Origin of the sequence: Winogradskyella helgolandensis, from assembly GCF_013404085.1 — a bacterium.
GTDB classification, from domain to species: Bacteria; Bacteroidota; Bacteroidia; order Flavobacteriales; family Flavobacteriaceae; genus Winogradskyella; species Winogradskyella helgolandensis.
This window is the reverse complement of sequence record NZ_JABFHO010000001.1, coordinates 1,095,759-1,326,444: the sequence shown is the minus strand read 5'-3', so window position 1 is coordinate 1,326,444 and position 230,686 is coordinate 1,095,759. Positions and strand designations below refer to the sequence as shown.

Annotated in this window: 181 protein-coding genes, 2 tRNA genes and 1 riboswitch (1 of these 184 running past the window's edge); of the genes, 93 read left to right on the top strand and 90 right to left on the bottom strand. The window is 33.7% G+C overall.

Going from position 1 to position 230,686, the window contains the following annotated elements; translation table 11 throughout:
• Window positions 1–151, bottom strand: the 5' portion of a protein-coding gene (locus HM992_RS19920; RefSeq protein ID WP_317167542.1) for a hypothetical protein. The gene continues 80 nt to the left of window position 1, outside the view; the window shows 151 of its 231 coding nt (coding positions 1–151); its start codon is at window positions 149–151; the stop codon falls past the left edge of the window.
• 318 nt (window positions 152–469) lie between these two features.
• Complete coding sequence (locus HM992_RS05455; protein WP_179318984.1) at window positions 470–2,101, bottom strand: ABC-F family ATP-binding cassette domain-containing protein; 1,632 nt, start codon at window positions 2,099–2,101, stop codon at window positions 470–472.
• 172 nt (window positions 2,102–2,273) lie between these two features.
• Between HM992_RS05455 and HM992_RS05450 the strand changes: the two genes are divergently transcribed.
• The 13 genes from HM992_RS05450 (at window position 2,274) to HM992_RS05390 (ending at window position 15,614) form a co-directional block, all read left to right on the top strand.
• On the top strand, window positions 2,274–2,423 hold the full coding sequence (locus HM992_RS05450; protein WP_020894707.1) for a hypothetical protein: 150 nt from the start codon (window positions 2,274–2,276) through the stop codon (window positions 2,421–2,423).
• A 44-nt stretch (window positions 2,424–2,467) separates the two neighbouring features.
• On the top strand, window positions 2,468–3,439 hold the full coding sequence (locus HM992_RS05445) for an L-threonylcarbamoyladenylate synthase (RefSeq protein WP_179318983.1): 972 nt from the start codon (window positions 2,468–2,470) through the stop codon (window positions 3,437–3,439).
• Between the two features lie 159 nt (window positions 3,440–3,598).
• Window positions 3,599–4,054, top strand: coding sequence for a 50S ribosomal protein L13 (gene rplM / locus HM992_RS05440; protein ID WP_178986021.1), 456 nt, complete (start codon window positions 3,599–3,601; stop codon window positions 4,052–4,054).
• Window positions 4,055–4,441: a 30S ribosomal protein S9 gene (gene rpsI / locus HM992_RS05435; RefSeq protein WP_020894710.1), complete on the top strand. Its 387-nt coding sequence runs from the start codon at window positions 4,055–4,057 to the stop codon at window positions 4,439–4,441.
• Window positions 4,442–4,658: 217 nt separating this feature from the next.
• On the top strand, window positions 4,659–5,447 hold the full coding sequence (gene rpsB / locus HM992_RS05430; protein ID WP_178986022.1) for a 30S ribosomal protein S2: 789 nt from the start codon (window positions 4,659–4,661) through the stop codon (window positions 5,445–5,447).
• Window positions 5,448–5,531: 84 nt separating this feature from the next.
• The gene (gene tsf, locus HM992_RS05425; protein WP_179318982.1) at window positions 5,532–6,506 is read left to right on the top strand and encodes a translation elongation factor Ts; all 975 of its coding nucleotides are present in this window, start codon (window positions 5,532–5,534) and stop codon (window positions 6,504–6,506) included.
• Between the two features lie 232 nt (window positions 6,507–6,738).
• Window positions 6,739–7,446 carry a UMP kinase gene (pyrH, locus tag HM992_RS05420; protein WP_178986024.1) on the top strand — a complete coding sequence of 236 codons (708 nt, stop codon included), beginning with the start codon at window positions 6,739–6,741 and terminating at the stop codon, window positions 7,444–7,446.
• A 45-nt stretch (window positions 7,447–7,491) separates the two neighbouring features.
• The gene (gene frr, locus HM992_RS05415) at window positions 7,492–8,046 is read left to right on the top strand and encodes a ribosome recycling factor (protein ID WP_178986025.1); all 555 of its coding nucleotides are present in this window, start codon (window positions 7,492–7,494) and stop codon (window positions 8,044–8,046) included.
• A gap of 76 nt (window positions 8,047–8,122) precedes the next feature.
• The gene (locus HM992_RS05410; RefSeq protein ID WP_179318981.1) at window positions 8,123–9,403 is read left to right on the top strand and encodes a DUF5686 family protein; all 1,281 of its coding nucleotides are present in this window, start codon (window positions 8,123–8,125) and stop codon (window positions 9,401–9,403) included.
• Window positions 9,404–9,571: 168 nt separating this feature from the next.
• Window positions 9,572–11,980 (top strand): efflux RND transporter permease subunit, encoded by a 2,409-nt coding sequence (locus HM992_RS05405; RefSeq protein WP_179318980.1) that lies wholly within the window; start codon window positions 9,572–9,574, stop codon window positions 11,978–11,980.
• Window positions 11,981–12,014: 34 nt separating this feature from the next.
• Window positions 12,015–13,448: an asparagine--tRNA ligase gene (gene asnS / locus HM992_RS05400; protein WP_178986028.1), complete on the top strand. Its 1,434-nt coding sequence runs from the start codon at window positions 12,015–12,017 to the stop codon at window positions 13,446–13,448.
• Between the two features lie 80 nt (window positions 13,449–13,528).
• Window positions 13,529–14,995: an RNA polymerase factor sigma-54 gene (rpoN, locus tag HM992_RS05395; RefSeq protein ID WP_179318979.1), complete on the top strand. Its 1,467-nt coding sequence runs from the start codon at window positions 13,529–13,531 to the stop codon at window positions 14,993–14,995.
• 10 nt (window positions 14,996–15,005) lie between these two features.
• Window positions 15,006–15,614 (top strand): hypothetical protein, encoded by a 609-nt coding sequence (locus tag HM992_RS05390; RefSeq protein WP_178986030.1) that lies wholly within the window; start codon window positions 15,006–15,008, stop codon window positions 15,612–15,614.
• Here HM992_RS05390 and HM992_RS05385 read toward each other — a convergent pair.
• The 10 genes from HM992_RS05385 to HM992_RS05340 form a co-directional block, all read right to left on the bottom strand.
• On the bottom strand, window positions 15,609–16,307 hold the full coding sequence (locus HM992_RS05385) for a porin family protein (RefSeq protein ID WP_179318978.1): 699 nt from the start codon (window positions 16,305–16,307) through the stop codon (window positions 15,609–15,611). The genes HM992_RS05390 and HM992_RS05385 overlap by 6 nt on opposite strands.
• Window positions 16,308–16,511: 204 nt before the next feature.
• A complete protein-coding gene (locus tag HM992_RS05380; RefSeq protein WP_178986032.1) occupies window positions 16,512–16,976 on the bottom strand; it encodes an ExbD/TolR family protein in 465 nt (154 codons plus the stop codon).
• 12 nt (window positions 16,977–16,988) lie between these two features.
• The gene (locus HM992_RS05375) at window positions 16,989–17,624 is read right to left on the bottom strand and encodes an ExbD/TolR family protein (protein WP_178986033.1); all 636 of its coding nucleotides are present in this window, start codon (window positions 17,622–17,624) and stop codon (window positions 16,989–16,991) included.
• 6 nt (window positions 17,625–17,630) lie between these two features.
• Window positions 17,631–18,077, bottom strand: coding sequence for a hypothetical protein (locus HM992_RS05370; protein WP_178986034.1), 447 nt, complete (start codon window positions 18,075–18,077; stop codon window positions 17,631–17,633).
• 9 nt (window positions 18,078–18,086) lie between these two features.
• Window positions 18,087–18,857: a MotA/TolQ/ExbB proton channel family protein gene (locus tag HM992_RS05365; protein WP_178986035.1), complete on the bottom strand. Its 771-nt coding sequence runs from the start codon at window positions 18,855–18,857 to the stop codon at window positions 18,087–18,089.
• Between the two features lie 76 nt (window positions 18,858–18,933).
• Window positions 18,934–19,021, bottom strand: a tRNA-Ser gene (locus HM992_RS05360).
• An 84-nt stretch (window positions 19,022–19,105) separates the two neighbouring features.
• A complete protein-coding gene (locus HM992_RS05355; RefSeq protein ID WP_179318977.1) occupies window positions 19,106–20,134 on the bottom strand; it encodes an asparaginase in 1,029 nt (342 codons plus the stop codon).
• The gene (locus HM992_RS05350; protein ID WP_179318976.1) at window positions 20,135–20,902 is read right to left on the bottom strand and encodes a TatD family hydrolase; all 768 of its coding nucleotides are present in this window, start codon (window positions 20,900–20,902) and stop codon (window positions 20,135–20,137) included.
• A gap of 97 nt (window positions 20,903–20,999) precedes the next feature.
• Entirely contained in the window at window positions 21,000–21,746 is a 747-nt protein-coding gene (locus tag HM992_RS05345) for a tetratricopeptide repeat protein (RefSeq protein ID WP_178986038.1), read from the bottom strand.
• Window positions 21,747–21,750: 4 nt separating this feature from the next.
• On the bottom strand, window positions 21,751–22,332 hold the full coding sequence (locus tag HM992_RS05340) for an RNA polymerase sigma factor (RefSeq protein ID WP_178986039.1): 582 nt from the start codon (window positions 22,330–22,332) through the stop codon (window positions 21,751–21,753).
• Window positions 22,333–22,472: 140 nt separating this feature from the next.
• On the opposite strand from HM992_RS05340, the gene HM992_RS05335 reads away from it, so the two are divergent.
• From HM992_RS05335 to HM992_RS05310, 6 genes are all read left to right on the top strand, one after another.
• Window positions 22,473–22,910: a hypothetical protein gene (locus HM992_RS05335; RefSeq protein ID WP_179318975.1), complete on the top strand. Its 438-nt coding sequence runs from the start codon at window positions 22,473–22,475 to the stop codon at window positions 22,908–22,910.
• 75 nt (window positions 22,911–22,985) lie between these two features.
• Complete coding sequence (locus HM992_RS05330) at window positions 22,986–24,020, top strand: hypothetical protein (protein ID WP_179318974.1); 1,035 nt, start codon at window positions 22,986–22,988, stop codon at window positions 24,018–24,020.
• A gap of 151 nt (window positions 24,021–24,171) precedes the next feature.
• Window positions 24,172–26,124 (top strand): PKD domain-containing protein, encoded by a 1,953-nt coding sequence (locus tag HM992_RS05325; RefSeq protein ID WP_179318973.1) that lies wholly within the window; start codon window positions 24,172–24,174, stop codon window positions 26,122–26,124.
• Between the two features lie 22 nt (window positions 26,125–26,146).
• On the top strand, window positions 26,147–28,738 hold the full coding sequence (locus tag HM992_RS05320) for a CHAT domain-containing protein (protein ID WP_179318972.1): 2,592 nt from the start codon (window positions 26,147–26,149) through the stop codon (window positions 28,736–28,738).
• Window positions 28,726–29,166, top strand: coding sequence for a retropepsin-like aspartic protease (locus tag HM992_RS05315; protein ID WP_178986044.1), 441 nt, complete (start codon window positions 28,726–28,728; stop codon window positions 29,164–29,166). Before HM992_RS05320 ends, HM992_RS05315 begins: the two co-directional genes overlap by 13 nt.
• Window positions 29,167–29,247: 81 nt before the next feature.
• Entirely contained in the window at window positions 29,248–29,877 is a 630-nt protein-coding gene (locus tag HM992_RS05310) for a response regulator (protein WP_179318971.1), read from the top strand.
• Between the two features lie 555 nt (window positions 29,878–30,432).
• Here the strand turns inward: HM992_RS05310 and odhB are convergent.
• On the bottom strand, window positions 30,433–31,647 hold the full coding sequence (gene odhB / locus HM992_RS05305; protein ID WP_179318970.1) for a 2-oxoglutarate dehydrogenase complex dihydrolipoyllysine-residue succinyltransferase: 1,215 nt from the start codon (window positions 31,645–31,647) through the stop codon (window positions 30,433–30,435).
• A gap of 47 nt (window positions 31,648–31,694) precedes the next feature.
• Window positions 31,695–34,451, bottom strand: a complete 2,757-nt coding sequence (locus HM992_RS05300) for a 2-oxoglutarate dehydrogenase E1 component (protein ID WP_179318969.1) — start codon at window positions 34,449–34,451, stop codon at window positions 31,695–31,697.
• A gap of 117 nt (window positions 34,452–34,568) precedes the next feature.
• On the opposite strand from HM992_RS05300, the gene HM992_RS05295 reads away from it, so the two are divergent.
• From HM992_RS05295 to HM992_RS05215, 17 genes are all read left to right on the top strand, one after another.
• Window positions 34,569–35,111 (top strand): alpha-ketoglutarate decarboxylase, encoded by a 543-nt coding sequence (locus HM992_RS05295; protein ID WP_178986048.1) that lies wholly within the window; start codon window positions 34,569–34,571, stop codon window positions 35,109–35,111.
• 325 nt (window positions 35,112–35,436) lie between these two features.
• A complete protein-coding gene (locus HM992_RS05290) occupies window positions 35,437–35,916 on the top strand; it encodes a c-type cytochrome (RefSeq protein WP_178986049.1) in 480 nt (159 codons plus the stop codon).
• Between the two features lie 5 nt (window positions 35,917–35,921).
• Complete coding sequence (locus HM992_RS05285; RefSeq protein WP_179318968.1) at window positions 35,922–36,494, top strand: fasciclin domain-containing protein; 573 nt, start codon at window positions 35,922–35,924, stop codon at window positions 36,492–36,494.
• 28 nt (window positions 36,495–36,522) lie between these two features.
• The gene (nosZ, locus tag HM992_RS05280; protein WP_178986051.1) at window positions 36,523–38,493 is read left to right on the top strand and encodes a Sec-dependent nitrous-oxide reductase; all 1,971 of its coding nucleotides are present in this window, start codon (window positions 36,523–36,525) and stop codon (window positions 38,491–38,493) included.
• Window positions 38,494–38,644: 151 nt separating this feature from the next.
• Window positions 38,645–39,262, top strand: a complete 618-nt coding sequence (locus tag HM992_RS05275) for a hypothetical protein (protein WP_179318967.1) — start codon at window positions 38,645–38,647, stop codon at window positions 39,260–39,262.
• Between the two features lie 30 nt (window positions 39,263–39,292).
• A complete protein-coding gene (locus HM992_RS05270) occupies window positions 39,293–39,730 on the top strand; it encodes a nitrous oxide reductase accessory protein NosL (RefSeq protein ID WP_179318966.1) in 438 nt (145 codons plus the stop codon).
• A gap of 4 nt (window positions 39,731–39,734) precedes the next feature.
• A complete protein-coding gene (locus HM992_RS05265) occupies window positions 39,735–40,970 on the top strand; it encodes a nitrous oxide reductase family maturation protein NosD (RefSeq protein WP_179318965.1) in 1,236 nt (411 codons plus the stop codon).
• Complete coding sequence (locus tag HM992_RS05260) at window positions 40,964–41,671, top strand: ABC transporter ATP-binding protein (protein WP_179318964.1); 708 nt, start codon at window positions 40,964–40,966, stop codon at window positions 41,669–41,671. The genes HM992_RS05265 and HM992_RS05260 overlap by 7 nt, the downstream gene beginning before the upstream one ends.
• Complete coding sequence (locus HM992_RS05255; RefSeq protein WP_115817051.1) at window positions 41,664–42,446, top strand: ABC transporter permease; 783 nt, start codon at window positions 41,664–41,666, stop codon at window positions 42,444–42,446. The genes HM992_RS05260 and HM992_RS05255 overlap by 8 nt, the downstream gene beginning before the upstream one ends.
• 2 nt (window positions 42,447–42,448) lie before the next feature.
• A complete protein-coding gene (locus HM992_RS05250) occupies window positions 42,449–42,874 on the top strand; it encodes a hypothetical protein (protein ID WP_229720451.1) in 426 nt (141 codons plus the stop codon).
• Between the two features lie 44 nt (window positions 42,875–42,918).
• Window positions 42,919–43,317: a hypothetical protein gene (locus HM992_RS05245; protein ID WP_179318963.1), complete on the top strand. Its 399-nt coding sequence runs from the start codon at window positions 42,919–42,921 to the stop codon at window positions 43,315–43,317.
• 98 nt (window positions 43,318–43,415) lie between these two features.
• A complete protein-coding gene (locus HM992_RS05240) occupies window positions 43,416–44,258 on the top strand; it encodes a hypothetical protein (protein ID WP_179318962.1) in 843 nt (280 codons plus the stop codon).
• A 138-nt stretch (window positions 44,259–44,396) separates the two neighbouring features.
• Complete coding sequence (locus tag HM992_RS05235) at window positions 44,397–46,397, top strand: TonB-dependent receptor plug domain-containing protein (RefSeq protein ID WP_179318961.1); 2,001 nt, start codon at window positions 44,397–44,399, stop codon at window positions 46,395–46,397.
• 185 nt (window positions 46,398–46,582) lie between these two features.
• A complete protein-coding gene (nirK, locus tag HM992_RS05230) occupies window positions 46,583–48,022 on the top strand; it encodes a copper-containing nitrite reductase (protein ID WP_178986058.1) in 1,440 nt (479 codons plus the stop codon).
• A gap of 4 nt (window positions 48,023–48,026) precedes the next feature.
• Entirely contained in the window at window positions 48,027–48,806 is a 780-nt protein-coding gene (locus tag HM992_RS05225) for a formylglycine-generating enzyme family protein (protein WP_178986059.1), read from the top strand.
• Entirely contained in the window at window positions 48,803–49,519 is a 717-nt protein-coding gene (locus tag HM992_RS05220) for an SCO family protein (protein ID WP_179318960.1), read from the top strand. Before HM992_RS05225 ends, HM992_RS05220 begins: the two co-directional genes overlap by 4 nt.
• An 11-nt stretch (window positions 49,520–49,530) precedes the next feature.
• The gene (locus HM992_RS05215; RefSeq protein ID WP_179318959.1) at window positions 49,531–50,790 is read left to right on the top strand and encodes an alginate export family protein; all 1,260 of its coding nucleotides are present in this window, start codon (window positions 49,531–49,533) and stop codon (window positions 50,788–50,790) included.
• 39 nt (window positions 50,791–50,829) lie between these two features.
• Here HM992_RS05215 and HM992_RS05210 read toward each other — a convergent pair whose 3' ends face one another.
• From HM992_RS05210 to HM992_RS05175, 8 genes are all read right to left on the bottom strand, one after another.
• Window positions 50,830–51,279, bottom strand: a complete 450-nt coding sequence (locus HM992_RS05210) for a pyridoxamine 5'-phosphate oxidase family protein (protein ID WP_179318958.1) — start codon at window positions 51,277–51,279, stop codon at window positions 50,830–50,832.
• Between the two features lie 36 nt (window positions 51,280–51,315).
• Entirely contained in the window at window positions 51,316–52,140 is an 825-nt protein-coding gene (locus tag HM992_RS05205; protein WP_179318957.1) for a universal stress protein, read from the bottom strand.
• Window positions 52,141–52,213: 73 nt separating this feature from the next.
• Window positions 52,214–52,675 carry a hemerythrin domain-containing protein gene (locus tag HM992_RS05200; protein WP_179318956.1) on the bottom strand — a complete coding sequence of 154 codons (462 nt, stop codon included), beginning with the start codon at window positions 52,673–52,675 and terminating at the stop codon, window positions 52,214–52,216.
• A complete protein-coding gene (locus tag HM992_RS05195; RefSeq protein WP_179318955.1) occupies window positions 52,665–53,858 on the bottom strand; it encodes a hypothetical protein in 1,194 nt (397 codons plus the stop codon). Before HM992_RS05195 ends, HM992_RS05200 begins: the two co-directional genes overlap by 11 nt.
• Before the next feature lie 111 nt (window positions 53,859–53,969).
• Complete coding sequence (ric, locus tag HM992_RS05190; RefSeq protein WP_179318954.1) at window positions 53,970–54,701, bottom strand: iron-sulfur cluster repair di-iron protein; 732 nt, start codon at window positions 54,699–54,701, stop codon at window positions 53,970–53,972.
• 49 nt (window positions 54,702–54,750) lie between these two features.
• The gene (locus HM992_RS05185; RefSeq protein ID WP_179318953.1) at window positions 54,751–55,185 is read right to left on the bottom strand and encodes an RrF2 family transcriptional regulator; all 435 of its coding nucleotides are present in this window, start codon (window positions 55,183–55,185) and stop codon (window positions 54,751–54,753) included.
• 75 nt (window positions 55,186–55,260) lie between these two features.
• A complete protein-coding gene (locus tag HM992_RS05180; RefSeq protein WP_178986068.1) occupies window positions 55,261–55,611 on the bottom strand; it encodes a hypothetical protein in 351 nt (116 codons plus the stop codon).
• A 6-nt stretch (window positions 55,612–55,617) separates the two neighbouring features.
• Window positions 55,618–56,592 (bottom strand): polyprenyl synthetase family protein, encoded by a 975-nt coding sequence (locus tag HM992_RS05175; RefSeq protein WP_179318952.1) that lies wholly within the window; start codon window positions 56,590–56,592, stop codon window positions 55,618–55,620.
• Window positions 56,593–56,743: 151 nt separating this feature from the next.
• On the opposite strand from HM992_RS05175, the gene HM992_RS05170 reads away from it, so the two are divergent.
• From HM992_RS05170 to HM992_RS05130, 9 genes are all read left to right on the top strand, one after another.
• Window positions 56,744–57,343 (top strand): TetR/AcrR family transcriptional regulator, encoded by a 600-nt coding sequence (locus tag HM992_RS05170; RefSeq protein WP_178986070.1) that lies wholly within the window; start codon window positions 56,744–56,746, stop codon window positions 57,341–57,343.
• A 6-nt stretch (window positions 57,344–57,349) separates the two neighbouring features.
• Entirely contained in the window at window positions 57,350–58,675 is a 1,326-nt protein-coding gene (locus HM992_RS05165; protein ID WP_179318951.1) for a TolC family protein, read from the top strand.
• Between the two features lie 16 nt (window positions 58,676–58,691).
• The gene (locus HM992_RS05160) at window positions 58,692–59,873 is read left to right on the top strand and encodes an efflux RND transporter periplasmic adaptor subunit (protein ID WP_179318950.1); all 1,182 of its coding nucleotides are present in this window, start codon (window positions 58,692–58,694) and stop codon (window positions 59,871–59,873) included.
• A gap of 61 nt (window positions 59,874–59,934) precedes the next feature.
• Window positions 59,935–63,477: an efflux RND transporter permease subunit gene (locus tag HM992_RS05155; RefSeq protein ID WP_179318949.1), complete on the top strand. Its 3,543-nt coding sequence runs from the start codon at window positions 59,935–59,937 to the stop codon at window positions 63,475–63,477.
• Between the two features lie 78 nt (window positions 63,478–63,555).
• The gene (aspS, locus tag HM992_RS05150) at window positions 63,556–65,310 is read left to right on the top strand and encodes an aspartate--tRNA ligase (RefSeq protein WP_179318948.1); all 1,755 of its coding nucleotides are present in this window, start codon (window positions 63,556–63,558) and stop codon (window positions 65,308–65,310) included.
• Between the two features lie 43 nt (window positions 65,311–65,353).
• Window positions 65,354–67,144, top strand: a complete 1,791-nt coding sequence (locus HM992_RS05145) for a chloride channel protein (protein WP_178986075.1) — start codon at window positions 65,354–65,356, stop codon at window positions 67,142–67,144.
• A 62-nt stretch (window positions 67,145–67,206) separates the two neighbouring features.
• Window positions 67,207–69,009 carry a chloride channel protein gene (locus HM992_RS05140; RefSeq protein ID WP_179318947.1) on the top strand — a complete coding sequence of 601 codons (1,803 nt, stop codon included), beginning with the start codon at window positions 67,207–67,209 and terminating at the stop codon, window positions 69,007–69,009.
• A gap of 33 nt (window positions 69,010–69,042) precedes the next feature.
• The gene (locus HM992_RS05135) at window positions 69,043–69,291 is read left to right on the top strand and encodes a hypothetical protein (protein WP_178986077.1); all 249 of its coding nucleotides are present in this window, start codon (window positions 69,043–69,045) and stop codon (window positions 69,289–69,291) included.
• Window positions 69,292–69,391: 100 nt separating this feature from the next.
• Complete coding sequence (locus tag HM992_RS05130) at window positions 69,392–69,583, top strand: cold-shock protein (protein WP_020898101.1); 192 nt, start codon at window positions 69,392–69,394, stop codon at window positions 69,581–69,583.
• 110 nt (window positions 69,584–69,693) lie between these two features.
• Here HM992_RS05130 and HM992_RS05125 read toward each other — a convergent pair whose 3' ends face one another.
• Entirely contained in the window at window positions 69,694–70,149 is a 456-nt protein-coding gene (locus HM992_RS05125; protein WP_178986078.1) for a protease complex subunit PrcB family protein, read from the bottom strand.
• Window positions 70,150–70,179: 30 nt separating this feature from the next.
• Window positions 70,180–70,629, bottom strand: coding sequence for a nucleoside deaminase (locus tag HM992_RS05120; protein WP_178986079.1), 450 nt, complete (start codon window positions 70,627–70,629; stop codon window positions 70,180–70,182).
• Window positions 70,630–70,708: 79 nt separating this feature from the next.
• Here HM992_RS05120 and HM992_RS05115 point away from each other — a divergent pair, with 79 nt between their 5' ends.
• Both HM992_RS05115 and HM992_RS05110 read left to right on the top strand, forming a co-directional pair.
• Window positions 70,709–71,635: an energy transducer TonB gene (locus HM992_RS05115; protein ID WP_179318946.1), complete on the top strand. Its 927-nt coding sequence runs from the start codon at window positions 70,709–70,711 to the stop codon at window positions 71,633–71,635.
• 22 nt (window positions 71,636–71,657) lie between these two features.
• On the top strand, window positions 71,658–73,442 hold the full coding sequence (locus HM992_RS05110; RefSeq protein WP_179318945.1) for a 1-deoxy-D-xylulose-5-phosphate synthase: 1,785 nt from the start codon (window positions 71,658–71,660) through the stop codon (window positions 73,440–73,442).
• Between the two features lie 228 nt (window positions 73,443–73,670).
• Here the strand turns inward: HM992_RS05110 and HM992_RS05105 are convergent, their stop codons facing one another.
• The gene (locus HM992_RS05105; protein WP_179318944.1) at window positions 73,671–75,011 is read right to left on the bottom strand and encodes a deoxyguanosinetriphosphate triphosphohydrolase; all 1,341 of its coding nucleotides are present in this window, start codon (window positions 75,009–75,011) and stop codon (window positions 73,671–73,673) included.
• Between the two features lie 233 nt (window positions 75,012–75,244).
• Between HM992_RS05105 and HM992_RS05100 the strand changes: the two genes are divergently transcribed.
• Both HM992_RS05100 and HM992_RS05095 read left to right on the top strand, forming a co-directional pair.
• A complete protein-coding gene (locus HM992_RS05100) occupies window positions 75,245–76,471 on the top strand; it encodes a hypothetical protein (RefSeq protein WP_179318943.1) in 1,227 nt (408 codons plus the stop codon).
• Window positions 76,472–76,544: 73 nt separating this feature from the next.
• Window positions 76,545–79,370 carry a TonB-dependent receptor gene (locus HM992_RS05095; protein ID WP_179318942.1) on the top strand — a complete coding sequence of 942 codons (2,826 nt, stop codon included), beginning with the start codon at window positions 76,545–76,547 and terminating at the stop codon, window positions 79,368–79,370.
• Window positions 79,371–79,457: 87 nt separating this feature from the next.
• On the opposite strand, the gene HM992_RS05090 is transcribed toward HM992_RS05095, so the two are convergent.
• A complete protein-coding gene (locus HM992_RS05090) occupies window positions 79,458–79,814 on the bottom strand; it encodes a toxin-antitoxin system YwqK family antitoxin (protein WP_178986085.1) in 357 nt (118 codons plus the stop codon).
• Between the two features lie 353 nt (window positions 79,815–80,167).
• Here HM992_RS05090 and HM992_RS05085 point away from each other — a divergent pair, with 353 nt between their 5' ends.
• The 3 genes from HM992_RS05085 to HM992_RS05075 all read left to right on the top strand — a co-directional run bounded on the left by HM992_RS05085 (window position 80,168) and on the right by HM992_RS05075 (window position 84,435).
• Window positions 80,168–82,486, top strand: a complete 2,319-nt coding sequence (locus HM992_RS05085) for an inorganic phosphate transporter (protein WP_178986086.1) — start codon at window positions 80,168–80,170, stop codon at window positions 82,484–82,486.
• A gap of 269 nt (window positions 82,487–82,755) precedes the next feature.
• Window positions 82,756–83,607, top strand: coding sequence for an OmpA/MotB family protein (locus HM992_RS05080; RefSeq protein ID WP_178986087.1), 852 nt, complete (start codon window positions 82,756–82,758; stop codon window positions 83,605–83,607).
• Window positions 83,608–83,715: 108 nt separating this feature from the next.
• Window positions 83,716–84,435, top strand: a complete 720-nt coding sequence (locus HM992_RS05075) for a DUF6503 family protein (protein WP_179318941.1) — start codon at window positions 83,716–83,718, stop codon at window positions 84,433–84,435.
• Here HM992_RS05075 and HM992_RS05070 read toward each other — a convergent pair.
• The 3 genes from HM992_RS05070 to HM992_RS05060 all read right to left on the bottom strand — a co-directional run bounded on the left by HM992_RS05070 (window position 84,432) and on the right by HM992_RS05060 (window position 88,124).
• Window positions 84,432–84,941, bottom strand: coding sequence for an RDD family protein (locus HM992_RS05070; protein ID WP_179318940.1), 510 nt, complete (start codon window positions 84,939–84,941; stop codon window positions 84,432–84,434). The genes HM992_RS05075 and HM992_RS05070 overlap by 4 nt on opposite strands.
• 108 nt (window positions 84,942–85,049) lie before the next feature.
• Window positions 85,050–86,834 (bottom strand): ribonucleoside-diphosphate reductase subunit alpha, encoded by a 1,785-nt coding sequence (locus HM992_RS05065; RefSeq protein ID WP_179318939.1) that lies wholly within the window; start codon window positions 86,832–86,834, stop codon window positions 85,050–85,052.
• Window positions 86,835–86,849: 15 nt separating this feature from the next.
• A complete protein-coding gene (locus HM992_RS05060) occupies window positions 86,850–88,124 on the bottom strand; it encodes a ribonucleotide-diphosphate reductase subunit beta (RefSeq protein ID WP_178986091.1) in 1,275 nt (424 codons plus the stop codon).
• Between the two features lie 817 nt (window positions 88,125–88,941).
• On the opposite strand from HM992_RS05060, the gene HM992_RS05055 reads away from it, so the two are divergent.
• Window positions 88,942–89,676, top strand: a complete 735-nt coding sequence (locus HM992_RS05055) for a LytR/AlgR family response regulator transcription factor (protein ID WP_179318938.1) — start codon at window positions 88,942–88,944, stop codon at window positions 89,674–89,676.
• A gap of 3 nt (window positions 89,677–89,679) precedes the next feature.
• A complete protein-coding gene (locus tag HM992_RS05050) occupies window positions 89,680–91,632 on the top strand; it encodes a tetratricopeptide repeat-containing sensor histidine kinase (RefSeq protein ID WP_179318937.1) in 1,953 nt (650 codons plus the stop codon).
• On the opposite strand, the gene HM992_RS05045 is transcribed toward HM992_RS05050, so the two are convergent.
• The 5 genes from HM992_RS05045 to HM992_RS05025 form a co-directional block, all read right to left on the bottom strand.
• Entirely contained in the window at window positions 91,629–92,345 is a 717-nt protein-coding gene (locus HM992_RS05045; RefSeq protein WP_179318936.1) for a DUF4412 domain-containing protein, read from the bottom strand. The genes HM992_RS05050 and HM992_RS05045 overlap by 4 nt on opposite strands.
• A 95-nt stretch (window positions 92,346–92,440) precedes the next feature.
• Complete coding sequence (locus tag HM992_RS05040) at window positions 92,441–96,256, bottom strand: DUF7619 domain-containing protein (protein ID WP_179318935.1); 3,816 nt, start codon at window positions 96,254–96,256, stop codon at window positions 92,441–92,443.
• A gap of 22 nt (window positions 96,257–96,278) precedes the next feature.
• Entirely contained in the window at window positions 96,279–97,112 is an 834-nt protein-coding gene (locus HM992_RS05035; protein ID WP_179318934.1) for a DUF4412 domain-containing protein, read from the bottom strand.
• A 212-nt stretch (window positions 97,113–97,324) separates the two neighbouring features.
• Window positions 97,325–97,840, bottom strand: a complete 516-nt coding sequence (locus HM992_RS05030) for an outer membrane protein (RefSeq protein ID WP_179318933.1) — start codon at window positions 97,838–97,840, stop codon at window positions 97,325–97,327.
• A 56-nt stretch (window positions 97,841–97,896) separates the two neighbouring features.
• A complete protein-coding gene (locus HM992_RS05025) occupies window positions 97,897–98,412 on the bottom strand; it encodes a DUF6252 family protein (protein WP_178986098.1) in 516 nt (171 codons plus the stop codon).
• Window positions 98,413–98,610: 198 nt separating this feature from the next.
• Here HM992_RS05025 and HM992_RS05020 point away from each other — a divergent pair, with 198 nt between their 5' ends.
• Window positions 98,611–99,162, top strand: coding sequence for an RNA polymerase sigma factor (locus tag HM992_RS05020; RefSeq protein WP_179318932.1), 552 nt, complete (start codon window positions 98,611–98,613; stop codon window positions 99,160–99,162).
• A gap of 2 nt (window positions 99,163–99,164) precedes the next feature.
• Window positions 99,165–99,881, top strand: a complete 717-nt coding sequence (locus HM992_RS05015; protein ID WP_179318931.1) for a tetratricopeptide repeat protein — start codon at window positions 99,165–99,167, stop codon at window positions 99,879–99,881.
• A gap of 3 nt (window positions 99,882–99,884) precedes the next feature.
• On the opposite strand, the gene HM992_RS05010 is transcribed toward HM992_RS05015, so the two are convergent.
• Window positions 99,885–102,917, bottom strand: coding sequence for a CHAT domain-containing protein (locus tag HM992_RS05010; RefSeq protein WP_179318930.1), 3,033 nt, complete (start codon window positions 102,915–102,917; stop codon window positions 99,885–99,887).
• Window positions 102,918–103,204: 287 nt separating this feature from the next.
• A complete protein-coding gene (locus HM992_RS05005; RefSeq protein WP_178986102.1) occupies window positions 103,205–103,774 on the bottom strand; it encodes a DUF3109 family protein in 570 nt (189 codons plus the stop codon).
• A gap of 171 nt (window positions 103,775–103,945) precedes the next feature.
• Here HM992_RS05005 and HM992_RS05000 point away from each other — a divergent pair, with 171 nt between their 5' ends.
• From HM992_RS05000 to HM992_RS04990, 3 genes are read left to right on the top strand one after another with little or no spacing between them, the layout of a single operon-like run.
• On the top strand, window positions 103,946–104,527 hold the full coding sequence (locus HM992_RS05000) for a MarC family protein (protein WP_178986103.1): 582 nt from the start codon (window positions 103,946–103,948) through the stop codon (window positions 104,525–104,527).
• Between the two features lie 10 nt (window positions 104,528–104,537).
• Window positions 104,538–104,738, top strand: coding sequence for a hypothetical protein (locus HM992_RS04995; RefSeq protein WP_179318929.1), 201 nt, complete (start codon window positions 104,538–104,540; stop codon window positions 104,736–104,738).
• Window positions 104,738–105,343: an FAD-dependent oxidoreductase gene (locus HM992_RS04990; protein WP_179318928.1), complete on the top strand. Its 606-nt coding sequence runs from the start codon at window positions 104,738–104,740 to the stop codon at window positions 105,341–105,343. Before HM992_RS04995 ends, HM992_RS04990 begins: the two co-directional genes overlap by 1 nt.
• A gap of 4 nt (window positions 105,344–105,347) precedes the next feature.
• Here the strand turns inward: HM992_RS04990 and HM992_RS04985 are convergent, their stop codons facing one another.
• From HM992_RS04985 to HM992_RS04975, 3 genes are all read right to left on the bottom strand, one after another.
• Complete coding sequence (locus HM992_RS04985; protein WP_179318927.1) at window positions 105,348–106,958, bottom strand: S41 family peptidase; 1,611 nt, start codon at window positions 106,956–106,958, stop codon at window positions 105,348–105,350.
• A 2-nt stretch (window positions 106,959–106,960) separates the two neighbouring features.
• A complete protein-coding gene (locus tag HM992_RS04980; protein WP_178986107.1) occupies window positions 106,961–107,413 on the bottom strand; it encodes a deoxycytidylate deaminase in 453 nt (150 codons plus the stop codon).
• Window positions 107,414–107,518: 105 nt separating this feature from the next.
• Complete coding sequence (locus tag HM992_RS04975) at window positions 107,519–108,109, bottom strand: HupE/UreJ family protein (protein WP_178986108.1); 591 nt, start codon at window positions 108,107–108,109, stop codon at window positions 107,519–107,521.
• 135 nt (window positions 108,110–108,244) lie between these two features.
• Window positions 108,245–108,368: riboswitch (SAM riboswitch) on the top strand.
• A gap of 98 nt (window positions 108,369–108,466) precedes the next feature.
• Between HM992_RS04975 and HM992_RS04970 the strand changes: the two genes are divergently transcribed.
• From HM992_RS04970 to metF, 4 genes are all read left to right on the top strand, one after another.
• Window positions 108,467–109,636, top strand: a complete 1,170-nt coding sequence (locus tag HM992_RS04970) for a trans-sulfuration enzyme family protein (RefSeq protein ID WP_179318926.1) — start codon at window positions 108,467–108,469, stop codon at window positions 109,634–109,636.
• Between the two features lie 60 nt (window positions 109,637–109,696).
• A complete protein-coding gene (locus tag HM992_RS04965) occupies window positions 109,697–110,698 on the top strand; it encodes a homocysteine S-methyltransferase family protein (RefSeq protein WP_179318925.1) in 1,002 nt (333 codons plus the stop codon).
• A 27-nt stretch (window positions 110,699–110,725) separates the two neighbouring features.
• A complete protein-coding gene (gene metH, locus HM992_RS04960) occupies window positions 110,726–113,401 on the top strand; it encodes a methionine synthase (protein ID WP_179318924.1) in 2,676 nt (891 codons plus the stop codon).
• A gap of 81 nt (window positions 113,402–113,482) precedes the next feature.
• The gene (gene metF, locus HM992_RS04955; protein WP_179318923.1) at window positions 113,483–114,436 is read left to right on the top strand and encodes a methylenetetrahydrofolate reductase [NAD(P)H]; all 954 of its coding nucleotides are present in this window, start codon (window positions 113,483–113,485) and stop codon (window positions 114,434–114,436) included.
• Window positions 114,437–114,440: 4 nt separating this feature from the next.
• Here the strand turns inward: metF and HM992_RS04950 are convergent, their stop codons facing one another.
• Window positions 114,441–115,259: a DMT family transporter gene (locus HM992_RS04950; protein WP_449658202.1), complete on the bottom strand. Its 819-nt coding sequence runs from the start codon at window positions 115,257–115,259 to the stop codon at window positions 114,441–114,443.
• Window positions 115,260–115,481: 222 nt separating this feature from the next.
• A complete protein-coding gene (locus tag HM992_RS04945; protein ID WP_179318922.1) occupies window positions 115,482–116,438 on the bottom strand; it encodes a T9SS type A sorting domain-containing protein in 957 nt (318 codons plus the stop codon).
• 270 nt (window positions 116,439–116,708) lie between these two features.
• Here HM992_RS04945 and HM992_RS04940 point away from each other — a divergent pair, with 270 nt between their 5' ends.
• The gene (locus tag HM992_RS04940; protein ID WP_179318921.1) at window positions 116,709–117,776 is read left to right on the top strand and encodes a T9SS type A sorting domain-containing protein; all 1,068 of its coding nucleotides are present in this window, start codon (window positions 116,709–116,711) and stop codon (window positions 117,774–117,776) included.
• A gap of 16 nt (window positions 117,777–117,792) precedes the next feature.
• Here the strand turns inward: HM992_RS04940 and HM992_RS04935 are convergent, their stop codons facing one another.
• The 4 genes from HM992_RS04935 to HM992_RS04920 form a co-directional block, all read right to left on the bottom strand.
• Window positions 117,793–118,308 (bottom strand): LacI family DNA-binding transcriptional regulator, encoded by a 516-nt coding sequence (locus tag HM992_RS04935; RefSeq protein WP_178986116.1) that lies wholly within the window; start codon window positions 118,306–118,308, stop codon window positions 117,793–117,795.
• Between the two features lie 3 nt (window positions 118,309–118,311).
• Window positions 118,312–118,980: a bifunctional 4-hydroxy-2-oxoglutarate aldolase/2-dehydro-3-deoxy-phosphogluconate aldolase gene (locus tag HM992_RS04930; protein WP_178986117.1), complete on the bottom strand. Its 669-nt coding sequence runs from the start codon at window positions 118,978–118,980 to the stop codon at window positions 118,312–118,314.
• An 82-nt stretch (window positions 118,981–119,062) separates the two neighbouring features.
• Window positions 119,063–120,280 carry a 6-phosphofructokinase gene (locus tag HM992_RS04925; protein WP_178986118.1) on the bottom strand — a complete coding sequence of 406 codons (1,218 nt, stop codon included), beginning with the start codon at window positions 120,278–120,280 and terminating at the stop codon, window positions 119,063–119,065.
• 20 nt (window positions 120,281–120,300) lie between these two features.
• Window positions 120,301–121,347: a sugar kinase gene (locus HM992_RS04920; protein WP_178986119.1), complete on the bottom strand. Its 1,047-nt coding sequence runs from the start codon at window positions 121,345–121,347 to the stop codon at window positions 120,301–120,303.
• Window positions 121,348–121,495: 148 nt separating this feature from the next.
• On the opposite strand from HM992_RS04920, the gene HM992_RS04915 reads away from it, so the two are divergent.
• The 3 genes from HM992_RS04915 to HM992_RS04905 all read left to right on the top strand — a co-directional run bounded on the left by HM992_RS04915 (window position 121,496) and on the right by HM992_RS04905 (window position 126,226).
• Window positions 121,496–122,515 carry a LacI family DNA-binding transcriptional regulator gene (locus HM992_RS04915; protein WP_179318920.1) on the top strand — a complete coding sequence of 340 codons (1,020 nt, stop codon included), beginning with the start codon at window positions 121,496–121,498 and terminating at the stop codon, window positions 122,513–122,515.
• A gap of 163 nt (window positions 122,516–122,678) precedes the next feature.
• Window positions 122,679–125,066 carry a polysaccharide lyase 6 family protein gene (locus HM992_RS04910; RefSeq protein ID WP_179318919.1) on the top strand — a complete coding sequence of 796 codons (2,388 nt, stop codon included), beginning with the start codon at window positions 122,679–122,681 and terminating at the stop codon, window positions 125,064–125,066.
• A 95-nt stretch (window positions 125,067–125,161) separates the two neighbouring features.
• Window positions 125,162–126,226 carry a fibronectin type III gene (locus HM992_RS04905; protein ID WP_179318918.1) on the top strand — a complete coding sequence of 355 codons (1,065 nt, stop codon included), beginning with the start codon at window positions 125,162–125,164 and terminating at the stop codon, window positions 126,224–126,226.
• Window positions 126,227–126,371: 145 nt separating this feature from the next.
• Here the strand turns inward: HM992_RS04905 and HM992_RS04900 are convergent, their stop codons facing one another.
• The 16 genes from HM992_RS04900 to HM992_RS04825 all read right to left on the bottom strand — a co-directional run bounded on the left by HM992_RS04900 (window position 126,372) and on the right by HM992_RS04825 (window position 149,714).
• Window positions 126,372–127,889: a RagB/SusD family nutrient uptake outer membrane protein gene (locus HM992_RS04900; protein WP_179318917.1), complete on the bottom strand. Its 1,518-nt coding sequence runs from the start codon at window positions 127,887–127,889 to the stop codon at window positions 126,372–126,374.
• Between the two features lie 46 nt (window positions 127,890–127,935).
• Complete coding sequence (locus HM992_RS04895) at window positions 127,936–131,001, bottom strand: SusC/RagA family TonB-linked outer membrane protein (RefSeq protein WP_179318916.1); 3,066 nt, start codon at window positions 130,999–131,001, stop codon at window positions 127,936–127,938.
• A gap of 467 nt (window positions 131,002–131,468) precedes the next feature.
• Window positions 131,469–132,233, bottom strand: coding sequence for an SDR family NAD(P)-dependent oxidoreductase (locus HM992_RS04890; protein ID WP_178986125.1), 765 nt, complete (start codon window positions 132,231–132,233; stop codon window positions 131,469–131,471).
• Window positions 132,234–132,268: 35 nt separating this feature from the next.
• Entirely contained in the window at window positions 132,269–133,660 is a 1,392-nt protein-coding gene (locus HM992_RS04885) for an MFS transporter (protein WP_179318915.1), read from the bottom strand.
• Window positions 133,661–133,673: 13 nt separating this feature from the next.
• Window positions 133,674–134,375, bottom strand: coding sequence for a FadR/GntR family transcriptional regulator (locus HM992_RS04880; protein ID WP_178986127.1), 702 nt, complete (start codon window positions 134,373–134,375; stop codon window positions 133,674–133,676).
• A gap of 105 nt (window positions 134,376–134,480) precedes the next feature.
• Complete coding sequence (locus tag HM992_RS04875) at window positions 134,481–135,359, bottom strand: PKD domain-containing protein (protein WP_179318914.1); 879 nt, start codon at window positions 135,357–135,359, stop codon at window positions 134,481–134,483.
• Between the two features lie 25 nt (window positions 135,360–135,384).
• Window positions 135,385–136,827 carry a RagB/SusD family nutrient uptake outer membrane protein gene (locus HM992_RS04870; RefSeq protein WP_178986128.1) on the bottom strand — a complete coding sequence of 481 codons (1,443 nt, stop codon included), beginning with the start codon at window positions 136,825–136,827 and terminating at the stop codon, window positions 135,385–135,387.
• A gap of 27 nt (window positions 136,828–136,854) precedes the next feature.
• Window positions 136,855–139,974, bottom strand: a complete 3,120-nt coding sequence (locus HM992_RS04865; protein WP_178986129.1) for a SusC/RagA family TonB-linked outer membrane protein — start codon at window positions 139,972–139,974, stop codon at window positions 136,855–136,857.
• Between the two features lie 292 nt (window positions 139,975–140,266).
• Complete coding sequence (locus tag HM992_RS04860) at window positions 140,267–140,644, bottom strand: cupin domain-containing protein (RefSeq protein ID WP_179318913.1); 378 nt, start codon at window positions 140,642–140,644, stop codon at window positions 140,267–140,269.
• Window positions 140,645–140,663: 19 nt separating this feature from the next.
• Window positions 140,664–142,943, bottom strand: coding sequence for an alginate lyase family protein (locus HM992_RS04855; protein ID WP_179318912.1), 2,280 nt, complete (start codon window positions 142,941–142,943; stop codon window positions 140,664–140,666).
• A 2-nt stretch (window positions 142,944–142,945) separates the two neighbouring features.
• Window positions 142,946–143,191: a hypothetical protein gene (locus HM992_RS04850; protein WP_179318911.1), complete on the bottom strand. Its 246-nt coding sequence runs from the start codon at window positions 143,189–143,191 to the stop codon at window positions 142,946–142,948.
• Window positions 143,192–143,371: 180 nt separating this feature from the next.
• A complete protein-coding gene (locus tag HM992_RS04845; RefSeq protein WP_179318910.1) occupies window positions 143,372–144,466 on the bottom strand; it encodes a type I phosphomannose isomerase catalytic subunit in 1,095 nt (364 codons plus the stop codon).
• 69 nt (window positions 144,467–144,535) lie between these two features.
• Window positions 144,536–145,786, bottom strand: coding sequence for an NRAMP family divalent metal transporter (locus tag HM992_RS04840; RefSeq protein WP_179318909.1), 1,251 nt, complete (start codon window positions 145,784–145,786; stop codon window positions 144,536–144,538).
• An 18-nt stretch (window positions 145,787–145,804) separates the two neighbouring features.
• On the bottom strand, window positions 145,805–146,860 hold the full coding sequence (locus HM992_RS04835) for a polysaccharide lyase family 7 protein (RefSeq protein ID WP_179318908.1): 1,056 nt from the start codon (window positions 146,858–146,860) through the stop codon (window positions 145,805–145,807).
• Window positions 146,861–146,941: 81 nt separating this feature from the next.
• Window positions 146,942–149,257 (bottom strand): chondroitinase-B domain-containing protein, encoded by a 2,316-nt coding sequence (locus HM992_RS04830; RefSeq protein WP_179318907.1) that lies wholly within the window; start codon window positions 149,255–149,257, stop codon window positions 146,942–146,944.
• Window positions 149,258–149,632: 375 nt separating this feature from the next.
• Window positions 149,633–149,714: transfer RNA gene (locus HM992_RS04825), tRNA-Leu, on the bottom strand.
• A 142-nt stretch (window positions 149,715–149,856) separates the two neighbouring features.
• On the opposite strand from HM992_RS04825, the gene HM992_RS04820 reads away from it, so the two are divergent.
• Window positions 149,857–150,798 (top strand): ribose-phosphate pyrophosphokinase, encoded by a 942-nt coding sequence (locus HM992_RS04820; protein ID WP_178986137.1) that lies wholly within the window; start codon window positions 149,857–149,859, stop codon window positions 150,796–150,798.
• A gap of 169 nt (window positions 150,799–150,967) precedes the next feature.
• Entirely contained in the window at window positions 150,968–151,603 is a 636-nt protein-coding gene (locus HM992_RS04815; RefSeq protein WP_178986138.1) for a 50S ribosomal protein L25/general stress protein Ctc, read from the top strand.
• 73 nt (window positions 151,604–151,676) lie between these two features.
• Here HM992_RS04815 and HM992_RS04810 read toward each other — a convergent pair whose 3' ends face one another.
• Both HM992_RS04810 and uvrC read right to left on the bottom strand, forming a co-directional pair.
• The gene (locus HM992_RS04810) at window positions 151,677–153,914 is read right to left on the bottom strand and encodes a patatin-like phospholipase family protein (protein ID WP_179318906.1); all 2,238 of its coding nucleotides are present in this window, start codon (window positions 153,912–153,914) and stop codon (window positions 151,677–151,679) included.
• A gap of 23 nt (window positions 153,915–153,937) precedes the next feature.
• On the bottom strand, window positions 153,938–155,731 hold the full coding sequence (gene uvrC, locus HM992_RS04805) for an excinuclease ABC subunit UvrC (RefSeq protein ID WP_179318905.1): 1,794 nt from the start codon (window positions 155,729–155,731) through the stop codon (window positions 153,938–153,940).
• Between the two features lie 89 nt (window positions 155,732–155,820).
• Here uvrC and HM992_RS04800 point away from each other — a divergent pair, with 89 nt between their 5' ends.
• The 4 genes from HM992_RS04800 to HM992_RS04785 are packed head-to-tail and all read left to right on the top strand — an operon-like array spanning window position 155,821 to window position 158,656.
• Window positions 155,821–156,249 carry an ATP-dependent zinc protease family protein gene (locus HM992_RS04800; protein WP_178986141.1) on the top strand — a complete coding sequence of 143 codons (429 nt, stop codon included), beginning with the start codon at window positions 155,821–155,823 and terminating at the stop codon, window positions 156,247–156,249.
• Window positions 156,246–157,121, top strand: coding sequence for a 30S ribosomal protein S6--L-glutamate ligase (rimK, locus tag HM992_RS04795; protein WP_178986142.1), 876 nt, complete (start codon window positions 156,246–156,248; stop codon window positions 157,119–157,121). The genes HM992_RS04800 and rimK overlap by 4 nt, the downstream gene beginning before the upstream one ends.
• Before the next feature lie 3 nt (window positions 157,122–157,124).
• Window positions 157,125–158,093: a succinylglutamate desuccinylase/aspartoacylase family protein gene (locus tag HM992_RS04790; protein WP_178986143.1), complete on the top strand. Its 969-nt coding sequence runs from the start codon at window positions 157,125–157,127 to the stop codon at window positions 158,091–158,093.
• Window positions 158,090–158,656 carry a 5-formyltetrahydrofolate cyclo-ligase gene (locus tag HM992_RS04785; RefSeq protein WP_179318904.1) on the top strand — a complete coding sequence of 189 codons (567 nt, stop codon included), beginning with the start codon at window positions 158,090–158,092 and terminating at the stop codon, window positions 158,654–158,656. Before HM992_RS04790 ends, HM992_RS04785 begins: the two co-directional genes overlap by 4 nt.
• Window positions 158,657–158,673: 17 nt before the next feature.
• On the opposite strand, the gene HM992_RS04780 is transcribed toward HM992_RS04785, so the two are convergent.
• From HM992_RS04780 to panC, 13 genes are all read right to left on the bottom strand, one after another.
• Window positions 158,674–159,471, bottom strand: a complete 798-nt coding sequence (locus HM992_RS04780) for a hypothetical protein (RefSeq protein WP_179318903.1) — start codon at window positions 159,469–159,471, stop codon at window positions 158,674–158,676.
• Window positions 159,472–159,502: 31 nt separating this feature from the next.
• Complete coding sequence (locus HM992_RS04775; RefSeq protein ID WP_179318902.1) at window positions 159,503–160,120, bottom strand: lipoprotein signal peptidase; 618 nt, start codon at window positions 160,118–160,120, stop codon at window positions 159,503–159,505.
• A 66-nt stretch (window positions 160,121–160,186) separates the two neighbouring features.
• Window positions 160,187–160,849: a hypothetical protein gene (locus HM992_RS04770; RefSeq protein ID WP_179318901.1), complete on the bottom strand. Its 663-nt coding sequence runs from the start codon at window positions 160,847–160,849 to the stop codon at window positions 160,187–160,189.
• A 68-nt stretch (window positions 160,850–160,917) separates the two neighbouring features.
• Window positions 160,918–161,301, bottom strand: coding sequence for a TraR/DksA family transcriptional regulator (locus HM992_RS04765; RefSeq protein WP_178986148.1), 384 nt, complete (start codon window positions 161,299–161,301; stop codon window positions 160,918–160,920).
• A 4-nt stretch (window positions 161,302–161,305) separates the two neighbouring features.
• Window positions 161,306–164,707, bottom strand: coding sequence for an isoleucine--tRNA ligase (gene ileS, locus HM992_RS04760; protein WP_179318900.1), 3,402 nt, complete (start codon window positions 164,705–164,707; stop codon window positions 161,306–161,308).
• Between the two features lie 185 nt (window positions 164,708–164,892).
• Window positions 164,893–170,898, bottom strand: a complete 6,006-nt coding sequence (locus tag HM992_RS04755; protein WP_179318899.1) for a PA14 domain-containing protein — start codon at window positions 170,896–170,898, stop codon at window positions 164,893–164,895.
• Between the two features lie 188 nt (window positions 170,899–171,086).
• Entirely contained in the window at window positions 171,087–172,445 is a 1,359-nt protein-coding gene (radA, locus tag HM992_RS04750) for a DNA repair protein RadA (protein ID WP_179318898.1), read from the bottom strand.
• A 61-nt stretch (window positions 172,446–172,506) separates the two neighbouring features.
• Window positions 172,507–172,659: a hypothetical protein gene (locus tag HM992_RS04745; RefSeq protein WP_179318897.1), complete on the bottom strand. Its 153-nt coding sequence runs from the start codon at window positions 172,657–172,659 to the stop codon at window positions 172,507–172,509.
• Window positions 172,646–173,830, bottom strand: coding sequence for an alpha/beta hydrolase (locus HM992_RS04740; RefSeq protein ID WP_178986153.1), 1,185 nt, complete (start codon window positions 173,828–173,830; stop codon window positions 172,646–172,648). Before HM992_RS04740 ends, HM992_RS04745 begins: the two co-directional genes overlap by 14 nt.
• 75 nt (window positions 173,831–173,905) lie before the next feature.
• Complete coding sequence (locus HM992_RS04735) at window positions 173,906–175,054, bottom strand: alpha/beta hydrolase (protein ID WP_178986154.1); 1,149 nt, start codon at window positions 175,052–175,054, stop codon at window positions 173,906–173,908.
• Window positions 175,055–175,097: 43 nt separating this feature from the next.
• A complete protein-coding gene (locus tag HM992_RS04730) occupies window positions 175,098–176,057 on the bottom strand; it encodes a lysylphosphatidylglycerol synthase transmembrane domain-containing protein (RefSeq protein WP_179318896.1) in 960 nt (319 codons plus the stop codon).
• 4 nt (window positions 176,058–176,061) lie between these two features.
• Complete coding sequence (gene panD / locus HM992_RS04725) at window positions 176,062–176,412, bottom strand: aspartate 1-decarboxylase (protein WP_178986156.1); 351 nt, start codon at window positions 176,410–176,412, stop codon at window positions 176,062–176,064.
• A gap of 13 nt (window positions 176,413–176,425) precedes the next feature.
• On the bottom strand, window positions 176,426–177,277 hold the full coding sequence (gene panC / locus HM992_RS04720; protein WP_179318895.1) for a pantoate--beta-alanine ligase: 852 nt from the start codon (window positions 177,275–177,277) through the stop codon (window positions 176,426–176,428).
• A gap of 109 nt (window positions 177,278–177,386) precedes the next feature.
• On the opposite strand from panC, the gene HM992_RS04715 reads away from it, so the two are divergent.
• The 7 genes from HM992_RS04715 (at window position 177,387) to HM992_RS04685 (ending at window position 188,653) form a co-directional block, all read left to right on the top strand.
• Window positions 177,387–178,199, top strand: a complete 813-nt coding sequence (locus HM992_RS04715; RefSeq protein ID WP_178986158.1) for a glycogen/starch synthase — start codon at window positions 177,387–177,389, stop codon at window positions 178,197–178,199.
• A 99-nt stretch (window positions 178,200–178,298) separates the two neighbouring features.
• A complete protein-coding gene (locus HM992_RS04710; protein WP_179318894.1) occupies window positions 178,299–180,029 on the top strand; it encodes a DUF4270 domain-containing protein in 1,731 nt (576 codons plus the stop codon).
• Between the two features lie 13 nt (window positions 180,030–180,042).
• A complete protein-coding gene (glmS, locus tag HM992_RS04705) occupies window positions 180,043–181,890 on the top strand; it encodes a glutamine--fructose-6-phosphate transaminase (isomerizing) (RefSeq protein WP_179318893.1) in 1,848 nt (615 codons plus the stop codon).
• A gap of 345 nt (window positions 181,891–182,235) precedes the next feature.
• A complete protein-coding gene (locus tag HM992_RS04700; RefSeq protein WP_178986161.1) occupies window positions 182,236–184,968 on the top strand; it encodes a TonB-dependent receptor in 2,733 nt (910 codons plus the stop codon).
• A gap of 11 nt (window positions 184,969–184,979) precedes the next feature.
• Entirely contained in the window at window positions 184,980–186,599 is a 1,620-nt protein-coding gene (locus HM992_RS04695; protein WP_179318892.1) for an SGNH/GDSL hydrolase family protein, read from the top strand.
• A 193-nt stretch (window positions 186,600–186,792) separates the two neighbouring features.
• Window positions 186,793–188,301 carry a F0F1 ATP synthase subunit beta gene (gene atpD, locus HM992_RS04690; RefSeq protein WP_178986163.1) on the top strand — a complete coding sequence of 503 codons (1,509 nt, stop codon included), beginning with the start codon at window positions 186,793–186,795 and terminating at the stop codon, window positions 188,299–188,301.
• 76 nt (window positions 188,302–188,377) lie between these two features.
• Window positions 188,378–188,653, top strand: a complete 276-nt coding sequence (locus HM992_RS04685) for a F0F1 ATP synthase subunit epsilon (protein WP_178986164.1) — start codon at window positions 188,378–188,380, stop codon at window positions 188,651–188,653.
• Between the two features lie 59 nt (window positions 188,654–188,712).
• Here HM992_RS04685 and HM992_RS04680 read toward each other — a convergent pair whose 3' ends face one another.
• Window positions 188,713–189,687, bottom strand: coding sequence for a Gfo/Idh/MocA family protein (locus tag HM992_RS04680; RefSeq protein ID WP_179318891.1), 975 nt, complete (start codon window positions 189,685–189,687; stop codon window positions 188,713–188,715).
• A gap of 6 nt (window positions 189,688–189,693) precedes the next feature.
• A complete protein-coding gene (locus HM992_RS04675) occupies window positions 189,694–190,461 on the bottom strand; it encodes an XRE family transcriptional regulator (protein WP_178986166.1) in 768 nt (255 codons plus the stop codon).
• A 180-nt stretch (window positions 190,462–190,641) separates the two neighbouring features.
• Here HM992_RS04675 and HM992_RS04670 point away from each other — a divergent pair, with 180 nt between their 5' ends.
• Both HM992_RS04670 and dinB read left to right on the top strand, forming a co-directional pair.
• Window positions 190,642–193,665, top strand: coding sequence for a DNA polymerase III subunit alpha (locus HM992_RS04670; protein WP_179318890.1), 3,024 nt, complete (start codon window positions 190,642–190,644; stop codon window positions 193,663–193,665).
• A 46-nt stretch (window positions 193,666–193,711) separates the two neighbouring features.
• Entirely contained in the window at window positions 193,712–194,929 is a 1,218-nt protein-coding gene (dinB, locus tag HM992_RS04665) for a DNA polymerase IV (protein ID WP_178986168.1), read from the top strand.
• Window positions 194,930–194,931: 2 nt separating this feature from the next.
• Here the strand turns inward: dinB and HM992_RS04660 are convergent, their stop codons facing one another.
• Genes HM992_RS04660 through HM992_RS04630 form a run of 7 tightly spaced genes read right to left on the bottom strand, consistent with a single transcriptional unit; the run spans window position 194,932 to window position 200,371 of the window.
• Window positions 194,932–196,728, bottom strand: coding sequence for a M61 family metallopeptidase (locus HM992_RS04660; RefSeq protein ID WP_179318889.1), 1,797 nt, complete (start codon window positions 196,726–196,728; stop codon window positions 194,932–194,934).
• A 27-nt stretch (window positions 196,729–196,755) separates the two neighbouring features.
• The gene (locus tag HM992_RS04655; protein WP_178986170.1) at window positions 196,756–197,193 is read right to left on the bottom strand and encodes an ankyrin repeat domain-containing protein; all 438 of its coding nucleotides are present in this window, start codon (window positions 197,191–197,193) and stop codon (window positions 196,756–196,758) included.
• 24 nt (window positions 197,194–197,217) lie between these two features.
• Complete coding sequence (locus tag HM992_RS04650) at window positions 197,218–197,424, bottom strand: helix-turn-helix domain-containing protein (protein ID WP_178986171.1); 207 nt, start codon at window positions 197,422–197,424, stop codon at window positions 197,218–197,220.
• 2 nt (window positions 197,425–197,426) lie between these two features.
• Window positions 197,427–198,014 (bottom strand): DUF2975 domain-containing protein, encoded by a 588-nt coding sequence (locus tag HM992_RS04645; protein ID WP_179318888.1) that lies wholly within the window; start codon window positions 198,012–198,014, stop codon window positions 197,427–197,429.
• Between the two features lie 2 nt (window positions 198,015–198,016).
• Complete coding sequence (locus tag HM992_RS04640) at window positions 198,017–198,559, bottom strand: DUF2975 domain-containing protein (protein WP_179318887.1); 543 nt, start codon at window positions 198,557–198,559, stop codon at window positions 198,017–198,019.
• A gap of 34 nt (window positions 198,560–198,593) precedes the next feature.
• On the bottom strand, window positions 198,594–199,865 hold the full coding sequence (locus tag HM992_RS04635; RefSeq protein ID WP_179318886.1) for a metallophosphoesterase: 1,272 nt from the start codon (window positions 199,863–199,865) through the stop codon (window positions 198,594–198,596).
• Window positions 199,862–200,371 carry a hypothetical protein gene (locus tag HM992_RS04630; RefSeq protein ID WP_179318885.1) on the bottom strand — a complete coding sequence of 170 codons (510 nt, stop codon included), beginning with the start codon at window positions 200,369–200,371 and terminating at the stop codon, window positions 199,862–199,864. The genes HM992_RS04635 and HM992_RS04630 overlap by 4 nt, the downstream gene beginning before the upstream one ends.
• 225 nt (window positions 200,372–200,596) lie before the next feature.
• Here HM992_RS04630 and HM992_RS04625 point away from each other — a divergent pair, with 225 nt between their 5' ends.
• On the top strand, window positions 200,597–201,145 hold the full coding sequence (locus HM992_RS04625; RefSeq protein ID WP_179318884.1) for a hypothetical protein: 549 nt from the start codon (window positions 200,597–200,599) through the stop codon (window positions 201,143–201,145).
• Between the two features lie 68 nt (window positions 201,146–201,213).
• A complete protein-coding gene (locus tag HM992_RS04620; RefSeq protein WP_179318883.1) occupies window positions 201,214–201,630 on the top strand; it encodes a putative signal transducing protein in 417 nt (138 codons plus the stop codon).
• Here HM992_RS04620 and HM992_RS04615 read toward each other — a convergent pair.
• A complete protein-coding gene (locus HM992_RS04615; RefSeq protein WP_179318882.1) occupies window positions 201,620–203,116 on the bottom strand; it encodes an aminotransferase-like domain-containing protein in 1,497 nt (498 codons plus the stop codon). The two genes, HM992_RS04620 and HM992_RS04615, sit on opposite strands and share 11 nt — an antisense overlap.
• 98 nt (window positions 203,117–203,214) lie before the next feature.
• Between HM992_RS04615 and HM992_RS04610 the strand changes: the two genes are divergently transcribed.
• From HM992_RS04610 to HM992_RS04580, 7 genes are all read left to right on the top strand, one after another.
• Window positions 203,215–205,047: a TonB-dependent receptor plug domain-containing protein gene (locus HM992_RS04610; RefSeq protein WP_179318881.1), complete on the top strand. Its 1,833-nt coding sequence runs from the start codon at window positions 203,215–203,217 to the stop codon at window positions 205,045–205,047.
• Window positions 205,048–205,918: 871 nt separating this feature from the next.
• Window positions 205,919–206,227 carry a GIY-YIG nuclease family protein gene (locus HM992_RS04605; protein WP_179318880.1) on the top strand — a complete coding sequence of 103 codons (309 nt, stop codon included), beginning with the start codon at window positions 205,919–205,921 and terminating at the stop codon, window positions 206,225–206,227.
• A gap of 700 nt (window positions 206,228–206,927) precedes the next feature.
• The gene (locus tag HM992_RS04600; RefSeq protein WP_178986181.1) at window positions 206,928–207,566 is read left to right on the top strand and encodes a hypothetical protein; all 639 of its coding nucleotides are present in this window, start codon (window positions 206,928–206,930) and stop codon (window positions 207,564–207,566) included.
• Window positions 207,567–207,614: 48 nt separating this feature from the next.
• Window positions 207,615–209,039 carry a flotillin family protein gene (locus HM992_RS04595; protein WP_178986182.1) on the top strand — a complete coding sequence of 475 codons (1,425 nt, stop codon included), beginning with the start codon at window positions 207,615–207,617 and terminating at the stop codon, window positions 209,037–209,039.
• A gap of 18 nt (window positions 209,040–209,057) precedes the next feature.
• Entirely contained in the window at window positions 209,058–209,528 is a 471-nt protein-coding gene (locus tag HM992_RS04590) for a hypothetical protein (RefSeq protein WP_179318879.1), read from the top strand.
• A gap of 663 nt (window positions 209,529–210,191) precedes the next feature.
• Window positions 210,192–211,052 carry a cupin-like domain-containing protein gene (locus HM992_RS04585; protein ID WP_179318878.1) on the top strand — a complete coding sequence of 287 codons (861 nt, stop codon included), beginning with the start codon at window positions 210,192–210,194 and terminating at the stop codon, window positions 211,050–211,052.
• A 60-nt stretch (window positions 211,053–211,112) separates the two neighbouring features.
• The gene (locus HM992_RS04580) at window positions 211,113–211,595 is read left to right on the top strand and encodes a DUF6646 family protein (RefSeq protein WP_179318877.1); all 483 of its coding nucleotides are present in this window, start codon (window positions 211,113–211,115) and stop codon (window positions 211,593–211,595) included.
• 181 nt (window positions 211,596–211,776) lie between these two features.
• Here the strand turns inward: HM992_RS04580 and HM992_RS04575 are convergent, their stop codons facing one another.
• Complete coding sequence (locus HM992_RS04575) at window positions 211,777–212,280, bottom strand: regulatory protein RecX (RefSeq protein ID WP_229720450.1); 504 nt, start codon at window positions 212,278–212,280, stop codon at window positions 211,777–211,779.
• 209 nt (window positions 212,281–212,489) lie between these two features.
• Between HM992_RS04575 and HM992_RS04570 the strand changes: the two genes are divergently transcribed.
• Together HM992_RS04570 and HM992_RS04565 are read left to right on the top strand one after the other, a co-directional pair.
• Window positions 212,490–217,988 (top strand): GEVED domain-containing protein, encoded by a 5,499-nt coding sequence (locus tag HM992_RS04570; protein ID WP_179318876.1) that lies wholly within the window; start codon window positions 212,490–212,492, stop codon window positions 217,986–217,988.
• A 291-nt stretch (window positions 217,989–218,279) separates the two neighbouring features.
• The gene (locus tag HM992_RS04565; protein WP_179318875.1) at window positions 218,280–224,741 is read left to right on the top strand and encodes a GEVED domain-containing protein; all 6,462 of its coding nucleotides are present in this window, start codon (window positions 218,280–218,282) and stop codon (window positions 224,739–224,741) included.
• A gap of 360 nt (window positions 224,742–225,101) precedes the next feature.
• Here the strand turns inward: HM992_RS04565 and HM992_RS04560 are convergent, their stop codons facing one another.
• Genes HM992_RS04560 through porZ form a run of 3 tightly spaced genes read right to left on the bottom strand, consistent with a single transcriptional unit; the run spans window position 225,102 to window position 230,667 of the window.
• Window positions 225,102–227,537: a TonB-dependent receptor plug domain-containing protein gene (locus HM992_RS04560; protein ID WP_179318874.1), complete on the bottom strand. Its 2,436-nt coding sequence runs from the start codon at window positions 227,535–227,537 to the stop codon at window positions 225,102–225,104.
• Window positions 227,538–227,560: 23 nt separating this feature from the next.
• Window positions 227,561–228,280 (bottom strand): DNA repair protein RecO, encoded by a 720-nt coding sequence (gene recO / locus HM992_RS04555; RefSeq protein WP_179318873.1) that lies wholly within the window; start codon window positions 228,278–228,280, stop codon window positions 227,561–227,563.
• A 2-nt stretch (window positions 228,281–228,282) separates the two neighbouring features.
• On the bottom strand, window positions 228,283–230,667 hold the full coding sequence (porZ, locus tag HM992_RS04550; protein ID WP_179318872.1) for a type IX secretion system anionic LPS delivery protein PorZ: 2,385 nt from the start codon (window positions 230,665–230,667) through the stop codon (window positions 228,283–228,285).
• Window positions 230,668–230,686 lie beyond the last annotated feature (19 nt).

The window sequence follows — 230,686 nt, the reverse complement described above, 5'->3', positions numbered from 1 at the left end:
CCAGTGCTTTTAATTCTGGGTTGTATGGAATGATGTTGTTTTTCATTTTACAGACTTTATGACGCGTCTTTTTAAACCCATAAAAATCCACGCTCGGTAGTTTCGTTAAAACAATGCTTTCAACGCAATAATCCTCAAAGTGATAATCCATACTAAGGAACTTTAAGTAAAAAAGAAAGATCAGACTATCAACGGGATGGTGTCACTAAACTACTGAATTTAATACAAACCAAGGGTTCACCCATAGCTCCTCCGTATGTACTCCGTATGTACTCTGTATGTACTCCGTATCAACCGCGAATAGGTCACAACCTAAAATAAACACTAAGGATTTAACCTAAAGTTATCACTTCGCAAGGTTCCTCAATTAGCTTTAACTCTAATGGCTCATTAACCACTTCATCATGATGAACTACTTGAGTAACTTAAAAGCTCTAATACGTCTTCAAATAGACGATAAGGCCCATTATTAAAGATCCAATCCTTTCAAACTCTCAACACGATTCCTAATTAAGAAATCATCAATCGTTTCAAAATGTTCAACAACGCGTTTTTCTTTAAACTCAAACACCTTATTTGAGAGTCCTTGTAAGAAATCCCTATCGTGAGACACAAGAATTAAAGTCCCATCAAAATTCTGTAAAGCTTCTTTTAAAACATCCTTCGATTTCAAATCTAAGTGATTGGTAGGCTCATCGAGAATTAATAAGTTCACAGGTTCTAATAAGAGTTTCACCATCGCCAATCTGGTTTTTTCACCACCTGATAAGACGCTCACTTTCTTTTCAACATCATCTCCTCTAAACATAAAACCACCCAAAATACTTTTAATCTGCGTTCGTACATCACCTTGTGCCACATCATCAACGGTTTGAAAAATGGTTAAGCTCTCATCTAACAAAGCCGCTTGGTTTTGGGCAAAATACCCAACCTTTACATTATGACCTAAAGAGCAAGTCCCTTCCACATCTAATTCTCCCAAAATAGCTTTAATCATCGTGGACTTCCCTTCTCCATTTCGACCTACAAAACAGACCTTCTCACCTCTTGCAATAGACATGTTAGCATCTTTAAATACCACGTGGTCGTCATAAGATTTAGAAACATCCTTTACCGTCACCGGATAATCACCAGAACGCTGTGTTGCCGGAAAACGTAATTTTAAAGCTGACGTATCAATCTCATCAATTTCAATAATGTCTAACTTTTCGAGCATGCGCTCACGAGAGGTTACTTGGTTGGTTTTAGAATACGTCCCTTTAAAACGCTCAATAAATTGCATATTGTCTGCAATAAATTTCTGTTGTTCTTGGTAGGCCTTTACTTGATGAATACGTCGGTCTTCACGCAGTTGTAAATAATGGGTATAATTAGCTTTATAATCGTAAATACGACCCATAGTCACTTCAATCGTTCTATTGGTAATATTATCTACAAATGCACGATCGTGAGAAATAACAACAACAGCATTGGCTTTATTCAGTAAAAAATCTTCTAACCAAATGACCGATTCGATATCAATATGATTCGTTGGCTCATCTAACAAAATTAAATCAGGCTTTTGCAATAAAATCTTAGCCAATTCTATTCGCATACGGTAACCTCCAGAAAACTCATTGGTTTGTCTTGTAAAATCGTCTTGTTTAAATCCTAAACCTTTTAGTGCTTTTTCAACTTCAGCATCATAGTTCACATCTTCCAAAGCGTAATATTTCTCACCTAAATCTGAGACACGCTCAATGATTTTCATGTACTCATCAGATTCGTAATCGGTTCGCGTTTCCAATTGCTTGTTGAGACCTTCCATTTCGTCACGCATTTCATAAACATGTTTAAAAGCTTTAGAAGCTTCATCAAACACAGTCGTATTATCTTCCGTTAACAAATGTTGAGGCAAATAAGCGATAACAGCATCTTTTGGACATCTCACATTACCACGAGTCGCACTTTGTACACCTGCGATAATTTTCATCATGGTCGATTTTCCCGCACCATTTTTACCCATTAAGGCAATTTTGTCATTCGGATTAATCGTGAACGACACATCACTAAAAAGGGTGTGACCACTAAATTCTACCGCCAAATTATCTACTGAAATCATAATCAAAATTTTGAAGCTGCAAAACTACTAAATGGAAAGTCAATATTTTTAATTGTGCATAAAATAATATGAATAGGCTTTTCAGTTAATTCTAATAGTGATTACGTTAAGTACACAACTCACAATCATTTAATTTTATAAAAGATTTTACATTAACAATAAATAAACCCACATGATTATCACCAAAGTATTAGGATTAACAAGTGCACTCACTAGAAGTAAAAAAGCCAAAATAGCTATTTTAGGCTTGGAAATGGCCGTATTAGGCTATGCACTTTATCAACAAAATCAGGAAAAGAAAAATAAGCGCCTTAAATCATAGTCGTATGAGTTTTTGAAGTAATTTTGTAGTCGGATTTTAAGATTATGAGTATTATTTCAAAAGACATATCAAAAGCGATTCAACTCTTAACAGCTGAAGATATTGTTGCTATTCCAACTGAAACAGTCTATGGTTTAGCAGGAAATATCTATAGCGAAAAGGCTATAAAAGCTATTTTTGAAACCAAGAAGCGACCATTTTTTAATCCGCTTATTGTTCACATCCCTTCAATAAACGAGCTTTCTAATATTGTTGAACACATCCCTGCAAAAGCGCAATTATTAGCAGAAGCCTTTTGGCCAGGACCAATAACTTTAGTCTTAAAGAAGAAAAGCATAATTCCTGATCTAATTACAGGAGGAAAAGATACCGTTGCCGTGCGTGTGCCAAATCACCCTACAACTCTAGAATTATTAAGACAACTACCATTTCCTTTAGCGGCACCAAGTGCAAACCCATTTAGCAGCATTAGCCCAACCACAGCACAACACGTAGAAACCTATTTTAAAGATGCTATTAAAATGGTTTTAGATGGTGGAGCGTGCACAAGCGGTATTGAATCTACTATTATTGGTTTCGAAAATGACGAACCTATTATATATAGACTCGGTTCAAAATCACTAGAAGATATTGAGGCCATAGTTGGAACGATTGAAATTAAAAATTCGGTTAAAAGTCAAACGGAAGCTATTCCGGATGCACCAGGCATGTTAGAACGTCACTACGCCCCAAAAACAAAAACCGTCTTAACAGATAATATTTTAGAAGCAATAAATCTTCATAAAAACAAACGTATTGGACTATTAACGTTTCAGTCTGAACTTGATCATCCTAATATTGAGGTTCAAATAGCACTATCAACATCTGGTGATTTAGTTGAATCGGCTTCAAATTTATATGATGTGCTTCATCAGTTAGATAAGATGCATCTTGATATTATTATTGCTGAAGAATTCCCAGATTACGGCTTAGGAAAATCTATAAACGATCGGCTCACTAGAGCCACAAAACACTAAACAAAAAAGACATTTTTTAAACACGCTGATTTTCAGTAGAAAAATATTTCCATCAAGGTTTGGTAAATCAATAGTTTATCGTAAATTTGCAAACTCTTTTTTGAAGAGAAATGTTTAATCTATTGTGTCATTTAAGGCACAATTATAAATCAAATTAGTGTGGATACATTAAGCTACAAAACAGTTTCAGCAAACAAAGCTACCGTTAATAAGGAGTGGGTTTTAGTTGACGCTGAAGGACAAACTTTAGGTCGCTTAGCTTCGAGAGTAGCAATACTTTTAAGAGGTAAGCACAAACCTAATTTCACGCCACACGTTGATTGCGGTGACAACGTAGTTGTTGTTAATGCAGAAAAAATCAACTTAACTGGAAACAAATGGACGGAAAAAAGTTACATCCGTCACACAGGTTATCCAGGTGGACAAAAAAGTCTGACGGCTACTGAATTGTTTGAGAAAGACCCAAGCAGATTAGTAGAAAAGTCAGTGAAAGGAATGTTGCCTAAAAACAAATTAGGAGCAACCCTTTTTAGAAATCTAACTGTTGTTTCAGGTACAGAGCATGCTCATGCAGCGCAAAAACCTAAGACAATGACATTAAATGAAATTAACTAAATGGAAGTAATTCACAAAATTGGCCGTAGAAAGACGGCTGTTGCTCGTGTGTACGTTGCCGAAGGTAGTGGCAAAATCACAGTGAACAAAAAAGACATGGCGGATTATTTTACTACTGCAACATTGCAGTATAAAGTAAACCAACCTTTAGCCTTGACTAACAATGATGGCAACTTTGATATTACTGTTAACGTATATGGAGGTGGTATCACCGGCCAGGCAGAAGCAATACGTTTAGGCCTTTCTCGAGTTATGTGCGAGTTAGACCCTGAAAACAGATTAGTATTAAAGCCAGAAGGTCTATTAACGAGAGATCCAAGAATGGTAGAAAGAAAGAAATTCGGACAGAAAAAAGCCCGAAAGAAATTCCAATTCTCGAAACGTTAATATCCAATCAACACTTAATTCAGAACTTGTTTTTACGAGTTCTGAATTATTTTATTTTATTGAAAAGATTCTGAAATACTTTGGAATCAATTTAAACAGATCCTGAAATAAATTCAGGACTAAAAGTTTAGCATCTAAATGAAGCCAACAGCCAATAGCTAATAGCTAAAAGCCCAACGGAACATTGCTAATTTAACAGAACGTAAACTATTACAAAATGGAAAAAGTAGAAGTAAAAGAATTACTTGAAGCAGGTGTACACTTCGGTCACCTTACACGTAAGTGGAACCCAAACATGGCTCCTTACATTTATATGGAACGTAACGGTATCCATATTATCAACCTTTACAAAACAGCAGCAAAAATCGAAGAAACTTCTGAAGCTTTAGCTAAAATAGCAGCATCAGGAAAGAAAATCTTATTCGTTGCTACTAAAAAACAAGCTAAAGACATCGTAGCTGAAAAAGCAGGTGCTGTAAACCAGCCTTATATTACAGAGCGTTGGCCAGGTGGAATGTTAACTAACTTTGTAACAATCAGAAAAGCCGTTAAAAAAATGGCTTCTATTGATAGAATGAAGAAAGATGGTACATTCAACTCTTTATCTAAAAAAGAGCGTTTACAAGTAGATCGTCTACGTGCAAAATTAGAAAAGAATTTAGGTTCTATTTCTGATATGACACGTTTACCAGGTGCTATCTTTGTTGTAGATATTATGCGTGAGCATATCGCCATCAAAGAAGCTCAAAAATTGAATATTCCAATTTTTGCAATGGTAGATACAAACTCTGATCCACGTGAAGTTGATTATTTAATCCCTTCAAACGATGATGCTTCTAAATCTATTGACAAAATCTTATCTATCGTAACATCTGCTATTGCTGATGGTTTAAACGAAAGAAAAGCTGAACGTTCAGATAAAGAAGGTAAAGCTCAAAAAGGAGAAGCAAAAGCAAAGCCTGCTCAAAAAGCAGAAAAAGCGGTTGCATCTGAAGAAGAAGAATAAATAACATTTAGAAAATATTCAAAAGTCGTTTAATTCTTTTCTTGTAAGAAAAATAATTAATCGACTTTTTTAAATTAAAAAAATATGGAAAATACTGTAAAAATTACTGCAGCAGAAGTAAACAAGCTTAGACAAGCAACTGGTGCTGGTATGATGGATTGTAAAAAAGCTTTAGTTGAAGCTAGTGGTGATTTTGATAAAGCCATTGAAGTTTTACGTAAAAAAGGACAAAAAGTTGCAGAAAAAAGAGCTGACAGAGATTCTTCTGAAGGTGCTGCTATCGCAAAAATTAATGCAGACAACACATCTGGTGTTGCCATTGTATTAGGTTGTGAAACTGATTTTGTTGGTAAAAACGAAAACTTCGTAGCATTAGCTAATGAATTAGCTGATATCGCTTTAAACCACGACTCAAAAGAAGCGTTTTTAGCTGCTGATTTTGGTGGTATGACAGTTGCAGAGAAATTAGTTGAGCAGACTGGAGTAATTGGTGAAAAATTAGACATCACGTCTTTTGAAAAACTAGATGCACCTTACGTTGGACAATATGTACACATTAATAAAATTGCTGCTTTAGTAGGTTTATCTGCTAAAGTTGATAACGTTGAAACTTTAGTTAAAGACGTAGCAATGCAAGTAGCTTCTATGGGAGCAACGTCATTATCTTACAAAGATTTTGACCAAGCATTTGTTGCATCTGAAACTGAAGCTCGTATCGCTGTAATTGAAAAAGATAATATTGAATTAGGACGTTTAGGTAAAACTTTAAAGAATGTACCTAGCTATATCTCAATGGCACAATTAACTCCTGAAGTTATTGCTGAAGCTGAAGAAGCTGCAAAAGCAGAATTAAAAGCAGAAGGTAAGCCAGAACAAATTTGGGATAGAATTTTACCAGGAAAAATGGAGCGTTTTATTTCTGATAACACAACTTTAGATCAAGAACAATGTTTATTAGATCAAAAGTTTATCAAAGATGATAAGCAAACTGTTGCTGCTTACGTTGCTACTTATGGTGATGTTGCTGTAACTGGTTTCAAACGTGCTACAGTAGGATAATTAAGTTTCTGCAAAAACAGAAATCTACATAGCTTTAAAAGTCATTGTCCATATTTTGGATAATGACTTTTTTTTTTAGCAATTTTTTCACTTTTACAGAAGCTAATAATTACGTAGCTTTGCTCAACTTTTAATACCTCTAATGAATTGAATCCATATAAAGTATAAAAATCAAATTTTATATTTAATATCGAAGCACTTTAAACCATAATATTACAATAGAAATTATCTAATGAAATACAAAAGAATACTACTCAAATTATCTGGAGAAGCCTTAATGGGAGATCGTCAATATGGTATAGATCCAGAACGACTTTCAGAATACGCTAAGGATATTAAAGAAATAACGGAATTAGGTGTAGAAGTTGCTATAGTTATTGGTGGTGGAAACATTTTTAGAGGCGTTGCTGGAGCCATGCATGGTATGGATCGTGTACAAGGAGACCATATGGGAATGCTAGCAACGGTAATAAACGGTTTAGCCTTACAAAATGCACTAGAAGATGCTGGTATTAAAACACGTTTACAGACTGCTATCAAAATTAATGAAGTTGCAGAACCGTTTATAAGACGAAAAGCAATGAGTCATTTAAACAAAGGTCGTGTTGTAATTTTTGGTGGTGGTACAGGAAATCCCTATTTCACAACTGATTCTGCAGCCGTATTACGTGCGATAGAAATAGAAGCAGATGTGATCTTAAAAGGGACACGCGTAGATGGAATTTATTCTGCAGATCCTGAAAAAGATAGTACAGCTGTTAAGTTTGATCAGATTTCTTTTAAAGATGTATTGCTTAAAGGGTTGAAGGTAATGGATACAACTGCATTCACTTTAAGTCAAGAAAATGAATTGCCAATTATTGTTTTTGATATGAATAAAAAAGGAAACTTATTAAAAGTAGTTTCTGGAGAAAATATAGGAACCGAAGTCAATGTTTAAACTTTGGCTTAAACTTTGATAACTCTCAATTAAAACGTTAACACAATGGACGAAGACATTAAATTTATAATCGATACTACAAAAGAAGCTATGGATGCTGCATTAAAGCATTTAGCTAAGCAATTTACAAATATTAGAGCTGGTAAAGCTAGTCCTGCAATGTTAGGCAGCGTAATGGTAGATTATTACGGCTCTCAAACACCTTTGAGTCAAGTAGCAAATGTAAATACACCAGACGGAAGAACAATAACAGTTCAACCATGGGAAAAAAATATGCTTCAGGAAATTGAACGTGGAATTATGATTGCTAATCTTGGTTTTAATCCTATGAACAATGGTGATCTTATTATTATAAATGTTCCACCATTAACTGAAGAGCGTCGACGCGATTTAGCAAAACAGGCGAAATCAGAAGCTGAAGATGCCAAAATTGGGATTAGAAACGCACGTAAAGATGCTAATCACGAGATTAAAGATTCGGATGTATCTGAAGATTTACAAAAAAATGCTGAGGCAGATATTCAAAAACTTACCGATACCTACGTTAAGAAAATTGACGAAACTTTAGACATTAAAGAAAAAGAAATAATGACAGTGTAATCCAAACACTTTCAAAAATATAACATCCCAACACGTTTGGGATGTTTTTTTTAATATCACAATTTAAATATTCTAAATGCGAAAGCACCTGTTTGTCGTTTTACTTCTAACGCTTGCATCTTACAGCTATGCACAGCAAGCCCGTTTAAGTAAAAAAGATTCTACAAAAACAGCGCAAGATTCCATTAAAAAAACAGAATTCTTAAAAAACTTTGGAAACGGATTTCTGGCTTTTAATTACTTTAATATCGATCTAAAGTATCTTATTAAATTCAATCAGTACGAAGGTATACGAAGTGGATTAGGAGGTATAACAAATGATCGATTTTCAGAACGTTACCGTATCGATGGATATTTGGTTTATGGTTTTAAGGATAAAGCACTTAAATATAAAATTGGTGGTGGCTTTAGGGTTAATGAAGCCTCAGATACATGGATTAATCTTGCCTATATTGATGATTTACAAGAAACAGGAAGTTCAAAATTTTTAACTGATAAGCGTTTTTTTACCTTTTTTGAACCGCGATTACTAAATATTGATTTGTTTCACAGACACATTACAAAATCAGTATCACTACAGCATAAATTCTCTAACCACTTACTTTCAGAAACGCAATTCGCAATTTCAAAAATAGATCCAACCTACTATTACAACTTTTTAATCCATAACGACATCTACTCTAGTTATGATTTAAGCACCTCTAAAGTGAGTTTACAGTGGAGTCCTTTTAGTGAGTTCTCAAACATAAATGGTAAGTTAGAAGAGGCTAAAGACGGGTTTCCAAAATTTACGCTTCAATATACGCAAGCTTTCAAATCTATTTTAGGTAGTGATTTCAGTTTTTCAAAACTAGATTTTAGAACTATTCAACAATTCCAACATAAAAATGACGCTATTACAAGGCTTACACTCGTGGCAGGAATTGCAGGCGGAAACACTCCAATTACCCACTTATATCACGCCTATCCCAATAATATTACAAAAGAAACCATTTTACAGCGTTTTTCAGTGGCTGGCTTAAATAGTTTTGAAACCATGTATTTTAATGAGTTTTTTAGCGACCGATTTTCAACATTACAATTAAAACACACCTTAAAACCTTTTAAGATTACGAATCGTTTTAAACCACAATTGGTATTAATATCGCGTTATGCAATTGGAGATATGAGCAACATAAGCAGACACCAAGGCATTCAATTTAATACACTCAATAAACTCTATTCAGAATCTGGATTTGAAATCAATAAATTACTCTTTGGTTTTGGACTTAGTTTTGCCTATCGTTATGGTGGTTATCACTTACCTAAATTAGAGGATAACATGGCCTTTAAGTTTACCTTTAATATTTCACTATAACATAAATTATATTACTGTTAATTAACCTACAAATCCTTAGGTTTTTTCTACCTTTACCGCTTATTTTTGTCAGTCATCGAGATTAATAATCTTGAGAGGATTGTTTCAGGAATTATTAACAATTTCAATTAATACCTTATGAGCTTACTCTGAGGAAGTTACTAAAGCATGTTTAAACTTTTTACCACAGGATTTTGGGATTCTATTGCAAGGCTTATTCTTCGTAATAAAATCGTTATGCTCATCGCCATTATTTTGGCGACTATATTTTTTAGCTCTCAATGGAAACACATGCGTTTTTCATCTACCGAAGCTAATTTATTACCAGATGACCACGAAGTAAATCTTATTTACAACGAATTTTTAGAGATTTTCGGCGAAGAGGGTAATCTTGTCGTTTTAGGAGTTAAAGATTCTACGTTGTTCTCAGTAAAACAATTAAATGCATGGAATGCACTTGCCGATTCTTTTAAAGGTTATGATGAAGTTGAAGCCGTTTTATCCATTAAAGACCTTAAAAAACTAGTTAAAAATACTGAAAAAATAAAGTTTGATTTAGAACCTTTTATAAAGGATTCTATATCGAGTATTGAAGAAGTAAATGAACTTCAAAAACAACTTTTTGAGCAATATCCATTTTACGATAATTTCTTATTTAACAAGGAGACTAAAACGATTAGAACGGCACTTTACTTAAAGAAAGATATTATAAATACGCCTGCACGGAAAGCCTTTATATTAAATAATCTTCAAGTAAAAATTGATGCGTTTGAATCCCAAACAGGTTTAGACGTTAGGGTTTCTGGAATGCCTTATATCCGAACCTTAAGCTCACAGAGTATTATAGATGAAATCCCCATTTTTATTGTTGGAGCGCTATTCGTTACTTCATTAATTTTCTTCTTATTCTTTAGATCGTTTACAGCGACTTTTATTTCACTTCTCGTCGTATGTATTGGAGTGATGTGGACGTTTGGGATTTTAGGTTTACTCGGTTACGAAATTACGGTTCTTACCGCATTAATTCCTCCTCTAATAATTGTCATTGGAATTCCGAATTGTATTTTCTTAATCAATAAATTTCAACAAGAAGTAAAATCTCATGGTAATAAAGTAAAATCGTTACAGCGTGTAATTACCAAGGTTGGTAATGCCACTTTAATGACTAATGTGACAACGGCTTCTGGCTTTGCTACTTTCATCTTTACAGAAAGCACATTACTTAAAGAGTTTGGTATTGTCGCATCCTTAAGTATTTTAGCCATTTTCATATTGTGTTTACTCATTATTCCAATAATGTATACGTTCTTACCTTACCCAAAAGAACGCCATTTAGAACATTTAAATAAACGCTGGATTGGTGCTTTTGTAGATTGGATGGTGAACATGGTAAAAAACAAAAAAATTACCATTTACATTACAACGCTGATTTTAATAGTTGCTAGTATTATAGGAATTTATCAGATTAAAATCTCTGGTAGTCTTATAGAAGATATGCCTCAAGACACTGAATTTTTTAGTGATATTCGGTTTTTTGAATCTGAGTTTAATGGTATTATGCCATTAGAAATTATGATAGATACGAAACGTAAAAAAGGAGTTATGAGATTAGCGACTTTAAAACGTATGGATGAGCTTGAAGAATTCATTGAAGATATCCCAGAATTATCACGCCCAATTTCGGTAGTAAGCTTAGTAAAATACAGCAAACAAGCCTATTACAACGGCAATCCTAAATATTATCAATTACCCACAAGTCAAGAAAATAGTTTCATCTTATCGTATGCTAAAAATTCTTCAACCGATGGGGACATGCTTAGTGATTTCGTAGATAGTACTGGGCAATATGCCCGTATTACAACCTTTATGAAGGATATTGGTACGGATAAAATGGAGCGTATCCAAGAAGATCTTCAAAATGAAGTAGACAAGTTATTCCCTAAAGAACGTTACAACGTTATCATTACAGGTAAAGCTTTAGTTTTTCAAAAAGGAACAAAATACCTAGTTAAAAACTTAGCAATTTCATTAACACTTGCCATAATCCTCATTGCCTTATTCATGGCGTATTTGTTCCGTTCGTTTAGAATGATCGTTGTTTCGCTTATACCAAACCTATTGCCGCTTTTAGTGACTGCAGGTATCATGGGTTATGTTGGAGTACCCATAAAACCTTCAACTATTTTGGTGTTTAGTATCGCTTTTGGTATTTCTGTGGATGACACCATTCACTTTTTGGCAAAATATAGACAAGAATTACAAGCCAACAATTGGAAAATTAGAAAATCTGTTTACGCAGCACTTAGAGAAACAGGAGTTAGTATGATTTACACCTCCATTGTATTATTCTTTGGATTCTCTGTATTTACCATTTCTAGTTTTGGTGGCACGGTAGCTTTAGGAGCTTTAGTATCTATAACTTTATTATTTGCTATGCTTTCTAACTTACTGTTATTACCTTCGCTATTATTATCTTTAGAGCGAAATATTGCCAATAAGGAAGTGTTAAGAAAGCCTTCTATTAATATTATTGATTCTGAGGATACTGAAGAAGAGCATAAAGAACAAAAAGATTAACAACATATTTTAGCATTCAAAAATTATTTATAAAATGACTTCAAAAACTGTCGCACAATTATTATCTCAAGATGTCACCTTACAAGATGTTTCAATTAAAGGTTGGGTAAGAACTTTTAGGGCTAACCGATTTATTGCCTTAAATGATGGTTCTACCATTAATAATATTCAATGTGTTGTTGATTTTGAAAATTTTGACGAAGCCCTTTTAAAGCGTGTCACTACAGGAGCAGCAATACATGTTACTGGAGAATTGGTAGAAAGCCAAGGAAAAGGACAATCCGTTGAAATTGTTGTAAAATCTTTAGAGGTTTTAGGTGATTCTGATCCAGAAACCTACCCTATTCAACCTAAAAAACACTCTTTTGAATTCTTAAGAGAAAATGCACATTTACGTACTAGAACAAATACATTTAGTGCTGTGATGCGTTTGCGTTCATCATTATCATTTGCCGTTCACAAATATTTTAACGAGAATGGTTTCAACTATATGCATACTCCAATTATAACCGGAAGTGATGCAGAAGGTGCTGGTGAAACATTTAGAGTTTCAAATTTAGATTCAAAAAACCCACCATTAAATGAGGATGGTTCGGTTAACTATAAAGAAGATTTCTTCGGAAAAGAAACAAATTTAACCGTTTCTGGTCAGCTTGAAGCTGAAACTTACGCCATGTCTTTAGGTAAGGTTTATACGTTTGGACCAACATTTAGAGCAGAAAACTCAAATACGTCTCGTCATTTATCTGAATTTTGGATGATAGAGCCAGAAGTTGCTTTTATGGATTTGGCTGGTAATATGGATTTAGCAGAAGATTTTATGAAATCTGTTTTAAGCTATATTCTAGACAAAAACAAAGAAGACTTAGAATTTTTAGAAAAGCGTCTTTTAGACGAAGAAAAAACGAAACCACAAGCAGAACGTAGCGATATGAGCTTAATTGAAAAAATTAAGTTTGTAGTAGATAACAATTTTAAACGTGTTAGCTATACGGAAGCTATTGATATTCTAAAAAATTCTAAGCCAAACAAAAAGAAGAAATTCAACTATATTATAGAAGAATGGGGAGCAGACCTACAATCTGAACACGAACGTTTCTTAGTTGAAAAACATTTTAAATGTCCTGTCATATTGTTTGACTATCCAGCAAACATTAAAGCATTCTATATGCGCTTAAATGAAGATGGAAAAACTGTAAGAGCCATGGATATTCTTTTCCCAGGAATTGGTGAAATGGTTGGAGGATCGCAACGTGAAGAACGTTTAGATGTTTTAAAAGAAAAGATGAAAGCCTTAGATATTTCTGAAGAAGAATTATGGTGGTATTTAGATTTACGTAAATACGGAACCGCTGTTCACTCTGGTTTTGGTTTAGGTTTTGAGCGTTTAGTTATGTTTGCTACAGGTATGGGAAATATTAGAGATGTCATTCCTTATCCTAGAACACCACAAAATGCAGAGTTTTAATTGACATATAATAATATACCTGATAGATTTTTAAAACCTATCAGGTATTTTTTATTACATTTATAATCAACTAAAAATTTATGTCTTTAAAGCAGTTTTTATCATTTAAGCTCTCACAAAAGCTTTCACCACAGCAGATTCAGCTTATGAAGTTGATTCAGCTGCCTACTCAGGCCTTTGAACAACGTTTAAAGCAAGAATTAGAAGAAAACCCTGCCTTAGATACCGGAAAAGAATCAGATGAGTCTGACGACAATTTTGATGAATTCGATAATTCTGAAGAGAATTACGACGACAATGAAACCATTGAAGCTGATGATATTAATATTGATGAATATCTAAGCGACGACGAAATACCAGAATACCGAACACAAGCCAATAATTATAGCGCTGATGACGAAGATAAATCTGTACCATATGCCGCCGGAACGTCTTTTACGCAGCATTTGATTAATCAACTAAACACCTTTCGTTTATCAGACCAAGAAGAAGAAATCGCGTATTTCTTAGTTGGTAGCGTTGATGAAAGTGGTTATATACGTCGTTCACTTTCTGACATAACAGACGATTTAGCGTTTACACAAAATGTGTATACAACCGAAGAGGAAGTTGAAAAGGTGTTACAAATTGTACATCAATTAGATCCCGCAGGTGTTGGAGCGCGTAATCTACAAGAATGCTTAAGTATTCAATTACATAGAAAAGAACAGCATCCAGATGTTGAAATGGCAACTACTATTATAGATAATGCCTTTGAACAATTTACAAAGAAGCATTATAAAAAATTAATGCAAAAATTCAACATTGACGAGGAACAATTAAAAGATGCTATAGAGGAAATTGAGAGACTGAACCCTAAACCTGGTGGTTCTTATGCTGGTAACAACAGGATTGTAGAACATATTGTACCCGATTTTGCGATAAAGATTGTAGATGGTGAATTAGAGTTAACACTCAACGGTAGAAATGCACCAGAATTACACGTCTCTCGTGAATACAACAACATGCTGAAAGGCTATAAAGAGACTAAGGAAAAGTCTAAATCTCAAAAGGATGCAGTAATGTTTATAAAGCAAAAGTTAGATGCTGCAAAATGGTTTATAGAAGCTGTTAGACAACGTCAGCAGACTTTATTTGTAACTATGAGTTCTATTATGCATTACCAAAAAGAATACTTCTTAAGTGGTGATGAGCGTAATTTAAGACCAATGATTTTAAAGGATATTGCAGACGAAATTGAAATGGATGTTTCTACCATTTCTCGTGTGGCAAATAGTAAATATGTAGATACCCCTTACGGTACAAAATTGATTAAAGAATTCTTCTCTGAATCTATGACTAACGATCAAGGTGAAGAGGTTTCAACAAGAGAAATCAAAAAAATATTAGAAACCGTTATTGAAGAAGAAAGCAAAAAGAAACCTTTAACCGATGAAGCGCTTTCTAAAATATTAAAAGAAAAAGGCTATCCAATTGCGAGACGTACCGTAGCTAAATACAGAGAGCAATTAGATATTCCTGTGGCACGTTTAAGGAAAGAACTTTAAGTAGGCCTTGATGAAAGAATTTATTTTAAAAGGTATATCGTTTGTTTTTCACCCCTTAATAATGCCATTATTGGGTATACTTTTTTATTTTTCTAAAACTCCACGTTATATTCCTGAACCTGTAAGAAATGCAAAAATATTTTCGATTGTTATTCTAACTATCATCTTGCCCATTCTTCTTTTCTTTCTGCTCAAAACAATTAATAAGGTTAATTCAATTTACCTAAAGAGTACTCAAGAACGCTTGATACCACTTTTTATTAATTGTATTATAATTGTATTGATTCTATTACGCGTGCTAACACCTGATGAAATTATAGAATTATATTTCTTCTTCTTAGGTATACTATTTTCTACCTTAACATGTTTTATTCTGGCTGTATTTAAAGTAAAAGCAAGTATTCATATGATAGCAGCTTCTGGTTTTTTTATGTTTGCTGTTGCAATAAGTATGCACTATCATATAAATATCAACGGTACAATTGCACTAATGATGGTTATTCTTGGAGCAATTGCAACTTCACGATTGCATCTAAAAGCACATACTTCTCAAGAATTAGTTTTAGGAGTATTTACAGGATTAGTACCGCAGTTTATTCTTCTTAATTATTGGTTATAGAATGTAGAACATCAATCCTATTTTTAAGGATTTCATGTCTATACTTTCATCTTCAAACGTTACTGACTCGTCAAAGATTGAATTTAAACCATAATACACATGAAAATTCCAAGTACCATAACCAGCACTCAAGGTTAAACCATATTGAAGCTTATTAAAACTATCAATATTAGAAAGTTTCACATCAGTAACTTCACTCCTAAATTTTGAGGAATTATAAAGCAAATAGCCCATTTTAAATCCGGTATAAATGCGCCAAAAATTATAATCACTTGCATTAGACGTTCTCCATCTAATTTCTAAAGGAACCTCAATAAGATAAGTCGTAAATTTATTTTTTGATACATTATAATCACCCTCATCGATTTTAGTAAAGTAAATCGAATTATCAATATCTTCAATCAATACGTTTTTTTGATTGTAGGAATTTGTAGAAATACCCATACCTAAACCAATTGCTACATTACGCTTTTTATTAATAGGCATATCTCTAATAAAGCCAAAGTGGAAACCCGAAGAAAAACCTGTTTGAGAAATACCACTCGGTTTGTTATTAAGTAAGTTATAGGTAACAGAAGCATAGAACTGATCTTCTCTATAGTTCTCATAGAGTTCGGTGTCATTGTTATTATTGCCTTGGGAAAACCCAAAAAACCCAATCAATACTAGTAAAAATAAAAGACAACTTTTCATCTGTTTATTGTATTATTTTTAAATGGTGACACTTATACTTCACTCATTAAAGGTACGTTGTTAGATATGAATTATTTATTGTGGTGATAAAATTTTGAACAAGCTCATTTTATATGATAAAGCTACAAAATCTTTAATATCTATTAAACAAAAAAACGTCCTGATTGCTCAGGACGCTTTATTTATAAAATTAAGAATTTTATATTATTCTACTTTCTTTGTATTAGCAATATACATCACTTTTAATGCATTAGCCTTACGTAGTTCTTGCTTAATATCTGATACTAAACCAGCATTGGTATTTTTATCTACTTTAAGACCTACAACTACTTTACTCTGAAGTTCTTCAGTCATTTCTCCTATACCTTGGTATACTGAAGCCTGAACATCCTCAACAGTAATAAAAGCATCATTGAATTGAATTCTTGGTTCAACACCAAACTGCTTATATTGACTACTAGGTTTACCTGCATAGATAAAAATAGTTCTATCTTTCTTAAGTTTTTCTACTTGATCTGCACTTGGTAATTGGTTTTCAATCATTAAAGAACTATCTCTCATTACAGTTGCAACCATAAAAAAGAAAAGCAACATAAATACAATATCTGGTAGTGATGCCGTTGAAATTGCGGGCAATTCACCTTTATCTTTTTTTCTAAACTTAGACATAATTGTTACGTTTTATTTTTTATCTGGTTCTGCTTCAGACAATTTCATTGGGAATAATTTCTTAATGGTCTCAATACGCTCATTAAGGACCTCATCCTTACTAAATTGATTCTTCTCTTTCTCTTCAAGCATTGCTGTAAAGACTTTATCTGCATCTGGATAATACTTTTTATAAAGTCTTGATGCTTCACGCTCTCTTAAGAAATTATAAGCTGCAACCAACTCATTTTGTACATCCATGTACTTCTCATAAGTGGTTTCTCTATCGTGCTTCATTGAGATAATTGCTTTATCAGGATGATCAGAGGAATCCTCTAAACGTTTCCCTTTACAATAATCACAAGACTCACCAGCTTGATTTGTTCCTCCTCCATTATCTAAAAAATCTATGGTAGCTTGTCTTAATTGAGTAATTGGAATTTCTTCCTCCTCAACTAAGAGTTGATTATTACGGTTAATATTAACCGTAAATAGATTTTTTTGTCTAATAATTGGCGGTTCAACTTCGGTATCATCAATAGGTGGCAAACTTCTTAATAATCCTTTATCCTTCTCAATAGTTGTTGTTACTAAGAAAAATATAAGTAGTAAGAAAGCAATGTCAGCCATTGATCCTGCATTTACTTCGGGTGCTGCTCTTTTTGCCATGTTATATTATTTACTGATTACTTTTTTAACTCCTGAAAAAAGCATAGTTATTGCAGCAACAGCTAATAATATATAAAAAGCTACTAAACCAGCTCCTACCATAGTTGATTGTCCATCTGTAGCAACTCCATCTTGTAATTTGTACTGCATAGTGTCACCACCAGATAGTACATAAGAAATTATCAATACTGCTGCAAAAGCACCTACACCTATCAGTGTATTTTTTAGTCCTGCTGTATTTGTGAATAGATTCTTTAAAACAAAAATCACCACAAATACTAAAACGAGTCCTAATATAATATAAGCTGTAATAGCTATCGGATCTACAATAGCAGTATCTCCTGCTAAAGCTGCTGCTTTAATTTCATCATCGCCTTCAGCAAGTATTCTTCCTAAAAAGATAATGCCTAGTACGCTTATGATAGCAGCTACTATTTTTAATATTTTGTGCATAATTGTTTCTTATTTTTTGTGTCTTACTAATAAATCCATCAATGTGATTGATGCATCTTCCATATCATTTACAATGCTATCAATTTTAGCAATGATATAATTATAAAAGATTTGAAGTATAATCGCTACGATAAGTCCAAATACCGTTGTTAAAAGTGCTACTTTAATACCACCTGCTACTAAAGAAGGTTGCATATCACCAGCTGCTTCAATTTTATCAAAGGCCTGAATCATACCAATTACCGTACCCATGAAACCAAGCATTGGTGCCAAAGCGATAAATAATGAAATCCAAGATACATTCTTTTCTAATTGTCCCATTTGAACACCACCATAAGCTACAACAGCTTTTTCAGCAGCATCGATATCTTCATCGGCTCTGTCTAAACCTTGATAGAATATAGAGGCAACAGGTCCTTTTGTATTTCTACAAACTTCCTTTGCAGCTTCGATACCACCAGAATTTAGTGCATCTTCTACATTTTGTGTTAATTTTTTAGTGTTTGTAGTCGAAAGGTTTAAAAAGATAATTCTCTCAATAGCGATCGCTAATCCAAGAATTAAACATAGTAGTACAATACCCATAAAGCCTGGACCACCTTCGATAAAACGCTTTTTTAATTCTTGATGGAAACTCAAATCTTCAGAAGCTGTTACTTCATCTTGAGTTACACTTGTTACAGTTGCTGTTGCGCTTGCAAATGCTGTTGTTGCATTAGCATTAACAGTTCCGATAGCCATTAAACATGTTATGGCAAGGATAGAAAATAATCTTTTCATTGTTCTGAATCTTAATTTTATTAGTTAAAGTGTTAAAGGTAAAAAAAAATATGCAATAATCACGTAAAAATATCAGCAGAGAGGAAGGGATTCGAACCCTCGATACCCTTTTGAGGTATACACACTTTCCAGGCGTGCGCCTTCGACCACTCGGCCACCTCTCTCTAAATTTTATTTCAAATTACACAGTGCCAAATAACGAAAAAAACTTCAAACACTAAAATTAAAACTGTTATTTTCTGTTATTTTTAGGACATTTCTCCTCTTAGGGAGGTTTCAAAAATGGTTTTGAATTTATTTCGAGCAACATTTTCACCTAAAAGGTACATTAATTTAGCAATCGCCGCTTCTATTGTAATATCTTTCCCGGAAATTACACCAATTAATTTTAACTGTGAACTCGTTTCATATTGCCCCATATTTACACTACCTCCGGCACATTGGGTAACATTTATTATATGAAGTCCATTACTAATTGCGCCTTTTAATAATTTGATAAACCAAGCTTCGCTGGTAGCATTACCCGAACCGTAGGTTTCTATAATTAATCCTTTAATTAATTTACTTGTAAGAATCGCTTCACAAATTGGTCTCGAAATGCCTGGGAATAATTTTAGTACTCCAATATTCGTATCCATTGCTGTTCGTAAAATCAATTTCTTATTTGGTATTGGTTTCCATAACTGTTCAAAATTTACTTTTAAATGAACACCAGATTCTGCTAAATTTGGATAATTTAACGACTCAAAAGCTTCAAAGTGTTCAGCATTTAGCTTTGTCGTTCTATTACCTCTATATAATTTGTATTCAAAATATAAACCTACCTCTCTAATTACTGGTACACCTTCAATATTTAAAGATGCCATTTGTATCGATGTAATTAAATTTTCCTTTGCATCTGTACGTAAATCTCCGATAGGTAATTGCGAGCCAGTAAAGATTACTGGTTTTGCTAAGTTTTCTAACATAAAACTAAGTGCAGAAGCCGAATAACTCATAGTATCACTACCATGTAAGACCACAAAGCCATCATACTCTAAATAATTCTTACCTATAATTGTTGCTATATCTCCCCAATATTTAGGATTCATATTTGATGAATCTATGGGTTCTTCAAAAGAAATGGTATCAATTGTACAGTCTAGTAAGCGTAATTCTGGAATTTTTACAAGCAAACTATTAAAGTCGAATGCTTTTAGTGCACCACTTTCGACATCTTTAACCATGCCAATTGTGCCACCTGTATATATTAATAAAATGTGTGGTTGTTTTGTCATTTAAATTCCGAATATGGCTTTTGAATTTTCAGTTGTAATACGAGCGACTTCTTCTTCGCTTATGTTGTAAAGTTCCGACAATTTTTCTAATACCTTATATATATAGGAGCTTTCATTTCGCTTTCCTCGAAATGGTTTTGGTGCCAAATAAGGCGAGTCTGTTTCTAAAACAATGTGCTTCAGCTCTATTTGATGAATGAATTGATCTATTTTACCATTTTTAAAGGTAACAACTCCTCCGATGCCTAATTTCATATTATAAGAAATTGCTTTTTGAGCTTGTTCAAAAGTACCAGTGAAGCAATGAAAAATCCCGAATAAATCATCAGACTTCTCTTCTTCTAAAACTTTAAAAACTTCATCAAAAGCATCTCTACAATGAATAACGATAGGCAATTGATACTTTTTGGCTAGATTTATTTGATGTCGGAAAGCTTCTATTTGAATCTCTAAAGTGGATTTGTCCCAATATAAATCAATTCCTATTTCCCCAATGGCGCAAAATTTACGTTTAGCTAAGAAGTCTTCAACCAGACGCAACTCCTCCTTATAGCTATCTTTTACCGAAGTGGGATGCAAACCCATCATTAAAAAAACATACTCTGGGAAATCTTTTTCAAGTTGAAGCATAGATTCTGTATACGTAGAATCTATTGCAGGGATGAAAAACCGTGTTACATTAGTTTCAATAGCACGTTGTATCATTTCTGCTCTGTCCTCAGCAAAAGCATCACTATATAAATGGGTATGTGTATCTGTAATAATCATTTTGTAAAAGTAAAAAAGTCATCTTGGAATTGATGACTTTCGGTTTAGTATTTATTTTCTCTTGAATGTGAATTTCATACACTTCCTAATAATAAAATTAATTCAACTCATTTAATAATTTTTGAGCAGATGTATAATCCTCTGCATCGTTAGGTATAGTTTTGAGTATTTTAATACTTGCTGAAGTATTATCTTGTTTTAAATAACTTAAAGCTAAAATCCACTTGGCTTTATTTCTATACGCTGTATTTCCATTCGTTATTTTGTTAAGCACTATATCAGCTTCTTTAAACTGATTAGTTTCAACCAAAGCTATACCCTTATATAGTTGTATTTCTAAGTTAGTGAAATCGTCTTCTAAAATAACATTGAAGGCACGGATCGCTTCTTCATAGTTTTTACTATTAAAACTTTGTTCTGCCTTACTAAAATTAGTATTATCAGCACTTCTAACAGTTAAACTAATTGGGTCAAAATTATTATAATCCTCATACTTAGGACCTCCAAATTGATTAAAGATAAAGAATCCTAAAAGAATGACCACAGAAGCTGCAACAGCATACTTATAGAAACTAGTTTTTGGAGCCGGCTTAATTCCGAGTTCCTCATCGTGAATGGCGTTAAAATGCTGACTAGATATAACATCTAAATTAGCTTTAAAATCAAAAATTTCGCGTTCGTTTCCAATTTGATGTTCTAGACTTGAAGATAGATCTTTATAAATCTCAAAAGCTTCTTTGAATTGTGCGTCCGAGTTTAATCGCTCATTAAATGCCACTACATCGTCCTCAGATAAATCACCTGCGAGATATGCTTCAAACTGTATATAATCTTGTTCTTCCATAATTTTAATAATTCAGTCGGTTAAATTTTGGTGAGGCTTGTACTAATTTGGTCAATTGCCCGATGCACAACGATTTTTTCTTTCGTGCATAAGCATAGGTGATATCAAGACTTTTAGCAACCTCTTCCATCGATTTAATTTTAAAAGTTGCTTTTAGCAAATCTTTACAGGCATCTCCTAATTGTTGAAACATCTCATTAAACAGGGCTTCCTTATTTTCAAAAATTGACGTTTCAAAAGATAATACTTGTGCATCATCATCTTTAGATAACACCTCTTCATTAATTGTTACCTCTTTTCCTTTTCTTTTCTTTAATTGATTTAACCACTTTCGTTTACAGAGCAAGAAAAAATAAGCATCAAACGGACATGTTAATTGCAGTTGTTTCTGTTTGGCCTGGTTATATATCGTTATAATAGTTTCTTGAATAACATCTTGAGCATCGTAAGCATCTCCACTATTCTGCTTTATGTAATTAATCACTTTGGGTGCAAACTTATCATAGATAGCCTGAATAATAAAGGTATTGTTTGCCGCTAATCCATCTATATACTTTTGGTCTTCGTGTAATTTTTTTTCGCTCATGAACCCTTTATTTTCAACGAATTTAAATAATCTTTTACAAATTAAGGGTAACAATTTAAAAGGTCTTTTGATATAAGGGTGTAACAGTGAAACAAAGCTGAACAAACAACATTAAAATAATAATTTAAAAACCCTCAATTATGAAACATTCAATTTTAATTTTCGCAACAGTAGTATTAGGTTTCTCAACTTTAAACGCTACAACAGAAAACAAAATCGCAACTAATGAAACGTCATTAGAAATTACAATAGACCATATCATAGAAGTTTATGATTGGAAAGTAATTACTAAAAGCGGTACAAGTGAAGGCACCTCATTAAACCTAGAAGAGGCAAAACGCATGATTGCCTTATTCAGCGCTGGCGAAATCATATTAGAAAAACAGATTAAAAGCTTTAAAGTGTTAAGCTCTGAAGCAACAGATACATCAAAAAGACTTTACTTCTGGAAAGTTGAAAGTAATTATGGTAAATCTGAAGGTTTTGCTTCATCTAAATCTGCTGCTGAAAGATTGATTGCCTTAGTTTCCAAAGGAGACATTATAACCTATAAAGTAATCGCAAGTAAAGACTACTAGAAAAAAATTAAAAAACAGGGTAACAATTTTATTACCCTGTTTATATAAGGACAGATAACGATAAACCCAACAATTATGAAAACAATTAAAAACATTCACATCAGAACAAGTACGAAGCGTATTTTAACAAAAAAATTATTCAGCCTTTTTGCCCTATTATTAATGACCTCAATACTTACTACCAGCTGCAACCCTACCGATGATGCAGATGACAACCAACAAAATGAAGTGCCACCTACAGCCCAAGCATTTGACAACTTAAGAGCGATTGCAATGGATAACCATACCCAAACATTTATTTTTAATGCAGATGATGGTTACATTTCTTTAACTTCAGAAAACGGTGTTCAGATTAACATTAATGCTAACTGTCTTACCGACAATGGCAACCCTGTAAGTGGAAACGTAACTTTAGAATATGTTGAAATTTTTGAAAAAGGTAGCATGTTAACGACCAACAAACCGACTATGGGAAAATTACCAAATGGTGATAAAGCGCTGTTAGTTTCAGGTGGAGAGTTCTTTATAGAAGCCACACAAAACGGAACTGTTTTAGACACTACTTGTGGATTACACTTAGCTATTCCCACTAATTTAACAGGAGGTCCTGACCCAGACATGAGCCTTTGGACTGGAGAAATAGATGCAGATGGCAACTTAGTTTGGGATGAAATTGAAGATCCTAATGGAGCTGGAGGAGAGCCCTTTGTAGAAGGAGACAACTATTATCCAGTATTTGAAGGTTTTGGTTGGACTAACGTTGATAGATTCTATAACGATCCAAGACCTAAAACCACAATTCAAGTACAAGCACCAGAAGGTTACGACAATCAAAATAGTTCTATTTACTTGTCTTATGATGGTGAAGCTCCAGCCTTAGCACAATTAGATACTTATGATGAGACTTTGAATATTTTCAGCGAACATTACGGACAAATACCAATTGGTTTAGAATGTCATGTGATTTTTGTAACCGAATCTGATGGTGAATGGAGATATGCTATAAAACCAGTAACCATAGTAGCAAACGATATTATAACTTTTTATTTAGGGGAGACTACAGTAGGAACGGAAGCTTCATTAATAACATTGATGAATGATTTACCATAAATCACGCTTACCTACTTAGTTTATAAAAGTCAGAAATTAATTTTTCTGACTTTTTGGGCTATCTACAAATAACCATATATCTTTTTTTACTTGATAATTAAAACGGTATTAGTTATTAATTGTTAAATTTAATCACAATAAATTCACCTTCATGAAACCTACAACCCTTTTTTATTTAGTTTTTAGCTTTTCAGTTTTTAGTTTTGCTCAACAAGAAATTGAAACGGACACAACTCGTAGAACAGCTACTATAGAATATAAAAGTCTTGGTAACAAAACGGAATTTAAGGCAAATGCACCAGAACTCAATCAAATTGCAGGTGCACCAAAAGCATTTTATACTAATTTTTGGGAGTTTGGAGATGGTACGTTTAGCAAAGAACTAGAACCGACAAAAACCTACAAAAAAAACGGAGACTACACCGTTAGATTATGGGCAACGAATAATTACGACACCGGAAAACCACCATCAACACGACCTAAAAAAATAAACGTTGATAATGCCGCTGATGATTATGAAGATGAAGCGTCCATGGATGGTGCCTTAAATCTACAACGTAACAGGGAACCCATGCCAGATGAAGATATCGTTATTGTGTTTAGCTACAAAAACACAAAATCATATACAACGAATGGAAAGTTCTTTTTGTTTTACAACGAAGCGAAATACAAAGCAGACAACTTCAACCTCATTGAAACCAGACCGTATCACAATGAGAAAGAAATAAATGATGCTATTGTATATGCTTCAAAATTTGATTCTGATGTATATTACGCCTCTGCAGAAGATAATTTACTATCTCTAAAAGCAAAACCCCAAGACACTACGGTTCGCAGAAATCTACCTCAGACTTTAAACGATGCTAAATTTACATATAGAAATTCAAGTCAACTAAGTTTTGACAACATGGAACCTAACGAAGAACGCCATGTATTTTACAGTTTAAAAACCACCAAAGAAATGCTAAAAGACACCTCAGCTATTATTTCGGTTAGAGGAGTTTATGTGCCAGATAATAGTTACGACAATCACCATGTAAAAGATATGGAGATGGAAATTGTAACCTCTCACGACCCTAATAAAATGTCATCTAATGCCTCCTTTTTAAATTATAGATTGGTACGATTTAAAAAGCCTAAATTCAAAATTAGATTCCAAAATAATGGAGAAGGACCAGCGACAACGATTCGTTTAGAAACTGATATTCCAGAAATGTTTGACAAATCGAGTATTGAAGTTTTAGACATGTATCCTAAGGTGAAAATTTGTCCAAAGTATGATGTTGCTTACAGCTGTCTCGACACCACATACACCGCTAAACAAGCGATTTTTACTTTCAAAAACATCTATCTCCCAGGAAGTGAGCAGAAAAATGTAAAAGAATACGATTCTACCAAAGGTTTTGTAAAATACCGATTAAAGTTCTCTAATGACTTTCATAAAAAGAAAACCAAATCCCGAACCGCTATTATTTTCGATAAAAACGAACCCATAATCACCAATTATTCTACTACACGTTTTTTACCTGGCATTTCTATTGGAGTCAAAGCAGGTTACAACTCCTTTGCAGATTTAAAAAACTCAGAAAGTTACTTTTTAGGAGCGACTATTTCTCCCTACAAATCCTATCGTTGGTATTGGCAAGTTGAGTTATTAAACAGTTTTCATAAGTTTGACAGCAACACCGAAATTACAGAAGAAATTGTCGATGATGGCGCCATCGGTTTCCCATACACCGAACGTACTACAACAAACAGAAGTTACAATAATATAGATTGGGAAATCCCAGTATTAGTTCGGTACAACGTAAATAATTACATCGGTTTAGGAGCCGGAATTATTGGTACCGTTTCGGTAAACGAGAAACAAGAACAGTCTGTTTTAACTGAACAATTTGAAGGTCAAGGAGCCGATTTATTTCTTTTTGACAGTAGCACCACCAATGAAGATGTCACAGAATCCTTTACCAATTTCAGAAAAGGTTTCTTAGTAGAAGCTACGGCTGGTTTTGCGCGCATTGGCCCAAGTCTAGGTGCACGTTATGTGTTTAACTTAGAAGACGATTATAATTACTTACAGTTTTATGCAATTTGGAAATTCTAGTTTAAAAACAGTTCCATAATAAATGAAAAAAGGACTTATTTTAATTTTTATGTTGGTCTTCGGAACTTGTTTTGCTCAAGATTTAGAAGAAGCAATTTATGTGGCTACTGAAAATTTTAGTCAAAATCAAACAGTTGAAGGCCTAAATGAGCTAAATAAAACTAGTCTTCAAATTGAAGCACAACTTAACACCAAAGACGAGTACTTTGCATTTATAAACCTATTAGTTCATAAAGCGTATTATCTCGATAAATTAAATCGAAAAAAGGAAGCTATTAGTACCTACGAAAAAGCACATCAACTTTATAACGACCATAAAATTTCATCTTATGATATTATAGAATATTGTTTGATTCCTTTAGGTATTCTCTACCATAAAACCAATTCCTATATAAAAGCAGAACAAATTACCACCTATTACCTTCAACTTGCCGAAAAACAAAATAATAAACAACAACAAATTTCTGGTTACATTAATTTGGCGAAGCTCTACCAATCTTTAAATAAACATCAGCAAGTTATAACCATTGCGAATAAAGGCATTAAAATTGAAGGCATAAAAAAACAACAAAAAAACAACCTTAATTATATAAAAAGAAAAAGTAACCTACTTTTAAAAAGTAATCAGAAGCGATTGTTTTTGGAAAATGACCTCATTGTTCTAAGGTTTAATGCTGGTACAATTGAAGAACTTCAACTCAACTACGATACCGCTTTAAATAATGAAGATTACGAGTTAGCCCTTTCCTATTTAAACCGTTTAAGACCTAAAAAAATTAATGATCTTACCTCAGCACGAAGTAAAGCACAATTTAGTTTTCAAGAAGCGCAATTACATTTTAAACGCAACAAAAATGACAAAGCTATTGCGAAATTAAAAAATTGCTTAGCGATTTTATTACCAAATTTTGACGGTACTCAAATACCCAAAACAACGGATTTATATCCTGAAAATACCTTTATAGATATTTTCGATCTATGGGCGGAATTAGAAACAGAATCAGAAAACGCATTGCAGTATTACGATTTAAGTTTTTATGTTTCGGACTTGCTCGCTCAAGAAAATACAAGTCAAGAAAGTTATATTCTTAATGCAAGTGTCAATAAAAATCGAAGCGAAAAATGCATTGCCCTATTATATGACTTATATCAAATAAAAGGAGAAAGCGATTATGCCAAACGCGCTTTTAACTATGCCGAATATACCAAAGCCTTAGCTTTAAAATGGTACACTAATAAAAGAACTCTTTTACAAAAGCATCCAACAGATAGTCTTCTTATAAAAGAACATTATTTACTAAAACAGCAACAACAACTAACCAATAGGTTACTAAATAGACCAATAAACAGAGCACAATTACAATTATTAGAACGCGATAGTTTGCAATTACAACTCATTACCATAAGTACAGCACTAAAACAGTTGCAAGACTCTATCAATAAAACGTATCCTTCAAGCTATTCGAGAAGTATCGATTTGGCAAGCCTTAAATCAAAATTAGAACTAGACAAAGCTTGTTTAATAGAATACTTTTATGGCAAAAGCAACTTGTATCAATTTGTGTTTACCCCAAATCACTTGGGTTTTCAACAAATAGAATTGTCAGACTCCAACAAACATAAAATTTCAACATTTATAGATTATTTTGAAAATGCGTCGGTCATTAATAACACTATTTCACAATTTACAGATGATGCCTTCAATCTTTATGAATTATTAAAATGGAAAGAGATTAGCGACTACCAAAACGTTATCGTTGTTGCAGATGGTCTTTTAAATTTTATTCCTTTTGAAAGCTTATTAACTCAAAAAACAACGACCTCCAATTATTCTAAAATGCCATTTTTGGTTAAAAAACATCGCTTAGCTTATCACACAAGTGCTTCCTTTTATAATGAAAGTAAACCCTATGAGTTTAAAAATTCTGCTCTTGGTATTTTTCCTGTTTTTGACAATAGTAATTTAAAACTCACGTATTCTTTAGACGAAGCAGAACAAATAGACAATGAAATTAAAACTGAGTTTTTAATGTACAATGCGGCCACCAAGCAAGATGTGCTAGAACAGATAAATAAATATAGTATTTTACATCTTTCGACACATGCTAATAGTGGCGATTTCACTACGCCAGCTAATATCGATTTTATAGATTCAAAATTGTATTTGCAAGACTTATACAATCTTGACTTAACCAACGATTTAGTCGTTTTAAGTGCTTGTGAAACAGGAGTTGGAATGCTTCAAAAAGGAGAAGGCAGCATGAATTTAGCACGTGGTTTTAAATATGCAGGTGTATCTAATTTATTAGTTTCACTATGGAAAATCAATGATTTATCCACCTCACAACTCATGTCTAGTTTTTATAAAGATCTTAGAACTACGGAATCACCTTTTGCTGCCAATCAAAGCTCTAAATTAGCTTACTTAAATAATCCTGACATCTCCAATATTAAGAAGTCACCCTATTACTGGAGTGCTTTTGTCTATTTTGGTGACTTAACCACATCAAAACCTTCAAATGATTACGATTTATATCTCTATTTAATCTTAGGCTTGATAATTGCATTCTTCAGTTGGTTACTAATTTTCAAACAAAAAATATGGAAACGTTAAAAGACTTCCTCTTAAATAAAGGCTATTCTAAAGTTAAATTAAAATTCACTAAAACCAATCATTTTGAAATAAAAGCTACTATTAACGGTGTTAAAGGACGCTTTATATTAGATACAGGAGCATCGAGCAGTTGTGTTGGTTTTGAAGCTATAGAGCGTTTTAACCTTAACGTAAAAGATTCTGAAATTAAAGCCGTTGGTGCTGGAGCTTCTGACATGTTGACGCAAATCTCTACGTCCAATGCAATAAAAGTTGGAAAATGGAAGAAAAACCGTGTCGCTTTAATTCTATTTAATCTCTCTCATGTTAATAATGGTTTAATGAATCATAATGCAGATCCCGTGGATGGTATTATAGGTGCAGATATCTTAAAAAAAGGCAAAGGCATTATAGACTATGAGAAAAAATACTTGTATTTAAAGTTGTAATACCCATGACTATTAAAAATGGTTTCAGAAATTTCATATACTGAAGTTTCTTATTACCTTTAAAGACATTAATAGCAATAAATGAACCCTACAATTATTATAGCAGATGACCATCCCTTGGTCCTGAAAGGCCTGCACGATTTTTTAATAGAAAAAAAGTTTAACGTATTAGCAAGCGCTAAAAACGGAAAAGAAGCTTTAGCACTTATAAAAGCACACACTCCAGACATTGCTATCTTAGACATAAAAATGCCTTTTCTTACTGGTTTACAGATTGCTGAAAAGTGCAAAAAGGATAAGCTAGCCACTAAAATTATTCTTATCACGTTCGAGAAAGATGAAAAAACATATTATGATGCCAAAGCATTAGGTGTTTATGGTTATGTTTTAAAAGAATTTGCATTAGTAGAAATTGAAAACTGCATCTCATCTGTAATAAAAAACAACTCTTATTTTAGTCCTGAATTATTAGAATTTTTAGAATTAAATGAGTTACCAGAAAATTTTGACTTATTAACGAATCACGAAAAAGGAATTGTTAAATTAATATCTCAAAATAAAACGGGAGTAGAAATAGCAGATATGCTTGCAATATCGCCTAGAACTGTGGAAAAACATAAAAGCAATATCATAAAAAAACTAAAACTAGAAAGTAAACAAAATAGCTTACTGATATGGGCTAAGGAAAACTCTAAGTTTTTTGACACTTAAAACTAAAAGTTTTTGAAAAATACGTAAAGTTACGTATAGTATTACACTCTTTTTTATCTGACCTTTACATCATGTTACAAATGTAGGGGTTGTAACATAAAATTTGCTATTAGTTAATTCTAAAAAACATAGGATTGATTAATTCTTAGGGATTATTTTGGCCTTGAACTTTTGTTCAAGGCCTTTTTTTATGAAAAAAAATAAAAAAATACGTAAAGTCACGTATAGTATTGTATTATAATAAGTTGCAATTTTACATCAGCTATTAATTCACACCTCAAATTTAAACCTTATAAGCTCTGAATTAATTTATAATTCAGAGCTTATAAAAAAAACATAATAAGTCTATGGAAGCGATGAAAAAAGAATCCAACAGAAAAAGTGACAAAGTATTTATAATCTTATTAATTGTTAGTTCAGTAATTGTAATATCAGCGAATATTGCTGTTAATTTCTTTGGTTAAAATAAGTTAGTTAAGTTAGGTGCTCTTGGTAAGGAGCAAAAAAGCGCAATCTCAATGAAATTGCGCTTTTTTTATTAATTTTTTTTAAGACTTATAATTCTAAAGCCTTCTTTACATTATTATCCATCAATAATTCTTCAGGACTTTCCAATGCTTCTTTTACAGCTACTAAGAATCCTACAGATTCCTTACCATCAATAATTCTGTGGTCGTAAGATAAAGCAACATACATCATAGGATGAATTTCTACATTACCATTTACGGCTATTGGTCGCTCAATAATATTATGCATTCCTAAAATTCCACTTTGAGGTGGATTGATAATTGGTGTAGATAGCATACTACCAAAAACTCCACCATTAGTAATAGTAAATGTACCACCTGTCATTTCATCAACAGTGATTTGACCATCTCTAGCTCTCAATGCTAATCGCTTAACTTCAGATTCTACACCTCTAAATGATAGATTCTCCGCATTTCTAATTACTGGTACCATTAATCCTTTTGGTCCAGAAACAGCAATACTAATATCTACAAAATCGTAAGTCAACATTTGCTTACCATCAATCATAGAATTAACAGCAGGATACATTTCTAATGCTCTTACAACGGCTAAAGAAAAGAAACTCATAAACCCAAGGCTTACTCCGTGCTTTGCTTTAAAGTCTTCTTTGTACAGCTTACGCAACTCAAAGATAGGTGTCATATTAACCTCATTAAATGTGGTTAACATGGCTGTTGTATTCTTTACTTCAACTAGACGTTCGGCTACTTTACGACGTAACATTGACATTTTACTGTGTGTTGTCCCTCTATTGCCACCTGTTGGAGTTCCCATAGATGGTACTGCTTTTACAGCATCATCTTGAGTAATTCTTCCATCTTTGCCTGTACCAGAAACGGTACTTGCATCAATGCCTTTTTCAGCTAATACTTTCTTAGCAGCAGGACTTGCAGTACCTGTTGCATATGTTTTAGATTCTGCCGCAACGGGTTGAGACACTTCTTTAACCGGAGCTTCCTCTTTCTTTTCAACTTTTTCTGGAGCTTCACCACCTTCTGGTTTTGCTGCACTAGTATCTATTAAGCAAACAACAGCACCAACTGCAACAGCATCGCCTTCTTCAGCTTTTAGTGTAATAGTTCCACTAGCTTCCGCTGGCAACTCTAATGTTGCTTTGTCACTATCTACCTCAGCAATCGCCTGGTCTTTTTCTACATAGTCACCATCTTGCACTAACCATTCTGCAATTTCTACCTCAGTAATTGATTCGCCTGGTGAAGGCACTTTCATTTCTAAAATCATGCTTTGTTTTTTTATTTAAGCTCTAATTCGCGTTGTGTTAATTCTTTTTATCTCTGGTTGTTTTTGGCTTTATCAAAAACGTAATCTATAACTTCTTTATGTCTCTTTTTAGAACGCACAGAACTTCCTGCAGCAGGTGCTCCATAAGGTCTTCTACTTGCAACTCTGAATTGTTTAGTTTCGTCAAAATTCATTAACATATGACCATAAGCTCCCATGTTTCTTGGTTCTTCTTGTGCCCAAACTATGTCTTCTGCATTTTTATATTTCCCAAGTATTGCTCTCATATCTTTAGCTGGTAAAGGGAATAATTGTTCTATTCTAACTAAAGCAACATCATCTCTTCCAAGGTTTTCTTGTTCCTCTAATAAATCATAATAAAATTTACCTGTAACAAAAACCAATGTATTTACCTTTTCTGCTTTTGCATTAGCATCATCGATTAACATTTGGAAGCTTCCATTTACAAATTCATCTACAGTAGAAACCACTTTAGGATGACGTAATAAACTTTTTGGTGTAAAAACAATTAAAGGTTTTCTGTAATCTGCTTTTACTTGTCTACGCAGTAAGTGAAAGATATTAGCTGGTGTTGTACAATCTGCCACAAACATATTATCCTTAGCGCATAATTGTAAATAACGCTCCATACGTGCTGATGAATGTTCTGCTCCTTGACCTTCGTAACCATGAGGCAATAACATTACTAATCCATTCTGTAGTTTCCACTTATCTTCTGCTGCAGAAATATATTGGTCTAACATTATTTGCGCTCCATTACTGAAATCACCAAACTGCGCTTCCCAAATAGTTAATGTTTCTGGACTTGCCATAGCATAGCCATAATCAAAACCTACCACCCCATACTCAGACAAAAGTGAATTATAGATATAAAACTTCCCTTGTTTATCGCTTAATTTATTGTGTAGAATAATTTCTTCTTCGCTATCCTCAACTTTAACAACTGCATGACGATGCGAAAACGTACCACGTTCTACATCTTGTCCTGACATTCTAACATCATTTCCTTCTAGTAAAATAGAACCATAAGCCAAATGCTCTGCCATTGCCCAATCTAATCGATCTTCATCAAACATGGTTTGCCTCGACTCAATTAAACGTTGTATTTTTCTTATGAATTTTTTATCCTCTGGTAAATTAGATATAATTTTTGTAATCTTCTCAAGTCCTTCTTTTGGATATGTAGTGTCTACAGTCTCCATCATCTTACCTTCTTGCGCTGACGTAAAATTAATCCACTCATTTTGCATGAATGGTGTAATCTCCGTTTTCTTTACCTTACGAGAATCTTCAAGCTTTTCTTCAAGCCTATCTTTATATTCCTTTTCAATTTCAGCAACGAAATCATTAGTAATAACCCCTTCTGCTAATAAGCGTTCGGCATAAATATCTCTAGGATTTTTATGCTTAGCAATCGCTTTATATAATAATGGCTGCGTAAATTTAGGTTCATCACCCTCATTATGTCCATATTTTCTATAGCCTAACATATCAATAAATACATCACGCTTAAATTTCATTCTAAAATGTAAAGCAAATAATGTCGCATGCACGACTGCTTCAACATCATCAGCATTAACGTGCAGAACTGGAGAAAGCGTTACTTTACCAACATCTGTACAATACGTACTAGAACGTGCATCTAAATAATTAGTGGTAAACCCAATTTGGTTATTTACTACAATATGTATAGTTCCGTTTGTTTTATAGCCATCTAATTGTGCCATTTGCACTAATTCATATACTAAACCTTGCCCTGCAATTGCAGCATCACCATGTACAATAATTGGTAGCACTTGTGATGGGTTATCAGGATATTTATCGTCTTGTTTAGCTCTAACAATTCCTTCTACAACAGCTCCAACGGTTTCTAAGTGCGAAGGATTTGGTGCAATATTTAAGTTTATTCTTTTACCTGTATCAGTAACACGGTCACTGGTCCAACCTAAGTGGTATTTTACATCACCATCAAAAACTTCTTGCTCGTAATCTTTGCCATCAAACTCGCTAAAGATATCTTTTGCAGATTTACCAAAAATATTTGTTAAGGTACTTAAACGGCCACGATGTGCCATTCCCATTACAAATTCTTTTACATCATAACCAGAAGCATGCTCAATTAAGGCATCTAAAGCCGGAATTAAAGCTTCACCTCCTTCTAAAGAAAATCGTTTCTGCCCTACATATTTGGTATGTAAAAAGTTTTCGAATGAAACCGCTTCATTCAATTTTCTTAAAATTGTTTTCTTTTGATCTGGCGAAAACTGTGGGTGATTATCATTGACATTGAGCTTCTGCTGAATCCACTGAATCTCTTCAGGTTTTCTGATGTACATATATTCTACACCAATAGATTCACAATACACTTTTTCTAAGTGATCAATAATTGCTTGCAAAGTTGCAGACCCTAAACCGAGTACTTCACCTGCTGAGAATATAGTTTGTAGATCGTTTTTTGATAATCCGAAGTTTTCAACTTCGAGTGTAGGCGCATATTTACGTCTTGCTCGTACAGGATTTGTTTTAGTAAACAAATGCCCTCTACTTCTATAACCATCAATAAGTTTTAAAACCTGAAATTCTTTTTGAAGTTGCTCTGGTATTTGAGTAGAAACACCTTCTATAATTTCACCATCTAAACCATAATTTTCGGATCCAAAGTCGTAACCTTGAAAAAAGGCGCGCCAACTTGGCTCTACAGAATCTGGGTTTTTTAGGTATTGGTCGTATAAATCAGCAAAATATGCCGTATGTGCCGCGTTGAGAAAGGAATATTTATCCATTTTACTTTTTGAGACGTTGTCGTTTCAACATAATTTAGTCAAAAATACAACTTTTACTAAATATAGATAAGGATTTATTATATTTATAACATATTGAAAATATCTAGCTAAATTATTATGAATAACAACAACATTTGTACATCAAAATCATTAGTTCTCACTATCTTAATTTGCTTTTGCACAATTAGCACATTCTCACAAGATCGTATTTCTAAAACTACCAACTTTTGGAGTCATGTAGAATATGGTGGAGGTCTTGGACTTAGTTTTGGCGATGGTTTTTTTAGTGGTGCAATTTCTCCAAATGCCGTTTACAGATTTAATCCTTATATAGCGACTGGAGTTGGTCTTAATTTTTCTTACAGCTCTCAAAAGGATGTTTTTAAATCTACTGTTTTAGGCGGAAGTATTCTTGGCCTTTTTAATCCTTACGAAGCTGTACAAATTTCTACAGAGTTTGAACAATTACACGTCAGCAGAAACTTTGATCAAAATTTCGTTTCAAACCTTGATGATGAGTATTGGTATCCTGCCTTATTTTTAGGAGCAGGCTATACAAGTAGAAATGTTACTATAGGTATTAGATACGATGTCCTCTATGACAAAGACAAAAGTATTTACTCGGAAGCATGGATGCCCTTTGTAAGGTTTCAGTTTTAATAAACAAGTAACACCTTAGCACTCGATTAATTTTCAATTAGCAGATTAAAAATGTAAAACGTTAACAGTTTTTCTAAAGACAGTGAATCTCACTAGTTATCTATAATTTATATTTTTTCAACTTTAGACAGCAAAGCTAAACACCTTTTTAACAACATTACAAAAAACTACTAATCAACTCCTTAAGCATTAATTAACACTGTAATGTTACGAGTAATCACTATTCAAAAATTAAATAGGACAATATTGTCTTGAATATGATAATTATCATGTTTTTTTTATATTCTCATCTTTAAATTTGCTTTAAATTAAAACTAAAATCATAATGAAATCACTAAAACTATTGTCAATTATCACATTTGCAACTTTAATGAGTTGTGGTGGTGGAGAAAAAAAAGAAGCATCAAGTTACGGAAAAAAAGCACCTGTAAAAACCGAAGCTAAGATTCCTGCTTCTAAACGTATAGAACTTTCTAACAAAGGAGTTGGACCAATCACTTCTGTAACCTTGGCAGAAGAAGTTGACCAAGAAATGGTAAAACACGGAATGGATGTTTATAGTAAAATGTGTACAGCTTGCCACAAAACAGATAAAAAATTCATTGGACCTGCACCAACTGGTATTTTATCTCGAAGAAGTCCTGAATGGGTAATGAACATGATTTTGAATCCTGAAGAAATGATTAAACAAGATCCATTAGCTAAGGACTTATTAATGGAATTCAATGGAGCACCTATGGCAAACCAACACCTAACGGAAGAAGAAGCTAGAGCCGTATTAGAATATTTTAGAACCTTAAAATAAAATATATGAAACTAACCAAACACTTGTTTATTGTCCTTGCAGTTGCTACCCTTTTTAGCTCATGCAAGGACGCGAACAAAGATGATTCAACCACATCATCAGAATTAAAAACAGAAACAGAATCTACAGAACGAACTGGCCAAGCCTTTATTGAAGATGATGGCAGTACAACTGTTTTAAGTATTGCTATTGGCTCTAAAAACCACACTACTTTAGTTGCCGCAGTACAGGCAGCTCAATTAGAAAATGCTTTGGTAAACGCAGGACCTTTAATGGTTTTTGCACCAACAAATGAAGCCTTTGCAGCCTTACCTGAAGGAACAGTAGAAAATTTACTAAAACCAGAAAACAAAGATGCTTTAGCTAATATCCTAAAGTATCATGTGACTCCTGGTAACTATTCTAAAGACTTTTTAAAGAAATTTAAAAAACTAGGTCAAGCTAATAATGGCTATGTAAAAGTAGAAGTAGTAGATGGAGAACCAATGATTGGAGGAGCTAAAATATTGGCTAGCATAAAAGCTGGTAACGGAATTGTCCATGTTATAGACAAAGTTTTATTGCCACCAACTGAATAATTAATAACTAACTAAATATTTAAACAAAATGAAAAATATATTAACATCAAGTATTGCAATGCTCGTTATCCTTTTAGGATTTACAGGTTGTAATAATGGCAACCAATCTGGCGGTAAGTCTGGAGCGTTGTCTAACAATATTGCAGAAAAAGTATATGTAGCACCAGGAGAATACGATTCTCATTACGCATTCATTTCTGGCGGATATAGTGGTAACATTACCGTTTACGGGTTACCATCTGGTAGAATGTTTAAAGAAATCCCTGTTTTCTCTCAATTTGCAACGTCTGGTTATGGTTATTCTGAAGAAACAAAACCAATGTTAAACACGTCTCACGGATTTGTACCCTGGGGAGATTCTCACCATCCAGATATTTCTCAATCAAAAGGAGAGTTAGATGGTCGTTGGGTTTTTATAAATGAAAACAACACACCTCGTATTGCAAGAATTAGTCTTACCACATTTGAAACTGAAGAAATTATTGAAGTTCCAAATAGTGCTGGTAACCACAGTTCTTCATTTGTAACAGAAAATACAGAATATGTAGTTGCAGGAACACGATTTTCAGTGCCAATTCCGCAACGTGATATGCCAATTAAAGATTACAAAGGAAACTTTCAAGGTGCCTTATCTTTTATTAGTGTAGCACCAGAAACTGGTAACATGGATATAAAATTCCAGGTATTAATGCCAGGTTTCAACTACGATTTATCACATCCAGGACGTGGAAAATCTCACGGTTGGTTCTTCTTTACAACATATAATACTGAAGAAGCTAGCACATTATTAGAAGTTAACGCTTCACAAAATGATAAAGATTTTATCGCAGCTGTAAACTGGAAAAAAATTGAAGAGTACGTTAATAATGGTGGTGGAAAAATGATGCCAGCTAATTACGCGCACAATCTTTATGATGAGCATACTCATACAGCAACTTCTACTATAAAAAAAGAAGTACGTGTTGTTAACCCTATTGATGTTCCTGGAGCTGTTTATTTTATTCCAACACCAAAATCACCACATGGTTGTGATGTAGATCCTTCTGGAGAATACATTGTAGGTAATGGAAAACTTTCTGCAAACTTAACAGTGCATTCATTTACAAAAATGTTAGATGCTATTGAAAAAGAGAAATTTGCAGGTGAAGCTTACGGCATTCCAATTTTAAACTTCGAAGATGTTTTAGCAGGTGTTGTAGAGCAACCAGGATTAGGACCTTTACATACTGAATTTGATGGAAAAGGAAATGCATATACGACCTTCTTTATTTCTTCTGAAGTTGTAAAATGGAAAATAGGAACATGGGAAGTTATTGATAGAAAACCTACATATTACTCTGTTGGTCACTTAACAATTCCTGGAGGAAATTCTGGAAAACCACAAGGTAAATACATGTTTGCAATGAATAAAATAACAAAAGACCGTTATTTACCAACAGGTCCAGAAATGGAACATAGTGCACAATTGTATGATATCTCTGGAGATAAAATGGAATTACTTTTAGATTTCCCTACACATGGAGAACCACATTATGCTGCTGCAATGGAAGCAAGTATCATTAAAGAGCAATCTCAAAAAATCTATAAGTTAGCAGATAACAAGCATCCATATGCTGCAAAATCTGATGCTGATACTAAAGTGGTAAGAGACGGAAATGAAGTACATATTTATATGACAACTATTAGAAGTCACTTCTCACCAGATAATATTGAAGGAGTTAAAGTAGGAGACAAAGTGTATTTCCACGTTACTAATTTAGAGCAAGATTTTGATGTACCTCATGGATTTGCTGTACTTGGTCAAAACAATTCAGAATTATTGATAATGCCAGGACAAACAAAATCATCTGTTTGGGAACCTAAACAAGTTGGTGTTTGGCCATTCTATTGTACAGATTTCTGTTCTGCATTACACCAAGAAATGCAAGGTTATATTAGAGTATCTGCTGCAGATTCAGATGTGCCAATTAAGTGGTCTCTAGGAGAAGATATTGAGTAAATTAATTTTAAGAATTAGAGAAATTTTGTTTTAGTGTTTATTTCTCTAACTAAGGCGAGAGTTGAGTTTTCGCTCTCGCCTTTCTTTTTTAAAACACTTTATTCTGTTGACGCAGAAACCTCACTGAAAAGAATATTAAATATTACACATCATGAAAAAGGCTAGCATTATAATGATAATTGGTTCATTACTGTTATTAGGACTTTTTAAATTCCCTTTATGGAACATTATGCTTGGAGCACCTCAATATCCTGACCCTTTAGGAATGAACATTCATATTGATGGTATAAAAGGTGTATCTGAATTTGATTTACAAAACATTGACGGTTTAAATCACTATATCGGAATGAAAACCATTCCAAAAGCCGAAGAAATGTGGGAATTCTCAGTATTTCCTAAAGTAATATTAGGTATGGCTTTATTAGGTGTAATTATTGGCTTATTAGGATATCTTAACAAAGTAAGTTATAAATATTTCTTGGGTTGGTTTGTTTTAATGTCTGTTTTAGGCATTTTAGGCATGTACGATTTTAATAATTGGTTGGCAGATTACGGTGGCAATTTAGACCCACACGCTATCATAAAAGTAACAAATCCAGATGGTTCACCAATGTCTTACAAACCACCTTTAATTGGTTTTAAAAAACTACTAAACTTCGATGTTACTTCTTTACCACATACAGGAGGTTACTTAATGTTTATAGGCATGTCTTTTACTCTTATTGCCTTTTGGTTAGGCCGAAAAACAAGTGTCAAAAAAATCACATAGTAATTTTACATTTTCAAAACACTAAAAAAAATGAAAACACTAAAACACTATTCAACACTACTATTACTTCTTATTTTTTCAAGTTGTAACGTATCACCAAAACCCATAGAATATGGAAGCGATGGTTGTCACTTTTGTAAAATGACCATTGTAGATAAAGTACATGCAGCAGAGTTTGTAACAAAAAAAGGAAAAGTTTATAAATTTGATGCCACAGAATGTATGGTTAATTATTTCGATGAATTTGATACATCCGAAATAGAATTATACCTCACAAATTATTTTTCTAATCCTGAAGCTTTCACTGATGCAACAAAAGCAACGTTTTTAATCAGTAAAAACATGCCAAGCCCAATGGGAGCATTTTTAACCGCTTTCGAGAATAAATCTGAAGCAGAAAAAGTACAAACAGAAAAAGGCGGAAAACTATACTCTTGGCCAGAATTACTAGCACACTTAAAAGCCTAGTAACATGAAAAGTATAACGTTTTTTTTTATAGCTATTTTTATAGCTAACATAAGTATTGCCCAAACTATTGAGGTTTGTAACACTTGTCCTGTTTCAACTTTAAAAGAGGCTATAATACAATCAAAAGATTTTGATACCATAATAGTTAAAAAAGGCACTTACAAAGAACATGCTATTTTAGTGGACAAACCTCTAACAATTATTGGAAAAAATTACCCAGTAATTGATGGTGAAAAAAAAGGTGAAATTATTACTATAACAGCAGATAATGTTACCGTAGATGGCTTATTTATCATAAATGTTGGCACAAGTTACACTGAAGATTATGCTGCGATTAGAGTTAAAAACAGCAAAAATTTTGTCATTCAGAATTTAGTATTAGAAAAACTTTTCTTTGGTATTTATATCGAAAAATCTAGAAATGGAAAAGTGTATCATAACAAAATAATTGGAGATGCTGTAGAAGAATATAATTCTGGTAATGGCATACAATTATGGTACAGTAAAAATGTAGAAATTGAACATAATTACGTAGAACATGTAAGAGATGGTATTTACTTAGAGTTCTCTGATGACTGCCTAATTAAAAACAATATTAGTACGTTAAATGTGCGTTACGGCTTACATTTTATGTTTTCTAATGATGACATCTATCAAGATAATACGTTTGAAAACAATGGTGCTGGAGTAGCAGTTATGTTTTCTAAACGCATAAAAATGTATAACAATCTTTTTAAAGAAAATTGGGGAACAGCTTCCTACGGAATGCTATTAAAAGAGATTAATGATGCAGAAATTATAGGCAATATTTTTGAAGACAACACCATTGGCATTAACATAGAAGGCTCTAACCGAATTACCTATAAACATAATAATTTTTCTAATAATGGTTGGGCAATTAAAGTAAAAGGTGCTTGTTATACAAATGAATTTATTGAGAATAATTTTCTATACAACTCTTTTGATATTGCTTACAATAGCAATGTTAACGACAATATTTTTGATAGAAATTACTGGAGTAATTATACAGGTTACGATTTAGACAAAAATGGCATTGGAGATGTTCCTTACAGACCTGTAAAGCTCTTTTCTTATATCGTAAACCGCACACCAGAAACCATCATTTTACTGCGTAGTATGTTTATTGATATCATTGATTTTTCCGAAAAAGTATCACCTGTTTTTACACCAGATGATTTACTAGACAACAATCCACAAATAAAAAAACTAACATGGTAACCATAGAGAATCTACATAAAAAATTTGGCAAAAACCAAGTATTAAGTGGTGTTGACCTCAACATAAGTGAAGGTGGAATTTTCGCTGTACTTGGCCCAAATGGCTCAGGTAAAACCACGTTGATAAAATCAGTTTTGGGTATGGTAATTCCAGATAAAGGAAACATCACTGTACTTGGCGAAAACATTAAAAAGAATTCAGAATACAGACATAAAATTGATTATTTACCGCAAATAGCAAACTTCCCGAGTAACCTTCGTGTAAAGGAATTAATTAAAATGATTAAGGATTTACGCAAACCGACCAATGAAGATGAGCGTCTAATTGAACTTTTTAGACTCGAACCCTTTTTAGACAAAAAATTAGGTAACCTCTCAGGTGGAACCAAACAAAAAGTGAATCTCGTTTTAACTTTTATGTTTGATAGTCCGTTAATTATTTTAGACGAACCAACCACAGGTTTAGACCCAATTTCACTCATTAGATTAAAAGATTTAATTAAAGCTGAAAAAGCCAAAGGGAAAACAGTGCTCATTACCTCACACATTATGAGTTTTGTTGAAGAAATTTCAGATGAAATTGTATTTATCCTAGAAGGTAAAATTTACTTTAAAGGTACCATCCAAAAATTAAAAACCAAGACCAATCAACCCGATTTCGAACATGCGATTGCGTCTATATTAACCGATAACCATGCTTAAGATATTAAAATATAGTTTTTACGACCTTATGCGTAGTCGCTGGAGTTACGTGTATTTTGCTTTTTATTTATTATTAGGTGTTGTGTTATTATTTTTAAACAACGACCTTTCAAAAGCAGTCATTACTTTAATGAACGTCATCATTGTTTTAGTACCATTAATTGGGACAATTTTTGGCGTCATGTATTATTACAATTCTCAAGAATTTACTGAGCTACTTTTAGCACAACCTATTAAACGTTCGTCCATTTTTTTAGGACAATATCTTGGTGTTGCCTTATCATTATCTATGAGTTTAATTTTGGGTTTAGGCATCCCATTTGTGTTTTATGGCTTATTTGAAAGCAGTGCCATTTGGGATTTTTCACTACTACTAATTACCGGTACATTTTTAACCTTAATTTTTACCGCTTTAGCCTTTAACATTGCATTGTCTAACGAGAACAAAATTAAAGGATTTGGTTATGCCATCTTACTTTGGTTGTTCTTGGCCGTTATTTATGATGGACTATTTTTAATGACACTAATTTTATTTGAAGATTATCCGCTAGATAAAGTTTCACTCATTGGCACTATGCTAAATCCAATAGATTTATCGAGAACGCTTATCCTTTTAAAACTAGATATTTCTGCGTTATTAGGATACACAGGTGCCGTTTTCAAACAATTTTTCGGAACAAGTTTTGGTTTAATTGTGTCTTTTGTGATGCTCACCATTTGGGTTGTTATGCCTGTTTTACGCATCGTATTCAAATCAAAGAAAAAAGATTTTTAATTATGAAACGAATATTATCAAATTCAGTCATTATCATAATGATGTTGTTAAGTTGTTATTCATGCAAAAACAACACAACAGAACCTCAAGCCATTCAACTTGAAGGTTTAACACTCAACAATAACGGAAAGTGGGTTGCAAATGAAGAAACCCATATTGGCATGAAGCGTATTGATTCTATTTTAAAAAATAATACTTCAACACGTGGAAAAGTATTAGGCGATATACTTTCAAAACAAACAAGCTATATTATAAAAAGCTGTGATATGGAAGGCGAAGCACACGACCAGCTTCATGTGGTACTCGTCCCTATTCTAGAAGAAATCACAGATATAAAAGACGTAGAAAACGCTTCAGAATTAGAGCAAAAAGTAAATCACTTAAAAAACTTAACAGCCACCTATTTCGAATATTTTAAGATTAACTGACAAAAATCATCTAATTAAAGACAAAATTATCCGAATTTAGCAATATGATATTAAAGGTTACATATAGAGTCACTGCCTTGTTTTTAACGTTCGTTTTATTAGCGAATAATATTAACAATGTGGTTATTGTAACCGATTTTATGATGAACCAAGATTTTATTGCTAAAACGCTTTGTGTTCAAAAAAACAATCAAAAAGGCTGTAATGGTAAATGTCATTTAGCCAAACAATTAGTACAACATAACACAGATTCAAGTTCAGATGCACCAATACCATCAAGCGACAGAACGCGCTTAGACGTTTTTGTTATTTATGAAACTACAAACCATACCAACTCAAATTTAATTCAATTAGAAAGGTTTCAAAACAACACACATTACAGAATAAAACAACCAGTTTCTGGGTATTATGATATCCATACACCACCACCAGATTTAAGTTAATTTTTTTGAAGCTCTACTTAGAGCAAACTTCTGTTTTTTGAAACCACATCGGCTTCGAACAGGATACTTACATTAAAAAATAACTTAAACACTTTAAAATGAAACTTAAATATTTATTACCAATCGCATTTATTGCGCTATTCTTTTCATGTTCAACAGACAACGATGATGATGCCATAGTTAATGAAACTGAAGGCCTAGAACTTATTCAAACTATTTTTAACAACAACCAAACCATAGAACTTTACAACGAGAAAGGTATGTTTGAAACTGGCTATAATTTAGTTAGTCTTAGAATTAAAGACAACACAACAGATAGCTATATAGAAGATGCTATCCTTTCTTGGATGCCAATGATGCAAATGCCAACTATGGAACATTCATCGCCTAAATCTACAATTTCAAAAGCTTTAGGAAAAGATACCGTTTATGAAGGTTTTATAATCTACCAAATGACAAATACAGATGCTTCTGGTTGGTCACTAACATTAAATTACACTATTGATGGCACTGATTATTCGGTTACAGAAACGATATCTGTATTTCAATATGAAAACCAAAACACATCAACTTTTATGGGTAGCGATGGCACCAATTATATCCTTGCGCTCATTGAACCAAAAGACCCAAGTATTGCTGTAAACGAAATGAAAGTTGGTCTATTTAAAATGGAAAACATGATGACGTTTCCAGTTGTAGAAGACTATACCATAGCTTTAGACCCACGTATGCCAGGCATGGGAAATCATACGTCACCTAACAATACTGATTTAACTTATAATAATGCAGATAATTTCTATTATGCAGATTTATCATTAACAATGACTGGTTATTGGAAACTAAACCTAAAATTAATGAACGCTAATGATGATGTATTAAAAGGCGAAGACGTTACCGATGAAAACGAAGCAAGTAGTTTGTATTTAGAACTGGAATTTTAATTTATTCCTTACTGTCATTAAGAACGAGGCACAAAGTGAAGAATCTCAACTTTAATAGTGGTTGTGATTCTTCAGTTTCGCCTCTAACGTCTAAGACACATTTTTGCCAATTCATTTAAAACACTAAAATTTTTAGCTATGAAAACGCTAATAACAGTCATTCTATGTCTGCTATTGTCTTCTTTGGGATTTGCCCAAGACAACAATAAAGAGACTAAAAAAGACACTACAAAATTAGAAGAAGTCCTCGTACTTTCAAGACGTAAATTAAGCAATCACAGACAAGAAAAAACACTGTCTAGCATTGATGACTATCTTGAAAAATCTAATAAAGTAACCATGATAAAACGTGGTAATTACGCTTGGGAACCAACCATTAACAACATGACAAGCGAGCGATTGGTGGTTACTATTGATGGTATGCAAATTTTTGGTGCTTGTACTGATAAAATGGACCCAATAACGTCTTATGTTGATGTTTCTAATCTCGAAAAAGTAACTATTGGTTCTGGTCAAGAAGGCACAGAAAACGGACATTCAATTGGTGGTGGAATAGATTTAAAATTACCATCCTCTAAATTTAATGGTTCTGGTTTTAAATCTGGATTAGACTTAGGTTATGAAACCAACGGCAACTATAAAGCAACTGGATTAGATTTAGAATACACAGGCAATAAATTCTTTATTAGCGCAGATGGTATTTATAGAAAATCTGATAATTATGATGCTGGTAACAACGAAGAAATCCTATATTCTCAATTCGAAAAGTATAATATCTCATTAAAAACGGGCTACAAATTTTCAGAAACTCAAAGCATAGATGCCAACGTTATTTATGATAAAGCTACAGATGTAGGTTATCCTGCTTTACCAATGGATGTTTCTTTAGCTGAAGCTTTAATTGCATCCCTAACCCATAATTACAAACCAGAAGATAAAGCCTTAAAATCTTTAGAAACCAAATTGTATTTTAATACCATAACTCATATTATGGACGATACAAAGCGACCTGTTGTAGCTATAAGAATGGACATGCCAGGTTGGAGTGATACTTATGGTTTTTATAGCAAGGCTGATGTTGTACAAAATAAACATCATTTTACATTCAACTTTAACGGATTTTATAATAAGTCTTTAGCAGAAATGACCATGTTTTCTAATAATCCAAGTGAACCAGATATGTTTATGTACACTTGGCCAGACATTAGAACGTTATATTCTGGTATTTTCATTAAAGATGATTTTCATTTTAGTGCCCATGAAACACTCGCATCTTCTATACGATTAGGCTATCACAAAAACAAAATAGCAAAAGAAGTTGGTGTACAAAGTCTAGAGATATTTCATGATAATGTACAAGACCAAAACAATCGATTTTTAGTGAGTTTGTCATCAGCATATCAACTAAAAAAAGAGAATTATAATCTATCCTTTGGTTTAGGTTATGGCGAACGCGCACCATCGGTTAGTGAAGGTTATGGCTTTTTCTTATTCGACAGTTTTGATAATTACGATTACATCGGCAATCCAAATTTAAAAGATGAAAAAGCCTTAGAAGCGAACTTTAGTTTTAAACAAAAATTCAACGATTTTGAAATTGGTTTAGAATCATCCTACTTCCATATTATGGATTATATTATCGGTGAGATTGCGCCAGACGTAAGCTCAATGACTATTGGTGCAAATGGTGTGCGTGTTTATACCGCATTAGACCATGCCTCTATTTTTAATACGTATGTAAATAGTAGTTATAAAATATCAGAACGTTTTGCAATAAACGGAACGGTTGGCTACAATTATGGCAAAGGGAATGATGGTGAAAATTTACCACTCATAAAACCATTTTCTTACTTTGCTGAATTCAATTACAATACACCTAAATTTAATGCTGCATTGCAATTAGATGGTAATGGAAACCAAAGCAATTATAGTAGTAAGTATGGTGAAAATGAAACTGCTGATTATGCGATACTCAATCTTAACTTAGGAAACGTTTTCCATAATAAACTTGGAAAAACAGTATTAAAATATGGTGTTGAAAACATATTAGACACTAAATACTCTACCTATGCAGATTGGAATAACTTCCCTAGACAAGGACGCAATTTTTACTTAAACCTTTCATTTGTCCTACAATAGCTAAACTTGTAAAAACCTCTAAAAGTGACTTTTATACATAAGTTATTACTATCTTAGATTTTACATCTTTAGAATTCAATATCAATTTATTTTAATTAGGACAATTTTATCTTATTTATGATATTTGTCATATTAAATAATTATTTATCCATCTATTTTTGAAAAAAATTAAACCACGTAAACCAATGAAAACACTAAAACCAATCATCCTTAGCTTAGCTTTAATCATGTTAAGTTGTGGAGACAGCGAAAAAACAGAACAACACTCTGATACTGCAGAAATTCCGGTAAGTAGAGAAATGATTGCAGAATTAACGTCACCTCCAAATGTACCAACACCGGTAGGACGACGAAAAGCAAAAAAGCTTATTGTTAATATGGAAATTCTTGAAGAAGAAGGCGAACTAACAGATGGAGTAAAGTATGTGTATTGGACCTTTGGTGGTTCTGTACCAGGTAGTTTTATTAGAACACGTGTTGGTGATGAAGTTGAATTTACATTATCCAATCATCCAGATAATAAACTACCACACAATATAGATTTACATGCTGTTTCAGGTCCGGGAGGTGGAGCAGAATCTTCTTTTGTAGCTCCAGGCCATGAAAAAACATTTTCGTTTAAAACATTAAACCCAGGACTCTATGTTTACCACTGTGCAACAGCACCTGTAGGAATGCATATTGCCAACGGCATGTATGGCCTTATTCTCGTTGAACCAGAAGGAGGGTTACCACAAGTAGATAAAGAATACTACATTATGCAAGGTGATTTTTATACCAAAGGTAAAAATGGTGAACGTGGCTTACAGCCTTTCGACATGCAAAAAGCAGTGGACGAAAACGCAGATTACGTTGTATTTAACGGAAGCGTTGGCGCCTTAACTGGTGATAATGCCATAACAGCAAAAGTAGGCGAAACCGTTAGACTTTATGTCGGAAATGGTGGGCCAAATCTTGTCTCTTCTTTCCACGTTATCGGTGAAATATTTGATAAAGTTCATGTTGAGGGTGGTGACTTAATTAATGAAAATGTACAAACCACGCTTATTCCTGCTGGTGGTGCTGCTATTGTAGAATTTAAAGTCGACGTACCTGGAACGTTTATTCTAGTTGATCACTCTATATTTAGAGCGTTTAACAAAGGTGCTTTAGGTATGCTTAAAGTTGAAGGTGAAGAACAAAAGAAAATATATTCTGGCGAGATTAGAGAAGGTATTTATTTACCTGAGGGACCAGGAATACAAAATATGCCAACAACTAATGAGATTGTAGAATCTGAAATTCCGGCCAAATCTTTCGAAGAACAAATGGAGTTTGGAAAACAAATCTATATGCAAACCTGTTTTGCTTGTCACCAAGCAGAAGGCCAAGGTATTCCTAATGCTTTCCCTCCATTGGCAAATTCAGATTATTTAAATGCCGATGTGGATAGAGCAATTGGAGTTGTAGTCAATGGGTTGAGTGGCGAAATCACTGTAAATGGTGAGAAGTATAATAGCGTTATGACCAAGCAAATGATTTCTTCAGACGATGTTGCCAATGTATTAACTTATGTTTACAATAGTTGGGGAAATTCTAAAAAAGTAGTGACCAAAAAGATGGTTGACGACGTTAAAAAGAAATAATATTATGAAAACCAAAGTCTTTAGTTTGTTATTACTGTGCTTAATGGTTCAATCTTTAATGATTGGGCAGACTAAAGACATGGTTCTCATTGAAGGGAGTCGCTATATTCCTTTATATGGAAGAGATTCTACAGTCGTTGAAGTCAATGATTTTAAAATGGATATTTACCCTGTAACTACAGCCGAATACATAGAATTTGTTGAAAAATATCCCAAATGGAGCAAATCTAAAGTGATTTCATTGTTTGCAGACGAAAGCTATTTAGTTAATTGGAAAACAGACCTAAAAGTCAAAGACTCTATGTCTACAAAAAGACCAATAACTTATGTATCATGGTTTGCTGCTAAAGCGTATTGCGAATGCCAAAACAAGCGCTTACCAACAGTAGATGAGTGGGAATATGTTGCCATGGCAGATGAAACTACAAAAGATGCAAGAGTGAAACCTGAGTACAACCAACAAATTTTAGCTTGGTATGAAGCTCCAAGAACAGAAGAAAACAGTATTGGTAAAACTAAAAAAAATGCTTGGGGAGTTTACGACCTACACGGTTTGGTTTGGGAATGGACTTTAGATTTCAATTCCGTATTAATAACTGGGGAATCCAGAAAAGATGTTGATAAAGACAGTAATCTATTTTGTGGAAGTGCAGCAGTCAATGCGACAGATTTAATGAATTATGCGGCATTTATGCGTTACGCCATTAGAGGAAGTCTTAAAGCGAGATACTCTATGAAAAATTTAGGCTTCAGATGTGTACAAGATATAAAAGAACAACAATGAAAAATTTAAAAATTATACTATCCACTTTTGTCTTAATCCTCTCTATTACGGCTTGTAATTCAGATAAAACAAAAAATACAGCTGCAGATTTAGCGGTTTTTCAGTGTCCTATGCAATGTGAAGGAGACAAAACCTATGATAAAGAAGGTAGTTGCCCTGTTTGCAAAATGGATTTAAAACTATTAGAAGCATCTTCAAAAGACATGGATACCGATGAAATTTCAGAAGCATCTATTTTCAATCTAACAAGCAAATGGCATAATGAAGAAGATGAAGAAATTCAACTTACAGATTTAAAAGGAAAGACCATGGTTATGGTTATGATTTACACCTCGTGCAAAGCTGCATGCCCAAGATTAGTAGCAGATATGCGAAATATTGAAGCTCAAATTCCGGATGAAAATATTAAAAATCTCGAATTTGTTTTAATAAGTATTGATCCTGAAACGGATAATCCGGAACGTTTAAAAGCTTTTGCTTTAGAAAATGGTATGGACGATGAACAATGGACTTTTTTACAAGGTACAGAAAGTGGAGTTCGTGAATTTGCTAATGTTTTATCCGTAAAATATAAAGAAATATCACCTATAGATTTTTCACACTCTAACATAATAAGTGTCTTTAATTCTGGTGGAGAGTTAATACACCAGCAAGAGGGTTTAGGCGTTGACAACAAAGAAACTATTGAGGCAATCCTTCAGCTCACCCAATAAAAACTACAACAATGAAAACGATACTAACAATCCTATGTTTAGGAGTTGTAATGACGTCCTATGCGCAAGAGTTTGAAATTTCAACGGAATTAAGACCTCGTTTTGAATACAGACATGGTTACAAAACACTATCACCAGATGATGTTGATGCCGCAACATTTATATCGCAACGCACACGGTTAAATTTAAACTATAAAAGCGAAAAGCTTAAGGCTTATATTGCTTTTCAAAATGTTAGAGTTTGGGGAGATGTTGCGACCCTATCAACTTCTGATAAAAACGGCATTACTATACACGAAGCCTGGGCTCAACTATTATTAAATTCTCATCTTTCTTTAAAATTAGGGAGACAAGAACTTAACTATGACGATCACAGAATATTTGGAAATGTAGGCTGGGCCCAACAAGCAAGAAGCCATGATGCTTTTGTAATGACCTACAAACCGAATTCCACTAACAGGTTCGACTTAGGTTTAGCAATGAATGAAAATGCAGAAACACTATTTGAAACCGAGTACCTCGTTAATGATTATAAAGCATTCCAATATTTATGGTACCACACCAAATTAGAGGCCGTAAGCTTAAGTTTTTTAATCTTAAATAATGGCTTAACTTATGAAGATGATAATGATAAACAGAATGTAGATTATAACCAAACTATAGGTACTAGAGCTACTTTTGAAAACAATAAATTTAATGCTGATGCATCCTTCTATTTTCAAACCGGAAAAATTGCAGAAACCCATTTAAGCGCTATTAATATTGCCGCCAATGCGTATTATAAAATCAATGATCAATTTAAAGCAGGATTGGGTGTTGAATATCTTTCTGGCACAGACATGAATACCACAGAGAATACTTTAAAATCTTTTAATCCTTGGTTTGGAACCAATCATAAGTTCAACGGACTAATGGACTATTTTTATGTTGGCAATCATGCTAATTCGGTTGGATTAATAGATATTAACGCCACATTAGGGTATGAAAAAGATAAGTTTTCAGCAAAATTAGTACCTCACTTATTTTCTTCTGCAGCCACTGTAATTGACAATACTAATAATGAAATGAGCAATGCATTAGGAACCGAATTAGATTTGGTTTTAGGTTATAAATGGACAAAGGATGTTAGTTTTAACGCAGGCTACTCACAATTATTTGCTACAGAAACTATGGAAGTTTTAAAAGCTGGTAATAAAGATAACTCTAACCATTGGGCTTGGTTAATGATAACTATTAATCCTAGCTTATTCAAAACATCATTTAATAATTAAAAGGAAGTATTTTTAGTTTTTCAACTAAGGAAAATTATTTTAATCGTGCCTTAATTTACCCGTCAACTCGGTTATATCAATAACAAAAACTACAGCTGTTTCTTCAGAATCAATTTTAGCAGAAAATTCACTTATAAAATCGAGATCACGTAATTCTTTTCGCAAAATAACATCTTTAACACCTAAAGAAAACTCGTGTAACAAAGCTTTGGCACTACTTCGTTCTAGTTCTATAAAGTCTCCATGTGCTACAACAGATTTCCAATTGGTAATTGTGTTTATTTCAGAAACTTCTAGTGCTACCGACTTATGCTGACGTAAAGCATTTATTTTATGTCCATCTCCAGAATAACAAATAATTCTATCGGTCGAATAAAAATAAGTAATGGGTACAACAAAAGGTTTACCTTGATAAACATAAGCCAAATGACCGATATAGTTCCGGCTTAATATTAGTTCACACTCTTCTATATTTAAGATTTTTATCATGGCTTCTACACTTTTAAACATTTTAAAATTCAGTAACTAATGATTATGCAAGACTAACAATGGCAATTTCATTCTAGACTTTAGCACTTTACTTGGTGAGGCACTAAACAGACGTTTTAACAACGATTTATCTTGTGCAATAAAAGCGGTTATATCTATAGTATTCGTTTGAAGGTAACTAGAAACAGCATAATCTACTGGCACATCTTGGACGAGATAATATTTAGACTCTAACAACGATAATCGTTCCTTATCGTCTAAAGCAATAGTATAGGTTTCCTTTTCTGATGTCACTCTTAAGACATGCAATTTAAGATTGAAATCTTCTATAAAGTCGATAATAGTGTCACGTAAATAACTATTTAATACGCAATCCTTATTTAAGGATACAAGAAATTCTTTAGTAGGTATAAACTCATAATTACTTGGTACCACTAAGGTTTTACATTTCACCTTTTCAATGACATTAATCGTGTTACTTCCGAAAATCACCTCTTTAACATTGGAAGCACCATTGCTTCCCATTACTACAAAATCTATAGACAATTTGTTTACAGCTTGATTGATCGCATCAATAAACACGTCGTAATCTATAATAAACTCAAATTCGTAATCTTGTTCCTTATAATCTTGTTTTAATTTTTCGATTAAAGCATTTAGCTTCTTCTTGGGTTTTTCAGTTATAGAATCGTGAATAGAATTTTTAGGAGACATTAATAAATCATCGGATACATAGCCACCTACTTTGTGCACATACATAACATAGAATGTACACTTTTTAGATTCAAAAAATTGCATGGCATAAGCAATAGCATTTGTAGCATTCTTAGAAAAATCCGTAAGTAAAAGTATCTTTTTCATCTTAATAGAACTTATTCTTAAATCTAAATAAATTCATAAATACCCACAATGATATTAATCATGTATAGGATTTCTATTTCCAAAACACATCACTTTCGTTGTCTATAAACTTTTCGGGCTGATGTATGAGCTCGATGTGACGTAACTGTGCTTCTGTTGCTACCTTTTGAATTTCTGGGAAAAGAATCCGTTCTTCAAATCGAATATGCTGCTCTAATTCTTCTTCAATTTTACTCAGTATTTTTACATCATCATCGTAATCTGTAAACAATCGCTTTAAACGTCTGTGTTCTGCTAAACCACGTTTTACCAACTCATTTTCTGGCTCTAAAATCGAAAAAATATGTATTTCTTCTAATTCAAAATGTGGAATTAAATGATTTTCAAAAAACCAATGAGCATAAGCTCTAATGCGTTTAGGATCGATTTCCTTACTAAATCCTGCTCTGATTTTCCAAGATAATAGTAAGCCATGATGATGTTCTCTGCTTAAAGGTTGAAGTGCTTTATGTCTTTTTTGAGGTTTAGATTGCATACGTTTTGTGTTTTATAATATGTAATAAGATAATGCTGATTCCTAAGGGCAATAAGATGCTGAAAAGAAATAACAACAGGTAATAATTCGGAAGCATACCACTACCGACGTAAAACATTACACCTTGAATTAATAGGAGTAATTCCGTTAATACAAAGCCTAAAAGAAAACTAAAAATACCTAAATCTAAACTTTTAGAAAAAGTTACTAAATCGCTTTTCAAAATAAAAGCAAATAAAAATCCTGAAATCACACCCAACATGAGTAAGTGAATGAATCCAATGACAAAATTGCGATGATTATAAACAACTTCTGAAAATTGAGGTAAAACAGATAATGATTGAAACAGTACTTTTAAAATAAAACAAACAAGCGCAAAACTATACATATAGATCACATGCTTATTTTCTTTATTAAACACTAAATTTTGATTCGGTTTTACAAGTTGAAAGAATTTATAAAGCGCTCCAATCTGAAGTGCCACTCCTACTCCATTAATCCAAGGCAAACTACTATGAGGTGCAAACCATTGTATTGGCAAGGCGAACGTTAATAGTGTTGATGTTATTAATAGTATGTAGAATTGCTTGAACGTTTTAGAATCTTCAATCTTTAAAATATGAAAGAATACAGTGATAACTCCGATTAAAAACCAGCCATTAAACTGAAAATGTAAAAAGAACTGAATTGCAATTTGATAAAACGCAGAAGCAGGTCCAAACATTGAAACCGCTGGTCCTAAACACCAAACACCAATTGTGGAAACAACCATGAATACAAGTGATGATTTTAATAACTTTTCTGTAACTGAAGAATTGGTTTTAATGTGTTTCCAAATGAGATGTACAAAATAATAGCTACAAAAAATATGTAGTGTTGAAAAAGATATAGAAATAACAGCATACCCTTGTAACGGAAAGCTAATCATCATACCAACCACAGCAAATTCTGTGAGCCAAAATAAACGCGTAAAACTTTTGGGTTTATCTGGAATCAGGTAATGAACAAAAAGTGTAAATAACATTAAATACACCCAACCCAACATCGCAACATGAGAATGCGCATGTGTTAAAAACCGATAATTTAAACCAATAGATTCTAAAAACGAGAAGCGTAATGCCAAACCCATTACGGCAGCAATTAGAAAATTAATTAAACATATGATGACTAATTTTTTGGACATCGCTTTAAATTACGATTTAGTAAGATACAGATTAATATGAAGAAAATCCCAAAATGCAAGGGAATAACATCTTAGGATTTCTCTAGTTTAAAAATGTATTAGGGATTTTTATTAACCAAACTGTTGTTCCAATTTTATAGCCTCTGGGAAAAGGATATTATTCTCTAAATGAATGTGTAGATGTAAATCTTTTTCAAATTCCTCTAACATGGCAAAAGTAACTTTATACGTATTACATGCATCTGCTGGCGGAGTATAATTATTTGTAAGGGCATCTATTTCTCTAAAGCGTGCACCTTCGTTATCGTGTTCTTCCATCATCATGGCTATAGGATTTTCAACCGTACCAAATTGAGGAGATTGTACAGCGCTATTTTCTAATTTAGCTTTTACCATTTTTTTTATGAAAGGAAAAAGGATGAGTTCTTCTTTTTTCATGTGCGACGCTAATTCTCCAGACGAAGCCACAAATAATTCATTAATTTTAAATAACTCTGGGTGACGCTCACCATGAACTTTACAAAGTTTATCTAAAAACTGGCGTAATACTGGTGTTTTTTCTTCAACATACCTGTGGTGTTTCTTTTCAATATATTCAGCCAATAAATCTAATGGCCAAGATTTATAATCAATGGTTTCTCCACCTTTAGAATCTAAAACCTGATTAAGCTCATCTATTAGCGTGTTACTATCAATACCTTTTTTATCACAAGCCTCCTCTACGGTTCTGTTACCTTGACAACAAAAGTCAATTTTATATTTTGAAAAAATAGCTGCAGTTCTAAAATCCTCGGCAACAAATTGCCCTATTTCTTTTTGTGTGTTTTTTTGAAGTGTTTCCATATTATTTTTTATTTCGGATAATTTTATCTTATTTATATTCAAATTTTTTTTAGACCTTTAAAAATGTGACACCAGATTTTATATCTAATGCGAGTTGCTCTAAACTAGTTGTTTCTAACATATCCTTAAGTTCGTCTCTAACGATCTTAAACTTATCGTGTACAGGACAAGGATGATTTTCATCGCAAGTATGTAAGCCTAATCCACAACCTTTATAGATATTATCACCATCTATGGCAAAAACTATTTGAGAGAGTTTGGTGGTTGCAATTTTATCTTTATCAATTTCAAAACCACCATGGGCACCTCTAACGGATTTCACAATGTTGTTTCTCACCAAAGCTTGTAGAATTTTAGCTGTAAAAGCCTGAGGAGAATCTATCTCTTCTGAAATCTCTTTAGGACTTACACGTCTACTTTCTGAAGAATTAATAGCAATAAAAATTGCTGCTTTTATGCCGTACTCACAAGCTTTAGAAAACATCTTTTATTGCTGTTTTAGATTACAAAAATACAATTAATCTTTTAAATAGGACAATATTATCCGGAATAAATAATTTTAAGAATATTTGGATTTATACCATACTTTTTGCCATTCACGTTGCAAAATAATAAAAGTTACGTCTTCAGACAACTTTAAAACATCACTGCCATCAAGAGCTTTTATTTTAGCTTCTGAAACATCTACAATATAAAGGAGATTAAGATAGTCTGAAAATTTAGAATTTATGAGATTAAAAACGGTGTCTTGAAACACTAATTTTAAACTCGTAGGCAAGGTTTCTTCATCAAACTCTAAATCTATATTAGCATACAATAAATCCTTGTTAAGTTGAATAATAAGTTTCCTATAGAGTTGTAGCGTTTCTGCTTCTAGAATTAACTCCTCAAAATTTGACGGTAAATTCATTGGGTATTAAACGCGTCTGTTCATTAATTGTTCACCAAACAAACGAAGTGATTGCTTTCTATCATCAGCAATATTTAAACTTTTTAGAACCTCAAACGCCTTATTCGTGTAATTTTTTACAGCAATTTGAGTAGCTTCTGAAGCACCAGATCTATTGAATAACGCTTTTACCTTTTCAACTTTATTAGTATTAGGAAGTTCTGAATTAGACATAAACGTTTTTAAATTTAAACTATCATCATCAGAACCTAATTCCATTGTTTTTAAATACAAATAGGTCTTTTTATTTTCAATAATATCACCTCCTACTTGTTTTCCAAAGGTTTCAGGATTTCCAAACGCATCTAAATAATCGTCTTGTAATTGAAAAGCGATGCCTAAATAGCGTCCAAATTCATAGATAGCATTTTGATCTTCAATTGACGCTTTTGCTACAATAGCTCCCATTTTCATGGCAGCACCAACTAAAACTGCTGTTTTAAATTCAATCATTTTTAAATACTCAGCAATGGTAACATCGTCTCGTGTTTCAAAATCAATATCATATTGCTGACCTTCACAAACCTCTAAAGCTGTTTTACTAAATAGTTTCGCTAAATCCTGAAATGTTTGCGCATCATAATTTTCAAATAATTGATACGCCATAATTAACATAGCATCACCTGAGAGAATTCCGGTATTTAAATTCCACTTTTCATGAACCGTTTGTTCGCCTCTTCGCAAAGGAGCATCATCCATAATATCATCGTGCACTAAAGAAAAATTATGAAAAACCTCTATAGACAAAGCCGCATCCATGGCTTTTTGAGCGGTTCCACCAAAAACCTCAGCCGTCATTAATGTTAAAATTGGTCGTAGTCGTTTACCACCTAATTCCAATATATATTTAATAGGACTATATAAATTTTGGGGTTCTCGATCTACTGTAAAATCTTCTAAATATTTTAGAAAGGGCTTTTGATAATTCTCAATATGTTGCATAAGACAAAAATAATGTATTAAACATATTTTAAACAAATGTTAATCATGTTAAAAAATCATTAAAACTTTGGAAACTTTTTTGGTTTTTAAAGTTTCCTATTGTAGTTTTGCGTCCAAATAAAAAGATATTCCGCTTTCTCGGAACACAGAGATGAAAGATAAAATAATATTAAAATCTACTGATTTGTTCTTAAACTTAGGGTTTAAGAGCGTTACCATGGATGATATTGCTAATGAAATGGGTATTTCAAAAAAAACTATTTATCAGCATTTTCAAAACAAAACAAAACTTGTAGAAGCTACTGCAATGCATGTTTTTAACTGTATTTCACATGGGATTGATTGTATTTGTGAGCTAGACAAAAACCCAATAGAAGAAATATATGAGATTAAACGGTTTGTAATGCTTAATTTAAAAGACGAAAAATCGTCTCCTCAATATCAGCTTCAAAAATACTATCCTAAAATTTATGCTTCATTAAAGAAAAAGCAATTCGAAAAAATGTTGGGTTGTGTAACCCGTAATTTAGAACGTGGTGTAACCCAAGAATTCTATAGAGACAGTATAGACATTGATTTTATAGCACGATTCTATTTTAACGGTATGATTTCTTTAAAGGATCAAGATATTTTTCCTCGCGAAAATTTTTCAATGATGATGTTAATGAACAATTATATAGATTACCATTTACGAGGTATCTGCTCCGCTAAAGGATTAGAAAAATTAACACAACTAAACACCAATCTTTAATAACCTATGAAAAAAACACTAACGCTATTAATAGGTTTTATTATTTTTCAAGTCGGCTTTTCGCAAGACCAGCCTATAAGCCTTTCGCTTCAAGAAGCTATTGACTATGCTTTGGAAAACAATAGAACGGCCATTAATGCTTCTCGAGATATTGAAGCAGCCAAACAACAAAAATGGGAAACAACAGCTACTGGCTTACCTCAAATTGATGCCAGTATAAGTTATACCAACAACATTAAACAACAGTTCGATGCCATTGATTTTGATCAGGATGGTGTGGTAGATTTTGGTGCCAAACAATCTATGAATCCGTCCGTAACCTTAAACCAACTACTTTTTGATGGCTCCTATATTGTAGGTTTACAATCCGCAAAAGTATTTTTGGAAATCTCTGAAAATGCCAAAACGAAAACAGACCTAGAAGTTAGAAAAGCTGTAATTAATGCTTATGGCAATGTCCTATTAGCAAATGAAAGTGTTGAGATTCTAAGACGAAACGTATCTGTATTAGAAAAAAATCTTTTTGAGACTGAAAAAATCTTTGAAAACGGCTTAGAGGAAGAAGAAAGTGTAGAGCAATTACAAATCACACTTTCAGGCTTAAAAAGTAATTTAAACAAAACCGAACGTCTCCAGAATATTGCACTTCAAATGCTTAATATTAATTTAGGTATTGATGTTTACAACACAACAATTTTAACGGACACTTTAGAATCCTTAACCGACAATAATATAAATCTAGAAATTTTAGCACTTGAAAATAATGTTGAAAATAACATCGATTATAAAATTGCAAATAATGATAAAGTCTCTAAAGAATTACTTGTAAAACTTGAGCAAAGTAAGGCACTCCCAACTTTAAGCGCCTATTTAAATGGTGCCTATGTAGGAAACAGTGATGAGTTTACCTATTTTGACAAAGAACAACGATGGATTGGCACTTCTGCATTTGGTGTAACCCTTAGTATTCCAATTTTTAGTTCTGGAATGCGCAACGCTTCTACCCAACGCGCTAAAATTAATTTAGAAAAAGCCGAAACGGATCTAACAGAAACAGAACAACGCATCAAACTTGAAATTGCATCAGCTAAAAGTGATTATCAATTTGCCATTGAAGATTACGACAACAAAAGACAAAATTTATCACTTGCAGAACGTATAGAAACTAAAAACCAAACTAAGTTTTTTGAAGGTATTGGTTCTAGCTTCGAACTTAGACAAGCACAAACACAATTATATTCAGCACAACAAGAATTACTTCAAGCAATGCTAGACGTCATCAACTCTAAAGCAACCTTAGAAACTGTTCTTAATACACCAATCAATAATTAATAAATCACTATCACAAATGAAATATATATTTCCATTATTAATCCTAGCAATACTTACGGTTTCGTGTTCTGGAGAAAAGAAAAACTCTGTAGAAAACGTCATTGAACAAGGTAATCTTGAAACCATAAGAGCAAAACGAGGTGAACTCGTTGGCGAACAGCAAGCCATTAATGACCAAATAAAACTTTTAGATGAAAAAATAAAAACGTTAGATACGGTAAAACATGTACCGTTAATTACAACGTTTAAGGCAGAAACTGAAGTTTTTAATCATGTTTTAGAATTACAAGGAAACGTTACAACGAAGGACCTTTTAACCATTACACCAGAATACAACGGAATTTTAACCAACGTTTACGTAAAAGAAGGTCAGAAGGTAACTAAAGGGCAAATCTTAGCAAAGATTGATGATGGTGGTTTAAGTCAACAATTGGCTCAATTAAAAATCCAAGCCGAATTAGCTAAAACCACTTACGAGCGTCAGCAACGTCTTTGGGAGCAGAATATAGGTAGTGAAATTCAGTATCTGCAATCAAAATCTACGTACCAATCACAAGAAGAAGCCGTAAATCAATTATACCAACAAATTGCTAAAACAAATGTTACAGCACCTTTTTCAGGTACAATAGATGATATCATTACTGAACAAGGAAGTGTTGTAGCAGCAGGGCAATCACCATTAATGCGTATTGTGAATTTAGACAATATGTATATTGAAACTGAAGTGCCAGAACGTTATGTTTCAGACGTTACAAAAGGAAAAAATGTAAGTGTAAATATTCCTGTTTTGGGTAAAACAATAGAAACAAAAATTCGTCAAGCTGGTGATTTTATAAACCCTGCCAACCGAACTTTTAAAGTTGAAGTTGAAATTCCTAACAAGGATAAATCTATTAAACCTAATCTATCTGCACGATTGAAAATTAACGATTACACGAGTGAAAATGCCTTGTTAATTCCGCAAAGTGTCGTTTCTGAAAATTCAGAAGGAGAACAATATGTATATGTTGTTACTGATAAAAACGACAAAGGTATTGGTACCGCAAAACGCGTTATTATTGAAACAGGAAAAACCCAAGAGGATATCATTGAAGTTTTAAAAGGCCTTGAAGATGGTGCAGAAATTATTAAAGAAGGAGCTCGTAGCGTAAGAGATGGTCAATCCGTAGAAGTCCTTAAAATAGACGAGAAGAACTAGAAGACTACTTTTAATCTTCAAAACCTAACCAACAATTCAAACGTCTAAAACATAAAGACAAATGACTAAAAACAATAAAAAGAATACCGAAAAGGAATTTGGATGGTCATCGTGGGCAATTAACAATAAAACCACCATGTATGTGCTTATTGCTGTCTTTTTCTATTTGGGAATTTCGGCTTTTTTCGATATGCCAAGAGAAGCTTTTCCTGAGGTTAATGAAACCAAAATTTACATCAGTACGATCTATCCTGGTAATACAGCTGAAGATATTGAAAAATTAATAACAGACCCTGTAGAAGACCGTCTTAAAACGGTAAGTAACCTCGTCGAAATTACCTCAACATCGCAAGAAGATTATTCTATGGTCGTCATAGAATTTGACGAAAACATTACGGTAGAACAAGCTAAACAAAAGGTTAAAGACGAAATAGATTCGGAAACAGCTGGTGAGGATTGGCCAACCTTTAATGGCGCAAAAGTAGAACCAGATGTTTTTGAGTTGAGTCTTTCGGAAGAAATGCCCATCTTAAACATTAATATTTCGGGTGATTATCCTATTGAAAAATTAAAGGATTATGCCGAATATCTTCAAGATGAAATAGAAGATTTACAAGAAATTAAGAAGGCAGATATACGTGGTGCTCAAGACAAAGAAGTAGAAGTTGCTGTAGACATCTACAGGATGATGGCAGCCAAAGTAACGTTTAATGACATTCTTGGTGCTATTGGCAATGGAAATATCACACAATCGGCAGGTAACTTAAAAGCTAGTGGACAAAGACGTACCATAAGAATTATAGGTGAAATTGAAAAACCATCTGAACTTGAAGACTTCGTTGTAAAATCAGACAATGGTAATCCTATCTATTTAAAAGATGTAGCATCGGTTTCATTTAAAGAAGAAGATAAAACCACATTCGCTAGAAAATCTGGAGAACCTGTTGTTATGCTAGATGTTAAAAAACGTGCTGGTAAAAACATGGTCGCGGCGGCTGAGCAAATTCAAGTTATTGTTCAAAACGCCATCGATAATGAATTCCCTCAAGATTTAGAAGTTACAATAACTAATGATCAATCTTCTGTTACCATTGGACAGGTTGATGACTTAGTAAATAACATCATCTTTGGTGTTATTTTAGTTGTAACGGTTTTAATGTTCTTTTTAGGATTTAAAAACGCCTTGTTTGTTGGTTTTGCTATCCCAATGTCCATGTTTATGTCACTTATGATTTTAGGCATGATTGGCTATAGTTTGAATACTATGGTTCTTTTTGGACTTATCATGGGACTTGGTATGTTGGTGGATAACGGTATTGTGGTAGTGGAAAACGTCTATCGTTTAATGGAAGATGAAGGTATGAGTCGTGTTGAAGCGGCCAAAAAAGGTATCGGAGAAATCGCCTTCCCTATCATCATTTCAACAGCAACCACGGTCGCTGCCTTTGTGCCTTTAGGACTTTGGCCTGGTATTATGGGAGAGTTTATGAAGATTTTACCAATAACCTTATCCATAGTTTTAGGCTCGTCATTAGCGGTTGCCATATTTTTTAATTCGGTATTAGTATCGCGTTATATGACTACGGAAGATAAGGATATGCCACTGAAGCAAATTATTAAAACAACGATTATTGTTGCTGGTTTTGGAGTCTTAATACTAATTATAGGAGGGCCTTATCGTGGTATGGGAACCATTATGATCTTTACAGCTATTATGCTTTGGGCTTACCGATTTTTTATTAGAGGTTGGGCAAACAGTTTCCAAACTAAAGCATTAGTAAGATTAGAGAATTGGTATGAACGTCGTTTACGAAGTGCCTTGTCTAATAAGCAACCTTACATTTTAAGTATTGGAACGTTTCTATTATTAATAGCTGCGTTTATAGCCTTCGGAATATCATTGTCTACACAACGTACTAAAGTAGAATTTTTCCCAGATAATAAACCGAATCAAATTATTGTCTATATAGAATATCCACAAGGCACAGCCATTGAAAAAACGAATACTATCACTGCACAAATTGAAAAACGTGTATCTGAAGTTATCAATGCAGACCGATTTATGGAAAACGGCAGAAACTTCTTAGTCGAAAGTGCCGTTTCTCAGGTAGGTGAAGGAGCAGGAAATCCTCAAACTGACATGGGTTCTGGTGCAGAAATGCCACACAAAGCTAAGATTACGGCTTCTATGCGCGAATACAAATTCCGTCGTGGAGAAGATAGTGAACTCTTACGTCAAAAAGTACAAGAAGCGCTAGTTGGTATTTATCCTGGTGTCTTAATTTCGGTTGAAAAAGATGCCAATGGGCCACCTGCTGGTTCTCCAATTAATATTGAAATAGATGGTAACGATTATAATGAATTAATTGCAACTGCCGAACAAATGCGTGCGTTTATCAATTCTAAAAACATCCCTGGAATTGACGAACTTAAGATTGATGTTAATAAAGACAAACCTACAATGTTAGTCGCTATTGACAGAAAAAAAGCAGGTGAATTAGGAGTGACTGCGAAACAAATTGGAGATCAGTTACGTAATTCAATATTTGGATCTAAAGCCGGAATTTTTAAAGAAGACGGTGACGATTTTGATATCTATGTGCGTTTTAACGAAGCAAATCGTTATGATAAAAGTGCGCTCTTTAATCAGAATATTACGTTTAGAGATAATACAGGTCAAATTAAGGAAATTCCATTATCTACAGTAGCTAAACAGAAAAACAACTCTGGTTTTAGTGCCATCAAACATAAGGATACTAAACGTGTTGTTACGGTATATTCTGCAATGTCTCCTGGTTATACAGATGCTGGTTCAATTGTAGCACAGATTCAAAACGAAATGAAAAGTTATGAAGGTTTACCTGATGATATTCACATCGATTACACAGGTCAAATTGAAGAACAAAACAAGCAAATGGCATTTTTAGTTGGAGCTTTTTTTACTGGACTTGGTTTAATTTTCTTCATCTTAATATTTCAATTTAACTCTATCTCCAAACCAACAATCATTATGATTGCTATTTTCTTGAGTTTTATTGGTGTCTTTGGTGGTATTGTACTTTCCGGAAGTGCTTTTGTTATTATGATGACCATGGTTGGTATCATTTCATTAGCCGGAATTGTAGTTAATAATGGTGTTGTTCTCCTAGATTACGCACAATTATTAATTGACCGAAAGAAAAACGAGTTGAATCTTGGGGAAAACGATTATTTAACAACCGAAGACCTTTTTGAAAGTATCGTTAAGGCTGGTAAAGCGCGTTTAAGACCTGTAATACTAACAGCAATAACAACAATCTTAGGGCTAATTCCGTTAGCCATTGGTTTAAACATTAACTTCTTTACGCTTTTTGCAGATTTTAATCCTAATATTTATATCGGAGGAGATAACGTGGTTTTTTGGGGGCCATTAGCTTGGACTGTTATTTATGGTTTACTTGTAGCAACATTCTTAACATTGATTGTAGTACCAATTTTATTCTTCTTAAGTGTAAAACTGAAAATGTGGGGAAGACGTAAATTTACTTCAGAACCTTTAAGAACGTTTGAAGTAGACCAAACTCCTCAAATAGATGAGTCTTCAAAACTTGAAATTGATAATTAATTGAAATCCATTATTTAAATAGAAAAATCCGAAGTCTTTACTTCGGATTTTTTACTTTTGCAATTCTAATAAAAATCTATGTACAGAAGTCACAATTGTGGTGAGTTAAGAGCATCACACAGCAATACAGAAGTTACACTTTCCGGATGGGTTCAAGGTGTTCGCGATAAAGGATTTATGGTTTATATTGACCTTCGCGATCGTTATGGTATCACACAACTCTATTTTGATGAGGAACGCACACCAAAAGCTATTATGGATAAGGCTTCAAAATTGGGTCGCGAGTTTGTTATTCAAGTTAAAGGTACTGTCATTGAACGTGCTTCAAAAAATCCTAATATTCCAACAGGTGATATTGAAGTTGTAGTGTCAGAATTAACGGTTTTAAATAGCTCATTAGTGCCACCTTTTACCATTGAAGACAAAACGGATGGTGGAGATGATTTACGTATGAAATATCGCTATTTAGATATTCGTCGTAATCCGGTAAAAAACAGCTTAATTTTTAGAGCAAAAGTGGCTCAAGAAGTAAGAAACTATTTGTCTAATGATGGTTTTATTGAAGTTGAAACACCATACTTAATCAAATCAACTCCAGAAGGAGCACGTGATTTTGTAGTCCCTTCTCGTATGAATGAAGGGCAATTTTACGCACTTCCACAATCGCCACAAACCTTCAAACAACTATTGATGGTTGGTGGTATGGATAAATATTTCCAGATCGTTAAGTGTTTTAGAGATGAAGATTTACGTGCCGACAGACAACCAGAATTCACACAAATAGATTGTGAAATGGCGTTTGTGGAACAAGAAGATATTTTAAATGTATTTGAAGGTTTAACACGTCACTTATTAAAAGAAGTAAACGGTGTTGAAGTTGAAAAATTCCCAAGAATGCTTTACGATGACGCGATGCGTTTATACGGAAACGACAAACCAGATATTCGTTTTGGGATGGAGTTTGGAGAATTAAACGAGGTAACACAGCATAAAGATTTTGGAGTTTTTAATAATGCCGAATTAGTTGTTGGTATTGCCGTTCCTGGAGGAAATAGTTACACAAGAAAAGAAATTGATAAATTAATTGATTGGGTAAAACGTCCACAAGTTGGTGCTTTAGGTATGATTTATTCGCGTTGTAATGACGATGGAAGTTTTAAATCTTCAGTAGATAAATTTTACGATCAAGACGATTTAGCAAAATGGGCAGAAATCACTGGAGCAAAACCAGGAGATTTAGTTTGTGTGTTATCTGGTGACACTAATAAAGTAAGAGCACAATTAAGTGCTTTACGTATGGAATTAGCAACACGTTTAGGTCTAAGAGACCCTAAAGTATTTGCACCATTATGGGTTATTGATTTCCCGTTATTAGAATTAGATGAAGAAACAGGTCATTACCATGCGATGCACCATCCATTTACGTCTCCTAAACCAGGACAAATAGAATTACTAGATACGAATCCGGGTGAGGTTAAAGCCAATGCTTACGATTTAGTATTAAATGGCAACGAAATTGGAGGAGGCTCTATTCGTATTCATGATAAAGCAACGCAAGCGATTATGTTAAAACATCTTGGCTTTTCTGATGAAGAGGCTAGAGCTCAATTTGGCTTCTTAATGGATGCTTTTGAATATGGAGCACCACCACATGGAGGATTAGCCTTTGGTTTAGATAGACTGGTTGCCATTTTAGGTGGCCAAGAAACTATTCGAGATTTCATTGCCTTTCCTAAAAACAATTCTGGCAGAGATGTGATGATTGATGCGCCTGCACCAATTGATGATGATCAACTAAAAGAATTGAGTTTAAAACTGAATTTAAAATCATAAAAAAAATCCTGCTTCTTGCAGGATTTTTTTATAGATTAATTTTATGGAAACAAAACACCCAATATTCAAAAGACTTTTAATATGGAGAGCTAAACATATCTCTCATAAGCAATTTGTATACCTATTAAGTATTTTAATTGGATTTACCTCTGGTATTGGAGCTGTTGTACTTAAAAATTTAACGCATTACATTCAACTTTTATTAGAGGGTAAATTGGTTCAATATTACCATCAAGCATTTTACTTTTTATTTCCGATAATTGGATTCACTCTAGTTTACTTAATCATCAAGTATGTGATAAGAGAAAAGGTAAGTCATGGTATTCCTTCAACATTACACGCCATTTCTAAACGTAAAGGTATTATAAAAGGTTATCAAATGTTTGGCTCTATTCTTACAGCACCATTAACTATTGGTTTTGGAGGTTCTGTAGGATTAGAGGGACCTGCTGTTGCAACAGGAGCTGCTATTGGTTCTAATATTGCACGACTCTTTAGAATGAACCAAAAAACGAAAACCCTGCTAATTTGTTGCGCGGCAGCCGGAGCACTATCTTCAATTTTTAAAGCACCAATTGCCGCTATTATTTTTGCAATTGAAGTCTTCAGCTTGGATTTAACAATTGCCTCTATGCTACCTTTATTATTAGCATCCCTTTCGGCAATTATTACTTCTTATTTTTTCTCTGGAAATGATGTCTTATTGCCTTTCAGGATTGAAGATAACTTCGTAATTTCAGATATCCCATTTTATGCGTTTTTAGGAGTCTGTGCTGCTTTTACCTCTATTTATTTTGCAGAAGTTTACGAGAGAATTCAAAAACGATTCGACAAACTAAACTCTCCAATTAAAAAGCTTCTTGTTGGTGGTATTGCCATTGGTATCCTTGTTTATTTTATTCCGCCACTTTACGGTGAAGGCTTTGATGTTATTAATAATCTTATTGTTGGAAATCCTGAAAAAGCTTTAGTTACTAATTTTCTAAATTTAGATCTGTCTAATATATGGATTGTTATTGCGCTTTTAGCTGGACTTGTGTTTTTCAAAATTATTGCTAGTGCCTTAACTTTTGGGGCAGGAGGTGTTGGTGGTATTTTTGGTCCTACGCTTTTTATGGGAAGTATTATGGGGAATTGCATTGCTAAAATTATTAACAATTGTGGCTTATTTAATACTCCAGTTTCCGAAAGTAATTTTACGCTTGTTGGCATGGCAGGTTTATTAGCAGGAGTTTTACAAGCTCCATTAACTGCTATCTTTTTAATTGCCGAACTTACAGGTGGTTATGATTTATTTATACCTTTAATGATTACTGCGGCAATCGCATTTAGTATCACAAAACTCTATATCCCACATTCTGTTTACACCATGGAATTAGCCAGAAAAGGCGAACTAATTACACACGATAAAGATCAAGCTGTTTTAATTTTAATGGATATCAATAAAGTTATTGAAACTAATTTTATCCATGTCACCACAAATATGACTTTAGGAGACATCATAAAAAAAGCGGTTATTAAATCTAATCGAAATATTTTTCCGGTTATAGATGAAGAAGATAATACTTTAAAAGGCGTTATTTTATTGGATGATATTAGACCCATAATGTTTGATCAAAAATTATACGATGATGTATATGCGATTGAAGTGATGCAAAAACCACCCGCAATCATTGACATTGAAAAAGATAATATGACTATAATTATGAAAAAGTTTCAAGATAGTAGTGCTTGGAATTTACCTGTGGTAAGAAATGGTCTTTATATTGGTTTTATTTCAAAATCAAAATTATTAACGGCTTACCGACGAGAATTAATTAATTTTACATCTTAACCTGAGTTAATAATTAAGATTTTGAATCCTGAAAGATAAGGGCTAACAGGTTTTATTAAAATATGCCAATAAAAAACATCATAAGACAAATGCTTCTTTTGCGATATAGATATATATCGCAAAAAAACTTTGTTTATTTATTAAGTGTTGCTGTTGGACTATTAACTGGTATTGCTGCTGTAACTCTAAAAAACTTTACTTACACAATTCAATCTATCTTAGAAAGAGGAATTGTTTTTTCTCATAACCAGCTTTATTTTGTGTTACCTGTAATTGGCTTATTCTTGGTCTTCGTTTTAACTAAGTATATGTTTAAAAAAGGAATGACACCGTCTATTCCTCCTTTTATAAAACGTGCCATACCTTCACTACTCTATTCTTTACTAAGGCAAAAAGGACTTTTGTCTTACAAACTTATTTATCATCCATTAATATTGGCTCCTTTAACTGTTGGTTTTGGTGGATCCGTCGGATTATTAGGACCCGCAATTACATCTGGCTCTGCATTAAGTTCAAATTTAAGTCGGATTTTACATGTCGATAAGAAAACACGTACGCTGCTCATTGCTTGTGCAACTGCTGCTGCTGTGGCTTCCATGTTTAAATCACCTATCGCAGCTATTGTATTGGCTGTAGAAATTTTTAGTTTAGACCTTACATTTGCCTCTTTATTACCGCTATTAATTGCCTCTATATCATCTGTTTTAACCTCTTATTTTTTCTTAGGAGATGAATTACTTTTTAATTTTAATGTTACGGAAAAATTCAATCCAAGAGATACAGCATTCTATATGATTTTAGGATTAGGAACTGGTATAGCATCCATTTACTTCACTAAAATGTATTTCGCTATTTATGCTTTTTTCGACCGATTTAAAACAAAATTTACAAAACTTCTAGTAGGTGGTATTGCTATTGGTATCATGCTTTATTTCATTCCACCGTTATATGGTGAAGGTTTAAGTTTTACTAAAGATTTGTTTGAAGGCAACTATCTACATGCATTAGGTTCTAATCCGTTTGACAAATACACCGATAACATTTGGGTCATTATTGTATTGCTCATCGGTTTCACCGTATTTAAAGCCATTGCAATGACTACTACGTTTACTGCTGGAGGTGTTGGAGGAGTTATTGTACCGACCATGGTAATGGGAAGTGCGTTAGGAAATGTGGTCGCTAAAATAATAAACAATATTGGACTTGGGCATCAAGTATCAGAATCCAATTTTACATTGATTGGTATGGCAGGATTGATTGCAGGAGTTATTCATGCACCTTTAACAGCTATATTTTTAATTGCCGAAATTACAGGAGGTTACATTTTATTTTTACCTTTAATGATAACCGTAGCGATTTCATATATGATAACAAAAAATTATATGGAACACACTATTTATACTCGTGAATTAGCAGAGCGAGGAGATCTTTTAACCCATGATAAAGATCAGAGTGTCCTTACCATGATGCATCTAGATAGTGTTATTGAAAAAGATTTTATTCCTCTACACCCAGAAATGTCTTTAGGAGATATGCTAAAAAAAGGAGTATCAAAATCGAGTCGAAATTTGTTCCCTGTGGTGGATGGTTACCAACGCCTAGTTGGAATTATTCTTCTAGACGATATAAGAACTATAATGTTTGATCAATCGCTTTACGAATCTACTTCTGTTGAAACGTTTATGCACAATCCACCAGATTTTATTTATTATGAAAAAGACACAATGAAAGCTGTGATGAAGAAATTTCAAGATAGTGGAGCATGGAATTTACCTGTAATAAAAGATGATTGTTATTATGGGTTTGTCTCAAAATCTAAATTATTAACCGCTTATCGTAACGAATTAATTAATTTTACATCCTAAATTCCTATTGGCCATTTATATAAATTCACTCAAATGAAACCCATAAAAATCATCACATTTATTGCTTTTTTAGCTTCGTTTATTAGCATCGTTTGTGGCTTAATTCTAGATGTAGAGTATTCCGAAAAGCTTATAGGCTTTGGAGTTCTTGGATTATTCTTCATCGTTTTTCCGTTGTTCTCTTACTACAGATGGAAAGATAAAGACATACAAGATTATATGCTTACTAAAGAAAATCTTGATAAAATGCGTGAAAACCAACGCGATTCCAAAACGCAATAAGTAATTACTACTATTCAATAAAAAGGCTAAAAACAAAAAACAATTTTTAAACATTGGATTTTTATTTTATCTTTACGCTTTAATTTTTATTTATATTATAATGACTGGAACAGTTAAATTTTTTAATGATTCAAAAGGATTTGGATTCATTACCAACGAAGAAACAGGAAAAGACATCTTCGTACATGTATCAAACCTTAATGGCGTAGAATTACGCGAAGGTGACACAGTAGAGTACGACGAAGAAGAAGGAAGAAAAGGATTAGTAGCTGCCAATGTGCAGGTATTATAAGTATATATCTTACAAGTTTCAACGCTCAACCAATGGTTGAGCGTTTTTTTTTGCTTAAATTTTACTGTCTAATTAGCGCATCTCATCTTACACTCCTAAAGACTGATTTATTACTCAAAAACTATTGGTAAGTTTTGCTTTGGAATTTTAGTAATATAATAAGGTTGCGTCATTACACTCGTCGCATTTCCTGAAGGGCTTATATACTTAACAGTAACTAATGTGTTTTCTGAAGTTGTAGATATATTTAATTCAATACTATGACCACCACTGCCTTTTACATCATTAAATACTGCGATGATGGCATATTTTGAAAAATCAATTTTCGTTTCAGTAAAACTCTCTGAAACATTGTTCACTTTATTCATTCGAGCCATTAAACTTTCCCAATCGCTTTGATTATCTATAACACTATTTTCTTTGGTAAACCCTTCCGAACCCGCACCATGCAAATTGCCTTTTGCAATTAAAACAGATTTCACAGTCTTCATTTCAACATTATTTTGATTGCTTTTACAACTCATAACAAATACTAAGAACAATACTATTAAGCTTTGTGTTTTCATATACATCTATTTTTAAAATCTAAAATACGATTAGTTCAAATTACGCTTTTCAATAAAAAAGCGTTTCATTAATGCTGAAGCTTCCTCTGCTAAAATGCCTCCAACCACTTCCGTTTTAGGATGCAATTGCGTTCCCATAGTTTTATAACCTCTTTGTTCATCTGAAGCTCCATAAACTATTTTAGAAATCTGACTCCAATACAAAGCTCCAGCACACATTTGGCAAGGTTCTAAGGTGACGTAAAGCGTACATTTATTCAAATATTTACCGCCTAAAAAATTCGCTGCAGAGGTAATGGCTTGCATTTCAGCATGTGCCGTGACGTCATTTAATAATTCGGTGAGGTTATGTGTCCTTGCAATAACTCTATCTTCTACTACAACTACCGCGCCAACCGGAATTTCACCTTTTTCAAAAGCAGCCTCAGCTTCCTGAAGGGCTTTTTTCATAAAGTAAGTATCGTCAAATGGGTTTATCATAGTTGTAAAAATACGATTTCAAAATTATTTTAAATCATTGCGGCAAGAATTTTGATACACATTCACAAAGCCAGTACTTATGAAACCACACTACTCCATTTCAATTCCAAAACCATGCCACGAAGACTGGTCTAAGATGACACGGAATGAGCAAGGACGCTTTTGTCAATCGTGCTCAAAATCAGTTATCGATTTTACACAAATGCCACAACAAGGGATTCAAGATTATTTGGCCATAAATACCGGTGAGAAAATTTGTGGGCGTTTTAAGGTGTCCCAATTAAAACAAATTCGCATTGAGATTCCGGAACAAGTTCTTCAACAACAACGAAGTTTTCATAAGTTATTTCTTTTAGCCTTGTTGATTACTATGGGAACTTCTCTATTAAATTGTTCTGATCAAAATGGTCGAACTAAGAAAATTGATGCTGTTGAAGTGATTTCCACGCTTGAAGCAAAATCAATGCAAACCACAGAGATTACAGCTTCTAAGGTTAATACTGATACTTCTAAAACGATAACTAGCCCTTCACCAAATGCTCCAGTTACCGTTCACAACGCCCCAATTCCCGATATTATGGGAGATGTTGTTGAAGTGATTGATGTAGTTGGACTTATTGAACCTCCGGAACCAAATGAGGACATCGTTTTTGGACATATAATTGAAGACGTTGCAGAATTTAAACATACGCCTGACTCTTTATCTAAATTAGAAAAAAGAGAATACCTCTCTAAAAACATTTCAAAAATCATTACCAATAATTTTAATATCGAAATTGCTGAAAAACTTGGTCTAAAAGGAAAACAACGCATTTTTACACAGTTTAAAATAGATGAAAATGGAGACGTAAATGATATCAAAATAAGAAAAGCGTCTCATCCTGTATTAGAGAAAGAAGCCATAAGAGTGATTAAACTTCTACCCAAATTTAAACCTGCAAAGCAACGCAACCATAATGTGGCCGCTATTTATTCTATACCAATAGTCATTTTAATCGAAGACTAATAAAATCTCGTATTTTTACGACGTGAAAAATAAGTTTTTAAAACATATCAATCTACCAAAAGATTTACGCCATCTCCAGCCTGAAGACTTACCTCAACTTGCCCAAGAGTTGCGACACTTTATTATTAATATCGTCGCTACCAAAGAAGGACATTTAGGAGCTAGTTTGGGAGTGGTAGAATTAACTATTGCTTTGCATTATATTTTTAACACACCAGAAGATCAACTTATTTGGGATGTTGGACACCAAGCTTATGGACATAAGATACTAACAGGCAGAAAAGACGTTTTTGATACCAATAGACAACTAGGAGGCATTAGTGGTTTCCCAAAACGAAGTGAAAGCGCGTATGATGCTTTTGGTGTTGGGCATTCATCTACCTCAATTTCGGCAGCTTTAGGAATGGCAATTGCCTCGCAACTAAAAGGTGAAGACAAACACCATATTGCTGTGATTGGTGATGCCTCTATTGCTAGCGGCATGGCTTTTGAAGGCTTAAACCATGCTGGAGTTACCGACACCAATCTATTAGTCATTCTCAACGATAATGCCATTGGCATCGACCCAAGTGTTGGAGCCTTAAAACAATACTTAACGAACGTAAAAAAAGGTACCGAGAAACAAGACAATATTTTTGAAGCCTTAAACTTTAATTATTCTGGTCCTATTGATGGTCATGATTTTGCTGTATTACTGTCAGAATTAAAACGATTAAAGACTGTAAAAGGACCTAAGTTTTTACATATTATCACCACAAAAGGCAAAGGTTTAAAACAAGCCGAATTAGACCAAGTAAAATATCATGCTCCAGGTAAATTTGATGCCAAAACTGGTGATATTCCTGTAAAATCAGATGTAATATTGCCTCCTAAATTTCAAGATGTATTTGGTGAGACAATCGTAGAACTGGCTTTAAAGAACGATAAAATTGTAGGTATTACTCCAGCTATGCCAACCGGAAGTTCCTTAAAATATATGATGGAAACTATTCCAGATCGTGCTTTTGATGTTGGTATTGCAGAACAACATGCGGTTACAATGGCTGCAGGTATGGCGACGCAAGGTCTCATTCCGTTTTGTAATATCTATTCCACATTCTTACAACGTGCTTACGACCAAGTGATTCATGATGTAGCTTTACAAAATTTACCGGTTATTTTTTGTTTGGATCGTGCAGGATTAGTAGGTGAAGATGGTGCAACCCATCACGGAGTTTTTGATTTGGCCTATTTAAATTGTATACCTAATCTTGTGATTTTTTCACCAAGAGATGCTATAGCACTTAGAAATATGATGTACACCGTTCAATTAGGAATTGATTACCCAATTGCTATTCGTTATCCAAGAGGACGAGGACACTTATTAGATTGGAAAAAACCATTTGAAGTTATTGAAATAGGAAAAGGCTTATGTCTAAAAGAAGGAAACCAAATTGCTATTCTCTCCATAGGAACTATTGCTAAAACAATTGAAGACGTTATTTTATCTTCTGACCATAAAGAGGCCATTAGTCACTATGATATGCAATTTGTAAAACCTTTAGACGAACGTTTATTGCATGAGGTGTTTAAAACCCATGACGCTATAATTACCATTGAAAATGGAACCATAGTTGGTGGTTTTGGTAGTACTGTTCTAGCATTTGCTAATAGACATAATTATAAACAAAAAATCACAACCTTAGGCATTGATGATGAGTTCATTGAACATGGTACCACAGACCAATTAATGCAATTACAGAAATTGGATGCACCATCTATTAAAAAAGAAGTTGAAGATTTATTCTTCGTTCTCAACAATAGCTAAGTCCGTTTTGGTTTCAACTTTCTCAGTCTTAATTGTCTCGTAAGTTGTTTGGTCTAAACTTTGGCTTGAGATATCGTCTAACATAAGTAAACAAGTTACTACAACTAGGAAAATGACAAGCCCTCCAAGTATATTATTTCTCATAAGTAGGTCTCTTAATGGGTTGATAATGAAGTAAATTAAAACAAAAACCCGCTAAAAAACAAATTTATTCGACGAAATGCATTTTTATAATATTTGGCCTTGAAGTTTTTTGTGCAATAACATCGCATTTGTATCCGATAACTTTGATATATAGAGACATACAGCTAATAGATTATTGTACAACGATTCGTTATTGAGTTTTACGGTCTCTGGCAATATACTGTATAACAACTCATCATAATTAGACATCTTATCTTCAAAATAATGATGTGCCATTTCTCCAAATGATTCTAATAATTGATTCAAAATTTTATAACCAGCAATCTCTTTATTTATAACCTCCTTAGAACGGTACACATTTTTGATACTGATATTAATAATATCCTTGATTTGCGCTTTATACTGACTTACATCTAACAAAGCCGTTTCAAATTTACCTGCTAAAATATCTTCTTCATGTTTCATAAATAGAGTAGCTGCTTCATCTATTAAGCGTCCAATGGCTAACGCTCGTAAATAGCTTACGCGATCTTCAGTTGTTTTTAAGGCATGATAATTCTCCGTTTTAATAGAGCCTCTAACCAAATTAATTAAATACTCTAAAGCATACTCTTCTTCAATCAGTCCTAAGTTTATACCATCTTCAAAATCAATAATAGTATAGCAAATATCATCTGCGGCTTCTACTAAAAATGCTAAGGGATGCCTCTGATAGCTTACATACTCATCACTTCGTTTCGCCAAACCTAACTCAGAAGCTATAGTTTCGAACATTAATTTTTCACTTTGAAAGAACCCATATTTTTTATCTACTATATGATTCGTTGGCTTTTTAGGTAATGATTCTTTTGAGTATTTCGTAAATGCTCCTAGAGTCGCATAACTTAATCTTAAGCCACCTTCTCTTCCTTCACGACTTTCTGTTAATATTTTAAATCCATTAGCATTACCTTCAAAATCACATAAATCTTGATATTCTTTTTCGGTTAAGTGCTTTTTAAAGTCAGCACCACTCCCCTCTTTAAAATAAGCACCAATGGCTTTTTCACCAGAATGACCAAAAGGTGGGTTTCCAATATCGTGTGCTAAAGCCGCAGCAGCAACAATGGCACCAAAATCATTCATCTTATAACCATGAACATTTTCTAATTGCGGATGTTTCTTTAATAATAACTGTCCAACTTTACGACCTAGAGAACGGCCCACAACACTGACTTCTAAACTATGCGTTAGGCGTGTATGCACAAAATCGGTTTTTGATAACGGCACCACTTGTGTTTTATCTTGAAGGCCTCTAAATTCTGAAGAGAATATAATTCGGTCATAATCAACCTCAAACCCCAAACGGGTTTCATCTTGTTCTTTTCTTAATCTTTTATTGGTGTCTCCAAAGCGCTTTAAGGAGAGTAATTGTTCCCAGTTCATAGTTATAGTCTTATAAGATGCAAGATATATAAATTGCTATACAATTGATTACAGAAAGCTTAGATAGATGTTAGAAATTTTAATGTTACCTAATTGTTTCTAGAATATAAATCCACATAATATTAAGCTAACAATAACCTAACCTTTTAGTCACGAATCTTTAATTTTCATATAACCTACAAGAAAGCTAATCAGAGTTTCTTTGCGGCATAACATTTAATGATAAAAACAAAATGAAAACAATTAAAAATTTACTTTTCTTACTTACATTTTCTTTAGTTGCATTTAATTGCAGTAGTGATGATGATAACAGCACTGATGATGGCGGAGACACTAATGAACTTATCCAAAAATCAGGTATTTTAACAGAAAATGAAACTTGGACATCGAACAATATTTATCAATTAAACGGTAAAGTTGTTGTAAACGATGGTATTACTTTAACAATTGAAGCTGGAACTATCATTAAAGGTGCTGAAGGTTTAGAATCTTTAGCTTCTGCTTTAGTAGTAGATCAAGGTGGTAAAATTATGGCTGAAGGTACTGCTAGTAACCCAATTATAATGACTTCTGTTTTAGATAACATTACTTATGGTGAAACTACTGGAACAAACTTAGATATCAATGATTCTGGTCTTTGGGGTGGATTAATCATCTTAGGTCGTGCACCAATTTCAGTTAGTGGAGATGTTGAAACTGCACAGATTGAAGGTATTCCTGCAACTGAGCCTTACGGTCAATATGGTGGTTCTATTGCTAATGATAACTCTGGTACTTATAAATATATCTCTGTAAGACACGGTGGTATTACTATCGGTTCTGACAATGAAATTAACGGTGTTACTTTTGGTGGTGTTGGTTCTGGTACTACAGTAGATAACATAGAAGTTGTTTCTAACCAAGATGATGGTTTTGAGTGGTTCGGTGGAACTGTAAACGCTACAAACTTAATCACATGGGGTAACGGTGATGATGGTTTAGATGCTGACCAAGCTTGGTCTGGTACTGTAAACAATGCAATTGTTATCTTAGGTAGCGAATCTGGAAGTGCTTTAGAATTAGATGGTCCTGAAGGATCTGTTGCAACTGAAGCTGGTTACACTTTTAGTGATATTACTTTAATTGGTAATACATCTACATCTAACTACATAGCTGATTGTAGAGATGGTTTAATTGCAAACTTAAATAACATTTTAGTTTATAACTTCGGATCAGAATCTACAGTAAGAATTAGTGGTGCTGATTCACAAACAGAATTTTCTAATGATAGAATAGCTTTTTCTAACTGGGAAATTGTTTTACCAACAGGAATTGCTCTTACTGATATTATTGAAGCTGATGCAGATGCAGCAAAATTTACAGATAACGCAACTGGTATAGCAAATGCTTCAGCTGCTACAAAAGGAGCAAATACAACTGTATTTGGATGGACTTATGCAGCCTCTCAAAACGCATTCTAAATTAACAAACATAATTCTCAAAATGTCCGGAAATCACTTTCGGACATTTTGTATATTTTAAAATCATATTAAAATGATTAAATCGATATCTCTATTTTTTGCAATTTTATTATCCTTTTCCTTTGTATCGGCACAACAAACAGGAACTGTTACAGGTAAAATCTTTGACGGTGAGTTTAACGATGTACTTCCTTTTGCAAATGTTATAATTCAAAATACCGCTACAGGTACGACCACTGATTTTGATGGTGAATATAAATTAACTTTAGATGAAGGCACCTATACCTTAGTATTTTCATTTGTTGGTTATGAAACCAAAGCTATTACCGATGTGAAAATTGAGGCCAATAAAGTGGTAGAACTCAATGTGACGTTAAATCCATCGTCTTCTGCTTTAAGTGAAGTTGTAATTACAACTTCAGCACGCAGAAACACGGAAGAGTCCGTATTAAATCTTCAACGTAACTCTGCTGTTTTACTTGATGGTCTTTCTATTGAAAGCATAAAGAAAGCCGGAGCTAGTGATATTGCTTCTGCTATAAAAAGTGTACCAGGTGTTTCTGTCCAAGGAGGTAAATTTGTTTACGTAAGAGGTTTAGGAGATCGATACACAAAATCAATTTTAAACGGTATGGATATCCCAGGACTTGATCCAGATAAAAACACTGTTCAGATGGATGTTTTTCCGACAAACATTTTAGAAAACATAATTGTCATAAAATCAGGATCTGCAGATTTACCTGCTGATTTTACAGGTGGTGTTGTAGATATTATCACTAAAGATTTTCCATCGCAAAAAGCCATGAGCTTTTCACTTTCTACAAGCTACAATCCTGATATGACATTTAATTCTAATTATGTGACTTATGACGGTAGCGGAACAGATTTTCTAGGTTTTGATGGAGGAGATAGAGATTTACCAATTTCACCTACTAGCACAGTTCCAAATCCTGCATCGAGTAACAACTCTAGTTTAGAAGACATCACACGTTCGTTTAATAGTACCTTAGCTGCAGAGCGCGAAACGAGCTTACCAAACTTCAGCTTTGGTTTTAATTATGGTAACCAATTTAATGTTGGGGAGAATCGATTAGGTTTAATTGCCTCAATAAATTATAAAAATGAAACTCTTTTTTATGAAGGTTTTGAAAATGGGGTTTACCAAAAAAATGAAGACCGCAGTGTAAATGCTTTACGATTTGACAGAAGACAAATTGGTGATTTAGGAGAAAACAATGTTTTATTAAGCGGATTAGTAGGTTTATCTTATAAAACGGACAACTCTAAATATAACTTTAATGTCTTACACATACAAAGTGGGGAAAGCAGAGCTGCCTTATTTAGACAAAATACAGAAATATCTAATGATATTGATGTTGATAAAGATAACTTAGAATATACACAACGTTCTTTAACCAACTTTTTAATTGGTGGTCAGCATAACGATATAGAAAATGATTTTGTTACAGAATGGAAGGTATCACCAAGCTTTAGCCGTGTTTATGATAAAGATGTGAGATTAACCACTTTTATCTTAAACAACGATGGCTCTACAAGTATTAGTTCTGATGCAGGATTTCCACAACGTTTATGGAGAGACTTAGAAGAATTTAATGCCACTGCAAAGGTAGATTTCACAAAGAAGTATGATTTATTTGATAACCAAGCTGCGCTTAAATTTGGTGCTTTAGCGAGTTACAAACAACGTAATTATGACATTTATAAATATGAAGTTGCCTTTAGAGATATAAGCACCTCAGGTTTTAACGGAGATCCTAATGCGATTTTAGATCCAAGTAATATCTGGACCCCTGAAACCAATTCGGGTTCTTACATTCGTGGAAACTTTGAACCAGCTAACTCTTATGAGTCTACACAAAATACAGTAGCAGCTTATGTTTCAAATGAATTTAAAATAACAGATAAATTAAAATCTATCGTTGGTGTCCGTGCAGAATATTTCACAACACTATTTACAGGACAAAACAACAATGGTACTGAGATGTATGATAATGAAAAAACCATTGAAGAATTAGATTTATTCCCATCGGCAAACTTCATCTATGAAGCTAACGAAAAATCTAATATTCGTTTATCGTATTTCCGTACTGTAGCAAGACCTAGTTTTAAAGAATCGTCTGTGGTACAAATTTCAGATTTATTAACTGGACTTATATTTTTAGGTAATATTGATTTACAACCATCATACATCAACAACTTTGATGCACGATATGAATTTTTCGGTGAGAAGGCTCAAATGTTTGCGGTAAGTGCATTTTACAAAAGATTTAAAGACCCTATAGAGTTAGTAGCCTATTCTTATGTAGCACCAAATCAATTTACACCAAGAAACTCACCAGAAGCACAAGTATTAGGTTTAGAGTTTGAAGGTCGTAAAAACTTTAACTTTATTTCAGAATCTTTAGCAGACTTAAGTTTAAATGTCAACGTTTCAATTATTCAATCTGAAATTGAAATGGCCAAAGGTGAAGGGCAAGAGTATGAATCTAGACTACAGTTTGCAAGAGATGGAGAGACTATAGATGACACACGTGAGTTACAAGGGCAATCACCATTTTTAGTAAATGTTGGTCTTAACTACAATAATACAGACTCAGGATTTGAAACGGGTGTTTTCTATAATGTTCAAGGAAAAACGTTAGAAGTTGTCGGTTTTGGTCAAAACCCTGATGTGTATACACAATCTTTCAATAGTTTAAATTTTAATCTATCTAAAAGCTTCGGTAAAGACAACCGCTCTAAACTAAGTTTAAAAGTGGATAATATTCTTAACGACGATAGATTAAGCCAATATGAATCTTATGGAGATGTTAGCGCTGACTTTTCATCAAGAAATCCAGGCACAACGTTTAGCTTAGGCTATAGCATGAGCTTATAAACACACATTAAATGTTATATACAAAAAGAGCTGTAATAGTGTATTACAGCTCTTTTTATTTTTAACTTTATTTAACTACAATTCTATTTAATCTCTAGAGACTATGGTTCTATCATTAGACCATTCTACAACACTAACAATAGTATTATCTTTATAATCTACTTCTTTTAAAGAATGTCCTTCCCAGAAGAACCATTTTCCAACTTTTTTTCCAGCATTATAAGTTGCCACGGCTAATTTATTTCCTTCTACATCAAAACTAGTCCACTCTCCTTGTAACTTTCCATCGGCATTAAAAGCACCAGTTTGTTGAACTTCACCATTATCATAGAAATAAGTAGCAACCGTTAAATCACCTTTCTTTTCTAATTTTGGTTGATTCTTGTCTTGAGCATAAGTGAATCCTACACATAGCATTACTAACATTATGGCTATCTTTTTCATATCTAATTGGGTATTAATTCATATTTGTCTTACGAATATAGTAATTATTTTACATTTAAGCAATCTTTACGTAACATTTAGTTAACATTGAAAGTTTAAAGTATTGATTTACAATATTTTAAGAATTTATAAAAAATCACATTATAATAACAATGAATAAAACACAGAAAGAGACCATCGTCTTTCCACTTAAAAATGGGCAATTCATCAAACTTATTGTTATTCAGAATTAAAGATATAGTCATGATTACGTCCACAATATGACATCATTATTGCTCTTAATAATAACATTTAGGTAACATACACCTAAAACCATATAAAGATATTTACACATTTATTTTCAACTAATAATTATGGATAATATTTACCTATTAATGATCATTGCTTTAGTCATTTTGGCCGTTGCCGATTTGGTCGTTGGAGTAAGTAATGATGCGGTTAATTTTTTAAACTCAGCTATAGGATCTAAAGCTGTATCGTTTAAAACAGTAGTCATAATTGCGAGTGTTGGTGTTGCTATTGGTGCTATTTTCTCTAGTGGAATGATGGAGGTGGCACGAAAAGGTATTTTTAATCCGGAGCAGTTTATGTTTAATGAAATCATGATTATTTTCATGGCAGTAATGATAACAGACATTTTATTGTTAGACTTTTTCAATACTATTGGACTACCAACATCGACTACAGTATCTATAGTGTTTGAATTATTAGGAGCTTCTGTAGCTATGGCATTGATTAAAATTGGACACGATGGTGGTCAATTTTCAGATGTAATCAATTATATAAACAATGATAAAGCAACCGAAATTATTTTAGGAATATTGCTTTCCGTTGTCATTGCCTTTACTATTGGTGCTATTGTTCAATGGTTCACAAGGCTATTGTTATCAAATAACTTTGAGCAAAAAGCAAATTGGGTAGGTGCCATCTTTGGTGGACTTGCACTAACGTCAATCACCTATTTTATTTTTATAAAAGGATTAAAAGGAACGTCTTTCGCTAATAATAATTTTGACATTTTAGGAGGCCATACAATGGCTTACTTTTTAGAAAATCGTGTATTTACCATACTTGCAGCTAGCTCGGTGTTTTGGTCGCTTTTATCATATGCCGTAATTACTCTTTTAAAAGCTAACATCTACAAATTAATAATTATTGTTGGAACGTTTGCCTTAGCATTAGCCTTTGCAGGAAATGATTTAGTCAACTTCATTGGCGTACCTATGGCAGCCTATAACGCCTTTGAATTGTGGGTAGAATCAGGTTTAGCAGCAGATCAATTCCCAATGGGAGTTCTTGCAGAAAAAGTACCTGCAAACAATTGGTTATTATTTGCAGCAGGTATGATTATGGTTTTAACCTTATGGTTTTCAACTAAAGCAAAAAATGTTGTTAAAACATCACTAGACCTTTCTAGTCAAGGCGCAACAGAAGAGCGTTTTCAACCCAATTTTTTATCGAGAACTTTTGTAAGAAGTGCTATAGCAATGTCTCAAATGTCCTCTTATATTTTACCAGGTTCATGGCAGAAAAAAATTGACATGCAATTTGAACCACGACTAATTTCTAAAAAAGAGGAAACAGCAGACTTACCAGCTTTTGATATGGTAAGAGCTGCAGTAAATTTAATGGTAGCAGCCGTTTTAATCTCAATTGCCACCTCTTGGAAGTTACCATTATCAACAACTTATGTTACTTTTATGGTAGCTATGGGAACTTCTTTAGCGGATAGAGCTTGGGGAGCTGAAAGTGCGGTATATAGAGTTGCTGGAGTTCTTAACGTTATTGGTGGTTGGTTTTTCACGGCGTTTAGTGCCTTTGCAGCCGCTGCTTTAGTCGCTTATTTATTAAGCCTAAATCTAGAGGTTATGTTTCCAATCTTATTACTTGCTGCTATTGGCTTATTAATTCGAAGCTCTATTGCACATAGTAAAAAATCTAAGGCCATACTGGCTGAAGACAGTTTAACAAAAGCTGGAAGTAGTTCTGTACAAGGTGTAATTATTGAAAGTGCAGGTAACATCTCTAACGTTGTAAAACGTGGAAATAGAATTTACACTAACGCCATCGAAGGCTTGGCAAAACAAGATTTATCTTTACTGAAAAAGAATAAAAAACAAGTCACCAAACTCTCTGACGAAGTTGATATTCTTAGAGACAACATATTCTATTTTATTAAAAATTTAGATGAAACAAGTTTACGCGCTAGTAGCTTCTACATTAATATTCTAGGCTATTTGCAAGATATGACGCAATCTTTAGAGTATATCTCTAAAACAAGTCACAAGCATATTCATAATAATCATAAGAAGCTTAAATTTAGTCAGATTAAAGAATTGAAAGAAATTGACTTAACGCTTGAAGAATTATTCAATAATACAAAAGCAGCTTTCGACTCACATTCTTTTGAACAAATTGGAACTATAATTAAGCATAAAAAAGAATTGTTTGATTTAGTAACAGATAAAATTAATAAGCAAGTATCTAGAACTAGAACTGAAGAATCTAGTCCTAAAAACACAACGCTTTATTTCAGTTTACTTCTAGAAACAAAAGATTTGCTCACAGCAATGATGAATCTATTAGAAGAGTATTATAACTCGCATGATAGTTCTGTAGAACCTGCTACAATACATACAGAGCCTACAACTAACGAAACAGAAGAAGAGTAGTAAATCAAATCTACTATCCTTAATAAAAAGCTTCAAGTCTTAATACGATTTGAAGCTTTTTTTGTTTGTAAAAGACACCTTAGAAAATCAATCAAAACTAACGATATTAACAAGTTACATTAAAATTTAAAAATTTCATAGTTACAAATCAGATTAAGGTAGTTCCAAATAAATCACTTTAAATGTTAAATATTTTCAACATTCAACATCCAAACACAGCCTTTTATCGTATATATGACTTTAAAACAATAATAACCAAAATTCATAATATGAAGAAAATTTCAATCCTATTAGTAACCGCTGTTTTATTAAGTGCATGTGTATCTAAGAAAAAATACGTAGCGTTAGAACAACAACACGGTGAAACCGTAAGTGAGCTTACTAAGACAAGAGTAGAAAAAGAAGATTTAGAAAATAAATTTGCTGCAATTGAAGCACGTGTTAATCAATACAACGCCAAAATTCAATCTTTAAATGACGATGTTGAAGGGTTAACTATTGATAACAAAGCAAAATTTGAAGTTTCCGAAGACGGTACTGTAGCTTCTGGAGCTAGTAAAGAAAAAATGCGCGAAACGCTTAAAAACGTTAGTTCAGAAAAATTAGCAGGTGCTAAGACGTTAAAAGATTCTATGAATTTAGCGATTCAGTACAACCTAAGCAAAGCCATGAACACTAGCGATCTTAACGAAGATGAAGATATCGTAATAGATATTAACGAAACTGTTGTTATGATTTCTATTGATGATGATATGTTATTTAACACAGCAAGTTATAGAGTTGGAAACAAAGCAGATAAAATCTTACAGAAATTAGCTGACGTCATCAATTCTGAGCCTAGTTTAGATGTTATGGTAGAAGGTCATACAGATTCCAGAAGTATAAACACAGATAAAATTGCAGACAACTGGGATTTAAGTGTATTACGTGCCACTTCAGTAGTAAGAAAATTACAAAAGCAATTTAAGGTTGCACCAGAACAATTAATTGCATCTGGACGCAGTAGCTACCAGCCTCTAGTTGAAAACGATACGAATGCTAACAGAGCTAAAAATCGTAGAACACGCATTATTTTAATGCCAAACATTGATAAGTTCTTTGCTATGATGGAAGCAAAATAAATCCATTAACCTATTTATGGGTCAATTTAAAAAAGCATCCTCCCGAACAATTCGGCATTGGATGCTTTTTTTGTTTGTTAAGTTGTATTTTGTAAAAAAATTAGTTTTATGAAATCATATTTAGCAACTGTAGTCTTTTTGATATCCATCTCTGGTTTTAGTCAAGTTATATCTTCAAAAGCGCTATTAAAAAATGCCATGGATTACCACGATCCCAATGGTAACTGGACAAGCTTTAATGATACCTTCACTGTTGTAATGACCACTCCAAGTGCTCCAAAACGCACGAGCATTATTTCTATTAATTTACCTGACGACTATTTTAGTGTCACCGCTACAAAAGATAGCGTAACTACAACGTATACACTAGATAAAGGTAAGTGCCAAATGAGCTACAATGGTAAAGCTTTAGATAGTATTTCAGCTAAAGAAAAGAACATGACTTGCGATAGAGCCACCCTTTACAAAAACTACTATTCTTATTTATATGGCTTGCCCATGAAGCTTAAGGATCCTGGCACTAACCTTAGCGACAAGGTTGAAAAAAGAACCTTTAAAGGCAAAACGTATCTTGTTTTAAAAGTGACCTATGATGCCACTGTTGGAAGCGATGTTTGGTATTTCTATTTTAATCCAAAAACCTATGCTATGGAAATCTATCAGTTCTTTAAAACAGATACTAATGGCAAAGAGAAATCAGATACAGGTGAATATATAGTGCTAACTGAAGAAGCGCTTGTAAATGGCATTAAAATGCCTAAAGCTAGAGCTTGGTATTATAATAAGGATGACAAGTATTTAGGGACTGATACTTTGGTTGTGGATTAATACTCTCTACCAATTTGCCCAATTTTTTCTAATGCGAGCAAGGCATTTTTTCTCGCGTAAAATTCATCTTCTTTAACTACGTAAGTATTTGAAAAAGAATCATGCCAACCCTTGCCAATTGTGCCTAAAAAGGATAATGCATCAAATGGTATACACCTACTCAAGCTTCTTTGAAGTATTTGTTTTGTGGTAGGCTCACTACCATCAATAGAAACCACGATTGTTTTAGTAAAGAACTTCCCAAATGTTTTAAAGGTGTATTTTTCCATTACAAAGTAATAGAGAACTATAAACAAATAAGTTATAATTAGATCTTCAATTTCAGACATCCCATTCCAGTAGTCATTAAAAATATAAATACCTGTTAACTCGCCTAAATAATAAAACCCATAAGTTAAGGCATAGAAAAATAAATATTGGGGAATTGCATCAATAATATAATGGAGAAAACGCTGACTTTTGCTAGCTAATAAATCATCGGTAATTTCAAATGTATTTTCTTGCATGGCTGATGAACGATTTAAAGTACTCAAACATAAAAAAAGCATCTCAGTTATGAGATGCTTTTTGATTTTTAATTTATAAGATTCCTGCCTTCGCAGGAATTTGTTTAATTACCCTTCACAACTAGCACATTCTTTCTTTTGCTTAAACTTCTGTGCAGCATTCATACTGTGTTGGTAGTACAATGATTTTACACCTAATTGCCAAGCGGTAACATATATCTTATTAATGTCTTTTACTGGCATATCTGGATGCACCATAATGTTTAAAGACTGTGCTTGATCTATATGGTTTTGTCTATTTGCTGCTTGATAAATGATAGTCATTTGATCAATCTCAGAATAGGTTTTAAACACATCCTTTTCATGGTCAGTCAACTCTTCTAAATGTTGAACAGAACCATCATAATCACGGATGCTTTTCCAAATTTCATTGGTATTTAATCCTTTCTCTTCTAAAAGGGCTAATAAATACGGATTCTTAATCGTTGTTTTTATTTTAGCGATATCCTTTACATAACTATTAGACCATATTGGCTCAATACCTTGTGATACTTGTCCTAATATAAAAGCAGATGATGTTGTTGGCGCTACAGCATTTAAAGTGGTGTTACGTCTTCCGTACCCTTTTAATACTTCTGGCTCACCAAATAACTTAGCTAATTCTTCAGAAGCCTTAACTGACTTATCTTTTATGGTTTTAAAGATTTCACTATTTAAATCAAACGCTTCTTTACTATCAAAACTTACCATTTTAGATTGCAATAACGAGTGCCATCCTAAGGCTCCTAATCCTAAAGCTCTATTTTCTTTAGCAAAGTTATAGGCTTTTTCCATAAACATGAAGGTTTGTCTATCATCTCTATCTGCAGAATCTCTATAAACCTCTAGTTTTGTAATGAACTCTTCTAAAACAGCATCTAGGAAATATACCATTGTTTCAACAGCGTCTGTATCTTTCCACTTATCGTAATGTAATAAGTTTATAGACGATAACACACATACAAATGACCATTCTTCATTTGTAGGCAACATAATTTCTGAACATAAATTACTAGCGTAAATCTCATGTTTTTTATCGCGATATACATCTGGAGCAGCATTATTAGCATTATCCCTAAAGAATATATAAGGATATCCTATTTCACCTCTACGTTGTAAAACTTTTGCCCAAATAGCTCTTTTATCAGCATCTCCATCAATCATTTCTTGCATCCACTCGTTACCAACAGTAACACCATGCGTTAATTCTTGAATTGGATTTCCTTCTGTTCCTATTTCTAAAAACTCGTGAATATCTTGGTGATCTATTGGTAAGTACGGAGAAAAACGACCTCTTCTCACTGATCCTTGACTTACAACATCGACCATTTTTTCGAACAACTGCATAATATGCACAGCTCCTGAAGACTCACCGTTATTTTTTACAGGTGCTCCTCTATGACGAAGTTTACCAAAATAACCAGAAGTACCACCTCCTAATTTAGACATCATTCCTACTTCCGACTGTGTATACAAGATATCTCCCATATCATCAGAAATATGCGACCCAAAACAACTAATTGGTAAGCCACGTTTTTTTCCAAAGTTAGACCACACTGGAGATGCTAATGAGTAATAGCCTTCTGCCATATACCCATAAAACTTATCTGCAAAACCATCAATGCCTAATATTTTTTCTGCATTATTGGCAATTTCTCTAATACGTTCTTCTGGAGTTGTATCTCCTGTAAGATAACCAGAGGCTAAAAATTGACGACTATGTTCTGTTAACCATTTTATTTCTGGTTCAGCCTTTGCTTCTTTTATGGCTTCTTTTCTAGCTTTGATTAACTCATCGTGGCTAGATGTTTTTGTTGTTTCGTGGATCACTTTGTTTTTAATGTCTTGGTTCATAGGGTGGTTGGTTGTTTAAAATAGGTCGTCGCCGGTTACACTTTTTTGTCTCTTTGCATAATTGATAGAACGTTTCACGAAGAAATCTCCATGTTTAGTTCCTATAATTTCGTCATCAAACCAATCGGTTTGTTCTAATAATTTTTCATCAACATCAAATACTTTTTCAATGCCAATACTTTCTAATGAATTGTTGAATCTGTTTTTAATAAATTCATTTATGACATCTTTTGGTAAGAAGTCTAATTCTCCTGCTTCAAAAATCCAATCCACTAATTTACTTTCAGAATCAAAAGCTTCTCTACATAATTCTCTAACTAAAGAACTATGTTCTTCATCAAACCATGTTGGGTTTTCTTTTTTGATAATTTTAATAATGTCAATTCCGAAATCACCATGTATTTGTTCTTCTTTAGACGTTGCTTCCACGACATTAGAAACACCTTTAAGCATGTTCTTATGTTTGTTAAAAGCCATGATGATTAAAAACTGAGAAAATAAAGAGACATGTTCTATAAAAAGAGAAAACAATAAAATTGATTCTGCATATTCCTTATTATCCTCACTTTTAGAATTTTTTAAAGCCGTTTCTAAATAATGAACACGTCTCATTATTACTGGCTTTTTCTTTAAGTTTTTAAATTCGTTATTAAGACCTAAAATTTCTAATAAATGCGAGTAAGCATCGTGATGACGTACTTCACTTTCAGCAAATGTTGCTCCTACAGATCCGATTTCTGGTTTCGGCATTTTGTGGTAAATATCTCCCCAAAATGATTTTACTGCCACTTCAATTTGAGAAATAGCAAGCATTGTATTTTTAATCGCATTTTGCTCAACAACGGTAAGTCTTGTTTTAAAATCTTGAATATCGCTTGTGAAATTAAATTCTGAATGAATCCAGTATGAGTGTCTAATAGCATCTACATACTCATTAAGCTCAGGATACTCATAAGGCTTTAAGTTAATACGCTTTTCAAAAATATTTGTTTTTCTAAGTCTTGATTGTTCGTCTCTATATAATATGTAAGCTTTTGCTACACTAGGAAAAGAGCTTGTCATTAATTTTTCTTCAACAAGATCTTGTACCTCTTCTACAGTAGGTAAATAATTATGGTCCTTCCCTTTTCTGTTTAATAACGTTTGTAAAACATCTACTGAAATTGAATTTGCATCTTCTTTAGTGCCGTTTCCAACAGAAAGCATTGCTTTTTCAATAGCGTTAGAAATTTTATTTAAAACAAACGGACTTGTTTCATAATCTCTTTTAATAATCTGAGTAATCTCCATAATTCCTTTTAATTTATAGCCTATCTAGTCATTAGAGTGATTTGAAATCATTCTAAATATATTGGTGAATCCGTTAAACGTTTTATGTTTTTCCTTTATAGAAATAAAGGTGCGAATTTTATAAAAAATGATTTTTCTGTACTTTTTTTTAAATCCAAAAAGCTAGAAAAATCTATTTTATTTTGCTCCCAACAAAGATTGACAATTGAGATTAAAAATGAAAGGTAATTTTATAAACATTGTCAACAAGTTCTTAACAAATCTGTTTATAGCCACATAAAAAAGAGGATCTTTAAAAATTAGACCAATCGATTAATTTTCAGAACCTTACAATAAAAATAGCATAAAAAAATTTGTAAGTTTTATCGTGTTAAAATCAAGGTGAGTAAGCGAGTTTATTGGAGGTTAAGGCAAATAATCGCATTAGAATTAAGCACCAAAAAAGAGCGTTGACATAACGCTCTTTTTTCCCTAATAACTAACTAAAACTAATAATAAACGACTATAAAATCATTTATTATAAATTAACACAGTAATGAAATATTAGTGTTTTACAACCCTAATTTTTTTTAACCTATTAATAGCTAAAAACCAAAAAAGCAAACCCCTAATTTGCTCTAACTTTTGGTTAGTTTCATTATGCAAATATCATTTTAATTCTCCACCCATATATACTGCAATGTATAAATGGTAAAAAATAGTGTATAGATGGTTACACCTTATTTTTGCATTCTACACATAAAACTATGCATTGCACACATAATTATATCCTAAGCAATCAATATATTCCTATATTTATATTTAATAATTTATGAGCATGTTAAAAGCAGTAATTGTAGATGATGAACCAAAAGCTATCCAAAGTTTAATTTGGGAAATCAACAATTTTAATGAAGAAATAGAAGTTATGGCTTCTTTTACTAATCCGGATGAAGCATTGACTTTTTTAAACTCCAACACACCAGATTGTTTATTTTTAGATGTACAAATGCCAACCATTGGAGGCTTTCAATTTTTAGAGCAACTAAACGACATTAACTTTGCTGTAGTAATTACTACAGCCTATGATGAATATGCTATAAAAGCATTAAAACATGAAGCAACGGATTACCTATTAAAACCGATAGACTCAGACGATTTAAAAGATTGCATCTTAAAAATCAAAAAACACAGTGAGCGCTCAATTAGCACACATAAATTAGAGCGCATGCTTATTAATTTTAATGCGCAATTCGATAAAAAAAAGATCACCATTAATACGGATGGAAAATTACTCTTTTTAGATATTGATGAAATTATATACATAGAATCCGACGGTAATTATAGTACGCTATACTTACAAAATCAGAAAAAAATAGTCATTACCAAAAAACTAAAAGAGGTTGATGCTATTTTACCAGAACACTATTTTTTTAGAATTCATAACTCCTATATTATTAACCTTAACAAAATAAAAGCATTTATAAAAAATGAAGGTTATGTTATTATGGATAGTGACCATAAAATTCCTGTAGCAAGACAGCGAAAATCAGATTTTCTAGAAAAATTATAGTTTATGAAATATTTTTATACGCATAAGCTGTTAGGCCTTAGCATCCTGATATTCTTTTATGGCTCTTATAGCGCTGCTCAATCCGAGGATTTTGAAAACGCTATAAGTTATGTTGAAATAAATAAGCCTTCGCAATACACTATAATAGATTCTATTCTAAAACCATTTGAGAGTGATAGTGCAAAGATGACACATTTATTAAATCTGTCTAAGGAAACGTCTTGGAATGAAGGAGCCAGCTACGCACTTAACGCTTTGGGCGTCATACAAAGAGATATCTCTAATTACGATGAGTCTTTACAGCTTCATCAGGAAGCTCAAACCTACGCAGACGAAGCAAATAGCGATGAGTTAAAGATTACAAGTCTTAACATGATTGGTGTAGTTTACAGGCGCATGGACATTGTTAAACTAGCACTAGACTATCACACAGAAGCATTAAAAATTGCGTATTCCGTTATTGATCCATCCAAAGCTATAACTCATAATATTGCCATATCTCAAAATAGTATTGGCAATATTTATTTAGTACTAAAGCAATATGATTTAGCGCTACTCCAATTCAACAAATCACTTAAACTTGAAAAAGAAGCAGACAACAAATTGGGACTTGCTATTAATTATCATAACATAGGTTACGCGCAAGAGGCTAAAGGTTTTTTAGACACTGCCCTATCTAGTTACCAGCTTTCATTAGACTACAATGATACTATTGATTCAGAAATTGGTCGTGTTATTTGTTTTAACAGTATAGGACGTGTTTACCTAAAACAAAGTAACTATAAAGATGCAAAACCTATTATTTTAGAAGCCTTAGAAAAAGCTCTAGATTTAGACGATCAATACTATATTTCAGCTTCATACCTCAACCTTGGACAATTAGAAACAGAAACCAACCAACTCGTATCCGCTGAGGAACATTTAAAAAAAGCACTTAACATTTCTAATTCCTATAATTTAAAATCAACTGTAGCTGAATCGAGCAAATTATTATCAGAAGTAAGCCAGAAGAACAATGATTATAAAGCTGCCTTAAAATATTATCAGGATGCTGTTGAAATAGAAAACACCATTCTTACTGAGCAAAACTTACAGTACGTTAATGATATTGCAATACAATATGAAAACGAAAATAAAAACAACCAAATAAAAGCTTTAGCGCTAGAAAATGAAGCCGTTCGCTTACGATTAGATCGCAATAAACAAATCTTACTTTACACATCATTTCTTCTCGGTGCCATAGGCATCGCCCTTTTTATTATCCATAGAACAAAAGCGTTAAAGCGCGATAAACATATTTTAACCCTAGAACAAGATATGTTGCGAAGCCAAATGAATCCGCATTTTATTTTCAATTCGTTGAATTCCATTAAACTTTACATTATTAATAATGATAAAACTAATGCGGTTTATTATCTCAATAAGTTTTCGAAACTAATTCGAAAGATTTTAATGGCTTCAAAAGAAAAAGAAACATCACTTAATGATGAACTTGAAACCATGAAATTATATATGAATATTGAAAACATTCGATTTTCAAACGAAATAGATTTTAACATTAAAGTAGATCCGACAATCAACACTGAAATCATCAAACTCCCATCTTTAGTTCTTCAACCTTTTTTAGAAAATTCATTATGGCATGGTTTATCCTCAAAATCAGATAATAAAAAAATTGACTTAAAGGTTAGTAAGAAATCATCAGAATTTATAACTGTAGAGATTACAGATAATGGGATTGGTAGATTGGCATCAAAAGAAATAAATGAAAGAAAGCGACTAGAACGAAACTCCGTTGGAATAGATATAACCAAAGCACGATTGGCTAATTTTTCAGAAGCTTTCCAAAATTCATATACTTTAGAGATTGAAGATTTATACGAAAACGAAATCCCTTCTGGCACTAAAATAATTTTACAAATTCCCGTAAAACTAAAGAATCAAATTATTACTTAACCGCCAAATGCTCCCATCATAGAACCATATTTTGTGGTATCAATTGAAAAATCTGTTTTCTCCAAACTGGTGCATTCCATGGTTATATTATTTTTGGATTTCTTTTTGTCTTCATAAATCATTTCCATCATTAAGCCTTTCTCAGCGTATTTTTTCATGATCTCTGCATTAAATCCTTTTGGAAGATTCTTAACATTATCTCCAAACATTTGATTGAAACTCACAGGCACATCATCCGTAATATAATAGATAATTTTTACTTTATCATTTTCACTCAAATAGCCTTCGCAGTCATAACCATTAATAGTTTTTGAATCGATTTGTTTAAAATCATAATCTGACATATCCTCTTGCTTAGAAGTAAAATCTGAGGTTTTTAATTTTGTTTTCTGAACCACTTTTTTACCCATCATTTCCATAAACATGGCTGTAATTTCGAGCTCAGCATCCATGACCATAAATATGTTAGTATCTGCACTTCCTTTAGTCATTTCAGTAGTATCAAAACCAAAATAATTAGCATCTTCCTTTAGATAGTAATCCAGGTTTACATCTCCTTTTTTATGGGTTAATTTAAGTTTATAGATGTACTCAAAGTTATAAGACTCTGGAAGCTTAACTTTATTTGCTTTTCCGAATTGCGCATAAACAGTTTGTAGCATAAAGAAACAAACTACAAATACACTGCTTTTTAAAAAATTTAGAGTTTTCATATTTTATGTTTTTTATTAAAGTACACATAATCAACTAATAACTAAATGAATATGTGTACTTAGAGAATTATATGGTGTAATTAGTAACCTCAGAGTTAATTTATAATTAGCTTCTTACTTAAGGTACCACGTTCTGAACTAACTTTTAAGATATAAGTACCTTCTGCTAATTGAGAAACATCAATGTGCTTGCTTGTGGTTTCTAATACTTTGTTTCCCAAAATAGTATAGACCTCAACATTTTCAATTTGTAATTTTGTTTCTATATTAACTATTGAATGTGCAGGATTCGGATACATTTTAAACTGAGACACCAAGTCCTCATCTTCAATACCTAATGTTTCTATAGTAAAGAAACGTACCTGAATTATATTGGTAATAATCGCAGGGTTTTGATCAAAATAGATGTTAGCGCTATTATTTACAATGGCATCTTCTGCAATGCCTTCATCTGCTTTTACCATAAACTTTATATAACCATCATTATTGGCATCATCAAATGGTAAAAAGATATCATTGAAGCTAAATTTTAAAACATTTTCCCCTGCTCCATTTTTAAGAATATCTACATTATAATTATGACTTGCTTCTATCACTTTTACTGAGTTAGGATCTAAATTAGCATCCAACACATCAGTGACAACCACATCTTTTGCTGAGAAATTTCCTGAGTTTTCAAAACGAATAGTATAGGTTAACCATTTGCGTTCAATATGTCTATCATTAACTACTCCAGGAACACCTTCATCTACCAATTTATCATTGGGATCGTATGAACTATAAATTTTAGCACTATAAGGTCCTGGTCCATAAACTTGTTTAGGTTCTAAATATGGTGGATCTATATAAACATCGTTTGGATTTAAATATGGCGAATCGTCTACATCAAAACCGGTATTATTTTCATCACGATCTCCAAGAGGAAATAAAATTATAGGATCTAAAAGCGGATTACTGTTAGCATCTTCAAAATTATCAGAGCCCATCTTTGAAACACCATGATTTATAATTACACCTGATTCAGAAGGATCAAACAGACCTGTATCTATTTCTATTATGTACGTATTAAGTGGACTTACCGTTGGTATGGTAATTTTAATATCGGTTTGTGCACCAGTTTCTGAGATGTCTGGCGTAACGGTTAATTCATTTTGCGTATAAGCACCTGGTAGTAAATCTACGCTCCACTTGTTATTTCTTTGATCAATAGTTACTTTTTCTATAAGTTGAAAGCCTCCATTAGGATCTAACTCATACACTTTCACATCATCTATTGACGGTAAAATATTGTTACTATTTTCATCTTGATTTTTAAACGTATAAGTAACTTCAAGATTGTTAAACGTTTTTGTTGGTGATAAATTACCGATTGCCGTAGTATAGGTGTTTTCAAAATTAGCTCTTACAAATCCCCAAGCTCCTAACTTAGAACTGCTTTTTACAAGTAAAGAATTCACAAACTTAGGTCTTAACTGAAAATCATTACCATCGTAATTTTGATCACTGCTACCAACAACAACTTCTAACTGTCTATTTGAAGCTGTAACAAATTGCCCAATGGTTGGCAACGTAATTTCATAAGTTGAATTTTCATCATACATATAAAATGCATAAACTCCATTGGCATTGGTAAATGTAGAATATACATTCCCATTTAGTTTTAAAGCCACTAATTGACCTGCATACTCTTCACCTGTATCAAAAACATTGTTTTCATTAAGATCGTTATATATTAAACCAGAAACATTATAAGTTTCACCTTCAGTTCTGTATTCCGTAGCCATATCTGCATCTGTAAGTTTAAATGCATTCTGAGAAGCATGTGTCCACATGGCACCTTGACTATCAATAGATAAATCATCTGGTCTGTAATGACTTAAAGCTGGCAAAATAGAATTGATACCTTCTAAAAACGTGGTGCTAAATGACACGTTAGAGGTTCCTGCATTTTCAATTTTTACAATGGCAGTATTATCATTTAATAATACATGAGCAACATTATTAGTATCTACTATTAATGATACTATTTTAGAAAGCTCAGGATAATTAGCCCCTGGATAAATTGTAAATGTGCTACCATCGTAATAAATAAGCCCATTGGATCTCACAAACCACATTGCACCATTTGGTGCTGCAACAGTTCGTTTTAATGTTCCTAAATTTTCTGTAAAGGTATAATCTGTTGTCGTTGCAGTACTGGTTTCAAACTTTTTAATGATAGAACCATTACTTGCATTTTTAGAAAACCAGGCATCACCATTAGAATCTACCTGAAAATTATAAATATTTTCATAGCTAGCATCTAAATCGAACGTCGCTATAACTTGATTATATTTTAAAATCTTAACCTGTAAGGTACTTTCGTTATACCACCAAACCTCATCTTTATGACGTACTAATCCATTTGCGTTTTGATTTGTATCGTTTAATAAACCATAAAAAAGAGGTGTATCTATTTTGGTGATTTTAGTACCACTTATACTTAATGGTATAATAGGCTTATCATCTATATCGATGGCTGCATAACTACCGAGATTGGATACATCTGTAAATACAAACTGCTCATCATTAGCCATACGATGTACAATAACATCATCATACCAATTAAACCACCACATACCACCATTATCATCTGGTAAATTATAATTAAACCGCTTGCTAGATAAGTAAGAAATATTTCCTGTTTCATTATCTGTTATGGAAGACCAATTACCGTTATCATTTATTAAAATTTGATCAACACTACTAGAACCCGAAGAAGCTGAAAACGTTGTGAAATAAAATTTATCGTTTTTATAAAAGATATTATCTGGCACATATGGTGATTCTAAACCTAATTGTGGTAAATCTGCTAATGGTATTTGTTCCCATTGTGGCACACCTTGATCAAATTCTAATTTTATTAAACCATTATAGTTAAGTGCTGTACACCAAATTGTGCCAGCATTATCTAGAGCTATATTACTAAACTTATACGTATAGGCAGGATTAGTAGCTCTTGGTAATTCATATTGCTCAAAGGTTTCATTTGCGATATTAAATTTAAGAATACTACCATCGTTAGTTTCATTTAAAGCTAGCCATAAGTCACCATTATCATCAAACTTAATATCACTTACATTGTCGCTTGGTATACTTGGTGTTGAAGTAGTATTGTAACTTGTAGTTGTATAATCTAGTACACTTACTTTAAATAAACCTGATTGAATACCAAAATACAAATGATTATCTCGATAGGTGAACGTTGGCGAAATCAGTGCACCAGCTGATAATTGCGCAACATTGATAGACAAAGACAATGCACTAATATGTACTAACCCAATAGTCTCATTGTAACTGTACAGATGAGGACCACTGCCATCACGTGCAATAATCCAAGCTACATCACGATCTTCATCGTATGTCATAGTTACAGGACTACGAAAATCAGAAAATTCTATTGTAGATATCGTCTTTTGAGTACGGTTGTAGGTATATAAATAATAGTCACCACCAGAAAAAATAACATTGTTATTAGGCATAATTAAAGCACCTCTAAAAATATTATCATTTTGCCAATCTCCAGCTGTGGTAAAATCTGGAATAGCAATGTTTGGTACATTTTCATATGTGCCATCTGCTAGTTTAATAGATAAGCCATCATTAGTTACAAATGCTTCATCTGCATTGGCTCTATTCTCTACCATATACCTTATATTTCTGTTATTAAGCCCATAACTTTCTTCTACAACTCCTAAATTTCCGTTGCCATCGCAAAAGGTTAATTTACCAGCCGCTTCTGGTATGGTGTTTCCACATTCATTAGCATAAAACACTAATTTAGTTCCTGGAATATAAGCTTCAGATTTTGTAATTTGAGCACTAATCGCTATTGAAAATAACAATGCTAAAGTGAGTAATTTTGTTTTCATGATTGGTTGTTTACGTCTATAATTAATTTTTGCTACCTAATTCACTTAAAGAACTATACTGACTTACGTCTAATGTATAATCCACTTTCTTAAGCTCGGTACATGTGGTTTTAAAATTGTTATTGCTGTTTTTATCACTAGTAAATTCGGCCTCTAACATAAGACCATCTTTTAAACCCGTTAGAAGTTCTTTATTAAAGCCTTTAGGCATGCTTTGATTTTTACCAAATGCAGAATGCAAACTAATTGGCGCATTATTTGCCATATAAAAATGCATCGTTCCGTCGTTTATTTGGGTTTTGTAACCTTGACAACTATATCCTAAAATCTCTTTGGTATCTGTTTTTTCTAATATGAAATCATTGGTGTTTTCTTCTAAAGGATCTGCTTCAGGAAGTTCCATCGCTCTGTATATTTTTTGACCATTTACATCCATAAAAGTGATAAACGCGCCTCTTTCGCCATCCATTATAGTTTTGCTATTTTTTGAAGTATCAAACTCATCTAAAATCACAATTACACCAATGTATGCTGCTTCTTTTTTTAGCATATAATACATGTTAATCTCTTTATCTTGAGTTTGCGTTTTCATGCTATATTTCCATTCAAAATGATAGCTATCAGGAAGTTTTACATCTACTTTTTCTGTTTTTAGATCTATATTATCTATGCCGTCTTCTGCTTCGTCAAATACTTTGTCTATATTTTTATTAACGCGTTTTTCCGCGCGATTTTCTGCTTCTCTTTCAATTTTTTTCTCTGCTTTTTTTGCTAATTTCTTCCAAAACTGCGCTTGAACAGCATTACTCATTAATAGAAAAACAAGTGTAATAAATAGTGGTTTTAGTGCTTTCATATGTATTGCATTAACGTTTTAACAACTCGGTATTTTCTATTTAGTGTCTGTTTTAAAAAAAGGTAAACACAATTCTTTATTTTTTTTAGTAATAATTTGAAATCTTCCTTTTAGTACGTCTAAATACTAGGGCATAAAAAAACTCAGGACTTTATATTATCCTGAGTTTTTTAAAATTTAAATAGTCTTAAAGGGCTAAAAAAGCTGATTGCTTATAATTTATATTTTACACCAGCTGCTATAACTAACTGTCCACCATCAATGATAACATATTTTAATTCTGCAAAAGGTTCAATTTTACTACCAATATTAAAGTTAGCACCTGCACCTAAGTTTAGACCTATTCTGCCATCGCTTGATGAATAATTTTCTCCTAAAAACGAATTATCACCATCATAAGAGACTTTAACACTGGAGTAATTTAAACCACCAATACCATAAACAGAGATGTTTTCTTCATCCATAAAATAGTAATTGGCATTGGCATTAAACTCAAACCAATTCACTTTAATAAAACCCTCTTCTTTTGGTAAATAATAAATAAAGGAAGGCGCAATAGTAAGTTTATCCATAATTGGAAATTCTGCATTGACACCAATCCCTATATTTTCTATTTCTGTACCATAGGCTAAAAAGCCACCAATTTTAGTCTCTGTTTGTGCGTTAACAGTAAGTACACCTAAGACACTAATGATTACAAATGCTGTTATTAATTTATAGTTTTTCATTGTTTAAAATTTTGTTTGTTTAGTATATAAAATATGGTTGTATAAATTATGTGGAATTAGAAATAGAGGACATCAATATTAAATTCTCCTTCGGTAAACTCGTAAACCTGTGGCTCATCGTCTCTAGAATAGGTAAAGAAAAAAGTTCCTTTTACATTACGCAAAACAGAGCTAATTTGCTCACTGCTTGTAATGGTTACACTGCCTTGCATTGCGGTATATGTACTTAAAGCTGGATTTGTATTATTGAGTCTATATGTAGAAATAACCTGAGTATCGGTATCTCCTGTTGCCGTATAAGTACCTAACTCTACACTTGGTATCGTAATGTCTACATTTTCGCCATTATCTTTTGTAGCCGTTATACTAAAAAAATTAACCCCAACTGAGCCTATCGCTATAACATCGTCTGGGGTAAATTGCCCATCATTAACTCTGGCGAAAAATTCTACATCGCTTCCTCCATCATCATCTGGTGAATCTGAATCATCAGAAGAACATGCCGTTAATGTCATTGAAATGAAAATCGCCATAAAAAAGGCTTTTGACAAGTTTAAAAATTGTGTTTTCATAATTTAAAAGTTTTTAATTGGTTAGCATTCTTAATCCGAAGTTCTATGAGGTATACTTCATTATTTAAAACACTAACACTTAATATTTATAATTCATTTCTCTTTAGTGTCCTTATTATCAAAAAGGTAAACATGTCTTGGTTCTTTTTTATATTTTTAATTTATGTTGTTTACTTTTGAAAACTTAATGACACTAATATGGTAGATAAGGTTCTTGTTGAAGCTTTAAAAAAACGAAATTCAGAAGCACTGAAATCCGTTTATTTAGATTACAAGGCAGCTTTTATTGGATTTGCAAAAAAATATCCTTTAGATCAAGCAACGATTATTGATATTTATCAAGATGCTATTATTGCGTTGCATGATAACGCTGTTGATGGAAAATTAGATGATTTAAAAAGCGAACTAAAAACTTATCTCTTTAGTATTGGAAAATACATGATTTACAAAAGGTTAAGACAACAAAAAAAGATGTATTCAATTGATGAGGATACAACTTTAGAGAGCTTAAAAATAGATACTGATTACACTATAGATTTAATAGAGGATCTGTCAGACGATCAGCAAAAATTACAAATAGCCTTTAAAAGTTTAGGTGAAAAATGTAAAGCCATATTAACGCTATTCTATTACAGAGGTTTTACTATTGATGAAATTACAAATGAATTAAACTATTCTAATAAAGATGTAGCAAAAAGCCAAAAATCGCGTTGTATAAAATCCCTTAAAGACCTGATTTTTAATCCCTAATTATGACTAAAGACAAACTCATAGCGCACTATTTTTCTAAAACGCTTTCCCCTGAAGCGCAAAAGGAATTTGACCATTTATTGGCCACAGATCCTGAATTTAAAAAAACGTTTAAATTCCAAGAGAATCTTAAAACGGTTATCAAAAAAGAAACGCAAACGCAACTAAAAGAAGAACTTCATTCTTTTGAAAATTCCACAAAGGCATCGTCAAAAACATACATAAAATGGCTCGTTGCCGCTTCTATTATTATACTATTGGCATTGCCTAGTTTTTGGTATTTTGGACCATCAAATTTAGATAACGACGTACTTTTCGCAACCAATTTTACACCTTTTGAGAATGTAGTGCACCCTATAGTACGTGGAGAAGCCTCTGATGATTTAAAATCAAAAGCTTTTATTTCTTATGAAGCTAAAGACTATAAAGAAGCACTCAATTATTTTGATGCTATTTTAAAGGAAGGTGACAATGCTACGATTGCATTTTATAAAGCCAATGTTTTATTACAACTCAATAAGAATAACGAAGCTATAAAAATATTGGAACAGAATAATAAGCTACCACAAAAACTAAAAGCCCAACAGCAATGGTACTTAGCCCTAGCTTATATTAAAATTAATAACACTAAGAAAGCTATAGTGAGTTTGAACACAGTGATAGAAAATGGTACTTATAAGAAAAATGCTGCTGAGCGGTTATTAGAACAATTGGATTAGAAGTTATGCCGCTTGCTTCTTCTTACTTTTAAAAAATACAAAAGCTAATAGCACTAATCCAAAGCCTCCTAAAAAATACCAAATATCATCCGATTCTTTAGTTGCAATAGATGAAATATCACCAGAAACAACAAAACCAGCCCAATAATAAGGATGCTTTAATAATTCATTTTCCGTAGTATTTAGATAATCTTGTTTTGCCAATTGTAATGCTTCAGATTTATCAGAACCCTCTTTAAGATGCTTATAAAATGCAATCATAATTTCTTGTGTAGCATCATCTGGTGCGCTCCACAAACTTGATAATACGGAAGGTACTCCTGCAGCTGTAAAAGCGGTATTCATAGACACAATACCTTTTCCTGTTTTCAACTCTCCAACTCCTGTATTACAAGCACTTAAAACCACCATGTCTGCATTGAGATTTAAGCCATATAATTCTGAAATGTAAAGTTCATGATCCTCATCATCGTCCGAAAACACTAAACTACTCAACTCAGAGTCGTCATCGTTTAAAAAGGAATGCATTGACAAATGCAAAATAGAATAATCAGGAGACAATGATTTAAATGATCCTTTTGACGCTTTATCATTTACATAAACATCACTATTTTCAAATAGCTTAGAGATGGAAGAAACTTCCTTTAAAGCTCCTTCTAAATGATAAGGCTCACCTCTTACTGCTAGTTGCTTATCTGATGGGGCAAACAATGCATATGAAGGAGCAAATAAAGCAATTTTTCCGTTTTTTTCATTGTTATGTATGGGCGAATTTATAAAGCTTAAAGAAGATGCATAACTCACTTTCGTTTCATTAAGAATGTAGTCGTTATTAGTCACTAAAAGCTCAAATGGTAAATAATGTAAAATACCATCTGGTATAATATGAACATTATCAATAGCCAAAATATCTACATCTTTGAGTAAAGTGTTATATAGACTTTCAGAATGTTGCTTTATAGTTGCAACAGGAACATTGATGTCCTTTAATTCAGAAACAAGACCTTCAACTTTAGAGCTTAAACTCTTGTAATCCCCTATTTTTTTAATTGCTATTTTATTATCATAACAGAGGACTCTAAATAATTGGTTGTCTACAACTTTAAACTTAATAATATAACGATCTTTAAAGGTTTCAAGATTTTGAAGCGGATGTGCTATATTAACTAGCTTAGAAATATTAAAACCATCTTTCTGCAATTGTTCTTCAATAGACTTGAGTTTTACATTTTCTTCAAAAATAAGCTGGCTTAAGCTATCTGATTTCGTCGTTATATTTTTCTTTTTTAAATACGTGATATTTGATCGTATTTGTTGCTCTTTTTCAACTGTTAAATCTGCCTCAGTTTTTCCTGATGTTATTCTATTTGCGAGAAAGGTGTTTAATAAAAATTTAGCTTCAATAGCTTCCGTAAAATTCAAAAAACGAATTTTATCTTCCTCACTAAGAAGACCTTCAGAAGCTTTATTGTAAAAATATAATCCTATTTGATCATAGCTTTTTTTAAGTTTATCGTTTAAAAATTCTTGGTTAAAATTAGATTCAAATTGTTTTAAAGCTAACACATGTAAATTATGCTTTATCTTATCATCTTTAAAAGGCGCGTCATTAAGATCATTTACAACTTTTAAAATAAGTTCTGTATCGTTTAAAACAAGACTTGGTGTAAACTCATTATATGTAATTGTTTTAATATCTAACGCGTTATTGGCATCAGAAAAACCATGAATCAATTTATTAATATAACTGTACGCTACATCTCTATTATTGTTTTTTAAATTTAATGATGCATTAAGGATTAGTATATCTTTTTTAATAAACTGAGGTAAATCTTCTACAGTCTCCAACGCTTTTAATAATTCTTGTGCTTCAAGAAATCGCTGTTGATCGATATATATCTTTATTCTTGCTATTGTGAACTCTTCTTCAAATTTATCAAAACTTAAGTTTTTATGAATCTTCAAACCTTCATTCAGATATTCTAAAGCTTTATCATTATCCCTAAAACCGTAATATTTCGCAAGTATAATGTGAGCTGTTGCATAAAAGTCCGACTCAATATCATCTAATGTGTGTTTAGAATTTATTTTCTTCATTTCCTCAAAATGATAAAGCACAAAATCTTCTTGTCCTGTTTCTCTGTAAATTTCCATTAAGGCAGAATGAAATTGCAGTTCTTTTTTCACTCCTATTTTACCCATTCTATAGCGTTGAGCCTCTTCTCTATTATTTAAATAGATGTCTAGACCTTTATTTAAATAACCTGCTGCAATTTTGTAATTACCTTGACGCTTTTCATATTCTGAAAGATCATTATAAACACCTAATAAATAATCTAAGTTAGGTCTACTAACGCTATTAAATAAGGCTTCTGCTTTTTTTACATATTTTAAACGTTCAGAAGGAATATTTAAAAAATTGTAGTGATAAACCATTGCTAAATCTTTATAAACACTAGCCATTACATTGGTGTCTTTTGCCGTCATAAAACCATAAAAACGCTCTGCTTCCTTAAATACCTCTACCGATTTATTAAGTTTACCAACTTCTCGAGATATAACGCCAGAAGTGTGTAAACCTTTAAATAAAACTAAAGAGTCAATAGTCTCACATTGATAATGATATGCTATAGATTTACCGACATAGACTTCTGTATCCTCCATGTTGCGAATAAAATTATGCGCAATAATATACATGCGCCTATATGCTTGGTAAAGTCGTTCTGGTTTTGCGTTGCGTGCTTCGAGTTCTAAAATTTGAGATTGAAGCGCTTTATAAAGCGGTTTATTAATTTCAGGATTGTCTACATTACGTTCATTTTTACTCATTGCTAACAATAAATTTAAAAACGGAATGGTATCTTTTTGAGTTACCGCAGCTAATTCAATTGCTTTCTCTCTTGGCTCTATTACACCATCAAATTGAAATTGTACCTGCAGAGAATCTGCTATTTTTGTATACTCTTGCCAAGTAGTCTGGGCTGGCAAAGCAATAAAAAAGAGAAGTGAACTTAAAATAAGGTAGATGTGTTTCATAGCTATAGTCACTTTTTAAAATGCTACTATAGAACCCAACAAAAAATAGATCTGTAGGTTCATATTAGAGTTTTAAAAGTCTAATATACTACTTATAAGGAATTTACTTGTTTTTTTTGACTTCTTTTATTAGTGAATAGGCCTATTTTTGAAATTCTACCCAATCACTATATTATTTAAAAAATTACAAGAAAGGTTTGGCTTATGCAGAACTTAACACGAAAGAATTAAGCCTTCCTTTGACTGAAGCTAATATAACTTATACATTTATTTAAGCAACTTAATTATTACTTCTTCATTTTTTCGGCCACCTTCTCCAACTCAGCATACCAATCTTCTCCAAACTTTCTAATCAATGCTTCCTTTACAAATTTGTAAACAGGCACTTGCAATTCTTTACCTAAAGAACAGGCATCGTCGCAAATCTCCCACTTATCATAATTAACACCTGAAAATTCAGTGTATTCTTTAACTCTTATGGGATATAAATGACAAGACACCGGTTTCTTCCATTTAATTTCTCCTTGGTTATAAGCCTCTTCTATGGCGCAAAGTGCCGTTTTCTTCTCATCAAAAATAACGTAAGCACAATCTGCACCATTAATTAATGGAGTTTCAAAATCTCCAAAATCTGTCGTTATTGAAGTTCCCTGAGCTTCAATAGCATCGATACCTTCTTTCCTAAGAAAAGGTTTTACTTTAGGATAGATATCTTCTAGTATTTTGACTTCATCTTTATCTAAAGGAGCACCTGCATCTCCGTCAATACAACAAGCACCTTTACATGCTGAAAGATTGCAAACAAAATCCTTTTCTATAATGTCTTCTGAGACAATGGTTTTTCCGAGTTGAAACATGCCGCAAAAATACTTAAACTTAACCGCAATTTTCTATTGAAAATCTTTAATAATATCGCACCTTTGCAAAAAATTTCAAAAACACTAATGCAATTTAACCATTAACAGGCTATATTATAATTACTTACGGTTAAATTTTCAATTTTATAAAAGTTTTAAAACACTAAAAAAATGCAACTTAATTTTAAAGAAATATTCACAGCTTTCATGATCCTTTTTGCGGTTATTGACATCATCGGAAATATTCCAATCATTATAGATCTTCGTAAAAAAGTTGGCCATATACAAAGCGGAAAAGCATCTATAATAGCTGGTGTTATAATGGTTATTTTTCTGTTTGTTGGAAAAAGCCTATTAAGCCTAATTGGTATCGACGTTAACTCATTTGCTGTGGCAGGTGCATTTGTTATATTCTTTATTGCCTTAGAAATGGTTTTGGGCATTACGCTTTATAAAGATGATGAACATAGTGCTGTCACTGCTTCAGTTTTTCCATTGGCATTTCCGCTTATGGCAGGACCAGGAACATTAACAACCTTATTATCGTTACGTGCAGAATTTGCTATTGAAAACATTATTGTTGCAGTAATTAGTAACGTAGTTGTAATTTATATTGTATTAAAAACGTCTTCAAAAATTGAACGCATCATAGGTGCGAACGGAATTAACATTATAAGAAAAATATTTGGTGTAATTTTGTTAGCCATCGCAGTAAAATTATTTGCGCATAACATTAAAGCTTTACTGGCTTAAATTTTTAAACATGAAAGTATTTACACTTATTCTATCAGTCATTGCATTAGCGCTTATCATTTTTAATACGACAAAGTTAAATTTTGAGGCACTGTTTGAAGGAGAAAGTCAAACCGCATTAATTACAATTGTAGCTGCACTTTGTGCATTGGTTTTATTGCAAATCCTTCGAATTTCAAAAAAGATTGAAAAATTAAGTAAACGTCGCTAATGAATTTTGATGCTTTAATTATTGGTGGTGGAGCTGCTGGTTTATCCTGCGCTTTAGTTTTAGGTTCGGCTAAAAACAAACCGTTTGCAGAAAACAAAACTATTGGCATTATAACGCACCAAAAAACATCACATCTTCAAAATGCCTTATTTAATAATGTTTTAGGTTTACAACCTGGCACTTTAGGCTCTGAAATTCTAACCGAAGGCATAACACAATTAACAGATCTTTATCCTCATATTACCCAAATTGAAAATGAAAAAGTTAGCTCCATTGAAAAAAATGGTGACCACTTTATTATTACAACCAATTCGAATACTTATAATTCCAAAATTGTAGTTATTGCTGTTGGGTATACTAGTTTTATAACCATAAAAGGGCTAGAAAATTACATTGAACCACACCCAAGGGCAGCCATAGCAAAAGATAGAATCTGGTTAAAAAACACCGATCATCTTGTTGAAAAAAATCTTTATGTTGCTGGTACTTTAGCAGGTTGGCGAAGTCAGTTTGCTATGGCTTGTGGTAGCGGATCACATGTAGCCACAGATATTTTAACACTTTGGAATGATGGCAAACAAACTAAAATTCACGATAAAGTTTAAAAGGTTATTGCTGCTTAATATTAGGATAATCAGTACTTAAAAGTATCACTTCTTGCACCATAATATCTTCCTTATTTAGGATTTCTTCGAACGCATTATCATCAAATAATTGTCGTGCTAAAGTTGCTTTTATCAGTCGTCTTATTTCTGCATTATAAGCTACAAAAGAAATATTGGTACGTTCTCTTTGATTAACATAATCTTGAAAACTCATAACAATATCATCACTTACTTCAAAATTATTAATAAAATCGTACTTAGAAACACCTTCATATAATGTACGATCTTTATCTAATTCTTCAAAAACGAAATATCCAAAATGCCCTCGTCGTCTTAAATAATTGATGGTTTCATTATCAAATAAACGATCTATGGGTACAAATATATCCGGAATAATACCTCCACCTCCGTAAACTACTTTTCCTTTTGGTGTTGTATATTTTAAAGAGTCATCTACTTTTATACTTTCTTCATGCGCTAATTCTCCTGTCCTTAAGCGCTTATAATAATCATTGTAATAACTTTCAGTATCACCATTCGTATATGGTTTTTGAATAGAACGACCTGTTGGTGTGTAATATCTAGATACGGTTAATCGCACAGCACTACCATCACCTAATGCCATTTCGCGTTGTACTAAACCTTTTCCATAAGAGCGTCTTCCTACAATAATGCCTTTATCATTATCTTGTAATGCACCTGCTATAACTTCACTTGCCGACGCTGAGTTTTCATTGATAAGAATGTAAAGATCACCTACCTCAAAATCGCCTCTTTTAGTAGCGTAAATATGCTCTTCCTTGCCTCTTTTATCTTTGGTAAACAATATGAGTTTACCATCTTCTAAAAACTCATCTGCAATTTGTTCTGCTATACCTAAGAATCCACCTGGATTATCCCTTAAGTCTAAAGCTAATTTAGTAGCGCCAAGATCTTTCAACTCGTTGAGTGCCAACTTAAACTCCTTAAAAGTAGATTCTGCAAAACGATTCATTTTCATATATCCCAAGTCATCAGTAAGCATATAAGCAGCCTCTACACTTTTTATTGGAATAGCTTTTCGTTTGACATCAAACTCTAACAGCTCATCCTCACCTTTTCTAAATACCGTAAGTTTAACATTACTGTTTTTATCACCTTTTAATTTCTCACTTATGAAATCACTAGAAACATTAGGTCCATAAAGTGTATCTCCATCTGCTAACAGAATACGGTCTCCACTCATTATACCTGCACGCTCACTTGGACCATATTCGGTAGGTCTAATTACTGCAATAGTATCTCTGTAAGGGTAAAAGTTAATACCAATACCTACAAAATCACCTTTCATGTTTTCTGTGATTCGCTCTAAATCTTCTTTAGGAATATAAGTTGAATGCGGATCTAAATTATGTAAAATACCATTGACAGTAACATCTACAATACTGTCTGTATTCACTTCTTCTACGTACTCGTAATCTATATAATCTATTAACCGATTGAGTTTATCTTTCTTACTATTTGTAGAAAAAAGATTATCTGACGTATCAGAAAAATTCATTTTCCCACCTATAATAACTCCCGCTGCAATTGCAACACCGATAATAAGAGGTATGTATTTATTTTTTGTTGCCATATTTATTTCTCGTGAAAACAAGAATCTTCTCTTAAATCTTCAATAAGTTCTAATTCGATACCTGCTTTTTTAAGAAAGTCAATTCCTGAACAATCCTTATAATCTTGATGATAAACAACACGTACAATTCCTGCTTGATGAATTAATTTACTACATTCTTTGCAAGGTGAAAGTGTAATATATAATGTTGCTCCTTGGCAAGATTGTGTGGATGATGCTACTTTTAAAATCGCATTGGCTTCGGCATGTAGCACATACCATTTAGTATAACCTTCATCGTCTTCGCAATAATTTTCAAAACCAGTTGGTGTACCATTGTAACCATCCGAAATTATCATTCTATCTTTAACAATAAGGGCTCCTACCTGTTTACGCTTACAATGAGACAATTTGCCCCATTCTTTTGCTATTCGTAAATAGGCTTTATCGTAACGTAATTGTTTTGTCTTTGGCATTAATAATTAGTGTTATACAAACGTACCATGTTAGTAACGAAGATAAACGGATAGTATTTTATAAGCCATTTACTTCTCGTTAAAGTTTTACCAAACTTTTTTGGTTTATTTTAGAAAATCGCTCTCTATTATCATCGGAATTACAAGTCCTACTACAATAGCAGATATTACCATTACCCAGTCGCGACGCGAAAATCTAAAGACTGTTTGGCATAAAAACCCTAAAAATAAAACAATAAAAACAATGATGACTTGGGCAAGTTCAATCCCTAATGCAAATTCTACAAGAAGTTCTAGTTTATTTTCCGATTGACCCGAAAACATTTTAAATTCTCTTGCAAACCCTAAACCATGTATGATTCCGAAAAACAAAGTGGTAAAAAACAACAAACTAATCTTGCCCGTTTTTGATTTTTTACCTGCAGTAAAGACGTTATAAAGTGCCATGATTAAAATAGTAACCGGAATTAAAAACTCCACTAACACACCATTAATACTCACAATACCATAAGCTGCCAACACCAATGAAAGCGTATGACCTAAAGTAAATGTGGTCACTAAAACTAGTACTCGTTTCCAGTCATTAAAAACGTAAGGCACAGCCAATACCATTAAAAAAAGGACATGGTCATATCCATTAATATCTAAAACATGGTTCATGCCGTATTGCACATTAAACCAGAAATTTTCTAACATAATAATTTTGTTTGGGTAAATCAAAGTTACAATTAAAATGCAATATGTCTTGATTAAAATAAAGTGAATAAAATTTGTGTAATCCTATTTTCTTTCGGAATATTGTACCATTCAAAGTTCAAATAACGTATTGAAATGTTATCAAGAAAGGTGGAGGGATTAGACCCTTTGAAACCTTAGCAACCCTTAAACTTATTAAGAAGGTGCTAACTTCTACGTAATTGTCGATTCATTTATCGCACAATTGGATAGATAACCCAACATAATTACAAAGCTGTAATTAAACTTCTTTATAACATTTTCTATACATACGTCTAAGACGTATTTAGTTTTTTTGATTTATTTAAAGATTAGAAAATGAGTTCAAAACATATTGAAACACAAGCCATACGCACACAAATAGAGCGCTCACAATTTTTAGAGCATTCTAATCCTTTGTATCTAACATCGAGTTATGTTTTTGAAGATGCCGAAGACATGCGTGCTTCTTTTGCTGATGAAAAACAACGTAATATTTACAGTCGTTATTCTAATCCTAATTCATCAGAATTTGTAGATAAAATCTGTTTAATGGAAGGTGCAGAACGTGGTTATGCCTTTGCTTCAGGTATGTCCGCTGTGTTTTCAACTTTTGCTGCTTTACTTGATACAGATGACCATATCCTTTCTTGTCGAAGTATTTTTGGATCAACTCAAACCCTATTTAATAATATATTACCAAAGTGGAATATTTCAAATAGTTATTTTAAAATTGATGAATTAGATAAAATCGAAAGTCTAATTCAACCCAATACTAAAGTTATTTATGCAGAGAGCCCAACGAATCCTGCTGTAGATATTTTAGATTTACAACGCTTAGGTGATATTGCCAAAAAACATAATCTCATTTTTATTGTAGATAATTGTTTTGCAACCCCTTATTTACAACAACCCATAAAATTTGGTGCGCATTTAGTAATTCATTCTGCTACCAAATTAATAGATGGACAAGGTAGAGTGTTAGGTGGTGTAACGGTTGGCAGCTCTGATTTAATTCAAAAAATATATTTATTTTCGAGAAATACTGGTCCAGCTTTATCTCCTTTTAATGCTTGGGTTCTTTCAAAGAGTTTAGAAACATTACCTGTAAGAGTGGACAGACATTGCGATAATGCATTAAAAGTTGCTACCTTTTTAGAATCTCACGACAATGTGAATTTTGTAAAATATCCATTTTTAAAATCGCACCCACAATACGACTTAGCAAAAAAACAAATGAAAGCAGGTGGAAGTATCGTTGCTTTTGAAATAAAAGGAGGTATTGAAGCAGGTCGTAAATTTCTTAATGCAATTCAACTCTTATCACTTTCAGCAAATTTAGGTGATACACGAAGTATTGTAACACATCCTGCATCTACAACACATGCAAAAATACCAGAAGATGTCCGTTTAGAAACAGGTATAACTTCAGGATTAATAAGAGTATCTGTTGGTTTAGAACATCCAGAAGATATTATTAACGATTTAAAACAAGCTTTAGAAAACTAAGGTTAGTTCGAGTGATTTTATGCCATCGGAATAAAGTTGTATCGAGAACACACACATATTATGAGCACAATAACAGATGAATTACAAAAACGAATCTTGGTTCTCGACGGAGCTATGGGAACCATGCTTCAGCAATATAATTTTCAAGAAGAAGATTTTAGAGGCGAACGTTTTAAAGATTACCCATCACCTTTACAAGGAAATAACGATTTACTATCACTTACACAACCTGAAGCTATTGCAGAAATTCATGCAAAATATTTCGAAGCTGGCGCAGATATCGTAGAAACCAACACCTTTTCCGGGACTACAATTGCTATGGCAGATTATGACATGGAAGATTTAGTATATGAGTTGAATTTTGAATCGGCTAAAATCGCAAAACAAGTCGCTGACAAATTCACAAAAGAAAATCCCGAAAAACCGCGTTTTGTTGCAGGAAGTATTGGCCCTACAAACAAAACAGCGAGTTTATCACCAGATGTGAATCGACCAGAATACAGAGCGATTACATTTAATGAATTAAGAATTGCGTACAAACAACAAGTTGAAGCCTTAATTGACGGTGGTGTTGATATGCTTTTAGTCGAAACTATTTTTGATACATTAAATGCAAAAGCAGCTTTATTCGCCATTGAAGAAGTAAAAGAAGAACGCCATATTGATATTCCAATAATGGTTTCAGGAACCATAACAGATGCTTCTGGTAGAACATTATCCGGGCAAACGGTCGAAGCCTTTTTAACTTCAATTTCACATATTCCATTATTGAGTGTTGGATTTAATTGTGCACTTGGTGCGCAACAATTAAAACCTTATTTGCAAAGACTTTCTAACGAAACGGAATTTTTCACTTCGGCCCATCCTAACGCAGGTTTACCAAATGCCTTTGGAGAATATGAAGAATCGCCTAAGCAAATGCAACAATATATTGAAGACTATTTAAAAGATGGATTAATAAATATAATTGGTGGTTGCTGCGGTACGAGTCCTGACCATATAAAAGCAATTGCTGAAGCTGCCAAAAACTACGAACCAAGAAAAATTGTCATTTCTGCATAACCAGGAATCTACTTTTAAAAGACTGACATGACTGAAACAAAAAAATACCTTACCCTTTCTGGTTTAGAACCCTTAGTAATAACACCAGAAAGCAACTTCATTAACGTTGGAGAACGCACAAACGTTACTGGTTCTCGAAAATTTCTTCGACTTATAAAAGAAGAAAAATACGATGAAGCTTTAGAAGTAGCAAGAGATCAGGTTGATGGTGGCGCACAAATTCTGGACGTTAACATGGATGAAGGGATGTTGGATGGTGTTTATGCCATGACGACCTTTTTAAATTTGATTGCTTCAGAACCCGATATTTCTCGAATCCCTTTAATGATAGACAGTTCTAAATGGGAAATCATAGAAGCTGGCTTACAAGTAGCTCAAGGAAAATGTGTAGTAAATTCTATCAGTTTAAAGGAAGGTGAAGCCCAATTTAAACACCATGCAAAACTCATTAAACGTTATGGAGCTGCTGTAGTCGTGATGGCTTTTGATGAAGATGGTCAAGCCGATAATTACAATAGAAGGATCGAAATTTGTAAACGTTCGTATCATATTTTGGTAAACGAACTTAAATTCCCAGCTCAAGATATCATCTTTGATCCCAATATTTTCCCGGTGGCTACAGGTATGGACGAGCATCGCAGAAATGCACTCGACTTTTTTGAAGCGACCAAATGGATTCGTGAAAATTTACCATATGCTAACGTTTCTGGAGGGGTAAGTAATGTCTCTTTTTCTTTTAGAGGAAATAATATTGTGCGAGAAGCGATGCATTCTGCCTTTTTATATCATGCGATTAAAAACGGAATGAATATGGGAATCGTCAACCCAACAATGTTAGAAATTTATGATGAAATTGACAAAGATTTATTAGAGCGCGTAGAAGATGTTTTGTTTGACAAACGTGATGACGCCACTGAGCGTTTATTAGATTTTGCTGAATCCTTAAAAGGACAGAAAAAAGAACATGAAGAAAAGGTATTAGAATGGAGAAGTAATCCTTTACAAGAACGAATTACACATGCCTTAGTTAAAGGTATTGATGCTTTTATTCTTGAAGATGTGGAAGAAGCACGTTTAGCTTCAGAAAAACCAATTCATGTTATAGAAGGTCATTTAATGATTGGTATGAACGTGGTTGGTGATTTATTTGGAAGCGGTAAAATGTTTTTACCTCAAGTGGTAAAATCGGCACGAGTAATGAAAAAGGCGGTGGCTTACCTTCAACCATTTATTGAAGCCGAAAAAGATGGGAAACAAGAATTTGCAGGTAAAATATTAATGGCAACTGTTAAAGGTGATGTGCATGATATTGGAAAGAATATAGTAAGCGTTGTTTTGGGCTGTAATAACTACGAAATTGTAGATCTAGGTGTTATGGTTCCTCCAGAAAAAATAATTGAAACGGCCATAAGAGAAAAGGTAGATATTATTGGGTTGAGCGGTTTAATTACACCATCCCTTGATGAAATGGTTTATGTTTCTAAAGAGCTTGAAAAACAAAATGTAAAAATCCCTCTTATTATTGGAGGAGCAACAACCTCTAGAGCACATTCGGCTGTTAAAATTGCACCACATTACACAAATACTGTTGTTCATATCAATGATGCATCGAGAGCAGTAACTGTCGTTGGAGATTTACTCAAAAAAGATAGCAAAATATATAAAAATCAGATTCGTGAGGAGTACGATTTGTTTCGAGAGCAATTCCTAAAACGAACCCGAAAAAAAGAATACTTAACGATAAAAGAAGCTAGAAAAAACAAATTTAATATTGATTGGAATACTTCTGAAATCGTAAAACCAAAACAATTAGGGATTCAAGTTATTGAAGATTTTGATATTACAAAACTTGAAGATTTCATTGATTGGTCACCATTTTTTAGAAGTTGGGATTTACATGGAAAATATCCAGCGATTTTAACGGATAATGTCGTTGGAGAACAAGCCACAGAATTATTTGCCGATGCAAAAGTATTATTGAAACGTATTTTTGATGAAAAGCTTTTAAAGGCAAAAGCCATTTTTGGTTTGTTTGAAGCCAATACGACTAATGATGATGATATTGAGATTAAGGATACTTCTGGTAAAATAGTAGATACATTTTTAACACTACGTCAACAATCCAAAAAATCAGAAGGAAAGCCAAACATCGCTTTATCCGATTTTATAGCACCAAAAGCCACAGGAAAACAAGATTATATGGGTTGTTTTTGTGTGTCAACCGGATTTGGAACCGCAGAATTAGCGGCTCAATTTGAAGCAGAGCACGATGATTATAATTCGATTATGATTAAAGCATTAGCCGATAGACTAGCCGAAGCTTTTGCAGAATACTTACACAAAGAAGTTAGAATTAACCATTGGAATTACACCAATGACAACAACCTAACTAACGATGATTTAATTAAAGAGAACTATAAAGGAATTAGACCAGCACCTGGTTATCCTGCGTGTCCTGATCATTTAGAAAAGAAAACTATTTGGAACCTTTTAAAGGTTAAAGAAAATATTGGAGTTGAACTCACAGATAGTTTAGCGATGTGGCCAGCCGCCAGTGTAAGTGGTTATTATTTCGCAAACCCTGAAGCTAAATATTTTGGATTAGGAAAAATAAAAGAAGATCAGGTTGAAGATTATAGTAAACGTAGAGATATTTCGAATGAAGAAGCCACAAAATGGTTGAGTCCTAATATTGCGGATTAACTGTCATTCCTGCGCAAGCAGGAATCTATTTTATAATATAATTAGTAATTAAAAAGATTCCCACTTTCGTGGGAAGTGCGTATGAAAGTAACAGATCACATTAAAAACGCAAACGGAAAAACCTTATTTTCCTTTGAAATTATTCCACCTAAAAAAGGAAATAGCATTCAGCAACTCTATAATAATATTGAGCCTTTAATGGAATTTAATCCACCTTTTATAGATGTTACGACCTCTAGAGAAGAATACCTCTATATTGAAAAAGAGGGGCTTCTAGATCGTAAGATTACACGTATGCGACCAGGAACTGTTGGTATTTGTGCTGCTATTAAACACAAATATGACGTTGATACGGTTCCGCATGTATTGTGTGGCGGATTTACAAAAGAAGAAACAGAGTATTTGCTTGTAGATTGTCATTATCTAGGTATAAATAATGTGATGGCCTTGCGAGGAGATGCTATGAAGCATCAACAATATTTTGAGGCTTGTGATGGAGGACACCAATTTGCAAAAGGTTTGGTGAGTCAGATTCAAAATCTTAACAAAGGGCAGTATTTACATGATGTTCTTGAGGCTGATGACAAATCTGATTTTTGCATTGGAGTTGCTGGTTATCCTGAAAAACATATTGAATCACCATCTTTAAAGACGGATTTAAAACGTCTAAAAGAAAAAGTAGATGCAGGAGCTGATTACGTAGTTACGCAAATGTTTTTTGACAATAAAAAGTATTTTGAATTTGTTTCAGCTGCTAAAGCAGAAGGGATTAATGTACCTATAATTCCTGGTATTAAACCTATTGCCGTAAAGCGCCATTTACAGTTATTACCACAAGTTTTTAAAATTGATTTACCTGAAGATTTAATAGAAGCTGTAGATGGTTGTAAAAGCAATGAACAAGTGCGGCAAGTTGGCGTAGAATGGGCTATTCAACAATCTAAGGAATTACAACAAGCAGGTGTTCCTGTTTTGCACTACTATTCTATGGGAAAAAGTGACAATATAAAAGCGATTGCTTCTGAGTTGTTTTAGTATTCTATTTTTTCTTTGTCACAACGTTCAACGTTAAGCCCAAGACAATAAGTAAAATTCCGAAAACAGTCCAAATGGTATAAATTTCACCAAACCAGAATAAGCCGATGATCATGGTAAAAATAACCTCTAGATATTTAAGTGGTGCTATTTGATTGGTCTCGCCTACTTGCATGGCTTTGGTCATGTACAATTGCGCAAAATAGCCAAAAACACCTAAACTTAATAATACTAGCCATTCTTTACCAACAGGATTTACCCAATCGGTAATGGCCAACACACCACCAATAACAGCTGATATAATCATAAAATAATTGACTACAACTACTGGGTGGTCTCCACTTCCAATTTTTCGTATAGTGATGTAAACTAGTCCTACAAACACCGCTGAAATTAAAGCAAACACAATACCTTTAATATCCATTTCGGTATCAAATCCTTTTAGCACAAGGACACCTATAAATGCAATTAGGAAAAATAACCATTGAATAGGTTTTATTTTTTCCTTTAGAAATAGCAAGGCAAAAAATGCCGCAAATATTGGACCGATATACCGAATGGAAACTGCTGTTCCCATGGCAATATATTTTATAGACAAAAAGAATAATGTCATTGAAATAAGGCCAAATATACTTCGCATTACTAAGAGTCCTTTTTTATTTCCTAATAGCGAAATTTTATTTTTCAATAAAAATGGCATCGTAAAAAACAAGGACCCGATAGATCTAAAAAAAACAATTTGATAGACACTAAAATTATCTAAAGACTTCACAAAAGCATTCATTAGCGTAAATGCTAAAGCGCTTATAACCATGTATTGTATTGCTTTTTTCAGAATTTAAATTTTTAGAAAAAATGTAATAAAAATATATTGTACTTAATGAGGCAATTTACATATAAAATATGTTTTGAAGTACAAGTCTAAATCAAATAAATATCAATCCAATCTATTTGATTTTAATCTATTAGACAAAAATTAAAAAACCCTGTAAATTTAAAATTTACAGGGTTTTACTTTATGCTAAAAACCGGTTTTTAAAACCAATTATTCAACAATAAATCTTTTTGTTGTAACAGCGTTATCTCCAGAAATTTTCAATAAATAAATACCTCTTTCTAAAGACGAAACATTTAGTTTATTTTCAACTAATTCCTCTTGCTCTAAAACTTTTGCACCTAAAATATTGAACACACTTACAGAAGTAATAGCAACATTCCCAGCTTCAATTGTTAAGAAACTTTTTGCAGGGTTAGGATATAAACTAATTTTTGAAGCAAAAAAATCATTTACAGATGCAGTAGCATCTTCAACAAACGAAAAATTGTCATAAAACACTTCAGTATCACCATCAATTGACCCTAAAGATCTAACATAAACCACAGCAAAAGTATTTGTTGCAGTAAAAGAAACCGTGGTAAATGTAGCCCATTCATCAGCAGCAGCAATATCCATATAAGCATCAACACTTGCATCAGCAGCACCGTTGGCATCAATACCAACCTCATCCGTAATTTCAGTATTTAAAATATATACTTCTGAATCCGTACCTGCAGCCTCAGAACGTGAATCAACTGAAAAAATATAATTAGTACCAATCGTAAGTCCCTCTACCTTTTGATATAAACGGCGAGAACATCCTGTTATTGATGGACTACCATCGTCATACAATTTAACACCTCTTGTTCCGTTGTTACCACTACTTGTGGATCCTGGTTGTTCATCTAAAGAACCTTCCGCTCCAAGATATTTAATTTCTAAAGCATCTTCTAAAGCAGAATTATTCCAAATGGCTCTGTAAGGGCTATCTATATCAAGACCACTTTCATCCTCAATTGTACTATTAGGAGTCATATCATAAGCATCTGCATTATCACTTGTACTACTAGTATGCTCATCACAAGTAGGGTTTAACATAAGATTTTGACTCCAACCGTAATTGAAACACAAACTGAACACCAATAAGATGTAAAATGATTTTGTAGAAAGTAATTTTGTTTTCATAATTATTGTATTTAATTAGTTAATATTTAGATTTTTAGACTGGTTTACCAATCTGGTTTACCAAATATAGTAAAAAATTTACAACCTATTACGTTTTCGTAATTAAATTCATAAAAAAAATCGATTTTTTAGGCCACTAAAGGAATTGTTGGGTGTCAATTATATTAAATACATAAAAATTTAACATATAAGTTTATATCTAAGTGACAAGATTACTCGAAATAAAACCTATATTGGTTAACCAATTTAGCTTGAATAAACATTTGAATTATGAAAATGAAATTAATTACGTTAGCTGCTCTTTGTCTATTTTCAAAACTCACCATAGCGCAAGTTATATTAAACGCAAATAGCCTAGGAAACACTTATGAAGATATCAATACCGTTTTAGCACCTGGATATAATGTTATTGAAGTACCTGATTGCGTGCATACTGATTATGGAAGGCATATTGATGAAATTTTCGATACCACCTTAAACACTAATGTTTTTAGGTTTATAGCACACCAAACTCCGGATAACGATCGTTGTCAAAATTTTGATAGACAACGCACCGAGATTAAAACTTACGATCAATCACCTGATAATTTAAAAGCTGTTGAAGGTGAAATAATAGAATATAAATGGAAATTTAAATTACCAAGTGATTTTCAGGTCTCTCCAAACTTTACACATTTGCATCAAATTAAATCTGTTGGTGGTGCCTATGCTTCTATACCTATGATTACACTGACGGCTAGAAAAGCAACTCCCGATCGTATTGAATTACGTCAAACTCCAACGACTAATCAAACCACCTTACTGACCGCAAATTTAGATTTATTTAGAGGCCATTGGGTAGACGTTACAGAACGTATTACTTATGGCAATTCAGGTCGTTATTCTATAATAATAAATCGAATTTCCGATAACACTACCCTTCTAAGCTACACGAATGATGATATAGACATGTGGCAAGATGGTGCAACTTTTGCACGACCAAAATGGGGAATTTACAGAAGCCTAATCAACATTGATGATTTACAAGATGAAGTTGTATTATTCAACAACTTTAGTATTGAAGAAATAGATCCTTTATCAATTTCAGATTTAGAATCCCTAGCCAATAAAGTGACTTTAATTCCTAATCCGTCTAAAGATCGTGTTACACTGAAAAATATAGAGTCAATAGATTATGATAGTATTCTATTATTTGATAGTTCTGGACGAGAGATACAACTATCTAACCGATTAAATAATCACACTTTGGAAGTTTCTGGTTTGGCTTCGGGATTATACTTTATAACTGTATTAAAATATAACCGACCTATTACAACCCTAAAATGTATAATTGAATAATGCTTCACAAAAGGAATTACCCTTTTAAAACATTCATTAAACTGGCGTATGAACGTTGTTTTATGTCTTCGATAGATTGATTACAATCGATAACCAATAACTCAACAGGAAATGAATGACCGGTATATTGAGAACTTTGTTTGTTTTCTGCTGACACTACAATGATTCCATCTATAGAGCCATCACTAAGACTTTTAATATAATTTAACTCTTTAGTATCTGAATTAAAAGATTGGTAAAATAGAATTCTATATCCTAAGATTTCAGCGGACTTTTGCAAATGGCTAAGCGAATGACCATAGCACGCCTCAGTTACTTGTGGGACAATAACCGCAATAGCACCCGTCTTTTGCATTCTAAGAGAAACAGCATAACTATTAGGTACATAGTCATGCTGTTTAGCTATAGTTTTAATTGTATCTCGTGTAGCCTTACTAATCTCAAGCTTATCATTTAAAGCTTTAGAAACCGTAGATATTGAATATCCAGATAAAGACGAAAGTTCTTTTATAGTTACAGCTGACGATTTCAATAGTTATGATTTTAAAGCACTAATTATACTTAAAGCATTTCTGGTATCTGATTCAATTTTTGCTAAATCATAATTACCATCTGCACCTTTTGCAATCAATTTAGAGCCCATACCAACACACGTTACACCAGCTTTAAACCAACCTTCTAAATTTTCTTTAGTTGGAGATACTCCTCCTGTAGGCATAATACTTGTCCATGGTTGAGGACCTTTAATAGCCTTAACAAAATCAGGACCATAAATACCTCCTGGGAAAAGTTTTACAACTTCACAACCTAATTCTTCTGCTCTACATATTTCTGTTAAAGAACCACATCCTGGAGACCATGCTACTTTACGTCTATTACAAACAATGGCAATATCTTCTCTTAAAACAGGTGTTACAATAAAGTTGGCACCTAATGCCATAAAACGAGATGCAGATGCCGCATCTGTAACAGAACCAACTCCCATAATCATTCCTGGTAATTCTTTAAGAACCCATTTGTTAAGCTCTCCAAAAACTTCGTGAGCAAAATCACCTCTCGCTGTAAATTCAAGTAAACGCGCTCCACCATCGTAAGTGGCTTTTATTACTTTTTTACCTATCTCTAAATCTGCATTATAAAACAAAGGTACCATTCCAGTTTCCTTCATTACGTTTGCAACTTCTATTCTTGTATAATTTGCCATAATAAAACTTGTTTTTCATTCCCATTATGTTGGGAATCGTTTAATATTTATACCTACACGGTTTTAAAAATCTTGCAGGAATTTAGTTCCAATTTAATATTTTTTTAAAATCATATGCCTCTGGATTTGAAACATATTCTTTCGCTTTATCATAATCCTTCTCTTTTATGAAGAATAAATTATTGATAAATAATTGTGCCATATCTGAATTGATATCTACCAATCTTGGTGGGATTTTACCATTTTCATCTTCAAAATCCTTCAAGTATAATGGCTTTATATCTCCACTTGAATTTGCACTAACAATACAACCTGTAATTCCTTGATCGAATAATTTTTTAACACCAATACCTAATAATGTACAAAGGGTTAAGTCAAAAGCTATAGGATTACAACATCGTAATTCGTAACCTAATTCTACAGGTCTCGATTTTATGTCCAAGCCAATTTCTTTCAATTTAACTTGTAGTAAATAATTAAAAATATGCGACTTACTAACATTTCCTAATTCAGGATGTCCGTGGTCGTCATATGTAAAATTGATACCTGAATTTACGATTTCGTCTTCATCCATAAAATGAAAAACCCCTTCACTTATCAATGCAACTCCATACGCAACACCCATGATTTTACATTTTACGATTGATGAGATAATCATATTGATTAACTTATCAAACGTAATGTTGGTTTTATCAAACATTTCGGGAATAATCATCATTTGAAAATGACATGCCGAAGCAATACCAAATGCTAAATGACCTGCAGAACGTCCCATTGCAGAAACGACAAACCAATTTTCGCTAGTCCGTGCATCTTCATAAACCGTATTTCCAATTCTCACACCTTCATCTTTAGCTGTATGAAATCCAAATGTAGGATTCCGGTCTGGCAAAGGCAAATCGTTATCTATCGTTTTTGGCACATGAATATGCGCAACATCTAAACTTTGAGTTTGAAGATATTTGGTAAGCCTATTGGCAGTAGATGCTGTATCATCACCACCAATAGTAACCAATAATTTTACATTATTATTTTTGAAAAAATCAGCTTTAAAATCACTGTCTTTAGGTTTAAATCTGCTCATTATAAGCGTAGATCCACCGCGACTAAAGATACGGTCTGCATGATGAAAATCGAAAATTTTCACCTCAGGATTATCAGAACATAAGCCTTGGTAGCCATGATGAACACCAATAACCTCGTAACCATCTTTTATAAATGTTTTGGCTAACGTACTTATAACTGTGTTAATACCTGGTGCAGGACCTCCACCGCAAATTATTGCTATTGATTTTTTCATTAGTTTAAAATGAGCTAAATTTATCTAGCAACACGACCAGAAGCATCACCACCCATTAATTTTTCTACTTCAGAAACCGTCACTAAGTTAGCATCTCCTTTAATAGTGTGTTTTAAACATGAGGCTGCAACAGCAAAGTCTAATGCATTTTGATCATCTTCAGGATATTTTAATAATCCGTAGATCAATCCTCCCATAAATGAATCACCTCCACCTACGCGATCTACGATATCTGTAATTTGATACTGACGCGTTTCAAACATCGTTTTGCCATCATATAAAACACCAGCCCAAGTATTATGAGATGCAGAAATAGATCCTCTTAATGTTGTAATTACTTTTTTAGCTCTTGGGAATTTTTCCATCATTTGCTTACAAACCGATAAGAACGCTTCCGCTTTTACATCATGCCCATTTTTGTGAACATCTAAACCTTCAGGATGAATATTAAAATGCTTTTCTGCATCTTCTTCATTTCCTAAAACAACATCACAATACGATGTTAATTCAGTCATTATTTTTTCTCTATGTGCATCATCACAGAACGTCCAAAGTTTAGCTCTGTAGTTTAAATCTGTAGAAATCGTAACACCCATTTCACTAGCAATTTTTACAGCTTCTAAACATGCATCTGCTGCACCTTGAGAAATTGCAGGTGTAATACCTGTCCAATGAAACCAAGCCACATCTTTAAAAACAGATTTCCAATCTACCATACCTGGTTTAATTTCAGAAATTGCAGAATGTGCTCTGTCATAAACGACTTTAGAACCTCTACTTACAGCACCTGTTTCTAAGAAATAAATTCCTAAACGGTCTCCACCATAAATTATTTTATCGACCCCTACTCCTCTTTTGCGCATTTCCATCATAGCACATTCTCCAATATCATTTTTTGGTAAACGTGTTACAAAATCTACAGGTACTCCATAGTTTGCAAGTGATACTGCTACGTTAGATTCTCCACCACCATAGATAGCATCGAAATTATTAGCTTGTGAAAATCTTAAAAAACCTTGAGGTGCTAATCTTAGCATAATTTCTCCAAAAGTGACTACTTTTTTCATTCTGAATATTTGTTTATTTAGTTATAAAATTATTGTTTGGTTAATCGATTAAGCAACTTAGATAAAAATAAATCAAAACGTCTTAGCTTTGATTTTTATTATTAAAAAGATTATATTTGCTTAATCGATTAAGCAAATATATAAAAACTTGGCCAATAAAAAAAGAGCAACGCTAAAAGACATTGGAAATGTCTTAAATATCTCACCTGCTGCTGTTTCAAAAGCTATGCATGATGATTCACGAATTAGTGATAAAACAAAGAAAGCTGTTAAGCGCGTCGCTAAAGAACTGAATTATCAACCCAATCATTTAGCTAGTGCTTTAAGAAATGGAAAAAGTAATTTAGTTGGTGTTATTGTACCTAGAACTAACAGTAATTTCTTTTCTTCAGTTCTAGAACACATGGAAGCTGTGCTTAACAAAGCAAGCTACAATATTATCATTACACAATCTAATGAATCCTTTGAGAAAGAGTGTAAAAATATTGATACGTTATTATTTACCCAAGTAGATGGCATTATTGCATCCATGGCAAATGAAACTGTTGATTTATCGCATTACGAAAAAATAAAATCTAATGGCATTCCTCTTATCCTTTTTGATCGTGGTGAAAATGATCTTAACGTAGACTATGTAGGTATTAATGATTATGACAGTAGTCATGTCATTGTTGAACATTTGGTTAATAAAGGCTGTAAACGTATTGCACATATTGGTGGTTATAGAAGAACACGAATTTTCAATAACAGAATTAAAGGTTATGTTGATGCACTAAAGAAACACAACCATCCTATTGACGATAGCCTTATTATTGAAAGTGCGCTTACCCTTGAAGATGGAAGACAAGAAATGGAAAACCTCCTGAAGTTGAAAAACAGACCAGATGCCGTTTATGTTGCTAGTGATTATGCGGCTTTAGGAGCTTTGCAAGTTTTAAATGAAAACAACATAAAAGTACCTGATGACATTAGGCTAGTAGGTTTTGGAAATGAACCCTTTACCTCTTTGGTTACACCTTCAATTTCTAGCATTGAGCAACACAGCAAGGAGATTGGTCGTTTGGCAGCAGAAGCATTTTTAAAGCATATTGCGGAACCTGAATTAAAACAAACTCTAAATAAAATAATTCTGGATGCTGAATTGATTATTAGAGATTCATCAATATAAAATTTTAAATTTTAGAACGCTTATTTAATTGAAAGTATTAACATATTACAGAATAAAACAATTAGAAAAACAACGCCATATTAAGGATTGCGAGTAAAGCGATTAATTAATGGAACTGTTTTTGCTTATATTTATATTATTAACTATTGAACTAATTTAACACATGAAAACATCACATCTCTTACTTCTTGTTAGCTCTTTTTTATTCATAGGTTTTTTAAATGCTCAAGATATTACAGTTTCAAACCTCGAAGAGTATAATGCTGCTATTTCTAAAGTTAGCACAGGTGGCACTATCATTTTAAAAAATGGAGAATGGAAAGATGCTAAACTTTCAGCCTATGGTAATGGAACTGCAGAAAATCCAATAATTGTTAAAGCGGAAACGCCTGGAGAAGTGATTCTAACTGGTAGTTCTAGTTTAAGTATTTATGGCAATTATGTCATTGTTAGTGGCCTTTGGTTTAAGGATGGAAAAACGAATGAAAAATTTGTTGTGCAGTTCAGAAAAAACTCAAACGAATTTGCCAATAACTGTAGGTTTACCAACTCTACGATTTCCTATTTTGATGTTGCTGATGATAACATTAAAAATCATTGGGTTGATATGTGGGGTAAAAATAACAGAGTAGATCACAACAACTTTACTGGTAAAACTTCTGCAGGAACAACACTTGTCGTTTGGTTAAAAGGCGAAGAACATATTGAAAACAATCACAAAATAGATTATAATTATTTTGGCCAGAGACCAGATTTAGGTGAAAACGGAGGTGAAACAATTAGAATTGGTACAAGTGACAACTCTATGAAATCTTCTAAAACGCTTGTTGAGAGCAATACATTTAAACAATGTGATGGTGAGATAGAAATTATTTCAAACAAATCTGGAGATAATATTTTTAGAAATAATCTTTTTATTGAAAGTAAAGGGACTTTAACACTAAGACATGGTAATAACGCTCTTGTGGAAGGCAATGTATTTTTAGGGAATAACGTTTCTCAAACGGGTGGTATTAGAATTATTAATGAAGGCCATATTGTAAGAAATAATTTATTAATAGGTCTAGCGGGAAACGATTATAGAGGTCCTATCGTTTTAATGAATGGAGTTCCTAATTCTCCTTTAAATCGCTATAACCAAGTTAATAATGTTGACATACAAAATAATACCATTATTAATTGTGGTCCTATGACATTTGGTGGTGGTAAAAATGATGAACTAAGTCTTGCTCCAATTAATACTGTTTTTGCAAATAATATTATAACCAATACTAATTCTACTAAGATTTTAGAAACAGTAGATAGTGTTGATGGTATAACTTTTTCGGGAAATATTGTAGATAGTGAAGCGATGGTTAATTCACAATATTTTACAAAGGCAAGTATAGATTGGGCGCTTTTAAAGTCATTGCCAATGCCAACTGATAATAATGACGCACTAAAAAGTGTCACTAAAACGTCTAAAAGCCCTCTAAAAGATATTACAGATTCTGCTAGAGATCCTTATGTTGCAGGCGCATTTAACCTTAATAACACTAAAATTCCAAGAGCTATAATCGCAAGAACAGGTCCTGGATGGCAACCCAATATTGTGGCTCCTGTCACTAAACCCGAAGATTTAATTGTAGAACCAGGCATTGGTACATTATCTAAAGTATTTAGTAAGGCTAAAGATGGTGATATTATTACATTAAAAGCTGGTGTATATGAATTTAACAAAGGCCTTAAAACGGGGAAAAACATCACTATACTTGGTTCAGGTGATGGTAATACTGTATTTAAAATGCAAGATGATATAGAAAACCCATTCACTTATTTTATTCGTATTAATGAAGGAGGAGCATTGACTCTTAAGAATATCACTTTTGATGCAACACACAACCAACCACCTAAGTATGCTATAGTATCACCTGATAAAATGGAATCTACAATGTATACACTTAATGCAGAAAACTGTACATTCAAAAATTTCACAACTCAGAATGGAGGTAGTATTTTTAAAGCCTATGAAGGTACGTTAGCCAGCAGTTTAACATTTAAAAATTGTGAATTTTCAGATAGTTTTAGAGGTTTAAACTTGTCTTACGATAAAGATAATTTAGGAAAATACAGTGCCTTAGAAATTAGTATTGATAATTGTGTTTTCAAAAATATTGAAGAATTTGCTGTAAATTACATAAGAAACACACCCAATGTAAATATTGAAGGTGGTAAACTAATAGTTACCAATAGCGTATTTGATAAGGTGGCTAATGAAGAAAAAGGAAGAACGCTTATCACTAATGGTATTCATGATGTAACCATCAAAAATTCAGCTTTTGTTAATAGTTATAAAGCTCAAACACCTATTAATTTACAAGGTTTAAATAATGTGATATCAAATTGCTTATTTGACGATAACGGTTATCCAAAAATAACAAAAGGAGCCAAAGAAATAGACTTAATTTTTAAAAGCCCAAGATGGGAAGATAAAGACAACTATATTCCAAGTAAAAAATCACCATTACTTAAAGATAATAACGGAAAAGCGCTGATAGGGCTTACACATTAATGGTGTTAAGCAGAAGAGTCTAACACCATAAAACATGTTAGAATTTACTAAGTGACCTCCTATAAATTTCATTATTAATTATTTAATATTAAACTATGAGAAGACCCTTGTTGAATTTAAGCATTACATTTTTAGGAATCACTTTAGGGTTTTCACAAACGGTATTAAACGCCAATGAACCAGGCCATACTTATGAAGACATCAATACCATTTTAGCACCTGGCTATAATGCCGTTGAGACACCAGACTGTGCGCATTCTGATTTTGGGCGACATATTAGTGAAGTTTTTGATGCCGAATTAAATACTTATGTATTTCGATTTATCGCGCATAAAACTCCAGATAATGACCGATGTAAAAAATTTGACAGACAGCGTGTTGAGATTAAAACCTATGCCTCTTCACCAGATCATTTAAAAGCTATAGAAGGAGAAACTGTTACATATAAATGGAAATTTAAGTTATCTAGTGATTTTCAAGTTTCTTCTAGTTTTACACATATTCATCAAATTAAAGCTGTAGGTGGCCCTTACGAATCTATACCAATGATTACCTTAACGCTTCGCAAGGGTAATCCAGATCGAATAGAATTAAGATACACTCCAACTGACAACCAAGCAACTATTAAAACTGCGGATCTAAATTTACTAAGAGGGCACTGGGTAGAAGTTACTGAAACTATTTATTTTTCTAATAAAGGCAGTTACAACATTACTATTAATCGTGTCTCCAATGGTGCTTCTGTATTCAATTACAGTAATGATGAAATGGATACATGGCAAAATGGTGCTACTTTTTCTAGACCAAAATGGGGACTTTATAGAAGCTTAAAACATAGCAATGATATAAAAGATGAAATTATTCGATTCGCTAATTTCAGTATTGAAGAATTTGGTCCTTTATCATTATCAGATTTAGAAGCACAAGTAGAAGAAAACCAATTAAATTTAGAAGCTTCAAAAGGTGTTTTAAACTTTAAAAATGTTAGAGCTCAAGATTATGACCACGTAGAACTCTATGATACTTTTGGTCATATTATGGATTCTGAAAATCGTTTTAAAAAGCACAAATTAGACGTTTCAGGTTTAAATTCTGGAGACTATTATATTGTCTTTAAGAAGTCTAAGCGCAGCATCAAAGTATTAAAATTTACCATTTAGTAATTACTAAAATTTCTCAATCCTTTCATCTTGTTATAAATACTAAATCTAATTTATAAGCTGAAAACAGTTATAAAAAAACTGTCCTTGCATTTATAATAACTATAAACACAAGGACAGTAACCAACTCAATTAATCTTTACTTTTATAATCCTCCAAGGTTTGGATTTCTATCTATCTCTTCTTGTGGTATTGGAGTATCGTAGTCAACACTAGAATTCCAATCAGATTTATTACCTTCAAGTCCGGTAGAACCAAATACTTGATCTCCTAATTGTCTTCTTTTGATGTCGTACCATCTCTTACATTCAAACGCCAATTCTAATCTACGCTCTTCTAATACATCTGCAACTGTAATTGATGCTAGATTTGCAGGTACAGTACTTGGTGCAATTGTAACCTCAGTATAACCACCAGATGTAGATTCCCCACCATTTCTTGCTCTAGTTCTAACTTCATTTAGATAACCAAGAGCTAAAGGACTTCCTATTTCAACACCAGCTTCAGCTGCTATTAATAATACTTCTGCATAACGCAACATTGAATAATTATGACTTGTTGCTCTTTTATCACCACGAGCAAATTCCCCAGGGTAACGCGTATACTTTGCAATATATGGTCTGTTTGCCGCATGTTCATGTCCGCTTATATCAAACTGAGTATAGTCTACTAAAGTCTCGTTAATAGTAGCTTCTGTTTGGAAACTCACGTTTTTTCTATAATCACCATCTTCAAAAGAATTATAAACCGCCATTGAAGGTACAATAACAGACCAGCCAGAATCACCTCTAATACCAGTCATTGGAGCTGTTTGGTCATAAGCATTATCTTCTGCTTCAACACTATTATAATCAAGTGCAAAAATGGGCTCAAGAGAATTATCAATTTTATTAGCATTAAATAACGTTTGAAAATCTGGATCTAAGTCTAATTGGTATTCTCCTTTGTTATCAATCACTTCTTTAGCTTCATCAAATGCTAATTGAAAATAAGTCATATCATTTGTACCTGCTCTAGTTAAATACACTAAAGCCAAATAAGAACTTGCTGCCGCTTTTGATGGTATAGCTCTAGAAGCCACCGTTGTTGGCAACCAAGTTTTGGCAAATTGTAAATCTGAAATGATATTATCATACACATCTGATTCTGATGTTAAACTAACACTAAAATCAGCTTCATCACCTGCTGGACTATCAAAATAAGGGATATCTCCAAATAATCTTACCAAGTGAAAATAATAAAATGCTCTTGCAAAATAAGCCTGAGCCACAACAGGGTTCTTAACTTCTTCATTCACTCCTACGCTTTCTGCACCTGCAATAGCATTATTCGCTGCACTAATACCTAACCACATTCTTGTCCATGGATCATATACCATTTCATTATCTCCTGAAACGTTATGCATATCCATTTCTGCTCTGTATGGTTGTCCTGACATAAGCTCAGCCATATCTGAACGCAATAGTAATGACATAGACAATTTTCTTCCCCAAATCTCTTCATTAATGGCGTGGGTTAGTGCACCATCAACTGCTGTTTGGATATCTTGAGTTGTAGAAAAGAATCCATCTGGAGATAATAATCCAACTGGCTCCTCTTCTAAATCAGAGCATCCCATTATTGACAATCCCATCAATAACAATAATATTTTATAAGTATTCATAATTTTTTCTTTTTAATTTAAACTGTTCTTTTTCTTCGACATACGATTAAAACTTCGCACTTAGACTAAAACTAAACGATCTTACAGTTGGATAATTTCCAAAATCAAATCCTCTAACAGTGTTACTCGATGTGTTATTATTACCAGAAGCTCCGAAATAATTAACCTCAGGATCTAAACCAGAGTAGCTTGTAAAGGTTAGTAAGTTTTGAGCACTTACAGAAAGTCTTAAATTTTCTATTCCTAAGTCTTCAATAATTTCCGCTGGGAACGTATAACCTATAGCAAGATTCTTTAATCTAACATAGCTACCATCTTCAACAAAACGAGAAGAAATTTCTCTAAAGCTATTATTACCTACACGAGGTTGGTTTGTATTAGGGTTTGAAGGTGTCCATGCGTTGTTATAATAATCATAAGTTGTGTTAGCATCTCCATTATTTAACTGAACGTTAGTCATGTTAAAAATTTCACCACCTTGTGAACCTTGAAAAAAGATATTTAAATCAAAGTTTTTGTACTTAAAGCTATTTGTTATACCCCAAGTAAAATCAGGATTAGGATTACCAATCACTTTTCTGTCATCATTATTTATATCTCCATTACCATCTAAATCTAAAAATAATGGATCACCAGCTTCACCATCTGGTAACATAGCTGTACCAGCTGGTACAGCACCACCTTGATAAACACCAGCATAATCGTAGCCATAAAATAACCCTACTTCTTCACCTTCTCTCAATAAATAGTTGTTATCAACACTAAAATAACTAGGCGCACCATCACCGAAATAATCAGCCCCATTAATTAAAGTTTCCACTGTATTTTTATTCTTAGAGAATACTAAGTCTGTAGACCAACTGAAATCATCTTTTACAATGTTTCTAGAGTTTATAGAAATTTCAAATCCTTTATTGTTAATCTCTCCAACGTTGGTAATAATTTGATCATTAAGGTAACCAAAATACCAAGGAATACTATTATCAAACATTAGAACATCTTTAGTCGCAATGTTATAGTAATCTAAAGACATTGATATTCTATTATTTAATAAACCTAAATCTACACCAATGTTTGTTTGGTAAGAAGACTCCCATTTTAAGTCTGGGTTAGCCGTTTGGTAAGGAGTAATAGCTGGTACAGTTATACCATTGCTAGAGGCATATAAACTAGCTAAACTAGCTAAAGATTCGTAAGCTCCAATTGAAGGGTTACCAGTTACACCATAACTAACTCTTAATTTTAAGTTAGAAATTGTTTCATGATCCATTAAGAAATCTTCGTTAGAAACTTTCCAACCTAATGCAGCTGAGGGGAAAATGGCATATTTTTCGTTTTCTGCGAAGTTAGACGCACCATCTCTTCTTACTGTAGCTGTAAATAAATACTTATCATTATAATCGTAATTTACTCTACCAAATTGCGATTGAATTTCTGTTTCAGTTGAATAAATATCACCACTTGTTCCATTTATTAAACTAGTTGCAGTGTATAATCCATAGTAAGAAAATGAATCAGAAAGCGTTCCTGTACCTTCACTAAAAAAGCCTTTACGCGTTGAGTTTTGATAAGAATAACCCGCTAATAACGTTAAGTTACCTTTTCCAATCTCTTTCGTATACGTTAAATAATTTTCACTTAAAACACTCTTACTTTTATCTTCCATCATAATAGCTCTACCTTGTGTAGTTCCACCTGCTGTAATTTCTAATGTTCTTGGCATGTAAATTCCTCTAAATTCATTTTCAGTACTTATACCAAAAGTTGTTTTAAAAGTAAGCCCTTCAATAATATCATAATTTGCGTAGAAATTTGCTCTGAAATTTTCTATTTCAGTATCATCATCTCTTTGTGTTGCCACAGCATATGGGTTATCAACCGCATCACCTATTCTATCGTTTGTTGAAAAACTACCGTCATCATTATATATCCCTTTATCTGGAGCAAATCGCATGGCTAAAGAAACCACATCATCACCACCAACAGTAACTGAACCATCTGATTGTGTTGGAACACCAGACTTCTTATTTAATCCACCTGTTAAATTCAATCCAACTTTTAATTTATCAGTGACCTTTGCATCTATATTTGACAAGAATGATACTCTTTCGTAATCAGAATTAACAAGTATACCTTCTTGTTTAAAATAGGTACCAGAAGCATAATAGTTTACATTATCTGTACCTCCTGAAAATGAAAGTTGCGTGTTAGAAGTACTTCCAGCTCTATATATTAAATCTTGCCAATCTGTATCATAATCTCCTTGAACATAAGGAGTAGAATTACCTTGATTAGTTCTAATCTGATTTTGATAATCTGCAAAATCACTAGCGTTTAATAAATCTAAACTATTGGCTGTATTTTGAACCGCATAAGTTGTATTTAATTCAACAACTAATTTACCATTTCTACCTTTTTTAGTCGTTACTAAAACAACACCATTAGATCCACGAGAACCATAAATAGCAGTTGCAGAAGCATCTTTTAAAACTTGTAATGATTCAATATCACCTGCCTGAGGCATATTTGCACCAACAAATCCATCTACAACAATAAGAGGATCACTACTTGCATTAATAGACGTGTTACCTCTAATGTTTATTTTAATTGGAGCGCCTGGCTCACCACCATTATTAGATTGTACAACTACACCAGCTGCACGACCTTGAAGCGCTTGTTCTGCATCTAACACGGCAAAGGCAGTTAATTCATCTGCTTTTACAGAAGATACCGAACCTGTTACATCACTTTTTCTACGAGCACCATAACCAACGACTACTATTTCGCTAAGTTGACTAGCATCTTCTACTAATACTACATCTATTACTGTTTTATCACCTACGGTAACGTTTTGAGGAGTAAAACCAACATAACTAAATACTAAGACAGCAGTACCATCTTGTACTTCAATAGTATATTTACCATCCATATCTGTAGTAGAACCAATAGCAGTTCCTTGTACAAGAATATTGGCACCTGGTAAGGGCAATCCGTCAGGTTGACTAATAACAGTACCTGTAACTGTTTGCTGAGCATATAACGCTGAGCCAAATAAAACAAACACCAATAAGGGTATCCATTTCATGTTGAAAAATTTGAGTTGTTGTTGCATAAGATTAGTTGTTTTAATTATTAATTCTTTATTTATAGTTTCGATTTCTTACTTACTTGTAGTATTAATAAAGTAGAGATATAAGAAAAAAATCGACCTGTTACTATTGGTAAACCAAATTGGTATACCAAACTGGTTTACCAAATTTAGTTAATTTTCTGTTAACTACAACGTTTTAGTAACTTTAATCTCATTTTTTTTAAAAAGAGTTAAAAAACGATATTACATACAGAGGTTTAGTCATAAATAACTGATAATATGCAATCAACCATCCTAAAGGATCTATCGTTATTAATAGAAAAAGGAATAACATCAATAATTGGATGAATTACTGTGAGAATTGGAAAAAATCATCTTACTCAAAATAAGCAAAAAGACATTTAGCCTTTCAGCTAAGATAGATTGCACAAAAAAAGCGTTACTGTCTTTCAACAGTAACGCTTCACTTAATTTTAATTTACTCTCTTTTAGATACCTAACGCTTGTCCACCACCAATTTGGATAGTTTCAGCTGTAATAAAAGAAGCATCTTTACTAGCTAAAAATGAAATCACACCAGCAACATCCTCTGGCTGACCTAATCTTCCTAACATAATATTGTTAGCCCAAGAAGCAAAAACTTCTGGTTTGGTTGCTTTAATCTGCGCGTGGAATGGTGTATCAATAGTACCTGGTGATACTGCATTTACTCTAATTCCGTATTCAGCTAAATCTTTTGCTAATGCTCTAGTAATGGCATGAACACCTGCTTTAGACGTACCATAGATACCAGCACCTGGTCCACCTGCGGTCCATCCTGCATTTGATGTATAGTTAATTATAGAAGGGTGCTCACCTTTTTTCAAGAAAGGTATTGCTGCTCTTGAAGCAAAAAACACAGAATCTAAGTTTAATGCCATTACAAATCTGTAAAAATCTGTTGTCATTTCCTCAAATCTAGATCTTCCACCTAAACCACCTGCATTGTTTACAAGTACATCTATTCTACCATACTTCTCACCAATTTTAGTGATATTTGAAGTTACTTGATCCTCTTTCGTAACATCAAAGCCAAGATATTCAGCTGTAATTCCAGCCGCTGTAAGCTCCTTTACTCTTTCTACACCAGCTTCATCATCAATACCGTTTAAAACTACAGTATACCCATCTGAACCTAATCTTTTTGCTACTTCAAAACCTATTCCGCCTGTAGCTCCTGTTACTATAGCTACTTTTCCTTTATTATTACTCATTTTTACTGATTTTACTGATTTAATATATAATTATGTTATACTTTTTTTGTCATTGGTTTTACTTTTGGAATAAATATCCAAACACTAGCAACTGTTAATAGCGCTAAAGTTGCACCTATTATAAAAGCTGGTGTATAATTTCCACCGCTAGTTAACCAAGGTACTAAATAGGTTAAACCTGCCGCTGTAAGTTTAGCTGCCATACCTGAAAAGCCAGCCAAAGACCCTACTGTTTTCCCACTAAAAAGATCACTCGGTAACGTTTGTACATTCCCAATAGCTGTTTGAAAACCGAATAAAATAATGGCCATCAATATTACCGCAGTTGTTGCTCCTGGATTTTGCATATCTGATATACTTATATCTATAGCCCCAAGACCATTCAAAAAGTCAATAACTGCTGTTTCAATACCTAGGGGATTAGACATTGCTAATAATGCTGGCAACATTACTAAACAACCAAGAGTAATTACCATTTTACGTGTTTTATCAACGTTCCATCCTTTTTTAAGTTTACTTCGCGCTAAAATACCACCATAATAAGCACCTACCATTGCACCAGCATAAGGAACCCAGCCATATAATGCCATTGACTTAACGTCCATAGCAAAAACTTCATTTAGATAAATTGGTATCCAGAAAACGAACAGCCACCAAATTGGGTCAATCGCCGCTGACGCTAATATAACACCCCAACTTTGTTTATGACCGAGTAATTCAGCAGTATTAGGGTTGTATTCTTGATCTGGTACTCCATCTCCATCAAAATCCTCGTTTTTTTGGCCTGTTAAAATATATTCACGTTCTTCCTCGGTAATCCAAGGGTGATCTTTAGGTGCTGATTTCACTAAAACCCACCATGGAATTAACCAAAGTAAACCCGCTAAACCTATGAGAATGAATATCGTTTTCCAACTAAAATATATTGATAAAGTTGCAATTAACGGTATGGAAATAATACCACCAATTGCTGCTCCTGAATTAAAAATACCTTGGGCCAGAGCACGCTCTTTGGTGGGAAACCATTCCGCATTTCCTTTAGTTGCTCCTGGCCAGTTTCCTGCTTCTGAGACTCCTAATATGGCGCGGAATATTCCAAAACTTAAAATACCATTAGCAAAAGCATGTAATGCCGTAGCAACAGACCAAACACCTATTGAGAGTACAAATCCCATTCGGGTACCTACCCAATCGAAAATCTTTCCAAATATCGCTTGTCCAAATGCATAAGAAAAAACGAATATGATCGAAATTAATGCATAAATAGCTTTTGTTTCATCTGCCGTGTGTCCTGGATATAAATCATTTGCAATTTCTGGCCAAAGAACGCTTAGTGACGTACGATCTATATAATTAATAATCGTCGCAATCGCTATTAACGCCACTACCCACCAGCGTAAGCCTTTAATTTTTCTACTTTTTTGCATAATTTACTTCATTTTAAACATTGTAACAATACTGATACAACTCACTAAAGTGATCTTTCATTTTTTGCTTTGCTAGTTGAGGATTTTGTTGCTCAATAGCATTATATATCGCTTCATGCTCTTCTATTCCTTGTAATGCTAAACCTTTATCACAAACATGATGCGTTTCAAAATTTGTAATAATTTCTGGGGTTATCATTAACATAAATGTATTAATGGTAGCATTTTTACTAGCTTTAGCAATTGCCAGATGAAATAAAAGATCTTCTTCAACAGCCGGTTCTCCGTTGCTTACCTTCTTTGCATATGCCGTTAAAGCAGATTTCATATTCTCTAAATCCTCCTTTGTTCTTCTTGTTGAGGCTAATCTTACTGTTTTTAATTCTAAAAGAATTCTTGTTTCTACTAGGGCTTTAAAATCTTGATCTTCTAATCTTAGAATATCGTCAATCATTCCATTCATAGCAATAACACCAATATTAGCAACGAAAGTTCCGCTCTGTGGTCTAGATTTTAATAAACCATACAGCTCTAATTTTTGAATAGCATCCCTTATTACACTTCTAGATACATTAAACTTTTCGGATAACGTTCGCTCAGAGGGCAACTTATCACCAGGTTCAAGATTTTTTACATTGATTAATTCTCCAATATTAGAGATAATCTCATTTTGAATATTTGAACTGTCCGACTTCGTTTGTGTATCTAATTTCATATAAAAATTTGTAATAATGACTCTATTTTTTGCCCAAAAATAAGACAGTAATTGTTATTTCTAAATTTTCATCTTTAATTTATTATGATAAAAAAAGACAATAGACTATTCTAGTGCATCAATTTCAAAAGAATCAATATAAGCTTCATCTGAATCATTATAAAAGAATATGGCTAAAGCTGAATTGCCTCCTGAATTAAATATTAACGACCCACTAACCATAGCACCAACTCCTGAAACATCTTCGGTGTAAGTAATGCTACTAATTGTATTGTCTTCAAGCTGATCTATTGAATTCATTGCTTCAACCATTGCTACTGTGATACTACCATTACTGTCTGAATCTTGATCTCTAAATGCAAATTTAAATTTTAATTCATAAAGCTCATTAGGTGTAAATTCACCTATTAATTGATAACCAATTCTGTCTCCTGAAGTTGGTAATTTTGCACCATTCGATCCTTCATGATATCCATTTGAAGATGTAATTTGAATAACTCCTCCAAGGTCTGAGTTTCTCCATGGATCTCTACTATCGTTTCCATTATCAAAACCTGCTTCAAGAATTTCTGGAATTAACGTCGGTGGAATTATTGGTTCTACAACAATTATTTCTTCTGAATAAGCGTTAGAAACACCTAAATCATCAGTTGCTGTTAGTGTTACGGTATAAGTTCCTTCTCCTGGAAATGTATTAATTCCGTCTAAATCTGTTGAGCTATTACCATCACCATAGTTCCATAAGTACGTTGTTGCACTTCTAGATTCATTAGCAAACGTATAAGTCAAATAATCCGCAGTTACCGAAGCTGTAAATTCAGCTGATGGTGGTGTTAAGTCTTCTTGCGAATTAGCTTCTGGCAAATCGAAAGCTAACGCATCAATTGAAGGGTCACAAGATACCATTACAACACTAACTACAAGTAGTAAAGTGGTCATAAGCTTTTGTGAAACACATCTTTTTATTCTATTAATATTTTTCATTTTTAAATTTTTTTAATTAAAATTTCTAATAGTTTGGATTTTGAATCATTAAACCATCACTTATATTAACTTCATTTTGAGGTAAAGGCAGTAACAAATCTGATGATGTAAACCCGAATCCGTTAAGATCAGAATAAGCAGATAGTACTTCTTGTGCTTTACCTAAGCGAATTAAATCGAATAGTCTGTGATTTTCAAAAGCTAATTCCATACGTCTTTCTAATAATAAGTCATCCACCGTAATTTCTGAAACTGGATCCGTTAAACCTGCTCTGTTTCTAACTTCTTGAAAAGATGCTAAAGCAGCAGTTGCACTTGTTTGATCTGCACCAGCCATAATAGCTTCTACATGCAATAATAACACGTCAGCATAACGTAATACAATCCAATCATTTCCTGCTAATTCAGGGTTCGCACTAGATGTAAAATCAGCCGTTGGTGTATCTCCTCCGTTATCTCCATCAGGAAAATACTTAGCACATTGATATCTCACAGAGGTTAAATGAACAGGATCTTGTCTAAAAGAATATTGTGATCTATCACCTCCAAATTCGTTGAAATCATCAACCAAATCATATGTCGCGTAATTTAAACCACTAGAATTACCAACTCCATTCATCCATTGTGCTGAAAAGGTCTGACTATCATTAATACTTTCGTATCCAATTGCAAAAATGATTTCTGAATTTAACTCTGAGTAAAATACATCGTTAAAATCAACCAAACTATATTCAGCATCACCAATAATTTCTTCAAGCAATAATTGAGCTTGAACGTATTCTGGCTCTTCTAAGGTAAGATAAACTTTTGCTAATAAGCCTTGCGCTGCAGCTTTTGAAGCTCTAGTTTTATACGTATTATCTAATCCTAAAACAGCAGTTTGCAAATCGCTAACGATTAAATCATAAACTAAGTTTGTATCAACTCTAATAAATTGAGTGTCTTTTTCTAAAGGTGATAGCACATGATCCACTAATGGAATATCGCCAAATAATCTTACCAAGTTAAAATAGGCATAGGCTCTAATAAATTTCGCTTCTGCTTCTATAGCAGACGTATCATCATCTACATTTCCTAAATTTTCTAAAACAACATTAGCTCTAAAAATAACCTGATAAAAACTAGAGTAATAATTTGCTACAAGACCATTGGTTGCGAGTACATCAAATGATTCAAATTGCCCTGAGTCAGAAAAATCATCTGGATCTGCAATTTTAGTTGCTGTATTTCCACTTCGCATCTCTGTAATATAAAACTCATATTGCACACCGTGATTTTCATCCTTATCATAACTACCATCTCCTTGTATAGCATCATATGCTCCCATTAGAGCACTTTCTAATTCATCTACAGTTGTATAATAATTTTCTGATGTTATTGCAGAGCTTGGTGCTGGCTCTAGAAAATCGCTACACGAAGTTGCTATAACTCCTATTAATAGAATCTGTATATATTTTTTAAATTTCATAATATAGTGTATTAAGCAATTAATTTTTTAAAAATCTACGTCTAACCCAAATGATATGGTTCTATATATTGGAGATCCACCTCTTTGGTATCCGTATTGCGTTGGACTTGTTTTATCTAAAGCTTCAGGATTCCAGCCAGTATAACCATCTGCAGTTTTATACAATAAATTCTGACCTGATGCATATACTCTTAATTTAGAAAGTCCTAATTCAGTTACTAAATTCTCAGGAAAACTGTAGCCAATATTAATATTTCTTAATGCGATATAAGACGCATCTTGTATAACACTGTTTGTAAAATACTTATCTACCAAGAAATCAGTATTGTAACTATCTGGAACAACATCAGAAATCAACGTTCTGTTATTATTATGACTAAATAAATAGTGGTCACCAATGTTTCTTACTTCTGCACCATGCGATCCTTGGAACATAATTGAAAAATCTAAGTTTCCAATTTTAAAATCATTAGTAAAACTCCAAATTAATTCTGGGTAAGGATTACCTAAAATAGTTTTATCTTCTTCATCTAATACACCATCACCATTTAAATCCTTTACTTGTACCAATCCAAATTGATTACCAACATGTCTGTAAGGTCTGTCTCTATATTCAATAGGCACTTCTGCTTCTACAACATAACCGTAAAAAGATGATATTGGTTGCCCTTCTTGGTTAATCCATTCTGCTGGTCTCGTAGGATCTATACTTGTAATTTGCCCATCTGAATCTGCAAAATCAACTAAGGTGTTTTCATTGGTTGTCGCAATAATGGTAGACTGCCATGAGAAATTTCTTTTATTTATGTTTCTTGTTCTTAACTCAAACTCAAAACCTTCGTTTTTTACTTCACCTAAATTAACTAAGGCACTGTTAAAACCTGTAGTAGATGACACTGGGTTATTCAATAATAATTGATCACTTGTTCTTTGATACCAATCTACAGAACCTGTAATTTTATTATTTAAAAATCCAAAATCAACACCAGGATTAATCTCAACTAATCGCTCCCATTTTAATTCAGGGTTAGCTAGATTTAAAGGAGAATAACCTGTTGTTATCGTTCCATCTACAACATAAGACGTCAAATCTAATAATGACAAATGCGGATAATAATCTTGTAAAACGTTATCTGAACTTAATACAGACGTACTACCCTGAGCATCTGGATCTACACTTCCCGTGTTTAAACGGTCGTTACCTGTAACACCATAACTTGCACGCAATTTAAGTGTTGAAATAACATTGCTATCTCTTAAAAAGTTTTCATCAGCTACATTCCACCCTAAAGATGCTGCAGCAAAATTACCGTATTTGAAATCTGATCCAAAGATTGAACTACCATCTCTACGCATACTGAATGACAACAAGTACTTATCATCGTAAGCATAATTTAATCTTGAGATATATGAAATACCTCTTTTCTGCCATTCCATACCAAATGTTTCTTCAGCAACAATAGTAGTTGCCCCTGAAATTTGCTGTACAATATCATTCTCATAACCTATACCTTTAATCGTAGAGAAGAAATAATCTCTCGTCTCAATAGAATTACCTAAAGTGACACCCAATTCATGTTTGCCAAAACTGATATCGTAGTTAATAAAATTATCAAAAATATAATATTGTTCCTTTTGGTTGGTTTCAACCATATAAGCATCAGTAGGTTGTTCTCTAGCCAATGTACCCATATAATCCGTTCTTTTAGTATCTTGAATAGACCCAGATAAAGTCGTCGTATAAGTTAAACCTTTTGCCATTTTATATTTACCATATACACTACCAAACATCTTGAATTTTTTATCCACTCTATTTCGTTCAGTAACTCGAGCATAAGGGTTTTGGTTTGTACTATTACCGATATTAAAAAGCTCTTCGTCAAATACACCATCACCATTAAAATCAAATAATGTAAAGTGATTTTGTCTAACGTAATCTCCTACTTCAACAGGAAATGCAACAGGATCTACTAATTGCAGTGTATACTCATCGTGGTATATAGGCAACCAAGGTTGATGTCTTGCAACGTTATGAACAGATTCTGAAAACCGTACTCTATCAGTATAAGAAGGACTCAAGTTGACTCCAATAGAGACCTTATCATTTATTTTATTATCTAGCTTTAATCTTGCTCCGTATTTTGTGTAGTTGTCACCTAACAATACACCTTCATCATCAGAATAGTTTAAACTCGCTGAAAACTTAGTGCTTTTATTACCTCCTCTAAACGAAAGTGCATGACTTGTTATAGAACCTCCATCAAAAAACACATCTTGCCAAGAACGGTCTGTACCAGTTTGTAATTGTGCTTGGGTATAAATAGATATTTCACCATTATCTTTCATTTGTTGGTCTGCCCAACTTTGTGTTGTATAACCATAAGCATCACTTTTTCTAGCTTCTTTAAAACCGGTATATGTACTATAGGTAATTCTTGTTTTACCTTCTATACCAGATTTCATAGTAATCATAATGATACCATTTGAACCTTTTGAACCATAAATTGCAGCAGATGCAGCATCTTTAAGTATTTCAAAAGACTCAACATCATTCATATTTAAAGACCCTAAAAAGTCTGGATCCACAATAACACCATCTACAACAATTAAAGGAGTAGAATCACCTGCCATTGAACCTACACCACGAATCGTAATTGTAGGTGCAGCTCCTGCTTCACCATCTGTAGCTTGTATATTTACACCTGAAACTTGCCCAACTAAAGCATCATCTACCCTAGAAACAGCTATTTGTCCTAAATCATCATTTACTACCTTTGATATAGAACCTGTAGTATGACTTTTCTTTTGAGTACCATAACCGATTACTACAATTTCATCTAATAAACTAGCGTCCTCAGCTAAACTCACATTAATTGTAGTGGCATCACCAACGGTAACAAGTTGTGTCGCAAAACCTAAATAGGAAAATTGTAAGACATCCCCTTTACTTACCTGAATTTGATAGTTTCCATCAAAATCCGTTGTGGTTCCTTTGGTGGTATTTACAATAATAATATTTACACCAGGGACCGCCATACCATCTGTTGTAGAAACTACTTGACCTTTAACATTTACGACCTCTTGCGCATTTAAAGAAAAGCACATTAGGACAAAAATAATCAAGGTTGATTTGATTTTTAATTTCATAATGAATAGTTAGTTGTTACTTATTTGATTGTTATTTAGTTCATTTTTAAAACCTTAGAGGTAAATTCACACGTTGCAATTTCGGTTTACACTATCTAAAATTACACAAAAAAAATTGGTTTACCAATCTGGTTTACCAAATATATGTAAAATTTTGTTAATTACAACGTTTTCGAAGTTATATATGTTAAAAGAGACGCTCTTTATGTTAAAACAGCAAACATAAACTTAGTGTGAAAAATTGTGATACTACGCTACACCTCAACAAAGCATAGCGTAGTAATTTTACCACTTATGCTTCTTTATCTCCAAAATAAGAGACTCCGCCTCCAGTTAAGAAATCTTCTCTTACAGGACTAAATGTGTCAATTAATTCTCCTTCTTCTAAACAAACTGCACTATGTAATAGATTCGGTTCAATATACACACCATCACCTGCTTCTACGATTTGCTTTACTCCATCAATTTCGAATTCAAACTTTCCTGAAACACAAAAGGTTGCTTGCGTATGAAAATGTTGATGTGGTGAACCCAATGCTCCTTCTTCAAATTTTACTCTCACCATCATAATTTGGTTATCGTAGCCTAGGAATTTTCTGGACACTCCACCTCCAAGAACTTCCCATTCCATATCTTTTGTGATGATATACTTTTCGCTAAATCTTTTCATAATTTTTAATTTTAATTGGTTATTTAAAATAATAAGAACCCGTCCATTGGTAATTATTATCATTTATATTTAATGTATGTTTTGCCTCTTTTAAAGCGTTAGTATTTGCCGTAATAAATAGTTTTGTTTTCCCACTTACTGTTGTAATTGAAACCGCTGTATAATCTTTTGTATCTAAAACAACTTTTAAGTCCTCAATATTACTATTAGAATTAAAAGCAGATTCTGTAACAGGACTATAACTACCATGAGCTTCTATCGTAGAAACAAAAGTTGTGTTCATCGCATTTTTTCGCCTCAATAATAATGCAGCTTCGCGTCGTAAATTAAAATCCGGGTCATTGGCGCCAATTCTAGTAAATAGTAAATCATCATTGGTATTAGTAACCGTAGTTAAAGAGTAAAACTTACCTTTATTTAACCAAGACAACTTAGAGTTTTCACTTGCTGCTTTACCAGAACCTTCAACATATAAATGTTGATATCCATTTTTATTACCCAACACTTTTAATGTTTCAGGTGTGTTATAGTCAAAATTTGTTTGCAAGACTTGACCCATAAAGTAATAAGGAAAATCATATTGATTTGCTTTATTGGAAGTAATCTTCATAATATCTAGCATATATGGTTTTTCAAAATCTTCATCTTTTATGATGGCCATAGTCCGAAGCATTTCGGTTCCTGGATAAGCGTTTTTTTCAATGGCGCTTGCCACTTGTACTTTTTCATGCTCTGAAGAAAAATAATTTAGATCTGAATGGTGTAAACTTCCAACCTCATATTTACCTCCAAAATGAGACGTTTCATTCTGAGTCACCGTATTATGAGCGATAGTTTGTTTTGCCCAAGAATTATTTTCTTTTAAATAATTCCCACCACCTTTTTGCTCAATATTTACAAAACGTGCTAAACCGTAATCTTGAATAATTTCTTCCCCATTATCATATAAAGAATAGGACAATTTATCGTAATGTCCGTGGCTAGATCCTTGAGCTGCGTACTTAAAAACGAGTTCTAAATCTTCACTTCTCAAGATACCTACTCCTCCTTGTGTTCCATCTGGTCCATCAGACAAATTAATAGATTTTTTTTCAAAAGGTTTTTCTTCACCATTTTTAATTCCAAGGGCTACCGCTAAACCAGAATCATCTAACAAAACTTTATCTTGTAGCTTAGCTATAGATAACAATCCTGGATCTTGATTTCCATAATGATAAGAAACATCAACCGCTGTAACTAAGGCATCGGTATAATATGACATTCCTTTTTGCCCATCGTTAAGCGGAAAAAAGTCGCCATCAGCATCAGATAAATTTAAAAGAGCGTTAATAGATTTTAAAAGCACTCCTTCTTTATAATCAAAAATCTTTAATTCTGGTTTTACATTGTGTAAGCCTTCTGCAAATATTAAAAAAGGATACATAGCATAACGCTGATAATACGGCCCTTCATTATAATAACCATCTGGCGAAAAAGGCTCTTCTATATTGGCTAAAAAACCAGCTTTACCATCTTTATTTAAAAACCCACCATCATCATCTTTAGCGTTTTTATCTAAATTCACACCTTTAATTCCATATAAAGCACGATCTATTAGTTCCTGATCATCCATTACTAAACCAATCATACCTACCGCTGCATTTCCCCAAGTACTATGATTGTGAACGCGTTGATAAAACTGCGGACTATCTACCGAAATATGATCTGCAAATGGTCTAAAAAGGTTTGTTTCTAGTTTGTTACGTTCTTCTTCCGTTAAATAATTATAGATACAATCATAAGCCTGACTTACATATACTAACCAATTTGAATCATTTAAACATTGCCAAAATAATTTTCCTCTAGCATAAGACCTAGTTTTAGGATGTAAAGGCAATGTTTTATACATTTCTTCATACTGCATTAGCATGTCCTTTACATATTTGGCATATTTTTCATCATCTAATATTTGAAACAACACACCCGCTTTTTGCATTACAAACCAATTCTGTTTGTGTCTAGAATGCGTATAACCACCAGAATAATCTAGCGGAATTGGAACCTCTATTCCTAAAGCAATTTCGGCATCAACTTCTTCTTTTACTTTTTCTAAGGTATTATCAAAAATTGGAATGTTACCTAGTTGTGCTCTTATATCTTTTACACCTTGCGCTGTGAGAATTAATTTGGGATGCGCTTCATTTGAGCTCGTTTCATTGCCTTTATTTGCATCAAATGCGTTTTCTTCTTTACAAGAAAACGCACTGACTACAATTGCGACTAAAGCAAATTTAATTATGAAGTTTTTAATTAATTCCATAGTTATGTTTTAAAAATTTTTTCAATATTTTTATTATCCCTTCCTATTCTATCAAGGCCTAATTCAGTAAGTTGCAAATTTCTATTTACCGATAGAAAACGATCAGCAGCATTTAAATATCCAAACGTTTCATTAAATTCTGATATGTTTTTCACCAACAATACTCTAGGCTTTACAATTAGAAAAGAGACTTTATGAAGCACAAAAACAATGTCTGATAAAAAACTGAAGAATAGATTGTTTTTCATATAATCATAAATTGGTTTACCAGATTGGTTTACCAAATATATGTTTATTACCTATGCCATCAAAGTATAAACACGAAAAAATAGTGAATTTAATATAGAATAGAGGTAATTTACTTGTGAAAAGTATGGAATTTTAACAGACGTAAAGCTAGTAAAGACTACTAAATTTAGAGCTTTTACTTAGCTTGGAGGATAACAGAGTAAAATTTTAGAAGCACTTTTAGACTTAAAGGCGATTTCTGATATAGCTGCTGAAATAAATATTTCATCTCCTTGCGCGTATTCGTAATCCATGCCGTTACAAGTTAAAATGCCCTCGCCCGAATAGATAACAGCAACATAAAAACATGCGTTACCTTTTATTGTATAATTTCCATCTAAGCTTAATTCATTTAAACCAAAACAATCTGTATGCTTTTTGTTGAATAATGTTTTTAAAGTGAACGTATCGGAACGATCTAATACTTCTGGATTAATTTTCCATTCCTTTAAAGCGTCTTCTAAGGCATAGGTATCATAATGAAAACAATCTAACATTACGTCTTCACCTACTCCTTGATGAATTAATTCTGGTCCAATTTTTAAACCCGCAGGTGTTGTTTTTTCCACGCGCATGGTATAATCGGTCGGCTCTTGAACCTCCATTAAAAAACAACCAGCACCTATGGCATGAGGTACTCCTCCATAAATCATAAAAGCATCTCCTGCCTTAACTTCTATTTGATGCAAGCAATCTAGCATGCCCTCAATGTTTTGAGTTTCAAAATGCGATTTCCAAATCTCCTTAGTGACGTGTTCTTTAAACCCCATGTAAACAACTGGTTTTTCCCCATCAATTTCACGTGTGTTTAATACGTACCACGATTCGGTTTTCCCAAATTCAGAATTCAATATTGATTTAGCGTATTTTTTATCTGGATGTACTTGAATTGTTAAACGCTCCATGGAATCGAGCATCTTAATTAGAACTCCTGTTGTTCCATATTTTTGCGCGAGTTCTTTCCCTAAATACAATTCCGGATTAGAATTAATTAATTCTTTTAAAGAAAAATTTCCATCATTAGTTGCAATTATAGAGAGACCTTCGTTTTCAGGCCTGCCATTGCCACGTGCAATTATGGTAGACATTATCCACTGTTCTGGCATTTGACCATCTACTTCTAGATTTGACTTCTTCCATCTGTCAATTAAAGCTCCTCCTTCGTATGTTCTCCAAACTCTATTTGGAAGTTGCTTTAAAGGTGTATAGGCGAATTTTTGTAAGTGCTTGTTCATAATCTTAGAAATGGATACGATGTTTTACAATTGTAATGATAACTAATATAGTTTAGTTTCCTAAGTCCTTTATTTAAAAAACTCAGCAAAACCCGTTATTGAAACATATAACATATAGCAATTAAAAACAAAAGTTGCTCCTAACGCAATATTCATCCATATACTGGTTTTGTATGTTTTCATAAGTTCTGATTTGTTTAATAATATAATAAGAAATAAGGTTATTAAGGGCATTACGAATGGACTAAATGCTTGAGAAGCTATTAAAATCCAAACTGGCTTTCCGCCTAAAACCGGAACAATTAAACCTGATAATGCCACCAAAACTACAATTAGCTTAAATAATGGTTTTTTCATATTACGAGGTTTGCCCGAGTAATCCGCTATTAACCATGGAAATAATAAAAGGTTTGGAAAAATGGAAGATAATCCAGCTCCAATAATTCCCAATGTAAATAAGCTTAATGCAAAATCTCCTGCCCAAGGACCAAGTGCACTCATCATGTCTGTAGCGTCATCTACTTTTGTACTGCTAAAATAAAGCGTTCCGGTTGCGCTAATCATTATAGCTAGACTAATTAAAAAAGTAAGAACCATAGCAGATTTTGCGTCTTTATTCTCTTTTTTTAAATCATTAATACCCCAATTTTCTTCTTGAACCAAAATACTTCGTGAAGCCAGCGCTACTCCCGCCATTGTTGTACCAACGATTCCAGCAATGATAAGACCTGTATTATCTCCTGTAGGTAGTTCTGGAAAAAAATCTAGTATTGATTTTCCCGATTCTTTCAAGACCATAATACTTGTAAAAAGAAATGAAAGCGCCATAAAGCCAACCATAACACTCATTGCTTTTATAAAATTACCGTGTTTACCCGTCCAAAAAAGACCAATTAAAAGCGCTGTAAAAAAGACAGCAATTATAGGTTTGTTTAAAAATGAAATAGAGGTTTTTACAGAAATCCATTCCATAGTGACTTCGGCTACAACACCCATCACTCCTATAACCGATGAAACAATAGAAATTACTAGTGCTGTAATAATAAAAATAGTGATTGGATTTCCGAATGTCTTTTTAAAATTAAACATTAACGTATGTCCAGAAACAATCGTTAATTTACTTATTGAAACAAGAAGGAAATACGTAAAAAAACACGATAACAATAATGCCCAAGCTAAACTTAGCCCAAACTTAGCTCCAGAAACAACCATAGAGGTTACACTTCCGGTTCCAACAACATAGCCTATAATAAAAAAAGCTGGCCCAAAATCTTTAAGCTTTTTTTTTATTGTATCTAAAAAAGAAAGATTCTTTGCCATAATTATTAGTGTATTAATTTATTCGGCGGGAGGTGTTGCTTCGCTTAAGGTTGCTTCTTTAAACCAAACTTCGGTATAACTTCCGTTAGCATATTGTTTGACTATATCTCCATCGTAGGTTTCTGCACCTGTACTCCAAACCATATTGTCTTCAGGTTTTTTTCCGTTGGCTTGATTATATGCACCTTGTTTAAAGTACTGCATTTCTCCAGCATACGCATTTTCACGCTCAACACCATCGCGACCTATGGATGCATATAACGTCCGGATTTGTTGTGGAATATCTTCTTTGGTTGCAAAATCTGATTTCAATAAGCTTTTGGTAAATGTTTTAGTGTCGTGACCTTCACTTGCAAACGTAAGATACATGATACCTTTATAAACATTAACTTCATAACTGAATTCTTCCCCTAATGCTATGCCATCTAGTGGTTCTTCTGGATAGGTATCTGGACTTGTACCAATAACAGAATAATCATCTCCCCAAACTGCGGTTGCGTAATCCCATCTTCCGGAATTATCCCCTTTTGTGTTAATTTCATAATTCCAAAAAACAGAGCCTTTAGTGTGTCCTGGGAATTTTTTATAAAAGATTTTTAGTGGCTCATTTTCATGACCATCATCACTATGAATTTGACCAACCACCACAGAATATGATGCTGCAACTCTTGCATCACCCGACGTAGAAACATGTTCCACTTTTAAAATCCCTGTTAATTTGCCTCCAACTTCTGGGATCCAATATTCTTTTTGGCCTAATTCTGTTCTTGTATTGCTTGATGTACGCGACGTAATTCCTGAGTTTGGTGTTTTATACACTACCCAATCCGTATCACTTTCATTTTCAACATAGAAAAAATTTTCCTTCTCATAATTGACGAGCTCTTTTATACTTGTGCCGTCTCCTAAAAGAATTTTCCAATCATCCATAAACGGAATAACATCGCTTGGATATTTAGCTGTTTTTTCCTTTACTGAAACTACGCCTTCAACAGGTTCAGAAGGTGTTTCTGCATTGTTTTTACAAGCTACTATGACTAAAAATGACATTAATGTTAGTGCAAACTTCTTCATTATGTATATTTTATATCTGCGTACCAATCTTGAAATTTCTGCCTTACTGAAACATATTCAGTACAAGTAGTAGAAACAACTTTAATACATTAATGTCATGACTAAGTTTTCTTCCGTCTTAATTTGACCTGAATTAACTATAGTGTTTTCTGATGCCACGTTGTTTTTCGCGCCCCACAAAATTGAAACAAACTGAACCGGATTATTCTTAAATGTATTATTGGTAATGTTTACATTTACAATGCCGTTATGATTTAAAAGTCGCTTGTTTTTTTCTTTAGCTCCACAATTGATAAAGGTGCTATTGGCTACTAGAAGATTCCCTCCAATAGTAGACTCATCATAGCCACCTCTGTAATAATCAACAACGTTTTGTTGTACGTTTGTGAATTGACAGTTGTCTATGGTTAAATATTCGGTGTTATAATCTCCTCTATCATTTGTTTCTTCCGAAAGTTCTATGCCGTTTTCACAATTAGAAATTGATGTGTTTTTAAACGTAATTTCTTCAGAAAATGATTGTTTGTAGACTTTTAAAGCATAGTTAAAATTACTGATTTCAGAATCTAAAACCTCTAACCCAAAATGGTTAGACATATGCTCTTTTAAACTTGCAAAAGCATATTGAGAATTGGTGCCTTTTAATTTAATATTTTTCAAGGTCAGTTTTCCATAAGGATGCAATTCTAAGGCAGGTGTTTCAGCAGCTCCATTGTATAGAATCTCTGAATTTCCTTTAGATTGAATCGTAATGGATTTATTAATAACCAATGATTCTGAAATTTGGAAGACACCGTCATTCAATTGTAGAACATCTCCACTTTCAGCGTCTTGTAGTTTAGCTTTTAATTCCGCAGCATTGGATACCGTATGTGTTTTTGCTTCTTTAGGCTCAACTTCATTAGAATACCAATCAGCACCATATTTAGTTTTATCTAATATATCTAACGTAATAGTTCCAGAATTTAAAATCGCCCCTATTTGGTTAGACTTGCTTCTAGAGTTCCCTAATATATCTTCGGTAATGCTTTCAAAATCAAATCCGTTATAAACCTCAACATCATCGAACCCTGAGATTGGCACAGCGATATCTGATCCTATATCAGTTAACTCTAATTCTTTAGGTGTTAGTCCTTCTCTACTTGCAAATTCTACACCATTATTATCAATAACGTTGCTAGCAAACGTCACTCCATCAGCTTTATCATGTTCAATAATAGGATTGGGGTCACCTACAGAATTATAAATAACATTATTAACAACTTCGGTTCTTAAAGGTCTTGCAGAACGAATTTCGGATTTAGGTAAAACTTCGGATTGCGAAATGTTTGTTCCTACTCCAAATTGCCAAGGCGCACTAGAATCTACATAGGTGTTGTAAGCAACAACCACATCAGTAACCTGATTATATCGGTTTAATGGTGACTTTGGAATTCCATTCATTACTGCTAAAGGGCTTCTAAAATTCTTTCCTTTTAATTTGTAAAAAAGGTTGTTAATAACCCAATGACCCGTATTAATTATTCTAATCCCTCCATATTGTTCGTTTACACCATCACCTATAAAGTAGTTGCCATCAATAGTCACATAATTTCCATGACGTGTTACTACAGAACCTTCACTTTTATAAAACACATTATTTTTAATAATGTTAAAATTCGTTTTACTTGATATAATTTCGACTTCACCATTACATTCTTCGAATAAATTATTTGCAATAATGGTATTGCTTGGAGACATAGAAGTAAAGCTGCTCCCTAATTGAATCGTTTCACCTCTTGCACCTCCTTTTCTTGGTCTTGGCCCAAAATGATTATTAACTATTTTATGATAATTTCTTATACTTTGATTCCCTTTTAAATCAACTCTTACTGTAGGTCCTCCATTCGTTTTTCCAGCAATATAACAATTACTTAGTTCGTTATGTTTTCCGTAAAATTGAACCCAAAGATTATCTTGATCGCGCTCTAGGTTATTATAATCTAAAATGACACAGTTTGTAACTTTAGAATAATTTGCAACATCTTTTTTGCTAGTTCTAAATGCAATAACATTTTCTGTAGGAGAATGTCCGTTTCTAAAATACAAACCACTTACTTCTAAGTAATCTCCACTAATTTCTAAATTAGAAACGCCTTCTATAAAAACCTCACCAGGAGTTTCTGCGCGTAATATTATAGGGTTATCTTCAGTACCGTTTCCAACAAACTTAATTTCTAAATCTTTATAAGTACCATTTTTTAAAACAATATCATCGCCTGGCTGTGCATTTTTTATTGCTTCTTCTAATTCCGTTTCATTAGAAATCATCTGGCTTGATTCTGGCTTTGCACCTGTTTTTTCACCGCACGAAAACAACGAGAATACTAAAGCAAAAACTAATAGATATTTTTTCATTTATTGATACTTTTAAATTTAAACCTAATTTTAAGTTCTGAATATGCCACTTTAAAAAGTCAGACCCAAAACTGGTTAACCAATCTGGTTAACCAAAAATAATATAATTTTTCAGATTACGAAATCTAATTGAGTTAATTCTACATATAATAAGGTTAATATATAAACTAAAACAGGTATTACAACTAAGATTAGCTATAAACTATGATAAGAGCATAAACAGAAATCAAAGAGAAAGATGAGGTTGAGCTATTAAACCAGAAATAGCCATTATTAATTTTGTTTACTTATTTAAACGCTTCTTAAGTGCCCAAATAAGCATAAAAACAAAAAGCTGCAACAACCTATTAAATAGATTATTACAGCTTAACTCAGTACTCAAGGCGGGAATCGAACCCGCACGTCTTGCGACATTGGATTTTGAATCCAACGTGTCTACCAATTCCACCACTTGAGCGATTTCGGATTGCAAAAATATAAAAATATTTCTGTCAAACTATTAAAATTAGTAGGTTTTATCCTTTTTGTAGTAAAATAATTTTCTAAATTTGAAGTGCATAAAAATTCTATCACTACACTAACTAAACAACTGATATCAAATGCCATACGAAATGCCTGAAGCCAAAATTTTCGCCTGTTCACAAAGCACCTACCTTGCAGAAAAAATAGCAGCAACTTACGGAGTTAAACTAGGTAAAGTAATTACATCTACTTACAGCGATGGAGAATTTCAGCCATCTTACGAAGAATCTATTAGAGGTAAACGGATTTTTATCATAGGATCAACACATCCTGGCCCAAAAAATTTGATGGAAATGTTATTAATGATAGATGCAGCAAAACGTGCATCGGCAAGACATATTACTGCTGTTATGCCATATTTTGGTTGGGCAAGACAAGATAGAAAAGACAAACCTAGAGTTCCTATTGCTGCAAAATTGGTAGCAAAAATGCTAGAAGCTGCCGGAGCAACACGGATTATTACTATGGATTTACATGCTGATCAAATTCAAGGGTTCTTTGAGAAACCTGTAGATCATCTATTTGCATCAACTATATTTTTACCGTATTTAAAAAGCTTAAACTTAGACAACTTAACTATAGCTTCACCTGATATGGGAGGTTCAAAACGTGCTTATGCATATTCTAAAGCTTTAAAAAGCGATGTTGTAATCTGTTACAAACAACGCGCTAAAGCTAATGTGATCTCACATATGGAATTAATTGGAGACGTTACTGGTAAAAATGTTGTTTTAGTAGATGATATGGTTGATACTGCTGGTACACTAACTAAAGCCGCAGACTTAATGATGGAACGCGGAGCATTAAGTGTAAGAGCTATTTGTACACATCCTATTTTATCTGGAAATGCTTACGAAAAAATAGAAAATTCTAAACTCGAAGAACTAATTGTAACCAATTCTATCCCTTTAAAACAAGAAAGCAAAAAAATAAGAGTATTAAGTTGTTCTGATTTATTTGCGGATGTCATGTATAATGTACATCACAACGAGTCTATTAGCAATAAATTTGTAATGTAATTAACCATCGTATTATTTACTTTTTTAAGATTGAATTAAGGGCTACAACTCAATAATAACGGGTGTTTTAAAAAATAGTCCTCTAATACTAGTATTCTCATATAAAATTTCTAAATTTGCAGCCCTCAAAATGAGGGAATTAAAAATTTAATAAACAAACATTTCAAAAATGAAATCAATTACAATTAACGGATCTCAAAGAGAAAGCGTAGGCAAAAAAGCTACTAAAGCCTTACGTAATGCTGGTCAGGTTCCTTGCGTTATGTACGGAGGAGACAAAGCATTCCATTTCTCAGCACCAGAATTAGCTTTCTCAAAACTTGTATATACTGCTAGCGCACATACAGTTGTGATTGTCTTAGATAATGGTGAAGAATACAATGCAGTTATGCAAGATATTCAATTTCACCCAGTAACTGACAAGATTACACACGTAGATTTTTACCAAATTTTCGAGGACAAGGAAATTTCTATGGAAATTCCTGTTCAAACAATAGGTTCTTCTAGAGGTGTAATGAATGGCGGTAACTTAAGAATGCCATACCGTAAACTAAGAGTAAAAGCTATCCCTTCAAAATTACCAGATTTTGTTGAGATTGATATTACTCCATTAAAAATTGGAAGCAAATTCTATATTACGGAATTAGCAAACGATGATTACAAATTCTTACACCCAGATAACACTGTTGTTTGTCAAGTAAGACGTAGTAGATTAGCTGTAGTAGATGCTGATGATGAGGATGAAGAAGATGGTGAAGGAGCAGAAGGAACTGATGCAACAGCTGCTGAAGCAACACAAGAATAGATAAAACTATTTTAAATATAAAAAGAGACTATCTGAAAAGATAGTCTCTTTTTTTTGCAATGTTTTTAATACATTAAAACCAAAACCCAAGATTTAGAAACCAATAACTGTTCCCTGTATCTGGCGAATATGTATACTTACCTTCTAAGGGTCCCAAGAATGTTTCTAAAGAATAACCTAATGCATAACCATTATATCTTGAAGTTGCAAAGAACTCTCCAGATTCAAAAAGACCATCCTCAATATTGGCAAAATTTGCAGCTAATAGAATATGATGTTTTTTATAAACTTCATAATCTAACGTAAATGTTGCTTTAAGAAAACTATCACCTGTTAAGGTTAAATAATCATAGCCATAAAACGAATAAAAATTATTTATAAAATTCGCTCCATAACCTCCAATTGCAAACCCTAAAGAGTTAGTGGAAACCTCTCCTATTTTAAAACCACCATTTGCTTCTGTTTTTAAAGCAAGTTTATCACTAATACTAAATACATAACCTAAATCGGCTTTAGCAATTGAAAATTCTTGGAAGTCAGCATTGAAATCTGAAGCTTTTAAATACAAATGAAAATTCCCGTTAAAATAAAATCCCTTTTTCGGAAAATGAAAATTGTCGTAATTATCAAATTTCAAATTAGCAAAAACACTTAAGTAGTCAGTGTTTTCGAAAACAAATCTATTTTCGTCATCATCATCTAAAATAGTTTCCGATGTTATTTTTAAACGCTTATGTTCTACTCCTAACCTTAAAGCAAAATCTTTCCTAAATATGGTTTGTATATACACTTGATTAGTAAAATCTGAAATTTTAGCATCAATTTTATTCAAACCAGACAGTAAAGGTGAATCTTCTTCTAAAGCTAATCTAGGATTCACATTTTTGTTAAACTTATTGATTCGTGATTTAATTCCTAAACTGATATAAAATCCTTTATCAATAAAATAATCAAAATTATATCTGGGATTGTCACCTAAAATAACATCTAACGAAGCTATATCATTACTAAATAATAGTTTCTTTTTGGTAAGATTAGCTAGTAATGCACTTTTATACAGTCTGTCGTAGTGAATACCTAACCTAAGAAACGTCGTGGTTTCAGATTCCTTAATATTACCTATTAGATTAAATTCCGTGTCCTTATCTGTAGGTTCTAAATAATATCTGAACGCATCAAAATTATTAGTTGCAATAAGGTTATTTATGCCCTGCCTAAAATCTGCATAGCTTATTTTTTCATCGTCTTTAAGTTTTAGTTTACCAATCATAAAGGCTCGGGTATAGCGTTCATTCCCTTTAATATTAACATTGTTAATACTTAGACTATCTAATAGTTTTACTTCTTCTCTCCCTTTATAATTTGGCTGGTTTATTTTTAAGTCTTCTAGTTTAGAAAGTTGAGTTCTTGCTGCAATTTGACCGTGCTCAATAATATCCTTCCCTTCATCAAACGAAATAACAGAATAATCACTAATGTCTGGTTTTATATAAATATCGGTTAATTCGGACTTATTTTTCATGGCATTTATAGTCCGGAAATTATTAATCTGCATCAAAATATCTGGAGCAGATTTTAAAGATTCACGATCTTTTAACGCATCTTGAACATCAACTCCTATAATAACATCCATGCCTTTTGCTCGCAATTCTTCAACAGGAAAGTTATTAGTAACACCTCCATCAATTAAAATATCTCCATCAATAATAACAGGTTGAAATAATGAAGGTAATGCTCCACTTGCTGTAACAGCTTCTGCCAACCTACCTTTGTCCATAACTAAAGATTCACCTGTTTCTATATTAGTCGCAATACAAAAAAATGGAATTGGTAGTTTACTAAAATCCCTAATATCATTTACAGGAAGCATTAAATAATACAACAAATTATAAACGTTTTGACCACGAGACAAGGCAGAAGGCAACGAAATTTTAAAATTTTCAAAGGGTAAATTAATGACATACTTCTCAGTATTTTCGCGCTCATAAAATGATTTAGAAGCTCTAGAAAACTCATCATTGATTAACACATTAAAATCTTGTTCTCGGAACAAGACTTCTAACTGTTTCCCTGAATAGCCAGAAGCATATAAAGACCCAATAATGGCTCCCATACTTGTACCAGCAACATAATCTATTTTTATATTTAAACTATCTATAACTTTCAGAACTCCTATATGAGCAAAACCTTTAGCTCCACCTCCACTTAATACCAAACCTACTTTTGGCTCAGGATTAGTTGTGGTATTCTGCGCTGTTATAGGGAAAAGCGTAATTATAAATACGATTAGTATGATGTTTTTCAATCTCATTATAAACCTGGCCGGTTTTTAAATTATTCTTTATGGTAATAATTATATACTTTATTTGCTCTAGAAACTCCTACAACTGCTTCAAGCTCATCTAACTTGGCATTAGCAATGCGTTTTACAGTTTTAAATTGTTTCATTAAATCTACAATGGTTTGCTCTCCTACTCCTGCTATATTTTCTAACTCCGTGGTCAAAGCTCCTTTACTTCTTCGATTTCTATGATGTTCTATTCCGAAGCGATGTGCTTCATTTCGTAATTGTTGTATGATTTTTAAGGTCTCACTTTTTTTATCTAAATATAATGGAATTGGATCATCTGGGTAAAACAATTCTTCCAAACGTTTTGCTATACCAATAATAGCGATTTTTCCACGTAACCCTAAGACATTCAAACTTTTTAATGAGGACGACAACTGTCCTTTTCCTCCATCTATAATAATAAGTTGCGGTAGGGGTTGGTCTTCCTCTAACAAACGTTTGTAACGTCTATAAACCACTTCTTCCATAGAGGCAAAATCATCCGGACCAACTACAGTTTTAATATTAAAATGACGGTAATCCTTTTTACTCGGTTTTCCATTTTTAAAAACCACACAAGCAGCCACTGGGTTTGTACCTTGAATATTAGAGTTATCAAAACACTCAATATGTCTTGGCTCTTCACTTAAACGCAAATCGGCTTTCATTTGTGCCATAATTCTGTTGGCATGCCGATCTGGATCTACAAGTTTTACCTGTTTAAATTTATCCATTCTGAAATACTTTGCATTTCTAATTGATAAATCTAGAATGTTCTTTTTATCACCAAGCTTAGGTATTGTTACTTTAATATCGTCTCCTAAATTCACTTTAAAAGGTACATAAATTTCTTTTGAATTTGAATTGAAACGTTGTCTAATTTCGGTAATGGCTAGTTCTAATAATTGTAAATCTGTTTCTTGTAGTTTTTTCTTCAATTCTAATGTATGAGACCTAATAATAGAGCCATAGCTTAATTGTAAAAAATTGACATAAGCATACGATTCATCACTAACTATTGAAAACACATCTACATTACTAATCTTAGGATTTACAATAGTAGATTTTGCTTGGTAATTTTCTAAAACCTCTAACTTTTCTTTTATTTTCTGAGCATCTTCAAACTGCATCGCTTCCGCATGATGCCTCATTTGAATTCTAAATTGTTGTAAGGAATCTTTAAAATTTCCTTTTAGAATTTCTCTTATAGCAACTATATTAGCCTGATATTCTTCTTCGGATTCATAACCTTCACAAGGACCTTTACAGTTCCCTAAATGGTATTCTAAGCATACCTTATATTTTCCGGCTTCAATTTTAGATTCGGACAAATCATAATTACACGTTCGTAATTGGTACAATCCTTTTATGAGTCCCAAAAGTGTTTTCACCGTTTTCATGCTCGTGTAAGGTCCAAAATATTCTGAACCATCCTTAATAATACGACGTGTGGGAAATACTCTTGGAAAACGCTCCTTTTTAATACAAATCCACGGGTACGATTTATCATCCTTTAATAATACGTTGTACTTAGGTTTATATTTCTTAATGAGGTTATTCTCAAGCAGCAAGGCATCATTTTCGGTCTCTACAACAATATGTTTTACCGAAGCGATATTTTTAACCAAAACGCGGGTTTTACCATAGTCGTGATGCTTGGTAAAATAACTACTCACCCGTTTTTTTATATCTTTAGCTTTTCCGACGTAGATTAAATGTTCGTCTGCATCAAAATACTGATAGACACCAGGTTGATGAGGAAGCGTTTTTATCTGTATGTCTAAGGTAGATTCTGGCATTTAACCAAAGGTAATAATTCGTAAAAATATTCATGTATATTTAATACACTTTATCATTACCTTGCTCCTCTTTTTTATATATTTAACTTATGACAAAAAAAATTTTAGGACGTGTTGATAAAATTGACTTTCCTGAATTAAAACTAAACACTATTGATGTAAAAATCGATACAGGCGCTTATACATCTGCTATTCATTGCTCTAAAATTAGAGAAGAAAACAATAAACTCTATTGTATTTTTGAAAGTAAAGGGCATCCTAATTTTAAAAGTGAAGAAGTCGCTTTTGATACTTACACGTATACAGATGTAAAAAGCAGTAATGGACATAAAGAAAATCGCTACAAAATTAAAACAACCGTTGTATTCTTTGGAAAAAGCTATAAGATTAACTTAACTTTAAGCACCAGAGACGACATGAGATTCCCTGTATTAATTGGTCGACAATTTTTAAAGCATAAATTCTTAGTCGATGTCGACTTAGTAAATCAATCCTATAAACAAAACATAATTAAATGAACATAGTAATTCTTTCACGTAATGCAGAACTCTATTCTACTCAACGACTAGTTGATGAAGCTCAAAAAAGAGGTCATTCCGTTGAAATCATAGACCCATTAAAATGCGATATTATTATTGAAAAGGAAAAACCAACCATTTACTATAAGGATCGCTATTTGGATTATGTAGATGCTATAATTCCAAGAATTGGAGCATCAATTACGTTTTACGGTTGTGCTGTGGTTAGACAATTTGAAGAAATGGGAGTTTTTACCATTGCTCCATCTGATGCCATAACCCGTTCTCGCGATAAATTGAGAAGCTTACAACGCTTAAGTAAAGCTGGAATTGGCATGCCTAAAACGGTATTCACTAATTATTCTAGAGACGTAGAAGAAGTAATTAGCTATGTTGGTGGTACACCTGTAATTATAAAATTACTAGAAGGCACACAAGGACTTGGTGTGGTTTTAGCTGAAACAAAAAATGCAGCTGAATCTGTATTAGAAGCTTTTAATGGGTTGCAAGCAAGAGTTATTGTACAAGAGTTTATTAAAGAAGCAAAAGGTGCTGATTTAAGAGCTTTAGTTGTGGATGGCCAAGTGGTTGGAGCCATGAAACGACAAGGTAAAGAAGGAGAATTTAGATCTAATTTACATCGTGGAGGTTCTGCCAATATCATAAAATTAGATGAAGACGAACTTAATTTAGCAATGAAAGCTGCTAAGGTTTTAAAGCTACCTGTTTGTGGTGTAGATATGTTGCAATCATCAAGAGGGCCTTTATTATTAGAGGTAAACTCTACTCCTGGACTCGAAGGAATAGAAGCTGCAACTCACAAAAATATTGCAAAAGCTATTATCACTTTTATTGAACGAAACAGAAAATAAAACATGCCAAAAGATATTTTAAATATTTTAGGAGTCGAAGTAGCTCCTGGTAAAAGTGTTACAGTAACCTTTGAAGTTGCAAAATTACACACCAGAAATACATTAGAAGTCCCTATTATAATTGAACGTTCTAAAAAACCTGGCCCAACTATTTTAATGACTGCAGGCATTCATGGTGATGAAGTTAATGGTGTAGAAATTGTTAGACAAATCATTGCAAAAGGCATTAATAAGCCGAAGATAGGTACCATTATTTGTGTTCCCGTAATTAATGTATTTGGTTTTTTAAATATGGATCGGCTCTTTCCTGATGGTCGCGACCTTAATCGTGTTTTTCCTGGAAACTCCAAAGGTTCTTTAGCGAGTAGAGTAGCAAATTTTGTTATGACCGAATTGGTACCACATGTAGATTTTGCGATGGATTTCCATACCGGAGGAGCTGGACGGTTTAATGCCGCTCAAATTAGAATTGTAAAGGATAATCCAAAGCTTAAAGAATTAGCGCATGTTTTTGGAGCTCCTTTTATATACTATTCTCAAAATTTAAACAAGTCTTATAGGAATGCCTGTGATAATGCAGGCATACCTATGCTTTTATTTGAAGGAGGAAAATCCTTTAATATAGACACTAATATTACCAATACTGGTGTTAATGGAGCCAAACGTGTATTACACCATTTAGGAATGTTGCGTACCAAGTATAAGGTCTCTAGACCCAAAGTAAATGCAGTAATTATCGAAGAAAGCAAATGGATAAGAGCTAAATATTCTGGAATGTTTAAAGCCACCGTAACCATTAATACTTTGGTAAATAAAGGGGACGTTTTAGGAAATATTACAGATCCTTATGGCAGCTTCAACTTTTTTGTAAAGGCACCAAATGCAGGTTATATTTTTAACGTTAATGAGTCTCCAATAATTTATCAAGGTGATGCTATTTTCCATATTTCAACTGAGATTGAAAACTCATGAATAAATCATTATTAAGAAAAAAATATAAAAATTTACGTCAACAATTATCGCATACTCAAGTTGATGATTACAGCTTAGCAATCGCCAACCAGTTGTTAAAGCTAGATATTTGGGACAAATCCTTCTATCATGTCTTTTTAACTATTGAAGAACAAAAAGAAATCAACACAGATTATATCCTTAATATTTTAGCAGGAAAGGATAAAAATATCATCATTTCTAAAAGTGATCTTAAAGATTACAGTATGACGCATTTTCTGTTAACCGACAACACAACGCTTAAAAAAAGCACGTATAATGTTCCCGAGCCTGTTGATGGTATAGAAATACAACCATCTCAATTAGAAGTGGTATTTATTCCACTTTTAGCTTTTGACAAAACCGGAAATAGAGTTGGTTACGGAAAAGGATTTTATGATCGATTTTTAGACCATTGTAAACCAGAAACTTTAAAAATTGGTTTATCGTTTTTTGAAGCTGAGGATGAAACTATTGAAGCTTCCGAAGATGATATTAAACTAGATTATTGTGTGACTCCAAATGGCATCTACTCTTTTATATAAACATTTTTATTTAGCTCTTAATTAGGCCATTCTACCGAAACTAAAAGCTCTAAATCAATATCTGGAAAATTGAAAGTGAATGCTTCTGGTTGAGAGCCCTCATCTTCAGAAAAACCTATAGAATAATAATACCTACCTAACATTAAGTCACCTACATAACCCTCATCATCCATATCTGCAGCCAAAAAATTCACCGGAAATCCTGGACCGACAAACAACGCTTCATCAGATAAATCCCATGTTAAATTACCTTGGTTTTCTAGAACTTCCGATCTAAACCAATCCCTATTAAAATTATACTCTCCATCACTAAAAAAAGCCTTAGTCTTACGCAGTAAAAAGAAAACATCGGCTAAACGATTAATGTCTGTTTCGGCAAACTCATCATCCCATGTGTTATTTATTCCTGAGAAAGACACAATTTCTATAGCATTAATTTTTATAGCATTTCCTCTCACAACATTAACATTAAGTTCTTTAACCGACACTATGCCGTCCGCATTGTATCCTCTGATATAAACGGTATTTAATCCAAGTTTATCAAACGTAAAATAACGCACAATTGAAGGTTGTAACTCTAATAAAAAAGATATACCAGTGTTGTTATCAAAACTTGCATCGTTAGATGCTTCAGCACTTTTTAAATCCTCATTTCCAACTATTGTAACCTCAACTAATTCATCAATAGAAACCGTTTCAGTATAAAATAATTCTATCTCAAAGTTTGATTCTACGTTATCATCATTACTATCGCTAGAACCACAATTAGTAATCAAATAGAACATGAAGCAAAGAAATGTTATTTTGTATTTCATAATTCTTATATAAGGTAACTAAAATAGTATATTAATTTTCAAAAGCCTTCTTATTAAACACAATTAAAATGCCAATTCCCGTACTTATGGCCATATCAGCAATATTAAAAACAGGATCGAAAAACGAAAACTGTTTTCCGTTAATAAATGGTAACCACTCTGGTAACACACCATTCCATATAGGAAAATGCAACATATCTACTACATTACCATAAAACACACCCGCATAACCCCCTTCTTCCGGTAAAAATGAAGCGACTTGCATTACACTATCATTAAACAAAATACCGTAAAAAACAGAATCTAAAATATTGCCTAAAGCGCCTGCGAAAATAATAGAAATAGCAAAAATTAGGATTTTAGATTTCTTCTTTTTGGTGACGTCCACTAACCAAAATGCAATTCCGGTAACCGCAACAATTCTAAATAAAGTTAAAATTAGCTTGGCTGATTCATCAGAAATTAAGGTAGTAAAATCGCTTAGTTTTGTCCCCCAAGCCATACCGTCATTTTCAACAAACGCAATATGAAACCATGAAAAGACAGTAACATCTTCACCTAATTCAAAATGGGTTTTTATGTAAATTTTACTGATCTGATCTATCAGTAGAATAATAAAAATAACAAGTGAGGATTTCTTTAAAGACATAATTTTTCCCACTAAAGTGAGAATCTGTTTTAGGTTAAATAATCGTATTGAAACAAAAATAAGTGTTTAATCTGGCTTTACAACGGTAATATTTCCGTTAATGGATTTCAGTTTCCAAATTGGAATTGCCTTAGAAAATTCATCTGTAGTAATTTTTCCATGATTAGAATTAGCAACAACAGCTGCACTTTTGGTGACCACGTGAATATCTCCATCAAACGTATTTATAGTTGCTGTTTTTGTGTCTCCTATAATATAGAAATGCCCTTGTAATAATTGAATATACAACGTATTAAAATCTCCTTTTAAATCCACCGAACCAATATCACTTATTATATCTAAAGAGAGGTCTTCAGGAATTTCCAAATGTAATGTTGCAGCAACAACTTTTTGGGCATTTCGCTTATCATCTGGGATTTCTGTAAATGATAAATGCTCTAAATGTAAATTAAGTGTGTGATTATTTTCAAGAATTACTACCTGAAAGTCATTTTGATATTCACCATCTAACGTAGAACGCACTTTAATCTTATCCGTTTGTGATGTAGATACTGAAATTTTAAAAATTTGATTAGCATTAATCGAAATGGTATCAATTTTTTCAGCTGTAATTTCCTTTTCTAATATATTTTGAGCTTTGACAATTAGTGTATTTAAAATGAAAACACACAACACAAAAAAGGCCATGAAATTAAAATTCCATGGCTTTATGATTTTGTTTCTATTCAAAATGTAATCCCATTTTAATGATATTCCTACTTTACTAAAACAAGTTCAGCACAAGTCACAGGAATTTATTAGGCTTGCATATTCTTAGCTTCAATACTCAAAGTCGCATGAGGAACTAATTTTAAACGCTCTTTAGCAATTAATTTTCCTGTTACACGACATACTCCATATGTTTTATTCTCAATTCGGATAATAGCGTTTTTTAAATCGCGAATAAATTTTTCTTGACGAATAGCTAATGCTGAATTCGCTTCTTTACTCATTGTTGCACTTCCTTCTTCAAAGGCTTTAAACGTTGGTGATGTATCATCCGTCCCGTTATCAAAGTCATTCATGTAAGCACTTTTTATGAGCTCTAAATCATGCTCTGCTTTTTTAATTTTTTCTTGAAGTATAGCTCTGAATTCAGCTAAATCTTTATCAGCATATCTGTTGTTGGTTTCTGTACTCATAATGTTAATGTTTTTGAATAAATAATTTGGTATTGACCTCATCAAATACAATTTCTATACCATTATTTACGGTGTCCATAATATGTAATTCTTCGGTTAAGGTTTCTGATTTAATATACGCTTCATTTGAAGAAATAGCCTTTACTATTTGGTCATCTTTTTGAAGTTGCACGTCTATTCTGTCCGTAACCTCAAATCCTGAATCTTTACGCAAGTTTTGAATACGATTTACAAGCTCTCTTGCAATCCCTTCTTTACGTAAATCTTCGTTGATGGTAACATCTAAAGCCACTGTTAAAGCACCTTCATTTGCTACAAGCCATCCTTCAATATCTTGCGATGTTATCTCTACATCTTCAAGTCCTAAATTAATCTTTTTCCCGTTAATTTCAACTTCAATAGTACCATTTTGCTCAATGTTTTTAATATCATCAGCACCAAAAGCAGCTATCACACTAGCAATCAACTTCATATCCTTTCCAAACTTGGGCCCTAAAGTCTTAAAATTAGGCTTAATTTGTTTGACTAAGATGTCTGAAGCGTCTTCTAAGAGTTCAATTTCTTTGATATTTACTTCATGCTTTATTAAATCTGCAACTGCTTCAATCTCTTCCTTTTGTTGTTGATTATCAACTGGAATCATAATTTTTTGAAGTGGCTGACGTACTTTAATCTTCTCTTTTGCTCTCAACGATAAAACTAACGAACATATGGTTTGTGCACTTTCCATTTTTCGCTCTAATACTTTATCAATAATGCTAGTATCTGCAATAGGAAAATCTGCTAAATGTACACTTTCAAAAGTTTCCTTTTTAGTCACTGCATTTAAATCTAAATACAAACGATCCATAAAGAAAGGTGCAATTGGTGCGCCTAACTTTGCAATGGTTTCCATACAGGTATAAAGTGTTTGGTATGCCGAAATTTTATCAGTTTGGTAATCACCTTTCCAGAAACGTCTTCTACTTAAACGCACGTACCAGTTACTTAAATAATCTTGTGTAAAGTCTGAAATTGCTCGCGCAGCTCTCGTTGGCTCATACGCTTCGTAGAATTTATCTACTTTCTGAATCAAGGTATTTAATTCAGATAAAACCCAACGGTCAATTTCTGGTCGTTCTTCTAATGGAATATCAGCTTCACTATAATCAAAACCATCAATATTAGTATAAAGCGTGAAGAATGAATAGGTATTATAAAGTGTTCCGAAGAACTTTCTGCTCACCTCAGCAATACCTTCGCTATCAAACTTTAAATTATCCCAAGGATTTGCATTACTAATCATGTACCAACGCGTAGCATCAGCTCCATACTTTGACAAGGTTTCAAAAGGATCTACTGCATTCCCTAAACGCTTAGACATTTTCTGTCCGTTTTTATCTAACACTAATCCGTTTGAAACGACATTTTTATAAGCAACATCATCAAAAATCATAGTAGCAATAGCATGAAGTGTATAGAACCAACCTCTCGTTTGGTCAACACCTTCTGCGATGAAATCTGCTTTTCTCCAGGTATCATCAACTTTTGCTTTATTTTCAAATGGATAATGCCATTGTGCATAAGGCATAGAACCAGAATCGAACCACACATCAATTAAATCACTTTCGCGATGCATTGGTTGACCTGATTTTGAAACCAAGACGATATTATCTACTACGTTTTTATGTAAATCGATTTTGTCATAGTTGTCTTCAGACATATTATCGACTTCAAAGCTCTTGAAGATATCTTCCTTCATCATACCTGCCTCAACGGCAAGTTGCATTTCAGCTTTTAATTCTTTTACAGAACCAATACAGATGACTTCTTTACCATCTTCGGTTCTCCAAATTGGTAATGGAATACCCCAAAAACGAGATCTTGATAAATTCCAGTCGTTTGCATTTGCTAACCAATTACCAAAACGACCAGTTCCTGTAGATTCAGGTTTCCAGTTAATTCCAGTATTTAACTCATGCATTCTCCCTTTTACATCTGTGATTTTAATAAACCACGAATCTAATGGATAGTATAAAATTGGCTTATCAGTTCTCCAGCAATTTGGGTAACTGTGCTTATATTTTTCAACCTTAAAGGCTTTATTTTCTGTTTTTAATTGAATAGCAAGTTCTACATCTACAGAACGTTCTGGTGCTTCACCATCATCATAATATTCGTTCTTAACATATTTACCAGCATATTCTCCCATTTCTGGTCTAAACTTTCCTTGTAAATCTACTAAAGGCACTAAATTACCATTCTCATCTTTTACTAAAAGTGGTGGGATTTCTGGCGATGCTTGTTTTGCAACTAAGGCATCATCTGCTCCAAATGTTGGTGCTGTGTGTACAATACCTGTTCCGTCTTCAACCGTTACAAAATCTCCAGAAATAACTCTAAAAGCATTTTCAGGATTATCATTTGGTAACGCATATGGTAAAAGTTGCTCGTATGTGATACCAACTAAATCTTTACCGATAAAATCTTTTACTACAAAATAAGGAATCTTTTTATCGCCTTCCTTATATTCTATTAATTCTGATTTAGCTTCAACGCGTTTAAATTTACCATCAAATTGTTTGTTGACTAAATTCTTAGCCAAAATCACATTCATGGGTTTAAACGTGTATTGATTATAGGTTTCAACTAAAACGTATTCAATCTTTGGTCCAACTGTTAGTGCTGTATTACTCGGTAACGTCCAAGGTGTCGTCGTCCATGCTAAAAAGAAAATATCACCTTCATTTTGTAAAAAATCTGGCAACGAATCTGCATTCGCTTTAAACTGAGCCACAACCGTTGTATCGGTAACATCTTGATATGCTCCTGGTTGATTTAACTCATGAGAACTTAAACCTGTACCAGCCTTTGGTGAATAAGGCTGAATAGTATAACCTTTGTATATTAAATCTTTTTCGTAAATCTGCTTTAGTAACCACCAAACCGTTTCCATGTATTTGGATTTGTAGGTAATGTACGGATCGTCCATATCTACCCAATACCCCATTTTTTTAGTAAGGTCGTTCCATGTATCTGTATAACGCATTACGGTTTTTTTACACGCTTCGTTGTAATCTTCAACCGTAATTTTCTTACCAATATCTTCTTTGGTAATACCGAGTTCTTTCTCTACACCAAGTTCCACTGGTAAACCGTGTGTATCCCAACCTGCTTTACGCTTCACCTGAAAACCTTTCATGGTTTTGTAACGCGGAAAAATATCTTTAATCGCACGCGCTAAAACGTGGTGTACACCTGGTAAACCGTTTGCAGAAGGTGGTCCTTCAAAAAACACAAAAGGTGGTTTTCCTTCTCTTGTGGTTACACTTTTATCGAAGATGTCGTTAGCTTCCCAATAGTTACCGATTTCATCTGCAACGTTTGGCAAGTTAAGTCCTTTGTATTCAGGGAACTTTGTACTCATTATTCTGTTTTATTTACGAGCAGCGAAAATAGCGAATTTTAAGGAAATAATATATTGTAATTAATGCAAAAGAGGAAATGTGTTTCTGTGAATTTCTAGCCCATTAAATTTGAACTACTCTCTTTTTTATATTAGTAAAAGAGAAAAGGCCAGTATATAATTACACTGACCTTTTGATCTTTAGTTTATTTCATATTAACGATTACTTTTTTAGTAATCCATTGATTGTTTTGATTCTCTACTTTTACAATATAAGTTCCGGTAGATACTTTAGAAATATCAATACCATTACTCAATTCTTGTTGGTCTAGGTTATGATATTGACTAATGGTTTGCCCTAACATATTAATGATACTTACAGATTTTGCTCCGCTTACAAGTCCATTAATAAACAATTTTCGTTCTTTATTACTTAGATATACTTGAACATCGTTTAATTGAGACTCTGAAATACTAAGTGCATATTCATTTTGGAACACGATATCAAATCGATTTGTAAAAGAACCTGGCTCACTAACAAAACTATAATCTGAATTTCTAATATCTGTATAACTATTTTCGTAATTATCTCTTAAATAAACAGCTTGAGAACTCTCAAAATCTTCAAAATCTGTTGCCGAAATAGTACATATCTGTTGTTCGGACGATTTATAGATTAATGGCACTACTTTATCAGAAGCTATAGATGAATACGCTTGTGTAACCATTGAACTTCCTTCAAACAACGTATAAAAATCATTTGCTTGCACATCCGTCATTTTTCCATCATAACTATAATCAAAACCTTCTGAGGTAAAATCACTAAAACCAATAACCATCTCTCTACTAAATCCGTTATCTGCTTCAAATTTTAAATGAAGTTTTTGCATTACATCTTCAACATTTTCTGCATTATCGTAGTCTTCTGTTTCGGTATTGGCTGTTCTAAAAAAGACACTCTCTCCGGTAGATTGTTTCTTATAAATACGTTGACCGTTATTAAATTCAATATGACCATCATTTATGACTTCTGTGAAAAAAGCCTGACCAACACTAATATACTGAGTAGGTGTTAGTGTTCCATCTTGAGAACCATTGTTTCCACCGCTTAAACCTTCAAACTGATAAGCTTTAATTTTTGCCATTTTATTGATAATAGCATAACCACCTTCGTATTCACTTATGTAATGTGAGTTACCAGCCCATTGCTCCCACAGATATAATGTACCATCAATAACACCTGCATTATCATCAATAAATTGATGTGCATCTATAGCAGAAGGATAAGGATTACCTACCAATGTTGTTGTAAGCGTTACATCTGGTTCACTCTCGTTAGCAGCGTCTCCATCAACATCATCTGCAGCTATTAAAATAGTGCCGTTATTTGGTTTTCCTTCAAATATATAGTCTTGCGTTGCTCCTGCATTACCAGTTCCTTTATGAATATAACCTACTCCAGGATTTAATTGAGTCGTTGGTGAATAGCTTTCCCAATCGTAATAAGTAACCCCATTTAAGAAGGTGTACATCCAACGCGTACTGATTTTCCCTGTTTCATTGTATGCTGATGTAAATTCAACGGCATTAGCATTTCCTTCTTTTAATGTATTAATACCAAAAGTAGAATTGTTAGCATTATTAAAGGTTGTATTATTATCTAAAAGTGTTGTTGCTCCTACTGCTCCAATTGGAGAAGAAAAATAATTATATCGAAATGAATTGGATGTTCCTGTTTGGCGTCTTAAGATTTTACCTGTTGCGGACGTCACTAAATCACTATTAACTCCTTGTATTAATTGAGAATCGTTTTTTAAGTCTAAGACTCCATTAAGTTCTAAATACCAGGTATTATTAATTTCATTTTCTCCATCAATAGTAAGTGTTTTATCAGCATCTACTATAAGTCCAAGTCTTGTATGAGAAGTTGTAGAGGTGATATTATTTTTGATATGCACAATTGACCAATCTTTTTCAAATATCTCGTCTGAAACATCCCAAACATCACCATGTAACCATGATTCTGGACTTGACCAATCTCCATCTGCACTAGTGACGTAAGGCAAAGGTGCTGTTTGCGGCTTTACCGTATTAATATTATGCATTTTTAAATCGTGTGAATTTGCTGATTCGTCTAACAATTCTGATTTAAGAATATTAGACATAGGATAATAAGCCTTAAGATTACCCCAATCTACACGCTCTAAAGTTTGTGAATCTTGAATGTTCTTAGGTATAATATTACCTCTTACAATACCTTCATTATCTTCAATCTCTTGACACATCATTTGTTGTATTTGTTGCGCAGAAAGAGCATCTTCAAAAATTCTTACTTCATCTATAGTTCCATTAAAATGGGCAGATCCAGCTGGACTTGTATTTGTTGGATAACGCCCTATTGTAAATGGTCTACTTGAATAAATGTGATCAGTACCATTATAATTTGTTGTAAGTAACGTTGAATTCAAATTAGTATCCGTTTCAGTATTTAACAGCTCTCCATTAAGATATACTTTTAAAGAGTTTGTTGTGGAATCAAAAACACCAGTGACATGGTACCATACATCATTTTCCATTTTTCTGTTATCCGTAGGCAGTTGTTCTACATTAAGACTGCTACTTGGATAGTTACTAGAAGCAGTGACTTGTTCTTGAGTATAAACAACAAATGCTGGTTTTCTTCCTTTCGTTATAGTCAAACGCATGTTTTCTTGACCTGCAATACTATAAACAGAACTTAAATTCCCTGTTGCAGTATTAGCATTAATTTTTACCCAAGCCATTATGGTTCCTTCATTCCAATCTTCAATAAAAGAAGGTGTGTCTAAGTAATCATCTAAACCATCAAAATCTACTGATCCTGAAGAAAAATAAACATCAATATCATCTCTATAATCTAATTCTCCTCCTAGAGATAAATCGCCATCAGTATCGGGTAAAATAGACAAGTCTAATGGATTATCAATATCTTCATTAATATCTAAAACTGCATCATTAATATTTGTTGTTTCGAAGTTATCGTCTAAACCATCTCCATCGGCATCATTTCCTGATAGCGTATTAGCCATTCCATTTTCTTGAATATCTGGAGTGCCATCATTGTCACTATCTGAATCTATATAATCTGGAATACTATCTCCATCAGTATCTTCTAGGCTAGCTAAACCAGATCCGTAATTATCGTCTACACCATCGTTGTTTAAATCTACCATTGTTGCTCCACTACCACTCGGAGAAATATAACCATTTGTGGATTGTGCCTCTACATTATCTGGTATACCGTCATTATCTGAATCTATATCTAAATAATCTTGAATCCCATCATTATCAGTATCTGTACAAATATTGTCTGACAATACGGAAAAAGGAATCAATGTTTTAGAAATAGTTGGACTAGAATAAGACACGCTTAAAGATTCTAGTCCTGTTCTTTCATAAAATAATATAGTAATTGGGTAAATACCCGGAGTTAGCGCAATAGTACCAGATCTCTCTTGTGTAGCATGATCCCCATCATTATCAACTATTTCATTGCCATCTATTAACACTTTAGAACCATCATCTGAACTCGTATAAAATCTATATGTTTCTTCTGTATTTATAGTAATAAAACCAGTATATCGAATAGCAAAAGTATCGTGATCTCCAGGTGTAATCATACCCCAAAGAGCATCTACATCGATTTCAGATACACTACCTGTTGCTGTGGCTCCTGTAGTTGGAATATTGTCTACGCTTGGCGAGACATTTATATCATAAAACTCATACGAGAGAATATGATTAATTTCATCGCATACCGCACCTTCATTTACATTTAGTATACCATCATTATCACTATCTAAATCTGTAGTATCACCTATACCATCGCCATCCATATCTGAATCTAAAGTAAGGGTTACACTGTTTTCTATTTGAGTGCACAAATTATCTGAATGTGTTACGATTAAAGTATATACACTACCGTCTAATCCTGTAACATCGGAAATATTCAAAGTATCTGATGTTACACCTGTATAAATACCTCCATTAGTTAGGTTTGTGCCATTTAATTGCCATTGATAATTTAAGGCTGTACTTACATCAGTAGAGCTACTTGAATAATTCGGCACACCTCCCGTTGAAAACGCGGTTGTGCTTGTGGCTGTTGCACTAGTTATAGTAAAGCTTGCAGCTCCACCTGTTACAACTAACTGATCGACCAAAGCTGTAGCATCTACTGTAGTTTCTGTTGCTGTAGTCACATTTGTAGTTGTGCCTGTGTATGCCGTTGAAGTACCTGTAACTAAACCACTAGCGCTAATACCTGTACCATCTACTTGTCCGTCTGCATCGCTATCTGCATGGCCAGCTTCTGTGACATCATTACAGCCATCACTATCACTATCTGTATTTTGAAAGTCGAAATTACCATCCCCAGAAGTGTCAATTGGTGTTGTAGTTTCTGCAGTATCGTCTGCACCATTATTGTTACTATCATTAAACCCTGCATCATTACTATCTAACACTCCATCGTTGTTGGTATCTAAACTTCCGTTACCAGCTTCTTCTACATCGTAGATACCATCATTGTCTGAATCTAAATCTAAATAATCTGGGATCCCATCATAATCTGTATCTGTACAAGTATTTTCTGATAATACGGAAAAAGGAATTACTGTCTTAGAAATAGTTGCGCTAGAATATGACATACTTAAGAACTCACCTCCAGTTCTTTCAAAAAATAGAATCGTGATTGGATAAATGCCTTGATTAAGCGCTATAGTTCCAGAAGTTTCTAGTATATCATGTAAACCATCGTTATCAACGACCTCGTTTCCGTCGATAAATAATTTAGAACCATCATCTGAACTTGTATAAAATGTATATGTTTCTGTTGTATTAATCTTGATAAAACCACTATAACGTATTGCAAAATTCTCGTGATCACCTGGTGTAATAGAAGTCCAAAGTGCATCTACATCGATTTCAGAGACACTCCCTGTTGCTGTGGCACCAGTCGTTGGAATATTGTCTACGCTTGGTGAGACACTGAGATCATAAAACTCATACGTCAGACTATTACTAATTACATTACATACAGAACCTTCATTAATATCTAGTATACCATCGTTATCACTATCAATATCTGCATTGTCTGCAATTCCATCTCCATCCATATCTGGAGCGTCTAGTTCTCCACCAATATTAATGAGGTAATTTTCTACTTCTCCATTGCTATAATTATAATCACAAGACGTAAAATTTATACTAGTACCACCTCTAACACCAATACGCACATTAGAAAGCGCTTCATCTGTAGTGTTGGGTAAAGTGATATTAATTGGCACGTCCACGACTTTGGTTCCCCCTATATTTCTGTCATCTCTAAAGGTGAATAAAAAACGTTCACCCGTATCGTCAAAATCATCATCCAAGCTTTCATTGAGGTTAATCCAAATTACTACTGTGTTTTCATTGGTATTCCACCCATTTAACGAGACACTAATGGTACCTTCAAGGACTTGACCAATAGGAACATTATCTTCAGAAAAAGAAGAATAATTAGTAAAACCACCTGTTGCTCCTGTACTGCTATTCTCTATTCCTGCAAAAGAAACGTTAGAAATAAATAAAATATTACCGCTTTGAATATTTTCCGTTTCACAAAAATTAGGCTCACTTTCTCCTGGATTACCATCATTATCCGACAAGAAGTTAACTAAATAATCCTCAACTTCACCTGTTTTATAATGATAATCACAAGCTGTAACACTATCTACATTTCCATTTATTAAACCAACACGCATTCTGGCAAGTCCATTCTGAGCATTGGAAGGTATTGGGATACTGATAGGTACTTGTACTGTTTTAGTACCACCAACATTATTATTATCTTGAAATGTAAAAAGGAATCGCTCTCCATCATCATCAAAATCATCGTCAATTTCATTGAAATTAAACCATACTGCAATAGTATGTCCCTGTCTGTTCCACCCATCCATAGTAACAGTTATGTTACCATTTACAGTTTCACCTGCCACAATATCTGTTGGAGAAACCTCTGAGTAATAAGTATAATCACCTAAAGACCCCGAACTTTCATTTTGAATATCACCTAATTCTACTTCAGAAATGTGGAACGTCCAATCATATCCCGTATTAATTTGAGCAGGTTCACAATACTGCGCATAACCCTGGAAGGATATAAAAATTATTATAAGTAATAATTTCAAATTATTTTTTATCATCATAGCAAATTACTTCAAACACTAGTTATCAATATGTTAAGAAATCTCAATATTTATTGAGGCAAACATAGGACAAAAAAACGCAAAAAATACGATAAAATGCATATTTTCACGTTTAAGTGTATTTTTGTAAGGTTTTTACTTACTATTTTGAAAATGGAAAACTTTGAAAATCAGACTAGAAACCCAACTAAATCTTCAATTTTAGAAATCAATTTAATTTTAATTACTGTATTTTTTAAAGCTATTTTATTGTATTTAGATACAAAAATGGTAGAAAAACCTAACTTTTCAGCTTCTAGAATGCGCTGTTCTACACGTTGTACTGGTCTAATTTCTCCAGAAAGTCCTACTTCTGCAGCAAAACAGAAATCACTTTGCAATGCCACATCTTCGTTAGATGAAAGAATAGCAGCGACAACGGCTAAATCTATTGCAGGATCATCTACAGTGATGCCTCCTGTAATATTTAAAAACACATCCTTTGCTCCTAAGCGAAAACCTGCGCGTTTTTCTAAAACCGCCAGCAACATGTTTAGTCGTTTGGCATTAAACCCTGTAGCAGATCTTTGTGGAGTTCCATAAACAGCGGTACTAACCAAAGCTTGCACTTCTATCATTAAAGGTCGCATACCTTCTAAAGTAGCAGCGACTGCATTACCAGACAATTCGCCATCTTTTTCAGAAATTAATATTTCGGATGGATTAGAAACTTCTCGCAAACCTGAACCTTGCATTTCATATATCCCTAATTCGTTTGTAGAACCGAATCGGTTTTTGTTAGCTCTTAGAATCCTGAATACATGATTTCGATCGCCTTCAAATTGAAGAACCGTATCAACCATGTGTTCTAAGATTTTTGGACCAGCTATGTTACCATCTTTAGTGATATGACCTATTAACAAAACAGGAGTTGCTGTTTCTTTTGCAAATTTAATAAGTTCAGATGTGCATTCTTTTATTTGGGAGATACTACCTGCAGAAGATTCTATATAATCACTATGTAAGGTCTGAATAGAGTCTATTACAACTATATCAGGTTCTAAAGCTTCAATTTGCTTAAATATATTCTGAGTTTTAGTTTCGGTAAGAATATAGCAGTTATTACTATTAGGCTGAATACGTTCTGCACGCATTTTTATCTGTTTCTGACTTTCTTCACCGGAAACATAAAGCGTTTTATATTCTAAATTTAATGCAATTTGAAGTAAAAGTGTACTCTTTCCAATACCTGGTTCTCCTCCTAGTAAGGTTAAAGAGCCATGTACCATGCCACCACCTAATACACGATTAAATTCTCCATCGCGCATATCTAAACGCGCTTCTTTGGAGGTATCAATTTCGTTGATTAACAATGGTTTTGAAACCCGCTTTGACGCTGTGGTTGGTGTTTTCCAATCACTCTTTTCGGGTTTTTGAATCACTTCTTCGGTAATGGTATTCCACTCCTTACAAGAGGTACATTGTCCTTGCCATTTGGCATATTGACTACCACAATTCTGACAAAAAAACGTTGTTTTTACTTTAGCCATATTTATTTTTCGAGAAAACAGAAATCTCTTTAATTATAAATATGGCAAAATTAAAACAATTTTAGTTGATGTCTCTAAACCAACTCATAATAGCTAAAACTTTAAGTGTTGCTAATTTTGCAGGTAAATCTGAAAACACATATACTTTTGCTTTGTTGTATAATGATTCAAAGAAATCATCTGATGATAGTCTATATTTTCTAGTTGTCTTCATCCTCCTCATTATCATCAATCTCTTCATCTAAATCTACTACGGTTAACTCATCAATCTTAGAAAAGATAAAATCTCTATTAATATGACTTACATCATTTAATGTTAAGGCAGACTCATATAATTTTTTTGCTTTTTTTGTTTTGCCTAGTTTTTCTGCAGATTGTGCTAAATAATAGGTTCCCATTAAAGATTCTGGATGAAGTTTATTCGCTAATTCTCCTAATTTACCAAGTGATTTTAAATCTTCGCGTTGTTCTGCAACTTTAACCACCTTCTCTATTTCATCTTCACTAATTTCCTTTTTAATACCGAATAATTTTTCGATCCTCTTATACCTGTCCGTTAAATAATTATCCAAAGTACCTTCATAAGGTAATACTTTTTCCTCTAGCTCTTTCTCTCTAAGCGGATTGTAGATATCAAAGATCTTTTCAAATGATCTAGCCAAAGCACTTGTGACTAATGTATAATGCGTTTCATCTTTAAAATCATCAAAATAATAAGTCACGTTTTGGTTATCAACTTCCTTTATTTGTGCATTTGTAGACAATACACTTTCCCTTATTTGAGGTATATCTTTTTCTGCAGTTGCTAAATAATAAAACACATCCTTTTTGTATAACGCTAAACGTTTGGAGATAAAATTATTTAATGACCCTATAAAATCTGGACTAATACAAACATAAGCCTGAAACTCTAGAGCTTCTTTAAATAAATAAGAATTAATGAAGTTCCCCATATTATCATGACCTACAGCGACTTTAAATTTACTTGTGTTGTAATTTTTGTCTATGAAAGGTAATAATTCGTCTGAAACAAAATTGTGAAATCTAAGTCCCGATTCTGTCGGTAATCCTGTTGCTGGATCGTAATATCCATCATAAAAACGGTTTTCCCCTTGCATAATACCAACAACTATAGAACCTGGCATATTGTCAAAATAGGTTTGAAAATCGACTTGACCTACTACAGGTTCAAATAGATAGTCTCCATCAAAAACAATAATTACAGGATACTTTTCATCAGCATCGGCATCGTAATCCTTAGGAAGTTTAATTTTTAGCTTTCGCACGGCATTAAGTTTAGCCGAGGATATTTCCTTGTAGGTTGTTTGCGCAAAAGATGATACACAAATTAAACACGCAAGAACAACATAAATAGTTTTTCTCATGGTAAGTAGGTTTGGTTTGGGACTTCAAACATACTCAATTATCGTCAACTTGTCAATTTTTTTCGATGAAATGCACTATTCTTTCATTTTATCTTGTATTTCATACATTTTATCTAGCATCATTTCTTTATCTATATATTGAGAAGGCTCTAATAATAATCCAGATTTATAACGCTGTAGGGCTCTTTTTAAATTGCCCTCTTTCTCATTATACATCCCTGAATAATAAGCACTTAACATTGATTTAGGGAAATTTTTACTCACTAATTTTGATAGTTTTTCTAATGATTCTATATCATCCTTTTTATTACTCGCAGCTGCAATAGCTCTAATATCATTTTCAATCAATGTTTTTTCAAAACCATAAAAATGCTCTATATCTTCATACTTTTTAACCAAATATTCGAAAGGAGAACCTTCAAAAGTGAGTACCTTTTCGGAATATTCTTTAGCATTTATAGGTTTAAAAGGTGTAAAAATTTGATTTAATGCTTTTGGAATACCTCTACCAACTAGTGAATAATGATTAGCATCTTCAAAATCATCAAACTTATAGAGGAAATTTTCATTTTCTGTAACAGAAAGAACAGAATCTCCTTCTAAAACAGAAGCCCTAATCGCTTTTATATCAGCATCAGCAGTAGCCATATAATAAAAGATCTCTTGCTGTAATATAGAGACTCGCTGCCGTAACCTATTTATCATTTCTGGAGCAAAATCTGGACTTAAGGCCACGTATGCTCTAAAAATAGGTTCATCTTTAAATAAATAATAATTTACGAAATTAGCACTTAAATCGTGCCCAATAATGATTCTGAAATTTGAGGCATTATAATTTTCTTCAATAAACGGTAATAACTCGGCCGCCATAAATTCGTAAAATGAAGCTCCATTATGTGATGGGAAATAAGATTCATTATCATAATAGAAATCATCTACCCTTGTATTCGCTTGATTAATCCCAACAACAATACAGTCTGGAATATCTTCCCAATACGATTGATAATCTATATTACCAGCAACTGGCTCAAATAAATAATCACCATCTAAAACGATAATTAATGGATACGTACGTTTTTCTTCAGGATTATAATTTCTTGGCAATTGAATTTTCAATTCGCGTGTTCCTTCGAGCTTATAAGAATCAATCGTTTTATAAATTGCTTGAGACTGAATATTTAAGCCGATAAAAAGAGCTATAAGCAATACGTGAAAATTCTTCATATTATGCATGATTAAAAATTTAAAGTAAGGTAAAAAATATTTTTTATACTGTTGGTTTCTTTCTGTTGTAAATAGGTAAATATAACAATGATAAGCCACCTATTACTATAATAACTAACGTTTGCGTTGACCACACTATCCATCCAAATGCTCTACTCGGATCTGCGGCCATTCCAAATAATGAAAAAGCAATAACTACTGCTTCGGGAAATGAACCAATTCCTCCATTTGTGGCTGCAATACTAAAACTAGAAAGGATAAATCCTATAAGTACAGCTGCTAATGTTATGTCTTGTAATTCTGGTAAAGCAAATGTAGTTACATAAAACATAAGTACATACATTGTCCAAATAAACAAAGTATGGCCTATAAAAGCCCACTTTTTCTTCATTTTAAAAATGCTAAGTGCTCCTTCTAAAAGTCCTACTATAAATCCTTTTACTTTTAATGCGAATTGAGATTTGCCATTCTTTATAAAAAGAAATAACAATAAAGCCCCTAAAAGCACTATTGCACTACCTAAAAACAAAGAAGTTGGATCAAATTTATCTGCAAAAAAATTAAATATAAATTCAAATTCCAAAAAAAACGCTATTGCCACTATCGAAAGCAACATAATAGTATCTGCTATACGCTCTGCAACTATAGTCCCAAACCCTTTATCAAAAGGAATTTCTTCATAATTCTTTAAAATCGTAGCTCTAGCAACTTCGCCAGCACGTGGAATCGTAAAATTAATGAGATAAGCCGAATATACAGCCATTAAGCTATTTCCAAATTTTGGTTTAAACCCCAAGGGTTCTACCATAAATAGCCAACGGTATGCCCTAGACATATGACTCAAAATACCTAGACTAACACCAAGAACTATCCAAGTATAATCAGCATCTTTAAAATACTGGACTAAAGTAGGAATGGAGATTTTAGATAAAGAATACCATACCAATCCAACTCCTAAGAGTAATGGTAAAACAACTTTTAGAATGGATTTAGCTTTAGCCACCTATCTATTTTAGGAGGTTCGTAGCTTCGTCTGGAAATACCAATGAAGGCTTAAAGACTTTCGCCTCTTCAATATCCATAAATGCGTATGTAATAAGAATAAGCGTATCTCCAACAGCCACTTTACGTGCTGCGGCTCCATTAAGCGTAATTTCACCACTGTTACGAGGTCCTGGAATACAATACGTTTCTAGACGTTCACCATTGTCATTATTAACAATCTGAACTTTTTCGCCTTGTATAATATTAGCGGCTTCCATTAAATCTTCATCAATAGTTATACTACCAATATAATTAAGTTTGGCACCTGTAACCCTTACACGATGAATTTTAGATTTTACAACTTGTATTTGCATACGACAAAGATAATTAATTTAAAGCGATATTATCTATCAATCTTATATCGCCTGCATAAACAGCAATAAATGCTCTATATGACTTTTTTGTTGATTTTCGTTTTACCGGTTTTAAGGTCGATATATCAGCAATTATAAAATACTCTAGCTCAAAGAGCGGTTGGTTTTTAAATTCCTTATTGACCCATTCCGTTACTGCTTGTGCACTTTTTGTGCCAAACTGTGTTTTGGCAGCTATAAGTGTTTTATATATGAATGGTGAAACAATCCTATGCTCTGATGATAACCTTGCATTTCTAGAACTCATAGCTAAACCATCCGCTGCTCTGTGAATTGGGCAGCCAATAATCTCAACAGGCAATTGATGTAGTTCTACGAGCTTTCTAATAATTTGTAATTGCTGAAAATCTTTTTCTCCAAAATAAGCACGATCTGGGTTCACAATCTCAAACAAACGCTTTACAATAGTACCGACTCCATCAAAATGTCCTTTTCTAAAAGCACCTTCCATCTCATGCTCTAAACCATCAAAAGTAAAGGTTCGCGACTCAATATGGTTTCCATAAATATCATCGACTGTAGGAGAGTAAACAATGATACGATCACTACTCACTGTTTTTAAGAGTGAAATATCCTCTTCTAAAGTTCTTGGGTATTTAACTAAATCTTCTTTATTATCAAACTGGGTAGGATTAACAAAAATACTGACAACTACAAGGTCGTTTTCACTTAATCCATTATTAACCAATGACAAATGCCCTTGGTGTAATGCTCCCATTGTGGGTACAAATCCAATAGTACTTCCATTGGCTTTTAATACACCAATATAAGTTGATAATTCTGCTTTATTCTGAAAGTTTTTCAATGCCGTAACAAAAGTTTAACGCATGCAAACATAATATAATACTAGCAATCTGCCCAAAATTTTGTAATTTTGCATGTTTTTTACTATTAATATCAAAAGCAGTAGATTTATGAAAGATAAACGAATATTATATGTGTCCTCGGAAGTTGTTCCATATTTACCAGAAACTGAAATTTCTTCAATGTCCTTTGAGGCACCTAGAATGGTAAACAAACAAGGAGGTCAAATTAGAATATTTATGCCTCGCTTTGGAAATATTAATGAAAGAAGACATCAGCTACACGAAGTTATTAGACTTTCAGGTATTAATTTAGTGATTAACGATTTAGATATGCCATTGATTATAAAGGTAGCGTCTATTCCTAAAGAACGTATCCAAGTTTACTTTATAGATAATGAAGATTATTTTAAAAGAAAAGCAACCTTAACAGATGAGGACGGCAAATTATTTTCAGATAACGACGAACGCGCCATTTTCTTTGCAAAAGGTGTTATAGAAACAGTTAAAAAATTAAATTGGGCTCCAGATATCATTCACGTTAATGGTTGGTTAGCATCTCTATTACCACTATACTTAAAGGAGTTTTATAAAACAGAACCTTTATTTACCGAAAGTAAAATAGTAACCTCTGTATACAATCAAAACTTTGAAGGCACGTTAGATAAAGACATGATCTCTAAAGTTAATTTTGATGGATTAGATGCAGCAACAACAGAATTACTAAAGCAACCCGATTATATTAATTTAATGAAAGTTGCTATTGACAACTCTGACGCCATCATTAGAGGCTCTGAAGAATTACCTGAAGAATTAGACGCGTACTTAAACGATTTAACAAAACCTGTATTAGATTATTATTCAATTGAAGAATTTGCAGATCCATACACAGAGTTTTATAATAACACTGTATTAAACAGTTAATATCACCTATGAAACGAGCGGGTTCAAAGTTTTATCATTTTTAGAAATGATTGATAGCGAACAGCATGTGTCCTTAATAGAGACAATAAATACAAATACATGAAAAAAAATAGAATTGCCCTTCAAATCATATCATTTGGCCTTATTATTCTAAGTTTTATTGCTTGTGACGATGATTTTGCAACCCTAGAGTCTGACCTTATTAATAGTGGTATTGCCACAAATTTCGATACAGACACAGACAAATTCGACGTCATTGCTTACACTAAAGCTCTAGCTCCAGTACAAACTAATCAACTAGGCTTAACAACATTAGGTATATATGATGATGCTTATGGCAGAACAACTTCTAGTTTTGTAACACAGCTAACACCTGTTACATACAGTCCAACTTTTGGAGATGAAGCAAAGATTGATTCTGTTGTTGTTAACCTTCCATATTTTAGTACTGCTACAGGAACTGACGATGATGGCAACATTACTTACACCCTAGATTCAGTGATATCTAAGGGAGAGGATTACAAAAACATAAAGTTAAGAATCTTTGAAAACAACTATTTTATTAGAGATTTTGATCCAAGTGGTAGTTTTAGTGAAGATCAAGCATATTTTTCAAATCAAACAGCTTCATCATCAGAGAGCATTTCAACGACCGCTCTAGAAGGTTCAGAACTTATTTTTGTAGATTACGACGACACTACGGGTAGTATTATGACCGTTGTAGACAATGAAATTGACATAAACGATAAAGGTTATAGTCTAAAGGACGTTAACGAATTAGATGAAAATGGTGATAAGACCTTATTATCAAATCAATCTCCAGGTATAAGAATTATGCTAGACCCAACTTTTTGGGAAAATAAAATATTAGCTAAAGAAGGAGATGTTGTTTTAAGTAACTTAAATAATTTTACAGATTATTTTAGAGGTCTTTATTTTAGAGCTGAAACTATAGACGATGATGGCAGTTTTCTTATATTAAACACAGGAAGCGCAAATAATGCCAATGTAACAATTTATTACTCAAAATTAACAGCTTCAACTACAGATGGAGACGATGTTAGAGATAGCTCAACATATGTTCTTAACTTTGGCTCAAATAAAATTAATTTTCTTGAAAATGATTTTACATTACCAATAGATGATGGAGATTCTGACGCAGGTGATAGTAAAATTTACTTAAAAGGTGGACAAGGTGCTATTGCTGGTATTAAATTATTTGAAGGTTATAATGATGAAGCTGGCATGAGTAATTATGACAAATTCAGAAATGATTATGTCAACTTAGAAGATAATAAATTCAGTAGTTCTAAACGATTAGTTAACGAAGCTAATCTTGTTTTCTATGTAGATAGAGATCAATTAGATATATTAAATGAAGACCCAGACAACGAACCTAATCGCTTATATTTGTATGATGCGGTAAATAAAGAACCGTTAATCGATTATTATTTAGATGTTACTAATTCCAATTTACCTTCGTTTTCTAAGTTAAGACATCTTGGCGCTTTACAACGTGTAGATGATGAGCCAGGTAATAAAGGTGTAAAATACAAATTGAAAATCACGGAACATATCAATAATTTATTATTAAGAGATTCTACAAATGTTGAACTTGGTTTAGCGGTTTCTCTAAACGTAAATATTGAAGATCCAAGTGTTAGTTTTTCGCAGAACAAAGTACAAACTGTTGACGATTTAGATTTAACAGTCCCTGTAAGTTCTATCCTAACACCTAGAGGAACAATATTGTATGGTAATAACACACCCGAATCTGATGAAAGTAAACGTGTGTATTTAGAAATACATTATACAGAACCAAATTACTAAAAAAAAACAACCTATGTGTGGAATTGTTGGATATATTGGCCATAGAGAGGCTTATCCTATTGTTATTAAAGGGCTTCAAAGATTAGAATATAGAGGTTATGATAGTGCTGGTATTGCCTTATATGACGGAACAGATATTAAGCTATCAAAAACCAAAGGCAAAGTTTCTGACCTTAAAAATAAAATAGAGAATGAAATCTCTACAGATGGAACTCTAGGCATTGGACATACACGTTGGGCTACACATGGTGTACCAAATGATGTCAATTCTCACCCACACTATTCCAACTCTGGCGATTTGGTAATTATTCATAATGGGATAATTGAGAATTATGATTCCTTAAAAAAAGAATTAATAAAACGTGGTTACACCTTTCAATCAGACACAGATACAGAAGTATTAATTAATCTTATTGAAGAGGTACAGAAAAACGACAATCTAAAATTAGGTAAAGCCGTTCAAATTGCTTTAAACCAAGTTGTAGGAGCTTATGCTATTGCCGTTTTTGATAAAAACAAACCTAACGAAATAGTTGTTGCAAAACTCGGAAGCCCATTAGCAATAGGTATTGGTGATGATGAGTTTTTCATAGCTAGTGACGCGTCTCCTTTTATTGAATACACTAAAAATGCCATTTACCTTGAAGATGAAGAAATGGCAATCATTAGAAGAGGAAAAAACATAAAAGTCCGAAAAATAAAGAATGACGTTTTAGTAGATCCTTATGTACAAGAACTTCAAATTAATTTAGAGCAAATTGAAAAAGGTGGTTACGATCATTTTATGCTTAAAGAGATCTATGAACAGCCAAGTGCTATATTAGATACCTTTAGAGGTCGTTTATTAAGTAATGAAGCTTTGATTAAATTAGCAGGTGTTGAGGATAACATGAAAAAATTCTTAGCAGCTGACCGAATCATCATCGTAGCATGTGGTACATCTTGGCATGCAGGTTTAGTTGCAGAATATATTTTTGAAGATTTAGCAAGAATTCCTGTTGAAGTAGAATATGCTTCAGAATTTAGATATAGAAACCCTGTTATTACAGAAAAAGATATCGTAATTGCTATTTCTCAATCTGGTGAAACAGCAGATACTTTAGCGGCTATTAAATTAGCTAAATCTAAAGGAGCTTTTGTTTTTGGCGTATGTAATGTTGTTGGGTCAACCATAGCAAGAGAGACAGACGCAGGTGCATATACGCATGCTGGTCCAGAAATTGGAGTGGCATCAACTAAAGCATTTACAACACAGATTACTGTATTAACGCTAATGGCGTTACGTTTAGCAAGAGCTAAAGGCACCATGTCTAGTTCCGAATTCAGACATCACCTTATTGAACTTGAAACTATTCCAGGAAAAGTTGAAGAAGCTTTAAAGTCGGATGCTTATGTAAAAACGGTTGCTGAGATCTATAAAGACTCAAAAAACTGTTTGTATTTAGGTAGAGGATTTAACTTCCCTGTAGCTTTAGAAGGAGCTTTAAAACTTAAAGAAATTTCTTATATACATGCCGAAGGGTATCCTGCAGCAGAAATGAAACATGGACCTATTGCTCTTATTGATGAGCATATGCCAGTTATCGTTATTGCTACTAAAATGGGACATTACGAAAAAGTAGTGAGTAACATTCAAGAAATTAAAGCTCGAAAAGGTAAAATTATAGGCATTGTTACAAAAGGTGATACAAGTGTAAAGGAATTAGCAGATCACGTGATTGAAGTACCAGAAACATTAGAATGCCTAACACCATTATTAACTACGATACCGCTACAGTTATTATCTTACCATATTGCTGTAATGTTAGATAAAAATGTAGATCAACCTCGTAATCTAGCTAAATCAGTTACTGTAGAATAGTTAAAAACTAAAAAAAAGAAGACAAAAACGGCCTATAGTTGAATAATATTCAGCTTTAAGCCGTTTTTTTATTCAAATACTTCTAAGTCTGATTTTTAACATATTAAAATTCATATTTAAACAAAAAATGCTCTTAACCCTTTGATATAGCCAAGTTCGACAAATAAAACTTCAAAATCCGTTATAAAAATCATATTTTTACAGCGCTATAATTAAATATTGCATAATTTTTAGGTTAAATATTGACAATATAATGCTATGCGTGCATAATTTTTGAGAATTTATTCATGAATTCTCATATATTTAATTAAATTGCTAAACTAATAAATTAACTAACTCTCTAACATGAAGACAATCTTAAAGCTTTTCACTATGCTTTTTTGTGTGGCATCTTTTGCTCAAACCACTATAAAAGGTACAATTAATGACAATACTGGGCTACCATTGCCTGGTGCAAACATAGTCGTTGTAGGAACCAGCACAGGTACAGTATCTGACTTTGATGGAAACTACGCACTATCGGTGAACCAAGAACCACCATTTTCAATCCGAGTAAGTTACGCTGGTTTTGAACCTCAAACCATTGAAATTACTACTAACAATCAAACTGTCGATGTTACTTTAGCAGAAGGCAATTCACTTGATGAAGTTGTAATTTCTGCTTCACGTACTCCAGAACGAATTTTCGAATCACCAGTAACCGTAGAACGTTTTGGTTTGAAAGAAATCAAAAATACGGCATCTGCAGATTTTTACGGAGGTTTAGAAAGCTTAAAAGGTGTGGATGTAAACACCAGTAGTTTAACGTTTAAATCTGTAAACACTAGAGGTTTTGCAACTACAGCCAATACGCGCTTTATGCAATTAGTTGATGGTATGGATAATTCAACTCCAGCTTTAAATTTCCCTATTGGAAACCTTGTTGGTATGGTTGAAACAGATGTACATAGTGTTGAATTATTACCTGGAGCTTCTTCAGCTTTATACGGAGCAAATGCTTTTAACGGTATTTTATTTATGCGAAGTAAAAACCCATTTGATCATCAAGGTATAAGCGCTGTTGTTAAAAAAGGTATTACCTCTCAAAAAGCAGCAGGGGACAATGAGTATACTGATATAGGTATTAGCATGGCTTATAAATTTAGCGATAAATTTGCAGCAAAAGTTAACTTCGGTTATTTAAACGGTACAGATTGGGCAGCAACTAGCGAAGTAGATAGTGATATGCTTGGTGGCACAAGAGCTAACAACTTAAACTATAACGGTATAAATGTTTATGGAGATGAAGTATCTGCTAACATTAATGATTTAGCTGGAGGAACAGGAATCGTACCAGACGTTTTTGTTAGTAGAACAGGATATAACGAACGTGATTTAACAGAATATAAAGCCCAAAGTATCAAAGCCGATTGGGGATTATATTACCGTCCAATAGAAGATAGTAATTTTGAAATCCAATATGTAGGTAAAGTTGGTACAGGTACTACAATTTACCAAGGGACTAACAGATATAATATTGACGGATTCTTTCAAGAACAACATAAAATAGAACTTAAAAATGACAACTTTTTCGTAAGAGGTTATGTCGTAGCCGATAAAGCTGGTGATTCTTATGATATGGTATTTACTGGAATTAATATTAACAGAGCTTGGAAAAGTGATGCTGATTGGTTCGGTGATTACATCAATACTTACGTAGCTGCAACATTAGGTGGTGGCGCTACAGATACACAAGCACATGCTGCTGCAAGAGCTGCTGCTGAAACAGGAAGATTTGAACCAGGATCGGCTGAATTTAACAATGCATTCGATAGAATTATTCAAGATCCAGATTTAGCAACAGGGTCACAATTCCGTGATGCATCTAAATACTATCACGCAGATGGTAATTACAATTTTAGTCATTTGACTGATATTGCAGACATTCAAGTTGGTGGATCATATAGACGTTATAATTTAAACTCTTTTGGTTCAATTTATACAGATTATGATGGACCAATTGATTATAGTGAATTTGGTGTATACACTCAAGTTCAAAAAGATTTAGAACTTAGTGAAGAAATGAAATTAAAAATAACGGCTTCTGCACGTTATGATAAATCAGAGTTTTTCGACGGGTTTATTTCACCAAGATTATCATTAGGGTTAACACTAAACGAAAATCACAACATTAGAGCTTCTGCACAAACAGGTTTCAGAAATCCTACAACGCAAGATTTATTTATTGGGTTAGATGCTGGTAGAGCAATACTAGTGGGTTCTGCCCCAGACAATTTAGACCGTTATACTAGAGATTTTACAGCAAGTAATGGAACTGTATATACTCAAACCGGTGGTGCTGCTTATAATAATTCTTATACAGCATCTTCTGTACAACAATTAGCCGCAACTGGTGACCCTTCTGTTTTAGAAATCGCTAATCCAAACCTTGTTTCTCCAGAAAAAGTATCTTCTATAGAAGTAGGATATAGAGGAAAAATCAATAAAGTTATTATTGATTTTAGTACCTATTATAACAAATACCAAGATTTCATTTCATCAGAAGTGGTAATTGCACCACTATACGGATCTGTAGCAGATGGTTCTGCAGTAGCAGCTATAGCTAGTAGTGATTTCACAACCTATAGTGCTTACACAAATTCAGATGTAGATGTTAATTCTTATGGAGCTTCATTAGGAGTATCAACTAAAGTAATGGGCGATTTTGATTTAGGCGGAAGTTATACATTCACTAAACAAGATTTTGACCAAGCTGCAAATCCTAATTTCGAAACTAACTTTAATACACCAGAGCACAAATTCAAAGCTCATTTTGGTAATACAGAGCTATTTAAAAACTTTGGATTTAATGTAGCCTATAGATTTAGTGATGATTATTTCTGGGAAGCAACTTTTGGAGATGGTATAGTACCAGAATTCCATACTGTAGATGCACAGATTAATTATAAGATTCCTGCATTGAAATCTACAATTAAGATAGGTGGTACAAACATTGGAGGTAAGGAATATTTCACTGTATTTGGATCAGGTTATATAGGCTCAATGTATTATGCCTCTTGGACAATTAATAACTTATAAAAAATAGCAAAATGAAAAATATAAAATATTTATTACTATCTGCTGTCCTTATCGGATTTACAGCATGTAATGATGAAGAAGATTTCGAAGACCAATTAGACAATCCTACTACAGAAGAAATATTACCGGCATTAACACAAGGTGAAGCCGATTTTTCAAAATATATTGCTGTTGGAGCATCGTTTTCTGGAGGCTTTATGGATAACGCTTTATTTATTGCTGGTCAGCAAAGTTCTTTTCCAAACTTATTATCTCAGAAATTTGCCCTTGTAGGTGGTGGTAGCTTTACCTTACCTTTAATGAATGACAACATTGGAGGATTTGTAGCAGGAACAACAGTAGTATCTCCGCCAAGACTTTTCTTTGATGGCAGTGGTCCTACCCTTTTACCAGCAACACCAACAACGCAAATTACAGATGTATTATCCGGAACATTTAATAATTACGGTATTCCTGGAGCTAAAAGTTTTCACCTTGGTATAGCAGGTTATGGTACGTTAAATCCTTATTTTGGAAGAATGGCGTCAAGTTCGACGGCAACCATCTTAGGTGATGCAGTCGCTCAAAATCCAACATTTTTTACCCTATCTGAAATAGGAGGAAATGATGTATTATCGTATGCAACATCAGGAGGATCTGGTGTAGACCAAACCAATAACTTTGACCCATCAACTTATGGTACAAATGATATAACAGACCCTAATGTATTTGCAGCGTCATTTTCGGCAACTGTAGATGCCTTAACGGCAAATGGCGCAAAAGGTGTGGTTGCTAATCTGCCTTACATTACAACATTAGCACATTTTACAACAGTACCTCACAATCCATTAGACCCAACAAATGAAGCTTTCGGACCTCAGATTCCATTATTAAATTCGATTTTTGGGGCTTTAAATCCAATTTTTAATGCAGTAGATTCTAGTAGAGCAATTGTTTTTTCTGAAACAGCTGCAAGTGCTGTGGTAATTAAAGACGAAACGCTTGATGATATATCTGCTACAATTGCAGGAGCCTTAAATGCAAGTCCAACGTTTCCCGCTTTTATAGCACAATTTGGATTACCTGCAGAAGCAGTGCCATTAGTCGCTAATTTATTAGGAAATACTTATGGACAAACAAGACAAGCTACTGCAGCTGATTTATTAGTATTACCTAGTAGTTCAGTAATTGGTACTGTAAATGAAGATTATGCTACGGCATTACAATTACAAGGTTTACCAGCAGCACTTGCTGCTCAGTTTTCTGCGGAAGGGATTACACTTCCTTTAGAAGATAAATGGGTGTTAATTCCTAGTGAACAATTAGCTATAAAGACAGCAACCGATGCTTACAATGAAACTATTGATGCTATAGCTACCAGTAAAGGTCTTGCTTTTGTAGATTTCAAATCAATTTTAGAACAAGCATCTACAACAGGGTTTGCATCTGGAGATTTTATTCTAACTACAGATTTAGTGTCTGGTGGCTTAATAAGTTTAGATGGTGTTCATTTAACATCTAGAGGGTATGCCTTAATGACAAATGAAATGATGAAAGCTATTGATGCAACATATGGATCAAATTTTGAAGCCTCTGGCAACTTAGCAGATCCAGGAGAATATCCAACAAATTACCCTCCTACCTTACAGTAAAAACAATCTATTTACAATTATAAAAAACGCTCTCAAATTGAGAGCGTTTTCTATGCTTAAAAAAGCCATAAATTTTGACGGAATATTTAAAATAAAACTCATATCTTTGCAGCGCGAAAAACCGAGGTATTCAAGTAGATTGATTAAGTCAGTTTTTACATTTAAACAATTGCAAAACAAAAACATAAGAGTAATGTCTAAAGTTACAGGTAAAGTTGCACAAATCGTAGGTCCAGTTATCGATGTAGAGTTCGCTGCTGGTTCAGAGCTTCCAAAGATTTATGATTCGTTAGAAATAAATAACCAAGATGGTTCTAAATTAGTATTAGAAGTACAATCTCACATTGGTGAAGATACGGTACGTACTATTGCTATGGATTCTTCAGATGGTTTAAGTAGAGGGACAGAAGTACATGCTACTGGTGCTCCAATTCAAATGCCAGTTGGAGAAGATGTTTACGGACGTCTTTTTAACGTTATTGGTGATGCTATTGATGGATTAGGAAATTTACCTAAAGCTGGTGATGCTGGTTTACCTATTCACAGACAAGCTCCAAAATTCGAAGATTTATCAACATCTACCGAAGTTTTATTTACTGGTATTAAAGTAATCGATTTAATTGAGCCTTACGCAAAGGGTGGTAAAATTGGTTTATTTGGTGGTGCTGGTGTTGGTAAAACAGTATTAATCCAAGAGTTGATTAACAATATTGCAAAAGGACACGGTGGACTTTCTGTATTTGCAGGTGTTGGTGAAAGAACACGTGAAGGAAACGATTTACTTCGTGAAATGTTAGAGTCAGGTATTATTAAATATGGTGATGACTTTATGCATTCTATGGAAGAAGGCGGATGGGATTTATCTAAAGTTGATAAATCTGGAATGAAAGAATCTAAAGCGACTTTCGTATTCGGACAAATGAATGAGCCTCCTGGAGCTCGTGCTCGTGTAGCACTTTCAGGATTAACTATAGCAGAATATTTCCGTGATGGTGCTGGTGAAGGACAAGGGAAAGATGTATTATTTTTCGTAGATAATATCTTCCGTTTTACACAAGCTGGTTCTGAGGTATCTGCATTATTAGGTCGTATGCCTTCTGCGGTAGGTTACCAACCAACATTAGCAACCGAAATGGGTGCAATGCAAGAACGTATTACGTCAACAAAAAGAGGATCTATTACATCTGTACAAGCGGTTTACGTACCTGCAGATGATTTAACGGATCCGGCTCCAGCAACAACGTTTGCTCACTTAGATGCCACAACAGTATTATCTCGTAAAATTGCAGAGTTAGGTATTTATCCTGCGGTAGATCCATTAGATTCTACGTCGAGAATTTTGACTGCTGATATTTTAGGTGATGAGCACTATAACTGTGCACAACGTGTAAAAGAGTTATTACAACGTTACAAAGAATTACAAGATATTATTGCAATCCTTGGTATGGAGGAATTATCTGAAGAAGATAAAATGGCTGTAGGTAGAGCAAGACGTGTACAACGTTTCTTATCACAACCGTTCCACGTAGCAGAGCAATTTACAGGACTTAAAGGTGTTTTAGTAGATATTAAAGAAACAATTAAAGGTTTTAATATGATTATGGATGGTGAATTAGATCATTTACCAGAAGCAGCATTTAACCTTAAAGGTTCTATCGAAGAAGCTGTTGAAGCCGGAGAAAAAATGTTAGCAGAAGCATAAATCAGTAAGCAGTAATCAGTGTTCAGTCCTCAATGTGACTGTAAACTGCCAACTGCCGACTGCAAACTCAAAGAATATGTATTTAGAAATTGTATCTCCAGAAGCCACATTATTTGGCGGAGAAGTTACTTCGGTAACGGTTCCTGGAATAAACGGTGAATTTCAAATGTTGAATAACCACGCTCCTATTGTCTCTATTCTTAAAGAAGGCCATGTGAAAGTTGAAGGTAATATTCAATTAGAAAAAGAGGTTGAAGCTAAATTTACAAAATCCGATAAAGGAGTTTGGTTAGCTATCAATTCTGGAACACTTGAAATGAAAGATAATAAGCTAATTATTTTAGCGGATTAACACCTATCATTATATAAATTATATAAGCGCGAAATATTTCATTTCGCGCTTTTTTTGTTTTATAACTTACCTAATATCTTATCCATAACCCAAGCTGTGTGTAGTCCACTTTCCCCTGTTGATGGATGCTGTGAAATCCCACTAATATGTTTTTGCATATGGTCAACATGGTACAATTGTATAGGATTAGGATTATCTATTAAGAATGTTTCATGGTTATTATCTCTAATTAATTCAATAGGATCATCTCCAAAAACAGAAAAACGCAACTCACCTTCACTTCCGACAATTCTAACGCTATCTTCTCTTTTATAAGCACCAAAATTCCAGGATGCAGAACCAATAACACCAGAATCATGGAACCACGAACCAGAAATAGCATCTTTAGCAGTATATAATTGTTGTTGATTTAAACTCACACCACTAGCCTCCTTAATACCTCCCAATAAGTAAATACATAAATCTAACCCGTGACTTGCTAAGTCATCAAAATAACCAGCTGGTGCAATTTTAACATCGGTTCTCCAATTATAATCATCAGACAAATCTGTAGGACTAGCAGTCCTTGCTAAGTTCCAATTCACATATCTTATAACTCCTATAGCATTATTATCTATTAGTGATTTTACTTTATCAAATCTTGGTAGAGATCGCCGATAGTACGCTATAAATAATGGTATATTTTGATCTGCGAAAGCTGTATATATTTCTTTACATTCTTTATAGCTTGGCGCCATTGGTTTCTCTATACAGCAAATTTTTCCGGCTTTAGCAACCTTTAAGGCATATAAATGATGACTATCTGGAGGAGTAGCGATATAAACGGCATCAACATTTTTATCATTTATAAGTGCATCGGCATCATCATAATACGTTTTTACACCATGGCGTTGCGCATAATCTTTAGCTAATTCTAATCGTCTGCGCATTACTGCGACAAGCTCAAAACCATTAACTAAACTGTAGGCAGGACCACTTTTAACTTCGGTAACATCACCACAACCAATAATTCCCCATTTTATAGTTTTATCCATAGCTTATTATAATTGTTTTATGGCTTCAAGTTCTACTTTAAGTTCTTGAAACATGGTCATAATACTACTTAATTTCAATTCCTTTTCATCATATTCTTGCGTATTAATACAACAGGTAAATTCCCAAATCTCCAAAACAGTTTCACGTGCAATTAAATACGGTTGATAGCTTTTGTTATCTGAGCTTAATAATAAACTTGTTGTATCTCCTTCAGGTACATAAATGCGTTTATACACCAAACCATCATCTTTAGTTAATATGATATAAGTACGTCCGTTTTTAATATCCCTAATATCTTCCAAAAACTTCGCAACAATAAAAGCACCATCTTTTACAGGTAACATAGAATCGCCTTTAATAGGAAATGCGCGGTGTGTCCCTGTGGGCAAAAAAGGCAATTTAATTTTTTGAAGTTGCTCTATATATTCCGGATCATCGTAACCAGATAAATAACCTGCTGATGCTTTTGTAGGTATAATTTCAATTAAATCTTCGTTATCTTCATTTACGGTTACAGGAAATAATACGCGCTTGTTCCCTACTTCTATAAATGAGGTGTTTTTGGCTTTACGCAAATCGTTTTTCACTAAGATATCAATCGGAATATCAAAGAAATTAGACAAGTCTATTAAACGGTCTATGGGTGGCTCAGAGCGACCTTCTTCGTAAGATCCAACAACAGAACGCGTCCAGCCAAGTTCGTCTGCAAAACGCTCTTGAGACATCTTTTTTAACGCCCGAAGATGCTTTATGTTAACTTGAATTGGTTTCATTTAAAATTTTATTTTTATTAATTATTTTTTTAAAAGTGTCATACTAACAGCACAAGCCCTTACAACTCATATTCTCTTCCATCCTCACTATTCACTATTTTACTTTTTTTAAACATTACTACAAATATAAGCAATACAAACTACATATAGTAGCTAATTTTACAGTCTAGCTTTTTTATTATGTATTTAAATTGTCACACGTATTACAGCCTTCGTTATGGAACCATAAAACCAGAACAACTCCTTGCTATTGCATCCGAAAACGGTGTTCAAACCCTTGCATTAACAGACATTAATAGTACATCCGCATGTTTAGATGTGATGCGTTTATCAAAAAAATATAAAATAAAACCAGTGCTAGGAGTCGATTTTAGAAATGGTGCGCAGCAGCAATTTATTCTTATTGCTAAAAACAATAAAGGCTTTCAAAACATCAATGCGTATCTGTCTAAATTTCTGCATAATCATGATTTGCAAATTCCCGAACGACCAAATGAAAATTTAGACGATTGTTTCGTGATTTATCCATATCAAAACGACATAGATTTCGAATTAAAACCTAATGAGTTTTTAGGCATTACACCTCAAGACCTTAATCGACTTAAATTTTCAAAATGGAATCAATTCAAACATAAGCTCGTGGTGTTAAAAACAGTGTCCTTTCAAAATAAAAAAGGATTTAACACACACCGTTTATTACGTGCTATTGCAAATAACACCTTGTTAAGCAAACTTCCAAAGTCTGAAGAAGGCAACGAACACGACAGAATGCTTCCTTATAACGACCTGTGCGAAACCTACTCAGAATTCCCCAAGCTTATCAGTAATACTGAGAAGCTTTTAGAGGATTGTACCACAACGTTTGATTTTGAAAATACCACACCCAAAAATCAAAAATGCCTCACTGAAAATGAAACTTCAGATTATAAACTCTTAAAACAATTGACTTACGATGGCATTCCGTATCGTTATGGCACTGACGTAGAACAAAAAGTGTATGACCGCATTGAAAAGGAACTTAGCATTATAAAACAACAAAACTTTGTGTCTTATTTTCTTATCAACTGGAAAATCTTAGAATACGCGCGAAGCAACGACTATTACTACGTTGGTCGTGGCAGTGGTGCCAATAGTATTATTGCCTATTTATTGCGAATTACAGATGTAGATCCTATTGAGCTCGATTTGTATTTTGAACGTTTTATTAATCTCTTCCGTCAGAATCCACCAGATTTTGATCTCGATTTTTCTTGGCGAGACAGAGATGATATCACCAATTATATTTTCAAAACCTTTAAACATACAGCGCTTATTGCGGTTTATAACACCTTTAAATTTAAAGCTTCGGTACGTGAATTAGGGAAAGTTTTTGGCTTACCAAAAGCTGAAATGGACAAATTAACCCGAGGAAAATATAACATTAATCAACTCGATAAACTCTCGCAATTGGTTATTAAATATGCTCAGTACATTCAAGGTTTTCCCAATTATTTAGGGATTCATGCTGGTGGTATTTTAATTTCAGAACAACCCATTCATTGCTATTGTGCCACATTTATGCCTCCAAAAGGGTTTGCCACCACACAATTCGATATGGTGGTTGCTGAAGATATTGGCTTATATAAATTCGATATTCTGAGTCAACGTGGCTTAGGAAAAATAAAAGAAGCGGTAGAAATTATTGACGAAAATTACAGCGATCAACCGCCTATTGATATTCATGATATAAAAGGGTTTAAAAAAGACGAACGGATAAAGGATTTACTACGACATGCCAAAGCGATTGGCTGTTTTTACGTAGAATCACCAGCCATGCGCATGCTCTTAAAAAAGTTACAAGTCGATAATTATTTGGGCTTAGTCGCGGCAAGTTCTATCATTAGACCTGGTGTGGCTAAAAGTGGCATGATGCGCGAATATATTTTGCGTTATCGTTATCCCGAAAAACGAAAAGAAGCCCATCCTATTTTGCAGAAAATCATGCCCGAAACCTACGGTATTATGGTCTATCAAGAAGATGTCATTAAAGTCGCACACCTTTTTGGTGGTTTAGATTTAGGCGAATCGGATATGTTGCGTCGTGGTATGTCTGGAAAATTTAGATCGCGAGACGAGTTTGATAAAGTGAAACAAAAATTCTTTGACAATTGTATAAACGATGGTAAACCCGAAGCTTTAGTGACCGATATTTGGCGACAAATTGAAAGTTTTGCAGGCTATGCCTTTGCTAAAGGGCATTCAGCTTCTTATGCTGTTGAAAGCTATCAAAGCTTATTTTTAAAAGCTTACTACCCTTTAGAATACATGACCGCAACTATTAATAATTTTGGGGGATTTTACAACACAGAACTCTATGTGCACGAAGCCAGAATGCACAACGGCATCATTGAAGCTCCTTGTATTAATCACTCCTTTCATCAAGCGATTATAAAAGAGAAAACCATTTATTTAGGCTTTATGTTTTTACAATCTTTAGAATCTAAAACCATCAATCGTATACTAAATGAACGCAAAAAAAATGGCCACTTTCAATCGCTAGATGATTTTATAGAACGTGTGCCAATTTCCATTGAACAGGTTTCTATTTTAATTAAAATCAATGCCTTTCGGTTTACACATATTAATAAACGCGAATTGCTTTGGGAAGCCCATTTAAAAATTAGTAAAACGGTAGTACAAGACGAGGTGATAACACTATTTAAAACCCAACGGATTAACTATAATACACCAGAATTACCAAGTACAGACTTAGAAAATGCTTTCGATTCAATTGAATTATTAGGATTTCCCATTTGTAATCCATTTTATTTACTAGAAAACCATTCGATTAGTAAGTTACGCGCTAAACACTTAACACAGCTAGAAAACAAACTCATTAGCATTGAAGGCTACTTGATTACCACCAAAAATACCAAAACATCGAACGGTAAAATAATGCATTTTGGAACGTTCTTAGATCGTGATGGTGATTTTTTAGACACGGTTCATTTCCCTCCTACTGTAGCCAAATATCCATTTAGAGGAAAAGGGATTTATAGCATCATAGGCAAAGTCATGGTAGAGTTTGATTGTGTTACGATTGAAGTTTCAAAAATGGAACGCTTGGCAATTATTGAAGATCCGCGTTATTCAATAAAATCTTTGAATCCAACATTTCAGAATAAAAAAAGTTTTCAAGAGCACAAAAGAGCCATCGCTCAGTAGGGACAAGTCGCGACTTGTCCGTGCCGCGAATTATCCCAAATCAAGCATGAACAAAAACCGCAGCATCGTACACATGGATCTCGACACCTTTTTTGTGTCCTGTGAAAGACACATGGATAGTAGTCTCAATGGAAAACCGATTCTCATTGGTGGCACAAGCGACAGAGGCGTTGTAGCATCTTGCAGTTACGAAGCGCGCACCTTTGGTGTGCATTCTGCCATGCCAATGCGTATGGCCAAACAATTGTGCCCAGAAGCCATTGTGCTTAGAGGCAACTCTGGGATTTACACTAAATTTTCAAATGACGTTACCGATGTGATTAAAGAAAGTGTGCCGCTTTATGAAAAAACATCAATCGATGAATTTTATATGGACCTCACCGGAATGGATAAATTTTTTGGTTGTCATAAACTGGCTTCAGAATTACGTCAGAAAATTATTAGAGAAACAGGTTTACCTATTTCCTTTGGCTTATCACTTAACAAAACGGTGTCTAAAATTGCCACCGGAGAAGCCAAACCTAATAACGAGATTCGTATTCTCTCTGGTGATGAAAAACCATTTCTAGCACCACTGTCGGTTAAAAAGATTCCAATGGTTGGCAATGTCACTTACAAAGCCTTGTGTGATTTGGGCGTCAAACGCATTCATACCATACAAGAAATGCCCATGGAACTCATGCATAAAGTATTGGGCAAAAATGGCCTTGTTATTTGGAAAAAAGCCAATGGCATAGACAATTCGCCAGTAGTGCAATACCAAGAGCGTAAATCCATTTCTACAGAACGTACGTTTAATCAAGATACCACAGATGTTGCCAAATTAAAAGGGATGATTGTTGCTATGGCAGAAAACTTAGCTTACCAACTCCGTCGTGGTCATAAATTAACGGCTTGCGTCACCTTTAAAATTCGGTATTCAGATTTTCAGACCTACACACAACAACAACGCATTCCATATAGTGCTATGGACCATATGCTTATTCCTGTGGTCTTAGATTTGTTTAAAAAACTATACCATCGTAGACTTTTAGTACGGTTAATTGGTGTAAAATTTAGTCATTTGGTAGAAGGTGGCCATCAAGTAAACCTGTTTGAAGACAATGAAAAACACCTTAACCTCAGCAATGCTATGGACAAAATGCGCGAACGTTATGGAGATAGAGTCGTTATGAGTGCTGCAGGATTAGAAGCTAAAACCATTAGCCGTTTTAATCCTTTTAATGGAGAACCTCCTCCTTTATTGGCTAATCGACGTCAATAATTTTACTTCGCACCCAACCAAGCCTCACGATTAGCTTTCTCTCCTTCAGATAAATCATCTAAACTTGAAATAGCATAAGACGTATCAGCATCTAAAGTGAGTTTTACAGTGCGTTGCTTTCCGAAGCGCTCAAAAACTACATCAACGGTTTGATTCGGTTTTACAGTGCCTAAAATTTTATTTATGTCTGATGTTTCATTGAGTGCAACACCATCAATTTTAAGTAATTTATCTCCTTTTTCGAGTCCTGCGGCATAAGCGCCAGAACCGACCATTGTATTACTTGTAATCACTTGATTCTTTAAACGCAATCCAAAAGCAGGCTGTTCTGTGTTTTGTTGTAACTGAACACCAACCGTTTTAAATAAGGTTTCAAAATCGGGCATGCCGCTTTTATAGATGTAATTATTGAAAAAATCGTCACCAAATTCAGCACCAGCATAGTCGTTTAAGGTTTGCTGTAAATCCGCAATGGTATAATAGGTTTCCGTTTTTCCGTAGGCGCTCCAAACCAATGTCATATAATCGTCTAGATTCAAGTTTTCTGCCCTAAGTGATAAATCTAAAGCCAGACCTAACATACTTCCATAAGAATAATAAGAGATAAACGTATTATCGCGATTGATATCATCCACCGAACGTGCGGCATCTACAAACGGAGCTTGGTAGCTCATCTCAATAGGATTAAAAAACTGTCGTCCTGGAGAATTCCAAACGTAATTAAACGTTCCTGTCAGCCCTTTTATATAATCTTCCTGTGCTATAAGTCCAGCTCTGGTTAAGGTTAAATCATCATAATAACTGGTAAAGCCTTCTGCAAACCAAAGCTCACCACTCATATTAGCTTCTTCAAAATTAAAAGGCTCTAAACTTTCTGGTCGTATCCGTTCTACATTCCAGCAATGGAAAAACTCATGAGATACTGTTCCTATATTTCGATCGGCTCCATCAGCTAAACTTCGTGTGCTGGTGACGATGGTAGAATTCCGGTGTTCCATACCATCACCTGTAGCATTAGGAATATAACAACCTAAAAACGTGTATTCGCCGTAATCGAAAGTTGGTAATTCGCCAAAAACTGCTTTCTGTTGTAAGATTGTTTTTTTAACCTTTTCAAAATAATCATCAAATTCTTCGACGGTGCCATTATGATGTAAAGCAAAATTGATTTTTTGACCATCCACCTCAAATGAACGGACCATATGGTCACTGATCTCAGTTGGACTATCCATAAAATACTGTAAGTTATCAGCGGAATAGCTATTATCTTTTAAGTGTTTTAACTGTGTCGCCACTTTCCAGCCTAAATCTTCGCGTGGTTTAAATTCAATATTGAAGGAGTCATTCTCCAAACGCGGAGCATACATAAAGGTCGCTGGCATATTAAGATGCGCATGCGTTTCGTCTATTTGCGCATACGTGCCATCACCATGGTTAGCGTATAAGGTATAATTGACTATTATAGTGCCATCGTGATTGTTGACGTTCCAAGAATACGGATCTGGACGTGTCGTTTCTAAAACATTACCCTTCCCATCTGTCACCTTTACATTGTAAACATTCTTAGCAAATTCGTGAATAGCATAGCGTCCTGGTGAACTTCTCGACATTCTAAATGTGGCTTCTCCTGATTTTAAACCTTTGAACGTAGCCGTGATTTCAGCTTCATGATGCATTGCATTTTCAAATGAAATGGTATAACTTGAACTTCCTGTAGTTGTTGATTCTGTTTCAGAAGTTGTATCATCTTTACAATTCACTAAACATAAAAATGACAGTAATAAAATTAGGCTTCGCATCTATAATAATTTTAAAAACCCAAGGTACTATTTTTTAAGCTCCTTTAAATAATCATAGATTTCTTTTTGTTCATACTTTTTTGCATAATCTGTTGCCGTACGTCCACTGTTATTCTCTGCTTTATAATCTGCTCCTGCTTTCACTAAAGCTTTTACCATCTCTAAATGGCCATATTTAACAGCGTACATCAATGGAGTTTTACTAGAACACGCTTGCTCTAAATCTGCTTTTTTAGACAATAATGTCTCAAAACATTTCTCAGCCTTAAGCTTAATACTAAGCGCCAATAAAGAGTAATTAGAATTACCTGCTTCATAACACACCTTAATATTCTCTACTGTTACTAATTTTGAAAATGCAGTCGCGTCATCAGATTTTAATGCGTTCTTAATATCATTAGGAATTGATTGCGCTAAGCTTAATGATGTTACCGCTAGTAAAAAAATGAAAAATAAATGTTTCATAATAAATTATTTTTTAGATTACTGTTAGTCTTCTACATACTCTAAAATATCGCTAGGCTGACAGTCCAAAGCTTTACAAATAGCTTCCAAAGTTGAAAACCGAATAGCCTTAGCCTTTCCTGTTTTTAAAATAGAAAGGTTGGCGGTTGTGATCCCTACGATTTCAGCAAGCTCGTTACTCTTCATGCCACGTTGGGCTAATATGATGTCTAAGTTGACTATTATGGGCATGGTTATATGGTTAAATCGTTTTCAGCTCTCAGATTCTCACCTTCTTTAAAAATCTCTGCCATTATAAATGCCAAAAGTGTATAAACTATGGGAGTTAATGATATTTGCAATACTGTTTGGTCTCCACTTTCAAATCGAAATACCGTATAACTTATAAGAATTGTAATCACAATTATATAGACCCCAATCTTCCTAAACAGCTTTGCATTACGACTACTAAAGGTATGTAATGTTTTAACAGATAACATAATGGTCTCGAAAGCCCTAAGTATAAGAAATATTAACAACGCAATAAAAATGACTTTAAAATAATTGATATACAAGGATACAGTTTTTACTTTTCCAAAAGTATATGGTATTAAATCATAATTAGTATCCTTCGTATCATACTTCCAAACCGATGAACCAATTGTTGAAAAACCTATAATACCTGGATTAACCTTTAATACAATCTCTTGATCTGCAAAAGTATCTTTATCAATTTGAGCATATATAAATAAGCTCGTAATACCTATGGTAGCAATGATCAATGTGATTTTCAATAGCCTCGTCACCCAAATCGCGGTATTTAAAAGTGTGTTTTTAGTCATAATTATATCGTTAAATCGTTTTCTTCTTGAATTTCATTTCCTTTCTTAATAATATCCATATATAAATACACCAAGAAGACTATAAATAAATGGAACATAGCAATGCCTTGATCTTCTTCAAACTTAAATTTTCCATTTTGTAAAACCTGATAAATAGTTAACACTACAGCATAAACCAAGGGAATAAGGTTGATGTAAAAAAAGATTCTTAAACGTTTTAGAGATTTTGCATTAAAAACTTGAGCTTCAATAAATACTTTGAAAAATTCCTTTAACGTATAGAAATAGATGACATAAAATAAAATACCAATCCACATGGCAAAAACAACAGTTAAGGTAAATATAAAGCCCACATGCATATCTAAAAAAGGAAAGTTTATCGCAGCATAAGTATCACTTATTCGCTCTGTTATTTCTACAAAAAGAATATCCCAACCCAACTGATATTCTACAAATGCTAATATTGAAAATATAAAAATGAACACAAAGAATACAGCAAATACATAGAAAAGCCCTTTGGATAAAATGAATATTATTTTTTTCATAATTAAATTATTAATTCGTTTTTTGATTGAATTCTTACAACTTTTCTCTTGTTCCTAAAGCATCTATTTTATATTCAACTCCACGTTCTATTAAAAGTCCTTGTGTATTTTTACTGTTTTTTTCCGTACCGTGTTTAACGTCTATTTTAATTACTTTTCCGTTGTAATCTGAAGTAACATCGTCCACAACAGAATGACCAATAACTATTTTTTTTGCATTGTAATATTCCAAAACCTCATCTAACTCGGATTCTGAAGTTTTTTTCGCTGAAGCACCATTCAAAAAAAATACGGTTTTATACATTAGATTCATCGCTAAACTTCTATCCCAATAAGGGCCACTTTGAGATTTTACTATTAACTTTTCTCGTGAGTTATCACTATGTTCTTGAAATTTTCTACCATAATATGCCTTTGCTATTGCGTTGATTTCATGAATATCAAAATTGGCATCAACAAGTGATTTATTTAAGCCTCCATGAACAAAAATATAGTCCCCAATCTTCTCTACAACATTTTTGGTCCTAAGCCATTTTCCTAATTCGGATTTTTCGGAATAAAGGAATTGGGCAGAAGCTTCCCAATGTGTGGTGTTACTTATTTGTTTAGCGGCTTCAACATATTTAAAATCAGCATAAGAAATATCACCATATAAATTCATTATTTCGTGGTTTCCATTTATAAAATGAACTTTACCGTCTTGGTCTTCTGCCTTTTCTTCTAATGAATAAATAAGCCATAAAACTTGAGTGACATTTGTTCCTCTATCAAAGAAATCTCCATTTAAAACCAAATGACCATTACCAAAAATCCAATTGTAATCCTTATCAATTACTTTATTATTTACTAAAAAACTATATAATGCATTATAATTACCTTCAATATCTGAGATGGCAATGAGCTTTGTAGGTGAGTCATAGAATTCTGGCTCTTGATGATTTATGTTTTTTAATGTGATTTCAAATTTGTCTTTGTCGTCGTTATTTACGGAAACATCTATTGGATCGCTTCTTTTGAAATTTTCTTTCAACATAATATTATCATTGTTAACCCAAAACTTAGTATCCGAAAAAACATAAGGACCATCAGCCCCTTTTAAATTGGTCTTGTATGGTTCGTTTTTAAAAAAACCAAATTCTTGATTAGAAAACAAAGCATCGAGACCAGACCATCCAAAACTTTGAATGCCTGTTTTTGAATCGAGATCTGTATGACCTAAAACCAAAGTCGATAAGAACCAATACCCACAGATACAGATGACGATCCACTTTATAATTTTAAAAAACCTTCGTTTCTTATTTTTCATATCGTTAAATCGTTTTCTTCTTTTATAACCTTAGTATCTCTTAGTACAGTACTCATTAGCATTAAAAACAATCCCATGGCAATTATTAATAGATAGACCAATGTTTTTTCACTTAAACCTATTATAACATTTATTTTAAAAAACATATTGCTAATCCCATCTATAAACCATAAAGAAACTGACGACAAAACCATAAGTTTTCCCGAATTGAACATGCCATTTGTAAGTTCAGTATTATAAAAATCTTTTTCTAATAACAATTTTGTCGCCTTTCTTAATTTCCAAAGTGCAATAACAAAAACAGCATAAATTCCTAGCATTAAAAAAGTAAAAACATAAAGCATCGTCTCTATTTTAAAACTTTTTAACTCTTCACTTATACCTATAAAATCTTGTTTCATGCCAAAGAGAATCATTGCTAATATGAAAATCCCTATACCAATGCTCATTAGAATAAGGAAAATAATAACATTTAGTATTGCATAAAGTGTTTTTGCAGAATTCATAATTATCGTTTTACGATAACAAATATATAAAAATTATTGATAAACGATAATTTATTACTAAAAAGATGATTTCAATAGTAGACCTAGCAGGTTTTAAAAACCTAGCAGGTCTTTTTCATATATTTGAAACATGAATATGAAACATCCATAACTAGCTTTTGATATCCAAGGGAATGATAAAATGGATGTACCATGTGACCGATAAAAAACAATGCATATAAACACATGAAACCCAACATCATCATTTCAGAAAGCGCAAGACCTATTTGGCAAATACCCATTGCTGCCCTATTCTTTACCATGGCTTTCGGAATTATGGGTTATAAAGTTTTTCTATGGGCAACAACCAACCAACCGCTAGGCATACGGTTATTAGATTTTGAAGGTGTTATTTATTTCACAGGTATTGGTGCCAGTTTTTGTTCCAAAAAACGCATCCATATAGACATTCCTAATTCCAGATTTAGACCAACCATAGAAGTTGGCCCTGTAAAATTGGGTTCATGGCAAACCATTAAAAACTACCAATATGTTTCCGTGTTCCATCAACCCATTGTCGGTGGTGATTATATATTTGAAGTCAATCTGTGGTACGATAACAACAAGCATTTTGAATTGTACGAAGAAGACAATTATAAAGAAGCCTTTCTCATCGGTTACGAACTTTCAGAACAACTCAACATCGATTTGCTAGATGCTACAGTGCCTAACGACTTTAAATGGATCGATAAAGACGAATGGAAAGCTAAGATGGCATCTGGCAACATTGAATAACTTCTCTTTAGACCTATCAGGTTTTAAAAAACTATCAGCGCTCTACAAGAATATAGTACCTTTACCACATGCAAGACACCTTCGTTACCATAGCCCGATTTCCCTATTCTACAGAAGCACAAATTGCTAAAGGACGCTTAGAATCCGATGGTATCGAAGTCTTTCTAAGAGATAATCTCACCATTGATACAGATCCTTTAGTGAGTCAAGCTATTGGAGGTGTAAAACTAAAAGTACTTGCCAAGGACGAAGAACAAGCACGAGCCATTTTACAATCTATTAAAGCTTATTCTGTAGATGATGAAGGCAACCCTATTGTGTGTCCCAATTGTAAAGGGGAACACATTGAAATGTACACCACCATTACTAATTTAAAATCCTTGATGTCGTTTCTAATTGGCCTCCTATTCTTTACCTTACCGTTTAGCACACGCTACCAATATAAATGTGAAGATTGCAAGACTGAATTTCCGATCAAAAATTAGTCACTTTATTATAAGCACGTTTCAGCTTTTTAATCACGATTTCGAGTTCGGCTTCATTTAAATGGCCAAAACCAAAACGAATAGCACAAGTGGTTTTATCTTGATATAAAATAGTTTTTGGCAGAAACAAATCGAGCTTCTCAGCTTCTTCAGCTAATTTAACTAACGAAATATTATCTATAAACCGTAACCATAACGCTAAACCACCCAAAGGTTTTTCCCAAGTGACAATACCTTCAAAATACGCATTCAAATACAGACACAAACTATCGAGACGTTGCTTATAAGTCACAATATTTTTTTTCTTCAATCTATAAATTTCCCCTTCAGAAATGAGTTCGGCAAGCATTTGTTCTTGTATTAAATCTCCTTGCTGATCTAATAGCTGCAAGTAATTTTTAGCTTCAGAAATAAAATTTCCGGGAGCCACCACAAACCCAGTATGAAAACTAGGAAATAACGATTGCCCTAACTTACCGAGATAAATAACCATACCTCCAGCATCAGCACTTGCCATAGGTAACATGGCCGAACCTTCAAATTGAAAATCATAATCATAATCGTCTTCTATAATAGCAAACCCGTAAGTCTTGGCGAGTTCCAACAATTGTAAACGGCGTTTAGCGCTCAACGTCACCGTTGTCGGATAATCTCTATGCGCACAGATATACACACATCGAATGCTTTTCTTTACAAAATGCGTTTTTATATAATCCACATCCAAACCTTCATCATCTACAGGAATCGTTCTAATAGTCGCGCCTGCTTCCTGAAAAATCATGTTGGCAGCGTAATTACTCAACTGCCCTACTAACACCAAATCATTTTGTTTGATTAATAACTGAGAAACAATGAATAAACTCATTTCTGTGCTACGCGTGTTTATTAAATTAGTGGGCTTTATATGAAAGCCTCGTGTGGCGTTTAAATAATTACAAAGTTGCGTACTAAAAACCGATGGTATTAAAGCAGACGTTCTATTCCATTTAGTAATTAATGGCTTTCGTTTCATAGCTGCACTATACCATCTCGAAAATTGGTGCACAGGATGTAAACGCAAATCGGGTTTTCCATCATTAATATAATATTTAGCGGTGGTCTCTTGTGTTGTTGATGCCAAATGAAATGATTTTTCAAATGGAAAACCTGCAACTTCTGGATACGCATACGCTTGATGTAGATGCTGTGTTGTGGCCTTAATTTTTGCCGTTGATGCTTCTGGTACTAAAACAAAAGTGCCTTTATTGGCTATAATATCTACCCAACCTTGTAATGCTAATTCTTCATAAATCGCTACAGCCGTGTTACGATGAATGCCCAACAACTGACTAAAAACGCGAGTTCCAGGTAACTTACTACCTTTGTCTAAATAACCACGTTGTATGGCATTGACGATTTGTTGCGCAACTTGAACATACACAGGTTGCACAATAGTTTTATCGAATGTGATAAGCTGTTTTAGAATTTGACTAACCGGACTATTCATTGTTTTAAAACTGGACTACTTTAATCGTCCGGAAAGTTACGACTTTTGTAGTGTTTACATTAGACATCACAATAACAAAGTTTACAAAACCTAAATAAATGAAAACTATAGTCGCCCTCATTATATGCAGTTTAATGGCCACTTGTCAAATCAACGCACAAGAAGCAGAGCCCATCATTAAAACAGATTCTTTAAAAGAGGTGATTATTACCTCAACACGTATCGACCTACCCTTCAAAGAAAATTCTAGAACCATAAACATAATCACTTCAGCAGATATTAAAAGTAGTGCGGCTGTGACCATTTCAGATGTGTTACAGCAAATCGCAGGAGTCGATATTAGACGTCGTGGTACGGGCGGCAGTCAAGCCGATTTATTCATCAGAGGCGGTGGTTTCGATCAAACCCTCTTATTAATCGATGGTATCAAAATGGACGATGCACAAACTGGTCACCATACCTTAAATGCTGCGCTTCCTTTAGAAGTTATTCAACGCATAGAAGTCATAAAAGGACCTGCTGCACGTGTTTTTGGTCAAAACGCCTTTACAGGTGCGATTAATATTGTAACAAAATCGAGTTTAGACGATACCGTTTCTGCAAATCTTGAAACCGGTTCCTTTGGTCAACTTAATGGTTCTGTAACTGTTGGTAATGAATTAAAAAACTCAACACACATCCTTCATGTGGGCAAAATGACCTCTGAAGGCTATCGCAATAATTCAGATTATGATAATTCTAATTACTTTCTAAAAAGTGTCTTCAATAAAAAAGACCAACCCATCGAAATGATTGCTACATTTTCTGAACGTAAGTTTGGTGCCGAAAATTTTTACACCACCAATCAAGCTTATAACGAATATGAAGAAACCCAAAACAGTTTAATCGCCTTCACCACAAAGTTTCAATCTGAAAAATTAAAAATTCAACCGCGTATCTATTGGAAACGCAACCAAGATATGTTCCTTCTAAAACGTTTTGAACCTGAATTTTTCAGAAACTTCCACCTGTCTAATAAAATTGGTGCCGAAGCCAATGCCTCCTACACGTCTAAATTAGGAATCACCGGATTTGGAATAGACCTCTCTAAAACCTATTTGAAAAGTAACAACTTAGGGAATCGTAACCGTTTTATGACCACTGTATTTTTAGAGCATCGTTTTCAGTTTATAGATAACCGATTAGACATTACACCTGGTGTTGCCGTCACCTATTTTTCGGACTTTAAATTTAACGGATTCCCAGGATTAGATGTAGGCTTCGATATCACCAACAACCTAAAAGCTTATGGAAATATTGGATTCACATACAGAATACCAACCTACACCGATTTATATTACACAGACCCAAGAACCAATGGGAACGCCGATTTAGAACCCGAAGAAGCCTTTGCGCAAGAAATCGGGATTAAATTCAACAACCAAAAATTTAGAGCAAGCCTATCCGTTTTTAATCGCGATGCTAAAAACTTAATAGATTACGTTAGACCAAACACGGTTGAAGAAATCTTTACAGCCACCAACATTGCAGAAGTCAATACTAAAGGACTAGAAGTTGACGTGGCCTATAATTTTGAAATAAACAGCTTCAACCAAACCCTAGCGTTTGGATATGCCTATTTAGACGATGATATTTTAGAGCAAAACGAAGAACTATCACGTTATGCCTTAAATACCTTAAAACATCATTACACCACCAGATTAAGCACACAACTACTCAAAAACGTGAGCCAAAGCATCATTTACAAATATGCCGAACGCACCACAGGACAAACCTATAACGTTTGGGATGCCTCAATTATGTTCCAACTAAAACAAGTTGAATTGTCCATAACCGCAAACAACATTTTTAATGCCGACTATATAGAATCAGGCTTTACTCCAATGCCACCAAGCAACGTATTATTTGGTATGCGTTACAAATTCTTTTAATAATTTGTCATTCCTGCGCAGGCAGGAATCCACAACAACAAGACACCTTTAAAAGAATTACTCCGTGTTCAACCCACTCAATTCTTCATAATACTTAATCAAACCAACATTAATAACACTAAGTAGATTCCTGCCTACGCAGGAATTACAGCACCCACTAAAAACAATTGATACTATAATCTAAATTCAACACGCTTTGTCATTCCAACCAAAGCAGGAACCCACAAACTTCATCATTAAACCAATCCACAAAATACTCTCATCCCTGCGAAAGCAGGCAAACCTTCAAATACACACAACTGAAGCCACAATAAAAAACAACACGCTTTGTCATTCCTGCGTAGGCAGGAATCCACAACAGCACAATACCTTTAAAACAATTACTCGGTGTTCAACCCTCTCAATTCTTCAAAATATTTAATCAAACAAACATCAACTATACAAAGTAGATTCCTGCCTACGCAGGAATGACAGAAGACTAAAAACAATGAATAGTATAATCTAAATGCAACACGCTCTATCATCCCAGCCAAAGCAGAAAAACCTTCAACTACATCCAAGCTAAGCCGTTACAAATAACAACGAACTTTGTCTTTCCTGCGCAAGCAGGAACCCACTACAGCACATTACCCTTAAAACAATTACTATGTGCTCAACACACTTAATTCTTCATAATACTTAATCAAATCAACATTAATAACACCAAACAGATTCCTGCCTACGCAGGAATGACAGAACACAAAAAACACTTATTTATTAAAAACTAATGCACTAAAATTCATAACTTTAAAAACATTCCACAACATATTTTAAATAATTACACCTCATCATTCCTATAAAATCAGGAAACGATGATATACCAATTACAAGAATGTACAAGAACATACATCAATATTATCTCTACATACTATCTAACAAGTATAACGGTACCTTATACATTGGTGTTACTAACGATTTAGAGCGCAGAATGTTTGAACATAAAAACAAGTTAGTCGATGGATTTACAAAAAAATATGGACTGGATCGACTAATATATTTTGAAACCTATCAGTATATCAATGACGCCATTAAAAGAGAAAAGAACATGAAAAAATGGAAACGTCAATGGAAGATAGATCTTATTGAAGAAGAGAATCCTAATTGGAAAGATTTATCCAAAGACTGGACTTATTTTCAATAACAAATAACAACACACTTTGTCATTCTTGCCAAAGCAGACAAACCTTCAAGTACATCCAAGCTAAGCCATTACAAATAACAACGAACTTTGTCTTTCCTGCGCAAGCAGGAACCCACAACAAAACTTCATCATTAAACCAATCCACAAAATACTCTCATCCCTGCGAAAGCAGACAAATCTCTAGATAAATCCAGATAACCCACAACAAACAACAACACACTCTGTCATTCCTGCGCAGGCAGGAATCCACAACAACACTACACCTTTAAAACAATTACTATATTTCTCAAATCCTCTAATTCTTTTTAGAACTAAATCAACATTAATAACACCAAACAGATTCCTGCCTACGCAGGAATGACAACACCCACCATCCCCACATTTCTAACCCACAAAAAAATATTTCCCAAATTCCTTGTAACAAAATTCCTTCAATGACTACTTATATATTGAAAGTGGTCCAAACTCAACCCTATTTTGAGGCTCCAAAAGTATAAAAACGACCGTACTTCAAAAACCATCAACATACAATTGACATTCCAACCTTTGAATCGTTTATGTTCAAACCTAAGGTCATTAAAAACTAAAGATTTTAAAAGTCTTTAAAGATGGTATTGATGAGACCAATTTACTTTCAAAATAAGATTGTATAGTCTTACAATGGTCGTATCTTTATTAACTCAAATTTAAACGGCATCTTATGGCAGAATGGTTTTCAAATTTAGAATTTCTATCCAAAATGTATTGGTTAGTTGCTATTATAGGTTCGCTCATTTTTTCCATCGTTATGGTTTTGGCTTTTGTAGGCGGAGATGCGGATGATATTGGAGACCTAGACTCAGATATTGATGCTGATGGAGCAGGATTTCAATTCATATCCTTTAAAAATCTCGTTGGCTTCTTTACTATTTTTGGCTGGAGTGGTATTGCTTGTATAGACGCCGGACTTTCAACACCATTAACCATAATCATTTCAGTGATTTGTGGATTGTTAATGATGGCTATTATGGCGGCACTATTCTACTTCATTAGTAAACTTTCCGATAGTGGCACCTTAAATTATAAAAATGCGCTCGATGCTGTTGGTGAAGTCTATTTACCTATTGGTTCTGACCGTTCTAAAATGGGAAAAGTAACCGTTAGTGTTCAAGGTTCTATGAGAGAATTAGATGCACTTACCGATTCATTAACAACCTTAAAAACAGGCACAATCATAAAAGTTGTTGATGTGACTTCTAACGGCATTCTCATCGTTGACCAAACGCGCAAACCCATTGAAGCTTCCAGAGGTAATAATGAAGAACTGCCTCAGGGGAAAGACCGATTTATCGAAAATTAATTCAAACAAATACTAATTCTATAATTAACCAATCTAATCTATTAGCACATGAATTTACTAACCATTCAAAACAATTTTACTGCGGAAAGCCTTGGCGGACCAATGCTACTAATTTTTGTAGCCCTATTCGTTGTACTCACCTTAATTATTTTAATAAAACGCTACAAACGTTGTCCATCAGACAGGATTTTAGTCGTCTATGGGAAAGTTGGTGGCGGACAATCGGCTAAATGTATTCATGGTGGAGCGGCTTTTATAATGCCAGTAATTCAAGATTATGAATTCTTAGAATTAACTCCTATCTCTATAGAAGTAAATTTGGTTAATGCCTTATCTAAACAAAACATTCGTGTCAATGTGCCATCGCGTTTTACTATTGGTGTCTCTACTGAACCTGGTATTATGCAAAACGCAGCAGAGCGTTTGCTAGGATTAGGTCAAAATGAAATCCAAGATTTAGCACAAGAAATTATTTTCGGACAATTACGTTTAGTGGTGGCTTCAATGGATATTGAAGAAATTAATAATGACAGAGATAAATTCTTAACGAATATTTCAGAATCTGTTGAAACGGAACTAAAGAAAGTAGGTCTAAAACTAATCAACGTAAACATTACAGATATCGTTGATGAGTCTGGTTATATCGAAGCTCTTGGTAAAGAAGCGGCAGCACATGCTATTAACGCAGCACGTAAATCGGTTGCAGAGAAAACCAGAGATGGATCTATTGGTGAAGCAAATGCAGTACAAGATGAAAGAACCCAAGTAGCAGCAGCCAATGCACAAGCTGTAGAAGGTGAAAACACCGCGAAAATAGCCGTTGCAAATTCAGATTCATTACGTCGTCAACGTGAAGCGGAAGCAGAACGTGTGGCAAATGCCTCTGAAAAAGTACAGTCTGCAAACGCCTTAGCAGAATCATATGCGGCAGAGCAAATCGCAGAAACAGCTAGAGCGGAACGTGAACGTTCATCTCAAATGGCCGATGTTATTATTCCAGCTGAAATTGATAAACGTAAAGTTGAAATCGATGCCGAAGCAGATGCAGAACGTATTAGAAGACGTGCTAAAGGGGAAGCAGATGCCATATTATTTAAAGCACAAGCCGAAGCACAAGGACAATTTGAAATCTTAACCAAGCAAGCTGCGGGTATGGAGCAAATTGTAAAAGCGGCTGGTAACAATAGTAGAGATGCCGTATTATTATTAATTGCAGACAAATTACCAGAATTGGTGAAAATTCAATCGGAAGCGATTAAGAATATTAAAATTGATAAAGTAACCGTTTGGGATAATGGAAGCGGTGGAGAAGACGGAAAATCGTCAACGGCTAACTTCTTATCTGGCATGTACAAATCAGTACCACCTTTACAAGAAATGTTTAATATGGCTGGTATGGATTTACCAGAATACCTAAAAGGAAAAGACAAAAAGACCATTGAAGCAGATGACGCTACTATTGATAAGTTATAATATTAAAATCATCTTTTCTTGAATATAATTAGCTACAAAAGACCAATACCAAAACTAAAGTTCATCTACGGTATTGGTCTTTTCGTATTAGGAATACTGAGTATCGATACCTATTTTGGTATCCTATTCTTAGGAGCAGGTATCTTCTTTTTCTATACCGACGGCATTGAAATTGACCTCACCATTAAAAAATATCGTAACACCATCAACCTATTTGGTTTAACTTTTGGAAAATGGAAAGACTTCCCGCAAATAGAATACGTCTCCGTATTTAAAACCACGCAAACCACACGCGTTTGGGTCTCCACAGCAAGCACCAATGTAACGGAAACTGTGGTCAAAGTCAATCTATTCTATAACACCAATCAGAAAATTGAAGCCTACGAAACCGACAATATAGAAACGGCTTTTGATATGGCCAAACAAATTGCTGCAGCCTTAAACATCGATGTCTTAGACGCCACATCACGAGACACCAAATGGCTATAAAACAACACCAACGGTCTTTCCTGCGCAGGCAGGAATCTATTCGATATAAAACGTTTCACTTCATTTAATTTTTAGGAATGATAAAACCAAACAAACGTCAGTTCGAGTGATTTTTGAAGTATGAAAAAATCGTATCGAGAACCAACCCTCAATCTTACCTAAAAAACAACACCAACTGTCATTCCTGCGAAAGCAGGAATCCATTAAATCAAAAACCTTTCAGTCCATTTAATTTTTAAGAAGTCCCTGTTGAATTAATACAAAAGCTCTACAAGAAAAAGAGAAATAGTAAAGTGGATTCCTGCCTTCGCAGGAATGACAAACCAATACGTAGTTTCAAAAATCGTATCAAGAACCAATCATAAACTCAAACATCAAATCGAGAACTACTTTAGTACTAACCAAAATGTCTAATCCGTAGATTGTCCCCTTGAGGATTAGTGCGAAACAAAATACATTTTGTTTTGAAGCTACCGAGCGAAGCTCATTAGGGGTGTCACATAATTTTTGATTGAAGATACCAAAACGAAGTTTTTAAAAACCCCATCAAGAACCAACCATCAACCTCACCTAAAAAAAACACCAACTGTCATTCCTGCGAAGGCAGGAATCCATTAAATCTAAAACCTTTCCTTAACTTTGCATCCTAAACGCTACTAACATTTGAAACTCAACCTTCAAGATATTCCTCGCGTAAAAACCATTACAAAAGAGGATTTTATAACCCATTACTTCAAACCACAAAAACCCGTGGTGATAGAACAGTACATTAAAGATTGGCCAGCCTATTCCAAATGGAACTTAGACTACATCAAAGACATTGCTGGCGATAAAACCGTACCGCTTTACGATGACAGACCAGTCCACTACAAAGACGGTTTTAATCAAGCGCATACCACCATGAAAATGAGCGATTATGTCGACTTACTAAAACGCGAACCCACAAAATACCGCATTTTCCTCTGGAACATTTTAAAAGAAATCCCACAACTGCAAAAAGATTACACCTTCCCCAATTTCGGATTGCGTTTAATGAAAACTTTACCCATGCTATTTTTTGGAGGCAAAGACTCGCATACCTTCATGCACTACGATATAGATTTGGCTAATATCTTTCACTTTCATTTTGAAGGCAAAAAACAATGCATCTTATTCGATCAAAAACAGAACCAATACTTATACAAAGTACCACATTCATTGATCGTTAGAGAGGATATTGATTTTAATAATCCCAATTTTGAGAAATGGCCTGCCCTAAAAAAAGCAAAAGGCTGGACATGCGAACTAAACCACGGAGAAGTCCTCTATATGCCAGAAGGCTATTGGCACTACATGCGTTATGTGACTCCAGGATTTTCCATGAGTTTACGCGCCATAGCCCGAAATCCTAAAAACCTCAGCAAAGCCATTTACAATGTATTTGTCATGCGAAATTATGATAACCTCATGCGACGCCTAAAAGGTCAAAAATGGATAGATTGGAAAAACAAAAAAGCCATAACCAACACCAATCGTTTCATTTAAATTTCTGACCATTAATTAAATACTATTTGTATATTTGACCCCTATTTTAAAATGAAAAACATGAAAAATATTCTACTAATTGTCGCTTTATTAGCGTTTAGTTTTAGTAATGCTCAAGCCTTTGAAGGTAAAGGAGACCAGAAATTCCAAGTCGGTGCTAATATTCAAGATTACGCTACAGGTATTAATGTAAGTTTCGATCACGGCTTAGGTGAAAACATCTCTGTTGGTGTATCCTCATCTTACGCATTAGGAGGTGCAGATGGTATTGAAGATCTAGATTTCGGAGATCGTTTCGATTTAAAAGCACGTTTTAACGCTAACCTAGGGAACGTCATTAACATTGATGAAAATTTTGATTTGTATCCTGGATTAAATTTAAGTCTTAAGAATTTTGGTGGTCATATTGGAGCACGTTATTTCTTTACAGAGGGCTTTGGTGTGTATACAGAAGCTAACTTTCCTTTAGCGAAATATGAAGAAGATTCAATTGACATACACAACCAATTTGCTTTAAACATTGGTGCTGTCTTTAATTTGTAGAACCTATTATATTATAAAAAAAGCCTTTTCATGTATTTGAAAAGGCTTTCTTTTTTATAGAGCAAAACACAAATCTCAATGCTTAATCTTAAACCTTGACTCTTGGCTCTAAACTCTATACTCTTTTCTCTATTTTCTCTTCTCTCTTTTCTCTATAATCTATAGTCTCAACAACCAACCATCACCCAAGATACTCCCGCAACTTCTCATAAACCAAACCCGATTCCCAACCACGATACAACAAATAATCAGCCACCTTTTTCTTCTTCTTATACACATTAGGCTCTTTAACCTGAGCAATACGTTTTTGCACCAGTTCGTCTAAGGTGCTATAATAATCATCCAGATCAATTTCCTTTAAAGCGGTATCAATACTGTATTTAGAAATATCCCGAAACTTTAACTCGCGCACCAAACGGTTTTTACCCCATTTCTTAATTCTGAATTTCCCACGCACAAACGCCTGAGCAAAGCGTTCTTCATTCAAAAAATTATCCGCAATCAACTGCACCATAATCACATCAATGGCTTCCGGAATCATTCGCATATCGCGCAGCTTTTGCCGTACCTCTTTATGGCAACGCTCTTGGTAGGCACAATAATGCTCTAGCTTTTTGCGCGCCTCATCTACCGTATATGTTTTATTGACATCCATGCGATTCAAAAATACAATAGATAACGACATAATGCGGAGTTTTAAAATGGAAATGATATCATTTAACCAGCCCTAATATAGTACATAAAAAAGCACTTCATCGCAATAAAATAACACTTTATCGTCGCTTATGGTATTTCGTAGATAAAATGTAAGAAAACTTAACCATTTGTTAATAAATACCTACTTTTCAAGGCACTGACTGACAGTCTATTTAATATATCTTTGGCCTTAATTAATTGAATCTACATATCCCTATTATCCCTATGGTAAAAAACTACTCCCTCATTTTTATAGCATTCCTATGTTTTAGCTTATCTGGTTTTGGGCAAGATTGGACTGAAAACTTTGACACTGAAACTTCTGGTTATGGTACAGGTAACATCACCATTAATAGTAGAGTTTGGTCTAGGAGGGATGCCGGTAATTTCAGCTATGGTACTAATATTGCAGGTTCAAGAGCATTTGTCATAAATGATGATAAAAGCGGCGCACATATAACAACACCTTTATTAAACACTTGTGGTACCGTTACTTTTGATTATGCATATATTAATGGTAGTAGTTCAAATACTTTTGACCTACAAACATCAACAGATGGAACTAATTTTACAACAGTTGACACACAAACATTGGGAGCAAGTTCAGAGGAAAGTTATGTTTCTTATTCTTATAATATTAATAGCACAAGTGCAACTACATATGTTAGGATTTTAAGTGATAATATGTCAGGACATTTAGCAATTGATAATTTTTCAGTTACAGATTACGCAGCCTCACCATGCTCAGGAACACCAACACCAGGAAACACAGAGTCATCAGAAACCACTGTAGAATCTGGAGGAACTACAGTATTAACTTTAGAAAATTCAACATCAGGTTCTGGTGTAACCTACCAATGGCAAAGTTCTACAACTAGTGCTGTTGCCGGTTTTTCAAATGTTTCAGGAGAAACGAGCAGTGCATACACTGCAACGGTAAATGAAAAAACTTGGTACCGTTGTGTGGTAACTTGTAGTGGTAATAATGGAACTTCTACAGCTGTGCTGGTAGATGTTTCAGCATGTACTTCAATTCCAAGCTCAAATGATAGTGACGGAATAAGTTCAGTAACCGTTGGCTCAGCTACTTTTTCTGTTAGCGATGTTACACAATACACATACACAGGTTCTGTACCCGATTTGGAGCAAGGAGCAAATATTTTATCATCAATTACTTTTGAAACAGGTTATACTTATGATACTCATATCTGGATAGACTTTAATGATGACAACGTCTTTGACAATATTACAGAAAAAGTATTTACAGGAGAATCAGCAGATGCCGCATTTACTACATTAACAACAAATTTTACTCTAGCTGCAAGTGCAGCACTTGGACAACACAAAATGCGTATTGGTACTGCAGATAGTGGGCAAGGCACACCAGACCCATGTTATTCTGGTTCATATGGAGTTACCATTGATTTAGATGTGAATATCATTACATCATGTACACCAGCAACAGATCCTGTTGGTGGTATTACGGGAACTTCGCCAGCATGTACATCAACGGTTTTAACCTATACAGGTGCAGATAGTGCAACGGCTTATTGGCAAAGTGCTATTGATGGTACAAGTACATCAGAACCTGCAACGGCTACCAAAACAGTTAGTGCTTCGGGGACTTATTATATACGAATAAATGATGGAACATGTTGGTCTACAGGTACAGTAAATAAAGTGGTTGTTATAAATAGTTTACCTACTACAGTAACAACACCTTCTCCGGCAACCGCAGCTACAGGAGTTTGTTATGCAGGTGTAGGGTCAATATCCGCCGTTTCATGGAGTCCTGTAGAGGGAGCTACTTCGTATGATGTTTATTTTGGAGCAGGAAGTATTCCGGGAATTGTAACGTCAAATGTAGCGAGCACAAGTTATTCTACAGGTGCTTTATTAGCTTCTACAACGTATTACTGGAAAGTAGTTGCCATAAACACTTGTGGTGAAAGTGTAAGTGTAATTAATTGGAGTTTTACAACAACTTCGGGAGTTTGTGCATGTGATTCTGAGCCAACTTCAAATGATAATAACGGAATAACCTCTGTAACAGTGGGTTCTGCTACCTTTGCTGTTTTAGATGTTACACAATTTACTTATACAGGATCTATTCCTAGTTTAACACAAGGAGAACTAATAACTTCGTCAGTTTCATTTGCAACGGGTTATTCGTACGACACTCATCTTTGGATCGATTTCAATGATGATGGTATTTTTAATAATACAAACGAATTAGTTTTTTCAGGTGAATCATTAAATACTAATCCAACTACATTAACAACGAGTTTTACTTTAGGAGGAAGCGTAGCAACAGGTCAACATAAAATGCGTATTGGAACTGCCGATAACGGGCAAGCTACACCAGACCCATGTTATTCTGGAACGTTTGGAGTAACAATTGATTTAGATGTAAATATCATTGCTTCATGCACACCAGTTCATACATTCTCATCAATGCTACCAACTTCTGGTCCAGAAGAAACTGAAATTACAGTTACTGGAACAGGATTTACTGCAAGTACAACAGCAAGTTTTGGTGGCGTATCTGCAACAATAGATTTTGTAGATGCAAATACTATAATAGTACACGTACCAGCAGGTGCTGCAACAAGTATTATTAAACTTACCGAAGCAGGTTGCGATATTACAACTGGAGCATTTACTATTATAGAAGAAAGTAATTGTGGCACTGGTACTGGTGAAACTAAAGTGGTGGCTTTTCAAGGCTTTGAATTTGTTAGTAGCCCATCATGGACTTTTAGTGTAGATAATGAAAGTGCTACACCAACTGGTTTACAAAATTACGAAGCACATGATAATGCGGTAGAATGGAGCTATTATAATCAAGGAGCAGTTGGCTCAAGTACTGCAACAGATAGAAATTCTTCTGCGTGTATGTCTGAAACTTATAACTTAGGTGGTAGTACATTATATGATAATGGAGTAAATGGTAGCACGAATAGTAATACTGTTTGTAGAAATTTTAGTGGAAATCAAAGAGGAGTATATGGTACATTGGCTGGCCCAACTGCTAATAACCCAACTACATTTATTAGAAGTGGAGCAAATGCCTATATACAACAATCTAGAAATGATGGTGGAGATGGAGCAATTAGTAAAATATATTTTGATGCTATTCAAATTCCTGATGTAACTAATGCAACAAACATAAAGGTTAGAGTATATGTTTCATCTATTTCTAGTAACGGAGCAAGTAATAACGGAGTAGAAAGTACCGATAATGTAAGAGCTTCAGTAGCTTTTGGAAGCACAGCAAGTAATGTTGAAATTGTACCAGATCTTACAAGTGATTTTGATTGGTATTTCGCATCAATAAATGGAAATGTAGATGCAACTTCAGCAGTAAGTGGAGGTGCTAATCAAAAATGGGATTATCTTGGTAATGAATATGCTTCTGATGGAAGTGTGAGTGGAACAGTAACAAAAAATTTAATAGAATTTAATATTCCTGATAATACAGAATTTGTTAGGTTGTTTATAGATATTTTAAATGACGCAAGTGATAACAAAGAACTTTGGGCAATAGATGATATTCAAATTATAGCAGATTACCCAACATCTGAACCTGTTGAAGTTTCAGCAATTACTGATAATAGCGATTGTTCTACATTAGCTTATAGTGTTACAGCCACCGAAGGAGATACCGATACACCAGAAGACTTAACATACCAATGGTATTTCAACAATGGTGTAAATGATGTCTGGTCTCCGGTAACAAGCGCATCACCTGCAGGATATACAATTCTAGGAGAAGATGGAGATAACTTATTAATGGAAGGAGACACCAATTCATTAAATGATTTAGCCAACTATCAGTTTTATTGCGAAGTAACAGAAGCAGGGAGTTGTACAAACGTATCTAATACTATGAAGCCAAATTATAATATGGTAACTTGGAATGGCACCTGGTCATCTACACCAGATATATATAGTACGGTAATCCTCGATGATGACTATGACACTTCTATTGGAGGTGTACAAACAAGCTTCAGCGCCTGTAGTTTAATCATAAATAACGGAGCCCAATTAACAATAGCTAATAACACCTACGTTAAAGTAGAGAATGACCTTACTGTAAATGGTGAAATTATAGTTAATACAGATGGGGCGTTTGTTCAGGTTAATGATTATGGTATCGTAGATGGAGCAGTATTAACAACTAGAAATAAAATTACGGTCGAAAAACAAACAGCTCATTTAGAATCAGCGCAAGAGTACACATACTGGAGTGCTCCTGTTCAGGGCGAACTCATAAGCGATGGTTTAGCCGAAGCCAATCCAAGCAGAATTTATTGGTACGATGGTAAAAACTACTTAGACGAAACGAAAGAAGCTGATAACAATAATGCCACAGTTACCGGACAAGATGATGTAGATGACAATGCAGATGATTGGCAAAATGCAACAGGCTCCACAGTAATGGCTCCTGGTGTTGGTTATGGCGCAACGCATAATAGTGCTGGGTTTATTAATCCTGCAGCATACACCTATTATTTTGAAGGCCCTTTTAATAATGGTAGTTTCAATGTGCCTATTTACAGAAACGATTCAGAAACAAATGACAACAACTGGAACCTTATCGGAAACCCTTATCCTTCCGCTATAGATGCAAATGCATTTCTCGCAGCTAATGCAAGTATTGGAGAATCTGTAGCACCTATGACCGGAGCTATTTTCTTCTGGTCTCATGCAACCGCTGCCGCTGCTAATACCAACGGTAACGAAAACTTAAATTACGCACAAAGTGATTATGCTATAATTAACGGATCAGGTCAAACAATGGGAGGTGATCAAGTAACACCAAATCCTTTTATTCCATCCGGACAAGCATTCTTTATAGCTATGGATGATGATGCTTCAGCAACCGTAGTAAGTGGTGCAATTAAAACAGCAAACGTTGTATTTAATAACAGCATGAGAGTCACAGGGAATAACGATCAGTTTTTCAGAGCTACAACCGCGAATCAAAGTAATAAATTATGGTTAAACCTAAATACAGATAACGGAGCATTTAATCAAATTTTAATAGCCTATGTCAATGGTGCAACGGATGAGGATGATGGCATGTATTATGATGCTCTAAGAAACTTATATCCCGACATTAACGCAATGATCTATTCACTTCTCGAAGATACTGACAGCAAACAATTTGCTATTCAAGGTAAAGAACCAAATAACCTAACGCTCGAGGAAGTAATTCCTTTAGGCCTTATCACAAACATTTCAGAACCAACAATATATACCATTTCATTAGATCAATTTGAAGGTGCTTTTATGACCGAAAATGCGGTGTACATTAATGACAAACTATTAAATACATTTCATAACCTTAAAACTTCAGACTACACCTTCACCTCAGAAACAGGTACAATTAACGACCGTTTTGAAATTGTGTTTAGACCAACAGTTCTATCTATAGACGATAACGTTATGGATAGCAATGAGGTCACCATTACCGAATTACAAAATGGTGATATTGAAATCAAAGTCGGACACACACATACGATAAAGCATGTGGATATCATAGATATTACCGGAAGACGTGTCTATAGTTTACAAGGCCATGATGCTACTGAAGTCTATAACCTATCTAAACTAAGTCAGGCGGCTTATATTGCAAAAATCACCTTGTCTAACGGACAAGTCATTAGTAAAAAGGCAATAAAGCAAAAGTAAGCGCTAAAGCCTATTAAAATAAAAAGGTGTAACCAATTTGGTTGCACCTTTTTTTATGGCCTTTTCCCAAAAGACCTCAGCATTTCTCAATAATTCGGAACAATTACAACCATTACAAGAACACACAAACTAACTGACACTTAACACTTAAAGCCTTGTGTCTTAACATGGAATAGTGTATTTTTACGCGTTGTTGTTGCATACCCATAGTACTATGCAAATAAACACCTAAATTACAACACACTGATTAGCAGTGATTTTAAAAATTATTTAGATTAATCCATTTTCCCTATGATAAAAAACTACTCCCTCGTTTTTATAGCATTCTTATGTTTTAGCTTGTCTGGTTTTGGGCAAGTCACCATTGCACAACAAGATTTTGAAACAACACCTGCCGCTCCCGTTATGACCTTTACAGGAGGTAGTGTTGCTACAGGTACAGGCCCATTTCCTTCAGGACAAGATAACTTTGTAAGTGGTTCTCAAGGTAGAAAAGTTACAAACGCAACAACAACCATTGAATTTAGTAATGTCAATACATCATCATACACTGATGTTGACTTCTCAGTTAAATTAGCTTCTTTTGGAGGTTCTAGTGGAAACGGTGCTGACGGTAGTGACTATGTTATTGTAGAGGTTAGTGACGATGGAGGAAGTACATGGACGCAACAAGCAGAAGTTAATGGTTCGGGAAATGCATTATGGCATTTTGGCCAAGGCTCTACAGAATCTAACACCTATAATGCAAGCGGTTATTATACATCTGTAACAGGAGGAGATGGAACTTCTGGTATTAATGAAATTATTATTACAGATTTACCAAGTGTTGCTAATCTTAGAATAAGAATACTATTTGAAAATAACTCTGGAAACGAAACTTGGATTATAGATGATGCTAAAATTGAAGGGGTTTCAGCTTCAACGGATACAGAATTAAATTTCGCTTCAGCAACATATTCTACAAGTGAAGGTGATGGTTCTATTAATTTATGTGTTGATATCACAAATCCAAGTGCTTCAACAGCAACAACTGCTCAGGTGGTATTAACCTCTGGTACAGCACCACACTTGTCATACATTACTCAAATCATCACGTTTCCTGCTAATACTAGTGGGCAACAATGTGCAACTGTCAATTTAGCTGATAACACTAACTGTTTTGATGCTACTGATTATACCTTTGAAATACAAAGCGTTTCAGGTGGTGACTCCGCAACTTTTGGAACCCAAAATGTTACCACACTAGAGATATCAGATGATGATACTTCCGCAGGAGCATTTAAAACACTATCTTTTGAGGGATCCGATAATTTCGTATACACTGGCGGAGGCACTATAAGCACTACAACAAACAAATATTTTGGCACCTCTTCATATAGACTTACAGGGAGTAACAACTTAACCACAGAAAATGTAGATATAAGTGCGTTTACGAATGTAACTTTAAATGTTGCTTTTGCATCTTCAGGAGCTGACACTAATGAAGACTTATATTTAGATATTTCTTATGATAATGGTACAACTTGGATAGGAACAGGTTCAGAACAACTTGTTGATGGCTACAGTAATGCTAATATAAATATGGGGAATACAAATGCTTACAACCCTACTACTGTTAGTACCAATCCTTGGATAGTGAATATTGCTGATTTAGAAACACAAATAAGAGTCAGATTAAGAGCCGTAGGATTAGACGGTAGTGAATATTATTATGTTGATGATATTATTCTAAGCGGAGATTCGTGCCTATGTTCAGCACCAGCAGACCCAATAGGTAGCATATCAGGCACAACACCTGCATGTGCTTCAACTACCTTAACCTATTCAGGGACTCCCGCAGCAGGTACGGTGAATTACTGGCAAACAAGCCCTACAGGAACCGACGAAACCTACAATGCTACGGCAACCTACACGGCGACGACCTCAGGCACTTACTATGTAAGAGCCTACGATACGGCTGGCACCTGTTGGTCAGATAATGCATTAAGTTACGCGGTAGTCATAGAAAATGGAGTACCAACCTTAACGCAACCTACCAACCAAACCGAAGTGATACCAGATACAGCAACATTCTCGGTGAGTTCTTCGGATACAGACACCTACCAATGGGAGGTAAATACAGGTTCGGGATGGACTGATGTTACCGGAGGTTCTGGCGCCACTACAGACACGTACACCACAGCGGCAACATCGTCTCCAATGGATGGCAATCAATACCGTTGTATTCTTACGAACATCTGTGGAGATACAACCTCTAATGCAGTAACCTTAAATTTAAGTAACGATACTCCTAACAATGCCAGAAATATTGAAGCCTGTTTAGCAGAAACAAGTATCAGCCTAGAGTGGGATGCGTCAACCGGCTCACCTAGTCCTACAGGTTATATCGTATTTGCACAACCAGGAAGCACAGTGCCAACAAGTACAGCTGCTGCTGCAGGAGATGCGTCTACCTATACCGCAAATACCAATTACACCTTAGCAACTACCTATGGCACCCTTGGGAAAGTCGTATACAAAGGCAACAGTACCAACACTACCGTAACAGGTTTAACCAGTGGTAATGATTATACATTTAAAGTGGTAGCCTACTATAGCGAAGACTTGACTGGTTGGGCAACTGGAATTAATATTACGGGCTCATTTAACGACACCTTTACTATTGGTATGCCTACCGCAACACTTACAGGGGCTTCAGTAGCACCAACCTCATCTGTATTAACATGGACCAACCCTTTACCAACCTCCTGTTATGAGATACTAATTGTAGCCAACCAAGGTAGCACAACGTTTACACCTGTAGATGGCACAACGTATACTGCAAACGCCACCTATAGTGGTTCAAATTCCATTGTGTTTATGGGCAATGGCATCACCACAACCGTAAACGGTTTAACAGATGCCGTAGAATATTGCTACACTATATTTGTAAGAAGTGTTGCAACAGGAGAGTGGAGCGCTGGAGATTCCGTATGCCAAACTACGGGACTTTCCTACTGTACTAGTGAAGGAGGTAGCTCTACAGATTCTGGGATCGTAAATGTATCTTTAAATACCATCGATCAAGACTCAGATTCAGATGATGCCTATACCGATTTTACAAGTGTTTCCACAGATCTTACTTTAGGAGAAACTTACCCTTTAAGTGTAAATGTTAATACAGGTGGAAATTATACCTCGTATGTAAAAGTTTGGATTGACTGGGACCGCGATGGCTCTTTTAACAGTTCTTCTAACGAAGCTATAGAATTAGGAACTATAGACAATGATTCTGATGGACAACCTTCTTTATCGCCTATAAACATTACCGTACCATCTAGTGCTACGGTTGGGAACGTTAGAATGCGCGTGAGTTCTAACTCGGATAGCTCAGATAATGACTATGCAACATCTTGTCAATCTTTTGGCTATGGAGAGGTTGAAGATTACATCATTAATATTGTACGCCCAATAGGTGCAGAAATACATGTAGAAGGGAATAACAACACTATTCTTAACGGAGACATTACAACAAGTGGTTTAAACAACACCTCTTTCGGGACGACCAGCATTGGCAGTACAATTGTTAAGACATTTACTATTGAGAGTATTGGGGCTTCGGCTTTAAACCTAACAGGTAGTCCGGATATACAAATAACAGGCACCCATGCTTCAGATTTTGTAGTAACAACACAACCTTCAAGCTCTAGCTTAAGTAGCGGACAGCAAACCGATTTTGTAATAACTTTCACACCTTCTGGGTCTAATATAAGAACAGCTAGCGTAGTAATACCGACAAATGATAGTGACGAAAATCCATTTACGTTTGCAATTCAAGGTAATGGAGAATGTAACCCAGCAACTTACGAAATGTCACCAAGCAGCGGCCCAGCTGGCACTGTAGTTACGGTGACAACCACAAGTGGCTCTGATGCAGACAGCGCAACAGCTTTATATGATGGAATCGCTGCAACAGTAACCTATATATCATCATCTGAATTTCAAATTAGAATTCCTGATACTGCCATTAGTGCCAATATAACCTTTGACGATGTCACAGGTTGTGCTCGAGATTTACCCTTTACAGTAATCACTTCAGACATTTCAAGTTGTGACGGGCTCGGTGTGTTACCAACAGATATTTTTATTAGTGAAGTAACTGATAGAGATTCGTCTGTAGATGGACACTCTTATGTAGAATTGTATAATGGTACAGGAGCGGCAGTTGATATTTCAGATTACTCTATTGAAGTACATAGTAATGGAAACTCTTTTGTAGCTGGATATATAAACATTCCTAACGGAACAACACTTGCGGATGGAGATACCTACGTAGCTTCATTTGGTACAGGATCAAATAATGTAGACCCAGTATCTCAGCACGATTATTTTAGCTCTAATACAACAGGTATTAATGATAGTGACCATTTAATTCTAAACGACGGCTCAACCGACATAGATTTATGGGGAGACACTTCAGGAGATCCATTTACCGGAGGGGTGGGTTCAGATTATAGCGATGGCACACCAAATGGAAGTGATTATACCTATAGAAGACTATACTCAGGTACCACGTTACCAAGCATGACATGGAATCCTGCAGATTGGACATTAATTACTCCACTTAACTATTCAGATATAGGTAATTATGATTTCTCAATAGGGACAGCACCTACAGTAACAGTACAACCAGCAGATTCCGATTTTAACTGTGAATTTTCGGCTAGTTTTACCATCGCTGGTATGGAGGGTTCTGACGAATCAGGTGACACACAAGAATTAGCTTACCAATGGTACTATAACGCGCCAGGAAATACAGCTTGGACTGAAATTACAGCAGGCAACACTGATTACTCAGGTCAGCAATCCCCAACCTTAACAATCGCCAACTCGTTTAACCTAAATGGCTATCAATATTACTGTCAATTAAGAGAAGATGATGCGACATGTTACAAAGCATCAAATGCAGTGAGCTTAGAAGTACTCGTTTCAACTTGGGACGGTACATGGTCTGCAGATCCAACAATCGATAGTTTTGTAATACTCGATGAAGATTATGATACGGCTGTAGGTGGTACACAAATAAGCTTTGAAGCCTGTAGCTGTGAAATTACAACCGGTAATGAATTAATAATTTCTGACAACACCTATGTAAAAGTAGAAAACAATCTTGTTGTAGATGGTAGTATAGCGGTGCAACCTTACGGCGCTTTTGTGCAAGTTAATGACGCGGGTACCGTTACAGGTAATGTCTTATCAAATAAAACCAAAATACAAGTGTACAAAAAAACACCTTGGTTAGAATCACGCCATGAGTACGTGTATTGGAGTGCTCCTGTATCTGGAGAAACCATTGGGGACGGGCTTGCTGAAGCAAATACAGGAAGAAGATACACCTACCTAGGTCAGAATTTCTTAGATGCTACTGCCGAAACCAATAACAACGGAGCAGCCGTTGCAGGGCAAGATGATGTAGATGACGATAATAATGATTGGCTATATGTTAATGGAGCTACCATTATGCAACCTGGTGTGGGCTATGCCGCAACACAAAATAATATAACGCCATTCCCAACGCAAATCGACTATATATTTGAAGGGCCTTTTAACAACGGGGTTTACAACATTCCTATTTATAGAAACGACTCTGAAACAAATGACAATAACTGGAATCTCATTGGTAACCCGTACCCTTCTGCTATAGATGCAGAAGCTTTCCTTTTGGCTAATGCGACCATTGGTGAAACTACAGGACCACTCGCGGGAGCAATTTTCTTTTGGTCACATGCAACTGAAGCTGCTTCAGATGAAAACGGTAATCAAGGACTTAACTATGCACAAAGTGATTATGCCATAATTAATGGCTCTGGGCAAACCGCAGGAGGAGATAATGTAATGCCCGAGAAGTTTATCCCTTCGGGTCAAGCCTTCTTTGTATCAATGGATGATGGCGTTACACCTACTACGGTTAGTGGAAACATTAAATCAACCGAGGTTATATTTAACAATAGCATGAGAGTTACAGGAGATAACACTCAGTTCTTTAGATCAGAAACCGCAGATGAACCGAATAGATTATGGCTAAACTTAAACACAGACAACGGAGTCACTAATCAAACCTTAGTGGCCTATGTTAATGGAGCGACAGATGATTTTGATGGCACCTATTACGATGCAAAAAAGAATGTATCCACAGACGTTAGCGCCGTAATATATTCAGTTCTTGAAAATGCTGAAGTTGAAAAATTAGCCATTCAAGGTAGAAACCCAAACAGCTTAACACTAGACGAAGTAATTCCTCTTGGTTTCATAACAGGTATTGATGTACCTACACTATATAGCATTTCAATATATCAATTTGAAGGTGCTTTTATGACGGAAAACGCGGTATATATTAATGATAAACTATTAAATACATTTCACAACCTTAAAGATTCAGATTACACCTTCACTTCAGAAACAGGCGAATTCAACGACCGTTTTGAAATTGTATTTACACCAACTACACTCTCTATAGACGACAACATAGTTGAAGCTAATGAAGTAACAATTACAGAATTACAAAATGGCGATGTTCAATTTAAAGTTGGAAACAACCACACTATAAAACACGTCGCTATTATAGATGTCACCGGACGCATCATTTATAGCTTACAAGGGAATGATGCTATTGAGGTTTACCATCTATCTAAATTGAGTCAAGCAGCTTACATTGCCAAGATCACCTTATCCAACGGACAGGTCATCAGCAAAAAAGCCATCAAACAACACTAAATAAACACTCTATATATTTTGTAAAATAAGTCGCATCTAAAAAATGCGGCTTATTTTGTTTCACGCCAGAAATGGTTAGGCCTCAGAAAGAATCCCAACCAAAGCTTCATTAGGGTTCACCCATAGTAACCTCGGGTCATACTCGGGTGATATTCGGATAATGAGCGGATAATAAGCGAGGTTCACCCATAGCTCCTCCGTATCTACTCCGTATCTCCTCCGTATGTGAGCCGTATATAAGCCGTAGCATCCTCGGGTCACATAACGTGGAGTGCAAAAGCTCATAACCATCAAAAGACCAAAGCCTTTACAGAAGCAAAATATCAAAAATAGTATTGCTGAAAACTAAGCAGACCGCTACTAAAGCGTATATTTTAAAGCGAGAATAAAATTCCGACCGGCTGCAGTTATTCCCGAAGAGTATGGTCTATAACGTTGATCGGTTATATTTTCTAAACTAGCCGTTACACTAAGTTGGTCATTATAATGATATTGCGCTCTAAAATTAAGCGTATACCAAGACGGTGCATACGGCTGACCATCAGCATCTAAAGCGTAAATATAATCCTTGGCAGTTTCTGAAGGAGCCATTTGATCAAAGTCTAGTGTATTGTTATAAATCATAAAGGCATCAAACAATAACCTGTTCTTTTTCCAAACCAAATGCGTGCGTCCAAAATTAGGGGCCACATGCCGTACCGGTTCTTCTACTCCATTATTATCTTCTGTACCTCCAATAATATTATACTGAGAACGGAGTTTTAATTGTTTAGTGAAGTTAATGTCTATACCTGCTTCAAAACCATAAATCCCGGCTTTAGACGCATTCTGTATGGCCTGAATCGTACTTAACTCACCACTATAAACCATTTCGGTTTCACCATTGAGCTCATAATCGCGTCGTATTAAAGCATTATCTAAAAACGTGTAATAGGTCGCTAAATCTATAACGACTTTATTTTCAAAATTCAATTTCAAACCCAACTCACCACTATAAGCGTATTCTGCTTTTAAGTCTTTATTAGGTACCACAACAGAGCCTGGTTCGCTATCAAACACCTTACCAATATCGTCAATATTTGGAGCTCTAAACGCCGTAGAGGCATTAAGTTTCCATTGAATAACGTCACTTGGAGACCATGTAATACCTGCGGTTCCTGTTAAAGCTCCTGTATTCACCTCAGCAGCATCAAAAGGTAAATTTAAAAACACATTATTGGCCGTAAAATCCGCTTTCGCAATCACCTGATTAAACCGAAGACCAGACTGAAATACAAATTTAGAATTCGGTTTATGCTTTAAACTAGCATATGCCGCAACAGACTGCCACGTAGAACCATCCGGATAGCGCGTAAGGCTAACTGTATCCTGATTAGTTTCTATGTTGGTATCATACCCATCGGAATGCACCGTATTATGTAAGTATTCTAGACCATAAAACAAACTTGTTTTAGGGTTTAACGTTTTCTCTAAATCTAAATTAAACGAAATGGCATCAACAGATTCAGCTCTCACAGCACGTATGTCAGATTGAAAATCCCGATCCTCCCGACTCTCCTTAAAATTCTGATACGCTAAAGTCGTTTGAATCTTATCATACAAATTAGAATGACTACTCAATTTAGTAAACTGAAAATTCCCCATAAACCATTCTTGTGGTCCATAATTCCATTCAGCCGAACGTAGCTCATCTCCACGATAACGAAGGAGCCTATCATATCTAGAAAAATCTGATGTCGTAGAATAATACAAGCCTAAATCAAAATCTAAATCATCAGAAGATTTATAACGCACCTTTTGCATCAAATTTAGTTGATCGTAACCAGTTGGTGTTTGCATCTTAGGATTGGGGTTAGCAACAATAACATCTTCCCCATTTTGCTGGGTGACATATTCTGGTCTCAAGTAATCATCAGGACCATGACTTCCCATTCTTAAATCATCAAAATCAGTATAACTCACACTCGTCAAAAACGCCCATTTCTTATACCCTAAATTAAAATCCAAATGTCCTGTTGTTTCAGTATTTGCAGAAGCGAATCGTGTTAACGCCGTAGCACTAAAATCTAAAGCATCAGTCTCAGAGAACTGCGGTTTTTTAGTGTAAAAGCTCATCACTCCTCCAATCGCATCACTACCATAAACCACGGAACCAGCACCAAGTGTGACCTCTGTATGTTGTATCGAAAACGGATCTATAGCAATAACATTTTGAAGATTACCACCTCTAAAAATAGCATTATTCATACGTACACCATCAACAGCAATTAAAAGCCTGTTTGTAGAAAAACCCCTAATCATAGGACTTCCACCACCCAATTGACTTTTCTGAATGTAAATATTACCAGTATTTTCTAATAAATCGGCACTCGTTTGAGGATTAGACAAGGCAATATCTTTAGCACTGACATTAACAATGGTTTGTGGAATATCCCTCTTACGTTGTTCAAACTTAGAAGCAGAAATAACAATTTGATCCAGCCCTTCTACTTTAAGCATGAGATAAACAATGCCCTGCTTATTTAAGATTTCAGATTTGGTGAAGTGTTCCTCTTCATATAAAAAATCCTTAAAATATATAATTTCCTTCTCATTGAAAAGCGACAACGATGCTTGACCTTTTGAATCCGTAATAATCGTTTTACTTTTAATGTAATTAACAAGTGCAACACCAGGAATTGGCATTTGACTATCAGCTTCTAAAACAGTTACGGTTTGCCCGAAGCTTAACTGTAAAAAAAGAAATAAAAAAATAGTATGTACGCTATTGCGCTTCACTTGTGAACTCACAATCATTATAGTTTTTTGGCAGAAGTGACTTAATGAAATACCTCGTTAAGCACCTGCAATGATTTAGGCTTTCTAAAACTTCCTAAATGTAATTCAAAATAATGCAACAGCATATTTAAAAATTCTTGCCGCTGTTTTGCTTTTATGTTTACCGTATGTAGTGCATCAAAACTTGTGCCTAACAGACGTTTTAAGAGTGTTAAATTTTCACCAGATACGGAGTAAATACCATGATTAGAAGCTTCAAAAACTCCAGATTCCAAATTGAAAAAGGCGTGGTCATTATCTAAGTTTTCTGGTAGAAAGCCTAAGTAGCGTGTCAGCTTTAAAAGAAACAATAAATGAAAGTTTGAAAACTGATCTTCATTATCTAAATACTGAAGTGATGCTGTTATAAAATCGAATAAATCGTCATTCTTTTCTTCTTCTTTTAATACATTGGAAAGAATTTCGGATAAAAATAAAACGATCGCACTTTTATATATATTAGTATGAAGGCTTTTGTAGATATAATTAAACTTAGTTTCTTTTATAAAATGAAGCGACTGATTGGGTTTGTAGTTTTCTTCTATTTGAAGTTGAGACAACGCTTGAAAATAAACCGTTTTTGAAAGGCCTTTTTTAGATTTCAAAACACCTCTTAACATATAGCTCACCACTCCACGTTGCTCCGTATAGCACTTAACAATAAGGTCGTGATCTCTATATTTTAATTTAGAAAGCACGATGCTGTTGTTTTTTGAAAGCATGTTTATTGGACGATTAGAACTTTGAGCACTTTAGTTTCAAAAGAGTCTAAATCTGAAATCAGTATTAAATACACACCGGTTCTCACTACATTATTCCCAAGATTTTTACCATTCCAAATAGCAGTTCCTCCATCGATGGCAAAGTTATAATTTGCATTAGACGATCTTAAATTAACATTAGACTGTGCTTCTGCTACCAAATTACCTTCAATATCTGTAATTTTTATATTCACACGTTCTGTGAGCCCACTAACTTTTACACCTTTTGTAATATCATTAAGATCGTTAAAACCAAGAATATTATACTCTGGTCGTACAGGATTTGGATAGACAAAAGCATCTTCTAAAGTCGATTCTGTTTTTGAACCACCAGCCTTAAAAGATAAAAGACCTTTTATTGTGGCGATATACACCGTACCATTATTAGGATCAATTGAGATGTCATTAATTCTATTTGATGGCAATGGAGAATTGTCCTTAGTAAAATGATAAATGGTCGTTTGCCCATCTGGAGAGAGATAAAACACGCCAGAATCTACAGTTCCAATCCATTTATTATTAGAACCATCAACCTTAATATCTGTTACGGTTTCGCCTTCTAACAATTCTTTTGCAATTCCCTCTTCCAAAATAATTATAGAACTCAATGTTGGGTTAGAATCCTCATAAAACCCTGAAGTATTATAAAGCACTCGTATCCCTGTAAACATGCCAACCCATAATTGATTTCTGGTATCTATAGCAACAGCATTAACTCTCGGAACTGGTAAACCTTGTTCTGCAGTACTAATATTTCGAAGAGGAGTATTAGTGATCGTTTCATTGTAAACATAAAGTCCGTTCTTATAACCACCAATCCATTTGGTACCATTATTATCAATTGCTATATCAAAATAACCAAATTCATCACGAATAGCATCTTGTATAATACTCGAAAAATCATAGCTTTTCCAGTTTCCTGTAATTGGGTCATACGATTTCAAAGGTTCAAATACAAGCGAGGTCAATGACCACAAAAGTCCATCACTGTCAAATGCAGTAGCAGAAACCCTAATACTCCTAAAGTTTGGAGAAGTTGGCACTAACAAGGATTCTAAGCCACTATTGGTTTCGTCATATAAAACGGTAGGTTCAAAATCATTTAATTCTAAAAGACCATCTTGAAATGAACTTACAAATACTTGATTTGAAATAAAGGGATTTACCGCAATTTGCGACAAATTTCTACCGCCTAATAAGCTATCATATGGGATACTCTCCCAAACCTCATTTCTATAGTAACTCAAACCTCTAGTTCGTATGGGATCTGGAACTAATGCTTCCGTATAATCCCCAAAACTAGACCAAACCACACCAGATTCCGCGTTAAGCCTAAACGTTTCATTAAATAAAGGGCCATTGGGTTTTATCTCAGAGTATTCACCAACAGTAGAAATAGAATTACTTAGAACGCCAAAAGCCTCTGTACCTATATAAATAGAATCATCTAAACTTGTTGCTGAAGTAAAATTAGAATCAAATTCTTCTGTAGGCTGAAAGCTTTTTACGAGTTGTAAATTTTCATCATATACATAAATCGAAGAGCTAGTTGAATAAACAAGATTTGATGCTGACTTATCAGCATCTAATGGTAAGGTAGGAAAAGTAAATAATGTATTAATTGAAGCTCCATTAATTTCGTAAAGCACCTTATTATCTCGTACAGAATACATTTTATTATTAATTGTATTCATTGTATGATAATTTCCTATTATAATAGTTTGCCATTGCTGATAATCTATTAAGTTTGGATTGTCTAAGTCGGCTTTTTTTATGCCATTACTAGCGCTACATGCTGCATAAATTTCGTTATTTAAAATTGAAACTTGGTTTACAGACACCTGAGACCCGCCATTCCCTAAAAAATAAGTGTCACCAAATTCTAAGCGCTCTAAATCATAAACAGAAACACCATAATCTGTAGAGATATAAATTTCTCCTTCATTTTCAAAGAAATGATTAATTCGTTTATTAGCTGGAGTAATGTTGACTTTATCCAAAATATCAACCACAGATAACACCGAATTTTCAGTTTCAGAATAGACTTCAATTAATCCGGTTTCATATCCAACAAGTAAATATTGGTACAACTCACTATAATAAATAGTAGTAATTTGTTCTCCCGAAAGTCCTTCTACCGACGTAATTGTCGTTAGTTCATTGGTCTGTATGTCATATCTAAAAACAGCATTTTGAGCAGCTGCATATATTTTATTTTCACCACTAACCACATCTACTATATCATTATAGGAATAATGGCCTTGCCATAACGTTGAGAAATCTTGACTATAACAAGAAGCCGTAAGCCCAAATACTAGAATAAAGATTTTAAAAACAGTGTTGCACATTAATTAATAAGGTTTGTCC

Coding starts and splice junctions, on each gene's coding strand:
- HM992_RS05455 (WP_179318984.1), bottom strand. CDS start 2,101: ATGATTTCAGTAGATAATTTGGCGGTAGAATTTAGTGGTCACACCCTT.
- HM992_RS05450 (WP_020894707.1), top strand. CDS start 2,274: ATGATTATCACCAAAGTATTAGGATTAACAAGTGCACTCACTAGAAGT.
- HM992_RS05445 (WP_179318983.1), top strand. CDS start 2,468: ATGAGTATTATTTCAAAAGACATATCAAAAGCGATTCAACTCTTAACA.
- rpsI (WP_020894710.1), top strand. CDS start 4,055: ATGGAAGTAATTCACAAAATTGGCCGTAGAAAGACGGCTGTTGCTCGT.
- rpsB (WP_178986022.1), top strand. CDS start 4,659: ATGGAAAAAGTAGAAGTAAAAGAATTACTTGAAGCAGGTGTACACTTC.
- tsf (WP_179318982.1), top strand. CDS start 5,532: ATGGAAAATACTGTAAAAATTACTGCAGCAGAAGTAAACAAGCTTAGA.
- pyrH (WP_178986024.1), top strand. CDS start 6,739: ATGAAATACAAAAGAATACTACTCAAATTATCTGGAGAAGCCTTAATG.
- frr (WP_178986025.1), top strand. CDS start 7,492: ATGGACGAAGACATTAAATTTATAATCGATACTACAAAAGAAGCTATG.
- HM992_RS05410 (WP_179318981.1), top strand. CDS start 8,123: ATGCGAAAGCACCTGTTTGTCGTTTTACTTCTAACGCTTGCATCTTAC.
- HM992_RS05405 (WP_179318980.1), top strand. CDS start 9,572: ATGTTTAAACTTTTTACCACAGGATTTTGGGATTCTATTGCAAGGCTT.
- asnS (WP_178986028.1), top strand. CDS start 12,015: ATGACTTCAAAAACTGTCGCACAATTATTATCTCAAGATGTCACCTTA.
- rpoN (WP_179318979.1), top strand. CDS start 13,529: ATGTCTTTAAAGCAGTTTTTATCATTTAAGCTCTCACAAAAGCTTTCA.
- HM992_RS05390 (WP_178986030.1), top strand. CDS start 15,006: ATGAAAGAATTTATTTTAAAAGGTATATCGTTTGTTTTTCACCCCTTA.
- HM992_RS05385 (WP_179318978.1), bottom strand. CDS start 16,307: ATGAAAAGTTGTCTTTTATTTTTACTAGTATTGATTGGGTTTTTTGGG.
- HM992_RS05380 (WP_178986032.1), bottom strand. CDS start 16,976: ATGTCTAAGTTTAGAAAAAAAGATAAAGGTGAATTGCCCGCAATTTCA.
- HM992_RS05375 (WP_178986033.1), bottom strand. CDS start 17,624: ATGGCAAAAAGAGCAGCACCCGAAGTAAATGCAGGATCAATGGCTGAC.
- HM992_RS05370 (WP_178986034.1), bottom strand. CDS start 18,077: ATGCACAAAATATTAAAAATAGTAGCTGCTATCATAAGCGTACTAGGC.
- HM992_RS05365 (WP_178986035.1), bottom strand. CDS start 18,857: ATGAAAAGATTATTTTCTATCCTTGCCATAACATGTTTAATGGCTATC.
- HM992_RS05355 (WP_179318977.1), bottom strand. CDS start 20,134: ATGACAAAACAACCACACATTTTATTAATATATACAGGTGGCACAATT.
- HM992_RS05350 (WP_179318976.1), bottom strand. CDS start 20,902: ATGATTATTACAGATACACATACCCATTTATATAGTGATGCTTTTGCT.
- HM992_RS05345 (WP_178986038.1), bottom strand. CDS start 21,746: ATGGAAGAACAAGATTATATACAGTTTGAAGCATATCTCGCAGGTGAT.
- HM992_RS05340 (WP_178986039.1), bottom strand. CDS start 22,332: ATGAGCGAAAAAAAATTACACGAAGACCAAAAGTATATAGATGGATTA.
- HM992_RS05335 (WP_179318975.1), top strand. CDS start 22,473: ATGAAACATTCAATTTTAATTTTCGCAACAGTAGTATTAGGTTTCTCA.
- HM992_RS05330 (WP_179318974.1), top strand. CDS start 22,986: ATGAAAACAATTAAAAACATTCACATCAGAACAAGTACGAAGCGTATT.
- HM992_RS05325 (WP_179318973.1), top strand. CDS start 24,172: ATGAAACCTACAACCCTTTTTTATTTAGTTTTTAGCTTTTCAGTTTTT.
- HM992_RS05320 (WP_179318972.1), top strand. CDS start 26,147: ATGAAAAAAGGACTTATTTTAATTTTTATGTTGGTCTTCGGAACTTGT.
- HM992_RS05315 (WP_178986044.1), top strand. CDS start 28,726: ATGGAAACGTTAAAAGACTTCCTCTTAAATAAAGGCTATTCTAAAGTT.
- HM992_RS05310 (WP_179318971.1), top strand. CDS start 29,248: ATGAACCCTACAATTATTATAGCAGATGACCATCCCTTGGTCCTGAAA.
- odhB (WP_179318970.1), bottom strand. CDS start 31,647: ATGATTTTAGAAATGAAAGTGCCTTCACCAGGCGAATCAATTACTGAG.
- HM992_RS05300 (WP_179318969.1), bottom strand. CDS start 34,451: ATGGATAAATATTCCTTTCTCAACGCGGCACATACGGCATATTTTGCT.
- HM992_RS05295 (WP_178986048.1), top strand. CDS start 34,569: ATGAATAACAACAACATTTGTACATCAAAATCATTAGTTCTCACTATC.
- HM992_RS05290 (WP_178986049.1), top strand. CDS start 35,437: ATGAAATCACTAAAACTATTGTCAATTATCACATTTGCAACTTTAATG.
- HM992_RS05285 (WP_179318968.1), top strand. CDS start 35,922: ATGAAACTAACCAAACACTTGTTTATTGTCCTTGCAGTTGCTACCCTT.
- nosZ (WP_178986051.1), top strand. CDS start 36,523: ATGAAAAATATATTAACATCAAGTATTGCAATGCTCGTTATCCTTTTA.
- HM992_RS05275 (WP_179318967.1), top strand. CDS start 38,645: ATGAAAAAGGCTAGCATTATAATGATAATTGGTTCATTACTGTTATTA.
- HM992_RS05270 (WP_179318966.1), top strand. CDS start 39,293: ATGAAAACACTAAAACACTATTCAACACTACTATTACTTCTTATTTTT.
- HM992_RS05265 (WP_179318965.1), top strand. CDS start 39,735: ATGAAAAGTATAACGTTTTTTTTTATAGCTATTTTTATAGCTAACATA.
- HM992_RS05260 (WP_179318964.1), top strand. CDS start 40,964: ATGGTAACCATAGAGAATCTACATAAAAAATTTGGCAAAAACCAAGTA.
- HM992_RS05255 (WP_115817051.1), top strand. CDS start 41,664: ATGCTTAAGATATTAAAATATAGTTTTTACGACCTTATGCGTAGTCGC.
- HM992_RS05250 (WP_229720451.1), top strand. CDS start 42,449: ATGAAACGAATATTATCAAATTCAGTCATTATCATAATGATGTTGTTA.
- HM992_RS05245 (WP_179318963.1), top strand. CDS start 42,919: ATGATATTAAAGGTTACATATAGAGTCACTGCCTTGTTTTTAACGTTC.
- HM992_RS05240 (WP_179318962.1), top strand. CDS start 43,416: ATGAAACTTAAATATTTATTACCAATCGCATTTATTGCGCTATTCTTT.
- HM992_RS05235 (WP_179318961.1), top strand. CDS start 44,397: ATGAAAACGCTAATAACAGTCATTCTATGTCTGCTATTGTCTTCTTTG.
- nirK (WP_178986058.1), top strand. CDS start 46,583: ATGAAAACACTAAAACCAATCATCCTTAGCTTAGCTTTAATCATGTTA.
- HM992_RS05225 (WP_178986059.1), top strand. CDS start 48,027: ATGAAAACCAAAGTCTTTAGTTTGTTATTACTGTGCTTAATGGTTCAA.
- HM992_RS05220 (WP_179318960.1), top strand. CDS start 48,803: ATGAAAAATTTAAAAATTATACTATCCACTTTTGTCTTAATCCTCTCT.
- HM992_RS05215 (WP_179318959.1), top strand. CDS start 49,531: ATGAAAACGATACTAACAATCCTATGTTTAGGAGTTGTAATGACGTCC.
- HM992_RS05210 (WP_179318958.1), bottom strand. CDS start 51,279: ATGATAAAAATCTTAAATATAGAAGAGTGTGAACTAATATTAAGCCGG.
- HM992_RS05205 (WP_179318957.1), bottom strand. CDS start 52,140: ATGAAAAAGATACTTTTACTTACGGATTTTTCTAAGAATGCTACAAAT.
- HM992_RS05200 (WP_179318956.1), bottom strand. CDS start 52,675: ATGCAATCTAAACCTCAAAAAAGACATAAAGCACTTCAACCTTTAAGC.
- HM992_RS05195 (WP_179318955.1), bottom strand. CDS start 53,858: ATGTCCAAAAAATTAGTCATCATATGTTTAATTAATTTTCTAATTGCT.
- ric (WP_179318954.1), bottom strand. CDS start 54,701: ATGGAAACACTTCAAAAAAACACACAAAAAGAAATAGGGCAATTTGTT.
- HM992_RS05185 (WP_179318953.1), bottom strand. CDS start 55,185: ATGTTTTCTAAAGCTTGTGAGTACGGCATAAAAGCAGCAATTTTTATT.
- HM992_RS05180 (WP_178986068.1), bottom strand. CDS start 55,611: ATGAATTTACCGTCAAATTTTGAGGAGTTAATTCTAGAAGCAGAAACG.
- HM992_RS05175 (WP_179318952.1), bottom strand. CDS start 56,592: ATGCAACATATTGAGAATTATCAAAAGCCCTTTCTAAAATATTTAGAA.
- HM992_RS05170 (WP_178986070.1), top strand. CDS start 56,744: ATGAAAGATAAAATAATATTAAAATCTACTGATTTGTTCTTAAACTTA.
- HM992_RS05165 (WP_179318951.1), top strand. CDS start 57,350: ATGAAAAAAACACTAACGCTATTAATAGGTTTTATTATTTTTCAAGTC.
- HM992_RS05160 (WP_179318950.1), top strand. CDS start 58,692: ATGAAATATATATTTCCATTATTAATCCTAGCAATACTTACGGTTTCG.
- HM992_RS05155 (WP_179318949.1), top strand. CDS start 59,935: ATGACTAAAAACAATAAAAAGAATACCGAAAAGGAATTTGGATGGTCA.
- aspS (WP_179318948.1), top strand. CDS start 63,556: ATGTACAGAAGTCACAATTGTGGTGAGTTAAGAGCATCACACAGCAAT.
- HM992_RS05145 (WP_178986075.1), top strand. CDS start 65,354: ATGGAAACAAAACACCCAATATTCAAAAGACTTTTAATATGGAGAGCT.
- HM992_RS05140 (WP_179318947.1), top strand. CDS start 67,207: ATGCCAATAAAAAACATCATAAGACAAATGCTTCTTTTGCGATATAGA.
- HM992_RS05135 (WP_178986077.1), top strand. CDS start 69,043: ATGAAACCCATAAAAATCATCACATTTATTGCTTTTTTAGCTTCGTTT.
- HM992_RS05130 (WP_020898101.1), top strand. CDS start 69,392: ATGACTGGAACAGTTAAATTTTTTAATGATTCAAAAGGATTTGGATTC.
- HM992_RS05125 (WP_178986078.1), bottom strand. CDS start 70,149: ATGAAAACACAAAGCTTAATAGTATTGTTCTTAGTATTTGTTATGAGT.
- HM992_RS05120 (WP_178986079.1), bottom strand. CDS start 70,629: ATGATAAACCCATTTGACGATACTTACTTTATGAAAAAAGCCCTTCAG.
- HM992_RS05115 (WP_179318946.1), top strand. CDS start 70,709: ATGAAACCACACTACTCCATTTCAATTCCAAAACCATGCCACGAAGAC.
- HM992_RS05105 (WP_179318944.1), bottom strand. CDS start 75,011: ATGAACTGGGAACAATTACTCTCCTTAAAGCGCTTTGGAGACACCAAT.
- HM992_RS05100 (WP_179318943.1), top strand. CDS start 75,245: ATGAAAACAATTAAAAATTTACTTTTCTTACTTACATTTTCTTTAGTT.
- HM992_RS05095 (WP_179318942.1), top strand. CDS start 76,545: ATGATTAAATCGATATCTCTATTTTTTGCAATTTTATTATCCTTTTCC.
- HM992_RS05090 (WP_178986085.1), bottom strand. CDS start 79,814: ATGAAAAAGATAGCCATAATGTTAGTAATGCTATGTGTAGGATTCACT.
- HM992_RS05085 (WP_178986086.1), top strand. CDS start 80,168: ATGGATAATATTTACCTATTAATGATCATTGCTTTAGTCATTTTGGCC.
- HM992_RS05080 (WP_178986087.1), top strand. CDS start 82,756: ATGAAGAAAATTTCAATCCTATTAGTAACCGCTGTTTTATTAAGTGCA.
- HM992_RS05075 (WP_179318941.1), top strand. CDS start 83,716: ATGAAATCATATTTAGCAACTGTAGTCTTTTTGATATCCATCTCTGGT.
- HM992_RS05070 (WP_179318940.1), bottom strand. CDS start 84,941: ATGCAAGAAAATACATTTGAAATTACCGATGATTTATTAGCTAGCAAA.
- HM992_RS05065 (WP_179318939.1), bottom strand. CDS start 86,834: ATGAACCAAGACATTAAAAACAAAGTGATCCACGAAACAACAAAAACA.
- HM992_RS05060 (WP_178986091.1), bottom strand. CDS start 88,124: ATGGAGATTACTCAGATTATTAAAAGAGATTATGAAACAAGTCCGTTT.
- HM992_RS05055 (WP_179318938.1), top strand. CDS start 88,942: ATGTTAAAAGCAGTAATTGTAGATGATGAACCAAAAGCTATCCAAAGT.
- HM992_RS05050 (WP_179318937.1), top strand. CDS start 89,680: ATGAAATATTTTTATACGCATAAGCTGTTAGGCCTTAGCATCCTGATA.
- HM992_RS05045 (WP_179318936.1), bottom strand. CDS start 92,345: ATGAAAACTCTAAATTTTTTAAAAAGCAGTGTATTTGTAGTTTGTTTC.
- HM992_RS05040 (WP_179318935.1), bottom strand. CDS start 96,256: ATGAAAACAAAATTACTCACTTTAGCATTGTTATTTTCAATAGCGATT.
- HM992_RS05035 (WP_179318934.1), bottom strand. CDS start 97,112: ATGAAAGCACTAAAACCACTATTTATTACACTTGTTTTTCTATTAATG.
- HM992_RS05030 (WP_179318933.1), bottom strand. CDS start 97,840: ATGAAAAACTATAAATTAATAACAGCATTTGTAATCATTAGTGTCTTA.
- HM992_RS05025 (WP_178986098.1), bottom strand. CDS start 98,412: ATGAAAACACAATTTTTAAACTTGTCAAAAGCCTTTTTTATGGCGATT.
- HM992_RS05020 (WP_179318932.1), top strand. CDS start 98,611: ATGGTAGATAAGGTTCTTGTTGAAGCTTTAAAAAAACGAAATTCAGAA.
- HM992_RS05015 (WP_179318931.1), top strand. CDS start 99,165: ATGACTAAAGACAAACTCATAGCGCACTATTTTTCTAAAACGCTTTCC.
- HM992_RS05010 (WP_179318930.1), bottom strand. CDS start 102,917: ATGAAACACATCTACCTTATTTTAAGTTCACTTCTCTTTTTTATTGCT.
- HM992_RS05005 (WP_178986102.1), bottom strand. CDS start 103,774: ATGTTTCAACTCGGAAAAACCATTGTCTCAGAAGACATTATAGAAAAG.
- HM992_RS05000 (WP_178986103.1), top strand. CDS start 103,946: ATGCAACTTAATTTTAAAGAAATATTCACAGCTTTCATGATCCTTTTT.
- HM992_RS04995 (WP_179318929.1), top strand. CDS start 104,538: ATGAAAGTATTTACACTTATTCTATCAGTCATTGCATTAGCGCTTATC.
- HM992_RS04990 (WP_179318928.1), top strand. CDS start 104,738: ATGAATTTTGATGCTTTAATTATTGGTGGTGGAGCTGCTGGTTTATCC.
- HM992_RS04985 (WP_179318927.1), bottom strand. CDS start 106,958: ATGGCAACAAAAAATAAATACATACCTCTTATTATCGGTGTTGCAATT.
- HM992_RS04980 (WP_178986107.1), bottom strand. CDS start 107,413: ATGCCAAAGACAAAACAATTACGTTACGATAAAGCCTATTTACGAATA.
- HM992_RS04975 (WP_178986108.1), bottom strand. CDS start 108,109: ATGTTAGAAAATTTCTGGTTTAATGTGCAATACGGCATGAACCATGTT.
- HM992_RS04970 (WP_179318926.1), top strand. CDS start 108,467: ATGAGTTCAAAACATATTGAAACACAAGCCATACGCACACAAATAGAG.
- HM992_RS04965 (WP_179318925.1), top strand. CDS start 109,697: ATGAGCACAATAACAGATGAATTACAAAAACGAATCTTGGTTCTCGAC.
- metH (WP_179318924.1), top strand. CDS start 110,726: ATGACTGAAACAAAAAAATACCTTACCCTTTCTGGTTTAGAACCCTTA.
- metF (WP_179318923.1), top strand. CDS start 113,483: ATGAAAGTAACAGATCACATTAAAAACGCAAACGGAAAAACCTTATTT.
- HM992_RS04945 (WP_179318922.1), bottom strand. CDS start 116,438: ATGAAAACAAAATTACTTTCTACAAAATCATTTTACATCTTATTGGTG.
- HM992_RS04940 (WP_179318921.1), top strand. CDS start 116,709: ATGAAAATGAAATTAATTACGTTAGCTGCTCTTTGTCTATTTTCAAAA.
- HM992_RS04930 (WP_178986117.1), bottom strand. CDS start 118,980: ATGGCAAATTATACAAGAATAGAAGTTGCAAACGTAATGAAGGAAACT.
- HM992_RS04925 (WP_178986118.1), bottom strand. CDS start 120,280: ATGAAAAAATCAATAGCAATAATTTGCGGTGGAGGTCCTGCACCAGGT.
- HM992_RS04920 (WP_178986119.1), bottom strand. CDS start 121,347: ATGAAAAAAGTAGTCACTTTTGGAGAAATTATGCTAAGATTAGCACCT.
- HM992_RS04910 (WP_179318919.1), top strand. CDS start 122,679: ATGAAAACATCACATCTCTTACTTCTTGTTAGCTCTTTTTTATTCATA.
- HM992_RS04905 (WP_179318918.1), top strand. CDS start 125,162: ATGAGAAGACCCTTGTTGAATTTAAGCATTACATTTTTAGGAATCACT.
- HM992_RS04900 (WP_179318917.1), bottom strand. CDS start 127,889: ATGAATACTTATAAAATATTATTGTTATTGATGGGATTGTCAATAATG.
- HM992_RS04895 (WP_179318916.1), bottom strand. CDS start 131,001: ATGCAACAACAACTCAAATTTTTCAACATGAAATGGATACCCTTATTG.
- HM992_RS04890 (WP_178986125.1), bottom strand. CDS start 132,233: ATGAGTAATAATAAAGGAAAAGTAGCTATAGTAACAGGAGCTACAGGC.
- HM992_RS04885 (WP_179318915.1), bottom strand. CDS start 133,660: ATGCAAAAAAGTAGAAAAATTAAAGGCTTACGCTGGTGGGTAGTGGCG.
- HM992_RS04880 (WP_178986127.1), bottom strand. CDS start 134,375: ATGAAATTAGATACACAAACGAAGTCGGACAGTTCAAATATTCAAAAT.
- HM992_RS04875 (WP_179318914.1), bottom strand. CDS start 135,359: ATGAAAAATATTAATAGAATAAAAAGATGTGTTTCACAAAAGCTTATG.
- HM992_RS04870 (WP_178986128.1), bottom strand. CDS start 136,827: ATGAAATTTAAAAAATATATACAGATTCTATTAATAGGAGTTATAGCA.
- HM992_RS04865 (WP_178986129.1), bottom strand. CDS start 139,974: ATGAAATTAAAAATCAAATCAACCTTGATTATTTTTGTCCTAATGTGC.
- HM992_RS04860 (WP_179318913.1), bottom strand. CDS start 140,644: ATGAAAAGATTTAGCGAAAAGTATATCATCACAAAAGATATGGAATGG.
- HM992_RS04855 (WP_179318912.1), bottom strand. CDS start 142,943: ATGGAATTAATTAAAAACTTCATAATTAAATTTGCTTTAGTCGCAATT.
- HM992_RS04850 (WP_179318911.1), bottom strand. CDS start 143,191: ATGAAAAACAATCTATTCTTCAGTTTTTTATCAGACATTGTTTTTGTG.
- HM992_RS04845 (WP_179318910.1), bottom strand. CDS start 144,466: ATGAACAAGCACTTACAAAAATTCGCCTATACACCTTTAAAGCAACTT.
- HM992_RS04840 (WP_179318909.1), bottom strand. CDS start 145,786: ATGGCAAAGAATCTTTCTTTTTTAGATACAATAAAAAAAAAGCTTAAA.
- HM992_RS04835 (WP_179318908.1), bottom strand. CDS start 146,860: ATGAAGAAGTTTGCACTAACATTAATGTCATTTTTAGTCATAGTAGCT.
- HM992_RS04830 (WP_179318907.1), bottom strand. CDS start 149,257: ATGAAAAAATATCTATTAGTTTTTGCTTTAGTATTCTCGTTGTTTTCG.
- HM992_RS04820 (WP_178986137.1), top strand. CDS start 149,857: ATGCCATACGAAATGCCTGAAGCCAAAATTTTCGCCTGTTCACAAAGC.
- HM992_RS04815 (WP_178986138.1), top strand. CDS start 150,968: ATGAAATCAATTACAATTAACGGATCTCAAAGAGAAAGCGTAGGCAAA.
- HM992_RS04810 (WP_179318906.1), bottom strand. CDS start 153,914: ATGAGATTGAAAAACATCATACTAATCGTATTTATAATTACGCTTTTC.
- uvrC (WP_179318905.1), bottom strand. CDS start 155,731: ATGCCAGAATCTACCTTAGACATACAGATAAAAACGCTTCCTCATCAA.
- HM992_RS04800 (WP_178986141.1), top strand. CDS start 155,821: ATGACAAAAAAAATTTTAGGACGTGTTGATAAAATTGACTTTCCTGAA.
- rimK (WP_178986142.1), top strand. CDS start 156,246: ATGAACATAGTAATTCTTTCACGTAATGCAGAACTCTATTCTACTCAA.
- HM992_RS04790 (WP_178986143.1), top strand. CDS start 157,125: ATGCCAAAAGATATTTTAAATATTTTAGGAGTCGAAGTAGCTCCTGGT.
- HM992_RS04785 (WP_179318904.1), top strand. CDS start 158,090: ATGAATAAATCATTATTAAGAAAAAAATATAAAAATTTACGTCAACAA.
- HM992_RS04780 (WP_179318903.1), bottom strand. CDS start 159,471: ATGAAATACAAAATAACATTTCTTTGCTTCATGTTCTATTTGATTACT.
- HM992_RS04775 (WP_179318902.1), bottom strand. CDS start 160,120: ATGTCTTTAAAGAAATCCTCACTTGTTATTTTTATTATTCTACTGATA.
- HM992_RS04765 (WP_178986148.1), bottom strand. CDS start 161,301: ATGAGTACAGAAACCAACAACAGATATGCTGATAAAGATTTAGCTGAA.
- ileS (WP_179318900.1), bottom strand. CDS start 164,707: ATGAGTACAAAGTTCCCTGAATACAAAGGACTTAACTTGCCAAACGTT.
- radA (WP_179318898.1), bottom strand. CDS start 172,445: ATGGCTAAAGTAAAAACAACGTTTTTTTGTCAGAATTGTGGTAGTCAA.
- HM992_RS04745 (WP_179318897.1), bottom strand. CDS start 172,659: ATGAAGACAACTAGAAAATATAGACTATCATCAGATGATTTCTTTGAA.
- HM992_RS04740 (WP_178986153.1), bottom strand. CDS start 173,830: ATGAGAAAAACTATTTATGTTGTTCTTGCGTGTTTAATTTGTGTATCA.
- HM992_RS04735 (WP_178986154.1), bottom strand. CDS start 175,054: ATGAAGAATTTTCACGTATTGCTTATAGCTCTTTTTATCGGCTTAAAT.
- panD (WP_178986156.1), bottom strand. CDS start 176,412: ATGCAAATACAAGTTGTAAAATCTAAAATTCATCGTGTAAGGGTTACA.
- HM992_RS04715 (WP_178986158.1), top strand. CDS start 177,387: ATGAAAGATAAACGAATATTATATGTGTCCTCGGAAGTTGTTCCATAT.
- HM992_RS04710 (WP_179318894.1), top strand. CDS start 178,299: ATGAAAAAAAATAGAATTGCCCTTCAAATCATATCATTTGGCCTTATT.
- glmS (WP_179318893.1), top strand. CDS start 180,043: ATGTGTGGAATTGTTGGATATATTGGCCATAGAGAGGCTTATCCTATT.
- HM992_RS04700 (WP_178986161.1), top strand. CDS start 182,236: ATGAAGACAATCTTAAAGCTTTTCACTATGCTTTTTTGTGTGGCATCT.
- HM992_RS04695 (WP_179318892.1), top strand. CDS start 184,980: ATGAAAAATATAAAATATTTATTACTATCTGCTGTCCTTATCGGATTT.
- atpD (WP_178986163.1), top strand. CDS start 186,793: ATGTCTAAAGTTACAGGTAAAGTTGCACAAATCGTAGGTCCAGTTATC.
- HM992_RS04685 (WP_178986164.1), top strand. CDS start 188,378: ATGTATTTAGAAATTGTATCTCCAGAAGCCACATTATTTGGCGGAGAA.
- HM992_RS04680 (WP_179318891.1), bottom strand. CDS start 189,687: ATGGATAAAACTATAAAATGGGGAATTATTGGTTGTGGTGATGTTACC.
- HM992_RS04675 (WP_178986166.1), bottom strand. CDS start 190,461: ATGAAACCAATTCAAGTTAACATAAAGCATCTTCGGGCGTTAAAAAAG.
- HM992_RS04670 (WP_179318890.1), top strand. CDS start 190,642: ATGTATTTAAATTGTCACACGTATTACAGCCTTCGTTATGGAACCATA.
- dinB (WP_178986168.1), top strand. CDS start 193,712: ATGAACAAAAACCGCAGCATCGTACACATGGATCTCGACACCTTTTTT.
- HM992_RS04660 (WP_179318889.1), bottom strand. CDS start 196,728: ATGCGAAGCCTAATTTTATTACTGTCATTTTTATGTTTAGTGAATTGT.
- HM992_RS04655 (WP_178986170.1), bottom strand. CDS start 197,193: ATGAAACATTTATTTTTCATTTTTTTACTAGCGGTAACATCATTAAGC.
- HM992_RS04650 (WP_178986171.1), bottom strand. CDS start 197,424: ATGCCCATAATAGTCAACTTAGACATCATATTAGCCCAACGTGGCATG.
- HM992_RS04645 (WP_179318888.1), bottom strand. CDS start 198,014: ATGACTAAAAACACACTTTTAAATACCGCGATTTGGGTGACGAGGCTA.
- HM992_RS04640 (WP_179318887.1), bottom strand. CDS start 198,559: ATGAAAAAAATAATATTCATTTTATCCAAAGGGCTTTTCTATGTATTT.
- HM992_RS04635 (WP_179318886.1), bottom strand. CDS start 199,865: ATGAAAAATAAGAAACGAAGGTTTTTTAAAATTATAAAGTGGATCGTC.
- HM992_RS04630 (WP_179318885.1), bottom strand. CDS start 200,371: ATGAATTCTGCAAAAACACTTTATGCAATACTAAATGTTATTATTTTC.
- HM992_RS04625 (WP_179318884.1), top strand. CDS start 200,597: ATGAAACCCAACATCATCATTTCAGAAAGCGCAAGACCTATTTGGCAA.
- HM992_RS04620 (WP_179318883.1), top strand. CDS start 201,214: ATGCAAGACACCTTCGTTACCATAGCCCGATTTCCCTATTCTACAGAA.
- HM992_RS04615 (WP_179318882.1), bottom strand. CDS start 203,116: ATGAATAGTCCGGTTAGTCAAATTCTAAAACAGCTTATCACATTCGAT.
- HM992_RS04610 (WP_179318881.1), top strand. CDS start 203,215: ATGAAAACTATAGTCGCCCTCATTATATGCAGTTTAATGGCCACTTGT.
- HM992_RS04605 (WP_179318880.1), top strand. CDS start 205,919: ATGTACAAGAACATACATCAATATTATCTCTACATACTATCTAACAAG.
- HM992_RS04600 (WP_178986181.1), top strand. CDS start 206,928: ATGGCAGAATGGTTTTCAAATTTAGAATTTCTATCCAAAATGTATTGG.
- HM992_RS04595 (WP_178986182.1), top strand. CDS start 207,615: ATGAATTTACTAACCATTCAAAACAATTTTACTGCGGAAAGCCTTGGC.
- HM992_RS04580 (WP_179318877.1), top strand. CDS start 211,113: ATGAAAAATATTCTACTAATTGTCGCTTTATTAGCGTTTAGTTTTAGT.
- HM992_RS04575 (WP_229720450.1), bottom strand. CDS start 212,280: ATGTCGTTATCTATTGTATTTTTGAATCGCATGGATGTCAATAAAACA.
- HM992_RS04565 (WP_179318875.1), top strand. CDS start 218,280: ATGATAAAAAACTACTCCCTCGTTTTTATAGCATTCTTATGTTTTAGC.
- HM992_RS04560 (WP_179318874.1), bottom strand. CDS start 227,537: ATGATTGTGAGTTCACAAGTGAAGCGCAATAGCGTACATACTATTTTT.
- recO (WP_179318873.1), bottom strand. CDS start 228,280: ATGCTTTCAAAAAACAACAGCATCGTGCTTTCTAAATTAAAATATAGA.
- porZ (WP_179318872.1), bottom strand. CDS start 230,667: ATGTGCAACACTGTTTTTAAAATCTTTATTCTAGTATTTGGGCTTACG.